The sequence below is a fragment of the Pseudomonas sp. XS1P51 genome, assembly GCF_054897845.1.
Map to the genome: position 1 here is coordinate 6,214,693 of NZ_CM142707.1, position 230,686 is coordinate 6,445,378.

A 230,686-nucleotide genomic window follows, 5' to 3' on the forward strand; every position below is an offset into this window, starting at 1 on the left:
CAACGTTTCAGCCAGACTCTCGACGGGCAATTACGCGCCGTGGAGTTGCGCCTGAGCAATACGACCGAACGCCTGCTGATGGTCAACGCCATCACCTACAACGCCTACGGCCAGGTTGAGCAGGAAGTTGCGGGTAATGGCGTGATCAGCACCCTTGAATACACCGCCGAGGACGGGCGTCTGCAACGGCTGTTGTCCCGGTACGATCAGAGCGAGCCATTGCAGGATCTGCGTTACACCTACGACCCGGTCGGCAATGTGCTGAGCATCGAGGACGCGGCGCTGCCGATCCGTTACTTCGCCAACCAGTGTATTGAGCCGGTCAGTCACTATTGTTACGACACCCTCTACCGGTTGATCGAGGCGACGGGCTGGGAGGCCGGTGCGGTCAAACACGGCCCGGCGTCGGCGATGACGGCGGATCCCGCCATGCCCGGCAACTACCGCCAAACCTACCACTACGATGACGGTAACAACCTGATCGAACTGATCCACAGCGGCCCACAAAACCATGGTCATCGACTGGTCGCCGCCGTCCACAGCAACCGCTGCCTGCCGGTGCGCGATGGCATCGAGCCGGACGAAGATGACTTCCGCAACGGCTTCGACGCCAACGGCAATTTGCTGATGCTGCAACCGGGGCAATCCTTGCACTGGGGCCTACGCAATCAATTACGCGAAGTCCGACCGGTAGAGCGTGACCGCACCGAGCATGATTGTGAGCGTTACATCTACGGTGCCGACGGCATGCGCGTACGCAAAGTTTGCTCGCTGCAAACCAATGCGCAAACCGTAATCATCGAAACCCGCTACTTGCCCGGCCTGGAAATCCGTACTCACAGTGGCACCGGCGAAGTGCTGCATGTGATTGAAGTGGCGACTGGTCGTGGCAATGTGCGGGTTTTGCACTGGAAGGCTAAGGGTCCAAAGGACATCGCCAACAATCAGCAGCGCTATAGCCTGACGGACCATCTGGGTTCGAGCACGCTGGAACTGGACCAGTACGCCAGCATCATCACCCAGGAAAGGTATTACCCCTTTGGCGGCACGGCGTGGTCGAACGGTGAGGCGGTGCAGGTCAGCTACAAAACCGTGCGGTATTCGGGAAAAGAGTGTGACGTGACAGGGCTTTATTACTATGGGTTCCGATATTACGTACCGTGGTTGCAGCGGTGGCTGAATCCGGATCCAGCGGGACGGGTTGATGGCCTGAACTTTTACTCGATGGTCAATATTGCCCATTAGTTTTAAAAGACATGGAGGGGTTGGTAGGAGGTGATTCCGCAGAAACCGATTATTTTAAGGAACGAGGTATTGATGTACGAAAAAGAGGCGCGAAAGAAATCGGTAAAACATATCCGAAAATTGAGGGAAGTATTTATCAGGGGGTGGCTGGAAGTAAGGAGTTTATCGCCACAGCTATCAGTAAATTACAGGGTTCGGCTCAGTCTGAATTTGTGGAGGGCGTTATTAGAGACTATTTCGGTAATACGCCTGAGAGTGAAATTGATGTGCGTGAAGCCGCGAGCGCGACAATTGATGTTCTAAAAGTACTTGGTGAAGGCGTCGGTCATCATGAAAAAACAGCGGGGGAAGATATACTGATGGTCGAATTTAGTGGGAATGGTCCAGTGTTTACATTTCAAGATGATCCCAGAATTTACATAACGTCCCAAGTCAATGATAGGGCGAGTGGTGCTTCTTTTTTTCGAATGATCAGTCATGAAAGTAGTCATTCATATAATAGGACTCAGGACATCTGGTCATACAAAAACCAGCCTATGGCAAGCACCGGGCTGAAGCACTATCAGGATCTCGAGAGGCAAGAGGCAGCAAGAATTGCAAAAGATCCGCGCTCAGCCGGAAGCAGATTGGACGAAGGGCTGTTGATTGGAGCGATCGAGGGCATGGGTGCCGTCGCGAATATTATGGTTCAGGGTGTCGAACCGGTGCTTTTGGCGAGTCTGGAAAAGTATAAGACGAATCCTTCATTGCGAATAAAAGTTAACCTCCTTAACGCATCCAGCGTGGAAAGTCTGATTCATGCCTTGAACGTCGATGAAGTTCAAATGAAGTACTTTAATTTTTAAACTGAAAAAGCCCCCACCCAACCCACTGCGGATAGGGAACGCAGTGACCTGGACGGGGGCTTCTCGTTTTACCGATTGTTTACTGCGCGATGGTCTTCACCGAAACCCCACGCTCAATCGGCGTAGACCGACCATAGATATCTTCAAACCGCTCGATATCGTCCTCACCCAAATAGCTCCCCGATTGCACTTCAATAATCTCAAGCGGAATCTTGCCCGGATTACGCAAGCGGTGAACCGACGCGATCGGAATGTAGGTCGACTGGTTCTCACACAGCAGGAACACATTCTCGTCGCAGGTCACTTCGGCGGTGCCGCTGACCACGATCCAGTGTTCGGCGCGGTGGTGGTGCATTTGCAGCGACAGGCACGCGCCCGGTTTGACCGAGATGTGCTTGACCTGGAAGCGGCCGCCCATGTCCACCGAGTCGTAGGAGCCCCACGGACGATAGACCTCGCAGTGGTTCTGGGTTTCGCTGCGGCCCTGTTCGTTGAGGGTATTGACCATCTGTTTCACGCCTTGGACCTTGTCCTTGTGGGCGATCATCATGGCGTCCTTGGTTTCGACGACCACGATGTTTTCCAGGCCGATTACCGACACCAGTTTGCCGTTGCCGTGGATCATGCAGTTTTTGCTGTCCTGGATGACCACATCGCCTTTGGTGACGTTGCCGTTGGCGTCTTTTTCATTCACTTCCCACAGCGACGACCAGCAGCCCACATCGCTCCAGCCCGCCGTCAGCGGTACGACGCAGGCGCGCTGGGTTTTTTCCATTACCGCGTAGTCGATGGAATTGTCCGGGCAGCAGGCGAAGGTGGCTTCGTCGATGGAGATGGTGTCTGCGTCCTGTTCGCTGCGCTCAAGGGTCAGCAGGCAGGTGTCGTAGATGTCCGGATCGTGTTTTTTCAGTTCTTCGAGGAAACGGCTGGCGCGGAACAGGAACATGCCGCTGTTCCAGAAGTAGCCGCCGGACTGGACGAACTCGGTGGCGCGTTTCACGTCGGGTTTTTCGACGAAGTGCGAAACACGACTGACGCCTTCGGGCAGCAGCGAGTCATTGGTCGACTTGATGTAGCCGTAGCCGGTTTCCGGTTTGGTGGCCGGGACACCGAACAGCACCATTTCGCCGTTTTCTGCTGCGACGGTGGCCAGGGCCAGGGCGCGTTGCAGGGCCTTCTGGTCGTCCAGCACGTGGTCGGCCGGCAGCACCAGCATCAACTCGTCGCGACCTTCGTTGACCAGCATCATCGCGGTCAGGGCCACTGCAGGCGCAGTGTTGCGCCCGAACGGTTCCATCAGGATGCGCTGGGTTTCCAGTTTGCGGACGCTCAGCTGTTCGTTGACGATGAAGCGGTGGTCTTTGTTGCAGACCACTATCGGGGTGTCCATGCCTTCAAACACCAGGCGTTCCAGGGTTTGCTGGAACAGTGTGTGTTCGCCGGTCAGGGCGAGGAACTGTTTAGGGAATTGCTTACGCGAAAGCGGCCAAAGACGTGAGCCACTACCACCTGACAAGATCACCGGAATCATGTTGTTACTCCTTAAAATCGTATGGGTCAGAGCTACTGCGTTCTGTCGTTTCACTCTTGTTCTTATTCCGTGTCGCAGGGCTGAAAGCGGTCCCCTGTAGGAGCTGGCGAAGCCTGCGATCTTTTGGCGTTTTCAATGACGCCGAAGATCAAAAGATCGCAGCCTGCGGCAGCTCCTACAGGGATCGCATTGATCCCTGCGTAAATTTGATTAGCGCGTCGAAACCGGGCGTTTTACCCAGACTGGCGACAGGCTGCTGCCGTTGCCGGTGACGTACAGCACCGCCGCTTCACCACGTTCCAGGGCAACCGGTTTCACATCGCCGACTTTCTTGTCGCCATCGTATAGCGCCAGGCTGACTTTCACCGGGTTGATTTCACGTTCGCCACGGCCCTTGGCCGCCACGGTCGGAACCACTTCGGTCTTGCCGTCGGCGGTTTTGAGGGTCAGGGCCTTGTCGCTGAGGTTCTGCACGCGAACCAGGGATTTCTGCTTGTTCTTGAACGGCGGTTCTTCGATCAGTTGTGGCGTGCCGCTGGCGTTGTTGACCAGGGTGTAATAGTGATCACCGGCCAGTTTCACCGGCAGGGTCTGGCTGCCGACCTTGGCGCTGTAGTCGCCACCCGGCATGAAGCTGAAGTCGGTGCTGGACAGCGGCGCGACTTCGCTCAGGTTGGTGCTGCCAACGGTGGCGCTGACTTCAGCGTTACCCGCGTTGTAGACACGCACGAAGCTCGAGCCTTTCGGTGCGGTCGGGCCGTAGAGCGCGGCGTCACCGGCGAAGGCCTGCATGGACAGAACGCTCATGCCGGCAACGAGAGCAAGGGTCTTGGCGAGACGGCGAGGAGTAGTAGTGAAAGTCATGGTGTACCTCTCTTTCAGTTTTGCGCCCGGTCGGGCGTCTCGGATTTAGTGTTTGCGGCTACGTTTTGTTGGCGAGCGCCGGCTTGTTTAAGCTCTGCGACCCACTGCGGGTCGGCGTCACCGATTTCGTTGTTCACAGGCAGATAACGTTCAGGAAACTCCCAGATCAGCACTTGTGGCGGGCTGTTCTTGAAAGCATCGCTTTTGAGATAGCTGAGCATTGGCAGAATCGGGCCATGGCCGTCTTCGGCGTAATTGACCACGTCGCTGTGCAGCGCCTCTTTCAGCGCACCGACGAAGTTCCAGTTAGGGTTGGCGCTGTAGCTGGTCCCGATCAGGGCCACCGGCACTTCAGTGTTGGCGAACAGCGCGTCGTCACCGCCGGCCTGATCTTCAGCCGCAACGGTGTTGCGCTTCTGCAACGGCTCGGTTGCCGGCATCATGTTTTCGAACAGCGGGTCCAGCGGCAGGAACAACCGCAGGTCGCCCTTGTGGGTCACTTTCTCCGCGGGTTCGGTGACGAAGCGTTGCGGTTCGCCGCTGAGCGGGGATTTCTCGGCAATGGTTTTGGCCAGGGTCTCGGCGGCGATTTGCGCGCCTTCCGGGGTCCAGTGAGTGTCGGTGCGCAGGAACACTTGCTGACCGTTCAGCTTGCCCTTTTGCAGCGGGACGAGCAGGTCGGGCGCGAGGATCTTGGTGGCCGCCACTCGAGCGTGGAAGTCCTCATAGAGGTTGGCGTGGATGCTCGAAGGTTTCACTTCGCCCAGATGTTCCGGGTACAGGCGAGTCTTGGCCGGCACGATGGCCATCACCAGTTTCACGCCTTTCTCTTTCAAGGTCTGGCGCACGCCTTCGACCAGCGCGTAGTTGCCTTGCAGGTTCAGCTCTTCGTTGACGACCGGATGGAATTCCTCATCGCTGTACAACCACTGGTCTTGACCGAGCACGACGCCCGGACGACCTTCGTTGAACAGTTTGAAATCCAGCGCGGCCCAAAGGTTTGTGCCCAGGCGCTTGATCGGAAACTCTTCGTCGTAGTGCGTCTCCACGGCTTTGGTCCAGCGGCCGTTGAGCACCGTCGCATCGGCGTTGGTGCTGAAGCCGAGGAAGCTGCGCGTGGACCACAGGCCCAGGACCAACAAGGTCACCATGAACAGGGCGATGTAGAAGATACGTAATGAGCGGGTCATGATCAGATCCCTCAGAACTGGAAGTAAAGGAACGGCGAGAAGCTTTGCGCCGAGAGTTTGAAAATCGAGGCGATGAACAGCACCAGCACCAGCGTGCGCATCACGTAACGCGACCAGTCCGCAGTCCAGTAGGTGGGTTGCACAGTCGCTTCAACGCCGACGGTGTAGCCCGGTTCGTGGATGCTGGCCGGGTTGTCGCCCGGTACGGCCTTGATCATTCCTGGCTGTGCAGTGGCCGGGCCATCGGCCTCGACATTCACGGCAGGCTTGGTCTTCTCCGGCGGCAGGTTGCTGTAGAAATCACGAATGCCGAAGAACGCCAGGGTTGCGTAAGCCACCACCAGAGTCGCCACTTGCAGGCCGGTGAGGCTGGCCTGGTTGAGTTCCGACAGCGACCATTCGCCGAAGCTGAACATCGCGGCGTACATGCGACCGGCGACGTGCAGGTTTTCCGAGCGGAAGATCACCCAGCCCATCACCACCAGCAGGAACGTCAGCGCCCAGCGGATCGGGTTGATGCTGCGCGGCGAGGTGTTCAGGCCGAGGGCCTTTTCGATCGCCAGCCACATGCCATGCCAGGCGCCCCAGACGATGTATGTGATGTTCGCGCCGTGCCACAGGCCACCGAGCAGCATGGTCAGGAACAGGTTGCGATAGGTCATCAACGTGCCTTTACGGTTACCGCCCAGCGTGATGTACAGGTAGTCACGCAGCCAGGTGGACAGGCTGATGTGCCAGCGACGCCAGAACTCGGTGATCGACTGGCTGATGTACGGCTGTTTGAAGTTTTCCATGAAGCGGAAACCCATCATCAAGCCCAGGCCGATGGCCATGTCGCTGTAACCGGAGAAGTCGAAATACAGCTGCGCGGTGTAGGCCAGTGCGCCGAGCCAGGCGTCGCCCGTGGTCGGGTTCTGCAAGGCAAAGCAATGGTCGGCCACCACCGCCAGGGTGTCGGCGATGAAGACCTTCTTGATGAAGCCCTGCATGAACCGCGTGGCACCTTCGGAGAACTTGTCGAGGGTGTGGGTGCGGTTGTTGAACTGGTCGGCGAGGTCGCGAAAACGCAACACGGGGCCGGCGATCAAGTGCGGGAAGATCGCCACGAACGCTGCAAAGTCGATCAGGTTACGGGTCGCCGGGGTGTCCCCACGGTAGACGTCGATGATGTAGCTGATGGACTCGAAGATGTAGAACGAGATCCCGATCGGTAACAGCACGTGGGTCAGGATGAACGGCGACAGACCGACCGAGGTCATCATCGCGTTGATGCTGTCGACACCGAAGTTGGCGTACTTGAAGTAGCCGAGAATGCACAGGTCGACGCCCACGCCCAGGAGCAACCAGCGTTGTGCCGGTTTGGTCCGAACGCCTGCCGCCCCGACTTTCAGGCCGATCCAGTAGTTCCACAGCGTGACGGCTGCGAACAGCGCAAGGAAGTCCACACGCCACCAGGCATAGAACACATAGCTGGCGATCAGCAGCAGCAGGTTGCGATAGCGTATTCCGCTCAAGTAGTACATGCCGAGAAAGATCGGCAAGAACAAAAACAGGAACACATTGGACGAAAATACCATCCCGATCTCTCCGTGTTTAACCAACAGTCAAGGGCCGCAGCCCCCCCAAACCCCCCCACGAATTTCGGGAGGATGTATTGCATTCAGAGTGGGAGCGAGCCTGCTCGCGAATGCGGTCTGACATTCAACATCGATGTCGACTGACACTCAGTCATCGCGAGCAAGCTCGCTCCCACAGGGTTTTGCGTTTGTCCTAGGAACCTTTGCCCTTTTCATTGGCCGGGTCGTAGACCTTGGTCAAATCCCCACCGAGGCGGAAGGTTTTGAACGGCTGCATCTCGTGCTTTTTCTCAAGCACATCCGGCGTGCAGGTGTAGAGCGTGCAAAACGGTTCGAGCCAGGCAAATTTCGAGTCGACCTTGAGGTCGGTCATGTCCTGTTTCTTGCCGCTCTTTTCTTCGAAATCGTCCTGGTCTTTAACCCCCGCGAGCACGCGGTCACCCAGGCGTTTCAGAGCGCCGTTGTTTTCCTGACGCAAGTCCACACCGTTGACCTGGGCGAAACTGGCGATCATCGACAGCGGCGGCAGGGCGTAGTTGTGATAGGCGAGGGCGCGTTGCTGGCGCTTGAGTTCGTTGGGCAGGAAACCCTGGGCGTCGACTTGATTGGCGCCGACCTTGTATTCCTTGACTGCCCAATCGAACAGGTCACGGCGGTTGGTGGCGATGGACGTTGCCATCACTGACCAGGCGGACCAGTACGAGTGGTTGTTGGTTTTTTCCAGCGGCAGGTTGTCCCAATCGCTGACGACCTGATCGGCCATTTTGCTGAACCAGGCCTCAATCAGTTGCGACTCTTGCTGATGGTTCGCCAACGGATGGGAGTCGGAGAACTTCAGGCGGATATAGGACGACGCCATGCTGCCCAACGCCCATTTGCGCATGGACTTGCCGGTGTGGTTGAAGTCCTTGGACATCAACGCATCGGCCTTGGCCCAGGTGGTCAACCAATTCAGGGTGCATTCCAGTTGTTCCGGACGACCGTCGCGCATGTACTGCATCACGCGCTTGCTGGTGCCGCGCTCAATCTTGGTGATGTCTGCAGTGGTGTCGCGGAAGGCTTTTTCCGAGGCCTCGTTCAGGGTCGAACGAGCCTTGTCGGAACCTTCGTACTTGCTGCGAAATTGCAGCGAGCCAGTGTACGGCGTCGGCACGGCGTCACAGCCTTCGCTCTTGTCGCCGGTTTTGACTTTTTCAATCGGCGCGAAGTAACCCTGGGGCGGGCGCAGTGGCGCGGCGGCCTGAGTGGCCCCGGCGAACATCGCCAGAGTCAGCAGGGAGGGCGCGAGTAACTTTTTCAGAGTTCGGGTTTGCATAATTGCCTCATTGCCCGGCCTGAGCGGTACGCTGCCCAGTGCCAGGGAACACGTTGCGTTTGCAGATTTTCGCTTCGACTTTCTGCGGCGCGGCACCTGCTTCAGGGCCCTGGATTTCAACGGCCAGCAAATTCTGCGAGGCCCAGTCTTCGTCCGTGCGCAACTCAAAGGCGAAACGCCCGTCGGTGTCGGAGGTTTCCGGTTTATCGATCTTGATGTCCTCGTGGCGACCGTTCATGTACCAGAGGGTGGCTTGCAGAGTTTTCACCGACGTATCGGCGAAGCGGATGTCGACCTGGTGACTGCTGTTTTGCAGGTTCAGGTTCTTGCTGTTGACCATCAATTCGTTTTTGCCCGGCTTCAACGTGGTGCTGCCGGTCATCTGTGCATCCTTACCTTCGCAACCGTTGTCCAGCAGCGCCATCATCTGGCGGTAGATGGTTTCCTGGTCCAGGCGATAGAGCGGCGAGAATTCCCAGATCAGAATTTTCGGCGGCTTGGTCTGGAACTCTTCGCTGCCCAGGTACTGCAGCATCGAACCTTCCAGGCCACCGCCGGGGAACGCCACGTTGAGGATGTCGGCGCCGATGGCCTCTTCGAGGAAACCGGCGAAGTTGTAATTCTTGCCGCTGTGGCTGGTGCCGACCAGGGTGACTTCCGGATTGCCGGAATCACTGAACAGATCGCCATCAGCTGCTTCGCCTTTCGGCTCGGTGGTGAACTGATCCATGTACTGGATCGCGTAGCTGGTGCCACAGAGTTGACCGGCCATATTGTGTAACGTTCCGGTCTTGCCCATGCGACCCGACTTATGGCTCTCGAATTCGCGTTTCGGTACGTCGGCAAAGGCCGGCATTTTCTTGATTTGCTCACCGACGATTTTCGCCGTGCGCTGGGCACCATACGGCGTCCAGTGTTGGTCGCCTTGGAAGTAGAAATCGTGGGCCGGCAGGGTGTCAGGCAGCGACTCGTTGGTCAGCGGCGACAGGTCCGGCACGGTGTAGCCCATGGCGGCGAAACGTCCGAGCATGGTCTTGTAGTTCCTCAAGGCCTTGTCGAAATCGAACTTGGCCTTGTCTTCCGGGTTGAGCTTGTTGCGGTTCACCAGGCCACGGGTCGGCTGGTAAACGACGACCAGTTCCACGCCTTTGCTCTTGAACGCATCGTGCAGTTCTTTCATGCGTTTGTAGCCGGCGGGCGTGGTGTCGAACTCGGTGCGCAAGTCTTCTTGCGTACGGAACAACCAGTCGCCCTGAGCCTGCACCAGCGTGGTGAAGTTCTGCTGGTAACGCGTGGTGTAGTTCTTCGCGTCGTGGGCTGCCGGGCACAGGCTGCAGCACGGTTCGGCGCTGAAGCTGGGGGCCTTGGCTTCATCGGCACGAGCGCCGGCGCTGGCCGCGAGAATGCCAGCGGTCAGGGCCGACAGGCTGAGTAATTTGATCAAGTGTGGGTGCATAAAATTATCCTCAGTCCTGCATTTCGGTCTGGCGTTCGACAGGGTCGATCAGCACGGCTTTCTGCTGGCGTACCAGCAGGTCGAGAATTTCATCCTGGCGCTCGCCGAGAATCCCCGAGAAGCTGATGCCGCTGGATTTGGTCGGTGCAAGCATGGACACGCGATACAACTCGACGCTCAGCGGCGAGTCGATGGACAGCGGACCGCTGCCGTTGCCGGCCAGTTCGCCGCCGACCACGATCAGGGACACCTGGGCGTCGAACGGATCGAGCTTGATGTCACGGTCGGTGTCGGTCAGGTCCTTGATGTGCCCGTAGACGCCGGTCAGGCCGTTGGCCATGGACAGGTTTTCGTAGAGACGGATGTTCACGCTGTTACGAATCCGGATGCCGTGGCGCTTGTTGCTGATCACCTTGTTGCCCCACAGCAGGTTGTCGCCACTCTCGTAGAGGGTGATGCCGTCGGTGTGGTTCTTGTAGATCTCGTTGTAGGCGATCAGGTTGTTGACGCTGTTACGGTCGATCACCAGCCCCGACAACTTGTTGTCGTAGCTGCGGTTGTTGAAGATGAAGCTGTCGTTGACCTCACGGGAAATGATGATCCCGTGCTTCTTCTTGGTCCCGTACACCGTGTTGTCGGCAATGATCAGGCCATGCGACCGGTCATGCGGGTCGATGCCGTAGACGATGTTGTCTTTGTAGGTGTTGCCCTTGACCACGAAGCCCTCGGTTTCGTAGCAGTAGAAGCCGTACCACAGGTCCGAAAACTCGGAACCGACGATCCAGCCGGTCGGTTCAGGGCGCTTGAGCACCTTGGCCATGTTCGGCGTGTATTGGGAAATACTCACGCCGTAGGACTTACTGTTGGCGTAGCCGAAACTGGCGATCTTGCTGTTGGCGATGTAGGTCTGGGTGCCGCCCCAGGACAGCAGGAACGGACGGAATTCCTTCGGCGACTTGAACGTTGCCGGGCCGTTTTCCTTCTCGCGCCAGCCGGTGATTTTGGTATCACGCACAAACAGCTGGCCGTCGTTGACCAGGAACGAACCGGCCTCTTGGGACAGGCGCAGTTCCTGGGTCTGCTTGTCGATTTCCAGGATGCCCTTCTCTCCGACCACGATCGGCAGCTTCGCCAGGAAGACGCCCGGCGAGGTTTCGCTGAAGTACTGCTTGGGCAACTTCTTGGCCAGATCCTTGAGGTTCATGTAGCCGTCGTCGATGAAAATCGCCTGCGGGATGCCGTGCTGACGCACCACCCATTCGGCCATTTTGTTGTCGCCGCCGATGAAGTCCTTCAGGGCGTTTTCCTGCATCATCCGACGCACGCTGATTTTGCCGGCCTTGGTGCGCACGACTTTCGCGGCGATGGCTTCGGCGGTATAGCCGGAGGTGTCCGGCAGCTTCGGTTTGGCCAGCTCCAGCGGTTCGGTCGGTGCGCTGCTGACGGTGTAGGTCTTGGCCTGTTGCAATCCTTTGGCCATGGTTGCCGGTTGCGCCTTCTGGACTGGCGGGGCCGGCTCCACATTGGCGAAGGCCACCCCGCTGACCAGCAGCATCGCGCCGGCCAGCAAGGTGATCGAGCCTCTCTTCGGACTGTTCATGTCAGGAACTCCCTTAGCGGTTCGCATCAGAAGCGCCAGATCACGTCGACAAACGCGCGGTGCATGTACGAGTCGACGCCTTTGCCGTAAGCATCGCCGGGCTTGAACACACCGCCACGCAAACGCACCAGGGCCGAAGGCTCATCGATCGATTGGCTCAAGGCTGCTGGCAGCAGGCCTTGCTTGAAGTACTTGGTGACGACCACGTCCATTTCCTGGCCGAGATCCTTGTTGCCATCTTCCAGCGGCAGGGAGGTGCTGGAGAGCACCGCGCCGGTCACGTCGTCGGTGTCGTTCTGGACGGCGTTGATGCCGTTGCTGCCGACCGGCTTGTTGCCGTCGACGCGCCAGAATTTGTGGTAGATCACGCTGGCATCGTATTCGTCGTTGAGCATCCACGAACCGAACAGAGTGGCGGTCTGCATGTTGTTCATTTCGCCACGGAAGGCTTCGCCGAAACGGTGAACCCGCGAGCGAGTACCGGTGTAGTTCGAGCGGTTGCTTTCCAGGCCGTTCTGTTCGTAATCGGCGCTGGCACGGGCATAGGCTGCACCGACTTGCCATTGCGGATCGAGGCGCAGACGCACACCTAGGTCAGTGGCCCAGCCATCAACGTCGCCGCTGGTTTTGGCCTGGGCCGGGGCGGTGCCTTCGGCGGTCAGCGGGTTGACCGTGTCGCGGTCGCCGCTCATGCCGGTGACGCTGCCCCAGTAATTGACAGTGTTGGTGTTGCGCCAGTTGTAGGCATCGCTGTCGGCGGTGAGGCCGATCCAGCTGATGTCGCCGTTCTCTTTCTTGTCCAGAGAATCGGCGGCAACGCCCGGGGTCGGGTAGTCGAGCTTGCCGTCATCGTGGGTGTGATGACCGCGAATGCCGACCCAGTTGCCCGGGTTCCACTGGTACGCCGCATCGGCGTAAGCGTGCAGGCGATCCTTGTCTTTCGGCGCGAGCTCGGTGAGGTCGGTGCGGTATTCGCTGAAGCGTTCGGCAACACCGGCGTTGGCGCGCAACAGGGTGGTGTCGAAGGTCCAGTTCAGGGCTTCGATGTTGGTGTCGCGCCATTGGCCGTCGTCGTTGCGCAGGCGTTGACGACCGAGCTTGAGGATCTCGCCGGGGTACGGCGTGAGGCCGCTGTAGCCGACCCAGAATTCGCGCATCGCCAGGTAGTTTTTCTTGCTCTTGCGATCACCGTTGTCGGTGGCCTGGGTGCCGTCGCTGTCGGACTGTTGCAGGGTGTCCGTCTCGATGATGTCGGTGGACGTCACGGCCTGACCCATGGCGTAGCCGCTCCACGCGCCGCTCTCGCCATAGATCCATGGACGCAGGTCGAGGCCGATGCCGTTGACGTCGCCGCCACTCTGCGTACCCAGGTCGGTGTCGTCTTCAGACTGGGCGGTGACTTTCACATCAAGGCCGTAGTTCTGGCTTTCGGTCAGGGCCGCCAGGGTCGGGCACGACCACAGCAGGGCGAATGACAGGCCGATACCGGCCTTAACGAATGGATTCAACTTCATAGGGATTCCTCGCCGTCTTCTTCTTCCAGGGCATGCAGTTCCAGCGTGTTCTGGCTCAAGGCACCACGAACGGCCTGTTCTTGTTTCAACAGGCGTTGGGCCTCGGCGAGCTGGGCAGGCGGCAGTTGGGCTTCGAGTGTTTGCGCAAGCTCGGTGGCTTGCGGGGTGTTCTGAGCCTTGGCCAATTGGCTGAAGACGTAAGCGTTGAGCGGGTCGGGCTTGGTGCCCTTGCCTTGGGAGAACAATTGGGCGATGGCGAAGTCGGCGCTGTTCTGGCCGTTACGTGCAGCGGTCAGCAAGTGATCCAGGGCCTTTTGCGAATAAACCTTGCCCAGGTAGCCACGGCGATAGATCTGGCCGAGGTAGTAATCAGCGGCCACTTCTCTGCCGACGGCTTTCTTGAAGTGTTCTTCGGCGACCTTCGCGTCGGCCGGCACCATTTTGCCTTCGTAGTAGAGCTTGCCGAGCAACAGTTCGGCGCGCGGCTGGTCGGCGGCGCGGCCGTTGTCCAGGTACTTCATCATCGTGTCGACGTCACCGAGTTCCGGGAAGTCGTAGAGCAGTTGCGCCAGGCTGACCCAGGAAGCGGGGTAGCCGGGTGCGATGCCTTCGAGCAGCGACTGGGCGGTTTTCTCGTCGGTCGTGCCCAGGGTTGCATCGCCCAGTACGCGGGCCACGCTGTCCACGCGCTGAGCGGAAACCACGCCACGAGCCTGGGCGGCTTGCATCTGCTTGATCAGCTCGGCCTGTTGTTCAGGCTGGGCTTTTTTCTGGTAGACCGTGGCCAGTTCGACGTAGCAGATGTCGGTGGTGTTCAACGCGGCTTTGCAGATGGTTTCGACTTCGTCCAGGTGCTGGTCGTAAGTACCCTGTGTGCGATACAGCAGCACTTGGGCCAGGCCCGCTTCCGGTTTGCCTTCGGCGCGCCATTGGCTGATCTGCTGTTGCGCGTTGACGTTCGGGAAACTGTGGGGGTATTGCAGGTACAGCATCGCCAACGGGATCAGCGTGTTGCCTTCACCTGCAGCCGAGGCTTTTTTCAACAGGCCTTCGGCTTCGTGCTGTTCGGCTTCGGTGGAACCGGGTTTAGCCACCAGCAGACGACCCAGGCGAGCCTGGGCTCGCGGCGAGACGCTGGCCGCGGCGCGGTAAGTCGCCTCGGCTTGCTTGATCTGCGCCGGGTCGCGGCTGTCGACCTGGATATCGGCCAGGCCAACCTGTGCTTCGCTGTAGCCCAGGTCTGCCAGTTGCTGGTAGTTCTGCGCCGCCAGCGTGGTATCGCCGCGCTTGAGGGCTTCGTTGGCCAGACGCTGGTCGGGCAGGCCGGCGCAACCGGCCAGGCTGACTGCCAATGCTATTGCACACAGTGAGCCCATGTGGGAACGAGCCTGCTCGCGAAACAGGCGGCTCGCTGTATCAGACAAACCGAGTTGACCCCTTCGCGAGCAGGCTCGCTCCCACAGGGTTTGCGGTGTTGTGAGGAAAGTTGGAGTCGTCACGGGCATGTCCTCTGTTTAAAGACCGGCGGCCATGGCTTTGTTGATCAGCCAGTTCAGGTTCGGGCCACGGGTGCTGTTCACTTCAACCGGGCGACCGGCGAATGCGCTGTCCAGCGGCTCATCAGGCTTGATCTGCACGCGGATGTCGGACGACAGGTCGGCGCTTTTCAGGCTGGTGCTGCTGACGATGGTGCCGGTGCGGGTTTTGTCTTCGCCGGCGATCTGGAAGCTGACCGTGCTGCCTGGAAGCACGTCGCCGAACTGGCGATAGGAGAAGCGCGCTTCAACGTTGGCTTCGCTGTTGCGCGGCACCAGTGTGAAGATCACGTCGCCCTTGCTGGCGTACTGACCATTGGCGACCAGTTGCTGGGAAACGGTGCAATCGCACGGCGAAGTCAGGGTGCCGGTCATTTGCTTGCCGAACAGCTCTTCAACCTTGGCCGGTTGCAGTTGATCTTCGTCAAGGTGGCCCTTGAGCACGTCGAGCATGCTGGTGCTGAAGGTCGCCAGCGGGGCGCCTTTGGCGGCAACGCCGTCGGCTTTGATCAGGCTTTGCACGGTGCCGTCACGCGGCATGGTGATGTTCATGCCCGCCACGCTGACCAGACCGGCCTGGGCGTGGCTGACGAAGTACATGCCATATACCGACTTGAAGATGAAACCGAAGGCCGTCAGGCCGACGAGGAAAATCGCGAAGCTGAAGGTCACGGCACGCAGACGACCGAACGGTGTCATGCCGTGGCCGCCATCCTTGACTTTGCGCGCCTTGGTGAAGTTGTCGCGCTGCAAGGTGGCCAGCACTTCACCCATGCTGACGATGTCGCCGGCCAAGTGCGAGGTGATCAGGTGGCGCAGGGTGGAAATGTCCTGAGGTTCCAGGTTCTGGAACTGGCAACCGGTACGACCGGTCTCGCGGTCGTGGGAGCGGACCAGCAGCTCAACGTCCATGGCCAGGCCGAGGTTATCGATGACGAATTGCAGGCGAGCCTTGTACACATCACCGATCTTCAGTGGCAACTGACCGGCGTTGAAGGCCAGGCCGCCAGCGGAGAGGTCGATCACTCGGGCTTCTACCGGGATCCGGTCAGGACCGTAAAAGCGCAGCTTGGCCGGAATTTTCACTCGGGCGTGTTGGCGCTGGGCTTCAGACTCATGCACTACGTTGGCGTTGACGGCGGTATTCATATGGGCGATTTCCTAGTTAATTCAGGCGAGTTCGGTCAGACCATCAGCAGCAGCACGGCGACAAAAATGCTGCCGGCGGAGAAGGTCATGGTCCGAGACGACCAGGTGTTGAACCAACGTTGAAAGCTGGCGAGATCACGGGTCAATTTGGTGTCCTGGCGAGTCCAGGATTGTTGGTCGAGGCGGAAGAACACATAGATCTTCACCAGCGCGCCGACGATCTGGTTGTAATAGAGAATCGCCGGGTAGGCCGGGCCGATCGTGTGACCGGAGCAGGACAGCAGCAGGGTCAGGATCAGGCGGGTAATGCCGATCCACAGCAGATAAACCAGGATGAACGCGGTGCCGTACTTGACGGTGGCGATGATCGCGACCGTCAGGCCCAGCAGCGATGTCCACATCGACACACGCTGATCGAACAGCACCACCGACGTGAACAGGCCGAGGCGTTTCATCCCCAGGCCCAGGGCGCGGGAGTTCTGGCGCAAGTTGTTGCCGTACCAGCGGAACATCAGTTTGCGGCTGGCCTTGATGAAGCTTTTTTCCGGCGGGTGTTCCACGGTGTGAATCGCGGCATCAGGTACGTAGAACGTGTCGTAGCCCAGGCGCATCAGGCTGAACCAGCTCGACTTGTCATCACCGGTAAGGAACTTGAAGCGACCCAGGCGCCAGTGCTGCAGCGAGTCGCTTTCCACGTCGGCGATGAAGTCCGGGTCGGTGACCACGGTGGCGCGGAATACCGACATCCGGCCGGTCATGGTCAATACGCGCTTGGACAGGGCCATGGAGCACATGTTGATGTGGCGCTGGGCGAATCGCAGTTTGTGCCATTCGCTCATGATGTAGCCGCCGCGCACCTCACAGAACTCGTTGGTGGTCAGGCCGCCGACATTGCCGAACAACTGGAACCACGGCACGGTCTTGAGCACGACGCCTTCGGCGAGCACGGTGTCGCCATCGACAACGGCGACCACGGCGCGGTCGTCCGGCATGTGCCGGGAAATGGCGCGGAAACCATAAGCCAGGCCATCACGCTTGCCGGTGCCGGGAATGCGCACGAAGTCGAGCTTGACGCGCTCCGGTGGGTTCATCCGGGACCAGAGGCTCTTGACCAGCAGCTCATCGGACATTTCCACGATCGAGCAGACCATGGTGGTCGGCAAGCCGCAGTCGATCGCTTCGCGGATCACCGAGCTGTAGACCTGCGCCGTGGTCAACGCGTCGATACGAAAACTGGTGACCATCAGGAACACGTGGGACGGGTCCGCCGCTTTACCCAGCTTGCGCACTTTGCGCCGCAGGTGCGGGTAGACCACGTACAGAAACAGCATGCCGCGCAGAAAGTGCGTGGCACCCATCGAGTAACGCCAGATACCGACGATACCGATCAGAAGGATGAAGTCCTTCGACTCGGAGTCGAACGTGGACACAGGCAACGCCATGGCGATGCCCATCAAAATACTTAAGTAAAACAGCCAACCGGCGACCTGAAGTAGGCCGTGCTTTAGCCTGTGCATAATCTGCATCCGTCTCTATCTCGGGCGAGCCAGTGGGGTGGCCCGATGGGGTTAAGGCAGGCTTACAAAAACTGACGAAGGTCATGTAGGAGCTGCCGAAGGCTGCGATCTTTTGATCTTTTGATCTTTTATCGTTCGCTTGGAACTCAAGTGATCCTGGAAAGATCGCAGCCTCGTTTCACTCGTCAGCTCCTACATCGCGTTCACACAGTTGCAGCGCGTCGCCGCGCAGTTTCTGTGTTACCAGCAGATGCCTTCGGTGCGACCGCTGACGCTGGTGGCTTTGGACATGAAGCCGACCAGGTCGATCACTTGCTTGCCGTGTGGAGCCTGTTCCGCCAGAGCGCGGAATTTCTCGTCACGGTTGCCGAGGATGATCACGTCGGAGTTGTTGATCACTTCGTCGAAGTCGGAGTTGAGCAAGGACGAGACGTGGGGAATCTTCGACTCGATGTACTCCTTGTTCGCACCGTGGACGCGGGCGTATTCGACGTTGTTGTCATAGATGCTCAGGTCGAAACCCTTGCCGATCAGCATTTCCGCCAGTTCAACCAACGGGCTTTCGCGCAGGTCATCGGTGCCGGCCTTGAAGCTCAGACCGAGCAGGGCGACTTTGCGCTTGTCGTGGCTGGAAACGATGTCGAAGGCGTTTTGCACCTGGGATTCGTTACTGCGCATCAGCGAGTTCAGCAGTGGCGCTTCCACGTCCAGGGAACCGGCGCGGTAGGTCAGGGCGCGAACGTCTTTGGGCAGGCAGGAGCCGCCGAACGCGAAACCAGGGCGCATGTAGTACTGGGACAGGTTCAGCGTCTTGTCCTGGCAGACCACGTCCATCACCACACGACCATCGACGCCGACGGCCTTGGCGATGTTGCCGATCTCGTTGGCGAAGGTCACCTTGGTGGCGTGCCACACGTTGCAGGTGTACTTGATCATCTCGGCCACGGCGATGTCCTTGCGGATGATCGGAGCGTCGAGCTCTTCGTACAGCGATTGCAGTACGTCGCCGGAAGCCTTGTCGAACTCGCCGATGACCGTCATCGGAGGCAAGTCGTAGTCCGCGATCGCGGTGCTTTCACGCAGGAACTCAGGGTTGACCGCCACGCCGAAATCGACGCCGGCTTTCTTGCCGGAGCAGTCTTCGAGAATCGGGATGACCACGTTTGCCACAGTGCCTGGCAACACGGTGCTGCGAACCACGATGGTGTGGCGGGTGGTCTTGTCACGCAGGACAAAACCGATCTCGCGGCACACCGCTTCGATGTAGTTCAGTTCCAGGTCGCCGTTTTTCTTGCTCGGCGTGCCGACGCAGATCATCGACAGGTCGGTGTCGCGAATCGCCTCGGCGAAGTTGGTGGTACCGCGCAGGCGGCCTGTCTCGATCCCCTTCTTCAGAAGTTCGCCCAGACCCGGTTCAACGATCGGCGATTTGCCGGCATTGATCATATCGATCTTGTCTTTGGCGACATCGACGCCAACGACGTCATGGCCTCGTGCAGACAGGCAACCGGCACATACTGCACCGACGTAACCCAAACCAAATATGCTGATGCGCATCGCATTTACCTCTGTGTTGATCAAGCCATTACATGGCCGGAGTTAATGGGGTTCAGCGGTCATAGAGCACTCGGAAGTGCGGCTTACAGGCGCCACAATGCCGCGTGCAGGCATATAAGTTCCGAGTGTCTAAATAAGTGCACTCAAGATGTGCGCAACTAGGCTTTTATTATTATGGCGTGCCCTGTTATGCAGCTGATCTTCTAAATCAGAAGCCGTTCGTGCAAAAGTCTTGCGCGCTCGATGCCAGGCAGGAGCCCGTGAATCAAGCGGTCGGGTGCTCAGGTGAGCACGTTTATAGGGGCGCGGCCTTGGCCTTGTAGGGGATAGTATTGATGCGTTATCTCCTGTCCTTCATGTGTTGCCCAAATCAGGGATTAGTAAGCAGAAGTTAATATGACAACTTTGCTACGTGAATCTCTTCTCTGCGTAAGTTATCTCGTACAAACAATATGAGAATGGTTACCGGTGGTATGAGCTACGCATTTGGACATAGTTCCTGTCCGCCCATCGCGAATTCTGAAATTTATTGAAATATTGAAAAAGATGGCACTGCTTTCATATTGATAGCAACGGCTGTTTCACCCTTGATACATAGGGCATTAGCGGAATTAGATGGGTATATGCCACTACCGATAAAAAATTTCAGTGCCACTACTGAAAAAAATCATCAAAGTCGAGTGAAACAAAAGTTAGAAAACCGAGCGCTTGTATTTTGGCGTCAATAAATCGACGAAAAAGGCGGGGGATTGTTCGACGATCAGAGGGTGGTGCACGACGGATCATGGGGGTCGTGCACCGATCAGGTGCCTACTCTGGCGCGTGATCGCGCAGGAACACCAGATTGTCCGGTTTAGACTGCTCGGCGCTGTAGCGATAGCCCTGCACATCGAACTGTTTGAGGGTTGCCGGGTCGTTGACGCGCTCTTCAATGACGAAACGGCTCATCATGCCCCGGGCTTTTTTCGCGTAGAAGCTGATGATCTTGTATTGGCCGTTCTTCAAGTCCTTGAATTCGGTATTAATGATGCGCGCGTTCAAGGCACTGCGTTTGACCGCCGAGAAATACTCGTTGGACGCCAGGTTCAGCAGCACGTCGTCGCCTTGATCGATCAGCGCTTCGTTCAGCCATTCACTGATCCGTGTGCCCCAGAAGGCATACAGGTCCTTGCCACGGGCATTGGCCAGTTTGGTGCCCATCTCCAGCCGATAGGGCTGCATCAGGTCCAGAGGACGCAGCAGGCCGTACAGGCCGGACAGCATGCGTAAATGCTGTTGGGCGTAATCGAAATCGGCTTCGCTGAAGGTTTGAGCGTTCAGCCCGGTGTAGACATCCCCCTTGAATGCCAGCAGTGCCTGCTTGGCGTTGGCCGGGGTGAAGGCCGGCGTCCAGCTGCCGAAACGCGCGGCGTTGAGCCCGCCGATCTTGTCGGAGACGTGCATCAACTCGCTGATCTGCGCAGGGGTCAGGTCGCGCAGTTGCAGGATCAGCTCCTGGGAATGGTCGAGGTACTGCGGCTGGGTGAAGCGCTGGGTCGCCGGCGGTGTTTCGTAATCGAGGGTCTTGGCGGGGGAAATCACCATCAGCATGAAGTCGTCTCCTTTAATCGTGGGGGCGATTCTAGGGGGTTGTCCGTGTTGACTCCAGCTATGGGTGTCATAGGTGATCGGTGGTGTCATGGAACAAGATCGCAGCCTCGCGTTGCTCGACAGCTCCTACGGGAATGGAATCGGGTTCTGTAGGAGCTGTCGAGCAACGCGAGGCTGCGATCTTTTGATCTTCCCGCGATATAGTGCCGCGCGGGTTTTGTTATGGAGACATCCCATTGCGTATCGTTTTTTTCTTCTCTGCGTGGCTATTGAGTTTCGGTGCCCTGGCGGCGCCGGGCGACGTGGCGACACTTGATCGCAGCACCTGGCCTGAACAGCTCAGCAACCCGACCCTGTTCGACGTTGCGTCGCGGGCCGAAATCCTGATGTTTGCGCGTGTATTGCTGGCCAGCGAATCCCTCGATGAAGCGAGCCTGGCCCAACGGCTGGGTCTGCGCACCATCAATCTGGAGTCGATCAACCGCGTTCGCCAGCACCTGTGGCAGCGCTTGCTGGCCAACTACAACTTCGCCCAGCAGAGCTGCGATCAGGACGCCTCCTTCTGTTTTCTGGTCGAGGACATGGACACCTTGCGCAAGCAAGCCGCCAAGTTCCAAGTCAGCGAGGACAGCTATTACACCAAGTGGGCCGAGCCGAGCCGGCTGTTTCATGCCCAGTACCTGGACGAGCAATTGCGCAAGGCAGCGCTGTTTCCGCAAACCAGTAGCGAAATCGATCGTTTTGGCGACTATGAGCGCAACGGCGAGGCGATGCATGACCGGTTGTTTCTGTTGACCTTCGACAGTGCCGCCAATGCCACGCCGGATAACACTGACTGGGTTACGGAGTACCTGCGCAAGTCGAACATGAACGGCACGTTCTTTGTTCTCGGCAAGGACATTCAGGCTCGTCTGGCCGATCGTTCGGTGGCCAGCCTGCAAGCGACCTACTCGACGCAGTGCATTGGCGTACAAGGCTGGGAGTTCCGCTCCCACAGCTACTGGCAGGACTGGCAGGATTCGGTGCGGCGCAGTGTCGAGCTGGTGAAAAGCAAACTGCCGGAGAACTTCGTGCCGCTGTTTCGTCCGCCTGACGGTCAGCGTCGCTCGGACGCTGGAGGCTTCTTCACCTCCCAGGGCTTGCAGGTGGCGTTGTGGGATATTGATGCCCAGGACGGCGCCGGCAAGCTCAAGGCCAACCAGAGCGCGCAGCGCGTGTTGACCCTGATGCTGCTGTGGCGGCATGGGGTGATCAACTTCAACGTGAAGCAGGATGGGGTGAAATCGACGATACCTTGGCTGATCACGCAAACGGCGCAAAGCGGGATCGGTTGGGAAGACTGTCAGGACGCGTTTCGCTGAAACGGTAAAAGCCCGTAAACATTGGGCGAGGGGTGTTTTTGGGAGAGATTTCGATGCAGGCGGACTTCCGACTTTAACGGGGTGATGGCCATCCGCCTAGTGCTATTGGTCACTCTGAAAAATAAACTTCAAAAAACCGTCAAAGTACTTTTTTCTGTCATGGGTTTTGGAGTATTACGAAGACAGACCGCCGAAACCTGCAACACAGGTGGCGTCTCCCAAGACCCAGTTTGTGTGTGTAGTTCACTTGAGTCCCCGCAGGTGAATTCGGTGGCCACTTCGAGGCGCAGCACTGTCACGGTATTGCGTCGACTGGCTCCCACAAAGGTGACCGAGTATGGATGATCACGGACGTAGTTCTTCCTCCAACCAGCCAATCCTTTATGTACTCGATACCAACGTATTGATTCACGATCCAAACGCCCTGCTTAACTTCGAAGAACACCACGTCGCGATCCCGATGACCGTGCTTGAAGAGCTGGACAAGCTCAAGAGCGGGCATCACAGCGTGGCCGCGGAATGTCGCCAGGCCATTCGCCTGATCGACAAGACGCTGGGCGATGCCAGCCCTGAAGACGTCGAGCTCGGTGTGCCGATCCAGCGTGGCAAAAGTGGGCCCAAGGGTTTGCTGTCAATTCTGATGAGCAAACGTGCCGAACCGAACATCATTCTGCCCGAGCACCTGAACGACAACATCATCATCAACCAGTTGATTGACCTGCACGCGCGCGAGCCAGAGTTGCCCGTGGTGCTGGTGACCAAAGACATCAACATGCGCCTCAAGGCCCGGGCCTGCGGGATTGCGGCCGAGGACTACAGCACCGACCAATTGGTTGATGACGTATCGCTGCTGCCCAACGGTTACCACAACATGACCGGCTCCTTCTGGGACCGTGTGAGCAAGGTCGAAACCCGTCAGGACCACGGTCGCACCTGGCACCAGGTGCAACTGATCGACAACCTGCCGGCCGTGCACATCAACGAGTTCATCATCGACGAACAGGGTTTTGTCGGCTGGATCAAGGAGATCGAGGAAGACCGGCTGCTGATTCTCGACCTGCATCAGGAACCGCTGTTGCACCAGGAAGCCTGGGGCCTGAAGCCGCGCGACATCTACCAGAGCCTGGCGCTGTACGCCTTGCTCGATCCGGACATTCACCTGGTCAACCTGTCGGGTGCTGCAGGCTCGGGTAAAACCATCCTGGCGCTGGCCGCGGCGATCGAGCAGACCATGGTCAGCAAGCGCTATCGCCGGATCATCGCCACCCGCAGCGTGCAGGGCCTGGACCAGGAGATCGGTTTCCTGCCCGGCACCGAAGCGGAAAAAATGGAGCCTTGGCTCGGCGCCATCACTGACAACCTCGAAGCCTTGCACATGGATGACGAAAACACCCATGGCAGCGTCGATTACATCCTCAGCAAAGTGCCGTTGCAGTTCAAATCCCTCAATTACATTCGGGGCCGCAGCTTCCAGCAGAGCCTGATCCTGATCGATGAATGCCAGAACCTCACGCCGCACCAGATGAAAACCATCATCACCCGTGCCGGCGCCGGTTCTAAAGTGGTGTGCCTGGGCAACCTGGCGCAGATCGACACCCCTTACCTGTCCGCGACCAGCTCCGGGCTGACCTACCTGACCGAGCGCTTCAAGGATTTCCCCAATGGTGTGCACATCACCCTGCAAGGGGTGCCACGTTCGATTCTGGCCGAATACGCCGAATCGCATCTGTAACCCTCACCAAACCGGGCGGCCTTCAGGTCGCCCGGTTTTTATCCGCCGCATTTATCTAGTATTAAACTTGATTGTGCGCCTAACGTCCTTCAGGCATTCCTTACCTATATTTTCCAAGATGAAACTTACAAATCTCCAAATTTCCTAAGCCAAGGCAGTAGGATTTAGAGCGAACTATTGCGGGGGCTATTTTATTCGTTGGAGATGCGAATTGTCTCTGAGGAAAAAACATCGTGGTACTTTATATGTAATAACGCGCCGAAAAATATTGCGCTAACACCAGAGACAACAAGTACGCCACCGATTGAAACAAATGTTGACAGCCATGCTCCAAAAATCGGCCCGGTAATCATAAATATCAACATCAAACTGCGGGCGGTTGCTGACACTGTTCCTAAATTAGATAAAGGACAGTATTTCTGAAGGGTTACGCCAAACCCTAAAGATGTCAGCCCATATGCGTAACCTGCAATGGAAAACACTAGTATTAGTATTGCTAGTGTTGCCAAATCACCTGGTTCAGTTAATAACCCTGCCGTTGCTATCATTACACCGAATGCAAGTAGAGAGAGCGTCGAGCAGAAGAAGATTTTTTGGGGGTAAACTAATTTGAAGCTCAGGCCCGCAATAATTCCACCTACTGCGGTAGAGCTAACGATGACTCCAAATGCGTATGCATCAAGCCCTATGTTTTTTATATGTAGACTCAGTAGCGAATCATAGCATCCCAGTACGGCAGATTGGATTAAAGCACAGATAAAAAATAGTTGTGTGGAAGGGCCGGTGCTTAATAACACTTTTAGGGCCTTTAAACTCCCAAAGGATCGTTCCTCGGATTCGTGGATCTTTTTCTGTCGGTTATTCATAGAAAGCAAAATTACACAGAATATCCCTAGCAATGAAAAAAACGCGGAAATCAAAAAGCCGTATGCCTTGTCTGACATGCTTGCAATAACACCTGCTGCTAAAGGTGAACAGACCTTGATAAATTGATCCATTACCGTGATCAGGGAAATATTGCTGACCAGATCTTTATTTGTAAGCAGCTTTCTCGTCAAGATTATTTCTGCCGCACCAGAGCCAAGGTTCGATATTCCCTTAAGGCAGACTAATGTTAAGAAAATAGATTCAGAGTCCGCTCCAAATAAAAGGCAGGCAACGATAAGTCTAAAGGTGAAGCTTATTAATAAAAATTTTACAGGGCTAGTATGGTCTGCTAGCGCACCGATCAATGGCCCCAGGAAAAGTGTTGGTAAGCCATACAATACCGCTGCATATCCCAAAGTCTGTGGAGAAGCATCATATACAAATGTAAGTACGGTAAAAATTAAAATGAAGTCTACCCAAAGTGTTACAGAGCTACTAAGTCGAACTCCACATAAATAGCCGTACCCATTCACCTGGGGAAAGCTCACTGCTCTATCCCCTTGGCGCGATACATTACGTTGTCTACAACAAATGTAGATATATTATTGGTTGAGCAAAACAACTCGAGATCTGAAAGTGTGTTTATAAATCCTTTGCCTTTGAAATTTAATGAGGTATTGCAAAGAACGCTGACTCCCGACTGTTTTTTGAACTCCAGCAACAGCTGATACATTTTGATGTTGTCTTGAGGGCTGACAGTCTGAACTCTTGCTGTTCCATCGATGTGGGTAATTGCTTTGAGTCGTTTGTCAATTACATGATGAAATGACAGCATGAATTTGCTTTGAGTGCAGTTCTCAAAGTAAAGTTTGGCATCCTCTTCTATGCAGATAGGAGCTACTGGACGATAGTGTTCTCTTTTTTTTATGGAGTTTAGTTTTTCAGTGGTATCCACAGAAAATGGTGCTGCTATTATCGATCGATTTCCTAGGGCCCGAGGTCCTATTTCACAATTCCCCTGAACCCAGCAGATAATTTCTCCAGCTAAAAGTGCATCGCATACGTGTTCAAGTACCAATGGACTTGGCGAGAATGAGGATTTCTCTGTGTGGTTGACAATGAAAGGTTGTCCTGAATATACAGACCATTTAAGTTTGGCGTTACCAGTTAATAGATTTTGTGCAATGGAGGACGCCCCGATACCGACACCGGTATCATTTGTGCAAGGTGGGATAAAGACTCCTTCGAACAATTCGGAGGTTTCCCATTTCTTGTTCCATTCACAGTTCAATCCACATCCGCCTGCTATTAAAAGCGGTAGCTTTTCAGTGACGCTTGCACTAATGAAGTCATAGAATTTGTTAAAAAGTTTATCTGATAGCTTTCTTGCTAAGTTGCAGAATTTTGTTGTGTTTACACCTATGTTGTAATAGCCGCTATCCTTTAGGTCGAGTTTGTTAAGTGTGTCGATTGCTGACTCGCAGCTTATTATGTAGTCGATAACCTTTGACTCGAATTCGTCTGGCTCACCGTTTTTCCCAAATGCAGCCAACGCCATAATTTTTCCCGCGTCACCAAGCCTGCAATAACCTTTTTTTAGATTGAAAGTTGGATCGGCTAAGCCATATGCAAATGCATAGCGAAGACCTGGTCCTTGCATAATGTTACCTATTGTTTGAATCGTCATATCTGGGTTGATTTTATAAAAATTGCCTATGAAACCCTCCCAAAGTAATACGTAGCAAGATTTTTTGTCCGCATAGGGGGATAGTGCGTAAGAGGCGAATATGTGGGATATTTCATGGCTGCAGTTAATCCACGCTATATCTTTTCCACCAAAATTGCAGGTCGTTTGTTCGATATTAAGGCCAAGATACCCGCCTTCAGTTGGGTGATTTCTGGGGTCCATACCTTCAGCCCATCCGCTTACAGCGATTGCGTCCAGATCTTCTATGTTTTGAACGGCATGGATTATTGCAGAGCTCAGGGAAAGAGGGGCGTATCTATTGCCGCCATTCTTTTCCGATTCATAACTGAAAACCAATTTTCCATTTTCAATTAGACATACGTGGCCGTCATGACCGGTGTTAATACCTAGTATTTTCATCGTTATTTCCTTATGGGTTTTAACCAAAATAGGTACATTTCGCTGAAAAAGTTTGGGTTGGAGTTTTCAAACAACTCCCAGGCGTTAAAAAGAAAATCTATGTTCGGCTGCTCGTTGAATTTTCTAAATGCAGGAGATTTTTTTTGTCCTCCCTTTTCAAAGCCTGCGAACTCACAATTTAAGGTTCGTATAAGTGAGTGAATGTCACGGGTTGTGAATGTTTTTTCCAGCGGGTTGAAAAGTAAATCCATACAACCACTTCTACTGAAAAAATCTTGTGAGTTAACTATTTCATTTGTTCTTTTGTATTTGTAGTTTTGAATTGCGAGGTTTCGTATTCTTTCTAAATTGCTTGGTGTGTAGAGGATTTCGTTTTCGGACGCAAGTTTAGCCAAGTCTGCTATAGGAGTTCGAGCGTATGCGCTATACAGCCCTATTTTAGCAATGCCACCATCTTGGAGGGCGGAGAGAATCGCTTGGCATCCATTCAAAGGATCTTGTAAGTGATGCAAAACTCCAATGCACTCAATAAGGCTGAACCCCATATTTAAAGAGAGAACGTTGTTTAGGTCGCCGTGGATGAGTTCTAGATTTCGAATTTTGTATTCGTCTCTCTTGCTCGTGGCATATTGCAAGCTTACTTGACTGACATCCAGTCCTATAATTTTTGCATGTGGGTAAGTTAAGGCAAGTTGGATTGCGTGTCGTCCTGTTCCGCATCCTGCAACTAATATGTTGTTGTTTGGAGGTGCTTGCTTTGAGTTTAGCTTCTTGAAAAGTTGATCAAGTGTCGATTCAGCATGTTTTGGTTTTGATGTCCATGTTGGGTATGGATTTGATTCATAAAAATTCTGGATAAGTGTTTTGCTTTTCAAGATGGCGGGCGATGTAATTTCCTTGTTTGGCTTATTGGGAGTGTGGCGATCTAAATGGTATGGGCTTTTTAACGAGTTTATGATGTCCGCCTCTGAGTAGGATTCCAATATTAATCGTGCATCAGTTTGTATTGTTGGCGACTCTTTTAGAGTTGTTGCTTTCAATTTTTCAACGTTCGACAGCTCTTCGTTATCAGCAAAATAGATGAAGTTATTTAGCTTGCATTGCTTTTTTAGGGCGGTAAGGAACGCTTCGTGTGTTTCGTTGTAGTTGTTACTGAGTATGGATGCTATAAATTTCTTTCTTATTGTTATAATGGCTTCCTCTATAGTATGGTTCGAAATTAGGCTGTTGCTCAGAAGGTTTAGTGCAATTTGCTCTGATTCGATAATGTCCAGCACAAGTGCGGGGTAGTCTTCTTTTGCTTGTATCGTCTTTACAGGTTTGAGTGCGAGTTGTGAAAAGTACACTCGGGTTAGTGCATCGTTATCTATTCCTTCGGTATTAAAAAGTGCTGCTAAGCTGGCGAATGTTGCGGCATCAAATGAGGTAAGGTGGATCGATTGAAGTAAGTCAAGATAGTTAAAGGCAATGGCGCTCTTTGTGAAGCCTTCTATTTTTGTGGCTGATTGGTATGTCCAGAGTGCTGCATTGACTTTCCCATTTTCTTCTTGAATGGATGCTAGGTTTTGATGAAATTTAAGTTTGTCTACTGCTGATGTTTCTGGTAGGTCGCAAGCAAGCTTGTAAAGGTACTCTGCCTTCTTTTTGTCGCCCAGTTCCTCGGATAAAGCTGCTAAATTATTCAGCGCTTTTACGTTGTTTGAATTGTTTTTTATACTCAGTTCGTATAGCCGCGCCGCTTCTAGGAGATCGTTGTTTTTGAAGCTGAAATCCGCCATTTTTCTGGTTATTTCGGAGTATTCTTTTTTTCTCAATGTATCATCGTGCATGTGAGCACCTAAGGATAATTTTGTTTTATGTTGTTGCCTTCAGCAGTTTTACGACTCCAGGACTAAGAGGGTCTTGCAGGCCATGTCCTCCTGCTAAAACAAACAAGGAATGCTCCTTGAATCCATCAATTTTTATAAGTTTATTTAGTAGGTCATCTATAAAGTATCCGGTTAGCCAAGTGTTAAGTTTATGAGCTGTGGCTACGAGGTTGAATGTCTGAGACAAATGTCCAACATCCATTAAAGCCGATCTGTAGGCACGTGAGTGTGGGTATTTCCACCAGAGCTTATCAAAGCGCGAGCTCATTACTATCAGGAATCCTGCATCTACGGCGAAGCTTTGATGGCATAAAATCTGTGATAAGTCGGCGTTTATTCCGCTATCCAATTTTGTTAACACATGTTGATGAGACCTGTAGTGATAAATGCCTCGCTCTAGGTTGCTAATATTTAAAGCAACCAAGTAGGCCTCGGTTGCTTGTAAACACCCTGCACTCGGTGAAGATCTACGATAACCAACAGTCAGAATACCGCGTTCTGCGAGATTTTTTTTATGCGAGTTACCGTGGACTTTTCCGAATGTAGTGAATAGTATGTTAGATACAATTTCCAGCGGGACAGGCTCCCCATTGAAATTTCGACTTGTAATTCTCTCCCATAACGCTTTTTTCAAGCTATAAGAGTCAATTGCGCTGCTGTTCCAAGAAGGGAGTTTTACTATTTCTCCTTCTCGCTCAATGTCGAGGTTTGGGGCGCTCTCGGCGATGCTTTCGCAAAAGCTCACATAGCCTGTCTCTTTATTTTCTTCTGTGTTTGCCAAATCACTCGGAAAGTTGTGCTTGCTTCCAAGATGAAATATTTTTGAAACAAGGTCCCAACCCCAAGGGCCATTTGATTTTTGTATTTTTTGATGCTGTTCAGCTTTTGCGTCAATTAGTAATACTCCAGCTTCAATGAGTATTCCATCCTCGGGTTTTGATGTGTACGGCATACCAATTGATTCGTTTAGCTCGAAAATTCTGTCAAGATAGCGTCGATCGAATATTTCGTACTGTTCACCTGTTTCCAAGTTCCATAATCCGAAGATTCCTTCGTTCAAGGTGATTGTTAGGTTTTCATTGACTTTAAACTCACTCATCTTCACATGCTCCGCGAAAGTTGTGCCGAGAGAGTGTGGTGGCTCCCTCGGCATTGGCCGAAATTAATTGACCAGTTTTGATTCCAATTTTGCAGGCGTAATTAGGATGTTGTAAGCGTTATTGGAAAGAACAGTTAATCGAGTTTGCAGATTTGCTTTGCGCATAATAAGAACCTCTTAGTTTGTTTGGGTTGAAGTCATTTGACTTCATTTGCGAAGCTAATCGCCTTATAATTGCTCGTCAATAGCTCGTCAATAGCTCGTCAATAGCTCGTAATTGCTCGTCAATAGCTCGAGTTGTAGGAAGGTTCGTGTTTAATGGATTGATAGTTCTTACGCTGAATTCCTACTTGCAGCTATTTTCTTAAGGTAATCAAATTATTGCGGATATACACTTTAATCCCATTTGCTCCTATGCATTCTGAGACCGTCTTAATCGGTAGTATTTAGTTACGTAATGGTCTTTTTTGGGACTTCAGCCAATACCAAATATTGGTCAAGCAGAGGAGAAGACTCCTGATCGATGAATGCCAGAACCTCACCCCGCACCAGATGAAAACCATCATCACCCGTGCCGGCACCGGTTCCAAAGTGGTGTGCCTGGGCAACCTGGCACAGATCGATACGCCTTATCTGTCCGCGACCAGCTCGGGGCTGACGTACCTGACAGAGCGCTTCAAGGATTTCCCCAATGGTGTGCACATCACCCTGCAAGGGGTGCCACGTTCGATTCTGGCCGAATACGCCGAATCGCATCTGTAACCCTCACCAAACCGGGCGGCCTTCAGGTCGCCCGGTTTTTTTATGCGCAACTCATAACCCTGTGGGAGCGAGCCTGCTCGCGATAGCTGTCTGTCATTCAGCATTGATGCCGACTGTCACACCGCCATCGCGAGCAGGCTCGCTCCCACAGGGGATATGGGGTGATCTCGTAATCAAACGTGCGCAGTTTTGACCCACAGGTTTACAATCGAGGCTCCTGATCAGGAGTAACGCTGTGCTGACTCATCTCGATTCCCAAGGTCGCGCCAATATGGTCGACGTCACCGAAAAAGCCGTGACGTTCCGCGAAGCGACGGCCCAAGCGCTGGTGCGCATGCTGCCCGAAACCCTGCAGATGATTGTCAGTGGCGGCCACCCCAAGGGTGATGTGTTTGCCGTTGCGCGCATCGCCGGCATTCAGGCGGCGAAGAAAACCAGCGATCTGATTCCCCTGTGTCATCCGCTGCTGCTCACCGGCGTCAAGGTCGAGCTCAGTGCCGAAGGCGACGACACCGTGCGCATCGTCGCGCGCTGCAAGTTGTCCGGGCAGACCGGCGTCGAAATGGAGGCCTTGACCGCGGCCAGCGTCGCGGCGCTGACCATCTATGACATGTGCAAGGCTGTGGATCGCGGCATGACCATCGAAAGCGTGCGGCTGCTGGAGAAACTCGGCGGCAAGAGCGGCCATTTCCAGGCGGATCAGCCATGAACGTCACGGTGAAGTTTTTTGCCCGTTACCGTGAAGCGATTGGCGTGGACTCGGTAAAGGTTGAAGGTGATTTCGCCACGGTGGATGACGTTCGCGCGCTGCTGGCCAAGCGTGATGGTGCCGAGGTGCTGAGCGAGCAGAACCTGATGTGCGCCCGCAACGAAGACCTCTGCCAGCTCGACGAGCCGGTGAGCGATGGCGATGAAGTGGCGTTTTTCCCGACCGTGACCGGGGGCTGAGCCATGGCTATTCGCGTGCAGTCCACGGCGTTCGATCCCGGCGCTGAAGTCAACGCCATGCATGCCGCCAACGTGGGCGTCGGTGCGGTGGTGAGTTTTGTCGGCTACGTGCGCGACTTTAATGACGGGCTCGACGTCGCCGGGATGTTTCTTGAGCACTACCCGGGCATGACCGAAAAAGCCCTCGGCAAGATCGCCACGGAGGCCGAACAGCGCTGGCCGCTGTTGAAGCTGGAAGTGTTGCACCGCATCGGCGCCCTGGAACCGGGCGAACCGATCGTCTTCGTCGGCGCCGCCAGCGCCCACCGCCAAGCGGCGTTCGACGCCTGCGCCTTTGTCATGGACTACCTGAAAACCCGCGCACCATTCTGGAAGAAAGAAAACACCAGTGATGGCGCGCGTTGGGTTGAAGGGCGGGACAGTGATCATGCGGCGGCGGATCGCTGGAAGAAGTAAGTAGCCTGCAATTCCATTGTTGGCTGTTCTGGCGCCTTCGCGAGCAGGCTCGCTCCCACATTTGATCTCCACGTACAAAAATTCTGTGTACGACCGAGATCCCCTGTGGGAGCGAGCCTGCTCGCGATGGAGCCATTCGCTCCACTAAAAAACTCCCTGACTCACCTCCCGACCAGAGGCCGATTTAACCCCGTCTGCCCGATTGACGACTAATACATAAAAAGTCCAGTATGGAATTATAAGTACAAAAGAAGGTGTTTCCCCGTTTCAGTTTTTCTTCTGTCTTGCCAAACCAACAACAACCCGCGAGAGAACGAACATGAAGAAATTCCCCCTCATCACCGGTCTGGCTTTGAGCCTGTTGGCGTGCAGCACTCTGTTCGCCGCCGATAAAACCCTGCGCATCGGCATCGAAGCGGCTTATCCACCGTTCGCCTCGAAAACCGACAAAGGCGAAATTGTCGGTTTCGACTATGACATCGGCAATGCCCTGTGCGCGCAGATGCAGGTCAAGTGCGTATGGGTCGAAGGTGAGTTCGATGGTCTGATTCCTTCCCTGAAAGTGAAGAAAATCGACATGGCGCTGTCGTCCATGACCATCAATGAAGACCGTAAGAAGTCGGTGGACTTCACCCACAAGTATTACTTCACCTCATCACGTCTGGTGATGAAGGAAGGCGCAGTAGTGGATGACCAGTACGCCAGCCTCAAGGGCAAGACGGTCGGCGTGCAGCGCGCCACCACCACCGACCGTTACGCCACCGAGGTTTTCGAACCGAAGGGCATCAACGTCAAGCGTTATGGCAACAACGAAGAGATCTACATGGACTTGGCGGCCGGTCGCCTCGACGCCATTTTCGCCGACACCATCCCGCTGAATGACTTCCTGACGATGCCCCGTGGCAAAGGCTATGCGTTTGTCGGGCCGGAACTCAAGGACCCGAAATACGTGGGCGAGGGCGCCGGGATTGCCGTGCGCAAGGGCAACACCGAGTTGGTCAGCCAGCTGAACACGGCCATCGACGGCATCCGCGCCAGTGGCGAATACAAGAAGATTTCAGAGAAGTACTTCAAGTCTGATATCTACGGCGACTGATCGAGCGCCTTCGCGGGCTTTCGCAAGAAAGCCCCACAGCGGCACCGAATCCTGAAAAACGCTTGAAAGTTAATCCCTTCTTAACCGCTTTATCGTTTATTTCCCGAAACCTGATTCATGCTCGCCAGACTCTCAAAGGTCAGGGCCAGCGTGTAGACTTTGGGCAATCGATATTCAGAAGGGAAACGCAATGAGCGAGGAAACGATGCGGTTGGGCCGCGAACGACGCTATCTGGTGTTGCTGGGCATCATCTGCCTGGCGCTGATCGGTGGTGCCCTGTACATGCAAATTGTTCTGGGTGAGGCGCCTTGCCCGCTGTGCATCCTGCAACGTTATGCATTACTGCTGATCGCGCTCTTCGCGTTCATCGGCGCGGCCATGCGCACCCGCCGCAGCATCACGGTATTTGAAACCCTGGTGGTCATCTGCGCCCTTGCAGGCGTCGGGGTAGCCGGGCATCACGTCTACACGCAGTTCTATCCGGCGGTCAGCTGCGGCATTGATGTGCTGCAACCGATTGTCGACGGTTTGCCACTGGCGAAGATCTTCCCGCTGGGCTTCCAGGTCGACGGCTTCTGCTCGACGCCGTACCCGCCGATCCTCGGCCTGTCCCTCGCGCAATGGGCGTTGGTAGCTTTTGTGCTGGTCGTGGTGCTGGTGCCGCTGCTCACTTCACGTAATCGCAAAGCGCTACGCTGAGGCCATTCGCCGCCTCGCTGCGTCACACAAAAAAACGCCCCGGTCCTCGTTGAGAGGGCCGGGGCGTTTTGCATTTCAGGGGGCAGGGAATAAGACCTTGATGCCCGACAAGAATGGGTGCGGCACATGTGCGACATGTTGTCACAGTAGGAGTGTCGCAAGGCATTTCAACGTGGCGAATTGGTGCATGGCTACGCAACAAAATGAGGCTTTTTTAACGTGGCGCGGCATCGGTCTCGACAAACACGAACAGGCAGTTTTAACAGGCGCTGGCGAATGGCCAGAGCCCTTGTGACATAGGGGCTTGGGCCGAGTCGAGGGAGGGCACAGAGCCTTCGATACTGTCTGAACTGGGCGTGGTAGACCTACTATTTTTGGTGTTTTTGTTGAGAATGAATTTCGATAACATGCGGGGCTTTTGCGAAATACGTTATTGATTGTTGCTGGAATGGATAAAAATTATTTCTGGATGAGACATGGTTTATGAATCGCTACGTAACTACAATCGCCCGCACTGAATTCCCGGCACTGCTCATCCCTGAGCAGGAATAGGGCGTCGAGAGGCCGGTTGGCTTCATGCGACTCCCAGGTGTCGGTGCCTTCCAACTATCCGCACCAAATGGAATTGGTCTGTAACAAGGCCTTTGACCACGAATTCGAATAAGAACTCACCGCTAGCCCAGGATTTGTCGAACAGCGTCTGACGCGCGACGGGCAGGCCCTTATTCAATCCAAGAAAAATGCCAACCCTTGGCAGGGTGAAGTGTTGGCGATCAAAACCCAACTGCATTGCGCAAGCTGCTTTAGAGGTCGTGAGATGAGTAAAAACAGGTACCCAAGACTACTAGGCATATTGCCGCTGCTCGGCACGCTGTTGCTGGGAGGCTGCAACATGACCTTGCTCGATCCCAAGGGCCAGGTCGGCCTCGACGAGCGAAACCTGATCATCACCGCAACGCTGCTGATGCTGTTGGTCGTGGTCCCGGTCATCGTCATGACTTTCCTGTTCGCCTGGAAATATCGCGCGTCGAACGCCAACGCGACCTATACCCCGAAATGGAACCACTCCACCAAAATTGAAATCGCGGTGTGGACCGTTCCGATCCTGATCATCATTGCCCTGGGTTACATCACCTACAAGTCGACCCATGCCCTGGACCCGTACCGTCCGCTGGAATCCGACGTCAAGCCGATCACCATTGAAGTGGTCGCCTTGGACTGGAAGTGGTTGTTCATCTACCCGGAACAAGGCATCGCCACCGTCAACAAGATCGTGTTCCCGGCGCACACGCCGATCAACTTCAAGGTGACTTCGGACGCCGTGATGAACTCGTTCTTCATTCCGGCCTTGGGCGGCCAGATCTACGCGATGGCGGGTATGCAGACCAAACTGCACTTGATCGCCAATGAGAACGCTGAAATGGACGGTATCTCCGCCAACTACAGCGGCGCGGGTTTCACCGGCATGAAATTCAAGGCTATCGCAACTTCCCAGGAAGATTTCGACGCCTGGGTAAGTGAAGTCAAAAAGGCACCTAAACAGCTTGAAGAAGCTGAATACGCAGCCCTTTCCAAGCAGAGCCAGAACAACCCAGTCGAGCTCTACTCCTCGGTTACTCCGAACCTGTTCCAGATCATCGTCGACAAGTACGAAGGCATGAAACCGGGTCCGAAGGTCAAGCACGAGAAGAAAGAGAAAGAAGTGGCCGCTACGCAAGGAATGGACATGAACTCGCATTCAGCTGCCGGGGCAGAGGAGTAAACGATGTTTGGTAAATTAAGTTGGGAAGCGGTCCCGTTCCACGAACCGATCGTGATGATAACCATCGCCATGATCGCGCTCGGCGGCCTGGCGCTGTTCGCTGCAATCACCTATTTCAAGAAGTGGACCTACCTGTGGACCGAGTGGCTGACCTCGGTTGACCACAAGAAAATCGGCGTGATGTACATCATCGTCGCCATGGTCATGCTGCTGCGCGGTTTTGCCGACGCCATCATGATGCGTACCCAGTTGGCCATGGCCACCGAGGGTTCGCCTGGCTACCTGCCACCTGAACACTATGACCAGATCTTCACCGCCCACGGTGTGATCATGATCATCTTCATGGCGATGCCATTCTTCACCGGCCTGATGAACCTTGCAGTGCCGCTGCAGATCGGCGCGCGTGACGTTGCCTACCCGTTCCTGAACTCCCTGAGCTTCTGGCTGCTGGTGTCTGGTGTGGTGCTGATCAACCTGTCCCTGGGCGTTGGCGAATTCGCCAAGACCGGCTGGGTTGCCTATCCACCACTGTCGGGCCTGCAATACAGCCCGGGCGTGGGGATGGATTACTACATCTGGGCGCTACAGCTCTCCGGACTCGGTACGACGCTGACGGGGGTCAACTTCCTGGCCACCGTGCTGAAAATGCGTACCCCGGGCATGAAGCTGATGGACATGCCGATCTTCACCTGGACCTGCACCTGGGCCAACGTCCTGATCGTGGCTTCGTTCCCGATCCTGACCGCTACCCTGGCACTGCTGACGCTTGACCGTTACATGGATTTCCACATTTTCACCAATGAACTTGGTGGCAATCCGATGATGTACGTCAACCTGTTCTGGGCCTGGGGTCACCCTGAGGTTTACATCCTGATCCTGCCGGCGTTCGGCATTTTCTCGGAAGTCATCTCGGCGTTCACCGGCAAGAAACTGTTCGGCCACCACTCGATGATCTACGCCAGTGGCGCGATCTCGGTCCTGGGCTTCATGGTCTGGCTGCACCACTTCTTCACCATGGGTTCGGGTGCCAGCGTCAACGCCTTCTTCGGTCTGGCGACGATGCTGATTTCGATCCCGACGGGGGTGAAGCTATTCAACTGGCTGTTCACCATCTACCAGGGCCGTCTGCGGTTCACCAGCCAGGTGCTCTGGACCCTGGGCTTCATGGTGACCTTCGCCATCGGCGGCATGACCGGCGTACTGCTGGCCATTCCGGGTGCGGACTTCGTCCTGCACAACAGCCTGTTCGTGATCGCGCACTTCCACAACGTGATCATCGGCGGCGCGGTATTCGGTTACATCGCCGGCTTCGGCTTCTACTTCCCGAAAGCGTTCGGCTTCAAGCTGCACGAAGGCTGGGGCAAGGCAGCGTTCTGGTTCTGGATCTCGGGCTTCTTCGTCGCGTTCATGCCGCTCTATGCACTGGGCTTCATGGGCATGACCCGTCGTCTGAACGCCACCACCAACCCTGAGTGGGTGCCGTACCTGTACGTCGCCATGTTCGGTGCGGTGATGATCGCCGTCGGTATCGCCTGCCAGCTGATCCAGCTCTACGTCAGCGTGCGTGACCGCAACAAGCCAGAAAACATGTGCGAACACGGCGACCCGTGGAATGGCCACACTCTGGAGTGGTCGACCTCGTCGCCACCACCGTTCTACAACTTCGCCGTGCTGCCGAAAGCCGAAGTCATCGACCCGTTCACCGAAGCCAAGGAAAACGGTACCGCGTACCAGGCTCCGGCCCGTTACGAGCCGATCCACATGCCAAACAACACCGCGACCGGTGTGGTCATGGGGGCTCTGCTGACCGTGTTCGGTTTCGCGATGATCTGGCACATCTGGTGGCTGGCCATCGTCGGTCTGGCTGGCACCGTGGTGTATTTCGCCATCCATGCTGCCCGTGACGATCAAGGCTACATGGTGCCGGTGGATGTCATCGAGCGCATCGAAGCCGAGCAGCACAAACGTCTGGTAGCGGCCGGGAAAGTTCCAGCCACCGCCACCCGTGTTGAAACCTCGTTGGAACAGGCTTAAACCATGTCGAACTTAGTGACCAATGCTGGACACACCCATGTCGATGGACATGGGCACGATGACCATCACCACGACTCGGGCGAGATGACCGTATTCGGTTTCTGGCTCTACCTGATGACCGACTGCATTCTGTTTGCGTCGATCTTCGCGGTGTACGCGGTACTGGTTAACAACGTAGCGGGTGGCCCGTCGGGCCACGACATCTTCGAACTGCCATACGTACTGGGCGAAACCGCTCTGCTGCTGTTCAGCTCGATCACCTACGGCTTCGCCATGCTGGCGTTGTTCAAGGGCAACAAGAAAGCTGTACTGGGCTGGCTGGGCATGACCTTCCTGTTCGGCGCCGGCTTCATCGGCATGGAAATCAACGAGTTCCACGTACTGATTTCCGAAGGCTTCGGCCCTAGCCGCTCAGGCTTCCTGTCCGGGTTCTTCACCCTGGTCGGCACCCACGGTCTGCACGTGACCAGCGGTCTGATCTGGATGGCGATCATGATGTATCAGGTGCAGAAAAACGGCCTGACGGCGACCAACAAGACCCGTCTGAGCTGCCTGAGCCTGTTCTGGCACTTCCTGGACGTGGTGTGGATCTGCGTATTCACCGTTGTTTATCTGATGGGGACTATGTAAATGGCTAACGCAGCTCACTCACACAATGGCCACGATAGCCACGACGCCAGCCACGGCAGCGTCAAGTCTTACGCTATCGGCTTCATCCTGTCGGTGATCCTGACCGTCATTCCTTTCGGCCTGGTGATGTACCCGTCGCTGCCGAAAGCCCTGACCCTGTGGATCGTACTGGCCTTCGCAGTAGTCCAGGTGCTGGTGCACCTGGTGTACTTCCTCCACCTGGACCGCTCCGCCGCCCAGCGTAACAACGTGATCGCGTTTGTCTTCGCTGCACTGGTAATTGTTCTGTTGGTAGGCCTGTCGCTGTGGATCATGTTCAGCATCCACACCAACATGATGGCGCACTGAGGTAAGTCTGGATGTCCTTGAAGCACTTTATCCAAATCACCAAACCGGGGATCATTTTCGGTAACGTGCTTTCAGTGGCAGGCGGATTTTTCCTGGCCTCCAAAGGGCATGTCGATCTGGCCATTTTCCTGGCTGCGATGATCGGCACGTCCCTGGTGGTGGCTTCCGGTTGCGTGTTCAACAACTGCATCGACCGCGACATCGACTTGAAGATGGAACGCACCAAGAACCGAGCGCTGGTCCAGGGCTTGATCTCCCTGAAACTGGCCCTGGCTTTTGCGACCGTCCTTGGTGTTCTCGGCGTTGCACTGTTGTACAAGGTGGCCAACCCGTTGGCCGCTTTGTTTGCCGTTATCGGTTTCGTCATCTACGTCGGTTTCTACAGCCTGTACCTCAAGCGCAAGTCGGTTCACGGCACGCTGGTGGGCAGCCTGTCGGGGGCGATGCCACCGGTGATTGGCTATGTGGCTGTGACGAACAGCTTCGACATGGCTGCGCTGACGCTGCTGGTGATGTTCAGCCTGTGGCAGATGCCGCATTCCTACGCCATCGCGATCTTCCGCTTCAACGATTACCTGGCCGCATCGATTCCGGTGCTGCCGGTGAAGCGCGGGATTCAAGTGGCGAAGAAGCACATCCTGATTTACATCCTGGCGTTCCTCGTCGCGACCCTGATGCTGACCTTCAGCGGCTACGCCGGCATGAGCTACCTCGCCGTCGCCGCGGCCATGGGCATGTACTGGCTGTACATGGCCTGGACCGGCTACAAGGCAGTGGATGATACGGTCTGGGCACGCAAGCTGTTCGTGTTCTCGATCTTCACCATTACCGCGTTGAGCGTGATGATGTCGCTGGATTTCAAGGTGCCGAGTGAGTTGTTGCTGACTTACGCGCCTTAAGATTTGGATGCTGCAAAGAAAAGCCCCGCCTTCGAGAGGAGAGCGGGGCTTTTTATTGGGTGAATTTTGGTGAGCCGGGTCGTCCCATTCGCGAGCAGGCTCGCTCCCCCCCACACTGGCTTGCGGTTGCCGCCGATGTTGAGCACGGCAAAGAACCCTGTGGGGGCGAGCTTGCTCGCGATGGTGGTCTGACAGACGACAACGATCGATCGGTAAAACTGCAGAAAATTCCCACACAGCTTTCAGGTTGTCGGTCGGAAGTCGCCTCTCTAACTTCGGGGCGTGCGCAATTCAGCGGCAGAAATATTCGCGCGCCGCGGCACGCTCCAAGAATATTAGAGGACCGACAATGGCAGAGCAGGACGCGATTACCGCGAGCGTTAATACGAGCAAAGCATTGGGCCAAGCTTTGATTTCGATGTTCAAATCCCTCGAAGCGGAACTGGTACTCGAGAGCGCAGAGCCCGGGGCAGTCAAAATTATCGTGTTTGGTGGTTGTGCGGTTCACCTGTATACAAATCATCGTTTTTCGACAGACGTCGACGCAGAGATTTACGAGGCAAATGTGCCTGAAGCGCTTCACCTTCAAACCATGCTTGCGCAGATACCCGAGCAATTTGTAGATGAGCAGTCAGGTCGGCTAATGGAGCTGAACTATGACCTCCAATACAACACCAGCTTCGGCCCCATTCACGAGGATTATTGGGATCGCAGCATTCCGCTCGCGGAGTTTCCGATTGAATCCCCTCTGTACGTGCACATTGCCGCACTGATCGATATTGCGATTTCAAAATTGGGCAGAGCGACCGAGCAGGACATCAGCGATATCATGGCGCTTCTGCGGAGCGGCTTCATACTGAGTGCCGATTTCCATCGGCTGGCATTGCAGGCAATTGATGTATATGTTGGGAACCAAGAGCCTCCAACCTCGGTTCTAACTCAAATTCTGGAAGATTACCTGGAGAGTAGGGATGAAGAGTCCCGTTGATGGCCACGTCCTCTCATCGGCCTTGGACACACTGGTCAAGAATCCATTAAATCAAGCAGATGACGCTGCGCTGGTGAACGCCGCCAAAGCGGTCTGGTATTCCAGTTCGAATCTTGAGAGTGAAGTTACGGCCTTTCTGAATTGCCATACTGACGAGGTAGAGCTTCGACGCGCTGGCTACTTGCTTGAGCGGTTCACTCGTTTTGCGTGCGTATCCGATAGCCGCGTTTCGGAAGCCCTCAATGCTCTTGAGCTTTTTGCGCATTCGACTTCCAGTGAAGAGGTCACGCCACAAGCTGTCACACCGTTGCGCCGACGTCGCGATGAGCTTGCCGTCTCTTGGGGATTGAGTGAAGGTCTTGGGCTGAAGGCTCAGATTCTGATGCCTTACCAGACAAGGCACTATGAGGCAGAGCAGCGCGCGATGTTTTCCTGAACTAATGGACTTCTGAAAAGCCCCGCATTCAAAAGAATTGCGGGGCTTTTTCATTCACACGCGGTTGTTACACGGTGCGTCGAGCACCTTCGCCACGTCATCGATGATTGCCTTGCTCATATCCTGCAGAAAATGCGACGCCCAGGCATGCCGGTCACTATCGCGAATCATGGCGGCGTCTGAGGCAAGTAGTTTGGCGATATGGAGCAGGTCGGACGCGTGGTGTAGCGCCTGGATTATCGGGACGCCATGGTTGATGCGGAACAGCGGTTGGTTGGCGTGGTAAGAGAAGGGGGTGAGGCCGATGGTTTCCAGGTCTTGAGGGTTGGTCATTGAGCACCTCCGATTTTTGGGCGGTGGTGGGTGGTGACCGATAAAGCAGAGATGCAAATTTTGGACGGAACGATGGCGGGCATTAGCAAAAACTCCTGAATCAAAGTTAGAGCTACCACGTTCGTTCTCAGGCGAATGGGTGGCAGCTGTACGCGGGCTGAGAAACCGGAGATACAGGAACCCGGCAGACCCGGAGGTCTCCCACGCACAGCCGCCATTACACGGAAATGCGGGCACAAAAAAGCGCCGGCAATCGTGATTTGGGGCGCGTGTGCGCCTGTATCTTACTTGGGTTCTCAGGCCCGGTCGCTGAATTGGCAGCGACGGGTCGAAGTTAGCGTGCGGGAGGCGGGGATCACAATCGTAGCGATCTGGTGGCGGTGGATGTCATGCGGCCAGCAAACGCTTCGCCGGACGCGATCCCTGTGGCGAGGGAGCTTGCTCCCGCTCGGCTGAACAGCAGTCGCAAAAGCCTGTAAATACGGAGTATTGGAAGAAGTGCAGGGGAGCGCTTCGCACTCCAGCGGGAGCAAGATCCCTCGCCACAGGGGATGGTGGGGCGGTTACTTTTTGTAATTGTCGAGCAACCGCAAGAACCGCTCCCGCACCTGAACGTTATCGCTGTGCGCCACGTTGAACCGCAGGAAGTGACTGGCATCCGGCGCTTTGCTGAGCAGGGTGCCGGGCGCGAGCACAAGGTCGATGTCCAGACCTTTCCTCGCCAGCGTTTCGGCATGATGCCCTTCGGGCAATCGCGTCCAGATAAACAACCCTTCATGGGGCAGCGATGACATTGTGCAACCGGCCTCCACCAGCCACCTTGTCACCCGACTGCTCGACTCGTAAAGCCTATCCACCGTGCGCCGGGTATGTTTGGCGTAGCTGCCATCGCTGAGCATTGTGCAGATAATCTGCTCCGCCAGTTCCGAGGTCATGCCACCGGCGGCCATTTTGAGCGCAACCAGCCGCGCGGCCAGTTGCGGTGAAAGCACCGCATAGCTGACGCGGCTGTTAGCCGTCAGGGTCTTGGAGAAACCGGACACATAACTGACGTTGTCCAGCCCGCCCGCTGCCAGACGTGGAGTGCTTCGTTGCTGCAAGTCGCAATACAAGTCGTCTTCGACGATGTGGAAACCATAGCGGTGGCTCAGCTCCAGCAAGCGATAAACCTGCGCCGGGGAGAACGAATGCCCGGTCGGGTTGTGCAGGGTGCTGTTGGTCATGTAGAGAACGGGACGATGGGTAATCAGCAACTGCTCGAGGGCCTCCAGGTCCATGCCGTCACTGCCCCGGTGGATGGTGATGACCTTGGCACCATGCAAGGCCAGATTGGTGTGCATGGTGAAGTAACACGGATCGTCGAGCAGCACCGTGTCGCCGGGTTTGACCAGCAGGCGCATCAGCATGTCGATGGCTTGCACGGTGTTGGCCGTGGTGATGATCTGGTCCACCGGCACTTCGATGCCGAAGGCCGACAGCTTGACCCGCAACGCCTCGCGCAGCGGCAGGTAACCGGCAGCGACGCCGTATTCGCCCATGCGCAGGGAGGTTGCGCGCAGGGTGCCGCGCACGGCTTTAAGCAACTCTTCCGCCGGCAGCCACGAGGAAGGCAGGAAACCGGCACCAGGGCGCAGCGCGCCATTGTCCAGCAGCACCGCGCGGCGGACCACGCTGAGCGTGTCTTGAGGTTGCAGGTCCGGGCCGGCATCGGTCTGGATCGTGCTAGTGGAACGGTGCACGTAATGCCCCGACCCCTGGCGTGAAACCACCAGGCCCTTGGCCCGCAAGCGGTCCAGGGCATCAACCACCGTGGACTTGCCCACGTTCATCAACTCGGAGAGTTCGCGAATCGGCGGCAATCTGGAGCCGTGGGGCAGGCCGCCCTGACTGATCGCCACCGACAATTGATCGACGATCTGCTGAACCAGCGGCATGCCGGACTGGAACTGGATGGCGGCGATCACTGCGCGCTGAACCTGCATTTTACTGGTCTCTCCGGCAGTAAAGTTCGTTTGATTCTATACGAACTTGCTCTGATGAAAACAAGCGTCTCTCTCTACCATCACCTTACAGACTTTCCTGATTGTCGGCGCCTGTGGTCCCGGTAATCGCTTGGTTCCAGAGGTGTTACATGAGTGTTGAAACAACGGTCGCCATCGCCAAACCGGTGATTAACGTTCGCTTGTTCCTGATCCGGATCATCACCGCCGTGTCGCTGTTTGCGGTGCTGGGCAAGGCCAACGTCTGGCTCGACACTGCCACCAACAGCATTCTTGCCCTCGGTTATCGGGCCTTGTTGCTGCTGTTGCCGTTGACCTTGCTGATGCTGGGCCGCCGTTCCCTGAGCGTCACGCTGTTGTGCGCCGCCCTCGGGCTGGTGCTGCTGGCGGTCACCAGCAACCAGGGCATGGTGATGTTTGCCGCCGCGTTGTTTGCCTATGGCATTGCCATCGCCGGTTACCTGATCAAGAGCGAGGCGGCCCAGACCAAAGAGGGTGCGGCCTACAACCGGGTGGCGATGAACATGGGCAGCCTGCTGGCGGGGTTGATCCTGCTCTCGCCATTGTTGACCCCAACCATGTTTTTCCTCGGTGCCGCAAGCTTCGTGCTGCTGTGCCTGCCGATCGCCATGGGCGCAACGTTCACCACGCAACCGGTGGTTGCCCGCCCGGCGACCCAGGACGGCAGCGGCTGGCGCAACAAACTGCCCTGGGTGATCGCCGGCATCATCATGGGGATCAAACTGTTTGGCGTGTTCTCGATCCTGCCGCAAGCCATCCTGCTGGAAACCGGTGAATTACCCGCCTGGTATGGCCTGATGCTGATCCTCAACAGCGCGGTGGTGGTGTTCGCTCAGGTACCGGTGATGAAACTGATCGAACGTACCGGGCGCTTCAAGGTGGTCGCCGTGATCGGGATCATTGTCGGTGGCTTTGCGGTGCTCTCGTCTCCGGCCGCGTTTCACGTCGAGACCCTCGTCGGCGCGCTGATCTGGGTGGCGCTGCTGTCCATCGCCGAGTGCGCGTTCAGCTACCTCGACTACTTCTCGGTCAAGCAGAACAACATGTTCGTCAAGGAAGTGTCCCTGGGCGTTGGCGCCGGGCTGACGGTGCTGATCATGCGAGTCGTGCCTGCGCCCTACAACGCCTTGGTGCTGGCCGCCATCGGCGCGGGCGGGATTCTGGCCTGGTACTGGCTCAACCGTAAATCCAACGCGTCGCTGCACGACTGAGTCATCGCGTTTTCGTTTTTTTTTTCACAGGTCGGGTGCTTCATGAATACGACATCTTGCGTAGTGGTGGTCGGGTACAACGGCAATCGTGTCAACGATATCCAGAAGCTGCGCGACCTCTGTAGAACCCTCTACAACGCCCGGTTGATCCTGCTGGTCGAGCAGATTCAACCCGATGACGAACAGGTGGCGGACCACGTCTGCACCACCTCGATGGCGGCGCAGGACATCGCCGATTCCGTTGAACTGGTGGTGGGCTGCCTCAGCGCCGATAGCTGGAAGTTGATCGGCGTTCTGCCCTTTTCCGACCGTGGTGTGCTGCTCGGCGCCGCGCTGGCCACTCATTTCGGCCTCCCAGGCATTACCCCCGGTGAGGCGCACGCGGGGCTGGATAAACAGATTTTCCGCAAGCTGGAAGCGGCTGCCGGCAATTCGCCGGAAGACTACCGTCCGGTGTTTTCCGCACGCGTCGAGAGCCTGGGCGAGCTGCGCCAGCGGGTTGTCGAGCTCGGTGGTCGAGCCTTCATCAAACCTGCCTGTGAGGGCGCGAGCAGAGGCTGCCGCGTTATCCATCATCCCTCCGAATGCGACGAGGCGTGGCAGGCACTCAAGCCGTATCGTGAAGGCGGCATTGTCCTCGAAGAACTGATCCAGAACGCCCGGGAATACAGCTGGGATTACGTCGCCGGCAGCACCTGGGTTACCGAGAAAACCACCACTGAAGGCGCCTATCGCGCGGAAATCCAGCAAGTGGTGCCGGCCCCGTTGCCAGCGGACGTGCAGGCTCGACTGGCGGCTGCCGGCCGGCACATGTCCGGGTTGGTCTCGCTGGATAACGGCGCTTATCACAACGAGGTTTTCCTGCGCAGCGACGGCCTGACCTCGGCGGTGGAAACCAACATGCGCCCCGGCGGCATGCACATCTGGGACCTGGCCCGTCTGGCGTTCGTCGATTTCGATCCGTGGGAGCGCTGGGTCAGGTGGGCGGTGGAGGGCAAGACCGATCATCACGATCCCGTCGCCCGGGGTTATTGCGGCATTCGCCTGCTCCGGGCACCGGCCGGCGGCCTTTTGCGGTACCTGCCGGACATCGAGTCCCTGGCCCGGGAACTGAACATCAACCTGGTGGAAGCGGTGTACGCCAAGCGCCTCAGTGATTCGGTCACGGCACTGGTGAAAGACAACACCTCGTTCATCGGCCACATCGTGCTGTTCAACGAGGACTACGGGCAGCTCAGCGACAACCTGCTGCGACTGGCAGACGCGATCGAGTCACGCGTCGAGGTGACCTGTCTGGTCCCGTCGTCGAGGGCTTTTGGCTGAGTCGCTGGGGTCTGTGATTTTTGCATTATTGATTCAGAGAGGGTGGGTAAATGATTGAGCAAAAGAGCTGTGATGAGCGTTTCATCGACCTGGCAAAAGAGCTGGGTTATGACATCTACGGCGAGAACACCGCCGGCGGCCATTACGCCCCGCTGGTTCGGCATCACGATGAACTCTATATCAGTGGCTTGGTGCCGCGCATGAACGGAAAAATCCAGTACCCCGGCAGAGTCGGGCTGGAACTCAGCCTCACGGATGCCCAATCGGCCGCCAGTATCAGCGCGATGCGCGGGCTGGCGCTGATCGTGGATGCCATCGGTTCGCTGGATAAAATCAAGTCACTGATCCGGATCACGGTCTACGTGAAGTCCACGGCGGACTTTGTCGATCTCAGCGAAGTGGCCAACGGTGCGTCGGATGTCTTCAGCCATGTCCTGGGGGATGCCGGTAAACATACGCGAACGACCGTGGGCGTTTATCAATTGCCGAAAAATGCCGCGATAGAAGTTGACATGATCGCCGCGCTGAGACCGTCAGCGTTATAAGTGTTAGTTGTTCGGCTTTACAGTACTGGATTGTTGGCCTAAGGTTCGCTCATTCAAGTCGACAAGATAAGTTGGAACTCGCGGATGAATAACGTTCAAGGTGCGTTTTTTCCCTATCAGGACTTTCGCCAGAGTTTGCACCAGCCGCCGGTCAGTGCACGGGTGTGGAAAGCGGGTGAACTTAACGATATGCGTAAAAACCTTGAGGCCACCGATATCGATATTGTCGCGCTGGCCCACGACAACAGCATCGAAGGTTGCAAGTTGACGCCAGGGATGGCGGTGTCCATGCAATGGTTGAAACCGGGCTCGGCGCTCAATGGCCATGCCCATTCGTGGTGGCACCTGTTCATCATTCAGTCCGGCAGCGGCACGTTGACCCTGGGCGATGCCGATGAAGTGAGCGTCTGCCCCGGCGACGTGTTGCTGGTGCCGGCCTGGACCCGGCACGGTTTCGTCAACACCAGCGCCACTGAGCCGCTGGCCATGCTGAACATGAGCAACATGCCGCAAATGGCGCTGCTCTCCCATGCCGCTACCGCCGTGACCTGATCACCCGCCAGCTGTAATCCCGCGCTGCACACCAGGGAGTCCGCGTTCGCTGACTCCCTTTTTCTTTTCTGTCATTCCCTCTCGAACCCTCCTGGCGATTTGCTTTTTTGAACTTCTGTATCGATAGAAACAAATAATTTCTGTATCTGTTCAGCGCTTAATCAACTTACTACGATCGCTTCCAATGCAACGGATTAATGTGGTTAATGCAAGGGAGCGTTCTATGGAAAGTACGAAGCTTAAACTGTATGTTGGCGCGGATTTTGTCAGTGCTTTTGCAATGTCGGCATTTGTGGCGCTTAAGGAGAAACAACTTTCATTTGAACTTGTTACGCTGGATTTGAAATCGCGTGAGAACTATCAAGCGAGTTATCGTGATGTATCGCTGACCTGCAAGATCCCCACGCTGGTTCACCAGGGTTTTGCACTGTCGGAATCTTCGGCCATTGCCGAATACCTGGAGGAAGTGGCGCCAGGGCATACAAAACTATTCCCGCTGGACATCAAGCAACGCGCCCGCGCTCGTCAACTCCAGGCCTGGCTGCGCAGTGATTTGCTGGTGATTCGCAAAGAGCGTCCGGCCGATCTCATTTACTTCGGCAAAAAAGATACCCCGCTGTCCGACGACGCCCTGGCCGCCGCAGGAAGACTGTTCTTTGTGGCCGATCGGTTGCTGGAGGAGGGCGCGGATCACCTGTTCGGTGACTGGAGCATTGCCGACACCGACCTGGCGATCATGCTCAACCGACTGGTCGCCAATGGTGATCAGGTTCCCGCGCGGCTGGAGGCCTATGTCCGTCGGCAATGGGATCTCGACAGCGTTCGGGCATGGATGGACATAGAGCGCGTAGCGCCGGCCGTTCAGTAACCATCCCAGGCAATCACCAGGAGCGTTGCCATGCAGGGAATGTCGGAGCAGGAAAGATACAAACCCTATAACTCACGCACCATCCGCGAGACGCCGTACTGGCAGAAACTGACGCCGGCATTGCAGGAAGCCATGACCGTGGTCGCCCGGGTCATGCCGTTTCGCACCAATGAATACGTCCTGAGCACGCTGATCGACTGGAGCAACATCCCGGACGATCCGATCTTCCGCATGACCTTTCCCCACAAGGACATGCTGTTGCCGGACGAGTACGCGTCGCTCAAGCAATTGATCGAGTTGGATGACGCCGTGGCCATCAAACGCAGGATCGAGGCGATCTGGCTGCGCATGAACCCGCACCCGGCCGGGCAGCTGACACACAACGGCGTGACCCTCGACGGAAAAGTCCTGTCGGGCATTCAGCACAAGTATCGCGAAACCGTGCTGTTTTTCCCCGGCGCCGGTCAGACCTGTCACGCCTACTGCACGTTCTGTTTCCGCTGGGCGCAGTTTATCGGCGAGGAAGAACTCAAGTTCAACGCGCGTGAATCCCAGGAGCTGGTGAATTACTTGCGGGTGCACCCCGAAGTCACCGACGTGCTGATCACCGGTGGTGATCCGATGATCATGAACACCCGTTCGCTGGCCGGTTACATCGAGCCGCTGCTGGAGCTGCCACACCTCAAAAGCATCCGCATCGGCACCAAGTCCGTGGCGTATTGGCCGCAACGGTTTGTCAGTGACAAGGACGCGCCCGAGCTGCTCGAACTGTTTAAACGGATCGTCGCAGCGGGGAAAAACCTGTCGGTCATGGGGCACTACAACCACCCGGTGGAGATCCACCAGGACATCGCCCGTCAGGCCATCGAGCGCATTCGTTCCACCGGGGCGACCTTGCGCATGCAGGCACCGGTGATTCGGCACATCAACGAAAACCCCGCTGATTGGGCCGCGCTCTGGACCGAAGGCGTACGACTCGGGGCGGTGCCTTATTACATGTTTGTGGAGCGCGATACCGGGCCCAGTCATTACTTCGCGATGCCGCTGGCCCGGGCGTTCGATATTTTTCAGGCGGCTTACCGCACGGTGTCCGGGTTGGCGCGCACGGTGCGCGGGCCATCCATGAGCACCTTCTACGGCAAGGTGCTGATCAACGGCATCGAAACCGTCGCCGGGGAAAAAGTCTTCGTGCTGCAGTTCCTCCAGGCCCGTGACCCGCAATGGGTGTTGCGCACGTTTTATGCGCGATTCGATCCGCAAGCGACCTGGTTCGATGAGTTGCGGCCGGCGTTCGGCGAGCGCTTGTTCTTCTTTCAGCCCGAACCTGTGGCTGCGCCTGAATTGATACCGGTCCTGCTCGAAACGGCGTAGGACGATTCATTAGGAGATAGGGATATGAGTGGCATTCCGTTTGATCAGCGAGAAGGTTTCATCTGGCTCGACGGCGAGTTCGTCGAGTGGTCCCAGGCCCGGCTGCATGTGCTGACCCACGGTCTGCACTACGCGAGCACGGTGTATGAAGGGGAGCGGGTCTATAACGGCAAGATCTTCAAGCTGCGTGAGCACAGCGAGCGGCTGTATCGCTCGGCGCAGTTGATGGACTTTGCCATCCCCTATGCGCTCGCCGAACTGGAGGCGGCCAGCCATGAACTGCTGCAACGCAACAATGTAGTCGACGGCTATCTGCGGCCGGTGGCCTGGCGTGGCAGTGAAATGATTTCTACCTCGGCCCGCTTCAACAGCGTCCATGTGGCGATCGCCTGCTGGCAATGGCCCAGCTATTTCGACCCGGCAGGGCACATGGCCGGCATTCGTTTGAAGACCGCCGAGTGGCGTCGTCCGCCACCGAGCAGCAGCCCCTTCGAAGCCAAGGCGTCCGGGCATTATCAGATCGCCACACTGAGCAAGCACGATGCCGAGAACAGCGGTTACCACGATGCCTTGATGCTCGATTGGCGCGGCAACGTCGCCGAAGCCACCAGCGCCAATGTGTTCTTCGTCAAAGGCCGGACGCTGCACACCCCGGTGCCCGATTGCTTCCTCAACGGCATCACCCGCCAGACTGTCATCGAACTGGCCAGGGCGCTGGATTACCAGGTGGTGGAGCGAACCATTGTTCCTACGGAGCTTGGCGACTTCGACGAGTGTTTTCTCACCGGCACCGCCGCCGAAATCACGCCCGTGCAGAGCATCGATCACCAGCGCTATCGACCGGGCCGCGCCTGCAGCGAATTCATTACCGCCTACACCTCAACCGTCAACGCCTGATAAACAGCCAGGAACTTCACCATGTCAGATCAAGGGATTGTTGCGTCTAAACCTTACGTTGCACTGGGCCACCGCCATGAAGAATTGTCGGCGCGAGGCTGGACAGTGCTGACGCCGGACGAGTTCGCTGACGATGTGCTCGGCACGCTGCATGAGTTCGGCCCGGTCCTTCCGCAATTCAACGGGCAGACCGCTTTCGCCATCACCCGCAAGCCGGGGTACGAAGACTTGCCGTACTCCCAGAGCATGAACGGCATCGGCCCGCACACCGAAGCGCCGGTGTACGGACCGCCGCCGCGCTACCTGGCGTTGCATTGTCATCAACAGGCCACGTGCGGTGGCGGGCACACAGGGTTGGTGGACGGTTATGAATTCCTGGCGTTCCTCGAACGCACCGAGCCCGAGTTGCGTGAATGGATCGACGACACCCCCGTGGAGTTCGTCGCCACCGCCAAACCGGGTGAGGCGGCGCAAACCCGGGTCAAGGAGTACATCCTGACGCCTACAGAGGACGGGGACATTTTCCGCTTCAGCTACAACCAGTTTCACTACGGCGACGTGAATCCTTCCAAGGAGGCCCTGCTTCTTTCCCAGGTCGCCAACAGCGCGTCGCCACTGGCCAGGTTTGCCGTCCTGGGCGAGGCGTACTTCGTGCAGCACAACACCCCGGTGCTGATTCCCGACGGGTGCATGCTGATTTGGGACAACTGGCGAATGATCCACGCCCGCAGTCGTTACACTGACCCGGCGCGAAACCTGACCCGCTACTGGCTGGCCTGATTCATCCGTCGCCCACTCTTCCATTGGCGTACCCCATGGCGGGTACGCGCCCTACAGGTATCGCGTCATGCAAACTGCAATCGAGATCGCCAAGGTCGATCATCAACTGGTGATACGCCTGAATCAGGCGTGGACTAAAAGAGCCACAGTCTGTGCTCCGGACAAGGCTGGAGTCAGCGAAGCGTTTGATCCGACACGCCCGGATTATCCGGAGTGCATGGTGCCGTTTTTCCATCACCCGAAATTCCAGGCCCTGAGCGATGAACTCAAAAGCACCGTGGTGACCTGGGGCTGGATCGGCTACAACCTGCGCACGGTGACGGCCGAAGAGCATGTGGTGAACCCGGCGCTGAGCGTCATCGCCAATCAGTACCTGGGCAAGAACGACTGGCATTTTCGCGAGGCGATGCAGCAGACGCTGATCGACGAGCACTACCACACGCTCATGCACCTGCGGGCCATTGAGCGAACCAAGGAAGAGCGGGCGCTCGATCAGGATCTGGACTTGCCGCCATCGGTGACCTACCTGCGGCTGATCGCCCTGCGTGAGGAACTGCCCGAGCAGTGGCAGCGCGACCTGGCCGCGATCACGTTTGCGGTGGTGGCCGAGATCAGCGTCAACGCTTATCTGGATCTGCTGGCCGACGACCAGAGCATTCAACCGCAAAACCGTCGCGTGGCCGAGCTGCACAACCGCGACGAATATGCCCACAGCAAGATTCTCGCTGAAGTGGCCAAGGTCATGTACGCGAATATGCAGCCGACCCAACGGGCATTTTTCGCACAGACGTTGTCGGTTGCGCTGAGTGCCTTTGTCGCCCAGGACTACTCGATGTGGGAGGCGATTCTGACGCAACTGGGGGTTGAGGAGGCCTCGCTGATCATCGCCGACACCCGGGAGAGCAACAAGAACGCCACGATCATGCGTGACTACAGTGGCTTGCATCGTCTGGCTCAGGATCTGGGTATTACCGACGAGATCGATTTCGACTTCCGTCCGACCCTCAAAGCTACCGCTGTGGCCTGAATCAGGAGGTGCCCATGTCCGTTCCTGTGTACGAAGTGTTCGCCATCCGTGTCGGCGCCAATGCCCAGCGCACCGCTCGGGAGAACTTTCTTTACGACGCGTGCTGCGGTGATCCGAATGCGTCCATGCCGCTGGACTATTACTTCTGGGTCATTCGCAACGAGCAGCAAGTGATTGTGGTCGATACCTGTTTTCAACCGGCCACGGCGGATCGGCGCAACCGTCAGATGTATCGCCTGCCGGAAGAATCCCTACGCCAACTGGACATTGATCCGGCACAGGTCGACAACCTGATCCTGACCCATCTGCACTGGGATCATGCTGGCAATCTGGGGTTGTTTCCAAAAGCCACGGTGCATTTGCAGGAAGCGGAATTGCGCTTCTGCACCGGGCCGAAAATGGCCCATCGCACGGTGAACAAAACCTACGAGGTCGACGATGTGATGTCGGCGCTGCCACCGCTGTTTGAAGGGCGGATGCGCCTGCACACCGGCAGTGTCGAGGTGATTCCCGGTGTGACACTGCACCCGGTGGGCGGGCATACACCCGGTAGCCAGGTGGTGCGGGTGAATACCGAGCGGGGGTGGATCGTTCTGGCCTCGGATGCTGCGCATCTGTGGGTAAACATCCGTGAGCGCAGTCCGTTTCCGATTCTGGATGATCTGGCGCAGACGCTTGAAGCGTTCATCGAAATCGACCGTCTGGCCGACAGCGAAGACCACGTCATTCCAGGCCACGATCCTCTGATCGCCGAACGCTTCCCGCACTGGAATGACGACCCGCACATCATCTGCCTGCACGAAAAGCCATTCTGAACGCCCCCGCCCCGTGTAGGAGCTGCCGAAGGCTGCGATCTTTTGATTTTGATGTTCAAGATCAAAAGATCGCAGCCTTCGGCAGCTCCTACACGGAGGTGTACCTAGCCTTGGTTTTTGAGTAGTTGGCCCAAGGTCGCCAGCGCGTCATCGATCCGCGGTGAATACGGCGCACCGCAACCAATCCGCACAAAGTGATCGAAGCGCTTGGCGTTGGAAAAGATATCCCCAGGCAAAATCTGGATGCCGGCCTTCAATGCCTCATGAAAAAACGCCATGGATGAATGGTGGCGAGGCAGTTCCACCCACAATAACGTGCCTCCTCGAGGATTGGTCACGCTGGTGCCTGGGGGGAAATAGCGCGTGATCGCCGCGCTCGTCTGTTGGCGTTGTTGCGTCAGGATTTTCCTCAACCGACGCAGGTAACGCTCGTAGGACGGTGTCCTCATGAATGCACTGACTGCCAGTTGCGACAACACTTCGCAGCCCCGTGTCTGCGTGTGCTTGAGCATTTCCACGCGGTCGTGCCATTTCCCCGCGCTGATCCAGCCCAGACGCATGCCCGGTGCCAGGGTTTTGTTCAGCGAGGCGCAATAGATCACGTTGTCGGTGCGGTCCCAATGTTTGAGTGTGGACAACGGCTGCTCGGTATCTACCAGGTCACCATAGGTGTCGTCCTCAATCAGCACCGTGTTGTACTCGGCACACAGTTGCACCAGGCGCGCCTTGTTGGCGTCGGGCATGATGCTGCCCAGCGGGTTTTGCAGGTTGGGAATGACGATCAACGCCTGAACCCGTTCGGGGCCTTGCAACAGTTGTTCGAGGGCAAACAGATTGATCCCCGAGTGAGTGGTCGCGGGGACTTCCAGCACCCGCAGGTTCAGGCTTTCGAGAATTTGCAGCAAACCGTAAAAGGTCGGCGACTCCACGGCCACGGTGTCGCCGGGTTGGGTGACCGCGCGCAAGGCCAGGTTGATGGCTTCGGTCGCGCCGTTGGTGATCACAATCCGCTCCGCGGTCAGGCTGGCCTTGGCGGTCAGCGCCCGTCGGGCAAGGATGCTGCGCAATGTGCTGTTGCCGCAGGTCGAACCCTGTGCGCCGAGCAAATGCTGATCCTGGCGCAATGCCTTGATCATATGATCCTGCAGGGTTTTCAACGGATAGAGTTCCGGCGCGCAGTAGGCACTGGCGAAATTGACCTTGATCGTCGCACGCTGGCTGGCCTTGAGTACCGATGACACCTGTTCGTGAATGCCGACGTAGACGCCGGTGTCGAGGGGCGGGGGAGGCGCGATCGCCGCAGGTTTGGGCAATGTGTCGGGCTGGCGAATGTAGTTGCCGGAGCGCGGCCGGGCTTCGAGAACGCCATAGACCTCGAGTTCCCGGCACACCTGCACCGCGGTTGACAGGCTGACGGCGTGTTTTTCCATCATCAGCCGAATGGAGGGGAACCGTTCGCCGGTTTTCAAGGTGCCGCTGCGGATCGCGTCGAGGTAGTGGTTGGCTAGCTGACGATACAAGGGGAGCGTGTGCATGATGACCTCAGCAATCGCACCACTGAAGTCTTGGGCTGGAAAGTGAGTTGACGCTCCCCGCAGGCGGACCCGTGGTGCTCAAGGGTTAAGGGAAGTGTTTTTCTGGTGTCGATACTGTGAGAGTAATCGCGCTTTTGCCGGAATCACGGGCAATAAAAAGCCCCGCTCTAGGGCGGGGCTTTTAGGTCAGTGGCGCCCGAGGCGCTGCTGATAGGTCGTGTTACTGCGCGGCGATGCTGTAGCCATCGAACGCGGTTTGCTGCTGAAGCGCGGTAATGATGTTTTTGCGGTTAACCGCTTGTTCGGCCCCGGCATTGTCCAGGAACGTCTCGCTCTCCAGCTCCGCTTCATCGCCTTCGCCCACGAAGGTGAAGCCCAGGAACTCCAGGGCCTTACGGTCAACGTTCAGTCGTGAACGCGGGGTGCGCAGCGGCAGCGTGACACTGATGCCGTCCTTGCTGATGGTGAACACTTCGGCGTCTTTCTTGGCACGAGCCGCTTTGCTCTTGCCACTGGTTGGGTTGCTGATCGCCTGGTGGGTCTGGTTCAGCAATTTCAGCGCCAGACCGTAGACGATTTCCTGAAACGCCGGGTCGTCCTTGAAGCTGGACAGAATGCGGCTGATCGGGAATTTGCTGCTCAGGTCTTCAAGGGCCGCAATATCGGCAGCCTCGGCGTCCTTGAGTTGCTTGAGTTCGCCCATCAGTTCGTAGGCTTTATCGTCGTCGAAGCGATCGTGAGCCTGGCGAATCGCGGCGCGCAGCTCGCGGAGCTGGTCGCTTTCCCGGGTAGACTGGAAAGCGTCCAGGACCATCTCGCTGATGGTCTTGGCCTGGGGCACGTGCTGTGAAAGATTGATGGAGTTTTCGTATTCCGCTTTGGACGACAAGGTGACTACGGATTCAGCGGTATTGGAATCGGACATTGAAATTTCACTACTTCTTTTAACTTGGATTGAGGCGAGAAAGCACAGGGCCTTTTCAGGCCGCCTAATCTATTGGACCTGCGCTGCGTTGTCACGGATGAACAGGCGAACGGGGGAAATATCTGCCCGAATTCCACCTGTATGCCACCCGTAGGAGCTGGCGAAGCCTGCGATCTTTTGATCTGTGGCGATGCTGGATTTGTTGAAGATCAGGATCAAAAGATCGCAGGCTTCGCCAGCTCCTACAGAGGGGCGGTCTTCAGTGATCAGGAACACCGGATAAAACCTGATTGAGCGCCCGGCGTTTTAGCCGTTGCTGCGGCTGGAGCCGCCGGCTATTTGCCCAGCGAATTCAGATTCATCGACCGAACCGCCCATTGCTCTGCCGTTTGCTCATCCAGCGGTAACGAGAAGCGGAAGGTCGCGCCGCGTCCGGGAACATCGATCAGCTGGATTTCGCGGCCGTGCAATTGCAGGATCCGGTGGACGATTCGCAGCCCCAGTCCGCCATCGCGCCGTGCGCCGCCAATGTTGAACGGACGCAGGAACAGGCCCTCGCGCAGTTCGGGAGCGATGCCGGGACCGGTGTCGCTGACGGTGACTTCGACAAATTGTCCCTGTGGACGCAGGCTCAGTTCAATTTCTCCGCCCTGAGGGGTATGGCGCAGGGCATTGTCGAACAGGTTGGTGAGCACCCGTTCGATCAGCCCCAGGTCGGCGCAGGCGGCTGCCACGTTGGGGGCGAAGCTGGCCTTCAGTTCGACCTGGCGCGCCTCGGCGGTGAGTTCGAATTTCTGGAAGATGTCCTGCACCAGATCGGTCAGGGAGAAGCGCTCCAGTACCGGTTGTACGAAGCCGTGTTCCAGGCGCACCAGTTCCAGCAGTGATTGCGCCAGACCTCCGACCTTGCGGCTTTGATCCAGGGCGATGCCCAGGTAGCGACGGCGGTCGGCGGGGGACAACGTGGCGTCCTTGAGCGACAGGGTTTCCAGGTAACCATGCAGCGAGGCCAGTGGCGTGCGCAGGTCATGGGAAATGTTTGCCACCAGTTCGCGGCGCTCCTGATCCTGGCGGGTCAGCGAGCGCCATTGTTCACTGAGGCGCGCTTGCATCTGCCGGAAGGCTGCGTCGAGCACGGCAATTTCATCGTGGCTGGCGGCTTTTTCCACCGGTGCTGATGCAGGCGGCGTGACCGGGATGCCATCGATGTCGAACTGGCTGACGGTTTCGGTCAAACGACGCAAAGGTCGGGTGATCAGCGCAAATGCCGTGAGACCGGCGATCAGGCACAGCAACGCTACCAGCCCGATGGACAACAGGGCGGTATTGAGTGCCGCGCTGGTAGCGCCCCGTTCAGCCAGGCGATCGTGGTCTTCGCCGAGCAACACCACGTAGAGATACCCAACCGGCTTGCCGTCGACCTTCAACGGTGCGGCGCTGAACACCTTGCGAGCATCGATGCTGCGCGGGTCGTCGCCGAGAATCGGCAGGGCATCGCCCTTGAGCAGGCGCTGGATGGGCGCGAGGTCGACCCGCTCCCGATGAATCCGACCTTCGGGGGCGGCGCTGCCGACAATCTTGCCCTCGGTGTTGAGCAGATAGACCTCGACACTGGGGTTGACCCGCATCAGCTGGCTGAACAAATTGCGCACGGCATCGGGCATCAGGCCTTTGGTGTCCATCAGCACCGTGTCACGGGCGATGTGTTGGGCCAGATCCCGCGACAGCCCTTGCACCACTTCCTGTTCATGCATCTGGTTGGAGCGCACCTGCATCCACGCCGAGGTGCCGCAGCACACCAGCAACAGCACGGCGAATACCAGAGACAGGCGTTGAGTCAGGGTCAGCCTCATGGCTGCTCCTCCCTGACCGCGAATTTATAGCCACGACCCCACACCGTGAGGATGCGTACCGGTTGTGCCGGATCGGTCTCGATCTTCGCGCGCAAGCGGTTGATGTGGGTGTTGACGGTGTGCTCATAACCTTCGTGGCTGTAACCCCACACAGCGTTGAGCAAGTCCATGCGCGAGAACACTTTGCCGGGCTGACGGGCGAAGAAATACAACAGGTCGAACTCCCGTGGCGTGAGGTCGAGGCGGCGTCCGTCGAGGGATACGTCGCGGGTGATCGGGTCGATGGAGAGGCCATCAGTGATCAGGCTGCCGGCGTCCATTTTCAGGGTGCGGGCCATGGCGTCGACCCGCCGCAGCAGTGCTTTGACCCGGGCTACCAGCTCGAGCATGGAAAAAGGTTTGGCCAGGTAATCGTCGGCGCCCAGTTCGAGCCCGACAATCCGGTGCATTTCGCTGGAGCGCGCGCTGGTGATGATGATCGGTGTGTAACGGGTCATGGCGCGGGCGCGGCGGCAGATTTCCAGGCCGTCGACGCCGGGCAGCATCAGGTCGAGGATCAGTGCATCCCAGCTTCCTTGCTGCAGCAGTCGCATGCCTTCATTGCCGTCGGCGCAGTGCACCACCTCGAACTGCTCATCGCGCAGATGCAGGCAGATAAGGTCGGCGATATGCAGGTCGTCCTCGACCACGAGGACACGTTTGGTCTGTTCCATCCAGCTCAATCCTTCGGCGCAATGAGCGCATTGTGCGGGTTTTTCGGGGCCTGAGTTATCACGAATTGTTTAACTCTCCGTGAGGATTTGGCGATCAACCCAAGCCTAGGCTGTGTTCCATGTCAGGCACCTGGATTTTTCGGAGACGACCATGTTTTCACGACGGCAATTTCTTTGGGCGAGCGGTGGGCTGGGGGTTGCAGCCCTGGCAATCGGTGTATTGCCAAAATTTTCCGCGAGTTCCGTGCTGATCAGTGATGCCAGTGCGGCGCAGGTATTTGAGGTGACCCACAGCGACAGCGAATGGCACGCCATTTTGAGCGACGAGCAGTACGAAATCCTCCGTGAAGAAGGCACCGAACGGGCCTATAGCAGCGCGCTGAACAATGAGCACCGTGACGGTACGTTCGCCTGTGCCGGCTGCGATCTGCCGCTGTTTTTCTCCGCCACCAAGTTCGACAGCCGCACCGGTTGGCCGAGTTTCTGGGCACCCCTGGACAAGGCCGTGGCCACCCGTCAGGACCGATCCTTCGGCGTGTTGCGCGAAGAGGTGCACTGCCGACGTTGTGGCGGTCATCTGGGCCATGTCTTCGACGACGGGCCCAAGCCCACCGGTCTGCGTTACTGCATGAACGGTCTGGCACTGACCTTCGAACCGCAGGCGGCTTGATCCTTTCACTCACTTTTTGCAGGTCGACGCTATGTGGCTTCTGGTTCTCGCTTATCTCGGTGGTGTGCTGACGATTGTCAGCCCGTGCATTTTGCCGGTCCTGCCGTTCGTCTTCGCTCGCACCGGGCAGCCGTTCATGAAAAGTGGCTTGCCGCTACTGGCGGGGATGGCGCTGACCTTCGCGCTGGTTGCTTCGTTGGCAGCGGTCGGCGGTGGTTGGGTGGTGCAACTCAATCAGTACGGCCGCTGGCTCGCGTTGCTGTTTGTTGCACTGTTCGGGCTGACGTTGTTGTTGCCGCGATTGGCCGAGCGATTGACGCGCCCACTGGTGGCGGCGGGCAGTCGGTTGTCGGAAGCCGCGGGTGCCGATGCCCGGCCGCGTCCCGGCGCGTCATTCCTGATCGGCGTCGCCACGGGACTGCTCTGGGCGCCCTGCGCCGGGCCGATTCTGGGCTTGGTGCTGACCGGGGCGGCGTTGCAAGGGGCAAGCATCGCGACCACGTTGTTGTTGCTGGCCTACGCAGCAGGTGCTGCCACCTCCCTTGCCGTGGCGCTGCTGCTGGGCGGTAAAGTGTTCGCAGCGATGAAGCGTTCCATCGGTGCTGGCGAGTGGGTGCGTCGAGGTCTGGGGGCTGCGATGCTGGCCGGTGTGACGGCGATTGCCCTGGGGCTGGATACCGGGATTCTGGCGCGGGTTTCGACGGCATCCACCGGCGGAATCGAGCAGGCGCTGGTGGGGCGATTGGCCGGCAAGTCACCCAGCGCTGGCGGTGCGATGATGGCGCGAGACCCCGGCGGTGCGATGAAAGCGGCTGACAAGGCGCCGGGCACGTTGCCTATTGAGGGCAACCTCCCACCGCTGGACGGCGCGGTGCAATGGCTCAACTCGCCACCTCTTACGGCGCAGGCATTGAAAGGCAAAGTCGTGCTGGTGGATTTCTGGACCTACTCCTGCATCAACTGCCTGCGAACCCTGCCGTATGTGAAGGCCTGGGCCGAGAAGTACCGCGATCAGGGCCTGGTGGTGATCGGCGTCCATGCACCGGAGTTTGCCTTCGAGCGGGATGTAGGCAATGTCACCAAAGCCATGAAAGACCTGGGCATCAACTACCCGGTGGCGATCGATAACGACTACAGGATCTGGCGTGCTTTCAACAATGAGTACTGGCCGGCCCACTATTTTGCCGACGCGCAGGGCCGCATTCGTTATCACCACTTTGGTGAAGGCGATTACGCCGAATCAGAGCGGGTCATCCAGCAACTGCTGCGTGAGGCGGGTGCCGCGAAGGTGGCCGATGGCCTGATCAATGCCAACGCCGAGGGGGTTCAACTCGCGCCGGACATGAACGAAGTGCAATCGCCGGAAACCTATGTCGGCTACCAGCGTTCGGAGCATTTTGTCCCTGAAACCAGCCTCGTGTCCGACAAGGTGACGACCTACAGCCCACCGTCGCAATTGGCACTCAACGACTGGAGCCTGGATGGTCAGTGGAATGTCGGTTCGGAGCGGGCCACTTCAAGTGCACCGGCCAGTCGCATCGTCTATCGCTTCCACGCTCGCGACTTGCATCTGGTGCTGGGTCCCGGCGCCGACGGTAAACCGGTGCGTTTCAAAGTGCTGATTGACGGCAAAGCCCCGGGCGATGCCCACGGCACGGACGTAGCGCCCGATGGCAGCGGCAGCGTGACCGAGCAGCGCTTGTATCAACTGGTGCGCCAGCCCGGTGGTGTGACCGACCGAACCTTCAGCATCGAGTTTCTCGATCCGGGTGTCTCGGCGTATGCCTTTACGTTCGGTTGATCGCCCTTTCATTTTTCCAGGAGTTAGCCCCATGAAAACCTCGTTCACCTGGCGCCGCGCCCTGTTGGGGCTGGTCGCCGCTGGCGTCATCGGCCAATGCTCGGCGTTCTCTTTCGGCGCCGCTGAGGAAGCGGCCATCATCCCTCCACCGACCCTCGACGAAATTACCCAGGCTCGCAGCGAAACCGCGGTCTTTGCTGGCGGTTGCTTCTGGGGCGTCCAAGGGGTGTTCCAGCATGTCAAAGGTGTGAAAAAAGCCGTCTCTGGTTACGCCGGCGGTGCTGCCGATACCGCTCGATATGAACGGGTCAGCGATGGCGATACCGGTCATGCGGAATCTGTAGAAGTCACTTTCGACCCCGCTCAGGTCAGCTATGGCACCTTGCTGCAAATCTACTTCTCGGTGGCCCACAACCCGACCGAACTCAATCGTCAGGGACCGGACACCGGCACCCAGTATCGGTCGGCGCTTTTCCTGCAAAGCAGTGAACAGCAACGCGTGGCTCAGGCTTACATCGCCCAGCTCGACGCCGCACATTCATTCAACAAACCGATTGTCACCAAACTGGAAACCTACAACGGCTTCTACCCAGCGGAAGAGGAGCATCAGGACTTTCTGACCGAGCATCCGACCTATCCATACATCGTGATCAACGATCTACCGAAGGTGGCGCAGTTGAAGCAGCTGTATCCGCAGCGGTATCAGGAAAAACCGGTGTTGGTGAAGGCGGGGATGTGAATAGAGGAAGAGGGCATGGCCCTCATCCCGAAATCACATTTTTGCCCGCTATCTTCGACCGATACAGCGCCTGATCAGCCCTGGCCAGCAGTCCGGTCTGCTGTTCTTCTTCAAAGCGCTGAACCACGCCAAAACTCATGGTCACTTGAAAGTCCCCCACCGGCGGCAAGTTTGCCAGGGCATCGCGTATTTTCTCGGCGAGGGCCCTGGCAGCGGCCAAGGGGGTATTGGGCAGGAGCATGATGAACTCGTCGCCGCCCCAACGCGCCAGCAGGTCACCGTCGCGTACGCATTTTTTCACGCCCTCGACCACCTGCACCAACGCGGCATCACCCAAGGCGTGGCCGTAGTGGTCGTTGATGTTCTTGAAGTCATCGATGTCCATGGCGATCAGTGACAGCGGCTGTCGAAACCGTTGGGCGCGGTCGCATTCCTGGGGCAGGGCTTTTTCCAGGCGATAGCGGTTGGCGATTGAGGTCAGGGTGTCGGTTTCCGCCAGTTTGCGGTTTTCTTCGAGTTGAATCTGCAGTTGGTGATTGACCCGGGATAACTCTCGCGTGCGTTCTTCGACGATGGCTTCGAGGGATTGATTACGCCGTTCAAGCTCTTCGAACAGGCGTTTCTTGTCTTCGATACTGCGGTGCGCACCGACCATTCGTGCCACCGAGCCGTCGGCATTACGTGCCAGTACGTAGCCGCGATCTTCGATCCAGGTGTAAGTGCCATCGTGCATGCGGCAGCGATACTCGGCCTGATAGCCGGGCGATCGTTGATTCAGGTAGTCATCAAACAGCGCCATGACCTGCTGGTAATCGTCAGGGTGGATGACGTTTTCCCAGGTGAACACTGAGTTGTCGAGGGAGTGCGGGGCGTAGCCGAGCATCTCGTACCAACCCGGATTGCGGTAGACGAAGCCGGTATTGGCGTTCCAGTCCCAGATGCCATCGCTGACCAGTTCCAGAATGGTGTGCAGCATGTCTTCATTCAAATCAGACAAATTGAATTTCAACGGCTCGATATTCGATGCCTCACCCATCACCGCTCTCCCTGCCGCACTGATATCAACGTGTTCCGCCTGCCGAGGAGATTAGTCCATGGCGTATTGAACCGGCTAGTACTGACCCCACATCTGCAACGCGAAGTCGACGAAACTACGCAGCTTCGGCAGCCGGTAGCGGTCCTGGGCGTACATGAGATTCATTGGTCGGCTCGGCAGCTGATAACCCTGCATCAAGGCCATCAGTTTTCCATCCTTGAGATCTTGCTCCACCAACGCATCCGGCAGCATCACGATGCCCATGCCGGTTCGCGCCGCCTGATGCAGCCCTGCCGAGCTGTTGATCAGCATCGGGCCATTGACCGCTACAGCGACTTCGCCTTCAGGGCCACTCAGGCGCCATTGTTTTTCCACTGAGTGCCAGTCATCGCCAGCGGGATAGGCAAAGGACAGGCAGTCGTGGTGTTGCAGGTCATCAGGTTTTTCCGGTACGCCTCGACGCGCCAGGTACTTCGGTGATGCACACATGGTCAGGGTGTAGGGAAGAAGTGGGCGAGCAATAAGGTTTGTCTGTTCGGTAAAGCCCAAGCGAAAAGCGACGTCGAAACCATTTTCGAGCAAGTCCGGGCGCCGGTTGGTAAGGACTACGTCCAGTTTGACGCGCGGACAAAGCAGGGCGAATTCGCTCAGCGCCGGCGCCAGTTTTTCGGTGCCGAACGTCAGTGGAGCAGTGATGCGCAGAGTGCCGCTCGGCTCGTCGAGGGCCTGCTCGGCCAGGCGTTCGGAATCGGCTACCAGCCCCAGTACTTCGAGACAGCGTTGATAGTAAGCCGTACCGAATTCCGTCAGGCGCTGGCGTCGTGTCGTGCGGTTGAGCAAGCGCACACCCAGGCGATGCTCCAGCGCTCGCAGATGATTGCCGACCATGGTCGTGGACATTTGGCACTGCGAAGCGGCGCCGGTCATGCTGCCGGCCTCCACTACTTTTACGTAAACAGTCATTGCCTGGAACAAATCCATTATCAAGCTCGACTTTAAAATGATTGAAGTGTTGCAGCGTTTATCCAGTTCAGGTGGCTAACCATACTGCAAAAACACCGACAATTGATGGAGCCTGATGTCATGACCGCCGCCTGCCTGATGAGCACTTACCAACCCTTGGCCCTGAGTTTCAACAAGGGCCTGGGCACACGCCTGTGGGATCAGGCCGGTCGTGAATACCTGGACGCGGTAGCGGGCGTGGCGGTGACCAATGTCGGTCATTCCCACCCTAAAATCGTTGCCGCCATCAGTGAACAGGCCGGCCTGCTGTTGCACACCTCCAACCTCTACAGCATCGACTGGCAGCAGAGGCTGGCGCAGAAACTCACGCGGTTGGCGGGCATGGAGCGGGCGTTCTTCAACAACTCCGGTGCCGAAGCCAACGAGACTGCATTGAAACTGGCGCGGTTATACGGTTGGCACAAAGGTATCGAGCAGCCGCTGGTGGTGGTTATGGAGAACGCTTTCCATGGCCGCACGCTCGGCACGTTGTCCGCCAGTGATGGTCCTGCCGTGCGCCTGGGTTTCAATGAACTGCCGGGGGATTTCGTCAAAGTGCCGTTTGGCGACCTCAAGGCGCTGGACAAGGTGCAGCAAGCCCACGGCCCGCGCATCGTGGCCATTTTGATGGAGCCGATTCAGGGCGAAAGCGGCGTGCAACTGGCGCCGCCCGGTTATCTCAACGCCGTGCGCGAACTGTGCAACCGGCGCGCCTGGTTGCTGATGCTCGACGAAATCCAGACTGGCATCGGCCGCACTGGCCAATGGTTTGCGTTCCAGCACGAAGGCATTGTCCCGGACGTGATGACTCTGGCCAAAGGCCTCGGTAACGGTATCCCCATCGGCGCTTGCCTGGCCCGGGGCAAAGCCGCCTATCTCTTCACCCCCGGAAGCCACGGCAGCACTTTCGGCGGCAATCCACTGGCGTGCCGAGTCGGGTGCACCGTGCTGGAAATCATCGAAGAACAGGGCCTGCTGGAAAACGCGAAACTGCAGGGCGAACGTTTGCTGGCCAGATTGCGCATTGAGTTGGCGGACGACCCGAACGTCCTGGCGATTCGCGGCCAAGGCTTGATGATCGGTATCGAACTCAAGCAGCCGATTCGCGACCTGACATTGATCGCCGCACGGGATCACGGTTTGCTGATCAACGTGACACGGGGCAAGACCATCCGCCTGCTACCGCCGCTGACGATTGATGAGCGGGAAGTGGAGATGATTGTCAGAGGGGTTTGTCGGGCGGTGAAAGCGGCCTGAATATCTCGGGCTCTCACGATCCCCCTGTAGGAGCTGCCGAAGGCTGCGATCTTTTGATCTTGATTGTCGGCGGAGCTGGAATCGCCAGGATCAAAAGATCGCAGCCTTCGGCAGCTCCTACAGGATTGGTGTCTCCTTCAGTGCCATCAGCTTTCCAGCCCATAAGTTAGCGATCGACTTGAGCAATCGTTTCGCATTTTCTTTCGAGCTTAAAAGGTAAGCGGTTTCATCAATTGTTTTGGAACTGGCCGCAGAGCCTTTTCCAAAGTGATCGCCAGATCATTTGGTTTTTCGCATAGAGCGTACAAAAGCCGTAATTTCAAGGCGGTCCATCAACTGAAGTTTTGAACCGATAAATCCTTCGAATAGCCGCTGATGCGCAGCAAATCCACTGGACCCTGCGCGCGTCCGATAGCTGCCAGCCCACTCCAGCAAGGCAATCAACAACTCGTCATGGTCATCACGCCCGGCTTCTCGCTGGCGAATATTGGCGACGCATTCTTCCTCTTCAACACACAGCCAGATCAGCGCCGTCGCCCGGTGGATGAGTTCGCTGACTATCCAGCCGTAAACGCCTTCGATTACCCAGCGTTCTTCACTCGCTGCGATCCGTGCCATCCCCAGCGCCTCGGCTCGGGGGCGGGCGATGCTGCATTCGTCGGACAACCAGTGAAGGGTATCCAGATCAACCCTCGGCACTTGCAGATGTTCGGCCAACCGCCCGGCCAGCCAGCTTTTGCCCGAGCCGGAGTTGCCGATGATCAGCGTTCGGGTGAGGTCCATAAGCAACACCAATCAACTGTGGGAGCGAGCTTGCTCGCGAATACGATCTGTCAGTCACTGCTATGGTGACTGGCATGCCGCATTCGCGAGCAGGCTCGCTCCCACAGGTTTTGCGTGTGACCCTCAGTCTTCATTCTCCGGCGCCACCATCCGCGTCTTCGGCGAACCATCCGCATTCAGCTGATAAATATCCTGCGGCTGACCTTTCTCATTAAAGAACACCTGCCCGACTCCCGCCGAATTCCACAGCCGCTCACCGGCTTCAGCGTGCTCGGGAACATGCGGAACAATGCGCATGCGCCGACGTTTGGTCAGCCAGTTCAGCGGTGAGCGCGGCGAGTAGAGCCAGCGGTTGAGGCGGTCGAACCATTCGAGCAACGCGGGTGGGAATTCGTTTTTGATGCCGCTGCTGGTGACCTGCCAGATTCGCGGACCCGCCTTGCGGTGTCGGATCAGTACTTCATAGACGAAGGAATAATGCACATCGCCCGACAGCACCACGTAGTTACCGGGTGTGCGCGAGTGTCGGAAAATATTCAGGATCACCTGGGCCGCGCCGCGATGGGCCATCCAGTTTTCAGCATCCACCAGCAACGGAAAACCGCACCAACTGAAGACGCGCTGTACGGTTTCGATCAGTTTGACGCCGAACACCGGCGCCGGCGAAACGATGATCGCTGACGGATGATCCAGCAGTTCCTGTTGCAGTTCGCTGAGGGCTTCCCAGTCCAGCAGGCCGGAGGGTTGCTTGAGGGTCATCTCACTGCGCCAGCGCCGGGTGCGAGTGTCGAGCACGACCATGGCCGGGCGGGTGGGCAGCACGTAATGCCAGTTCTGAAAACTCAACAGTTCATCGATCAAGCCGTCCTGAACGTCGCTGTCCAGATAACGGTCCTGCCCGGTGGCACTCAATAAACGGGTTTTCTCCAGCACGCCGTCGAACGCATCCGGATTATTGCCCCAGCCCTGACACAGCATGTAGGCGATCAGCGCATTGCCGATGATGCGTTTGGAGAACGGATGGCCGTAGGCCGTTTCCTCCCATTGCGCGGAAAGATTCCAGTCGTCGGTAATATCGTGGTCGTCGAAGATCATCAGGCTCGGCAGATGCGCCAGCGCTCGGGCGACGCCGCCAAGGCCGGCCTTGAAGCCATCGATGCGTGTTTGCTCCAACGCATAACGTTCGCGTCTTTCCGGAATCAATTTCGGCGGTTTTGGCGCGATCAACGTCCAGGGCGTCGGCGACCACACCAGCAGGTACATGGCCATGACTTCGGCGAACGTCACCAGATGGTTGTCGGCACTGCTGCTGGTGAAAATCGGCTTACGCGCCCCGCCGAAAAATCGCTCGCGCAAGGTTTCGTTGCTCTGCAGCGCCGGTAACAAATCCGCACGATGGTAGTAACTGGCGGCGTGTTCATAGAGTTTGGCGCTGTCGCTGACCACCGCACCTTCGAGGTGTTCGCCGAACAATCCCAGCCGCTCGATCAGGGCATGGATCGCCCGCAGCGTTGGCCCGGCAACATCGTCGGCGTAGACCTGATCGCCGCTCATCATCAACAGTGCCGGGCGATCTTGCGCCTCGTGCTCCGTCGCCAACAAGCGATCGACACAGAGCAAACCATCGGGCGCCGGGAAGTGCGGTTTGCGGCAGGAGCCGTGCAGCAGTTGATCAATCCGCGAGCGCAGCACGAAGTTCGGGCAACGGGCGTCGCCGTACAGCAAGTGCGGAGCCCAGTCGGCGATGCCAGACTCAGAGCCGTCGTCCTCGGTGATCAGCAAGTCGTACTCGATCAACGTGTCGCAAGGCAGTGCAGCCTCCAGCGGCACATCGATCAAGTGAATAAAAGCATGGGTGCCGACCGGGATAACGGTGCACTGCCCGGCATCCAGTCGGATGTCATCGCGGTTTTGCAGACGCAGGGTTAGGGACAGCGCCCGCGATCCTACAAGCCACAACACCAGGCGTGCAGGCTCCAGCCGCCGCAACAGCGGCCCGACCAGAACCGGTGGCAGTGAAGTGCAATCGTCAGGCAGTGGCAGTGATTCGGACATCCGGGTTCAAGACTCTTGGCGCACAGGCCGGCGATGATAACGCAGGTGGTCGCTGTTACCAGTCAAGCCTCGTGAGTAACCTTGCGGTTCGCCTGTTCTATCGGTGTTTGTGACGCATTGGCGCGTTGAAACTGCTCGATCCTGGCACGGTAGTGAGTGGCGATAACGTTCAGTTCCGGGCCCGGCAGTTTATTGGCCCGATAGACCAGGAATGGATCGTTCCAGGCCCATTGGCAGCGGTGCGCAGTGGCGCGCAAGGGTTGCAGCAGTTGCTCAAGGGGAAACAGATTTACGCCGGTTTCGCTGTAGGCCTCGGGCGTGTTACCTGCGGTGGCCGCAATCATGACCGGCAGTCCCTCAAGCTTCATGCCCTGAGTTTCGTAGGCGATGTAGTACATCTGCGTCAGCACACTGTCCTGCCAGGTTTTCAGCAGCGCCGGCGTCGAATACCACTGCACCGGAAATTGCAGCACCAGCCGTCGCGCCGATAACAAGCGTTGCACTTCCGCAGCGATGTCCACTTCATCGGTCGGATAAAGCCCATACAGATCGACGATGGAGACGCCCTCCAGATCCTTCACGGCATCGAGCAAGGCGCGGTTGGCGTGGGAACGGCCCAGGTCAGGGTGAAAACTCAGAATCAGCGTGGTGTCGTTCATGGCATGGCCTGTTCAAGTGAAGGAGCCCCAGCGTGCCAGCGTGCTATAAATTGCTCCAATGGATGAATTGTCTAATTAGGTATTGATTCAATGAATCTGCGTTCCGTGGACCTTAACCTGCTGACCGTGCTGGATGCGTTGCTCGACGAAGCCCACGTATCCCGTGCCGCTGAGCGTGTCGGCCTGTCACAACCGGCGGCGTCCAATGCCCTGGAGCGTTGCCGGCATCTGTTCCAGGACCGCCTGCTCGAACGGGGGCCGGGCGGAATGCAACTGACCCCCAAGGCCCAGGCCTTGCGCAGCCCGCTGAAGCAGATATTGGGCTCGGTGAGCACGCTGGTCGGCGCAGCCAATGCCGACCTGAGCACCCTGCGCCAAACCGTGCGCATCGTCATGGCTGACTTCCCGGCGATCATCGTGGCGCGGCAGCTACACCAACGCCTGGCGGAGTTGGCACCGGGGATCGACCTGGTGATTCAACCCTGGCAGGGCGGCGAGGCGGCTCAGGAAAGCTTGAGTCGCGGCCAAAGTGATCTGGCCATGTCCGTCTTCCCGAGCCTTGGCCCCGACTTCACCCGACGCCTGCTGTTGCACGAACATTTTGTGGTGGCGATGCGTGCCGGGCATCCTGCAATTGCAGACTTCGATCTCGACCGCTGGTTGAGTTATCCACATGTGCTGGTGTCTGGCCGGGGCGCAACCTGGGGCCCACTCGATGAGATGTTGAAAGGAATGGGACTGTCGCGACGAGTCGGGATCGTTGTGCCGAGTTTTGTCATGGTTCCGGATCTGCTGGCAGGGTCGGACTTGATTGCAATGCTGCCCAGTCAGTGTCTGTCGATGCCGATCGCCAAGGCGCTGCACACGGTGGAACCGCCGATTGAGGTGGAGGGGTTTGCGGTGCATCTGGCCTGGCATAAACGGCGAGATGAGGATGTGGCGGTGCAGTGCGTGGCGCGGGTGTTGGAGACGGTGATAAGCGCTGGCTGACCTGCATGACATCCACCTCGCCATTGGCCACCAGCCATCGGAACACATCGGTCACCGACACCGTGTGGCTACGCTCGATCCAGCGCACCAGCGCCGGACCGTAGTGTTCGGTGTAGCGGCTGAGCACCAGTTGGCGGCAGTCGGGTGACAGGCGCAGGGTGATCTCCCGACAGTGCAGATTGGCCGGGTCTTGCTGGATCAGCCGTTGCTGCAGAATCAGACCATTGCGTTCAGAAACCATCGGCGGGTGCTCCTGTGCATTGAGGGTTGGTTTTCTCCGGTGAGCCTTGTTTGCCATCGGCGACGTAAGCGGCACGATGCTCGGCGACCACGTTGCGCAGTGCGCTGTAGTAGTCCGGCAGTTTTTGCAGGCTGTCAGTCAGCGGCAAGGCTTCTGCTCGACCATCGACGATGCCGCCGACCGTGTTGATAGTGGACAGCGTGTCCACGGTATCGCTGTTGCTGCCAAACGGATCCACTACAAAACTGAGCACGCGACCGGCGGCATCGCGGCTGTTGGAGGTGCCGAACAACGGCAGTTCGACGATCGGGCCGTTGGCGATGCCCCACACGCCGAAGGTCTGGCCGAAGTCCGCGTCGTGCCGCGGGATGCCGGCCATGCCGGAGACGTCAATCAAGCCCACCACGCCGACCGTGGTGTTGAGTACGAAACGCCCCAGGGTATTGACCGAGCGCATCGGGTTGCCTTGCAGCAGGTCATTGATAAAGACCTTGGGCTCGCCGAAGTTCGCCACGAAATTATGCACACCCGTCTGGAAAAAGTCCGGCAAGTAGCGATAACCGCGAGCGACCGGCGCCAGGGCGTAGTCATCGACTACCCGATTGAACGCGAAGACGCCCCGATTGAACGGTTCCGCCGGGTCGTACACCGAATAGGTGATTTCGGCGCAGGTCACGCTGGGGCTGGACGGCGGCTGGCTGCTGCAACCCGCCAGCCCTGCGGCCAACACGGCAATCGAAGTGTTGCGGGCCAGCCAGGGAGCACATTTGAAAGGCAACATGGACGCGAGTCTCGGGGGAGGAATTCGCCGTGATGCTGGCCCCCAAGCCTTGCGCAAAGATGTCTGGTTTATTGCAGCGATGACGTTTTATTGCACAATTGAAATAAATGACGCGCCGCCGTGAATGGTTTTAGATGACGCTTCCATTCGCCCCTTAAGTGATCTTCGGTGAACAGTCTTTTAATTGTCGACGACGACCTTGAGGTCCTCGATCTACTGAAAAAATTCTTTGTACAGCACGGCTACAGCGTCAAGGCCGCCACCGACGGCGCGTCGCTGTGGGCGGCCATCGAACGACAGCCGCCGGACCTGATCATTCTGGACGTGATGTTGCCGGGCGACAGCGGGCTGATCCTGTGCCAGCAACTGCGGATTCGACACGCCATACCGGTGATCATGCTGACCGCCATGGGTGAACTCAGTGATCGGGTGGTCGGGTTGGAACTGGGCGCCGATGATTACCTGACCAAACCCTTCGACGCCCGTGAACTGCTGGCCAGGGTGCGCGCCGTGCTGCGGCGCGTGGATGAGCGACGCTCGGTATTGCAGGAGCGCCCACGGCCGCTGATCGACTTCGCCGACTGGCACCTGGATGTCACGCGCCGCGAACTGCGTTCGCCGGACAACGTGATGATCCCGCTCTCGGCCGGTGAATTCGACTTGCTGCTGGTCTTCGTCGAACACCCGCAACGCATCCTCACCCGCGAACAGTTGTTGGACCTGGCGCGCGGGCATTGCCATGAGGCGTTCGATCGCAGCATCGACGTTCAGGTCAGCCGCTTGCGGCGCAAACTCGAATCCGACACCAAGCGCCCGGCGATGATTCGCACCGTGCGCAATGGCGGTTACCTGTTTACGCCCAGCGTGACGCGGCGATGAGCTGGCTGAAGCGGGTTCGCGGCCGAGACTGGCCGCAAGACACGGTGGCGCGCTGGATTGCTTTGACGATCATCCTGGCCATGCTCATTTCACTGGTGCTCAACGGGCTGTTCATCCAACTGGCCGGCGTGTGGGCGCGCCCGTCATTGACCGAAATCGGCTTGCTGGAAAAAGCCGCCGCCATCGTCCGCATCATTGAGGCCGCCCCGGCGCCACTGCGTAACCCACTGGCGCAAGCCGCCAGCGAGAGCGGCTTCACCGTCAGTTGGCACCCTGATCGGCACGACCTCAATCTGCCGCCAGTGGACGATCCGAAGTCCGACATCGGCTCGACCATCCTGCAGCCCATGCTCAAATCCCCGGGCCGGCGCATCGAAGCCTATGAACCGGCCGACTGGACGGAGCACACGGCAGACGCGCATTACGCGCTGCTGATCGAGCTATCGGATTCGACATGGCTGATGTTCGCCGCGCCCTCGCGCAGCTGGGGCCTCGACGAAGTGCCACGCTACCTGATTGTGATTCTTCTGGTGCTGATCTCCACCGCCCTGGTCGCGCTGATCGCCACCCGCCGCCTCGCCACCCCTTTGCAGCGCTTTGCCGAAGGCGCCCGACGTTTCGGCGCAGACTTCCGTGCACCGCCCATCGAACCGCTCGGCCCCCACGAAATCCGTCAGGCGATCCTCGCGTTCAACGCCATGCAGGCCCAGTTGCAGCACTTCATCCGCGACCGCACGCAAATGCTTGCCGCCATCTCCCACGACCTGCGCGCGCCACTGACGCGGATGCGACTTCGGGGCGAGTTCATTGAAGACAGCGAGCAACAGCAGCGGCTGTTTCGTGATGTGGATGAAATGCAGGCGATGATCAACTCGGCGCTGGAGTTCTTCCGCGACGATGCTCGGCTAGAACCGGCGACTCAGTTTGATCTGGCGGAACTGCTGCAGACGTTGCTGGATGATTATCGGGATCAGGGTGTCGATATTGCTTTCAGTGGACCGTTGCGGTGGGTGTACTTCGGGCGACCGTTGGGGCTTAAGCGGGTGATTACCAATCTGCTTGATAACGCGATCAAGTACGGCACTGAATCGGCGGTTGAACTGATTTCGAATGCTGGGCAGGTGCGGATCAAAATCCTGGACCGTGGACCGGGTATTCCCGAGGCCAGCCTTGAACAGGTCTTTGCACCGTTCTTTCGCATGGAAGGCTCTCGTAACAAAAGCACCGGCGGTGTTGGTTTGGGATTATCGGCGGCGCGGGCGATAGTGTTGGAGCATGGCGGGGAATTGAAACTGCGTAACCGATCAAAGGGCGGGTTGGAAGCGTTGGTGGTGTTGCCCGTGCATCCGGCTTAGATGTTCATTTGAAAAACAGGGAATAGCAGATGATTGATTTCAACAACAAAGGCTTCTTCAAACTCAAGCAAAACGACGAGTACGCCGAACGCGTCACCGCGTTGCTACTGGACGGGGAACAAGTCATCGACGCCTACAAATCCATGCGCGATGGCGTGGTGTTTACCAACAAACGCATCATCGCCGTCAACGTCCAGGGCCTCACCGGCAGCAAGAAAGACTTCACCTCGTTGCCGTACAAAAACATCGTTGCGTATTCGGTGGAAACGTCCGGGACGTTTGACCTGGATTCGGAACTGGAGATTTATTTTTCGTCGTTGGGGAGAGTGAAGTTCGAATTCACCGGCAGGACGTCGATGGTAGAAATCTCAAAATTGATTTCCCAGCATTTGCTCTGAGCCGCGGGGCTAAAGGCCCCCGAAATCCCTGTGGGAGCGGGCTTGTCCGCGAAGGCGCCAGCCCGCTCACCACAAACTCCTGCATTGAATCGCAATCCCTGTAGAAGCGAGCCTGTTCGCGAAAACCCAACCAATCACCATTCCCGCTAAATGGCCGCAATCTTGGCGAGCAAGCCAGCTCCTGCAAGTGCCCTACCTATCTCCAAACACCAGACAAACTCCGGCCCTGTCGCGAGCTATCCCTCAGCCATTGCCTCCGCCCGCTTATTCGCCACCTCATTATCCCGATCCCGATTCAACACCTTCACCGCATCATCCACCACCGCCTTACTCATCGACGTCAAATAATGCGCAGCCCAGGCATGCCGGTCAGCGTCCTTGGCGTAAGCGGCATCTTCAGTGAGCTTCTTGGCGAGGAAGAGAAAATCGGACGCCATGGCCAGCGCATCGCCGAGCGGCACGTTGCGGGTGACGTGGAATAGGGCTTGGTCGCCGCAGTAGATGGCGGGTGTAAGGCCGATGGTTTTGAGTTCGGGTTGATGGGTCATTTGCCACCTCCGATGAGGGAGAGGTGGTGGGGGAGGGCGTTACACGATTGGGGATTGCGTAGAGGGAAAAGCCAAATTTTGTACGGATTGATACTGCGCATTATCAGACTCCTTGATATATGGAGCTGCCACATTCGTTTCCACACGAATGGGTGACAGCTGTGCGCAGGGTGGAAAACCGGGAATCAAGGAAACCGGCACGCCCGAAGACGTCCCACGCACAGCCGCCATAACTCACGCCGCAGACACAAAAAAAGCGCCGGCAGACGTGATGGGGGCGCTGTTGCGCCTTGAATTACACGGGTTTCCACACCCGGTCGCTGATTTGGCAGCGACGGTGGGAGGGTATCGTGTAGACCCTTTTCTTGCAACTTCTGAAGATGAGCAACATCCTCTAACGAAGATCCATAACCACCAGTTTGTTACGGTGCTTCAATTGAACCATCAATGATTTACCAGATAGGGCGTGGAAGCATTTCGCCATGCAGATGTAACCCCGTATTGCTGAACTTCATGTCATCGCAAACGGTACTTCACAAAGAATAATACTGTGTTTTTATACAGTTGTTGCTTGCCCTTGACGTTTTAGCAGCAAGAGTAGGCTCGATGAAGATAGCCCTTTTACAACTTTGGATCAGGATCGATTCAGAGGGGCTGCCCTTTAAAATATTAAGGAGTAATTACATGCAACAAGGAACTATGACCCTTCCACCTATTGTTGTAACCCCTGAGCCGAAACTGCCCCTACCTCCGAAGCCACTCCCCGGTGTTGGCTTCATCGCTAAACCCCTGCCTTGGGACGGTAACGTCCCAAGCAGTTTCGAAATCGACGTATTCTTCAGTCAGAAGGGCATTAAGGGCGAGCTCTACACGATATCTGTGATAGTCACTGTTGCTACAGCCCAACGAAATATAGAACAGTCTTACCTCGCTTATTTGCCGCAATTGCCGACAGACATCGATATGGAAATCGCTGGAGCGGTTGGGACTAATCGACTTTCTGCATTGGAGAAGGCTGAGGCAGCAAAGTCCGTCGTGGATAGCCTGATCACGCAAAGCAACGCTGAACTGGCTAAGAGTAACGTAGCCGCCAACGCTTTTTTTGGCAGGAATGTACTGGCGGTGGAGGTTAGGAAAAGTGCGGTGGATTTTGTAAATATACTTCAAGGTCGCGGTGTTCCTGGTACCCCCCTCGACGTTTACAAACGCTGGGAGGCGTCCGCGACGGCCGCTTATCGAGCAAGATTACTGGCGGAAAAAATCCGGATTCTCACGGAAAAATCGGCAGTCTTGTCTCAGGTCGTTGCCGCTGCCCAAGCGGAAGAGGATGCACGGCAGGCAGCGGAGGCTGAAGCCAGTAGATTGGCAGATGAGGCTGCTCGCGTTGCAGCAGAACAGGCCGCCTATAAAGCAGCAGTGACATTCCTCTCCGACGTCAATAAAGATATTTTGAGCAAGTACGGCGAACACATGAGCAAGGTCGCCCTCGGTCTGCAGGAGAATGTTTCGGGCAAGAAAGTGCGAAGCTATGCCGAAGCCATGCAAACGTTCGAGAAGGTGCGGGTAAATCCCAGCGCCAAGCTTAATAAGCAAGACGCGCAAGCTGTGGCGAGCGCACTCAAGGCTCTTGACCAAGCTTCATTGGCCGACAATTTCACACGATTGGGCAAGGCTTTCGGTTTAGCAGGCAAAGCTGTCCAAATAAACACAGTTCGTGAGCAGGCTATCGTCGGTGTGGAGACCGGCGACTGGAAGCCCCTCGGTCTTGAGTTGGAGAGCATAGCCGTTGGCCTGGGAGCCGGGGCAGTACTTGCTGGTGTCATGGTGCTGATCATGCCGGTGTTTGTCGGATCTGCAGCCGGGGTAGTCACGGTGGCAGTATTGATGGCTCTGGCAGGCGCTTATTTTGATGCGAAAAAGGTTGATGAGATCAATGCCGCTGTCCTCAATGCACTTCCACAGCAGTAATCGAACAAGCTTGTTACGATAAAATGGCCCGGTGCTTCGTTGCATCGGGCTTAATTCCGAAAGCGATGAACATCACAAAGTCTTCAAAGCTTTTCGATCTGTACCTAAAGACAGGGCAGCCTCAATGAATAAAAATATTACTCAAGTTATTCCCATTCCTTATCTGCTGATATCATTTAGCCTTATACCTTTATTCTTGATAGCTAATCTTCTGCCCGCACATGCCAGTACGGGGGTTTATTTGCGTATCGATAATTTCTTAAACCAATATCTGTTTGGGACAGTAGGGTTCTGGTCTTCACTTTTTCCATTTAGTTCCAGGTTGAGTACTAGCTATATAAGTCTCTTTGGTCCGATCTTTGCGGCTATTGCCATCTACTTGGCTCGCGCTAAAATAGTAATAGATCCAGAGCAATATAAGAACCTGACGCTAAAAAAGTATTTTTTTGCATTGTTGGTATTGGCGGTGTTGTTAGCAATATTTATCTCTATTAATTACTTCGAGGCGGTAGACTTGGCCGAGCATAATCGCAAATTTCGCCTTTTTGGGCTGAGTACATTCATGTATTCGACATTTGCCTCAGCCATGTTGTTGTGTTTCTACGTGGTTACGTTATGTGCGTACGTTACGTTCTATTTTATTCCTCGTTTACTGATACAGCGCTGGAGAAATTGCAACGTCTGAAGGGGCAGTCTTCCATAACAAGAGAAAAGGGAAAAGATTGAATATTCATTTACGTATGATGACAAGAGTCAGGGCGTCCATCGGGCGTACTCTGTTTTCATGTAGTCCTCTTTATTCACTGAATGTCATTCAAATACTGCTTAAGCGCGAGGAGTGGGGCATGAAGATGCTCCGTCGTCCGCGAGGCGCTGAAACTTTCCGCTAATCTATGCAGTTCGCGGCCCAGAACTGTATCAATACCTCCGAGGGCGGTCAGCGCCAAACTCAGGCATTCACCCACTTTCGCCTGAATCCCCTCAACATCCCCCCGCCGCACCAGCAACCCAAAAACCTCCCGCTCATAATCACTCATAACCGGATCCTCCCGCAAAATCGGACTCGACCCCTCCGTCTCATACGCCAGCTTAAGACAGAACAAAGCAACAGTTTCCAGCAGCAGTTCCATGGGATGAATCCTTGAGAATTGTCGTATCAACCGAGAACGAGAAGATCGAAAGCATCGCCAGCAACCAAATTCCGACAGGTCGGCGGGGTGTCAGGCGCTTTTCTGTGGGCGAAAAAAAAGGCCTTGCAAAGCAAGACCTTTCTTAATTTTGGTGCCCGAGGGAGACTCGAATAATAGCATAACTTTATAATTAACATGGTTTTTGCATGTGTACACTTCCACGTTGTACCGTGAAGTGTACACCCTACCTGCCTCCAATAAGGACTGGTGTGGATGGAAGCTTGATCGAATTTCTCCATCCAATTTCCGACGAGCTGTGAATAATTTCTACAAGAAACTGGTTACGGATAGACTCCCTGGTCTGCCAAAAGTCACGAAGGGCCGCAGTCGACCGATTCTGTTGAAAAAGTCGGAATTTCAGACCGGAAGACTTCGAGGCTGATTGTCTCTTCAGAACCTGTTCGCCACGTTGAGTGGCTTTTCGGTTCTGCTTAGCTTATTGCAACTTGGTCAGTGGGTTAATTTGAGGGTTTTTGCTGATTCCGGGCGTACCTATCCCGTGGTCGGCGGCCCTTGTGAGGTCAGTTTTGCCAGTCTTCTTAGATTATGTACGATCAGTTCGGGATCAATCGATGGACGCCCGATTGGGCTATAAAAATCGGAGAGATAATGGCGCAGATCGCTTAGATCGAGGCATCGATCAATGTTGCGCAGGAGGTGATTGGCAGGGATGTGATCTTCAATATTGAACGAGTAAAACAGTCGCTCTTGCCCCTCGACAATTGTCCCATCATGCTGCGAATCCTCCCGCTGGCCGATGACCTGATTTTGCAGCAGGCCAGGCAGGAGATTTACTTTTTCAACAGAATCGGCCCAAAGCTGACAGTCGATTGAACGTAACCGTCCAGCGAAGTCGCCTTCCCTATCCCGGCCAGTGCGGATGAACAACTGTTCGCCCAGGGTCTTTGCCCAGTTCTTCCGTCGTGCGCGACAGCGGCGGCGACTCGATGGGCAGTTTCTCCGCTGCGCAGCCAAAGAAGTTCTTCAGCCTCGGACAGAGAGCAACATAGGTATGGACGTTCTGTACCGATCACTCATTTCCTTTCAAAAGCGTCAATCCCTGTAAGTTGAGCGGATAGTGCCCAAAGGCGTTCGGCTTGATCAGGGTCGGCGGCATAAGGCCGAACGCCGACAAAGGATGGTGGTTCGCTTGCATCCAGCGAAGCGATCTCACAGTCCTCACAATATAAGCCTCCCATGCCATTCAACTGTGGAGCTGTTGCGGCCCAAACTTGGGTTGCCGCACCTTGCTGCGTCGTCTTGAAAGTCGGATCGGCAAGGTGGCCGTTGACGTCTAGCCAGCCGGCGGCAATCATTTCATCCTGCGCCAGATGACGCTGGAGCGGAGTGAGAATCTTGCCGGGGTGAAGGGAGAAAGCCCGGACACCCTCGTGTTGACCAAGCCGATCAAGGTGGACAGCAAACAATGCATTGGCCGTCTTCGACTGCCCATATGCCAACCACTTGTCGTAGCCCTGCGTAAATTGCACATCGTTCCAGCGGATACCCGATTGGTGATGCCCCGCCGATGACACTACTACCACCCTTGCTCGACCCTTGAGCGCAGGCCATAGCAAATTCACGAGGGCGTAGTGCCCCAGATGATTGGTGGCGAACTGTGCCTCCCAACCCGCCCCTACGCGGGTTTCCGGGCAAGCCATGATTCCCGCGCTGCCGATCAGGATGTCGACGTGTCGGTCGCTTGCCAAGAAACGCTGAGCGAAGTCGCGTACGCTGGTCAGATCGGAAAGATCCAGTCGCTCGATTTCTACATTGGAGATTCCGCTAGTCTTTGCGCGAGCAGCTTCTACATCACGCGCTGCGACAACGACACTCGCGCCTGCCTTCGTCAGTGCTCTTGTCGTCTCCAGACCCAGGCCGGAGTGCCCCCCGGTGACGATGGCGGTGGTGTTGGACAGATCGCACCCTTCAAGTAGCTCTGATGCGGTGGTTACCGCTCCGAAACCGGAGCGGATGGGAGACTGTTTGCTGGTCATGGCGTTTCCTTGTGCTTCTGACTTGTAGTCGGGGCAAAATCCACGTCCACTATTGTCTAGGCTAGACTTAGGACTGTGAATGCAGCAGAGTCCAATTATCTGTCGAGATCGTCCTATATACCTTATGGATCCCCTGTCCGAAGCCCTCTCCCTCCTAAATGCTCATAACTCCTTTTTTGCAGGTCTGAAGGCTGGTGGAGACTGGGCCATCGACTTTCCGCCACCCGACGGCATCAAGTTCAATGCAATCCTTGAAGGTACTTGTTGGCTAGTGGTGGAAGGCGTGGAGCAACCTATCCGATTGACGGCCGGAGATTGCTTTCTTTTGCCGCGAAAGCGGGCGTTTTCACTCCGCAGCGACTTAGCATTTCCGGCCATCCACTCGGATGCGATTTATCGCCATGCCGTCAATGGCATCGCCAGTTGTGGGACAGCCGATGCGTTTTTCCTGATCGGGGGACGTTTTGACTTCGGTGAGGAAGCGCGCCTTCTATTTGGCGGATTGCCTCCTGTCGCAGTCATCAAAAGTGGTTCGGATCAAGCATCCGTGCTGAATTGGGCCTTGCAGCGCATCGCTCATGAACTCACCAATCCGTCTCTTGGTAACTCGATTGTGGTTCAGTATCTCGGCCACATCATGCTGGTGCAGGTTTTACGAATTTATTTGATCCAAGAAGGAAATAGCGCACCGAGCTGGTTGCTTGCCATATCCGATCCACGTATCGGGGCAACCATTCAAGCCATTCATGCCGATCCGGCGCGTTCTTGGTCGGTAGAGAACCTTGCCAAAATCGCGGGTGTTTCTCGCTCGACCTTCGCTTTGCGATTCAAGCAAAAATCTGGTGTCGCCCCTTTAGAGTACGTCTTGCGCTGGCGCATGCAATTAGCTACGAGATTGTTGAAAACAAACCACACTACCATTTCGTCCATAGCACAAAAGCTGGGCTATGACTCCGACAGTGCTTTTAGCCACGCTTTCAAGCGCATTATGACGTGTTCGCCTCGTGAATACAGAGAGAGAGTGGCCCCCATATCCCGGCAGTAGGGCTGATCTTCAGTAGGCTGACGAGGTACATACTTTGATAAGTCAGGCAGGTATCCATTGATGTGGCAACAACTTGCCGATTTCACTCGCCCGCTGCGTCGGCAGGCGTGTAAGAACGTCCTTCAAATAAGCATAGGGATCATGCCCGTTGAGCCGCGCAGATTGGATCAAACTCATAATTGCAGCCGCCCGTTTTCCGCTGCGTAACGACCCTGCAAAGAGCCAGTTCTTGCGTCCAAGAGCCCATGGTCGGATCTGGTTGTCGGGTAGTCAGACGCGGTTACCCGCGTCCAACCCCCTAAGAACCGTGCATGCGAGTTTCCCAGCACACGGCTCAAGCCTCTACAAAGGCACTGTTAAGTACCCGGTTATACCTCTTTAACATTGGCGTACTGCTGATCTCTGGGGCAACGCAGGTGATAGATCTCAAGATTGACTGCGGCGTCCGTTCCCCCGTCGGCCAACTTTACGATGTGGCGACTATGCCACGGCGTATCTTTGGTAACGGGCTTATGACAAACAGAACATAGACCGCCTTGCTGTCGCCAGACGCGATAAAGCTTCGCTCGTCCCTTCGTTGATTTGAGCATTTTCTTGTCCCATCGGAACTCGAAATACTCATCCCAATTGGGGTCATGCGGGTTGGCAGCAGACTTGATCTTGATGTGCCGCACTATCGGCGTGTCCGATTCCTTCAGTAAGGTGTATTCCCTTACCTTACCGTCTGCGGATTTTTCAACGGTGGTGAACACCCACCGGCGCGATCCTCGGACTTTGAAATACCTGTCCTTGACCCACCGTGTTCCTTTGCGCGGGTGTCGTCTCACCGCCCAGCGCCAGAGCATTATCCAGACCTCGCTATCCACCTGATTGAAGACTTTCTTGGCGACCACGTGGCTATGATAGTTCGCCCATCCCCGCAAAATCGGGTTGAGCAGCCCGATCAAATTGACCTGTTTGATCGCCTTGTTGGTCTTGATCACTTCCCGCAGCTTGGCGAGGTGAGCCCTGATGTTCGCTTTCGATGGCTTGATCAGGAGCTTGCCGTTGTACTTGCGCAAGTTCCATCCAAGGAAGTCGAACCCGTCCCCTATGTGCGTTACTTTGGTTTTTTCCGGAGAGAGGACAAGTCCACGCGCTGCCAGAAACTCAACCACAGCGGGCCTGACTTCATTCTCCAGCCACTCTTTCGAAAAGCCAGTGATGATGAAATCATCTGCATAACGCACCACGCGCATCTTTCGGCCTGTCCACTTTGCATTGGGAAATTTCTTCGCTAGCATCGCTTCCAAACCATCCAGGGTCATGTTGGCCAACACCGGAGAAATGATGCCTCCCTGCGGGGTTCCGGTGTGGCTAGGGAACAGCTCATTCTGGTAGACGTAACCGGCTTTGAGCCATTTCTGCAAAATCGCCTTATCCATGGGGATGTTCGCGATCAACCAGTCATGGCTGATATTGTCGAAACAGCCTTGAATGTCGCCCTCTAACACCCACTCCGCGTTTGCTTTTCGTGACAGCACACCAAAGCACTGTGCGGCGGCATCCGCAGTTGAGCGTTCCGGCCTGAACCCATAAGAGTTCGGGTCACCGGTAGTTTCCGCTATCGGTTCCAGAGCCAGCAAATGAAGCGCCTGCATGGCCCGGCATTTCATCGCGGGAATTCCGAGAGGTCTCGTCTTGCCGTTTTTCTTCGGAATAAGCACCCTCCGAAGCGGAAGCGGCGAGTAGCCTCGCCGCTTCAATGACGCTATCGCACCGATCTTGGCCCCCGGTGTATTCCAAGTGACCTTGTCCACACCGGGGGTATTCTTGCCTTTGTTTTCAGAGACCCGTTTCACGGCTAAAGCTTTGCCGCTAAACGAGTGAGTCAGCAGCCATTGCAGGGCTTTCGCCTTGTTATGCCTGTGAACGAGCCCCATGGAAGACAGGACACCGTTTCCCCCTTACGATAAGGGATAGGCAAACGGTTATGTTTATGACTAATAGCAACGACAAGAGTGGGGAGCTTTTGGGCCAGGAGCGGCGACGGCGCTGGAGTCCGGAGCAAAAACTGGCCATGGTTCGCGAGAGCCTTGAGCCCGGGCAAAGCGTTTCGGTGGTCGCTCGACGCAACGGCATCAATGCCAACCAGCTGTTCCTATGGCGCAAGTTATATCAGGACGGCAGTCTGTCGGCGGTCAGTGCCGGTGAAGCCGTTGTGCCCGCCTCGGAGCTGAGCGATGCGCTCAAGCAGATCCGTGAACTGCAACGGATGCTCGGCAAGAAGACGATGGAAGCGGAAATCCTCAAAGAGGCGGTGGAGATCGCCCGGTCGCGAAAATGGATTGCGCACTCACCCTTGTTGCCGGGGGACGACCAGTGAAACTGGTCAGCGAATGTCTCGGTGTGGCGCGCTCGCAATTAACGGTTCGAATCAAGCAATCGGTATCGCCCAAAGTCCGGCGAAGCAGGGCCCTGAACGACGCTGATCTGGTGGTTGAAATCCAGCAACAGATCAGCGAGCTGCCCAGCTATGGCTACCGTCGTGTTTGGGGATTGCTGCGTCGCGCCCGTGAAAAGCGGTCGCTGCCGGCGATCAACGTGAAGCGGGTTTACCGGGTGATGCGTGACCACAACCTTTTGCTTGAACGCCGGATCAAACAGCCCGGCGTGCCGCGTCGGCACGAAGGCCGTATTGCCGTGGAAACCAGTGATACGCGTTGGTGCTCGGACGGCTTTGAGTTCCGCTGTGAGGACGGCGCCAAACTGAGCGTGACCTTTGCCCTGGATTGCTGTGACCGCGAAGCCATCGGCTGGGTCGCGAGTCCGACCGGGTACAGCGGCGATGACATCCGCGACTTAATGCTGGAGAGCGTAGAGAAACGCTTCGGTGATCAACAGCCTGCAACGCCGGTGCAATGGCTAAGCGACAACGGCTCGGCGTACACCGCCGAACAGACACGCCTGTTTGCTCGACAGATCGGTTTGCAGCCGGTGACCACTCCAGTGCGCAGCCCTCAGAGCAATGGTATGGCCGAGAGCTTCGTGAAGACGATCAAGCGCGATTATGTGGCGCATATGCCCAAGCCGGATCGAGAAACGGCGCTGCACAATCTGGCAATTGCCTTCGAGCATTACAACGAGCAGCATCCGCACAGCGCCTTGAAATATCGTTCACCGAGGGAGTTCAGGCGCTTAGCGGCAGCATCAATTTAACGGGGAGTTGGTGTCCGGTTTGGTAGGGGCAAGTCCAGCCTGCCGTCTTGTAAAGCCTTCACAATACGCGCTTGCAGCCCTCTTACACGACGTTGAGCGTTGGCCCAGTTGATGCCGTCCCACGACGTGCCGGAAGGTGCACACGCCAATGCTGCTGCGTTCATTTGCTCTCCTTCCGTTGAAAGGGTTCTACCTACTCTCTTGTGAAGAGAGACCATGAGGACGTCTGCTCGCTTTCGCGTGAAGTGATGTTTCAACTTCTATCCAGCCCGTTACAGGATGGCGTTCGCTTTTTCCTCGTTCCTTCGCCCGCACCGCCATGGGCCATTCTTACAAATGGCTTTCCCTAGGGGAGCGATACGGGATTTCCACGTTCCGCTTACTGAAGTACGTCAGGTTAGGTGCCTGCTATCGACCGGGAGGCATGTGGGTCACGAACGCGCGTGCAGAAAAACGCTGTTCCCACCTCCATTACCATTTTGGTTCGAGCGTATAAGCCATTTCCGCTCGTTCAACTTAACGATCTTTACGCAGGTTCACATGTGTTCACCATACCGACTATCTAGCCCTTGTCCGGCCATGGCTGCCAGAAGGGTACGCCTCTCACGATTAGTACCCAGCACCTTGCGATGCCTCGTCACATTGTCGAAGGCGCTCTTGATTCAGCCTTCTAGATTCACCCGGTGACACGGGTGGTTCCCTCAAAGGGGAACAACTTCTGTAAGCGACTTCGTGTCGCACCTCGCACCAGTTGTTGTCAATGGGGACGGCACCGTCATCGAGGTAGCGCGACAGCGCTGCCCAGCGTTTCAGGCTGTAATCCAACGCTCTGCTGATAGCCGAACCTTCGGGCACGAGGTCGCGCTGGGCGATCATCCAGGCATGCAGCATCTCCATCACCGGTACGGCTTTTCCTTGCCGTATTCGGCACCGTAAATCTGGCTCCAGGTCGCGGGCTTCGCTCTCGATTTCGTGAAGCAACTGGATATAGCGCAAGGCTTGCTCGGCGAGCGTGCTCTTGTTGGTAGCGTGCAATTCGAAGAACTTGCGCCGCGCATGGGCCATACAGCCGATCTCGGTCACGCCGAGTTCGAAGCTGGCTTTGTAGCCACCAAAATCATCACAGACCAACTTGCCCTTCCAGTCTTGCAGGAAGTTGCGAGCATGCTCACCGGCACGGCTGGGGCTGAAGTCGTAAACCACCGCTGCCAAGTCCGAGAACTGGCTGGTGGTGTAGGCCCAAACATAGGAACGGTGGTTTTTCTTCGAGCCTGGCGCAAGCATCTGCACCGGTGTTTCATCGGCGTGGATGACATGCTCGCCAAGCACCACATCGCGTAGCGCGTCGACCAGAGGCTGTAACTGCACGCCAGTCATGCCAACCCACTGAGCCAATGTTGAACGTGGAATCGCCAAGCCCGCTCGACCGAAAATCGACTCCTGGCGGTAAAGCGGAAGATGGTCGGCAAACTTGGCAATCATGACGTGGGCAAGGAGCCCAGCGGTCGGGATGCCCTTATCAATGACCTGTGCCGGAACCGGCGCCTGGATCAGCGTTTCGCAGTCATCACAGACCCACTTGCCACGGACATGGCGTTCAACACTAAACACGCCGGGCGTGTAGTCCAACTTCTCGCTGACGTCTTCACCGATGCGTTTGAGTGCGCAGCCGCATGGGCAGTGAGTATTGTCCGGTTCGTGATGGATCAACGTGCGTGGAAAATCTGCCGGCAATGCAGTGCGCTTGGGCTTTTGCTTTTTCTCGGTTGCCGCTGGCACTGTTTGCAATGCCTGAAGCTCTGCTTCAATCGCCGCGATATCGGTATCGATCAGATCATCTAGAAGGCTGGCCTGCTCGGGATTCATCTGCTCGCTGCGCTTGGCAAACTTGAACCGCTTGAGCTGTGCGATTTCGTGGGTCAGTTTCTCGATCACCGTTTGGTCGCGGTTGATCTTCTTGCCCATGGTGTCGACTTGCGCCAACAACTGCTCTGCCAAAGCACGCAGTTGGTCGGGGGACATTAAGTCGAGATTGGGCGAAGAAGTCATACCCCGGATTTTGCCAGGGCAGGCGGTTCCCGGCGATAGACCGATAGGCTAATGGCAGCCGTTAAAGCAGTGTGATCGCGCCGCCGGAGCCTGCTCGTTGCCATGGCAGGCCCAACACCAAAGTCTGGAGTTGCTCGGAATCCAACTGCATTTCAGAGCCATGGCGAATGCCTGGCCAGTGGAATTTACCCTGGTTCAACCGGCGAGCCGCCAGCCAGACGCCGAACCCGTCATGCACCAGAACTTTCATGCGTGTGGCGCGGCGGTTGGCGAAGAGGTAGGCACAGTGCGGCTTCGCCGCACCGAACACCGCTATCACCCTGGCTAATGCAGTCTCGGTGCCTGCGCGCATGTCCATCGGCTCGGTGGCGAGCCAGATGGAGTCGATGCGGATCATCGCAGCAGGTCTCGAAGAAAGGTCGCGCAGGCAGCGGCATTGTCGGTTGGCCAGTTCACTTTGACGGTGCCACGCGGGTGCTGGATCTCAACGCAGATGTTCGACGATGTCGCTTGAGAGTTTGCTCCGGCCGACGGTAGGGGTAACGGAATAAATGCAGGTTGCAGCGCGGTACTGTTCTGCGTGTGTACCCGAATCCATTTATGGACGAGGTTTGCGTTGAGGCTATGGCCGAGTGCGATGCTGGCAATCGACGCGCCGGGCTGGACACACTCTTGAATGACTTGGGCCTTGAAGGATTTTGAATAGGAACGGCGTGTTGGCTGCATGAAATACCCGCTTAAAAGGCTAGAACTGGTGCCCACTTAAATTTAAGTGCACACCATGTCTTGGCTTTGCGGGGCCGGGTAGATGACTTGGCCAGACGCATACGATTGAACCGCAAAACATGCGCATCAACCTCGTTGAGGACGGCCCACGGGTTCTGTCGGCGCTGCCGGAGCGTTTTGGTTATTCGGTGCTGCGTGAGCCGGAGAAGCTCGGCGTTCTGGTGCGCACGTCCTCGCCCGTAAAAGAAATCAACGCCCGAGACATGGTGATCAGCGACGGGACGTTTATTCCGGCAACGCTAAAGGGCTGAGCCGCGGGCATTCGCGGGCCAGGGTATCCTGCGCAACTGGATGGCCATTAGACCAACCGCATCAATCAACTGATCGTCAAACAGAACCTGCAGACCACGTACCACCAGAGCGTCTTCGCCCTGGGCGACTGGGCCGCGTGCCTGATGGCATCAGGCAGCGAAAAATGTCCCGCTCAGAGCTTAAACCTCGCACCAACAGGCATCGTTGCTTGCCATCTCGTTGAAGAACCGCTCTGCGGGTAAACCCATCGACGACTATCGGTGTGAGGATTACGGCTCGCTGGTTTCACTCGACAGATAGCGCCGTTGGCAACCTCATGGGGCGTGTGATGGGGACAGTGAAAGTGGAGGGTTGGCTTGCCCGAATGTTCTATGTATCGCTTTACCGCATGCACCCGCTCGTGCTGTACGGTGTTTCCCGTACAGGCTTGCTGATGCTCGGTGACCGCATCGGGTGCAAGAATCACCCCCGTATGAAGCTGCATTGAGACCACGGCGTCGCGTTAACATCCGGGCTGCGGCTAGCGGCCCAGCCGTTTATACAAGGTAGTGCGTGAAATGCCCAATTGGGTCGCCGCCGCGCTGACGTTGCCCGCATTGGCCAGCAGGGCTCGCTCGATGGCTTGTCGAGTGGTGTCCGCGAGCCGCTGCATGGCCGCATTAGGCTGGCCAGAGCAGTGTAACTCAGGGGGTAAATGGTGCGTACGGATCAACAGCTCTCCGGTAGACAGCGCAACGGCCCTGCGAATCACGTTATCCAACTGACGCAGGTTGCCGGGCCAGGCGTAATCGCATAGCAACGCGCGGGCGGCGTCATCTGGTTGCAAGGTGCCATGTCGGGCAATTGCGCTGTCGATCAATTGAACAATGTCGACACGCTGAGAGAGAGGAGGTAATTCCACGCGGAACCCGTCGAGCCGGTAATAAAGATCCTCGCGAAACAAACCGCGAGCAACCTGCTCGGAAAGCGCGCAATGGGTGGCAGCAACGATCCGTACACTGAAAGGGCGTGCCTCGCTGCTTCCCAAGCGCGTGATGCGCCGATCTTGCAGCACCCGCAGTAAGCGGGTCTGCAAGGTAAGCGGCATGTCACCGATTTCATCGAGCAGCAACGTCCCCCCGTTCGCAGCCTCCAGCAGGCCAGTGGAGCCGCCTTTGCGCGCGCCGGTGAAACTTCCTTCGCTGTAACCGAAAAGCTCCGCTTCGATCAGACTGTCGGGGATGGCTGCGCAGTTCACTGCAATGAACGGAGCGTTGGGCGTGTAGCGTTGATGCAGGGCGCGGGCAAATACCTCTTTTCCCGTCCCCGTCGCTCCTAGAATCAGCACCGGGAGATCTGCCAGGAAGGCTTTTCCTGCTGCGTCGAACTGTTCGTTGACCCTGGGATCGCCACCCAGTGGCGAGCGAGAGGGGCGTGCAAGCCTGGATTTGATGGCCGCCGGCGTCTGTATCTTACCGTATACCCGTACGCCAGCGGTGAGTGTCAGCAGTTGGATGTCCTGATCTATTTGGCGCTGGCTGGCCGGTTCGAACAGGTCGTGAAGAGTCAGTGCGTGAGGGCGGTAATGTTCGATGCCCAACAACCGTTGCGCGGCTCTGTTGGCCGCCTCGATGCTGCCGTCTTCGCGGATCGCCAGCAATGCCTGCAACGGCGTGCCCAACAGGCGAGGGTCGTGCTGCAAGGCGATGACCCGACAGCCGACCAGCCCGTCGAACATATGATTTTCAGCGGCCATCGCCGCATGATTCAGACGCTCAAGCATCGTGCCCGCGTTGCGGCTGCCGATTCCTGTCAAGTCGAGAGCACCTAGCACTTCTCCGCTTAAACCATGCACCGGGACGCTGACACAGAAAAAACGCTCGAATTCCTGCAAGTAATGCTGATTGCCTACCACCGCCGTCGGGATGCCTTCTGCCAGCGTGCAGGCGGGCGCGGTCGTGCCGACGTCCGATTCAGCGACGCGGCGGCCAGGCTGGAGTAGTAGTAAGGGACCCTGGCTGCCCTGGGGCTGCCGCGTATGCACAATCCGGTTCTGCGGATTGACGCAGAACAACATCCAGTGGGTGTCTCCAATCAGTTGCCAGAGCCGTTCCATTTCCGGCCGTGCGTACTCGGCCAGACGATGGTCATGATCAGTCAGCGCCGCAAAATCAAGGTCCGCCCCCCAAAGGCCCGGGGTGTGCGGCAACAATCCTGCGTCACGCGAGCGGGTCCAAGAGCGGGCTATGCTATCAGGCAGAAGCCCGGCGGGGAGAGGGGCCCCCTCGGAGAAAAGGGCCCGAGCGGTTTGCAAGTCGAATTGAAGGGTATCCATGGGCAGACCTTATTGTTATGGCGACACAGCAGTAGAAGCATCAGCTGATTCTGCTGCATCGCGGTGCTCAGTCAAGGCGCGGGATTAGGCCTCAAAACAATAGCAGAGCGCGCAAATTTACTCCCGTGTCTTCGCGAAACCCACCCACCACGCGCGTGTCATGGGTCAACTGCGTGCTGAGCTGCAGGTTCGAGGTAACCATCTGCTGAAATTCGAAACGCACTTGTTGCACTTCGGTTTTCTGCCCGGTGTATTCGTCAGAGATGTATTGCTTGCCACCATCGGTCGCGGAGAAACCTAGAGCTAGCCGTTGGGTGGGGTTGAAGTCGTAGCGCAGGTTGGCCTGAATCTGATAGGTCGGATCTTGACGCAGCGTCTGGCTGCCCGTGCCCGCATCATTATTAGGCCCATAGAAAACCGCATCGCCATAGAGCTCCATCCCCCATTTGCCCCATAGCGGTTCGACCCAGCCGACTTGCAGGTCACCCTTGAAACGATTCTCTCCCAGGTTCACCGGGTTATGGCGGTCGTATTGACCCCATGGCAGGTAGATCAGCGGCGTGATACCGAAATAACGGCCACTGGCCCCCGCATTAGGCTGGTTGACGAGCCAGAAGGTCGCTCCGACGATGGGATCGGCCATACCGCTGTTGCTGCCCAGCTTTTGCCCACCGACTTTGACGTCGTAAACATGGCCTAAGGGCAGAAGGATCTGCGGGTCGATGGTGATACCGCCCAAATCCATGAAGTGAATAAGACGTAGGATGCTGATGTTGGACCGCAGCCCGGTTGAGCGAGTCGCATCAGGGCTGCCATCGCCGTTGAACCGATTGGCATGCCCCCATTGTTGATACCAGGCCGCGATGTTGGTGCCGGGTGGGGCGGCGTTGTAATCACCAGCGTTGACATCGACCGCAAAGGCTTTGCCAGTCAGAAGGGTGCAGGCCGCAAGGCCAAATGCATAGCGAGATGTGTGCTTCACGGGAAAGGTCCTGTTTCTTCTTGTTTGAAATGGCCGCCCTGTCGAACGGCCACTATCTGTCAGCGCTGAATGCGGATAATCGGCTTCAACGTGAGCCCCTTCTCGCTGTCTTCGGCGGCCTGATTAATTTCCTCGAAGTTGTAAAACTTGACGAGTTTGTCGAAGGCGAATCGGCCTTGCAGGTACAGGTGAACAAGTTCCGGAATGAATTTCTTGGGAATGCTGTCGCCTTCAACAATGCCCCGAATGGACTTGCCCCCCAGCAGTAGATCGTTGACGTCGAATTGCGCAGTGGTCCCCAGTGGAGGCGCGCCGACCACACCCAGCACGCCTCGACTGCCAAGGGCGTCTACAGCTTGGCGAAGGACTTCAGGACGACCTGTCGATTCCAGAGCGAACTGCACACCACCGGTGATTTCGCGAACCGCGGCAACCGGGTCCGTCTCACGGCTGTTCACCACATGCGTGGCGCCCAACTCCAGCGCCAGCTTCAAACGCGAAGGCACGACATCGACTGCGATGATGGTGCCAGCTCCGGCGACTTGCGCTGCTAGCACAGCGGAAAGCCCCACAGCTCCGCCGCCGAACGCGGCGAATGCACTGCCAGGTGTGACACGAAGCGAGTTGATGACGGCACCGGCGCCCGTCTGGATTCCGCACCCCAGAGGGCCGAGCAGTTCGATGGGCGCCTCTTTAGGAACGCGGACCGTGTTGTTTTCTCGGCCCAAGGCATAGGTTGCGAAGGACGATTGAGAGAAGAAGTGATCGTGCAGTACAGCTCCGTGCTCATCCTGCAGCGCATTCTGGCCGTCTGGTCCAGCGCCACTGAAGTTGCGCCCGAAAAACTCTTTGCAGTACGCCGCCTGACCGGTGTCGCAGGAGAGGCAGTGGCCGCAGTAGCCGTAGGTCATCACGACGTGATCGCCGACGGCCAGATCCACGACCAGAGGACCTACCGCTTCGATGATGCCTGCGCCTTCATGGCCCAGCACGGCAGGAAGGGGGACCGGATAATATTGATCACGCACGATCATGTCGGTGTGGCACATGCCTGTAGCGACAATGCGCACCAGCACCTCGTCACCTTCGGGCGCGCGAATGCGGGCCTGCTCCAGCACGAAAGGTGCGCCTTTGCCACGTGTGACAGCAGCTTGAATAGGGCGAAAAATTGTAGTCGTCATTTTTATTGTTCTCCGAGGTCACAGCGGATATGCAGGAGCTTCGCCTTTGAGGGTCAGCCACTGCCATTGAGTAAACTCTTCCCAGTTCGCAGCGCCGCCGATGCTGGTGCCATTGCCCGACGCGCCCACGCCACCGAATGGGTTGATAACTTCATCGTTAACTGTCTGATCGTTGATGTGCAGAAGGCCAGTGCGCAGTTGCTCGCCGAGGCGAAGCGCCCGGCCGGTATCACGGGAAAGGACGGCGGCGCTTAGGCCATATTCGGTATCATTAGCAAGCTGGACGGCTTCTTCGTCAGTCTCGAAAGGAACAACCACGGCGACGGGCCCAAAGATCTCTTCGTGGAATGCAGGGTTGCCACGTGTCACGCCGCTGATTACCGTCGGCTTAAAGAAAAGCCCTTCAGCCGATCCGCCAGTCTCTACTTTTGCCCCTGCGGCACGTGAGGCTTCGACGATCCGCAGCGCATTGTCACGCTGCGCAGCATTGATAAGTGGGCCTAGGTGTACTTGAGCTGTCGTAGGATCACCCACGGTCAAGCTCTGAGCTTTGGCAACGAGTCGTTTTAGAAAAGCATCGTAAATTCCGCGCTGTACTAAAACGCGGCCGGTTGACATGCAGATTTGCCCTTGATGGAGGTACACCCCCCACGTTGCATTCGCGATAGCAAGATCTAGGTCGGCATCATCCAAAATGATCAGGGAGTTTTTGCCTCCAAGCTCTAGAGACACCTTTTTCAGATGGCGCCCAGCAGCTTCCCCTACTTTACGGCCCGCTGCGGTGGAACCGGTAAATTGGATCATCGCTACCTGAGGAGACGCTGTGAGTGTGGACCCTGCGTCGGCGCCTCCAGGGAGTACATGCAGGGTGTTGGCGGGCAAGCCAGCCAGCTGGAAAAGGCGAGCAATGATAAAACCGCCACACACTGCCGTGCGGGGGTCCGGCTTGAGGACCACGGCGTTGCCGGTTGCCAGTGCCGGAGCTACGGCGCGCATGGCCAGATAGAGCGGGAAGTTGAACGGTGAAATGACCCCGATTACGCCAAGTGGGCGCCGCCGAGCCAGGCTCAGCCGACCCGCTGGCGATGGCAGAACTTCCCCTTGGCTGCGTGAGGGCAGGGCGCAGGCTTCGTGAAGCGCTTTGATGGTGACAGCGGTTTCGAATGCTGCTTTGGGACGCGTCGAACCGCTCTCGCGGACGATCCAGTCGATAATTTCATCCTGATACTGTTCGGCCAACTGTGCGGCTCGACGCAGAACTGAAGACCGCTGGTCATAGGGCAGTGCAAACCATTGTCGCTGGGCTTCGACGGCCCGTTCGCAACTGCGTTGTACCTGCGCGCCGTCTGCCATTGCCAGCGTGCCGAGTATCTGTCCGCTGCCTGGCGACAAAACGTCCACGCATGGAAGCGCCCCGGCTTCCCAGTCGCCGGCATACAGGCGCTCCTGCCACAGATCGTTGGGTAGCAATCGATTCATTGTTCACTTCCTTCTTATTGTGCAGTTGTTGGAGGTGCTACGTGGACTATTGCAGGTGCCGTGCCACACCGCAGAACCGCACTGGCGCGGGACTTTCAAAAAGCAGTTGTCGGAAAGCTGGACGATCGGAGGCTGGGGAGCTGTCCAGTATCTGAACAATCAGGATCGTGATCGGGTAATCGAGGGAGTTTTAGCGAAGGAAGGCTCGGCGATTGAAGCAGGAAGGTGTGCTACGCGCTTGGAGAGAGGGATCAGGCAGGGACGACGCAGGGCCGCAGAGGCTCCGTGCCCGATGAATCAGGCACGGAGGGTCGATTGGGCGCAGGGGGCGATCAGGCGACGATACGCACGGACCTCTTCTGAGTGAATGTCAGGAAGCTGTGATGGCCGTGGTACTCGCCCATGCCTGAGGTCCCCATACCGCCGAAGGGCAGGTAAGGCGAGAATGCTTGGAGCATGACGCTGTTCACCTGTGCGTCTCAAGATTAGATATGCAAGATGATCGAACAGGCGTGAAAAATAGACATAGGGATATGGCACGCGTCGCTACGATTTAGTACGAGCGCTTTTACGCAGTTGTTTCGGTCGCGTCCTATTCAACTCCCGTCGCCGGAGAAGCAAATCCAAATTTCATCAAGTTAAGAGGGACGTAGAAAAAGCCTCGGCCTTCCGGGAGCAAGCCCTTACTGGCGTATCAACCTACTGCTATCGCATAACACGCCAACAAGAGCCCTCCACAATGCAGCGGTGACGCAGCGGGATGATTACCAACTGCGCCACATCTGATAGCACCCTTGATTAAGGAACGATGCGTATCGACTTCTTGTGGGTGAACGTCAGAAAACTGTAATGCCCGTGATATTCACCCATCCCCGAGTTACCAACACCACCGAAAGGCAGGTAAGGGGAGAAGGCGTGCAGCATTACACCGTTGACCTGCGCATCGCCCGCTTGAATCTGGTCGATGACGGTCTGAGCTTGTGCCTGGTCGTGGGTGAAGACGTAGACCGCCAAAGGCTTGGGATGATACAGATTCACCGCGGCAATTGCCTCGTCGGCCGATGCAAAGCTGAGCACTGGCAGGATAGGCCCGAACAACTCTTCGGACATTAGCGCATCGCTCCACTGCACCTGGTCCACTACGGTTGCGCTGAACACCCGGCGCGCAGGATCCGCCTCGCCCCCCACCAGCACGCGACCTTTGCTGTCGGCGAGCAGTGCCTGAAGTTTTTCGACCTGGCGGCTGGTCACCAGTTTGCCGGTGGAGTCGATATCGGGCAGTTGCTGCTTGACCGCGTGCGCAAGCTTGGCCAGCAACGCCTCTTTTACGTCGGCCTGTACGTAGAGATAGTCCGGAGCAATGCAGGTCTGACCGCTGTTGATGAACTTGCCGAACAGCAACTGCTCGACCACCTGATCCAGGTTGGCGTCGGGCAGCACGATCAGTGGGCACTTGCCTCCGAGTTCCAGCACTACCGGGGTCAGGTGCTCGGCGGCCGCGCGCATCACCACTTTGCCGACGTTGGGGCTGCCGGTGAAAAAGATGAAATCGAAAGGCAGGCTGAGCAGATGGGTGTTCTGCTGACGCCCACCCTGCACCACGGCAATGTAGTCAGGTTCGAACGCTTCGGTGATGATCTTTTTCAACACCGCTGAGGTTTCAGGAGTGGTCTCCGATGGTTTCAAAATAGTGGTGTTGCCCCCTATGATCGCGCCCACCAGAGGCGTCAAGGTGAGGTTTATCGGGTAATTGAAAGGTCCGATGATGTAGGCCACACCGAAGGGTTCTTGGGTGACGTAGCAGGTGGACGGGGCAATGATGTCGGCGGTCGGCACTTCCTTGGGTACGGCCCATTGGTCCAGATGCTCCAGGGCGAAGTCTATTTCGTGCAGTACCGCGCCTATTTCCGCCAGATCGACGTGTTCGCGGGGTTTGCCCAGATCAGCGTCAAGGGCAGCATAGAGCAGTTCGCGATTGTCGAGCACCGCTTGCTTGAGGCGCTCCAAACTTTGCTTGCGAAAAGCGATGTCGTAGGTCTGGCGCGAAGCGAAGAACGCTTTCTGACGGGCGAAGATCGCGTCGATGGTGTGGTTATCCGGGAAGCTCATGGATCGATTACCTCGTCAATTTTCAAAAGACTTGCGCAATGCGCAGGTTAAGTTGGCTTTGAGTCTTGAAACCGTTGTCGACACTCGTGTCACGGCCCCAGCCGAAAATGAGTTGGGTCTTGGTGGGGAGCATGTAGGCGGCGCCGATCGTGTACTTGTTGATCCCTGGTCGGCCTTGACTCAAACCGTCGACAAACTGCTCGCCACCCCACTCATGGGAATAGGAGGTGCGCAGGTCCAGGCTGGGAGTAAGGTTGTAGCGCAGGATGGTCTGCCCTTGGTACAGCGTGCGCTGCGAGAGCGTTGCCCCGGTGCTGCCATAACGGTCGTTGTCACTGAAATGGGTGCCGTCGAACACCAGGTCCAAGGTCACCTTGTCGACCAGTCGCTGACTGAAGCCCAGTTGCAAGGTGTACTTGTGGCGGTTCTCGCCGATATTGAGTGGGTCGTCCTTGTCGTAGCTCCCGGTGGGCAGCGTCACCATCGGCGTTACCCCAAAAAAGGTTCCCGATGCCGGCCGGTTCACCAACCATATCGTGTTAGCGAGAATCAGATCGCCAACGCCGTTGCCAGTCCCGAGGTCGCTGCCGGCCTGCTTGCCGTTGACGTGACCGAACGGCAGCAGAAATTGCGGGTCGATGGTGAACCCGCCGATTTCCATGAAGTGGATCATCCGCAAAATGCCGATGTCCTGAGTCAAATGGGTGCCACCCCCGACATTGTTGCCATGGGCATAGGCGCTGTGGCTGTAGCCATGCTGGTAGTAGAGCAGGGCCATATTGCTGCCCGGCGACAGTGGATTGTAGTCACCGCCGTCGACATCCAGCGCCATGCACTTAGCCGGGACCAGTGCCGTGAGGCACGCCAAGGCCCCAGCGTGGGCAAGCGGGTTCCTTATTGATTTCATAGGGCAGATCTCCTTGCTGCAGGAAGCCGCGCGGGCCTCAGTGCTTGAAATAAGAGGCTACGAGCATTTTCGCGGCATGCAGTGCCAACGCCTGCGTCGGTGCATTGGTGTTGCCACTGGTGATGTTGGGCATGATCGAGGCGTCGATCACATGCAGGTTGTCGACCCCGTGGACCCGCAGTTGCGCATCGACTACAGCATCATCGTCATATCCCATGCGGCAGGTGCCCACGGGGTGCCACATGGTGGTCGCGACGCTCTTGACCCATTCGGCGATCTGCTCATCAGTCTGCACCTGGGCGCCGGGTGAGACTTCCTCATCAATGACCGGCGCCAGTGATTCCTGTTTCATGACTTCACGCATAGCTTTGACCGACTCCACCGCGACCTTGAGGTCGTACTCATGGCCGATGAAGTTGGGGTGGATGAGGGGCATGGAGGTTGGATCGCTGTCGGCCAGACGGATGTACCCCCGGCTCTTGGGTTGCAGCACCACCAGCTCGAAGGTGATGCCGGAGCGGCTACCCGTCGGGCTCAGGCCATCCTTGGAAATGATCGGCACGTGATAGCACTGCACGGTGGGCTCGGCGCTGAAATCCAGAGGGTCCCAGTAGGTCACCGTCTCGATGCCATTGCCAGCGGCCGGGCCATCCTTGGTCAGGATGTAGCGCAGGCCGGCATTGACCGTGCCCAGGCCTTGGGCTGCTTTCTGATAACCCAGGTTGCCGGTTACATAGGCGCTGAGCGGAACGATAGGGTGGTCGTGCAGATTCTCGCCCACGCCCGGCAGGTCGATCTTTACCGGGATGCCGAACTCTTCCAAGTGTGCACGTGGACCAATGCCTGAGTGCATGAGGATTTTGGGGCTGTGCACCGCCCCTGCGCTCAGCACCACGTGGGTGGCGTGGATCTCGGTACTGCGGCCGCCAACCAGCGCTTGCACGCCCACAGCACGATTTTGCTCGAACAGCACCCGAGTGACGGTGGTCTTGGTCAACAGTGTGATTCGACCGCTGTCCAGATGCCGACGCAAGTGCGCTTCCACGGCGCTGCAGCGGCGTTTGTTCTTGATGTTCGATTGCACCGGTGCGACGCCGATCTGGGTGTCACCGTTGTAGTCGGGGTTGTAAGGCAATCCATATTCCTGGAATGCTTTCAGGCAATACTGATTGAGCTCATTGATGCCATTGGGCATTTGGACGGCAAGGTTGCCATGAATGCCATGATGCTCGTTGTGAAAGGTGTCATTGCTCTCCTGTTCGATGAACGCTTTCCACATGTTGGCGTACGACCACCCACCTTCACCGCGCGCCGCTTGTTCCCAGCCATCAAAATCGCGCTTCTGGCCCCGTACGTAGCACATCGCATTGACCGATGTACCGCCGCCCAACACCTTGCCAGAGCGAAAGCGCCGCTCGCTGCCGTGTTGGGGGATCGTGTTGTCTTTGAACACATGCTTGTCATGGGCAAGGATGTTTCCGAAACCTGCGGGGATGTGGATCAGGGGGTCGCCGTCTTTTCCGCCGGCCTCAATGATCGCGATGCTGGCTTTGGTCTGCTCGGCGAGGTAGCTCGCCACTACGCATCCAGCCGCGCCGCTACCCACCACAATTACGTCAAAACTTTGCGTTGTCATGCTTGTTCACCGTCGATTGAGAGTATCGATTGCTTTCAAGCATGGTGCGACAGGATGACGCATGCGGCCATCGGGCTAGGGTCTGATCCGAAAGCCCAAAGATGACACTTATTGGTACAGCTAACGATTTTCGTGTTACAAAACTGAACAGTTCAAAGGTTGATCAATCGATAATGGATAAGTCGCACGCATTTGGGGCATTTTCTGATGATTACTCAGACCGACTGAGGACCGCTAAGGAAGCCATCGTTAGCGGCGGGGATGCAGGGCATATGGGCATCCCTGAATACCTGGTGGAGTCGTGGCGGCGCAGTCATGGATTTGGCATTCACCCCTCGGACCAGTTGCTGGCTTCACCAGATTCCCAGTTGTTCCTGATCGACGACCAGGACCGCTATTTGAGCGCGGTTGTCGGTCAGGCGATCGATTCGATCTGGAATTCGTTCGGCGGTGAAAATTGGGTGGTCTATGTCACCAACGAAGAAGGGGTCATCATCCGCGCTCGGCACGGATCGAACCCGGCGTCGAGATCCTTCGCGCTGCAAGTTGGCCGGCGCTTGAGCGAGTCGGACATCGGCACGACCGCACCGTCATGCGCCCTGCAGGAACGGCGGCCTCTGACTTTGGTTGGGGCTGAGCATTACCTGTCGGAATTTTCTCGTCTATTTTGTTGCGCGGTCCCGATTTGGGGCCCGTGGGGAACGGTCATGGGGGTCATGAACATCACCGGTAGTGAGGAGTTCAAATCTAGCCTGGTAGAAAAGAAACTGTTCAGCGCAGCGGTAAAGGTCGAGAACAGGCTGTTCATGGACGCTCATCGCTCCAATCAAGTGATCAGGATCCACTACGACTTCGAATTCATCGACACGCACCACGCGGGTCTAGTAGCGATTAACGGCTATGGGGACATCCTGTCGTTGACACGCTGTGCTGCCGAGATGCTGGATAACATTGATCCCTTTCACCAGCGCTGCAATCTGGCGGATCTCTTCCTGGATGATCTGCTGATCGATGGTCAGTGCTTCGAGGCCCAACTCAAGAACGGCATCGTGTTCTACACCCGAGGAATGCTGCCCGGTAGCGGCGCTGACATCAGTGCGCCGTTTGTGGTGCGCAAGATGGCCACTTTGCGAGATCGATCAGAGCTGCATATTCTTGAAACATTAGCCAAGACTAAAGGCAATGTCAGTAAGGCTGCGCAGATTCTCGGCGTTTCTAGAAATACCCTTTATCGGGTATTAAAGAAGCACGATTGATGTGTTTCCACTTCCAATGCTGGATCCTCAAACATACAGAAAACCAAGGTAAGAGAGTTTCCCACTAGTCCGGCTGTACGAAGCCGGGATCGAAAGATGATGGTGCCGGCTTTCGTGACATGTGAGCGCTGGTTCTTGAAGGCCCGCCACTCGCTACGCAATGCGCGTCCGGTGGGACAGCGATGCTCCTGCGTCTCTTCATTCCATTGAAAATCGCTGCTCGAGAGACTGTCGTTCTTACGCTCGGTTTTGTCCCAAACCGGCACATGAGGCTCAATGTTTTTTCGGTCACCATCCAGGCCAGCATCGGCGCGGTTCCATAAGCGGTATCGCCGATGAGCCGATCCGGCTTGGTGTCGAACTGTTCTTCGACCCGCTCGATCATGGTCTTGGTGCTTTCGACCTCGGCGGTTCGATGGGCGGGTGTCGGCTCCACGTCCACAATCACACCATGCTCGACATCAATCAGATAGTTCGTCGAATAAGCGAAAAACGCTGGACCTCCTGGCGCAGCGGTCCAACGTGCAAGTGGATCGGTCAGCGACAGGCGCTTGGGCAGTGCTTCGGCCAAAGCCTCTTCATCCAGAGCTTCAAGGTACTCACGCACGGCGCGAGTACTCAGCGACGGATCGCTCCAGTTGACCTCTTCGTTGCCGGGTACGCCTCGTTGTCGACTGGCATCCGCTTTGACGACGCTGGCGTCCACAGCAAAACCTTCGCCTTGACCAGACCTGCGTCCATGCAGCGACGCAGCACCTCGTTGAACAGCCAGCGAAACAGCGAGCTGTCACGAAAACGACCGTGGCGATTCTTGGTAAATGTAGAGTGGTTGGGGACTTCGTCTTCAAGACTCAAACGGCAGAACCAGCGATACGCCAGGTTCAAATGAGCCTCTTCGCACAACCGACGTTCGGAACGAATGCCGTAGCAGTAGCCCACGACCAACAGGCGAATCATCAGTTCGGGATCAATCGATGGACGCCCGATGGGGCTATAAAAATCGGAGAGATAATGGCGCAGATCGCTTAGATCGAGGCATCGATCAATGTTGCGCAGGAGGTGATTGGCTGGGATGTGATCTTCAATATTGAACGAGTAAAACAGTCGCTCTTGTCCCTCGACAATTGTCCCATCATGCTGCGAATCCTCCCGCTGGCCGATGACCTGATTTTGCAGCAGGCCAGGCAGGAGATTTACTTTTTCAACAGAATCGGCCGTTTTCTGACCTTCGTTTAGGGGTTGAACTGCCAGGGTTTTCCTAGACGATGAGTGAGTAATTGCATGGTCAGCAAATAGTAATAGCGCGTCGATTCAGTGCGCTGGTTTAGATGGTGATTCAAAAACCACGCAAGGTATTTTCTCTTCCAAGTCCATGGATTGCCGCATTGCCAACGCTCAGCGATTGCTGTTTGGATTGTCTTCGCCTGACAAATGTGGCGATGGCGCGTGGAATACGACCCGGTCAAGAGGCTTACTAGGAATGGCTCCATGTCAAATGGCTTGCTCATGCTCGACTACCAATGTAAGCCGACACCACGCCGATACGGCCGTGTCCCAGCTCATAGCTGATTTGCATTCGGGCATCCTGATCTAGGCGTCGTTCCAGCTGGTAGCAGCTGCCACCGTTGATAGGCGCGGGATGATGGGTGATTTGTTCATAGCGTTCGCATGCATAGGCCGCGCGCAATTCGTGGAAGCCTTTGAGGTTGTGCTTATGGAGGATGTCCCGTGCAGGACGGACGATTCTCCGTTGGAAATCGAGGTAGCTTTCGTTCGGTGCAAGCAGGTTGCGGCTACCGTCGGGCGAGACCTGATGGGCGAATGCCAGTGCACCGCAGATGTAATCGTTCACCGCGATCCAGCGAGGTGCCGACGCGCCTGCGCGGCCACCTTTGGTGCCATTCTGGATGTTGATCTTGCCGTAGTGTTCGGCCTCACGTTTTAAACGCGGTAGGTCCGCCAAAATGGCCTCGCGTAAGCGCATGCCGGTGGCTCTCGCTAACTGAACGATGGTCGCCGCGCGCGGCATTTGGTGTTCGCAGGGCGCGTCGACGATCTGCTTCACGTGTTCGGGGTCTTGGCCTTGCGGCACCGAGCAGCGAACACTGGTGCGCCGCATTCCCAGCGCCTTGCTCGGACTCGGCACTTTCACATGCTGGTCACCGCGAAGCGCTGCCAGGGTTCGATTCACACTGGATAACCGGTTTTGTGCTGTGGCGATAGCGAGCACGCCCTGTTCAACTTGCTGACGCAGATGTTCGGCGTAGTCCAGCAAGGTCTGCCGATCAATTTGTCGCGCATTGTTAAACCCCGGTCCATCCTCCGACCGACACCACCGCACGAATGCCCGCCACCGATCACTGTGCGCTTTGACCGTGCCGTAATGTCCGCAGCCAAATAGATCTTTCAGCGCTTGCGGCCCGGTATAGCTCAATTGCCGGCCATAGCCAAAATTCCGCCCGTCACGTTTACCTACCAGTGCCATGATCCAACTCCTCTCGAAGCCAAAATCCTTGAAGCTTTCCCCACGTCATCCCGCCACGGATGTTGAGTGTTATCAGGGATCAAGGCCCCTGCGACCTGTGAGGGTGTCCACTAACGCGGGACTGGCGGCTCTTTACGACCGGGAGCTTGGGCATCTCATGATCTGACTTCCTGAACACTTCCAAAGAAGTGGGCGGGTGGAGGCTGCACTGGCTGACGAGACCGGCGCCGCGAGATCGTGAGTCGGGTGAAGGCAGTGAGGCGATGACCGGGGCATGCCTGACTGTCAGTCAGGTGCAGTCCATTCCTTGGGCTGCGGCACCATCATCTGCATCGCTGTTGCTGGTGACTTCGGTGTTTGTCACGCCGATTGTCACGAGGGGGAATGCCGCAAAGCCTTGTACGAGATGGGCTGCAGCAGCGCTAGGAGCGCCCGTCTCTTTCCAGAAGAAAGAGACGGGCGCAGGTTGGCGCAGTGAAATGGCCAAGCGGAAAGGTTGCTGCAGGGCAGCTGGGTAGGGGGATGTATTTGCCGCAATGGCAACGATCTGAAGTAGGCATCCATCACTCGGTGAGTGACCGTGCGAGCCGCCGGACGCTAATCGCATTTTGGGAGAACCACCACGGCGTGGCGTAGCCTTGAAGGTTCTGGCTACCTGGGTTGCTGTCAACGACAGCACTTGCACGATCTTTTCTACGCTCGCCGATAGACAGGGTCAAGGCTCGATTTTTTGAGAATTCTGCGGCTGCGAATGGCGTAAGCCGTCTATGGAAATCCGTGGTTTCTAGAAGACGGTTACGCTGATTTTTAGATTTTTCAAGTGAGGCCCTTCCAAGCAGGGCGGCTTTGCAGCCCTGCTTGGAAGGGCCTGCGTGGAAGGCAAGGCTGTGGAGATTTCACTGACGTGTTAGTGCTGGAATGCGCCACGCTCATCTTCCAAGGTGCTGATGCCGCCACCGACCGCGTTGACCCCGAGAAGCTCCGAAGACTTACGCGACAGAAACTGATTAACCCGCGTATCAAACTGATCCCGCAGGCTCGCCGTAATCCCAACCCTGAGCGCATCGAGATAATCGGCATACCACTGCATCATGATCCGCCGTTGCGTCAGGTACAGCGCCTGGTTGTACTCCCCAGCAATGCCACCCTCGACATGAGCCAGTTGACTTTCAACATGATCCTTCAGCCACCCATGCTCGCGCAGCAGCGTGCTCGCGGTGTGGCGAACGCCATGGCTCACCATCCGCCCTTTATAGCCAATCTTGGCAAACACCAGATTGATCGTGTTCTCGCTGATGACGGGCCGTTTCTCGCCACTACCCGGAAACAGGTAGCGGCTGCGTCCAGTGCATTGGTGCAGCTTGATCAGCATCGCGATCAGTTGATGGGGCAGGGGACTGACATAGTCCCGGCGCATCTTCATGCGTTCAGCCGGTATGGTCCACGTCCCTTCTTCAAAGTCGATTTCATCCCACGTCGCATACCGAACCATGCCGGGTCGGCTCGCCGTCAGTATTGCCATCCACGAAGCAATCCTCGACGGCAACCGGCTGGTGGTTTTGCTCAGTGCCTGAAGAAATTCCGGCAGCTCGCTTTCACGCAAATGCGGATAGTGCTCAGGGGAAGGCGGCGCCAACGCGATGGCATGAAGTTCTGAAGCCGGATTGTGTTCGCACAACCCCCGCGCAATCGCCTGACTGAAAATCTGCTTGAGCCAGGTCCGAGCCTTGTCTGCCACATTGAACGCCCCGCGCTTTTCGATGCTGGCCTGCAACTTCGCGCAGTCGGCGCGAGTAATGTGCTCCAGCTGCATCTCGCCGAGTGCCGGTAGCAGATCCTTGTCGAGGTAGTCGCGAATCTTCTTTAGCGTCGCATGGCTGCGGCCGGAGTCGGCCTTGAACTGATACCAGTACTCCGTAGCTCGCCTGAAGGTGTTGAGCCCAGCCTCCCGTTGCTGCTGCTTGTCATCCCGGCGTTTGGCTCCAGGATTGGTCCCTTCCTTGAGCTGCTTGCGGCATTCGGCAGCCCTTTCGCGAGCTTCCTGCAAGGAGATGCTCGGGTAGACGCCCAATGACATGCGCGCCGGGCGACCATGATACGAATAGCGGAAATGCCAGTACTTGTGGCCGTTCGGCTGGACTAGAAGGGCAAGACCCGAACTATCACTCAGCGTGTATTGCTTGTCGGCAGGCTTGGACGCTTTGACTTGCAAGGCAGTGAGGGGCATGGCTGTACACCTCCGGTTCTCGAACTGGAATATGTACAGAAAATGTACCAAAAAGAGGCTGGCTTGCAAGGGACGGGGATGGAACCCCAGAGACCAAAAAGCCCGCAGTTAGCGGGCTCTAGGGGTGTTGCGTAGACGCTGGTAGTCGTCTATGTACTGCAAATGGTGCCCCGAGGGAGACTCGAACTCCCACTCCTTTCGAAAACGGATTTTGAATCCGCCGCGTCTACCAATTCCGCCATCAGGGCTCAATGGCGGCGAAGTATAGAGAGGTGATAACCGTCGGTCAATCAGGTACATGGAGAATTTTCACTATTTCCGCTAGACTTCCGGGCCCTGCTAGACGAACCCCATCATGCGCGTTGCTGACTTTACTTTCGAACTCCCTGATTCGCTGATTGCTCGCCACCCTTTGGCCGAGCGTCGCAACAGTCGCCTGTTGACCCTGGATGGGGTCAGCGGCGCCCTGGCACACCGTCAATTCACTGATTTGCTTGAGCATTTGCGCCCGGGCGATTTGATGGTGTTCAACAATACCCGGGTGATTCCGGCGCGACTGTTTGGCCAGAAGGCTTCCGGCGGCAAGCTGGAAATCCTGGTGGAGCGGGTGCTGGACAGTCACCGCGTGCTGGCCCATGTGCGGTCAAGCAAGTCGCCGAAGCCGGGTTCGAAGATCCTGATCGACGGCGGTGGCGAAGCCGAGATGCTGGCGCGTCATGATGCGTTGTTCGAACTGGGGTTTGCCGAAGAAGTGTTGCCGCTGCTCGATCGCGTTGGGCACATGCCGTTGCCTCCTTATATAGACCGCCCGGATGAAGGCTCGGACCGCGAGCGTTATCAGACGGTGTACGCCGAGCGCCTGGGCGCGGTGGCGGCGCCGACGGCGGGGCTGCATTTTGATCAGCCGCTAATGGAGGCGATTGCCGCCAAGGGCGTCGAGACGGCGTTCGTGACCTTGCATGTGGGTGCGGGTACGTTCCAGCCGGTGCGCGTCGAGAAGATCGAAGATCACCACATGCACAACGAATGGCTGGAAGTCAGCCAGGAAGTCGTCGATGCGGTCGCGGCCTGCCGGGCTCGCGGTGGTCGTGTGGTGGCGGTGGGGACCACCAGCGTGCGTTCGCTGGAAAGCGCCGCCCGCGATGGTGTGCTCAAGCCGTTCAGTGGCGACACCGACATCTTTATCTACCCAGGCCGGCCGTTTCATGTGGTCGATGCCTTGGTCACCAATTTCCATTTGCCCGAATCCACGCTGTTGATGCTGGTTTCGGCGTTCGCCGGTTATCCCGAAGCCATGGCCGCCTATAAAGCCGCCGTGGAGCATGAATACCGCTTTTTCAGCTACGGTGATGCGATGTTTATCACCCGTAATCCCGCGCCTACTGCCCCTAAAGAATCAGGCCCTGAGGAAACAGAATGAGTCGCACCAGTCGCATGTCCTTTGAGCTCCTTGCCACCGATGGCAAGGCTCGTCGCGGTCGTTTGACCTTCCCGCGCGGTACCGTCGAGACTCCGGCGTTTATGCCGGTGGGCACGTACGGCACGGTCAAGGGCATGCTGCCGCGGGATATCACCGCGACCGGCGCGGAAATCATTCTGGGCAACACGTTCCACTTGTGGCTGCGTCCTGGCACTGAAGTGATCAAGAAACACGGCGACCTGCACGATTTCATGCAGTGGAAAGGCCCGATTCTGACCGACTCCGGCGGTTTCCAGGTGTTCAGCCTGGGCGCGATGCGCAAGATCAAGGAGGAGGGCGTGACCTTCGCCTCTCCTGTGGACGGCGCCAAAGTGTTCATGGGGCCGGAAGAGTCGATGCAGGTCCAGCGTGACCTGGGCTCCGACATTGTGATGATTTTCGACGAATGCACGCCGTACCCGGCTGATGAAGACGTTGCTCGCGTATCTATGGAGTTGTCGTTGCGCTGGGCTCAGCGCTCGAAAAACGCCCATGGCGACAACACGGCGGCGCTGTTCGGCATCGTTCAGGGCGGCATGCACCAGGATTTGCGCATGCGCTCCCTGGAAGGCCTCGACAAGATCGGCTTCGATGGCCTGGCCATCGGTGGGCTGTCGGTGGGCGAGCCCAAGCACGAGATGATCAAGGTGCTGGATTACCTGCCGGGCCAGATGCCGGCTGACAAACCTCGTTACCTTATGGGCGTTGGCAAACCGGAAGATCTGGTTGAGGGTGTGCGCCGCGGTGTGGACATGTTCGATTGCGTGATGCCAACCCGTAATGCCCGCAATGGGCATCTGTTCATTGATACAGGCGTGCTGAAGATCCGTAACGCGTTCCATCGCCATGATGATTCGCCGCTGGATCCAACCTGCGATTGCTACACCTGCCAGAACTTCTCCCGTGCTTATCTGCACCATCTGGACAAGTGTGGCGAAATGCTGGGTAGCATGTTGAATACCATCCACAATTTGCGCCATTACCAGGTGCTTATGGCTGGTTTGCGCGAGGCTATTCAACAGGGTACATTGGCCGCCTTTGTCGATGCCTTCTACGCCAAACGCGGGCTTCCCGTTCCGCCTTTGGACTGAGTTTTCTGACCCCAAGATTCAACATTTGCAACTGGAGTGCTAAATGAGCTTTTTTATCTCTAATGCCATGGCTGACGCTGCTGCACCTGCTGCAGGCCCAATGGGTGGCGGCTTTGAGTGGATTTTCCTGGTCGGTTTCCTGGTCATCTTCTACCTGATGATCTGGCGTCCACAGGCCAAGCGCGCCAAAGAACAGAAGAACCTGCTGAGCAGCCTGCAGAAAGGCGACGAAGTTGTGACCACCGGCGGTATCGCCGGCAAGATCACCAAAGTGGCCGACGATTTCGTTGTTCTGGAAGTTTCCGACACCGTCGAAATGAAATTCCAGAAAGGCGCCATCGCCGCCACGCTGCCAAAAGGCACGCTGAAAGCGATCTAAGTTTCAACTTCTACTCAATCGACGGGGCGCGCAAGGCGCCCCGCGTCATAAGCGGGCGGCGTGATGCTGAACAAATACCCTCTGTGGAAATACATTCTGATCCTGGCGGTGCTGGCGATCGGTCTGATTTATTCCGCTCCCAATCTATATCCTGATGACCCGGCCATTCAGGTCAGCGGTGCAAGCACTTCGCTGCAGGTCACTCAGGCTGATCTGGATCGTGTGAGCGCAGCGCTCAAGGAATCCGGGATCAACGTCAAGGCTGCCACTCTGGCGGCGGGCGGCAAGGGCGGTCTGATTCGCCTGGTCAAGGCTGAAGACCAGTTGCCTGCCAAAGACGTCGTGCGCAAGGCATTGGGTGATGACTACGTCGTTGCACTGAACCTGGCACAAACCACCCCGCAATGGCTGCGCAGCTTTGGCGCGCACCCGATGAAGCTGGGTCTGGACTTGTCCGGTGGTGTGCACTTCCTGCTGGAAGTGGACATGGACAAAGCCCTCGACGCCCGCCTGAAAGTCTATGAAGGCGACGTCAAGAGTCTGTTGCGTAAAGAGAAACTGCGCTATCGCAGCCTGCCGCAACTGGGCGGTGCCATTCAGCTGGGCTTCACTGACGAAGCAACCCGCGAACAAGCTCGTACGCTGATCCGCAAGAGCTTCAACGATTTCGACATTGTTCCGGCTGACCTCAATGGCCAACCGGTGCTGCGTCTGGCGATGACCCCAGCCAAGCTGGCGGAAATCCGCGAATACTCCATCAAGCAGAACTTGACCACGGTACGTAACCGCGTCAACGAGCTGGGTGTTGCCGAACCGATCGTTCAACGTCAGGGCGCCAACCGCATCGTGGTTGAGCTGCCGGGCGTGCAGGACACCGCAGAAGCCAAGCGTATCCTCGGCAAGACGGCCAACCTCGAGTTCCGTCTGGCCGCCGAACCTGGCGCTTCGAAAGCCACTTCCGAGACGTTCGAGTTCCGTGAAGGCAATCGTCCGCCGGCGCAGATCGAGCGTGGCCTGATCATCACCGGTGACCAGGTCACCGACGCCAAGGCTGGTTTCGGCGAGCACGGCACGCCAGAAGTGAACATCCGCCTGGATGGCCACGGTGGCGAGCTGATGAGTCGTGCGACTCGCAGCAACGTCGGCCGCAGCATGGCGGTGATCTTCATCGAACAGCGCCCGGTCACCACTTACACCAAGCAAGTGGTTAACGGCGTCGAGAAAGACGTACCGGTTCAAACGTTTAAAGAAGAGAAGAAGATCATCAGCCTGGCGACCATTCAGTCGCCGCTGGGTGCTCAGTTCCGTATCACTGGCCTGAACGGTCAGGGCGAGTCGTCCGAACTGGCGCTGTTGCTGCGTGCCGGTGGTCTGGCTGCACCGATGTACTTCGCTGAGGAGCGCACCATCGGTCCAAGCCTGGGTGCCGATAACATCGTCAAGGGTATCGATGCATCGCTGTGGGGCATGCTGTTTGTCTCGCTGTTCATCATCGCCATCTACCGCTTCTTCGGCATCATCGCCACCGTCGCTCTGTCGGTGAACATGGTGATGCTGCTGGCCCTGATGTCGCTGCTGGGGGCAACGCTGACCCTGCCGGGTATCGCCGGTATCGTGTTGACCATGGGTATGGCGGTCGACGCCAACGTGCTGATCTTCTCGCGGATTCGTGAAGAGATCGCGGCAGGCATGACCGTGCAGCGGGCAATCAACGAAGGCTTCGGCCGTGCATTCACCGCGATTCTCGACTCCAACCTGACCACTTTGCTGGTCGGCGGGATTCTCTTTGCCATGGGCACCGGCCCGGTCAAGGGCTTCGCAGTGACCATGTCCCTCGGGATCTTTACCTCGATGTTTACGGCCATCATGGTGACCCGCGCGATGGTCAACCTGATCTTCGGCGGTCGTGACTTCAAGAAGTTGTGGATTTAAGGGGCTGCCATGTTACGTACAATCAACTTCATGGGCGTTCGCAACGTTGCGTTCGGCGTCACATTGCTCCTTACGGCTCTGGCGTTGTTCAGCTGGTTCAGCAAGGGCTTGAACTACGGTCTGGACTTCACCGGCGGTACGCTCATCGAGCTGACCTACGAGCGTCCGGCCGACGTCACCAAGGTGCGTGAGCAGCTGACGACGGCGGGTTACCACGAGGCCATCGTGCAGAGCTTCGGTGCGACGACCGATCTGCTGGTGCGCATGCCGGGCGAAGACCCGCAACTGGGTCACCAGGTCGCTGAAGCGCTGCAGAAAGTCGGTGGCGACAACCCGGCGGTGGTCAAGCGCGTCGAGTTCGTCGGCCCGCAGGTCGGTGAAGAGCTGCGCGACCAGGGCGGCCTCGGCATGCTGATGGCGCTGGGCGGCATCATGATCTACCTGGCGTTCCGCTTTCAGTGGAAGTTCGCGGTCGGTGCCATCGTCTCGCTGATTCACGACGTGGTCGTGACCCTGGGTATCCTCTCGTTCTTCCAGATCACCTTCGATCTGACGGTGCTGGCGGCGGTATTGGCGATCATCGGTTACTCGCTGAACGACACTATCGTGGTATTTGACCGGGTTCGTGAGAACTTCCGGGTACTGCGCAAGGCTTCGCTGATCGAGAACATCAACATCTCGACCACGCAAACCCTGTTGCGGACCATGGCGACATCGATCTCCACGTTGCTGGCGATTGCGGCGCTGTTGTTCTTCGGTGGCGACAACCTGTTCGGCTTCTCCATCGCCCTGTTTGTCGGTGTTATGGCGGGTACCTACTCGTCGATCTACATCGCCAACGTGGTGCTGATCTGGCTGAACCTGAGCACCGAGGATCTGATTCCTGCGGTGGCTACCGATAAGGAAGTTGACGACCGCCCATAACGGCTATCGTTTTTCCTGCTGTCAGCCCAGAAAGGCGCGAGTTGAACTCGCGCCTTTTTTTGTGCTCCAAGGCTGGGAGAAGCGCGGGCTTGTCCCGCATGTGATGGTCAGGAGGTTCATGTGAACAAGTCGTTACTGGTTGGTGCGGTATTGGGTGCTGTCGGTGTGACTGCCGGGGGTGCTGTTGCCACCTACAGCCTGGTTAAAAGCGGCCCTGAGTATGCGCAAGTGCTAGCCGTTGAACCGGTCAAGACACAAATCAAGACGCCACGTGAAGTTTGCAAGGACGTTGCAGTGACCCGGCAAGCGCCGGTCAAGGATCAACACCAGATCCTCGGTACCGCCATCGGTGCTGTCGCGGGTGGTTTGCTCGGCAACCAGATCGGCGGCGGTACGGGCAAGAAGATTGCCACCGTTGCAGGTGCGGTCGGCGGAGGTTACGCCGGCAACAAGGTTCAGGAAGGCATGCAGAATCGTGATACCTACACCACGACTCAGACTCGCTGTAATACCGTGAACGACATCAGCGACAAGGTTGTAGGTTACGACGTTCGTTATTCGCTGGATGGCAAGGAAGGCAAGGTGCGGATGGATCGCGATCCGGGTAACCAGATTCCGGTCGACAAGGAAGGTAAATTGATCCTGTCGCAGAATGAGCCGGCTCAGTAAATAGCTGATATTCAGATTCAAAAAAAGCACCCGGTTGGGTAATGCCAGTCAGCTTAACTGACTGGCATTACCCTGAAGGGTGCTTTTTTGTGGCTGCTCGCTTATCGCTTCAGCGAGGCCGGCAGGTGCGGCTGGATGGCCGTCAGCACTGCTTTGAAGCACTTGGTGTTACCGGCAACGACGTGGCCTTTCTCAAGGAAGTCGTGACCGCCGGTGAAGTCGCTCACCAGGCCGCCAGCTTCCTGGATCAGCAGGGCGCCTGCAGCCATGTCCCACTCGGACAGGCCCGACTCCCAGAAGGCGTCGAAACGGCCGGCAGCCACGTAAGCCAGGTCCAGGCTCGCCGAGCCGGCACGGCGGATGCCGGCGGTCTGGCCAACCAGGGCGCGGAACATGCCCAGGTAGTTGTCGAGGTTGTCCATCTGGTCGTCACGGAACGGGAAGCCGGTACCCAGCAGGGCACCGTCCAGGCTGGTGCGGCCGCTGACGCGCAGACGACGACCGTTCAGTTGAGCGCCGCGACCACGGCTGGCGGTGAATTCTTCCTGGCGAACCGGGTCCAGAACAACGGCGTGTTCCAGGCGGCCGCGGTATTTGCAGGCGATGCTGACGGCGAAGTGAGGAATGCCGCGCAGGAAGTTGGTGGTGCCGTCCAGTGGGTCGATGATCCACAGGTAGTCTTCGCCTTCGCCGCTACCAGGATGCATGCCGGTTTCTTCACCGAGAATGCCGTGGGTAGGGTAGGCCTTGCGCAGCGCGTCGATGATTTTCTGTTCGGCGGCGCGATCCACTTCGGATACGTAATCCTTGGCGTCTTTTTCGTCGACCTTGATGGTATCCAGGCGCTCGATGGAGCGGAAGATCAATTCACTGGCGCTGCGGGCGGCGCGCAGCGCGATATTCAGCATGGGCTGCATGGATGTGTCACCTAAGGTTGTTAAAGAAAGCCGGGCATTCTATCAGAAAGTTTCTACAGGTGAAGGTCGGCGTTCGCTTTCATAGCTTAACGGTAGGATGAACTGTAAGATTCGGCTCCCCAATTCTGTGTTCGAGAGCGCCTCCCTTGCTGCAAAACATTCGTGTCGTCTTGGTCAATACCAGCCACCCCGGGAATATCGGCGGGGCTGCGCGAGCCATGAAGAACATGGGCCTGTCGCGGCTGGTGCTGGTCGAACCACGGTTGTTCCCGCACCATGAGGCCGATGCCCGGGCCTCCGGCGCCGGGGATATCCTTGAAAACGCGCAAGTCGTCGCCACTTTGGAAGATGCCTTGGTCGGCTGCAATCTGGTGCTGGGCACCAGTGCTCGTGATCGCCGCATTCCCTGGCCATTGCTCGATCCCCGCGAATGCGGTGTGAAAGTGGTCGAGGAAGCCGCGCAGGGGGGCGAAATTGCCTTGGTGTTCGGTCGTGAAGATTCCGGCCTGACCAACGAAGAGCTGCAGCGATGTCATTATCGCGTGCACATTCCATCAGACCCTGAGTTCAGTTCGCTGAACCTTGGGGCAGCGGTGCAGGTGTTGAGCTATGAAGTGCGCATGTCCTGGCTGGCGGCCGAAGGTCAGCCGAGCAAGGTCGAGAAGGATGAAGTGGCGTCCATCAAGAGTGGTGAGCTGGCGACCATGGATGAGCTGGAGCGATTTTATGAACATCTGGAGCAAACCCTGGTGGCCATCGAATTCCTCGATCCGGAAAAACCACGGCACTTGATGGCGCGCCTGCGCCGGTTGTACGGACGAAGCTCGGTCAGCCGGGCGGAAATGAATATATTGCGTGGCATCCTCACGGAAACCCAGAAAGCGGCCCGTGGCGAGCTTCTAAAGCGGAAGGATTAATGATGTTCGAGCGTCTGCGTGAAGATATCCAGAGTGTTTTCCATCGTGACCCGGCGGCGCGTAACGCATTTGAAGTACTGACTTGCTATCCGGGCATGCACGCCATTTGGATTCATCGGCTGTCGTCGGCCCTGTGGGGTTTGGGCTGGAAGTGGCTGGCGCGACTGGTGTCGAACTTCGGTCGCTGGTTGACCGGGATCGAGATCCATCCGGGAGCCAAGGTCGGGCGGCGCTTCTTTATTGACCATGGCATGGGCATTGTCATCGGTGAAACCGCCGAGATCGGCAACGACGTCACCCTTTATCAAGGTGTGACACTCGGTGGCACCAGCTGGAATAAAGGCAAACGTCACCCGACGTTGGAAGATGGCGTTGTGGTTGGAGCGGGTGCCAAGGTGCTCGGCCCGTTCACCGTGGGTGCCGGGGCCAAGGTCGGCTCCAACGCCGTTGTGACCAAGGCTGTGCCGGCCGGAGCGACTGTCGTCGGTATTCCAGGGCGGATTATCGTTAAGTCAGATGAAGAGCAGGACGCCAAGCGCAAGGCCATGGCCGAGAAAATTGGCTTCGATGCTTATGGTGTTGGCGAAGACATGCCGGACCCGGTGGCGCGTGCTATCAATCAATTGCTCGATCACCTGCAGGCGGTTGATGGTCGTCTGGAGGGAATGTGCGGGGCGTTGAAGGATTTGGGCAGTAACTACTGTGCGAAAGATCTGCCTGAGCTGCGCGAAGAAGACTTTGCGTGTGTGAAGGACAAGGATCAGAGTCAGGCCAGTTAAGCTTTTGTAGGAGCTGCCGCAGGCTGCGATCTTTTGATCTTGGCTTTTAAGGGCAAAATCAAAAGATCGCAGCCTGCGGCAGCTCCTACAGGTCGCATTCAGACAACGGCATTGCGCTGTCCGGTGTGCCATTACGCTGTAGATCCTGCTATGATGCGCGCGCTCTTTTGCGGGTAATCCTGACTAAAGTACTAGGTCTTATAGTTGACTTAAACACTCGGGAATTGCATACTCGCCCCATTCCGAACTCCGTGGTAATTGTCCATGCGACTGACTACAAAAGGCCGATACGCCGTGACCGCCATGCTCGACCTGGCGTTGCACGCGCAGCACGGGCCGGTGTCCCTAGCCGATATCTCCGAGCGCCAAGGCATCTCCCTGTCCTACCTCGAACAGCTTTTCGCCAAATTGCGCCGCAGCAATCTGGTGTCCAGTGTCCGTGGTCCCGGCGGCGGCTACCAGCTGTCGCGCGACATGCAGGGCATCCAGGTCGCCCAGGTGATCGATGCGGTGAACGAATCGGTCGATGCTACCAAATGCCAGGGCCAGGGTGATTGCCATCAAGGCGATACTTGCCTGACCCACCATTTGTGGTGCGATCTGAGTCTGCAGATTCACGAATTTCTGAGCGGTATCAGCTTGGCTGATCTTGTCACTCGCCGTGAGGTACAAGAAGTAGCCCAGCGTCAGGACCAGCGTCGTTGCAACAGCAAGACGTCACGCCTGGACAAGATTGAAGCGTCCGCCGTCGAATGACAGCCAAAGAGCTAGCGGCACGCCAGCCAGCCTGATTTAGGAGATAGTCCATGAAATTGCCGATTTACCTTGATTACTCTGCGACCACCCCGGTTGATCCGCGTGTCGCGCAAAAGATGAGTGAATGCCTGCTGGTCGACGGAAACTTCGGTAACCCGGCGTCCCGTTCCCACGTATTTGGCTGGAAAGCTGAAGAGTCCGTCGAAAACGCTCGTCGTCAGGTCGCTGACCTGGTCAACGCCGATCCGCGTGAAATCGTCTGGACCTCCGGTGCCACCGAGTCCGACAACCTGGCAATCAAGGGTGCGGCGCATTTCTATGCCACCAAAGGCAAGCACCTGATCACCACCAAGATTGAGCACAAGGCTGTCCTCGACACCATGCGCCAACTGGAGCGTGAAGGCTTCGAAGTCACCTATATCGAGCCACGCACTGACGGACTGGTGACTCCGGAGATGGTCGAAGCTGCCCTGCGCGACGACACCATCCTGGTATCGGTCATGCACGTGAACAACGAAATCGGCACCATCAACGACATCGCAGCCATCGGCGAACTGACCCGCTCCAAGGGCATTCTGTTCCACGTCGACGCTGCTCAGTCCACCGGCAAGGTCGACATCGACCTGTCGAAGCTGAAAGTCGACCTGATGTCGTTCTCCGCTCACAAAACCTATGGCCCTAAAGGCATCGGAGCGCTGTACGTGAGCCGCAAGCCGCGTGTTCGCATCGAAGCGACCATGCACGGCGGCGGTCACGAGCGTGGCATGCGTTCCGGCACCCTGGCGACCCACCAGATCGTCGGCATGGGCGAAGCTTTCCGCGTAGCCAAGGAAGACATGGCTGCCGAGAACATCCGCATCAAAGCCCTGAGCGACCGTTTCTTCAAGCAGGTCGAAGGCCTGGAAGAGCTGTACATCAACGGCAGCATGACCGCACGCGTACCGCACAACCTGAACCTGAGCTTCAACTACGTTGAAGGCGAGTCGCTGATCATGGCGCTCAAGGATCTGGCGGTTTCGTCCGGTTCGGCCTGCACCTCGGCTTCGCTTGAGCCTTCGTACGTACTGCGCGCCCTGGGCCGCAACGACGAACTGGCACACAGCTCGATTCGCTTCACCTTCGGCCGTTTCACCACGGAAGAAGAAATCGACTACGCCGCGCAGAAAGTCTGCGAGGCCGTTACCAAGCTGCGCACTCTGTCGCCGCTGTGGGACATGTACAAAGATGGTGTCGACATTTCGAAAATCGAGTGGGCGGCACACTGATTTCAAGTCGCCGCAAACCAGGCCCTGTAAACTCAAGGTTGGCAGGGCTTCAAGAGCGACTCTCTGATGAGTGAGGATTAAGAATCATGGCTTACAGCGAAAAGGTCATCGACCACTACGAGAACCCGCGCAACGTCGGCAAGATGGACGCGGAAGACCCTGATGTCGGCACCGGCATGGTCGGCGCCCCGGCGTGCGGCGACGTGATGCGCCTGCAGATCAAGGTCAACGAGCAAGGCATCATCGAAGACGCCAAGTTCAAGACCTACGGTTGCGGTTCGGCTATCGCCTCCAGCTCCCTGGCGACCGAGTGGATGAAAGGCAAGACTCTGGATGAAGCAGAGACCATCAAGAACACTCAGCTGGCTGAAGAACTGGCCCTGCCGCCAGTAAAAATTCACTGCTCCGTACTTGCTGAAGACGCTATCAAAGCGGCCGTTCGCGACTACAAGCAGAAGAAAGGCTTGATCTGACTTTCAAGATTTGGCGACGAGTAAGGAGTCACCGATGGCTATCAGCATGACAGAAGCGGCTGCTCAACACGTGCGACGCTCCCTCAACGGGCGCGGCAAAGGTGAAGGGATTCGTCTGGGTGTTCGCACCACAGGCTGTTCCGGCCTTGCCTACGTGCTGGAGTTTGTCGACGAGGTGGTTGCAGAGGATCAGGTGTTCGAAAGTCACGGCGAGAAAGTGATCATCGACCCGAAAAGCCTGGCCTACCTGGATGGCACCGAGCTCGATTTCGTCAAGGAAGGGTTGAACGAAGGCTTCAAGTTCAACAACCCCAACGTACGCGGTGAATGTGGCTGCGGCGAAAGCTTCAATATCTGAGGCTACTCGTGGGTACTCCTTGTCATTTCGCTTTATTTCAGCTGCAACCGAGCTTCAATCTGGATCTCGATCAGCTGGCCACGCGTTACCGTGAGTTGGCGCGCGGTGTTCATCCAGACCGTTTTTCCGACGCTTCCGAGCGTGAGCAGCGGCTGGCGCTAGAGCAATCCGCGAGCCTCAACGAGGCCTACCAGACGCTCAAAAGTCCCCCAAAGCGTGCGCGATACCTGCTCGCCATGGGGGGGCGCGAGCTGCCGCTGGAGGTCACGGTGCATGATCCGGCGTTTCTTCTGCAGCAGATGGAGCTGCGTGAAGAGCTCGAAGACCTGCAGGACAGCGCCGACATGGCCGGTATTGCAGCGTTCAAGCGTCGCCTGAGAACCGCTCAGGATGAACTGAACGAAAGCTTCGCAGCCTGTTGGGATGATGCAGCGCAACGTGAACAGGCCGAACGCCTGATGCGGCGCATGCAGTTCCTCGACAAGCTCACCTACGAAGTGCGCCAGTTAGAAGAGCGCCTCGACGATTAACCCAGTGCCGCTCCGGTCGCACGCCTGATATACAGATAAGTCCTGATAACGATGGCCCTACTGCAGATCGCCGAACCCGGCCAAAGTCCTCAACCGCACCAGCGTCGTCTGGCTGTGGGGATCGACTTGGGCACTACCAATTCGCTGGTCGCTGCGTTGCGCAGTGGTCTTTCCGAGCCTCTGGCCGACGCAGAAGGGCGAGTCATCCTGCCGTCTGCCGTGCGCTATCACGCCGATCGCGTCGAAGTGGGCGAGTCGGCCAAACTGGCGGCCTCCACCGACCCTTTGAACACCGTGCTGTCGGTCAAGCGCTTGATGGGTCGTGGTCTGTCCGACGTCAAGCAATTGGGCGATCAACTGCCGTACCGCTTTGTTGGCGGCGAATCGCACATGCCGTTCATCGACACGATCCAGGGCCCGAAAAGCCCGGTCGAAGTCTCAGCCGATATTCTCAAAGTGCTGCGTCAGCGCGCTGAAGCCACATTGGGCGGCGAACTGGTAGGCGCGGTGATCACCGTTCCGGCCTATTTCGATGATGCTCAGCGTCAAGCCACCAAGGATGCGGCGAAACTGGCCGGTCTGAACGTGCTGCGTTTGCTCAATGAGCCGACCGCCGCTGCGGTGGCTTATGGCCTGGATCAGCACGCCGAAGGCCTGGTCGCCATTTATGACCTGGGCGGCGGCACGTTTGATATTTCGATTCTGCGTCTGACCGGCGGTGTGTTCGAAGTGCTGGCGACCGGCGGCGACAGCGCGCTGGGCGGCGACGACTTTGATCATGCGATCGCCGGCTGGATTATCGAGAGCGCTGGTTTGTCTGCCGACCTCGATCCAGGCGCGCAACGCAATCTGCTGCAAACCGCCTGTGCGGCCAAAGAAGCACTGACCAATACCTCGGTCGTCGAAGTCACTTATGGTGACTGGAAAGCCGAGCTGACCCGTGAAGCGTTCAATGCGCTGATCGAGCCGATGGTTGCCCGCAGCCTCAAAGCCTGCCGTCGCGCGGTGCGTGATTCCGGTATCGAGCTGGAAGAGGTGCATGCCGTGGTCATGGTTGGCGGCTCGACTCGGGTGCCTCGCGTTCGTGAAGCGGTCGCTGAAGCCTTCGGCCGCGAACCGCTGACCGAAATCGATCCGGATCAAGTGGTGGCCATCGGTGCCGCGATCCAGGCCGATACCCTGGCCGGCAACAAGCGTGATGGCGACGAATTGCTGTTACTCGACGTGATTCCGTTGTCCCTGGGGCTGGAAACCATGGGCGGCCTGATGGAGAAGGTGATTCCACGCAACACCACCATCCCTGTTGCCCGCGCCCAGGACTTCACCACTTACAAAGATGGCCAGTCGGCCATGGCGATCCACGTGTTGCAGGGTGAGCGCGAGCTGATCAGCGATTGCCGCTCCCTGGCGCGCTTCGAATTACGCGGTATTCCGGCAATGGTTGCCGGTGCAGCGAAGATTCGCGTGACCTTCCAGGTCGATGCCGACGGTCTGCTCAGCGTCTCCGCCCGCGAGTTGGGTTCGGGCGTCGAGGCCAGCATCCAGGTCAAGCCGTCCTACGGTCTGACGGACGGTGAAATCGCCAAGATGCTCAAGGATTCGTTCCAGCACGCCAACGACGACAAGGTCGCCCGTGTGTTGCGTGAGCAGCAGGTCGATGCCCAGCGCCTGATCGAAGCGGTGCAGGCTGCCCTCGATGCCGACGGCGAACGCCTGCTCGACGCCGAAGAGCGCATGGTCATCGAGTTGCAGATGCAGGAACTGACCGAACTGATGAAAGGTACCGATGGTTACGCCATCGAGCAGCAGACCAAGCGTCTGTCGCAAGTGACCGATGCCTTTGCTGCCCGCCGCCTGGACTCGACCGTGAAAGCCGCTCTGGCGGGGCGCAACCTGAATGAGATTGAGGAATAACGATGCCGCAGGTCATTTTTCTGCCACACGAAAAGTTTTGCCCGGACGGCATGGTTGTGGAGGCTGAGCCCGGTACCTCCATCCTCGAGCTGGCTCATGAGCACCATATCGAGATGGAAAGCGCCTGTGGCGGCGTCTGCGCCTGCACGACCTGCCACTGCATCATTCGCGAAGGCTTCGATTCGCTGGAAGAGGCAGATGAGCTGGAAGAAGATTTTCTTGATCGTGCCTGGGGTCTGGAGGCGCAATCGCGTCTAGGCTGTCAGGCGATCGTCGGAAATGAAGACCTGACCGTCGAAATTCCGAAATACTCGCTCAACCATGCTGCCGAAGCGCCGCACTGATTCAAGGAAGCGACATGAGTCTGAAATGGGTTGATGTGCTTGAAATCGCGATCCAGCTGGCTGAATCCAAGCCGGATGTGGACCCGCGTTACGTGAACTTCGTCGATCTGCACAAATGGGTGCTGGCATTGCCGGAGTTCAGTGATGATCCTACCCGCGGTGGCGAGAAGGTGCTTGAAGCCATTCAGGCCGCCTGGATCGAAGAAGCAGAGTAGGAGCTGACGAGCGGAGCGAGGCTGCGATCTATTCCAATATCTCAGCACAAGACCAGGATCAAAGGATCGCAGCCTTCGGCAGATCCTACAGAGGGCAGAGGTCGCGACCTTTACGCCGTTAGGCAATACCCAAGAACCCGCGTATAATTCGCGGGTTTAATTTTTCACAAATTACCGTTTCTGGAGTTACACCATGGCTGTTCAACGTACTTTCTCCATCATCAAGCCTGACGCTGTTGCAAAAAACGTCATCGGCGAGATCACCACTCGTTTCGAAAAAGCCGGCCTGAAGGTTGTAGCTTCGAAACTGAAGCAACTGTCCAAAGCTGAAGCTGAAGGCTTCTACGCTGAGCACAGCGCTCGCGGTTTCTTCGGCGACCTGGTTGCTTTCATGATCTCCGGTCCGGTTGTCGTTCAGGTTCTGGAAGGCGAAAACGCTATCGCTCTGAACCGTGAGCTGATGGGCGCTACCAACCCTAAAGAAGCGGCTGCCGGCACCATCCGTGCTGACTTCGCTGACTCCATCGACGCCAACGCTGTACACGGTTCGGACTCCGAAGCCGCTGCTGCTCGCGAAATCTCGTACTTCTTCGCAGCTACTGAAGTAACCACTCGCTAAGCATTGGCTTAAGAGTGAAGGTGAATCCATGACTACATCGACTGTAAAAACCAACCTGCTGGGTCTGACTCAGCAGGAAATGGAAAAATTCTTCGACTCGATCGGGGAGAAGCGTTTTCGTGCCGGTCAGGTAATGAAATGGATTCACCACCTTGGCGTTGATGATTTCGACGCCATGACGAACGTCAGCAAGGCCTTGCGTGACAAGCTCAAGGCTATTGCCGAAGTTCGCGGTCCCGAGGTCGTCAGCGAGGATATTTCCACCGACGGTACCCGTAAGTGGGTAGTGCGCGTGGCGTCCGGCAGCTGCGTCGAGACCGTGTACATTCCCCAGGGCAAACGCGGCACTCTGTGCGTTTCGTCCCAGGCGGGCTGTGCCCTGGATTGCAGTTTCTGCTCCACCGGCAAGCAAGGTTTCAACAGCAACCTCACCGCCGCCGAAGTCATCGGTCAGGTGTGGATTGCCAATAAATCGTTCGGCAGCATCCCGGCGACCGCCGACCGTGCCATCACCAACGTGGTGATGATGGGCATGGGTGAGCCGCTGCTGAACTTCGACAATGTCGTGGCCGCCATGCATCTGATGATGGATGACCTGGGCTATGGCATTTCCAAGCGCCGCGTGACCCTGTCCACTTCGGGTGTGGTGCCGATGATCGATGAGCTGTCCAAGCACATCGACGTCTCCCTGGCGTTGTCCCTGCACGCACCGAATGACGCATTGCGTAACCAATTGGTGCCGATCAACAAGAAGTATCCGCTTAAGATGTTGCTCGAGTCCTGCCAGCGCTACATGTCGTCCCTGGGCGAAAAGCGCGTGCTGACCATCGAGTACACCTTGCTCAAGGACATCAACGACAAGGTCGAACACGCGGTCGAGATGATCGAGTTGCTGAAGAACATCCCGTGCAAGATCAACCTGATTCCGTTTAACCCGTTCCCGCATTCCGGTTACGAGCGTCCGAGCAACAATGCGATTCGCCGTTTCCAGGATCAGCTTCACCATGCAGGTTTCAATGTCACCGTACGCACCACTCGCGGTGAAGACATCGATGCCGCGTGTGGCCAATTGGTAGGGCAGGTGCTGGATCGCACCCGTCGCAGCGAACGTTATATCGCCGTGCGCGAATTGAGCGCCGAAAACGATATCGCACAGAACGCTGCGAACAACAATTAAGAGAGGATCTCTATGTCCCTGCGCTTCGCGCTGCTTTTGCTGTTGGCCAGTCTGTGTGCTGGTTGTGTTCTGTCGGGCGATTTCAACCCGATGAAGACCAGCAAGGGTCGTGACGAAGCGCGCGACGCCTACGTGCAGTTGGGCTTGGGGTACTTGCAGCAAGGCATGACCGAACGCGCCAAAGTCCCATTGAAAAAGGCTTTGGAGCTGGACAGTTCGGACCCCGATGCCAACGCGGCGCTGGGTCTGGTGTTCCAGGCCGAGATGGAGCCGGAACTGGCAGACCAGCATTTTCGCGAGGCGCTGTCTTCTCGTCCCAACGATGCGCGGATCCTGAATAACTACGGCAGTTTTCTTTTCGAACAGAAACGCTACAAAGAGGCGTACGAGCGCTTCGAACAGGCGGCTGCCGATACCCTGTATCCTGAGCGCTCACGGGTATTCGAGAACCTGGGCATGACCGCTTCGAAGCTTGGCCAGCGGGATCTTGCCCGGCAGCAACTGGAAAAAGCCTTGCGCTTGAATCGCCAGCAACCACGTGCGTTGCTGGAAATGGCTGAGTTGTCTTACGAAGACAGGCATTATGTGCCCGCGCGTGACTATTACGATCGTTTTAGCCTGCTCACCGAGCAAAATGCACGTAGTCTATTGCTCGGCGTTCGGCTGGCAAAAGTGTTTGAAGATCGCGACAAGGCCGCCAGTTTTGGCCTGCAACTAAAACGACTCTATCCCGGTACGCCGGAATATCAGCAATACCTGTCGGAGCAATGATGAAAGCGGCGCATCCCGAAGTTGTAGCAGCGAATCGCGTTAACCCCGGTGAGACCTTGCGCCAGGCCCGCGAAAGCAATGGCTGGTCGCTGGCCGAAGTGGCCCTCAAGCTCAACCTCACCGTCAATTCCCTGAGCAATCTGGAAGCCGGCGCTTTCGACAAGCTGCCTGGGCATACCTTTGCTCGCGGTTATATTCGCGCGTACGCCAAATTGCTGGGCATGGACCAGACCGTCCTGGTGCAGCAGTTCGACCTGTCCACCGGCACCGACTCCCAGGGCAGCAACGTCCACAGCCTGGGTCGTATCGAAGAGCCGGTCCGGGTTTCCCACACCATTTTACGAATTGTCAGCCTGTTGTTGCTGATTGCGGTGATTGGTGGCGGTTTTGTCTGGTGGCAGGATCAAGCCTCGCTGCGCACCAAGGACCTGATCAGTCTCAGCCCGGAACACGTTGAAGTCGAAGGCGCCGACGGCACCACCCAGATCCATCCGCTGGACGAGCCGGAAGACCAGGCTGTCGCGGAAGGTCAGGCTGAAGGCACAACCGCGCTCGCATTGCCGCAGGCCGAGACTTCGACCGACGAACCGACCGAAGCTGAAGCGGCTGCGCCTGCCGCCGCACCGGCAGCACCCGCACCAACACCTTCTGCACCGGCGCACAGCACCGCTCCGGTTGCCGCGACTCCTGCAACGCCAGCTCCGGCTCCAGCTGTACCAGCACCGACTGTCGCCGCTCGGGTTGCCCCGACTGTTCCCGCTCCAGCAGCGGCTGCTCCGGTTGCCGGCCAAGGCCAGGTTCAACTGCAATTCACGGCTGATTGCTGGACGCAAGTGACCGATGGCACCGGCAAGGTGCTGTTGAGCGGTCTCAAGCGTAAAGGCGAAAATGTTTCCGTGAGCGGCAAGCCACCGTTCTCCGTGCGTCTGGGCTTCGCCCGTGGCGCGCAGGTCAGCTACAACGGGCAGGTGGTCGATGTTGCTCCGTTCACCAGTGGCGAGACTGCTCGCCTGAAGTTGGGTCAATAGTCATGCACGGCGAATCTCCAATCAAACGTCGCGAATCCCGCAAGATCTGGGTCGGTAACGTGCCCGTGGGCGGCGATGCGCCTATCGCTGTGCAGAGCATGACCAACAGCGACACCAATGACGTGGCCGCCACCGTGGCCCAGATCAATCGTCTGGAAGCCGCTGGCGTCGATATCGTGCGGGTATCCGTGCCGGATATGGACGCCGCCGAAGCTTTCGGCAAGATCAAGCAACTGGTCAAGGTGCCGTTGGTTGCCGACATTCACTTCGACTACAAGATCGCTTTGCGTGTAGCCGAACTGGGCGTTGACTGCCTGCGGATCAACCCGGGCAACATCGGTCGTGAAGATCGCGTGCGTGCGGTGGTCGATGCCGCCCGTGATCGCGGGATTCCGATCCGCATCGGCGTCAATGCCGGTTCCCTGGAAAAAGACCTGCAAAAGAAATACGGCGAGCCGACCCCGGCTGCGCTGGTCGAATCCGCCTTGCGGCACGTCGAGCACCTTGAACGCCTGAACTTCCAGGACTTCAAGGTCAGCGTGAAAGCCTCCGACGTGTTCATGGCCGTCGCCGCTTACCGCTTGCTGGCCAAGGAAATCGTCCAGCCGTTGCACTTGGGGATTACCGAAGCCGGTGGTTTGCGTTCAGGCACGGTGAAATCCGCCGTGGGCCTCGGTATGCTGCTCGCCGAAGGGATTGGCGATACTATTCGCATTTCGTTGGCGGCCGACCCGGTCGAGGAAGTGAAAGTCGGCTACGACATTCTCAAATCCCTGCACCTGCGTTCCCGTGGCATCAACTTCATCGCTTGCCCGAGCTGCTCGCGGCAGAACTTCGATGTGGTCAAAACCATGAACGAGTTGGAAGGGCGTCTCGAAGACCTGCTGGTGCCGCTGGATGTCGCGGTCATCGGTTGCGTGGTCAACGGCCCGGGTGAAGCCAAGGAAGCCCATATCGGCTTGACGGGCGGCACGCCAAACCTGATTTACATCGACGGCAAGCCGTCGCAGAAACTGACGAATGACAATCTGGTGGATGAGCTTGAACGCTTGATCCGCCAGAAAGCGGCCGAAAAGGTCGAAGCCGACGCGGCAGTAATCGCCCGCGGCTGATCGAACGAATTTAAGGATTTATTGTGAGCAAGTCTCTGCAAGCCATTCGTGGCATGAACGACATCCTGCCCGAACAGACTCCCCTGTGGCGTCATTTCGAGGGCACCGTTGCGCGTCTGCTGGATAACTACGGTTACAAGCAGATCCGCATGCCGATCGTCGAATTCACCGAGCTGTTCAAGCGCTCCATCGGTGAAGTGACCGACATCGTCGAAAAAGAGATGTACACCTTCGAAGACCGCAACGGCGATTCCCTGACCCTGCGCCCGGAAGGCACGGCGGCCTGCGTGCGTGCGGTGCTCGAGCACGGCATCACCGGCGGCGGCCAGGTGCAGAAACTCTGGTACATCGGCCCGATGTTCCGCCACGAGCGTCCGCAGAAAGGCCGTTATCGCCAGTTCCACCAGATCGGTTGCGAAGTGTTCAACCTTGATGGTCCGGACATCGATGCCGAGCTGATCGTGCTGACCTGGCGCCTGTGGGGCGAGCTGGGCATCCGTGATGCGGTCAAGCTCGAGCTCAACAGCCTGGGCACTGCCGAGTCCCGTGGTCGTTATCGCGAAGCGCTGGTCGAATTCCTCTCCGCGCACCTGGACAAGCTGGACGAAGACAGCCAGCGCCGTCTGAAGACCAACCCGCTGCGGGTTCTGGATACCAAGAACGCCGACACTCAAGCGGTCCTGGTCGACGCGCCGAAGATGGCCGACTACCTCGACGAAGAGTCCCGCGTGCACTTCGAGGGCCTCAAGGCTCGTCTGGACGCCGCCGGGATTCCTTATGTGATCAACCCGAAGCTGGTTCGCGGGCTGGATTACTACAGCAAGACCGTTTTCGAATGGGTCACCGACAAGTTGGGCGCCCAGGGCACTGTGTGTGCCGGTGGTCGCTACGACGGTCTGGTGGAGCAAATGGGCGGCAAGCCGACCCCGGGCGTTGGTTTCGCCATGGGCATCGAGCGCCTGGTACTGCTGCTTGAAACCCTGGAGCAGATCCCGGAAGAGATCTCCCGTCAGGTCGACGTCTATCTCTGCGCGTTCGGTGAAGCTGCCGAGCTGGCCGGTCTGGCCCTGAGTGAGCGTGTTCGTGATCAATTGCCCAACCTGCGCCTGCAAGTGAATGCCGGCGCCGGCAGCTTCAAAAGCCAGTTCAAGAAAGCCGACAAGAGCGGTGCGCTGTACGCATTGATCCTCGGTGACGACGAAATGGCCCAGCAAGTGGTAGGTTTCAAACCCCTGCGTGGCCAGGGCGAACAACAAAGCATTGCCTGGGATGCGCTTGCTGCACACCTGGCCACCTGCGTCGTGCAGGGTTGAAGCTGTCAAACAGCCGATTTAGCGATTAAGGAGTATTGGGGTGTCGAGTACCGAAGACGAACAGCTGGCGGATTTGAAGGACTGGTGGACACGCAACGGCAAGCCCCTGGTCACTGGCGGCCTGTTGGCGCTGGTCATCGTGTTCGGCTGGCAGGCCTTTCAGAAGTATCAGAGCAATCAGTCGCAAGGCGCCTCGATTCTCTATCAGCAATTGCTGGAAACCACGCTGACGCCTGACGGCAAGCCTGATGCGGCCCGTGTTGCGGACCTGGCCGGCAAGCTCAACAGCGAGTTCGGCGGTAGCGCTTACGCGCAGTACGGCAGCCTGTTCGTGGCGAAAGTCGCGGTCGACAGCGGCAAGCTGGACGACGCAGCCACCGAGCTGAAAGCCATCGTTGCCAAACCGGCCAACCCGGCACTGGGCGAAATCGCCCGTCAGCGCCTGGCGCAGGTGCTGGCCGCGCAGAACAAGGCTGACGAAGCCTTGAAACTGCTCGAAGGTGATGCCGATAAAGCATTCCTGGCCACTCGCGAAGAACTCAAGGGTGACCTGCTGGTGCAGTTGGGTCGTACCGACGAAGCGAACACGGCGTATCAAAAAGCCAAGGCGGCACTGTCGGATGAAGCGGCGGTCGGTGGCCTACAAATCAAGCTGGACGACCTGGCCAAAGGGGATGCGTGACGTGATCCGTTGGAAACATGCAGCATTGCTGGCTCTGGCCATATTGGCCGCGGGTTGCAGCAGCAACAGCAAAAAAGAACTGCCACCGGCCGAGTTGACCGACTTCAAAGAAGAAGTGGTTCTGCAAAAGCAGTGGAGTCGTTCGATCGGTGACGGTCAGGGCGAAACGTACAACATGCTGGTTCCGGCGATCGATGGCGATACCATCTATGCCGCCGACGTCACTGGTGTGGTGGTGGCGATGGATCGCAGCAATGGCGACGTCAAATGGAAGAAAGATCTCGAACTGCCTGTTTCCGGTGCCGTTGGCGTGGGTTACGGTCTGCTCGTGATTGGTACGACCAAGGGTGAAATCGTTGCCTTGGACGCCAGCAGCGGTGAAGAGAAATGGCGCGCTCGCGTGTCCAGCGAAGTCCTCGCGCCGCCGGCCAACAACGGTGACGTGGTGGTGGTCCAGACTCAGGATGACCGTCTGATCGGTCTGGATGCCGCCACCGGCACCCAGCGCTGGTTATATGACAGCACTCCGGCGGTCCTGACCCTGCGCGGCACCAGTGCGCCGATCGTTACCAACCGCCTCGCGGTGGCTGGCCTGTCGACCGGCAAAGTGGTCGCTCTCGATATTTCCAACGGCGTGCCGGTGTGGGAGCAACGGGTTGCGATTCCACAAGGCCGTTCGGAGCTGGAGCGCGTTGTCGACATCGACGGTGGCTTGCTGCTGTCCGGCGGTACTCTGTACGTCGCCAGTTACCAGGGGCGCGTTGCAGCGCTGGACCTGGAAAGCGGTCGCCAGCTCTGGCAGCGTGATGCTTCCAGCTATGCCGGCGTTGCCCAGGGTTTCGGCAGCGTTTACGTGAGCCTGTCTTCGGGCACCGTTGAAGGCGTCGACGAACGTTCCACCACAGCCTTGTGGAGCAACGATTCGCTGGCTCGCCGTCAACTGTCGGCTCCGGAAGTGTTCTCCAGCTACGTTGCAGTCGGCGACATGGAAGGCTACCTGCACCTGCTGAGCCAGGTGGACGGTCGCTTCGTCGGCCGCGAGCGCATCGACAGCGACGGCCTGCGTGCCCGTCCGCTGGTGGTGGGTGACACGATTTATCTGTATGGCAACAGCGGCAAACTGGAAGCCCTGACCATCAAGTAAGAACTATGCTTGGGGTTTAACCCCCAAGCGGCTTCACCTGTGGGAATGAATGTGGGAGCGAGCCTGCTCGCGATGGACGTCAACGATTACGTTTGCGGCCTGGATGAACGCGGTGCCTATGCGTTTGTCGCGAGCAGGCTCGCTCCCACAAAAAGCCCCACAGTGATTGCCCCGAGCACCAGCCGCTGCCTAGCAGCGGCTTTTGTATTTTCTGAAATAACGAAGTGGAGAGCCGCATGGTTCCCGTAATCGCCCTGGTGGGCCGACCGAACGTCGGCAAGTCCACCTTGTTCAACCGCCTGACCAGGACTCGCGACGCCATCGTCGGCGACTTGTCCGGTCTGACCCGTGATCGCCAATACGGTGAGGCCAAGTGGCAAGGGCGTTCCTACATTCTGGTCGACACCGGCGGTATCTCCGGTGACGAGCACGGTATGGACGAAAAAATGGCCGAGCAGTCGCTGCTGGCCATTGAAGAAGCGGATGTCGTTCTGTTCCTGGTAGATGCCAAGGCCGGTTTCACCGCCGCCGACCAGATGATCGCCGAGCATTTGCGCAAACGTAACAAGCGTTCTTACGTGGTTGCCAACAAGGTCGATAACATCGACCCTGAAATGGCCCGCGCCGAATTCGCCCCGTTGGGCATGGGCCACGCGATCCCGATCGCCGGTGCTCATGGTCGTGGCATCACCCAGATGCTGGAAATCGCCCTGAGCGACTTCCCGAAAGACGACGAAGAGCCGGAAGACGGCGAAGAAGAGATCGTTGCCGAAGGCGAGGAAGCCAAGCGCATTCCTGGCCCGAGCGAAAAAGACGGTATCAAGATCGCCATCATCGGCCGGCCGAACGTCGGCAAGTCGACCCTGGTCAACCGCATGCTCGGTGAAGATCGGGTCATCGTGTACGACCAGCCCGGCACCACCCGCGACAGTATCTACATCCCGTTCGAGCGTAACGACGAGAAGTACACGCTGATCGACACCGCCGGTGTGCGCAAGCGCGGCAAGATCCACGAAGAAGTCGAAAAATTCTCCGTGGTCAAAACCCTGCAGGCGATCAAAGACGCCAACGTGGTGATCTTCGTGATGGACGCCCGCGAAGGCGTGGTGGACCACGATCTCAACCTGCTGGGCTTCGCCATTGAATCGGGTCGTGCGCTGGTCATCGCGATCAACAAGTGGGACGGCATGACGCCGAGCGAGCGTGACTTCGTGAAGGTCGAGCTGCAACGTCGACTGTTCTTCGTTGACTACGCCGACATCCACTTCATCTCGGCCCTTCATGGCACTGGCGTGGGCAATCTCTACGCGTCGGTACAGAACTCGTTCAAGTCCGCGGTCACCCGCTGGCCGACTAACCGCCTCACCCAGATTCTGGAAGATGCGGTCGGTGAGCACGCGCCACCGATGGTCAACAACCGCCGGATCAAGCTGCGTTATGCCCACTTGGGCGGTGCGAACCCGCCGATCATCGTGATCCACGGTAACCAGGTCGAACGCGTTCCGAAGTCCTACGTCCGTTACCTGGAAAACACTTACCGCCGTGTGCTCAAGCTGGTCGGTACGCCGATCCGCATCGAGTTCAAGGGTGGCGAGAACCCGTACGAAGGCAACAAAAACACGCTCACCGACCGTCAGGTCAACAAGAAGCGTCGTTTGATGACTCACCACAAGAAAGCCGAGAAGAAGCGTAAAGACAAACGCTGATTCACAGCCCCACACTATTTTGTGTGGGGGTTGTTGTGGCGAGGGGGGCTTGCCCCCGTTGGGTGGCGCAGCCGCCCCAAAACCATCCACAGCGGTCTGTCAGATAAACCGCAGTGCAGGTTTTACGACTGCTGCGCAGCCGAACGGGGGCAAGCCCCCTCACCACAGGTATGCGGTGAATGTTTAGAAGAAGGGCGCCATTGGCGCCCTTTTTTTATGGGCGTCGGATGGGCTATCCTCGGGCTCTCCCGCGCCGTCGTTAGAGCCGGGTGTAGAGCAGGGAATCACCGATGATCACCAGTAAGCTGCCGAATGTCGGCATCACTATCTTCACTCAGATGTCTCAGCTCGCGGCGCAAACCGGGGCGCTGAACCTGTCCCAGGGTTTCCCTGATTTCGACGGCCCGCAAGCCTTGCGTGATGCGGTCGGTCGGCATATCGCCTTAGGCCACAACCAGTATTCGCCCATGACCGGTCTGCCGGCGCTGCGTCAGCAGATTGCGGCGAAGATCGCCCGCAGCTATGGCGTCAGTGTGGATGCTGACCATGAAGTGACGGTGACACCCGGCGCGACCCAGGCGATTTTCTGCGCCATCCAGGCGGTTATCCACAGCGGCGATGAAGTCATCGTGTTCGATCCAGCCTACGACAGCTACGAGCCTTCGGTGGAGCTGGCCGGTGGTCGTTGCGTGCATGTGCAACTGGGCCTGGATGATTTCTCCATCGACTTCCAGAAGCTCGCCGAAGCCCTGAGCCCGCGCACGCGGATGATCATCCTCAACACCCCCCACAACCCCAGCGGCGCACTGATCAGCCGTGCCGAGCTGGATCAACTGGCGGCGCTGATCCGTGATCGCGACATCTATGTGGTGTGCGACGAAGTCTACGAACACCTGGTGTTCGACGGCGTGCCTCACGTCAGCGTGCTCGCTCACGAAGAGCTGTATCAGCGCGCCTTCGTGGTCAGTTCCTTCGGCAAGACCTATCACGTCACTGGCTGGAAAACCGGCTACGTGGTGGCGCCGCCAGCCCTCACCGCCGAGCTGCGCAAGGTTCACCAGTACGTCAGTTTCTGCGGCGTGACGCCGTTGCAATATGCCTTGGCCGACTACATGGCCGAACACCCGGAACATGTCGAAGAGCTGCCGGCGTTCTATCAGGCCAAACGCGATCTGTTCTGCGATCTGCTGACGCCATCGCGCTTCAGTTTCACCCGGGTGGCCGGCACTTATTTCCAGTTGGTCGATTACTCGCAGATCCGCCCCGACCTCAACGACGTCGAGATGGCGCTGTGGATGACCCGCGAACACGGCGTAGCGAGCATCCCGATCTCGGTGTTTTACCAGACGCCGCCAGAAGGCCAGCGCCTGATACGCCTGTGCTTCGCCAAACGCGAGGAGACCCTGCGTGAAGCGGCGGAAAAACTATGCGTGATCTGAGTGCGCTGCCCAATCTGAACATCGCGCTGATCCAGACCACCCTGGCGTGGCACGACCGTCAGGCCAACCTGGAGCATTTCGAGCAGTTGGTGGAACAGGCTCGCGGGGCTGATCTGATCATCCTGCCGGAAATGTTCACCACCGGTTTCTCCATGGAATCGGAGACGCTCGCCGAATCGGAAAACGGCCCCACCAGTAAATGGCTGCGGGTACAGGCAGCGAAACTGGATGCGGTGATCACTGGTAGCGTCATCGTCCAGGCCGCTGACGGCAGCCATCGCAATCGACTGCTGTGGGCGCGGCCGGACGGGGAAGTCTGGCACTACGATAAGCGTCATCTGTTTCGCATGGCCGGGGAACACAATCACTACACCCCCGGCGAGCGCCAGGTGCAGTTCGAACTCAAAGGCTGGCGTGTGCGGCCGCTGATTTGCTACGACTTGCGCTTCCCGGTGTGGAGTCGCGATGCTCAGGACACCGACCTGCTGCTGTATACCGCCAATTGGCCGGGTGCACGGCGCCAGCACTGGAACCGTTTGCTGCCGGCACGGGCGATCGAAAACCTCTGCTACGTGGCGGCGGTGAATCGTATCGGGACCGACGGAAAAGGCTTCGCCTATACCGGCGACAGTCAGGTACTGGATTTCCAGGGCGAGACCTTGCTCAGTGCCGGCGAAGCCGATGGTGTGTTTCAGGTCGTTCTGAATGCTGCCGACCTTCAGGCTTATCGCACACGTTTTCCGGCGAACCTGGATGCGGATACGTTTGAATTCACCTGATCGTTGAGCGTTTTGATGTTTTTTGGGTGCAGATTCCTCCGGTCAGGCCGATAGCAAAGTCAGCCCAGGAGGAGTGACCCATGATCAACGTGAATACCATCACCATTAATTCGCACGCCGTTTCCTCGCCCAGTGTCGTGACCGGTAAATCTGATGAAAGCACGTTGGTGCCGGTCGAAGAAACACTCGACCAAGACGGCAAGCTGCGCGTCAACAGCGCCGGGGCCAACATCGACTCGGTCAATGGTGCCGCCGGTGACCCGATCACTGCATTGAAAAAGCAGATAGAAGAAGCCAAGAAGTTACTGGCCGAACAGCAAGCCCAGCTCGCGAAGGTGCAGAAGAGCCAGGACAACGAGCAGAAAGCCCAGCAGGTCATGGCGATCCAGAACCAGATCGCGGTGACCAGCAGCAACTTGCAGGTGCTGCAAGCGGCGCTGTTGCAGGCGATGTTCAGCGTTGATACCCATGCCTGAAATCGTTGTCGCCTGATAGGACCCCTTCGCGAGCAGGCTCGCTCCCACATTTGATCGCATTCCAATGTGGGGGCGAGCCTGCTCGCGAAGGGGCCATAACAGGCAACACAAAAATGGCAGGCAAACAAAAAGGCCCCGAGGTTCACACCCCGGGGCCTTTTGCATTTCAGCGATCAAGTTACGCCGCTTTCGCTTCCGGCTGGCTCAGCGAGCGGTTCAGGGCGCTGAACAGGGCCTTGAAGCTGGCAGTGGTGATGTTTTCATCGATACCCACGCCGTGCACCGCACGTTCACCGTTCACACGCAGTTCAATGTAGGCCGCGGCCTTGGCATTGGTGCCCGCGCCGATGGCGTGTTCGTTGTAGTCCATGATTTCCACCGGAATCGGCAGACCGGCCACCAGCGCTTCCAGGGCGCCGTTGCCCTTGCCGCGCCAGTGCAGGTTGGTTTCGCCCTGGCCTTTGCCGGAGACTTCCACTTCTACCGCGCTGTGGCCGTTTTCTTCCTGCAGGCGATGGCTGACCAGCGCGTACGGAGTGTTGGCCTGCAAGTACTCGCTGTGCAGCAACGCGTGGATCTGCTGGGCGGTCATTTCGAGGCCCAGGCGATCGGTTTCACGCTGCACGACCTGGCTGAACTCGATCTGCATGCGACGCGGCAAGCTGATGCCGTATTCCTGTTCCAGCAGATAGGCGATACCGCCCTTGCCCGACTGGCTGTTGACGCGGATGACCGCCTCGTAGCTGCGGCCGATGTCGGCCGGGTCGATCGGCAAGTACGGCACTTCCCACAGGGCGTCCGGTTTCTGCTGGGCGAAGCCCTTGCGGATGGCGTCCTGGTGGGAGCCGGAGAACGCGGTGTGAACCAGGTCGCCGACGTATGGATGGCGTGGGTGCACCGGAAGCTGGTTGCACTCTTCGACGACTTTGCGCACGCCGTCGATGTCGGAGAAGTCCAGCTCAGGGTCGACGCCCTGGGTGTAGAGGTTCAATGCCACGGTCACCAGGTCGACGTTACCGGTACGCTCGCCGTTGCCGAACAGGCAACCTTCGACACGGTCGGCGCCGGCCATCAGGCCCAGCTCGGTCGCGGCAACGCCGGTGCCACGGTCGTTGTGGGTGTGCAGGCTGATGATCACGCTGTCACGACGGTTGATGTGACGGCCGAACCATTCGATCTGATCGGCATAGATGTTCGGGGTCGCGCATTCGACGGTGGCCGGCAGGTTGAGGATCATCTTGTGCGCAGGTGTCGGGTTCCAGACCTCGATCACGGCGTCGCAGACTTCCTTGGCAAACTCCAGTTCGGTGGCGCTGAAGGTTTCCGGCGAGTACTCGAAGGTCCACTCGGTGTCCGGCTGCTGGGCGGCGTATTTGACGAACAGCTTGGCCGCGTTCACGGCAATGGCCTTGATCCCGTCCTTGTCCTGGTTGAAGACAATGCGGCGGAAAGAAGGGGAGGTCGCGTTGTACAGGTGAACGATGGCTTTCTTCGCCCCGCGCAGGGATTCGAAGGTGCGCTCGATCAGATCTTCACGGCCCTGGGTCAGCACTTGAATGGTGGTGTCGTCCGGGATGTGGCCGCCTTCGATCAGGGTACGCACGAAGTCGAAGTCAGTTTGCGAGGCTGCCGGGAACGACGCTTCGATTTCTTTCACGCCTACCGATACCAGGGTTTTCCAGAAACGCAGCTTCTTGACCGCGTCCATTGGCTCGATCAGCGACTGGTTGCCGTCACGAAGGTCGGAGCTGCACCAGATCGGCGCTGCGGTGATGGTCTTCGATGGCCAGGTGCGGTCCGGGATGTCGATGGTCGGGAACGCGCGGTATTTCGAAGACGGGTCTTTGAGCATGCTCATCGGGAAATCCTTATTGTGTGGGCCGAAAAAAGGCGGCCTGCCGGTGGATCAAAATGTTCTTGGGTAAAGCGTGGGGCGAGGCACCGCGATTCAGCCCGGCAGTCGTGCACTGACAAGGCACAGGCTGCGGTGCTGGCGACGCTGAATGAGGGTGTGAGAGGTTTTCATGCCTTCAACCCTAACCGCGAGAGTGAAGGATGGCAAGCGGTCGAAAAAAATTGAGAGGAATCCTCGTAAAGTCTTTTTTATCGAGATTTTATTGCGGTGAATGAAGGTGATTGTTTCTATGTTTGCGCGAGGTTTGAGCGATGCGCAATTGAAAGTTGGCGGTTGCGACTCGGTCAGTGCAGCTATTCTTAAAGGCTCAACAGACGACTGTCAGGCAGGAGTCGGCGATGAACGAGTCGGATTGGAAGCTTTACAGCGCGTTGCGTCCAGTGGCCCATGAGCGGATGTGTATCCGGATCATGGAGGACGTTGAGCGCAGGGTGCTGGATAAAAGCCAGACACCTTACGAGCGGATCGAGGCCAGCGAAGAAAGGCTGAAGGCCGGTCAGCAGGAGCTGTATTGGGCGTTTGGCGTCTTCAGGCACTCACGCAGTGAGGCGCCTGCTCACTTGCTGGGGTTGTGTACTCATGAATTGATCACGCCGGAGGAGTTGGCTGGTTTCTCGGAGGAAACCCGGGCGTGGATCAAAGAGTGTCTGGCGCACCGGGAAATTCATGGGATTGAGGACCTGGAGGCGGAATAGCGGTGCCTGGGATGTCCCCATCGCGAGCAGGCTCGCTCCCACATTGGATTTTTGGCGCACGCTCAATCTGGGTTCACGCCGATCACTTTGTGGGAGCGAGCCTGCTCGCGAAGTGGCCAGTAGCCTTTCGCAATAACTAAGGCTGAAACGCCCCAATAAAAATCGCCGGATCCACCCGCGCATCATTCAAGCTGACATTCCAGTGCATATGCGGCCCGGTCGCACGCCCGGTTGAGCCAACCTTCCCGACCACCCCACCACGGGCCAATGGCTGCCCCACCTTCACGTCAATCTTCGACATGTGGCAGAACATGCTGATGAAGCCCTGTCCGTGGTCGACAAACACCGTGTTGCCATTGAAAAAATAATTACCGATCAGGATCACCTTGCCCGCCGCCGGGGTTTTGATTGGCGTGCCGGCAGGCACTGCGAAGTCCAGGCCGGCATGAGGATTACGCTCCTCACCATTAAAGAAGCGGCGCACGCCGAACTTGCTCGACAGCGGCCCGTTGACCGGTTTGTCCAGCAACAGGTTGCTCGGGGTGTTCGGGCTGAAAGTGCGGTAAGCCTGAATCTGTACGGCCAATTCGGCCTCAATGCGCTTGAGATTCTCCGGGTTCGGATTGACCTGCTGCGTATTCTTCAGGGTGATGTGCTGTTCCGGGTATTTCTTGCTGCCGACCGTGAAACTCAGATTACGGCCGCCGCAGCTGACTTGCTGGGTGCCCGGTTTAACCGTCAGCGGTACGCCGACGATGGCCAGCCAGTTGTTCTGTTCCTTGACCACCAATACCGGTTTGCCCTGATAGCTGGCTTTCGGCGCTTGGGCGGCGGCGCCCAGGTCCACGACCGCCACACCACCCGGCACCGGTTTGTTCAACAGGCGGGTGATGTAACTGTCGGCATGAGCGTTGAAGGTCAGGCAGAGCAACAGCAGCGGAGCAAGAAAACGCGGCATGGATCAATCCAGTAAAGAAAGGGTGACGGGCGTCAAGTGATTGTCTTCGACCCGCACTTGCAGCTCGCCTTCGCCGAGTCTGGCCTTGAGGCGCTGACCGGTGTGGGTCTGCGCGGCGCTGCGGATCGCATTGCCGCGTTCGTCCAGCAGAATGCTGTAGCCACGGCCGAGGGTCGCCAGCGGGCTGACCACATGCAGCGTCTGCACCTGGCTTTGCAGTTGCAGGCGCCGGCCCTTGAGACCTTCGCGCATGGCCCGTGGCAGGCGTTCGGCGAGGCTGTCGAGGCGCTGACGGAGCATCGCCAATTGCCGCCCCGGATGTTGCCCGGCAAGGCGGGTTTCCAGACGGATCAGCCGCTCGCGACGGGTGTTGAGGCTGCGTTCGAACGCGCGGCGCATGCGCATGTCCAGGTCATCCAGACGTTGCGCCTGCTGACGCAGACGTTCACCGGGATGACGCAAGCGGCGAGAGATGCCTTCAAGGCGCAGTCGATCACGCATCAGGCGGTCGCGGATACGCATCACCAGGCGTCGATGCAGGCTTTCGACTCGACGCATCAGGTCGCTGGAATCCGGTGCGAGCAGCTCAGCGGCAGCGGAGGGCGTTGGCGCGCGAACGTCAGCGACGAAGTCGCTGATCGACACATCGGTCTCATGGCCGACGGCGCTCACGATCGGCGTCACGCAGGCATCCACGGCGCGGGCCACGGCTTCTTCGTTGAAACACCAGAGGTCTTCCAGCGAGCCGCCGCCACGGGCCAGGATCAGCGCGTCGAAGCCTCGGGCGTCCGCCAGTTTCAGTGCGCGGACAATCTGTGCAGTGGCTTCTCGGCCCTGCACGGCCGTTGGGATCAACGTCAGTTGCACCTGCGGCGCGCGGCGGCGGAAGACGCTGATGATGTCGCGGATCACCGCGCCGGTGGGCGAACTGATAATGCCGATGCGTTGCGGATGCGCCGGCAGCGGCACTTTGCGCTCGGCACTGAACAGGCCTTCGGCGCTGAGCTTTTCTTTCAGCGCATCGAAGGCCAGACGCAGCGCACCGTCACCGGCCGGCTCCACGGTGTCGAGGATCAGCTGATAGTCGCCGCGCCCCTCGAACAGCGAGACCTTGCCGCGCACCTTGACCGCCAGGCCATCCTTCAGCGCCTGACGAACCCGCGCCGCGTTTTGCCGGAACAGCGCGCAACGCACCTGGGCGCCGCTGTCCTTGAGGGTGAAATACACGTGGCCGGACGCCGGGCGGGCGAGGTTGGAGATTTCGCCTTCGACCCAGATGTTGCTGAACACGTCTTCGAGCAACACCCGCGCGCGGCCGTTGAGCTGGCTGACAGTCAGGACTTCACGGTCCAGGCCGAGTCTTGCAAAGGGATCTTTAATCATGGGGCGCATGATAAAGGCAATCTCCTGCGCAATGCACGATCCCCCTGTAGGAGCTGCCGCAGGCTGCGATCTTTTGATCTTGATTTTCGGCGCGGCTGAAAGGCTTGAAGATCAAAAGATCGCAGCCTGCGGCAGCTCCTACGCCGATTGGGTGAAGTGGTGAATGAATTGCTGAACCAGTGTCGTTGGATTTTGCCGGCAGGCGAGGGCGACGGTGCTGCTGCAGTCAGGGTTGGCCAAGGGCAGGAAATGAATGTCGGGTGGCGCAATGTCCTGCATTGACTCCGGCAGCAGGGCGATGCCGAATCCGGCCTGAATCAGTTGCAGTTGCGTGGTTTTTCGCGACACCACTCGAGCGGCTTTGGGAAAGAAGCCCTGACGCATGCACAGCTCGGCGGACAGATAACTCAACCCGCCACGCTGAGGGTGAGGAATAGAGATAAACGCTTCATCCTTCAATTGCGCCAGATCGATACCTTGAACAGACTTATCCACAGCCCATCGGTGATTCGGTGGAACGGCCAGCAGTAAACGTTCGTTGTACAGAGGAATGATCTGCACTCCCTCACGCTGACGAAGTACCGGCAGGCGCAGCAGTCCGACATCCAGCCGACCTTCGGCCAGCGCTTCAAGTTGCGCTTCGGAAGACAGTTTGACGATGTCCATCGACACGCCGGTGTGCCGATCCAGATAATCGCTGATACCGCGCAGCAGACGGCTGCTCATGGGCACGGTGCTGGAATGGCTGAGGCGCAAAGTACCGAGTTGGCCATTGCCGACCTGAGTGGCCATTTCGCTGGCCTTGGTCAGTTCATTCAACAGGTTTCTGGCGCGCGGTAAGAAGGCTTCGCCGGCAGCAGTCAACCGGGGCTGGCGTGCGGTGCGTTCGAACAAGGGTGTTTGCAGGCGGGTTTCCATGTCTTTGATCTGCCGGCTCAGGGCCGACTGTGCGACGAACAAATGTTCGGCTGCCGCGCTGAAACTGCCGCACTCTGCGATTTCCACGAAGTAACGCAACTGACGGATTGAAAGCACGAGACATGCCTTTTTGAGATGGGTTGGCGACGTTGAAGATATTAGTCGCAACGCTCGACGCTGGCTAAAGTCCTCACAGGTATTTAATGAAGGCGTGCAGATGAACGTGCTTGAGTTGTTGCACCAATGGCCATTCGGCATGACGGATTGGTTGGTGATCGGGTTGGGCATTGCCCTGGCCTATATCGTGTTCGGCATCGCCGGGTTTGGTACCGCGTTGGTGGCAGGGCCGATTCTGATTTTGTTCATGCCGCTGTCGAAGATCGTTCCGCTGCTGGTGCTGCTGGATTTCGTCGCCGCGTTCGGCAATCTGCTGCCCTCGCGACGGGATGTGGCCAAACCGGAATTGCTGCGGCTGCTGCCGTGCATGGCGGTGGGTTGCACGCTGGGGGTGATTTTCCTGCTGAACCTGAAGTCCGACCTGTTGCTGCTGTTGATGGGGCTGTTTATCAGCGCTTATGCGATTTACAGCCTGTGGGTCAAAACCCGCCCGACGCAATTGTCCGCGGGTTGGGCGGTGCCAATGGGCACGGTGGGCGGAATGTTCGGGGCGTTGTTTGGCAGCGGCGGCTTCTTATATGCGATCTATCTGAACAGCCGGCTGCCCAAGGATTCGGCCCGAGCGACCCAGAGTGCGCTGATCAGCTGCAGCACCGTCGTGCGGTTGAGCCTGTTTGCTGTCGCGGGTGTGTATGCCGAGCTACCCTTGTTGGTGTTGGCACTGTGTTTGTTGCCCGCCATGGCATTGGGGCTGTGGACCGGCCGGCGGTTGACCATGAAATTGTCTCGCGAGGCCTTCGTGCGGCTGGTGACCTGGTTGGTGCTGGCCAGCGGGATTGCCTTGATCGGGCGTTATCTGAGTACTTGACCGGATTTCGTCAGGGATTAAGCTGCCGGCCGCAAATCCTGTGGGAGCGAGCCTGCTCGCGATGAGGTCATTGCAGTCAACGTTGATGTTGCCTGACCCAACGCCATCGCGAGCAGGCTCGCTCCCACAAGGGTGATCATTCAGTATTTGTTTCAGGCCCGCATCATGAATTCCCAAAGCATCATCGTCCCGAAAATCTCCACACTGCCGGTACACGAACCCCGGGCCCGGGCGGTCGTGCGTTGGCTGGTGCGCAAGAACATCGTCAAGGAAGAGCTGACCACCTGCGGCCGTACCGGCAACCGCATGGGGCACGCCATCGCCGACGGTGCGCGGGCCGTGGTCCTGCACCCGGAAGCCCTGCCGTTCGGCGAGCCGGTCAATGGTCTGGAGATCATCACCAAACGCTGCATCTATACGCCGGCCAAGGGTTTCCTTGAAGAGGCGGGCTGCGCCGAGTGTCGCAAGGAAGTCGGTGAAGCGCTGTTCGAAAGCCTGGAAGACTGGATGCCGGGGCGCACCGATAACTTCACTTGCCCCGAATGCGGGCATGAAGACGACATCAACGGGTTTCTTTTCCTGCAGGAATGCGGCTTTTCCAATCTGGGATTCATTTTCAACAACTGGGCAGAGGCCGGGTTCAAGCAAAGCTTTATCGACGAATTCGCTGATTGGCTGGATCAGCCTGTCAGTTGGGTCAAGGTCGAACTGTAAACGCCGGGGACAACGTAGGAGTTGCCGAAGGCTGCGATCTTTTGATCTTGATTCTCGACGCAAATGAAATCGCTGAAGATCAAAAGATCGCAGCCTTCGGCAGCTCCTGCAAAAGACCGTAGAACCCGCATATCCGCTCATCCATCCCCGTATATCAGTAATGCTAATAATAGACAGAGTTTTACATTGAACCCGAGGGGGTGTCTGACTATAATGGCGCGCTTCCATTTTCCCGCTCGGGAGCCCCCGCGATGCTGCGTATCAGCCAAGAAGCTCTGACATTCGACGACATTCTCCTAGTGCCTGGTTATTCCGAGGTGCTTCCTAACGAAGTCAGTCTCAAGACCCGCCTAACCCGTGGCATCGAGCTGAATATTCCACTGGTTTCTGCCGCAATGGACACCGTTACTGAAGCCCGTCTGGCAATCGCCATGGCTCAGGAAGGTGGCATCGGCATCATCCACAAGAACATGACCATCGAGCAGCAAGCTGCCGAAGTGCGCAAGGTCAAGCGTTACGAAGCCGGCGTGGTCAAGGACCCGATCACCATCGAGGCCGACGCCACGGTTCGTGAGCTGTTCGAACTGACCCGCCAGCACAATATCTCCGGTGTTCCGGTGTTGCACGATGGCGACCTGGTCGGCATCGTCACTTCCCGTGACGTGCGTTTCGAAAACCGTCTGGATGCCACTGTCCGTGAAGTGATGACGCCTAAAGAGCGTCTGGTCACGGTCAAGGAAGGCGCCGACAAGAACGACGTTCGCGAGCTGTTGCACAAACACCGCATCGAACGCGTCCTGATCGTCGACGACAAATTTGCCCTCAAAGGCATGATGACCGTCAATGACATCGAAAAAGCCAAGGCCTACCCGCTGGCCAGCAAGGACGATCAAGGTCGTCTGCGCGTCGGCGCTGCAGTCGGCACCGGTAAAGACACCGGTGACCGCGTAGCCGCCCTGGTCAATGCCGGCGTTGACGTGGTGGTGGTCGACACCGCTCACGGCCACTCCAAAGGCGTGATCGATCGCGTTCGCTGGGTCAAACAGAATTTCCCTGAAGTGCAGGTCATCGGCGGCAACATCGCCACCGGCGCTGCCGCCAAGGCTCTGGCCGAAGCGGGCGCCGATGCGGTCAAGGTCGGTATCGGCCCAGGCTCGATCTGCACCACCCGTATCGTCGCCGGTGTCGGCGTCCCGCAAATCAGTGCCATCGCCAACGTCGCCGCAGCCCTTGAAGGCACTGGCGTTCCGTTGATCGCCGACGGCGGCATCCGTTTCTCCGGTGACCTGTCCAAGGCCATCGTAGCCGGTGCTTCCTGCGTGATGATGGGCTCGATGTTTGCCGGTACCGAAGAAGCACCAGGCGAGATCGAATTGTTCCAGGGCCGTTCGTACAAGGCTTACCGCGGCATGGGTTCGCTGGGCGCCATGTCCCAGGCTCAAGGTTCCTCCGACCGCTACTTCCAGGACTCCTCGGCAGGCGCCGAGAAACTGGTTCCGGAAGGCATCGAAGGGCGAGTTCCTTACAAGGGTTCCCTGAGCGCCATCATCCATCAACTGATGGGCGGCCTGCGTTCCTCGATGGGTTACACCGGCAGTGCCGACATCGAAGAAATGCGCACCAAGCCTGAGTTCGTGCGGATCACCGGCGCTGGTATGGCCGAGTCCCACGTCCACGACGTACAGATCACCAAAGAAGCACCAAACTACCGCGTAGGTTGAGGCTTCAAGCAAAAAGTTAAGTAACCGGGGCTGTTTTATTCAGCCCCGAGTTGTTTCTGAATCACGACTGTTTCTGAATTACTTAGACGAGACTGAATCATGGCCCTCGACATTCACGCTCACCGCATCCTGATCCTCGATTTCGGTTCCCAGTACACCCAGCTGATTGCCCGCCGCGTGCGTGAAATCGGCGTGTACTGCGAACTGCATCCGTTCGATATGGATGAAGAAGCGATTCGCGAATTCGCTCCAAAAGGCGTCATTCTCGCCGGTGGCCCCGAGTCCGTGCACGAAGCCAACAGCCCTCGCTGCCCGCAAGCCGTGTTCGACCTGGGCGTACCGGTCTTCGGTATCTGCTACGGCATGCAAACCATGGCCGAACAACTGGGCGGCAAGGTTGAAGGTTCCGAGCTGCGTGAGTTCGGTTACGCCCGTGTCGACGTTGTCGGCAAGAGCCGCCTGCTCGACGGCATCGAAGACCACATCGACGCCGACGGCCTGTTCGGCCTCGACGTGTGGATGAGCCACGGTGACAAGGTCACCAAGATGCCGCAGGAATTCCACATCCTGGCCAGCACCCCGAGCTGCCCGATTGCCGGCATGTTCGACGACGCTCGCGGCTACTACGGCGTGCAGTTCCACCCGGAAGTGACCCACACCAAGCAGGGCGGTCGCATCCTCTCGCGCTTCATCCTCGAGATCTGCGGCTGCGAAGCCCTGTGGACGCCTTCGAAAATTGCCGAAGACGCCATCGCTCAGGTTCGCGCCCAGGTCGGCACCGACAACGTATTGCTCGGTTTGTCCGGCGGTGTGGACTCCTCGGTGGTTGCCGCGCTGCTGCACAAAGCCATCGGCGACCAGCTGACCTGCGTTTTCGTCGACAACGGTTTGCTGCGTCTGCACGAAGGCGAGCAAGTGATGGCCATGTTCGCCGAGAACATGGGCGTCAAGGTGATCCGCGCCAACGCTGAAGACCAGTTCCTGAACAACCTGGCCGGCGAGTCCGACCCAGAGAAAAAACGCAAGATCATCGGCCGTACCTTCATCGACGTCTTCGATGCCCAGTCCAACAAACTGGACAACATCAAGTACCTCGCCCAAGGCACCATCTACCCGGACGTGATCGAGTCGGCTGGCGCCAAAAGCGGCAAGGCTCACGTGATCAAGTCGCACCACAACGTGGGTGGCCTGCCGGAAGAAATGAACCTCAAGCTGGTTGAACCCCTGCGCGAGCTGTTCAAGGACGAAGTCCGTCGTCTGGGCCTGGAACTCGGCCTGCCGTACGACATGGTCTACCGTCACCCGTTCCCGGGCCCGGGCCTGGGCGTGCGGATCCTCGGTGAAGTGAAGAAGGAGTACGCCGACCTGCTGCGTCGCGCCGACCACATCTTCATCGAAGAACTGCGCAAGGCCGACTGGTACCACAAGGTCAGCCAGGCATTCGTGGTGTTCCAACCGGTGAAATCGGTTGGCGTGGTTGGCGATGGCCGTCGTTACGCCTGGGTCGTGGCCCTGCGTGCCGTGGAAACCATCGACTTCATGACCGCGCGTTGGGCACACCTGCCTTACGAACTGCTGGAAACTGTTTCCGGCCGGATCATCAATGAAATCGAAGGCATCTCCCGCGTCACCTACGACGTGTCGAGCAAGCCACCAGCGACGATCGAGTGGGAGTGATCCTGGTCTGATTGATCGTCAGTAACATCTGAAAGGCCCCGTGAATGTGAGTTCACGGGGCCTTTTTTGTGTATCAGGATTGTGGCATCTGAATCGGTCTGAGCCCGCTGAGCCTCAACGCCGTCGAGAGTTCAGCCACGCTGGCGTAGCGTCGGCCGCTGATAGATGGCCAACTGGGCCGTTCAATGTAGTACGAACCCTGATCGCGCAAGATCGGCGTGCGAACCAGAGCACCATCCCGGCTGCGATGAATGAGCTTCACCGTGTCATCAATGTTCATCACGGTGCAATCACCGGTGCGACGAAGCGCGTGCTCCATTGATTCAGTGAGAGCAACGTCGGGAGGTGTATCCAGTTGCAGGCGCAGATCGCTTTTGACAGGCGCCAGCGGTCGCCCAAAATTGTCTGTCGGTATCCGCCCCGGGTCTACTTCGATCCCCCGTGCGGTGCCTGCCGGGGTGCTTTCAATGCGTAAACCGATGCCACCTTCAAGCTCACTGATACCCGGCACACCTTCCCAGGTATTGGCATGACTGTCGCCCACCAGCGCTACCCATCGATGGGCACCTCGAGTTGTCTGATCCGTGCGTATCACCTCATGGGTAAAGAAATTCATCATCCTTTGGCGAAAATTAGCCTCGACACCTTTCATCCCGGTGCTTTTGTAGCTGGCCATGCAGTCGATGGCCTGGACCCGGATATGACTTCTGCGGGCGGCTTTGACCACCTCCAGAAAGTTGAATTGGCCGGAAGGGTCGGTTTTGAACCCTCGATCGAGTGTCTTCAAATAGTTTTCGAGGTTCTCCGACAGCACGCCGGTTCGATTGAACACGTCCAGATCGGCCTGGTGGAAATCTGTCAGCAGGTGCTCCATATAAAGGGTTTTGACCTTCTGCTTGCTCAGCACTTCCATGTTTTCGATGAGGAATTGCTTACTGGCCACGCTGGAGTGGTTCTCACCGATAACCAACCCGGATGCAATCCTGAACAGTTTTTTGATGATGTCCTTTTTTGCCAGATTCGGTGGCAGGTTCGGGATCTCGGGTCGGGCCGGCAATGAATTCGATTCGAGGAACGCGATGGCATCCCGGTTGAGCGTTTTTCTCAGGGCCTTGAAGCTTTCGGTGGGATTGCTGCCATCAGGTTTGTGCACGGTGTTGGTGTAGGAGTCATTGACGTCGTACTTGGTCCCGCCTCCTTGGGCAATCTCTCTGAGGTCTTCGCGCAAGGCCTGTGGAACATCGTAAGCGGTCGGAGGGCTGTCGATATCCGGCAGCGGTTCGCTGGCGTGACCCCAAGGCCATAGCCCATCAAATTTACCGCCGCCAGACAGGCCTAGCCGGTTGATAGGCTGCCATTCGCCTTCCACGTCGAGCCGTATGGGCAGGCTGCGATAGAACGAGTAAGGGTTGGCCGGGTCGATGATGGCCCAGACTTTCAACTCGTTGCTGTAGCGCACGAGATAAAAGCTGTCGTTGATCTGCACATAGTTCCCGCCGGTGGGCGGTTGGAAGATGCCCTGAAACTGGCCCTCTTCGGTGATCGGCGATAAGCCATCCAGAATTTCATTGGTTTCGAACGACGACAATAATTCTGTGCCTTGCTCCGCATAAGCGGGGCCGGGGGAGAAGCGGGCAACGGGTGGGATGCCCGCGGGGTCTGCCGGTAGTGGTTCGGTAAAACGTTCCTGGAGGCTGAACGTTTCACTGGCTTCTCCCACTTCGGCGAACTCGGCTGCTCCACGCAGAAATGGCAGGTTGAACAAGGTCTCTATGCCGCTGGAGATGGCGCCCACGAGACCCGCCTTGCGATCAGCCTTGGTACTGCCGTTGACTGCCTGATCAATGTTCAAACCCATGTCGGCAATACCAGCACCGACGGCGGCCAATGCCACTGGCCAGCCAAGAGCGGCCATGGAGCCGAAGACATGGACGAAGGCATTCAGATAACCAATCCACATCTTCTCTCGCAGGTCGCCGTTGGAACGCAACGACAGGTCCGCATCACTGCGCATGCGGGCTTCCACGGAATCACGCAACCAGCTGAAAACGTCGCCCGAGATGGGTTCAGCTTTCTGATTGATCAAGTGGTGATCGCTTGTTCCCCAAGTGGAGTAGAGCAGATCGATCATGGCATTCAGGCCAATGTTACCGTCATCCTGTTGCTGGGCAGCCAGAGAGAAGTGAGCCATGAATCGCGCCCGATTCTGCGCATGGTTGTTTTGCATCAGCAGCCACCAATGCAGATCGGAAGGGGTGGCGAAAATGTTGAAGGGTTGAGTTTCGCCTGGCGTGTAAAGAATTTGCACGCCATTGCGGTCGGTGATGCACAGAATGTCTGTGGCTTTGTAACCCCCGATGTCCAGTGCGCAGACGTGTAACCCGTCAATGGTCGGCGCTGTCGCCTGCAACATCTTGAGGTTGATCGGCCAGGTAACGTTGCCGGCGACAGCCTTGATCACGGTCTTGAGATTCTCGTTGTTCAGCCGAGCGCCGTCATGCTCGTCCAGTGCCTTGGCCAGAAAGTTGAGTTTGGCGAGGGTGCGAAAATCATCCGAGTGGAGCGTCCAGAAGCGCTCCATTTTTTCCCGGTAGCGTTCGCTGAAATTAATGGCCCAGAGATCCTTGAGGACTTCGCTGGGGTACATCCGCACCTCGTTGGTTTCGTTGAAAACCGACGCATGTGCGCCTTCGTTGTAGAAGCCACCATCGCCATCCAGAAGGTCGGCATTGTCCTGGTCATGAGGACGGAAACGCTTGACCACCAGTTGCGGCAACGTCAAGGACTCGGACGGTTTGGGGAAGTGCTCCCAGAACAGGAAGGCCTTGGTGCTGCTGACGGACGTGTTATTGAACCGATGCCACCAGACCTTGTCCGGGTCGATACCCTCGACGCGGTGCTTGTCGAGAATCCCTTGGGCAGCGTCGTGCGCCATGGTATGCAGGTCGGGACAGGCCTCGGCAAAGGGCAGCGCCAGCGCTTTCAGAGATTGCTCTTCGGCCGCATCGGGGAGGAGGGACGGGGAATTTGTTTCAGATGTGTTCATTTCTCGCTCCTTGAGAAATGGGATTAAGGGTGGAGGGAACTATGGCAAGCCAGCTCGCTTGAATCTGTAGGATCGCAAGCTACCGGACGATGGCACGTCTGGATGGATTGTGTAGGAGCTGCACGATTGCAGTGTAGGGTCAGCGCCGCGCCACATCCGAAAAATAGAACTTGTCCAGGGTATGCCGCGATTCGGTGTACTCGAACTGGCGACCGTCCTGCAAAAACGTCTGGTTGCTGACCACGATCACATGGCTCTGGCCGTCGAGGTCCAGGTGTTGCTGGTCATCCTTGCTTCGCGGCACCGCCTCGATGGTGCGCTGGGCGTAGGCAATTTGCAGTTGCAGGGTCTGCTCGATGAAGGCGTAGATCGAGTGCTCGGCGATGTCGCGGGACAGGCCGGGGATCACATCGCTGACGAAATGGTTGATGTCGAGGATCACCCGTTTGCCGTCGATCCGCCTGACTCGCTTGATCCGGGTAATCAGACTGCCTTCATCAGCCTGGATGTGTTCGAGCAAAGGACCTTCGAGGGGGATCTGGCTGAACTCGACCACGTCGGTGCTGACGTCGTTGCCCAGGCGCGGGTAGGTCTCCTGGAAACTGACGATACCGCCGAGCTGGAATTCGATCGGGTTGGTCGACAGCACGAAGGTGCCTTTGCCGTGGACTTTCTGCGCGAAACCGCGCTCCTGCAGTTGCTCTATGGCCTTGCGCACGGTGCCGCGACTGGCTTGATAGCTGTCCATCAGTTCGGTTTCGGACGGCAATCGGGCGCCGCGTTCCAGACGTTCGGTCGTGATGCTGGCAAGCAGATCGCTGTAGATCTGGTTGTATTTACTCATGGGGATGGCTCTGTGCCGCAATGTACTCAAGGTTTTGAACCTTAAGGGCCGGGTAGGGGTTTGTCCATGCGGCTTTGGGTTTCATTGACTTCAGAGGTAGGAAATGTCGCCGCCGGTCGGGTTCAGGATAAACAAAATCAAACTCGTCTGTACGAGTTGTTGCTTTAACTCGTACAGACGAGTACTTTTCGCTTCGGCGTGCTGCCAATAACAAAAAACTACAGCGGAAGAACAAGCATGAGCCACGACTATCCGAATATCGCCACTGAGCTGCTGCAAAGCCTCGGTGGCAGCGACAACCTCGAGCAGGCCGCGCACTGTGTCACACGGCTGCGCCTGGCCCTCAGGGACCCGAGCCTGGTCAACAGCGCCACGCTGAACCAGATCGACCTGGTCAAAGGTTCGTTCTTCACCGGTGGCCTGTTCCAGGTGGTCATCGGTCCTGGCGAAGTCGAAAAGGTTTATGCCGAACTGCGTCGCCAGACAGGTCTCGCGGCTTCAACCATCGCCGACGTTAAACAGAAAAGCGCCGACAAGATCAACGCCATGCAGCGGCTGGTACGGGTCTTTTCCGATGTGTTCATGCCGATCCTGCCGGCGCTGATCATTGCTGGCCTGCTGATGGGCATCAACAACCTGATCGGCGCCAAGGGCATGTTCATCGAGGGCCAGACCCTGCTGGACGCCTACCCGAAGCTTGACGGCCTCTGGAGCCTGATCAACCTGATGGCCAACACCTCGTTTGTGTTCCTGCCGGCGCTGGTGGGCTGGTCGGCGGCCAAGCGGTTTGGCGGCAGCGAAATCCTCGGCATTGTGCTCGGCCTGATGCTGGTTCATCCCGATCTGCTCAACGCCTGGAACTACGGTAAAGCGGTGGCTGGGCTGGACGGGCAGAGCCTGCCGTACTTCGACATTCTTGGCTTGTTCCAGATCGAGAAGGTCGGCTATCAGGGGCAGATCCTGCCGATCCTGCTGGCGGCCTATGTGATGAGCGTCATCGAGAAATGGCTGCGGGCACGGGTGCCTAATGCGGTGCAATTGCTGGTGGTGCCGATCACTACCATCGTCGTCACCGGTGTGCTGGCATTGGCGGTGATCGGTCCGGTGACCCGGCATCTGGGGATTCTCATTACCGAAGGCGTGGTCACGCTGTTTGACCTGGCGCCAATGGTCGGCGGGGCGATTTTCGGCCTGCTCTACGCGCCGCTGGTGATCACCGGCATGCACCACATGTTCCTTGCGGTCGACTTGCAGTTGATCTCCACCCAGGGCGGTACGTTCATCTGGCCGATGATCGTCATGTCCAACCTCGCCCAAGGCAGCGCGGCACTGGCGGTGTTCTACATGACCCGCAATGTGCGGGACAAAAGCATGGCCTCGACCTCGGCGATTTCCGCTTACTTCGGCATTACCGAACCGGCCATGTTCGGGGTCAACCTGCGCTACAAATTTCCGTTTTATGCCGCGCTGACCGGCTCGGCGCTGGGCTGCATCTTCCTGTCGCTGAACAAGGTCCAGGCCTCGGCCATTGGCGTCGGTGGTCTGCCCGGATTTATCTCGATCATTCCGCAGTTCATTCCGATGTTTGTGATCGGAATGGTCATCGCCATGGTCGTGCCGTTTGTTCTGACCTGTGGGTTGAGCATGAAGATTGTCCGGCCGGGGTATCGCGTCGCCTGACAGATGGCTATCGCCCGTAGGAGCTGCCGAAGGCTGCGATCTTTTGATCTTGATCTTCGACGGTCTTGCTGAAGATCAAGATCAAAAGATCGCAGCCTTCGGCAGCTCCTACAGGGTTCGTACCCAATTCAAGAAGGAATCCCGCCATGCAAGACTGGCAACGTTCGGTGATCTACCAGATCTACCCGAAAAGTTTTCACAGCCACGCCGGCAACCCCACGGGTGATTTGCTCGGTGTCGTGGCCAAGCTCGATTACCTGCACTGGCTGGGTGTCGATTGCCTGTGGATCACGCCGTTCCTGCGTTCGCCCCAGCGCGACAACGGGTACGACATCAGCGACTACTACGCCATCGATCCGAGCTATGGGACCATGGCCGATTGCGAGTTGCTGATCGCCGAGGCGGGCAAGCGCGGGATCAAGCTGATGCTCGATATCGTGGTCAACCACACCTCGATCGAGCACAGCTGGTTCCAGCAGGCCCGCAGCAGCCTCGACAACCCCTACCGCGACTTCTACATCTGGCGCGACCAGCCAAACAACTGGGAATCCAAGTTCGGCGGTTCGGCGTGGGAGTACGAAGCCCAGACCGGCCAGTATTACCTGCACTTGTTCGACCACACCCAGGCCGACCTGAACTGGGACAACCCCAAGGTGCGCGCCGAAGTCTTCAAGATGATGCGTTTCTGGCGCGACAAGGGTGTAGGTGGTTTCCGTCTGGACGTGATCAACCTGATCTCCAAACCGGCGGATTTCCCCGAAGACAAAACCGATGGCCGGCGGTTCTACACCGACGGCCCGAACGTCCACGAATACCTGCAGCAAATGCACCGCGAAGTCTTCGAAGGTCATGACCTGATCAACGTCGGCGAGATGTCGTCCACCCGTCTCGAACACTGCATTCGCTACTCGCGGCCGGCGTCGAAAGAACTGTCGATGACCTTCAACTTCCATCACCTGAAGGTCGATTACCCGAACCTGCAGAAGTGGATTCGCGCCGATTTCGACTTCCTCGAACTCAAGCGCATCCTCTCCGACTGGCAGACCGGCATGCAGGCCGGCGGTGGCTGGAATGCGCTGTTCTGGTGTAACCACGACCAACCACGGGTGGTCTCGCGTTTCGGTAACGACGGCGAATATCGGGTGGTCTCGGCGAAGATGCTCGGCACCGCGCTGCACTTCCTCCAGGGCACGCCGTTCGTGTACCAGGGCGAGGAACTGGGCATGACCAATCCGGGCTTCGATCACATCGATCAGTACCGTGATGTCGAGACGCTGAACATCTTCCGGCTCAAGCGCGAAGCCGGTGCGAGCGACGCCGACAACATGGCGGCGATCATGCAGAAGTCCCGCGACAACGGCCGCACGCCAATGCACTGGAACGCCGAACCGAACGCAGGCTTCAGCGCGGCAGAACCCTGGATTGGCGTGCCGGCCAACGCGGCGCAGATCAACGTTGCCAACCAGCTCGACGACCCGGACTCCGTGCTGCACCACTACCGTCAGTTGATTGCCCTGCGCCGCAGTGAGGCGCTGATGTCCGACGGCGTTTACCGACAGTTGTTGCCTGAGCACACGCAAATCTGGGCGTACGTGCGGGAAGGTAATGGCGAGCGATTGCTGGTGCTGAACAATTTCTACGGCACGCCGTGCGAAGTGCTGCTGCCGGATGAAGTGATCAGCGAAGCCATGGTCCAGCGCCTGGTGATCAGCAACTACCCGGACTGTCCGGTGCGAAATCGGCAGGTCTTGTTACGGCCTTATGAGTCGTTCGTTCTGCACCTGACCGACCACTAGAAAACACCAAGTTAAAAAACACGCAGAACGCTGCGCGGGGGAGTTTTGCGCGCCGAATTTGCGGAACAACACAATAAAAATAATGGGGTGGTTCTTGAAAACAACAATAAATCGCAGCCTTGTAGCCGCGAGCATGTGCCTGGCGTTGCCACTTTCGGCCCAGGCGCTGGACTTCGGCGGTTACTTGCGCAGCGGCGTCGGTACCTCGGTCAACAGCAGTGCCCAGTCGTGCTTCCAGTTGCCGGGGGCGCAGACGAAATATCGATTGGGCAACGAATGCGAGCAGTATGGGGAACTGGAACTGCGTCAGGATCTGTACACGCTGGACGACGGTTCGGTGCTCAGCGTCGATGGCATGGCCTCGCTGTATAACCAGTACGACCGCAGCCTGACGTTCAAGGGCGACAACGGCTCGGTGCGCCTGCCGCAGCTGTACGCGCAATGGTCGAACATGCCCGGCCTCAACGGCGGTTCGTTGTGGGCCGGTCGGCGTTACTACAAGCGGAACGATATTCACATTTCAGACTTCTACTACTGGAACCAGAGCGCCACCGGTGGCGGTATCGAGGACGTGCTGATCGGCGATCTGAAATACAGCTATGCCTTCTCGCGCAAGGACAACCTGTACCAGAAGGACTACATCAACCGTCACGACTTCAACGTCGCCGGTTTCGACACCAACCCCGGCGGTGAGCTGGAATTCGGCCTGAGCTACATCGACAAGCCTGACAGCCGCGACGCACACCGCGGCTGGGCGATCACCACCCAGCATGTGCAGAAAGGTTTTCTGGGCGGCAAGAACAAACTGGCCTTCCAGTACGGTGAAGGCCCCGGTACCGGGTTGGGCTATACCGGTAACGTGAAGCTCGATGACAGCAACAAAAGCTACCGGGTAGTGGAGTTCTTCGACTGGCAGGTGACGCCGCGATTCGGCGGGCAAGTCGAGGCGGTCTACCAGAAAGACATTCGTGCGGACGGCAGCGATCAGAACTGGATTTCCCTGGGCGTTCGTCCGGCCTACGCCATCAGCGAGCAGTTCAAACTGGTGACCGAACTGGGTCACGATCAGGTCGAAGCCACGGGCGGCACGCGCAAGCTGAGCAAGTTCACTTTCGCCCCGACCTGGTCGCCCAAGGGCCCGGAATTCTGGGCGCGCCCCGAGGTGCGTCTGTATTACACCTATGCCAGCTGGAACGAGGCGGCCAAACGGGCGGCCAATCAATTGGCGGCAGGTTCGGCGTTGTCTGACACCGGCGCCTCCGGCACGGCGCGGCACGGTGCGAACGTCGGATTGCAGGTCGAGTACTGGTGGAAATAAGCGATGCATAACCTGTAGGAGCTGCCGAAGGCTGCGATCTTTTGGCGTCATCGAGGACGCCTAAGATCAAAAGATCGCAGCCTTCGGCAGCTCCTATCGGTATCGCGAGATCGCAAGTCTTTTATAAAGAACAAAACAGCAGGTGACGTCATGGCCACACCCCAACAATTGCAACTGCTCGCGCCGCTGTCCGGCGTGCTGATGCCACTGGACCAAGTGCCGGACCCGGTGTTTTCCAGCCGCGTGATCGGCGACGGGCTGTGCATCGACCCGACTTCGCAAACCTTGTGCGCGCCGCTGGCCGGAGTGATCAGCAATGTGCAGACCAGTGGGCATGCCGTCAGCATCACCGACGACAACGGCGTTCAGGTGCTGATGCACATCGGGCTCGACACCGTGAACCTTGCCGGCAAGGGGTTCACCCAGTTGGTGGAGGAAGGCCAGCGAGTTGAGGTGGGGCAGGCGCTGATCGAGTTTGATGCCGATTACATTGCCTTGAACGCGCGCAGTTTGTTGACCTTGATGCTGGTGGTCAGCGGTGAACCGTTCACCTGGCTGACGCCGGAAACGGGTGCAGTGGACAGTGGCCAGCCGCTGCTGAGTTTGAATCCCGTCGCCCAGACAACTGATGAGCCGGTGCAAGAAGAGGGCGAGGCGTTGTTTTCAAAACCGGTGACGCTGGCCAACCCGAACGGCTTGCATGCCCGTCCGGCCGCGGTGTTCGCCCAAGCGGCGAAAAGTTTTTCGGCGAGCATTTACCTGCATAAACAGCAGGAGAGCGCGAACGCCAAATCCCTGGTGGCGATCATGGCGTTGCAGACGGCCTTCGGCGACATCGTACAAATCAGCGCGGCGGGGCCGGATGCCGAAGCGGCGATCAGGGCACTGGCGCAATTGCTGACGGCGGGTTGTGGGGAATCCGTGACGGTGGTGGCGAACGTTGAACCGGGTGAGCCGTCATCGCTGAACGTGTTGCGCGGTGTCTGCGCGTCGGCGGGTTCGGCGTTTGGTCAGGTGGTGCAGTTCGCCGGGCAGACGCTTGAAGTGAGCGAGTCCGGCGTCGGTGCGCATGTTGAGCGCGAGCAGCTGTCTCGTGCCTTGGTTGAGGCGGATCTGGCCTTGCAGCAGTTGCGTGACAAGGCGACCGGGGAGGCTCAGGCAGAGATCTTCAAGGCACACCAGGAACTGCTCGAAGACCCGAGTCTGCTGGATCAGGCCCAGGCGCTGATCAGCGAAGGCAAAAGCGCAGCGTTTGCCTGGCAAGCGGCCACCGAGGCGACCGCAACCTTGTTCAAGGGGTTGGGCAGTGCATTGCTGGCCGAACGGGCGGCGGACCTGGCCGATGTCGGCCAGCGAGTGCTGAAGCTGATCCTGGGTGTACAGGATCACGCCATGGAGTTGCCTGAAGGGGCCATCCTGATCGCCGATCAACTGACACCCTCCCAGACCGCCGGGCTCGACACTCGCAAGGTGCTGGGCTTCGCCACGGTCGGCGGTGGCGCTACCAGCCACGTCGCGATTCTTGCCCGGGCCTTCGGTTTGCCGGCGATCTGCGGATTGCCCGTGCACGTGCTGGCACTGGCCAACGGCACTCAGGTTTTGCTCGATGCCGACAAAGGTGAGTTGCATCTGGACCCGGATCTCGCGGTCATCGAACAGCTGCAAGCCAAGCGTCAGCAACAACAGAAACGCCATCAACATGAGCTGGCACACGCCACACTGGCCGCTTGTACCCGCGATGGTCACCCCGTCGAAGTGACGGCCAACGTCGCCTCGCTGAGCGAAGCCGAGCAGGCCATGACCCTGGGTGGCGAGGGCGTCGGGCTGTTGCGTTCGGAGTTTCTTTATCTGGACCGCAACCACGCACCGAGCCCTGACGAACAGGCGTCCATTTACAGCGCCATCGCCCGCGCGTTGGGGCCGGCTCGCAACCTGGTGGTGCGCACGCTGGATGTCGGCGGCGACAAACCGCTGGCCTACGTGCCGATGGACAGCGAAACCAACCCGTTCCTCGGCATGCGCGGCATTCGTTTGTGCCTGGAGCGTCCGCAGCTGTTGCGCGACCAGTTCAAGGCCATCCTGAGCAGCGCCGGGTTGGCGCGTCTGCACATCATGCTACCGATGGTCACGCAGTTGTCGGAGTTGCGTCTGGCCCGACAGCTGCTGGAAGAAGAGGCGCTGGGGCTGGGCCTCACGGAACTGCCGAAACTGGGGATCATGATTGAAGTGCCGGCCGCGGCGCTGATGGCCGACCTGTTTGCGCCGGAGGTGGACTTCTTCTCCATCGGCACCAACGACCTGACCCAATACACCTTGGCCATGGACCGCGATCACCCGCGCCTGGCCAGTCAGGCGGACAGTTTTCACCCGTCGGTGCTGCGTTTGATCGCCAGCACCGTGAAGGCCACCCATGCCCATGGCAAATGGGTCGGCGTGTGTGGCGCGATGGCGTCCGAGACGCTGGCGGTGCCGCTGTTGCTGGGGCTTGGGGTGGATGAATTGTCGGTGAGTGTGCCGTTGATTCCGGCGATCAAGGCGGCGGTTCGTGAAGTAGACCTGGTGGACTGCCAGGCCATCGCCCAGCAGGTGTTGGGGCTGGAAAGCGCCGAACAGGTGCGCGAGGCCTTGCGGCTGTATCACGAGGCGACGGTCGATACTTCACTGGTTCTGGAGAACTGAACATGTTCGAGAAAATGCAGCGGGCGTTCTGGAAGGCGTTGACCCCGGACCTGATCGCGGATGAGCTGAAGGGGGTTGTCCAGCCAGCTTCCGGGTTGGCCGCGAATGTCGTGGCGGCGTTGGGCGGTGTGGATAACCTCAAGTCGCAGCAACCTGTGGCGCTGACCCGGGTTCGGGTGGCGTTGCGGGATGTGGGGCGGGTGGATCGGCAGGCACTGAGGGCGGCGGGGATACCGGGGATGATGACGTTGGATGGCGGGGTTGTTCACCTTTTATTAGGGCTGGGGAGGTAAGCGGCCCCGAAAAGATCGCAGCCTTTGGCAGCTCCTACAGGGTGTACGACGATCAAATGTAGGAGCTGCCAAAGGCTGCGATCTTTTTGGGAGCAACTGTGACCAGTCGCCGCGCCGCCCTTACTGTTTCTCAACCGCAGGTGTATCGTATTCGCCTTTTACAGGCCCCCGCGCCTGTCGCTGATACGTGAGGTAGTTGAGTTCATGTCCTTTACCCGTCGCCAAATTCTCGGTGGCCTGGCCGGTCTTGTTGTCGTTGGTGTCGGAGCGGGTGGCGCATCGCGGTACTGGTTGGGCAAGATGGCCGACGCGGATGCCGGCCACGACTATGAACTGATCGCGGCACCGCTGGACGTCGAGCTGGTAGCCGGGCACAAGACCGAAGCCTGGGCGTTTGGCTCGTCGGCACCGGGCACCGAGTTACGCGTGCGTCAGGGCGAATGGCTGCGGGTGCGGTTCATCAACCACCTGCCGGTGGCGACCACCATTCACTGGCACGGTATCCGCCTGCCGCTGGAAATGGACGGCGTGCCCTACGTCTCGCAGCTTCCTGTACTGCCGGGAGAATACTTCGACTACAAATTTCGCGTGCCCGACGCCGGCAGCTACTGGTATCACCCGCACGTGAACAGCAGCGAAGAACTTGGCCGAGGGCTGGTCGGGCCGCTGATTGTCGAAGAGCGCGAGCCCACCGGTTTCAAGTACGAAAAGACCTTGAGCCTCAAGAGCTGGCACGTCGATGAACAAGGCGCGTTTGTCGCGTTCAGCATTCCTCGCGAAGCGGCCCGTGGTGGTACGGCGGGACGTCTGTCGACCATCAATGGTGTCTCGCAAGCGGTGATCGACCTGCCTGCCGGGCAGATCACCCGGGTACGCGTGCTCAACCTTGATAACACCCTGACTTACCGCCTCAACATCCCGGGTGTCGAAGCGCAGATCTACGCGCTGGACGGCAACCCCATCGAGCCACGCCCGTTGGGTAAGGAATACTGGCTCGGCCCGGGCATGCGCATTTGCCTGGCAATCAAGGCCCCACCCGTCGGTGAAGAACTGTCCCTGCGCAACGGCCCGGTGAGATTGGGCACGTTTCGTTCGGTAGCCAACAGCGATGCCCCCACCGAGTGGCCTCCCGCGCTGCCCGCCAACCCGGTGGCCGAGCCGGACCTGGCCAATGCCGAGAAACTCAACTTCAATTTCGAATGGGTCGGCTCGGTGTCGGTGAACGTCGACAACGGCAAGCCGCCGAGCCTGTGGCAGATCAACGGCAAGGCCTGGGACATCACCGACAAGACCTGTGCCGACCGCCCGATTGCCAAACTTGAGAAGGGCAAGAGCTACATTTTCGAATTGAAGAACATGACTCAATACCAGCACCCGATTCACCTGCACGGCATGAGCTTCAAGGTCATTGCCTCGAACCGGCACAAGGTGATTCCGTACTTCACCGACACCTACCTGTTGGGCAAGAACGAACGCGCGCAAGTCGCGTTGGTCGCAGATAATCCTGGGGTGTGGATGTTCCACTGCCATGTGATCGACCACATGGAAACCGGCCTGATGGCCGCCATCGAGGTGGCGTGATGCGTCAGATACGTCCCGCGGCGATCATCGACCGCAGCCGTGATCGTGACTTCATGCGCGAAGCGCTGGCCCTGGCCGCTCAAGGTGCGGCGCTGGGCGAAGTGCCGGTGGGCGCGGTGCTGGTCCAGGACGGTGAAATCATCGGTCGTGGCTTCAATTGCCCGATCAGCGGCAACGACCCGAGTGCCCACGCCGAGATGGTCGCGATCCGCGCTGCCGCTCAGGCGGCGAGCAACTATCGCTTGCCGGGCAGCACGCTCTACGTGACGCTTGAGCCGTGCAGCATGTGCGCGGGGCTGATCGTGCATTCGCGGATTGCGCGGGTGGTGTATGGCGCTTTGGAGCCGAAGGCCGGGATTGTGCAGAGTCAGGGGCAGTTTTTTACCCAGGGCTTTCTCAACCATCGGGTGCTGTATGAAGGCGGGGTGTTGGCCGAGGAGTGCGGGGCGGTGCTCAGCGAATTCTTCAAGGCCCGTAGAGCCAAACCCGCAGACTAAACACCGACCCCCTGTGGGAGCGAGCCTGCTCGCGATAGCGGACTGACATCCAACATCTTTATTGGCTGAAAGGGCCTCATCGCGAGCAGGCTCGCTCCCACAGGGGGATCTCTAGTGGGGCGGAAATCAGAGGGTTACTTACGGGCGACGATGACGGCACGCATCGGCGCCGGCAAGCCTTCAACGGTCTTGCTGTGATCTTCAGGATCAAGGAAGTCGCTCAACGACTGATACTTCATCCACTCCGTCCCACGCTGTTCCTCGACCGTGGTCACGCTGACATCCACGCACTTCACATCCGTGAACCCGGCACGCCGCAGCCACAGTTCCAGCGCCGGCACCGATGGCAGGAACCACACATTCCGCATCTGTGCATAACGGTCTTCCGGCACCAATACCTGCTGCTGATCGCCTTCGATCACCAGGGTTTCCAGCACCAGTTCACCACCCTTGACCAGGCAATCCTTCAGCGCCAGCAGATGTTCGATCGGCGAGCGACGGTGGTAGAACACGCCCATGGAAAACACCGTGTCGAAGCCTTCCAGGTTCGGCGGCAGGTCTTCGAACGGAAACGGTAAATGCCAGGCCGACGGTTCGGACAAGTAACGCTGAACCGCCTGGAACTGGCAGAAAAACAGCCAGTTCGGATCGACGCCGATCACGCTGTCCGCACCGGCACCGAGCATGCGCCACATGTAGTAACCATTGCCGCAGCCGACATCGAGGATGCGTTTACCCTTCAGGTCCAGATGCGGTGCAACCCGTGACCACTTCCAGTCCGAACGCCATTCGGTGTCGACATGCACGCCAAACAGATCGAACGGCCCCTTGCGCCACGGCGACAAACCCATCAACGCGGTACGCATCTGCGCGCGGGTTTCATCGTCGCAATCGGTGTCCAGGGTCAGACCATTGAGCAGGTCGACTTCGCTCGGCTGGATTTTCGGCAAGGCGTCCAGCGCACTCTGCCAGCGCTCCAGGTCGCCATGGCCTTTCTCCATTTTCTTGTCGAGGTGCGCTTGCAGGGTGTTGGCCCAGTCGGCCAGCGGCGTGCCGGCCAGACGGCGGGCGAGGGGGGACAGATCAATCATGGCAAGGCAATCAACGAGGCAAAGTTAAGACACTGGAACCACGGCACGACTTTCGAGAAACCGGCGGCCAGCAGGCGTTCGCGGTGTTCTTCGAGGCTGTCGGGCTTCATGACGTTTTCGATGGCGCTGCGTTTCTGGGCGATTTCCAGTTCGCTGTAGCCATTGGCGCGTTTGAAGGCGACGTGCAGGTCGGTGAGCAACGCGTGTTCTTCGGGGTCGGTGAAGCGCAGCTTTTCCGAAAGGATCAACGCGCCACCGGGCAGCAGCGATTGGCGGATGCGCGAGAGCAACGCGGTGCGCTGGTCCGGGGCGATGAATTGCAGGGTGAAGTTCAGCGCCACCACCGAGGCTGGCTGGAACTCGAGGGCGAGGATGTCGCCTTCGATCACCTCGACTGGCAGCAACTCCTGGAACATCGAGTCCTGACCGTTGAGGTATTCGCGGCAGCGTTCGACCATGGCGGCGGAGTTATCCACAGCGATAACGCGACAACCGTCGGTGCGCACGTGACGGCGCAGGGCCTGAGTCACCGCGCCCAAGGACGAGCCCAGGTCGTAAAGGACGCTGTTGGGCTGGGCGAACTGCGCAGCGAGCACGCCGAGGTTTTCAACGATGGTTGGATAGCCGGGCACCGAGCGCTTGATCATGTCCGGGAACACCCGCACCACGTCCTCGTTAAAGGCGAAGTCAGGCACCTGGGCCAGAGGCTGGGCGAAAAGGCGATCGGGGTCTTTGCTCACGGCGGTTCCAGCGGCGTAGGTGGAAAAGGCCGGCATTTTAGCCAAGTTGGCGCGGGGATGCGCGGGTTGTCTGATAAACCGTAAATCAAAAGATCGCAGCCTTCGGCAGCTCCTACAGGGGAGCGCATTCCAAGTGTAGGAGCTGCCGAAGGCTGCGATCTTTTTCTCAGGCTAAACGCGGTTTGTGGGTGAACGCCGACGCTGTGATCCCCCATTGCCCCAGCCAATAGCTGAGGATGATCACGTAGGGCGCCGCATTAAACGGCGCAGCAAACCGGTCGATGCCAATCACACTGTCCGAAAACACAAACGCCACCGCCCCCACTGCCGCCAGCAGCGCCGAGCGTTTGGGCACGTCGGTGCCCAAGCGAGCCAGCGCCCTCCAGAGCATGGCGCTGATGGCCAGGCCATAGACAATCACCGGGATCAGCAGTGGACCCAACCCATTGGCAATCAAAATCCCCAGCAATACCGCGCCGACACCCAACGCGATAATCAGCGGCAACAGCGCCAGCCGCCGGCAATCGCTCAAGTAGGCCTTCAGATACGCCAGGTGGGCGACCAGAAACGCGCCGAGGCCGAACACAAACAAATCCCCCGGCCACGCCAGCAATACGTCGCCGAGCAGGGAGAAAATCAATCCAAGGCTGATCCAGCGCCGATACTCGCTGGGCGGTGCGTCATGCAGCCAACCGAGCAGGGCCAGCACCGGCAGTGGTTTGACCAGCAGGCACAGCAGCGCGGCGTGCACACTCAGACCGTAGAGAAAGGTCACCGCGCCCATCAGCGCCAGAACCAGCCAGCCCACGATCAGTTAACCGAAATCGCGCAGTCGAAGGTTTCCACCGCCGGCACTTCCGGTGCCCAAGGCTGTTGCGAAGTCAGGCGCAAGCGCCCGGAACCGGCTCCGAACGCCTGAAAACGCCAGGTCGATACGCCGGCCGCGCCCACGACGCCGGCATCTTCCGGGTTTCGATAAACCTCCGGCCCCAGTGCGCGCAATACGCCACCGGCCGAGTCCTGAATGGCCCAGCGGTAACCCGTGGTCGGGTTGCTGGGCAAGGTCAGGATCAGATTCTGCCCGTTGTGCAGTTTTACCGGGCATTCGCTTTGTTTTTCCACGGTCACGTTCTGTTTCGGTTGCGTGGCGCAAGCGGTCAGCAGGACGAGCGCGAGGGGGACAAACAGGCGGGTGGGGGACATAAGGTCAGTGGCTCCGGCATTCACGACGAACGGCGAGCATAACTGAAGATGAGACAAATTGTGACAGCCACACCTTGCAGTTGGCCTGGGGATTTGTGCTGTGAGGGCCGACGCCATCGCGAGCAGGCTCGCTCCCACAGGGGACAGTGATCAACCTGTGGGAGAGAGCCTGCTCGCGAAAGCGATGGTGCGGGCGCTACATGACTATCAGAACAATATCTTCGCCACATCCGCAAAGCGCTTGGCAAAGTGCACGGTAATCCCTTCCTTCAGATAGTCCGGCAGTTCTTCGAAGCTTCCGCGGTTAGGCTCCGGCAGGATCAATTCGAAGATCTTCTGCCGCCGCGCCGCGATCACTTTCTCGCGCACTCCGCCAATCGGCAGCACATGCCCGGTCAGTGTCAGTTCGCCAGTCATGGCCACGCCTTTTTTCGGCGGCTGGTTGCGGGCCAGGGACAGCAGGGCGCTGGCCATGGTCACGCCGGCACTCGGGCCGTCTTTCGGGGTGGCGCCTTCCGGGACGTGCAGGTGGACGAACGCTTCGTCGAAGAATTTCGGATCACCGCCAAACGACTTCAGATTGGAGCTGACGTAGCTGTAGGCAATTTCCGCCGACTCCTTCATCACGTCACCCAGTTGCCCGGTCAGTTTGAAACCCCGGTTGAGCGTGTGAATGCGCGTCGCTTCAATCGGCAGGGTCGCGCCGCCCATGCTGGTCCAGGCCAGACCTGTGATGACTCCGGTGCCGGACAGCACTTGTTCGTTGCGGAACACCGGATGGCCGAGGGAGGCTTCGAGGTCTTTCGGCGCAATTTTGATCACCGCTTTCGGCTCGTCGATCAGTTTCACTACGGCTTTACGCACCAGTTTGCCCAGTTGCTTTTCCAACTGACGAACCCCGGCTTCGCGGGCGTAGCCATCGATCAGGGCTTTCAACGCGCTGTCGCTGATGGCCAGGCTGCCTTTCGACACGCCGGCCTTCTCCAGTTGTTTCGGCCACAGGTGACGCTTGGCGATGGCGATTTTTTCTTCGGTGATGTAACCCGACAGGCGGATCACTTCCATCCGGTCCAGCAATGGGCCGGGAATCGAATCCAACGTGTTGGCGGTGCAGATGAACAGCACTTTCGACAGGTCCAGACGCAGGTCCAGATAATGGTCGAGGAATTCGACGTTCTGTTCCGGGTCGAGGGTTTCCAGCAGCGCCGAGGCCGGGTCGCCCTGGTAGCTCTGGCCCATCTTGTCGATCTCGTCGAGCATGATCACCGGGTTCATCACTTCGACGTCTTTCAACGCCTGCACCAGTTTGCCCGGTTGCGCGCCGATGTAGGTACGGCGGTGGCCCTTGATCTCGGCTTCGTCACGCATGCCGCCAAGGCTGAAGCGATAGAACGGCCGGCCAAGGGACTCGGCGATGGATTTGCCGACGCTGGTCTTGCCCACGCCCGGCGGGCCGACCAGCAAGACAATGGAGCCACTGATCTCGCCTTTATAAGCACCGACGGCGAGGAATTCGAGGATGCGGTCCTTGATGTCGTCGAGGCCGGCGTGGTGTTTGTCGAGCACCTTGCGCGCGTGCTTGAGGTCGAGTTTGTCCTCGCCGTACACGCCCCACGGCACCGCGGTCGCCCATTCGAGGTAATTGCGGGTGACCGCGTACTCCGGCGAGCCGGTCTCGAGGATCGACAGCTTGTTCATTTCCTCTTCGATGCGTTTCTGCGCCTGGGCCGGCAACACCTTGCCTTCCAGGCGCTGCTCGAACTGTTCGATGTCGGCGCTGCGGTCGTCCTTGGTCAGGCCCAGCTCTTGTTGAATGACCTTCAATTGCTCTTTGAGGAAGAACTCGCGCTGATGCTCGCCGATCTTGCGGTTAACTTCGGCGGAAATCTCTTTCTGCAGGCGCGCTACTTCAACTTCCTTGCGCAGCATCGGCAGGACTTTTTCCATGCGCTTGAGCATCGGCACGCAGTCGAGCACTTCTTGCAACTCGCTACCGGTGGCCGAAGTCAGGGCGGCGGCGAAGTCGGTCAGCGGCGACGGATCGTTGGGGCTGAAGCGGTTGAGGTAGTTCTTCAGTTCTTCGCTGTACAGCGGGTTGAGCGGCAGCAGTTCCTTGATCGCATTGATCAGCGCCATGCCGTAGGCCTTGACCTCGTCGGTCGGCTCGGTGGGCTGGTGCGGGTATTCGACTTCCACCAGGTATGGCGGGCGATGGTGCTTGAGCCAGGTTTTAATTCGCACGCGGGTCAGGCCCTGGGCGACGAATTGCAGTTTGCCATTCTCGCGGCTGGCGTGATGCACCTTGACCAGCGTGCCGTAGAGCGGCAGGACCGAGGTGTCGAAATGGCGCGGGTCTTCCTGGGGCGTGTCCATGTAGAACAGGGCCAGGGAGTGGTGTTCGGATTTGCTCACCAGATCCAGCGTTTCAGCCCAGGGTTCTTCGTTGACGATCACCGGCAGCACTTGGGCTGGGAAGAACGGGCGATTGTGGATCGGAATGATGTAGACCTTGTCCGGCAGGTTCTGGCCGGGCAGGGCGAGGCCTTTGCCGGTGGAGTGGTGTTCGGCGTTCTCTGGGTCGGCGTATTCGCTCGGGTCTTCGGGGAATTCTTGCTGGTCGCTCATGGGGCACCTGCGCAATGGGGTATGGGTCTTAGATGGGGCAGGTGGGGGGTGGTTTCAATGGTTGCGGTTAATTCAGGGTGTTTGCTCGAACAGAAAATGTCCGAAGAACTCTGTGGGAGCGAGCCTGCTCGCGAAAGCGGTGGGTCAGTCAACATTGATGTCGAGGCTGACGGCCTCTTCGCGAGCAGGCTCGCTCCCACAGGGGTAAACCTTGACCTCGTTTATTGAGGATCGATTTGATCCAGCACGCGGTTCGCGGTGATCTCCGCGAGCATGATGCTGTTGGAAATGCCCAGCAGGGCATTGCGCGATCCGCCGTCCAGCAGATCCACCAAGTGATGGACCATCACATCGACCGAGGCTAGCGTCTCGACCAGATAAACCACCAGGGTTTCGGTGGTGGCGTCCGGGTCGACGGTAAACAGGGAGCTGGGTGTGCGCGGCGTGGCTTTGATGTCGGCGGACGACGGGAAGTGGAAATCGAGGGCGCGTTCGGCGGCTTCGTTGAGTTTTTTTGAATCGGGTTCGTAGGGGGATGCGGGATCGGTGTCTGGCGGGTTGGGTGTGACTTTGAACATGGCGACTTTCCTATAAGTAGGGCCGTGACCATCTCGCGACTAAACGAAAGGGAGGCGGCTGTGCGCAAGTTAGTCGACCGGTAAAGCCCACCAAAACCCGGCGCGCCCGAGGGCGCCATGCGCACAGCCACCATCAGGTACAGGCGAACGCCTGACTGGATGACACTTGTGCAACCGTAGATGGACTAGCCGGGCGACTAAACCCGATCACTGATGAGCAGTGACACGAATCAAGTTACCGAGCGACCCCAAGGCGCACAAGCCGGCGGATTCTGGCGTAGCCGTAGGCAACGGCGCAAGGTCTTGTAGCTTTCATGAAGTAACGCTGACAGCGTTTAAACACGCGCGCTCACCCAAAGAAAAACCACCCGATCAGATGCGCCGAAGAACCTGTGGGAGCGAGCCTGCTCGCGATAGCGGACTGGCAGACAACACACATGTTGAATGTAAGGCCGCTATCGCGAGCAGGCTCGCTCCCACAGGTTTTGCGGCGTTCAAGTCCTTAGCTGACAGGCATTAACCGCCCGACTCACTGTAGACCTTGCCCCCCTCATCCTGCTCGAAGTACCGCGGGATCGCATGTTCATAACTCTTCAGCCAGCGCTGCATGCTCAGCTCTCGCTCGGTCGCGGTGGAGGTCTGCGGTTTCCGGGAGGCCGCCTGGTTGCTGCTTTGCAGTTGCAGCCAGCCTTCGGTTTCCTGTTGTTGGGGCGAGGCGGGGCCGGGGTCGATGGCGTGCGCAGTGAGGGGCAGGGCCAGCAGGCCGAGGCAGCAGAGGATGGTCGGTTTCATCAGAAGCCTCTCTCTATTGAAGGGCTGGTGCGGCGATGGCCGCAACCTGATTGGCGGCGGTCGAGCCGGACTTGCCCGGTGCCTTGAGCTTTTCCGCTCGCGCCTGGGCTTCGGTGACCTGAGCGGGGCTCAGGCCGAGGCGGCTGACCAGTTCGGCGGCGCGGCTCCAGTCATCCTGATAGATCAGCAAGGTGACCAGATTCAGCGCCGCCAGTTGATCGCTCTGCTTGAGTTCCATGGCCGTCAGAAACTCAAAACGCGCATCCTCGACCCGCAATTGATTGAGGTACACCACGCCCAAATCGTTGCGGATTTTCTCGTCGGTGGGTGCCAGTCGCGCGGCCCGTTGCAAGTGGGCTTGTGCCAGGTCGTTGTCGCCCCGGGCGGCGGCGAGTTGGCCCAGGCCGTGTTCGGCTTCGGCGGCCAGGCAACTGCCGAGCAGGCTGCGGTACAACGGCTCGGCTTCGCTGCGACCCAACAGTCGATAGACCTTGGCCTTGCGCAGGCGCACGTCGGCCAGGTGATCGGGCAGGCTTTGCAGGTTGGCGAGGCTGGCGTGCAGTTTGCCGTCGTTGGCCATGTCGTCGGCGAGGTTCAGCGACAGCTGTTCATCGGAACTCATTTTGCCGCAGCTGGCGGTGTTGGTCAGGGCGCTCCAGGGTGTTGGACCGTTGCTCGCGCAGCCGCTCAGCAACAGCAGACTCAAACCGGCAATCATTGCTTTCATCAGGTTCCCTCTAAGAAGCCAAGGCCCGGCTCAGGGCGGTAAAACCCGGGCCGGCCAGCACGATCAACAACGCCGGGAAGAGAAACAGCATCATCACGACGGACATTTTGGCGGACATTTTGGAGATGTATTCCTGCAGGCGTGTCAGGCGCCGGTCATCGAGCAGCAGCTTGAGCGCCAACAGGGATTTCATCGCACCGCCGCCCTGATGGATCAACTGCTGAAGAATCACGCAGGTGTCGGTGAACTCGTCCACGGCGAGCAACCGGCTGGCCTTGTTCAATTCTTCGCCCAGCTCCAGCCCGGAATCGACACGGGCCAGCACCAGGCGCAGTTCACGGGTCAGCGCCGGCATCAGTTGTTGGCCTTCGTTGCTCAACACGCGCAGCGACTGCTCCACCGCCATGCCCGACTCGAACAGGATGCGCAGCAGCGGAATGAAGGTGGCAATCTCGGTGGCCACCTGTTTTTGCCGACGGTGTGCCGCGCTGGCCAGCAAGCGTTTGGGCAACAGGTAGCCGAAGCCGGTGGCGAAGGCCGGGGCGATCCAGTGGTTTTCCACTTGCGGGAAGAACACGCCCTGGATCAGCAAACTCAGGGCCAACGCCAGCACCGGTACGCCGATCTGGAACGCGGCGAACAGCGAACGTCGACGGGCGCTACGCCAGCCCAGACGGTTGAGCAGCGTTTGGGTTTCGTTGTCCAGATTGACCGAACGCTGACCGATCCGACTGCTGCCCAGCCTCTGCATCCACTGATCCACGCGGCTATCGCCCGGCAGTTTGCCGTCCAGCCGCTGCGCCACCTGACGCACCCGCCGACGCTGTTCCAGCAGGCCAACGAGCAGCAACAGCGTGGCGCCGAGAAACAGCAGTGCGCTGATCAGCAGAGGCATTTTCATACGCTGCGCAACATGCGCCAGAGCGCCAGGCTGCCCACCACTTGCAGGCCGAACGCGCTCGCGAGCATGACTTGCCCCGAGCTGTCGTGCCACATGGCGAGCAAGTAGTGAGGGTTGGACGCCAGGAAATAACCGGCCAGGCCAATCGGCAAACAACCCAGCACCCAGGCCGTGACGCGGGTTTCACCGGTCATGGCGCTGAGCTGGCGCGCTGCCTGCTCGCGTTCGCGGATCATTTTGATCAGGTTCTCCAGCAGCTCGCTGGCATTGCCGCCGTAGCGGTGGTTGACCTTCAAGCCGAGGGCGAACAAACGCAGTTCGTCTTTCTCATACAACTCGGCAAGGTCCGAGGCCGCGTCCGCCAGGCTGACGCCCAATTGCACGTTGCGCTGCACCCGGCCCATGGCATTTTTCAGCGGGTCTTCGGCGACGTCGATGGCGCCCAGCACCGCGTCGGCCAACGTGCGCCCGGACTTCAGGCTGCGCACCGTGTGATCGAGCAACGACGGCAGTTGTTCGATCATGCGCTTGAGGCGGCGCTGATAACGCCCATTGACGTACAGCCGCAGCATCAACGGCGGCAGCAGCAACAGCACCAGCACACCGAACCAACCGCTGGCGGCAAAACCGAGCAAGAGAGCAAACGCCCAGAGCGACAGCCATAACCCGATGCGTTCGGTAGGACGCCCGAGGCCTGCACGCATGAACGCCCGATCCACGCCGGCCCAGGAGGACTTCTCCGCCACCCGTTGCGGTTGCCCCTGGGTCAGCCGGCCAAGCACCCGATCGGTGCCGGTCTGACGCAAGGCGCTGTAGAACAGGCGGATCGACAGCCCGAGCAAGCCCAGGCAAACGAGGATGAGCAGCACCGGTTTGAGCATGCCGTGGCCTTCAGTACGTGGAGGGAGAGAGCGCCAACTCGCGGCGCAGTTTGTCGCCGGCGGGGTTGGCCGCCTCGCGCATGAAACCGAAACCGCTGCGACGGTCGAGGCGGAACAAGGTGTTGGTCACGTAGATGTCATCGCGGATGCCAACCACCTCCACCACTTCGCTGACACAGCGACGGCCATCGGGCATGCGCGTCAACTGGATCACCACGTCCAGCGCGGCGCAGATCATTTGCCGCAGGGTCCGTTCGGCGATGGTGCGGCCCGTCAGGCCCACCAGTGTCTCCAGACGCAGCAGCGCATCTTGCGCATTGTTGGCGTGCACGGTGCTCATGGAACCGTCGTGGCCGGTGTTCATCGCCGTGAGCACGTCGAGTACTTCGACGCCGCGAATCTCACCGAGGATGATCCGGTCCGGGCGCATCCGCAGGGCGTTGCGGATCAGATCGCTGGCCTTCACTTCGCCGTGCCCTTCGGCATTCGGCGGGCGGGTTTCCAGGCGTACGACATGCGGGTGGCCGAGCTGAAGTTCGGCGACGTCTTCGATGGTGACGAGTCGTTCGTGCGGGTTGATCAACTGGCTGAGAATGTTCAGCAGCGTGGTCTTGCCGGTGCCGGTGCCGCCACTGATCAGAATGTTGCAGCGCTTGCCCACGGCCTCCTGAATGAAATCGAAGATCGCCTGATCGATGGTTTGCATCGCCATCAGGTCGGTGCTTTTGAGCATGTCCTTGCGGAATTTACGAATCGACAGGCACGGGCCGTCGAGGGCAATCGGTGGAATGATCGCGTTGACCCGACTGCCATCCGGCAGGCGCGCATCGACCATCGGCGAAGACTCATCCAGCCGCCGGCCGAGGGGCGCGAGGATCCGTTGCATGACCCGCTCGACGTGGTGCGCATCGATAAAGCGCAGGTCACTTTGATGCAGCACGCCGTCGCGTTCGATGAACACCCGGTGCGGGCCGTTGACCAGAATCTCTGTCACCGCCGGGTCGCGCAGCAGCACTTCCAGCGGCCCGAAACCGGTGAGTTCGTCGACGATTTCTTCAGCCAGGCGCTCCATCTCATAACGGGAAATCGCCAGGTGCAAACGGGCGATGTACTCGGCCACCTTGTCGATGACGAACTGCGCCAGCACTTGCCGCGAACCCTCCAGCAGGTTTTTCCCGGACTCTTCGATGGTGTCGATGATGTAGCGGTGCAGCACCAGTTTCAGACCTTCGTGGTCGGTGTTGCCGGTCGTTGTACGCGCCGGGGTACCGAACAGTTTTTCGCCACTCATTGCGCGCCCCTCAGTCGGTTGAACCAGCCCGCCTTGGGTTTGGCCAGGCCTTCGGAGCGCTTGGCCAGGCGTTCGCCGAGGGTGCGCAGGCTTTGGGTCAGGCCTTCGCGGGGAGCCAGTTCGAACAGGGTCACGCCCTGGTTTTTGGCGTTGAGCCGCACTTCCGGGCTGTAGGCGAGGGTGGCGATGATCTCCATGCCGAAACTTTTGCTCAGGGTGTCGGCGTCCGGTGCGATGTTGCGCAGGTAGCGGTCTACCAGCAGCCAGGCGTGATCGAGCTTCATGCCTTTTTCGCGCCAGAGGTTGAGCACCGCCAGGTTGCGACGGCAGTCGAGCACGTTCTGATCGGTGTACCACAGCAACTTGTCGCAATGGCTGACAAAGGTGCGTAGCGCCTCGCTGTCCGGCTGGCCGGTGAGGTTCACCACGATGTGCTGGAAGTGTTGGCGTAGAGCGCTGACCAACATGTACAACTCGGCGGCGCTGGTGTGCTCCAGCGGTTCATCGTGGCTGGCGTAGGCGAGGATTCGCAGCCCGGCCTCGCAGCTGGTGAAGGCGCTGTCGATCAACGTCGCGTCGAGGCGGCGCAAATGCCGCAAGGCATCGCCGAAGTGAAACGAGCTCTCCAGCCCGAGCAACGCCAGGCTGTCGCCGCGCGGCAGGCCGAGGTCCAGCAACAGCGTTTGCTGACCGCTCTTCTGCACCACTTGCGCCATGTGGCTGGCGAGCAGCGCGCCGTCGGCATTGCTCTGTACGCCGTAGAGCACGGTCAGGCCGCCCAGTTGGGTGTTCGGTGCCACGGGGGGCAGGCGTTTGCTCAGGCGTCGCACCAGGCCCGCGACTTCGCTGGAGCGCGAACCATACGCCACGAAATCCCGCGCGCCGGCGCGCATCGCATTAAGCACGAGTTGATTGTCCATGCCATCGCCCAACGCGACGATTGCCAGCATCGGTTTGGCTTCCAGTGCGCCTTCGATCAACGCGCTCTGGGCCACCACGTGTTCCCGGTCCAGCCCGACGAACACCAGGCTGGCAAAGGTCACGTCCACCAGCGCCAGCAGTTCGTCGAGGCTGCCGCCACCGGCGCTGACCACTTGGCCCAACGGGGCGAGGGCGCCTTGCAACCATTCAAGGTCGGTGCTGTTGCGCGTGATGGCGAGAAAGGTCTGGCTCAGGTTCTGGATCTGGCTCATTGCGATAACCCGCTGCGTTTATCGAAGTTGCCGTTTTCGAGGAAGTACAGGCGATACCAGTTGGGGTCGTAGTTGCGCAGTTTTTCACCGGGCAACGACGGCAGTTTTGCGTTGGCGGCCAACGGCTGCACCAGGTGCGGTGTGACGATCATCAACAGCTCGCGCTCTTCGCGCTTGAGCAGGGAGTTGCGAAAGAACGCGCCGAGAATCGGGATGTCGCCCAGCCCCGGGAACTTGCTGACTTCCGACGCGTTGTGGGTGCTGATCAAACCGCTGATGACGAAACTCTCGCCATCGGCCAGGGAAATACTGGTGTCGGTGCGGCGAATGGTGAACGCGGGCACGGTGGTGCCGCCGATGGTCACGCCATTGTTGTAATCCAGTTCGCTGACCTCCGGCGCCACTTTGAGGGCGATGCGGTCGTGGCTGACCACGGTCGGCGTGAGCGTCAGGCGGATGCCGAATTCCTTGTATTCGATGGAGTAGCTGTTGCTGTTGGCGCTGGGCACCGGGATCGGGATTTCACCGCCGGCCAGGAAACTTGCACTCTGCCCGCTGAGGGCTACCAGGCTCGGTCGCGCCAGGGTGTAGGCGAAGCCGCTGCCTTCCAGCGCGTTGACGATACCGAGGAATTTGCTGCTGCCACCGCCCCAGACAATGTTGAAGCTGTCGTTGAGCAGCGGAATGCTCGGCGCCGCAATCCGTGGGTCGATGTTGAACAGCGGCACCACGCCCGGCGTCACACCGGTGTTGGGGACGGTGCCGGGGGCGCCGAAGAGAAAGTTGTTCGAGGCCTTGCCGAAAATCGACGTGCCGGCCTCTTTCAGTTTGGTCCTGCTGACTTCGACGAAGCGAATATCCGTCTGCACTTGCGACGGCAGCAGCGGATCATTGGACGGTAGCGTGGCTGAGGTCATGGCCGCGGTGGCACGTCCCTGCACAAATACCATGCTCTGGCGCGGTGCGCTGGCGCAGGATGTCCAGACCATCAGGCTGGTCGCGCCGGGCGCCATGCCGGTGAGTAAAAACGCCTGGTTGCCGTTGACCCGCACGTCGGCGATTTTCGGATCACCCACCGCCACCCGAGTGATTGCCACGGGCGATTGCAATTCCTGTTGCAGCCCTTCGCCCACTTCCAGCACCGCCGGTAATGACCCGAGTGCGGCGCAATGTCCGACGGCGGCGACTGTCGCCGTGAGCGGCAGTCCGCTCAGCAGGGAGACCCAGAGCAGGGCTTGGAACAGGGGCGTGGAACGTCTGCGCATTGAATGCGTCCTTGCTCGACTCAGGGGGTTTGTTGGGTGATTTCATTGCCGCGGATGACTTCTACGCTCGACTTGCGCGGTGCTGCGCCGCCGCTTGTGGCGACAGGTTTGGGCGGCGCCGTCATGGCCAGTTGGCTGAACCGGATAAACTCGCGGTTGGCGCTGGCAATGGAGGCCGCCGAATCGGTTTCACCGGCCCAGTAGCGGGACAGGCGTTTTTCCTCCGCGCTGCGTACGGCCAGGCGCAGCACGCCGGCCTGGGCGGCGAGCATGAGGCGACTCAATAGCGGCTCAGGGACGGCGAGCAATACGGTGCGGGCGCTGGCGCGCAATTGTTCCTGCTTGAGCTTTTCTTCGTGGCTGCGAGCGGGGCTTGCGGGTTGGCCGTCGTTGGTCAACCCCAACTGTTCGCCCACTCCCAGCACCCGCAGGGCCGGCACCACAAGCTGGGCCGACGGCTGAAGGTTGTTGGCGTCCATGCGCAGGAACAGCAGCACATCGACATAATCCCCCGGTGTCAGTTGTCCGCCGGCATTGATCACTTCATCCACCGCCACGGCGAGGGCGCGTTCGTCGGGACGAATCATCCGCGCCAGTTGGCTGCCCGCCTCGAAGCTTTCGTCATTGAGCCAGCTGCCGGCGGTGAGGGCGCGCCAGGGCGTGCGGCCAATCGCCTGATCGAGGCGGGTCAGGCTGCCCGCCGGTACGGTACGGAGTTTTTCCAGGGCAACGTCGGCGGCGGTGATCGGCACGAATGGCGCGACGTCATGCACCAGCACCACCACCGGTTGGCGGGTGGGGTCGTCCATTGGCACGGGCGCCGGGGCGGGTGATGCAGGCGTGACGATGTCGGTTTGCGCGACGGGCTCGGACGCCGGCTGACGACTCAACGCGAGGCCCCAGTAACCGGCAATGATGGCGCCCACCAGAAACAATCCGGCAAGGCCCAGAGTGACACGACTGTTCATGACGGCTCTCCCTTTCCTGCTGCTTAAAAAACTCGTTACATCCCAACGAGACAACTTCGCAATCAGGCAGCTATGAACATGGAATTCTTTCGCTATTTGACCGTAGCGCAGGTAGAGCAAAATGCCATTAGTGATTGGAAAGTTTCTAAGGAAAGCAGTGCTCCAGAGCCTTTTTTGATGTTTTTCTGGCGTCAACGAAACAGTTAATACTTTAGTGATAATTCGTTCTTACAGTTGTCGGTACCGGGAATGCCGACAATGCTGATGCTGGCATAGGGGAATCATGTTGCGGCGGTGCAACACCCCAGGTCATTCAAGGAGAAATGCCATGTCCTTCACCCAGCTTGTTCAGAAGATCAAATCCGAAATTGCGTTCTACAAGAGGCTGGCCAAAGACACCGAGGGAGCGTCGGGTATCGAATACGCGATCGTTGCAGCGATGGTCGCGGTAGTCATTGCCGGACTCAGCGCGGGCATGGGCACCTCGATCACCACCCTGTTCAATGAAATCAAAGGTGCACTCTGATAACGACATCAGGCGCTTGGGCAACTTGCCAATGCTCCGAAGGGGTTCTAACGTCAGCGCTCAGTCCATTACAGGTGTTGCCTATGAACTCTCCTGCACTTGCACGCCAACAGCTTCTTCTGGTCGATGACGAAGAGGACGCGTTGCTGGAGTTGGCGGAGTTGCTGGAGGGCGAGGGCTTCAATTGTTTTACCGCCACCTCGGTCAAGCTCGCGCTGCAACACCTCACGCGTCATCCCGATATCGCGTTGGTGATCACTGACCTGAGGATGCCGGAGGAGAGCGGCATGTCGCTGATCAAGCGCCTGCGCGAGCACACCTCCCGCCAGCATTTGCCGGTGATCGTGACGTCGGGTCATGCGGATATGGAGGATGTCAGCGACATGTTGCGGTTGCAGGTACTCGACCTGTTTCGCAAGCCGATTTATCACGTGCGGTTGTTGGAGACGCTCAATAATCTGTTTCCGCAGCCTCTGGTCGGGGTGGTTGGGCCCTGACTTTTTGGCGCAAAAAAAGGCGACTCCCTCACAGGAGCCGCCTTTTTCTTTAACTGCCGCTACCGCTTATTCCGACAGTTTGTACGCGATCACATAGTCACCTTGCTGGGTGCCCAGCGAACCATGGCCCCCCGCAACGACCAGCACGTATTGCTTGCCGTCCTTGCCGGTGTAGGTCATCGGCGTGGTTTGCGCGCCGGCTGGCAGGCGACCTTCCCATAACTGCTTGCCATTTTTCACGTCGTAGGCGCGCAGGTACTGGTCGAGGGTGCCGCTCAGGAAGCCCACGCCACCGGCGGTGGTGAACGTGCCGCCCAGGCTAGGAACGCCCATGCTCAGCGGGATCGGAACCGGTGAGCTGTCGCGCACGGTGCCGTTCTTGTGCTTCCAGAGGGTTTTGCTGGTGGTCAGGTCGATCGCGGCCACGTAACCCCAGGCTGGCGCCTGGCACGGCAGGCCCATTGGCGACAGCAGCGCTTCGAGGACCACGCCGTAGGGCGCGCCTTTGTTTGGCTGCACGCCTTCGGTTTCGCTTTTGCGCGGGCCTTGGGCAGCGATTTCGGCGGCCGGGATCATTTTCGATTTGAACGCCATGTAGCTCGGGTTCACGAACGCGATCTGACGCACCGGGTCAACCGAGATACCGCCCCAGTCGAACACACCGAAGTTGCCTGGATAAACGATCGAACCTTGCAGCGATGGCGGGGTGAACGGGCCGTCATAGCGCATGGATTTGAAGTCGATCCGGCAGATCAGCTGGTCGAACGGAGTGACGCCCCACATGTCGCGTTCCTGCAGCGGCGGAGGCATCAGGTTGAGGTCGGATTTCGGTTGGCTCGGTGAGGTGTGATCGCCTTCGACAGCGCCTTGCGGAACCGGCACTTCGTTGATCGGCACGATCGCCTGGCCAGTGCTGCGGTCCAGCACGTAGATGCTGCCTTGCTTGGTGGACGCAAGCACTGCTGGCTTCACGCCGTCTGCGGTTTTCAGGTCCATCAGGGTTGGCTGGCCACCGACGTCCATGTCCCACAGGTCATGGTGGGTGAACTGGAAGTGCCAGCGCACTTTACCGGTGCCGATGTCGAGGGCGGTCAGGCCGGCGGCGTGCAGTTCCGATTCTGGCGTGCGAGCGCCGCCGAACTGGTCCGGGGTCTGGTTGCCCATCGGCAGGTAGAGCATGCCGAGTTTTTCGTCGACGGCGAACATGGACCACATGTTCGGCGAGTTGCGGGTATAGACCTTGCCTTCGGCAATCGGCGTGGTGTCGTCCGGGTTGCCGCTGTCCCAGTTCCACACCAGTTTGCCGGTGTGCACGTCGAACGCGCGGATCACGCCGCTTGGCTCGTCGGTGGAGACGTTGTCGGTGACGTGGCCACCGATCACCACCAGGTCTTTGGTCACGGCCGGTGGCGACGTGGAGTAGTAACCGCCGGCGGTGAAGCCGCCGATGTTGGCGCGCAGGTCGACCTGGCCTTTGTCGCCGAAGTCTTCGCACATCTTGCCGGTGTCGGCGTCGAGGGCGATCAGGCGAGTGTCGGCAGTCGGCAGGAAGATGCGACGTGGGCAAACGGTGCTGACCGGCGCGGGGCTGGCGCTGCCGGTCGGGCTCTGTTCGGAGGTGTAGACGGCATCATCGTGATAGGTCACGCCACGGCAGGTCATGTGCGCCCAACCCTTGAAGTTCGCCGCGTTTTGCGTGGAGAGCTTCGGATCGAAACGCCAGATTTCCTTGCCGGTGTCCGGGTCCAGGGCAATCACCTGGCTGTGCGGCGTGCACACGTAGAGCATGCCGTTGACTTTCAGCGGGGTGTTTTCGGCGGTGGTTTCGCCCGGGTCGTTCGGCCCCGGCAGGTCGCCGGTGCGGTAGGTCCAGGCCGGTACCAGTTTGTTCACGTTTTGCGGGGTGATCTGCGCCAGTGGCGAGTAACGATCACCGTGAGCGCTGCGACCGTAGGAGTTCCAGTCACCGTCAGGCATGGCCGGGGCGGTGTTGGTCATGCCTGGCACGCTGTCGCGGTCCAGTTGGCCTTTGATTTCACCGGGGTTGGTGAACTGGCTGGCCAGTGCCGTCACGCCCGCCAGCAGCACCGCCACGCTCAGCGCGCCAGTGCCCATCGGCGAAGGGCCGGTGCGCAACAGTGGACGGCGGAACCACGGCAGCAACATGACGATGCCCAGCGCAAACAACATGGCCAGACGCGGCACCAGTTGCCACCAATCGAGGCCGACTTCCCACAAGGCCCACACGGTACTGGCGAACAGCACCAGCGCGTAGAGGCCCAGTGCAGCGCGGCGGGCGGCAATCAGCAGCACGCCGCTCAGTGCCAGGCCGATACCGGCCAGCAGGTAGTACAGCGAGCCGCCGAGCATGCTCAGCTTGATCCCCCCGGCCAGCATGGCCAGGCCCATTAGCAGAAGCAGAATGCCGAGCAGGCTCGGCAGCAGACGGCTTCGACTCAAAGCACCATCAGTGCTCATAGTGTGGTTCTCCGTGACGTTTAAGTAGTCCCGCGCAAGTTCACTGTAGATGACGATCCTGTGCGGGCAGGGTTCAGTTAAAAGTGGTTCGGTTGATGCAATGCCTTGTGGGAGCGAGCCTGCTCGCGAAAGCGGTGTGTCAGGCAACGTTGATGTTGGCTGTGATGGCCTATTCGCGAGCAGGCTCGCTCCCACAGGTTTTTGTGGTGATTGTTAGAACGACGACTGGACCTTGATCCCGCCAATCAGCGCGTCATCGACCTTGTCCACGCCACCGGGGTGGCGGATGTATTGCAGGTTCGGGCGCACGGTCAGCCAGTTCGTGACGTGCACGCCGTAATAGAGTTCGGCGCTGTATTCGGTGTCTTGCGGCGGCAGGAAGGACGGGTCGTCGAAGTCATAGACTGCGCGGGCCTGATTGGTCGCCTCGGCGTTCTTGCGGTAGGCCGGATTGACGTGAACGCGAGCCATGGCAAAGCCGAGGTCATCCTTGGCCCGGGCATCGAACAGGCCTTTGTAGACGACGCCAGCCTGGACATAGTTGTCGATGGCGTTGGTCTTCTTGTCGTGCATCGTGCCGTTGGCGAACACACTCAGGCCACGGGAGTTGTCGCTGGCGCGGCTGGTCAGTTGTTGCTGAATGCCGAGCCACACACCGTGCTTGCTCGACGCGCTGCGGTAAGCCTCGCCACTCAGGGCGGCCGGTTCGCCGTTGTTGTCCTTGTAGGCATCGGTGGCGTTGGCGTTGCTGTAGTAATAACCGGCGCGGTATTCGCCTGGCAGGCCATTGAGTTTCGGCGCCCAGACCAGTTCCACCGGCAAAATCGCACCTTGGGTACCGCTGCCGCTGAGTTTGAAACCGTTGCCGCGATCAAGGTTCGACGGGTTTTGTTCATAAGCGCCAACCTGTGCGTACAGCTCCGGCGTGAGGTGATATTTGACCCGCATCGCCCACTGGCTGACTGGCCAGTTGTACCAGATGCCACCGACCCAGTTGCCGACCTGGGAACCACAGAACGCCAGGTTCTGGAAGTCGCAGGGAAAGCTGTTGAAGTCTTCGCCTTCACCGAAGCGGCCGACCTTGATGTCGAGCTTCTGATCGAAAAATTTCTGCTGATACCACATCTGCGTCAGGCGCCAGGTTTGCCCGCGACCCCAGACTTCCTGGGCAGAAGTGAAGCCGCCAACCCGTGGATCGTTGATGCGGTCGTTGCTGATGTTGTTGCCGTTGCGCTCGGTGATGGTCAGCTGAAATTCGGCGTCGTCCCAGCCGAGGATCTTCTGCAAGTCCAGGTGGGTGCCGAGGCCAAACTGGTCGCTGTAGCGGGCCGTGCGATCGTGGTCGTAGCCGCCGTGCAGATTGCTGCCCATTTCACCGGTGTAATCGACTTTGAAGTCGTAGCCTTTTTCCGAAAGTTCGGTGCGCGTGCCGTTCCAGTCGCCAAGCATCCACGGCGAGTTGCTGTCGAAGGCCGGGGCCGCCTGGGTGCAAGTAGCGAGGCCCAACGCGGTGAATCCGCCGATCAGGTTCAAGGTTTTCCGGCGGGCAACAGGCATGAAGACAGCGCTGTCTCGCGAGGTTTGGCAATCAGGCATAGAGAAGGAATTCTTGATCTTTTTCTGGGGAATGAACTGAAAGCAGCAGGAATGAAGCAAGTGCGGAAGCGTTTCAGCAGGGCGGGTGCAAGGATAATGTTCTGTTACAAATAGAGAAAGACCTTTTAACGACATGAATTCTTTCGTATTCGGTAACAGTTCATGGGAAAAGATCGCAGCCTCGTTTCACTCGACAGCTCCTACAGGTGAACGCATTCCAATGTAGGAGCTGTCGAGTGAAACGAGGCTGCGATCTTTTACGATTCACCTACATTTAACTGACCGCACACAGATCGCTTCCCCCCAACGAAGCCCTCGGCTAAGGTGCGCGGCTTCCAATTCTTTCCTCGCTTGAAGGCCCGGCATGACCGAACAGAACAACAACCCGCTGCACGGCGTGACGCTGGAACAGATCCTCAACGCCCTGGTTGAGCACTACGAATGGTCGGGGCTGGCCGAGCGCATCGATATCCGCTGCTTCAAGAGTGATCCGAGCATCAAGTCGAGCCTGACATTCCTGCGCAAAACCCCGTGGGCGCGGGAGAAGGTCGAACGCTTGTACGTGAAGTTGATGCGCACCAAGCGCCCGGTCTGAGCATGCTCGCCCAATCGACGCCAGGTTCTGCCGCGAGGCGTCGTGTTGTCGCTGTGGCTGCGGTGCTTGGCTGGGTGGGGTTGAGCATCCAGCTGTACCTGATTTTCTATTCACGCTGGACGCTGGAAGCCAGTCTGCTGGGAGGGCTGGTGAGTTTCTTCAGTTATTTCACCGTGCTGACCAACACGCTGGTGGCGACAGTGCTGACCTGTGAACTGACGTCCCGCGAATCGGCGGCGCGACGCTGGTTTTTGCAGCCATGGGTGAGCAGTGGGGTGGCCGTGAGCATCGTCGTGGTCGGCCTGGCGTACAACTTGTTGTTGCGCCATTTATGGCATCCCGAAGGCTGGCAATGGCTGGCCGATGAGCTGATGCATGACGTCATGCCGCTGCTGTTTCTGGCCTGGTGGTTTTGCTGGGTGCCCAAGGGCACGTTGCGTCTGCACCACATCGCGCTGTGGGTGATCTATCCGCTGGTGTACTTTGCCTATGCGCTGCTGCGCGGGCATTTGCTGGCCGCTTATCCGTATCCGTTCATTGATGTCGACAAGCTGGGTTATCCACAGGTGTTGATCAATGCCGGGGGGCTATTGGCGGGGTTTGTGGTGATTGCGGTGTTGGTGGTCGGGTTGGATCGGTGGCGCGGGCGTCGTGGCCAGGGTTTGGATTTGTAGTGTTTGTGACATCGCAATCGCGAGCAGGCTCGCTCCCACATTGGATGGTTGGCGTGCGTTCACACCGGTCAAATGTGGGAGTGAGCTTGCTCGCGATGAGGTCCTGAAGGCTGTCACTCGTCGTCGCTGTCATCCAGCCGCCAGTAGCCAACGGCTTTGACGAACTGGTCGTTCAGGCCGTGCTCATCGAGCAACACCCGACGAATCTGCCGTGACACCTTGGTCTCGGTCGCTACCCAGGCGTACAGATCGCCGCCGGGCACCTGCAACTGTTTCACGGTGGTCAGCAGGTTGTTCCTGCCACCCTCGCGCAACACCCAGATCACATTGACCTGCGCCGGGCTTTCGAGCTTTTGCTGCTCGGCACCGTTCTCCACTTCGACGACTACCAATGCCCGGCGATTGGCCGCCAGACCTTCCAGCCGTCGCGCGATCGCGGGCAGGGCGGTTTCGTCACCAATCAGCAAATAGCTGTCGAAGATGTCCGGCACGATCATCGATCCCCGTGGCCCGCCGATGTGCAGGAACTGCCCCGGTTTAGCCTGTTCGGCCCAGGTCGAGGCAGGACCGTCGCCGTGCAGCACGAAGTCGATGTCCAGTTCCAGTGTGTCCAGGTCATAGCGGCGCGGCGTGTAGTCGCGCATTGCCGGCATCGGGCCGCCGTCTTTGCCGGCCCCGAGTACCAGCGTTTCCAGTGCCGCCTGTTCCGCCGCGTTCTGTGGGAAAAGCAGTTTGACGTGGTCGTCGGTTCCCAGACTGACAAAGCCTGCCAGCTCAGGGCCGCCCAACGTGATTCGGCGCATCCGCGGGGTCAGGTCGACCACCCGCAAGACTTCCAGCCGACGGCGTTTGATTTCATGCATCACACGGTGAATGGTTTGCACGATCACTTCAGTCATTCGGCTTTCTCCTGAGCGGGTTGAACCAGAGGGCCATCGACGATGGCTTTGGCGGTGTCGTTGAGCAGCGTGCTGACGCGCTGGATTTCTTCGGGGCTCCAGCGACCGTGGTGCAGTTGCAACGCATGACGCAAGTTATGCACCGCTTCATGGATTTCAGGCGGGCGATCATGGCCACGCAATGAGCGTTTGCTGACATCGATGCGCATGCGCACGCCGTCCAGGGCAATCGCTTGTTCGCTCAGGGACAGGCGTCCAGCGTCGGTCACGCTGTAGCGCTTTTTACCGCCTTCGGCATCGCCCTGAATCATTTCGCTTTCCTCCAGAAAGGTCAGGGTCGGGTAGATCACGCCGGGGCTGGGGCTGTAGGCGCCGTCGAACATGCCTTCGATCTGGCGGATCAGGTCGTAGCCATGGCAAGGCTGTTCGGCGATCAGTGCCAGCAACAGCAATTTCAGGTCGCCGGGGGCAAATACTCGCGGGCCGCGACCGCCGCGTTCACGACCGGGGCGTTTTTCGAAGCCGTCTCGGCCGTCGCCGTGTTCGCGGTGGGGGGAATGATGGTCTCTCATTGTTCCTTCTCTCTGTCGTGTTTAGATACAACTTAAGATATATCTTAATGAGAAGGCAAGGGGTCACGACCAACGGTCGAGGAGGCAGGGGCCGACGCTCCCTGCGTAAATGAACGGCTTCGGGTAAAGAAGGTTTCTATTTTAGAGTGATTGAACTAATTTAAAGGTTCTACTGTTTATCAATAGACGCTTGTTGTCGGGTGAGTAGTATTGGTCTTACGGAAGTTCTGTTAAGCGATATCTGTGTTCTTTTTATATTAAAACTGTGTGTAGTATTTCTCTGACGGCTGAACAAGCGAATTATTGTTTTTGTGATATTTTTCGTCGTTCCTATGGGCCGTTGTAACTACATGTTCTTAGGAAGTTACGTACTTACTTTCTCAAGAGATTGGTCGATCATGCTCCGGCGTCGAAAGTTAAGCCAAAACGCCATCACCCTGGTGTCTGGCCCGGCTTGTAAAGACTTTCTACGGACCAATCCTTTGAAAAAAAACAGGTACTCAACAATGTTCAAGAAGTTTGCAATCGCCGTTCCGATGACCCTCCTGGCACTGAGTTCTTCGGTGGCGTTCGCTGCGGAAGAAGCGCGCACGTCGATCAACATCAGCGCTACTATCCCAACCCAGGTATTCCACGCCCAACCGGTGAATCCTGACTTCGGTAAAGATGAAAAAATGGCCTACAACCTGGTGGCTGGCACCTTGAATCCGTTGCGTGCGACTTACGATATCCGACACACCAATGGTTCGGTCGGTGCTTATGTGGAAGGCGGGCCGCAACCCCTGTTCAACGGTGCCAACAACATCGCGCTGACTTACTCTTTCAACGGCGTAACCTTGACCGGTGTTTCTCAAGAAGTGGTTGGCGATACCGAGTCCAACGGGGGCATGCGGGCTGATCTGGTGATTGCTGCGGCCAAACCCACTGCCGCTCAAACGGGCCTGTACACGGCCAATCCGGTCGTAATCTTCGATGCCATCCCGCGCATCCCGTAACAGGTCATGAATTAAGGCTTGTCCCTCTTCGTCAACGCCTACCGGTCGATGGGTAATCACTACCTGTCGATCGGGTTTCAACGTATTTATTTTCAGAGTATTTCGTTCATGTTCCCGATGACTCCCATCGCGACGGCGCTTGCGCTTTTTTTCTGCGCAGCGGCCCTCGCTACGCCAGCGGATAATGGTCATACACCTCGAAGTTTGCTGGCGCAGGCCAAAGGTTTGCCGACCGAATTCGAAGAGCATTTTTTTGATGTGCCGTTGGCAGTGCGTGTGGAACTTGACCAACAGTTTCTCGGTGAAGCGATGGTGGTATTAACTCGCGACGATCGCATCACCTTAGTTGAATTCAACGATGTCAGCGACAGCTCGATCAAGCCCAGCGAACGCGACACCTGGGCGAACTATTTGAAACAAGGCGTCGCACTGGGCAGCTGCCAGGCAAAGTGCCCGGAACAACTGCTGGCTGTGCATTACAGCCTTGAAAACTCACTGGTGTCGATCCTTACGGAAAATGCCGAGCGCGACTTACAGGAGCAGCGTTACTACGCACTGCCCGAAAACGGTAGCACCGGGTTGATCGTGCGTAACCAGCTGAACCTCAACGGTGGCCAGAACCAGGATCTTGGCGGGCGATATGGCCTGGAAGCCAGCAGCAGCCTGGGCAACTGGACGCAAGCCGTGAATATGCAGCTGTCCCGGCTGGGCGGCATGGACAACAAGACCTATCACGCCGTGCATGAACTCTTCACCCAGCGCGAACTGCAAGGCAACTTTATGCGCCTGGGTTACTTCACCCCGACGTCCGAAGGGCTGACGCGTCAGCCGCGTACCTTTGGCGCAAGCCCCGACACGGCGCTGGGCGTCATGTACGGCAGCTCTGACAGCTTGGCGATCAACAACCCGAAACCGGCGGTGTATCCAATCTATGTCACGGCCAATCGCCAGGGCTCGGTGGAAATCTACCGCGACGGCTTGTTGATCAACACTCAGGCGGTGCCGGCCGGGTTGCAAACCCTGGATACCCGGCCGCTGCCGGGCGGCATCTATGAAGTGGAAGTGCGATTGATCGAGGACGGTCAAATCACCTCCAGCACCCAGGAACTGGTCTACAAACCGAATAACTGGCGCAACCATGACGAACGCTGGCGCTACAACCTGTTCGCCGGTCGCGAATCGAAACTGCTCAGCAATTGGGAAGCGCAAGCCGATGGCGACATGACCGCCGGCGCCGCATTCAACTTCCTGCTGCACCCGCGCGTGATCCTGGGTTTGTCCGGCCGGCAAGTACGCGACAGTCTGCAATACGGCACGTCCGTCGACTGGGCCATCGTCAACAACGCCAGCCTGTATGCCAACGTTTACAAGACTGAAGACTACGGCACCGGTCTTGATGTGCAGGGGCTGTATTCCTATGGCCGCGGCAGCATCGTCGCCAGCCATAACCGCAGCTGGCTCGACACCACCCGGCTCTATGACACGCTGCCCGATGGCACACGGGTGCGACAGCGCAACGTATTTATTGGCCAGACCAGCAACTCGTCATTGTCGATCAACCATCGACTCACCAGCAAAAGCTCGATCAACGCCCGGGTATCCCACAGCGAGGGCAACACCGAAGGCACGGGTGTGGACCTCGGCTGGACCCAGCGCACACAGCTGTTTGGCAGCGACGCCAACTGGCGCTTGTCACTGTTCGACCGGCCGGGCAGCTTCAGCTCGGGGGACGACCGCAATCGTGGTATCGACTTGAGCATCAACATCGCACTGGGCGGGCCGGGTGAACAAATCTCCGGCAGCATCGGCTCGCGCACTGCACGCGATGGCGGTCGGGACAATAATGCCTCGATCACTTACCGCAAAGACTTGCAGGATCACATCTTGCAAAGCGTTTCGGCCACGGCCATCACCGATACCTACGGCGTCGGGATGAACGCGATGGCAACGATGCAATCGGACCTGGTCAACGGCGACGGTTTTATCCAGCGCTCGTCCTATAACAATGACTTCACCGGTGGCCTGAACCTGGACAGCACCGTAGCGGTCGGTGGACAGAAAATGGTCATGACCAGCCAGTACCACCGCGACGGTGCCGGCATGATCATCGACGTGGAATCGGACATCGAAGACATTGCCCTGCGCGCCGATGACTTGAGCGGTGGCAGTGCGGTGCTCAAGCCAGGGCGCAATTTCGTGCCTATCACGGCGTACAAAAGCAGCTCCGTCAGTTTCGATTTCGAGGGCAATCATGTCCCCGCCGCGACCATTCAACCGTCGCGCTCCAGCTATCACCTGAACAAGGGCGGCGTGGAGTATCGCCAGATACGGGTGATGAGAACGCTCACCGTGCTCGGTCGCCTGATCGACCCCCAAGGCAACCCACTCAAGGGCCACCACATCATTAACCACGCCAGCCGTGGTGTGAGTGAAGTGGACGGTTTCTTCTCCATGGAAATGAACGCCGGTTCGCCGACCCTGGAAGTGCGTCACGGCAATCAGTTGCTGTGCCAGTTCCGCCTCGACCCGAGCAGTGGGCGCACTGAAAACAACGTGCTGATGATCGGTGATTTGCGCTGCACGCCGGATACGTTGGCCGAGGTAACTAATACTGCGACGCCGGCAACTTGATGGTCAGTATCAGAGGATTCAATATGATCAAGTTTACAGGGGTAACGGAAGTTGCAGCGCTTACAACGCTGTTAATTTCATTTTGTATGCTTTACCCCGTCGGAGCCAGTGCTGTTTCGATGGATATTAACGCAGAGTTCAATCCTGATCCGTCCAATCCTCGACATAATGAGTTTGTCAACAAGACTGAAAGTAGCGGCTACTGTGACGGGGTAAACGTCGACTGTGAAGGGATGGGTATCTTCAGTCTGAGTGTGCCCGTTAACTTTTATTCGCAGACTGCACTTGTTCCCGATGAAGATAACCCACGAAAAAATTCAATGTTTGTTGTGCCCTTCGATTGGCGGCGTGTTCCAGTAACGCATGCGGCAACTGGAGAAACCGAGATCGTAGAGTTGCGAGTAATGGGCGTAGGTACTTCGTATTACCTGCCGGTGCCCGTAGAGCAGCTTACCGGAGGCGGTAATCACAATGCTTTGTGGAAGGGGAACAGTTGGACATACCCTCAGGCACCCTGTGTTGGAACAGGTCCGGGCCGTGGAAGCGCCACAGTGTTTGCTTCCTTCTGGAAAGTCCCGGAGGGTGGTGTATGCATCAAGCGGCCACTTTTCACCATTCCAAGCTTCCGGTATTCAAACTTTCAGTTCGCCTATCAACTTAAAACCCCCAATCCGTTAACGATGTCCACCGGGCAATATGTTGGAGCCTTGACCTATTCTGTGGGCCCTGGCGGGGATTTTGATATGGGTGATGTCATGTTGCCCGACAGTTCGTCGCTGACTTTAAACTTTATCCTCGACGTGAAACACACACTGAAAGTTGATGTTCCGCCGGGTGGCAATCGCGTTGAACTGGTTCCCCAGGGGGGGTGGCAGTCCTGGCTGCAACAAGGGCGCAAACCGACGCGGCTGTTTCGCGACCAGACCTTCAATATTTCCTCCAGTTCGCGTTTCAAAATGCAGCTGGAGTGTCAGTACAGCCAGGACGGTAATACCTGTTCGTTGAGTAACCCGTCATCGGGTCATTTCGTGCCGTTAAATATCAGCGTCAGTCTGCCCTACGGTTTGACGGACGCTGGCGGGCGGCCTGTCAATCGGCGGCGCTTATTGTCTGGCAGCGGTGGATCCGAACCTTTTCAGCCGAGTTTTTATGTAGATCGGAAACCGGGAACGCTGCACTTCGAAATACCTTCAAGCGAGGTGCCAGAAATGATTCGTCCGGGACAGTCACGCCAGTATTCGGGAAGCGTGTCAGTTATCTGGGATTCGGAAATTTAGTTAATTGCATGACTGCTGCATTCAATCAATGAGGTACAGGAACATGAAACGCCTGTTGGCACTATTTGGTTTTTGTTTGTTCACCCAGACCGCTTACACCGCGCCGAGTATCAATATCGGCACCGTCTACGACTACCTGGACGGCGACAAAAGCACCTACCTGAAACGGGTTTTCAATGGCGGCGACAGCACCGCATTTGTGAAGGTCAACATTCTCGAGATTCTCTATGACGCCGACGGCAAATCACAGGAAGTGCCGCTCAAGACCCAGGCCGATGGCAGCGCCCGTGATGGCTTGATGGCCAGCCCGGCGCGGCTGATCGTACCGGCCAACGGCATGCAGGGCACGCGACTGTTGTACATGGGCGAGCGAGACAGGGAGCGCTATTTCCGGGTGCGGTTCGTACCGGTGGTGCCCGAGAAAGAAGATGAATTCGCCGTCTCCAGCGAGGAGCGCGAAGACTACAAAAAGGAGTTGGCCGCCGGGGTTACCGTGCTGGCCGGTTACGGCGCGGTATTTTTCGTGCGACCCAAAGACGCACGTTTCGACAGTGCGATTGAAAACAGCGCGAGCACCTATCGAATCCGCAACAACGGCAACACCGTGGTGGTGATCGATGAGTTCAAGGACTGCTCGGTTAAAAGCGAGCAGGACTGCCAGCCGACGACCAAGCATCACATCCTTGCCGGCCGGACTTTTCAGTTCGAGAAACAGGCCGGTCGCGAATACCGCTTCACCCTGGTTGAAGGTGAAAGCAACAAAAAACTGGACGTGAAGGGTTAACCCCGGGTGATGACTATGTTCAAAAGACTGACCCTCGTGCTTGTCTCGACCATCGCCGCGTGGTCCTCCACGCCGGTTTTTGCTGCCAGGGAGGAACACCGTTTCGATGTGTTCGTGACCATCCCGACATTGGCGTTTTACGTCATCCCGGCCGACCCCGGCTGGATCCATCGCGAGCAGCAACTGCCGTGGAATCTGACGGCATCGACGCTGGGTGGTTTGCGCAAGTATTTCGACGTCAAGAACGAGGCCGGTTCGATTGAAGCCCGGCTTGAAGGCCGCCCGTACCTGTCCAACGGCACCGAGGCCCATGACATTGGTTTGCGGGTGCTGTTCAACGGCCAGTTACTGAGCGAGCAGGAGAACAGCGAAGTGGTTTCCCTGACCGACGCAGCTGCAGGCAAACGCGTCTTGCTGGAAATCGTCCCGATGCCGCCTGCCGATGGGGTGTACAAGCCCGGCAATTATTTTGGCAGCGTCAACATGATCTTTAACGCGGTCATGCCGGATGCTTGATTCCGATTTTACGAGGCTAAAGGAATGAACCGTTTTCAGGTGTTCCAGCGATGTGCAGGTGCGATTGTTGTGCTCTCGGGTTGGCTGTCATCTGCCTGGGCGGAGGAGGTGTCGATTCAGGCCTCGTTCAAACCGGATTCGGCGAACCCGCAACGCAATAAATTCATCAATGACACGCCGCTCAGTGGTTATTGTGCCGCGCGTCCCCAGGACTGCCTGGACAACGAAATGTTCAGCCTGCGGGTGCCGGTCCAGTTCGAGTCCAGTGGGCCGATCGCTGCCAATCATGAGGACCCACGCAAGGGCGCGATGATAAAAGTACCGGCGCAGTGGCGGGAATTGACGGTTCTCCATGAAACAACCGGTGAACCGGAAACCGTAAAGGTTCGCATCGCTGGTATCGGCTCCCAATTCGTGACAGACGATGTCATCAGTTTGGTGGGCGGAGGAACCGACTATCGAGTTGCCCACAATCAATTGTGGGGCAGCAGTTGGGTGTACGCCCCCTCTCCCTGTCTTTACAGTGGCGTGGGTTTATACGGCGCGTATTACTACGGGTTTTTCTGGAAAACTCCGACTGAAGGGGCGTGTGAAAAGCAGGCCAAATTCAATGTGCCCTGGCTGCACTATCAGTACGTTGATTTTGCCTATGAATTGGTAACCCCCAACCCGTTAGGCATGTCCTCGGGAAAGTACGTTGGAAATCTGACCTACACGCTCGGCCCCGGGATGGACTTCGACATGGGCGATATCATGCAGCCCAGCAGTTCGATCCTGACCTTGAACTTCGAACTGGACGTCCAGCACACCCTTAAGGTCGATGTTCCACCGGGCGGCAATCGAGTCGAACTGGTGCCTCAGGGCGGCTGGCAATCCTGGCTGACCCAAGGACGAAGACCGACACGCCTGTTCCGCGACCAGACCTTCAATATTTCCGCCAGTTCGCGTTTTAAAATGCAGATGGAATGCCAATACAGCCAGGACGGCCAGTCCTGCTCGTTGCACGAGCCGCTGTCCGGTCACACCGTGCCGCTGAACGTCAGCGTGAGCCTGCCCCATGGTTTGACGGATGCTGGCGGGCGAGCAGTCAATCGCCGGCCATTACGGCTTGATGGCAGTGGCACGGAGTTGTTTCTGCCGGGGTTTTACGTGGATCGCAAACCGGCCACCTTGCATTTCGAAATCCCTGCCAATGAAGTTGCCGAAATGATCAAGCCCGGACAACAACGGCAGTATGCGGGAAGCGTGACAGTCATCTGGGATTCGGAGGTTTAGTGGCGACTGTAGAGGCGATAACAGGGAGTATTGGCAGTATGAGCAGGGCAAGAGTGGCAAAGCGATTGAGTACGCTGATGCTGGTGGGCGTATTCACGTCGTCGGCAGAAGCGGTAACCCTCGAGATGACGGCGAAGTTCCGGCCGGATCCGGCGAAGCCCATGCAAAACGCCTTCGAAAATACAACACCTGTGGGTGGGTATTGTGGGGCCCATCCTGAGTATTGCGAGGAGGGTGTGTTCAGTATCGCGTTGCCCATTCGTTTCCGGTCGGTCGCGGCCATTGCGGCATTGCATGACGAGCGTCAGGGGCCGATGTTTCGAGTGCCGTCGTATTGGAAGGATGTCTCGCTCACTCATGAGCAAACCGGGGAGCCGGAGATTGTCAGGATGCGGGTAAACGGCATCGGAGCGGCTTACACGATCATCGATCCACTTCCTGTCGGCGTCTGGAAAAGTTCGTGGGTCAATGCGCCTTCGCCTTGTCTCTTTGGCGGCGTGGGGTATGGCACTGCCCTGTACTACGCGTTTTTCTGGAGAGTGCCGGCCAATGCGGGTGTGTGCGCCAAACAGGCGCAGAAAGACATCGGCGAGGCCTACCGGTTTGCCTATGAGAACACCGGGTTTTCCTACGAGCTGATCACGCCCAACCCGCTGAAAATGTCGACGGGCACCTACAGGGGCACTTTGAATTACACCGTCGGGCCGCACCGGGACTTCGACATGGGCGACGTCATGTTGCCTGACGACGATTTGATCACCCTGAATTTCACCCTGGACGTCGAACACACCTTGAAAGTCGACATTCCGCCCGGGGGCAACCGTGTCGAACTGGTCCCGCAGGGTGGCTGGCAGGCCTGGCTGACTCAAGGACGCAAACCGGTGCGCCTGTTCCGCGATCAGACGTTCAACCTCTCGGCATCCAGTCGCTTCAAGATGAACCTGGAGTGTCAGTATGTCAGCGGCAACACCTGCGCGCTTTGGGAGCCGAACGCCGGCCATCCGGTGCCACTGGAGGTCAGCGTGACCCTGCCCAGCGGCCTGACGGATGGGACGGGACAGTCTGTCAGCAGGCGGCCATTGCGGCGCGATGGCAGCGGCACCGAGTTGTTCCAGCCTGGCTTCTATCTGGATCGCAAACCCGGCACCCTTCACTTCGAAGTGGCTCGGGATGCGGTGCAGGAGATGCTCAAGCCCGGTACTGCACGAAACTATTCAGGCCAGGTCACCGTTATCTGGGATTCGGAAGTAGGGTGAGGAAAGATCAGCGCCGGGCCACCTCGACAGGCAGACACTGCGTGTTACTCCCCGGTTGCAGATAGGGCGTGAGAATCGGCGCCATGCCCTTGAGCACTTGCACCGGCAACGCCGAGGTGAACTTGAACGCCTCGGCCGTGCGCCCCGGTACGAACGCGGTCAAGGTGCCAAAATGGGTATCGCCGATGTAGAACACGAAGGTCGCCGTCCGGTTGATCGATTTCGAGCTCAGAATCCGCCCGCCCGACCCGATCGCTTCGATACGGTTGTCACCGGTCCCGGTTTTACCGCCCATGGACAAGGGTTTGCCATCCGGCAGTGTGAAACTGCCAGACACACGTTTGGCCGTACCGGCATCCACCACCTGCGACAAGGCTTCACGCATGGCCGTGGCGACTTCGGACGGCATCACCCGTTTGCCGACATCCGGGTCGTTGATCAATTTGGTTTCATACGGCGTGTTCGCCGCGAAGTGCAGACTGTCGATGCGCAGTGTCGGCATCCGCACGCCGTCGTTGAGAATGGTGCCGATCAATTCCGCCAACGCAGCGGGGCGGTCGCCGGAACTGCCGATGGCGGTGGCCAGCGACGGCACCAGGTGATCGAACGGATAGCCGACTTTCTGCCAGCGCTGATGGATGTCGAGGAACGCTTCGATCTCCAGCATGGTGCGGATGCGGCTGTCGCGTGCACCTTTGTGCTTGCTCTTGAACAGCCAGCTATAGACTTCCTGCCGTTCGAACTGGCTGGCCTTGACGATCTGACTGAACTTGGCGTCGGGGTTGTTCAACAAATAGCCGATCAACCACAGGTCCAGCGGGTGGACCTTGGCGATGAACCCCTGGTCCGGCAGGTCGTAGCTGCCAGGGCCATAGGCGAGATAGAGCCGCTCAAGGCGCTCGTCGGTGAGTTTTTCGTTGAGCTTGACCCCTTTGAGGTGCGCGCGCACAAAGCTGTTGAAGCTTTCCTGACTGGCCTGTGGCAGCAGATATCGATGCACTGCGGCCATGCGAATCGGTGTCGGGCGCATGCCGTCGAGGAAAGTCTCGAGCCGCGCCTGGGTGTCCTTGTTGCGGTATTTCTTCCAGAACTTGAGCAGGAACGAAGTGCCCTCGCGGTCGGCGAACGAGGCCAGGTATTCCTGACGCCGAGGGTCGCGGTCATCCTTGAGCAATTCGGCACTGTTGTTGGGTCCGGAATAGGTGGTGTAGCGCACCAGGTCACGCATCAGCCGAATGAACGGCAGGTTGATCGACTCCCGCAAGGCATCGCGCAGCGTCGGGATGCGACCGTTGTCTTCCTTGCGAAAGTTGACGAACGTGTGCAGCCCGCCACCGGTGAAAAAGGCTTCGCCGGGGCTGGCGGAATATTTGCGGTCCAGCGCGGCACTCAGCATGTTCGGCAGGTTGCGGTCTTTGTTCTGGATCAGATAATCGACGGCCCAGCGGCTCAGGCGGTCCTGATCCGGGACATCGACTTTCTTCAGTTCCGGGACGGTCATCGTTGCGTATTTATCGTGCAGCTCGGCGATGATCTGCAGGTAAGTGGTCAGCACGCGCATCTTCGCCGTGGAGCCCAGTTCCAGTTTGCTGCCTTCGTTGATGTCGAACGGCTGATCGGTGCTGTCGGTCTGCACCCGCACCCGCGAGCCGTCGGGTGTCAGCTCGAACAGGGTGAAGCTGTAGCGCACTTGAGTGGTGCTGGTGGGGGTGAGCAGGCGTTCACCCATCAAGCCGATCTGCGTCGCAAAGGCCGGGTCGGCCAGATGCTTGAGGTACTCGGTGACCTGGGACTGCAAATCGCCTTGCAGGGTGCTGGTGGCCGAGAGGTCGAGGCGGTCGAGGTCGTACAGCGGACGATTGAGCAACCCGCCCAGACGACTGCGCGCCACGCTGATGCCCTTGTTGGTTTCGATCGGCTGGAGGGTGGGTTGGGTTGCCCAGTCGCGGTACGTCACCTTGCTGGCCAATGCCGCCGCCGCGAGTGGCGCGTCGATCACGCCATTTTGTGCCAGTAGACGCAGGTGGCTGTCGGTGAGGTCGGCCAGTTCGTCATGACCCTTGGTCAGGTAGTGGGAAGGGCGGCGCTGGGCAATCATCAAAGACAGCATCTCACGCAGGGCCAGACCTTTTTCCGACATACTTTTCGGATCGGTCTCGGTGCTGGCCAGGCGTTCGTTGGCCTTGTTGAAATCGGCGCCATACCAGACGCGCAAACCTTCGGCCATGCCATGCACTTCACCATGGCCCGGTACGGCCGACAGGGGCACGCTGTTGAGATAATCGCGCACCACGTTTTGCCGCGCTTCCAGCGTATCCGGCCCGGCCTGATAGGCACGCACGCTGGCGGAGATCATCTGGCGAATTTTTTCCGCGCCCGAGATCGTCAAACCATCGGGCGAGTGGCGGTACTTCTCAAGTTGTGTCGCCAGCGTACTGCCGCCCGCCGACTGGCCCGGCAGGTGCAACATCTTGGCCACCTGGGACCACGCCGCCATGCCGAACCGTGGCCAATCCACGGCAGGGTTGGCCCGGGGCTGGCGAGGGTCGAGCAGAAAGCGGTTTTCGATGAACAGCAAACTGCTGACCACCACGGGAGGGATCGCCGCAAAACTTGAATACAGTTGTTGTGGGTATTTGTACTGGTACAGCGGCGCCGCACGGCAATCGGTGATCGACAACCCGGCCTGGATTTTCTCCGCGTAGGGCACGAAAAAGCCCTTGTCGGTGTAGTCCATCAGTTTTTGCGAAAAGCGGGTTTGTGACGCAACCACGTAGTCACGCTTGATCAGCCGCGGCAGGAATTCATCCAGGGAGCTGTAGCCCAGACGCAGATCGAAAGGCCCCGCGCCGGGGTAGCGAATGGCATCGCTGGGACCGGGTTTCAGTTCGTAACTCAAGGTTGCGGCGTACTTGCTGACTTCCCGGGATTGAAGTTTCGAGGTGCGCATTTCCTTGGCTGCGGCCAGGCCCACGACGATCAGAATAATCAGCAACAACAACCAGAATGCCCCCCAGCCGTGCCGGGAACGACGAGATTTTTCAGGTAAAGGCGCTTCATCCACACGTTCAGTCGGAACCACAGTTTTACTCGAATCGGTTTGCCATAAAGCGCCCATAGTCGACTGATCCATTCACGCAGATTGATCGGACTTGTCTGAAGCTTAGTCGGTGGTTGGCGTTGGTGAAAAAATTGTGAACAAGGTTGTTGCGGTTTCCCCCCCCGGATCCAAGAGGATCCCTGTAGCAGCTGGCGAAGCCTGCGTTCGGCTGCGAAGCAGTCGCAAAGTCAGCCACCGCGACGTGGCAGGAAGATCGAGTTGGCTGGATTGACGACTGCTTCGCAGCCGAACGCAGGCTTCGCCAGCGGCTACCGGGAGGCGGCGGTGATTTTGCCTAAGAGGCCTGTATTAGAGCCATTGCCGAGTAAACGCTACTTCGGCAGGGGACATGACGATGCACCAATGCTGTGCAATACTCCGCGCCGTTTCAGTGGCGAATAATCCTACGTTCACCAGGTAATGCCCCTCCGCAAACCGCCCTTTTCCCGAGAGTTCTCGCTAAATGTTGTGGTTTATAGAGTGAAAACCCCTATAGGAAGCTTTTTATACTGCACGCCCCGCTGATCTTGGAGGTTTTGTCCTACAAGACGGGTTTGCCCACGAAGCAGGCCCGGTTTCACAACAGCAATGGCTTATCGGTCAGCGCTTCGACACTCGGTGGTCACATCCAATAACAAGACGAGGTTGTACCCCTATGCCAGTTGGCAATCACCTGCCCCACGGCGAGACCGCTCAGGGCGGCCCGCTTAAACGCGAACTCGGCGAACGGCATATTCGCTTGATGGCGCTCGGTGCCTGTATCGGCGTCGGTCTGTTCCTCGGTTCGGCCAAGGCCATCGAAATGGCCGGCCCGGCCATCATGCTGTCCTACATCATTGGCGGTCTGGCGATCCTGGTGATCATGCGCGCCCTCGGCGAGATGGCGGTGCACAACCCGGTCGCTGGTTCCTTCAGCCGCTACGCCCAAGACTACCTCGGCCCATTGGCGGGTTTTCTGACCGGCTGGAACTACTGGTTCCTGTGGCTGGTGACCTGCGTTGCGGAAATCACGGCCGTGGCGGTGTACATGGGCGTGTGGTTCCCCGACGTGCCGCGCTGGATCTGGGCACTCGCCGCGTTGGTCAGCATGGGCTCGATCAACCTGATCGCGGTAAAAGCCTTCGGTGAATTCGAGTTCTGGTTCGCCCTGATCAAGATCGTCACTATCATTGCGATGGTACTCGGCGGCATCGGCATCATCGCTTTCGGTTTCGGCAACGATGGCGTGGCGCTGGGGATTTCCAATCTCTGGGCCCATGGCGGCTTCATGCCCAACGGTGTGCAAGGCGTGTTGATGTCCCTGCAAATGGTGATGTTCGCCTACCTCGGTGTCGAGATGATCGGCCTGACCGCCGGTGAAGCGAAGAACCCGCAGAAGACCATCCCCAACGCAATCGGCTCGGTGTTCTGGCGGATTCTGCTGTTCTACGTCGGTGCGCTGTTTGTGATCCTGTCGATCTACCCGTGGAATGAAATCGGCACCCAGGGCAGTCCGTTCGTGATGACGTTCGAGCGTCTGGGCATCAAGACGGCTGCCGGCATCATCAACTTCGTGGTGATTACTGCCGCGCTGTCGTCCTGCAACGGCGGCATCTTCAGCACCGGACGCATGCTCTACAGCCTGGCGCAGAATGGCCAGGCCCCGGCCGGTTTTGCCAAGACCTCGAACAACGGTGTGCCGCGTCGTGCGCTGCTGCTGTCGATCGGTGCCTTGCTGCTGGGCGTGTTGCTCAACTACCTGGTGCCTGAAAAAGTCTTTGTCTGGGTGACGGCGATCGCCACCTTCGGCGCGATCTGGACCTGGGTGATGATCCTGCTGGCCCAGCTCAAGTTCCGCCAAGGCCTGAGCGCCAGCGAACGTGCCGGCCTGAAGTACCGCATGTGGCTGTACCCGGTCAGCTCGTATCTGGCGCTGGCGTTTTTGGTGCTGGTGGTCGGCCTGATGGCGTACTTCCCGGACACCCGCGTCGCGCTGTATGTAGGGCCTGCGTTCCTGGTGTTGCTGACGGTGTTGTTCTACGTGTTCAAGCTGCAACCGACCAATGTGTCGCAAGGTGCGGTGCGTACGGTTTCGTAAGACGTTACGCTTGAAATGCAAAAGCCCCGGTCGACATGGCCGGGGCTTTTTCGTTTCAGGCACTGACCGTCACAAGTGCCCATCCTGGCCTAAGCTGGCTGAGCGGACCTGTCCGTCGGTCTGCCAGGCCGATGGCGCGCAAGAACGACGACTGACGGCCTCTGTCGAACGTTTACACTTCATTTTCAGGAGCGTGGAACGTGAAGGTTTCGCTGATCGTTCCGGTATTCAATGAAGAACAGGCGATCAGCCTGTTTTATCAGGCAGTGCGGCGCGAGTTGAAACTTGACCAGGGCGAGGTCGAGATCGTGTTCGTCAACGATGGCAGTTCCGACCGGACGGCTGAGCAGGTCAAGGCGCTGGCACAGGTCGACGAGCAAGTGTTGCTGATCAACTTCTCGCGTAATTTCGGCAAGGAACCGGCGCTTTTCGCCGGCCTGGAATACGCCACCGGCGATGCAGTGATCCCCATGGACGTCGACCTGCAGGATCCGATCAGCGTCATTCCGCGGTTGATTGAAGAATGGCAAAAAGGCGCCGACGTGGTACTCGCCAAACGCCGCAATCGTGCCGCCGACGGTTACCTGAAACGCCACAGTGCATCGCTGTTCTACCATGTGCTCAACCATATCGCGTACACCCGGATCGAAGAAAACGTCGGTGACTTTCGGTTGATGGACCGCAAGGTGGTCGACGTGATTCGCGCGCTGCCCGAGCATCAGTTGTTCATGAAGGGCGTGCTGTCGTGGGCCGGGTTCACCACCGTGGTGGTGGAATACGAGCGGGCCGCGCGAGTCGCGGGCAGCAGCAAGTTCAATGGCTGGAAACTGTGGAACCTGGCGCTGGAGGGCGTGACTTCGTTCAGCACGGTGCCGTTGCGTTTGTGGACGTACGTCGGTGGCGGTATTTCGATCTTCGCGGTGCTCTACGCGGTGTACATGGTGCTGGACAAGATTTTCTTCGGCAACAGCGTGCCCGGTTACCCGTCGTTGATGACCGCCATCCTGTTTCTCGGCGGCGTACAGCTGATCGGCATCGGCATCCTCGGTGAGTACATCGGCCGCATCTATATCGAGGCCAAGCATCGACCGCGTTATGTGGTGAAAGACATCGTCGGCGGCAAAGACCGGCGCGGGCTTTAGCATGGGCCGGTTCAGCGACTTTTTCAGCAAAGAACTCGGACGTCGCCAGGTGTGGCTGTTTTTTCTGCTCGCGACTTTTGTGTATGTCGTGCCGCTGATCCTCGCGGACTATCCGTACATCGATGACAACTGGCGCTCCCTGTCGGCCGGTATGGCCTGGGCGGAGCAGGGCCGATTGTTTGCCGAGCTGTTCTACAACCTGCTCACCTTCAGCAATGCCGCGCCGAACATCTTTCCGCTGCCGTTGTTGATTGCCGTGCTGGCCATGGCCTCGGCATTGACCAGCCTGACGTTTCATTACTTCCCGCAGCCGACGCTTGCCTGCTGCCTGGTGCCGTTACCGCTCTGGTACAACCCGTTTTTCCTGCAGAACCTGTCTTATCAATATGACGGCCCCACCATGGCTTTGAGCCTGGTGGCGGTGATCTACACGATCACCTTTCGTCATCCTTCGCGCCGTTTGCAATGGCTGGTGCCGGCCTTCCTGATCGCGCTGGCGCTGGGGCTCTATCAGGTGAGCCTCAATGTGTTCCTGGGCTTGTGTTGCCTGGAGCTGCTCAGGGGCGCCAATGACCGGTTGCCCTGGCCACAGCTGCGCGACCTGCTTGGCTGGAAAATCGCCCAGACCGGACTCGCCGGGCTGATCTACGCCGCCAGTGCTTATCCGTTCATGAGCCAGCAGCGCGCCTTGTTTTTGAACTGGGCAGCAGCGCCCCTGCTGCAACTTCAAATGAACATCGCCAGGGTGCTGGAAAAAGTCGTGCTGCTGTTTCACGGCGGATTTGCCTGGGTGTTCGCGGCACTGTTGCTGTGTGCCATTGCCGGCAGTGTCCGGCTGGGGATCAACGTAGCGGGCCGTCAGGAAAGCCGACCGAAGCAAGTCCTGATCGGCCTGATGTGTTTGCTGGCGTTGCCCGTCGTGGTGCTGCTGGTATCGGGTATCGCGCTGTTTTTCCGGGATTTCAATGAAGGCGCCAGGACGCTGATGGGCTTCGCGGTCCTGTGGGTGCTGCTGTTCTATTTGAGCCATTTGGCGCTGACCCGAATTCACGAACGGCTGCCGCTGTTGTTGATGGTTCCATTGTTGGCGATGCTGTCGCTGTCATATGCCTATGGCCGGGTGCTGACGGTGCAGAAAACCTTCGCTGCCAGCGCGCTGCTGAGCCTTGAGCACGACATTGCCTCCCAACGGCAGCTGCGCGAGGCCAAGCGGATTTACCTGTCGGTGACGTATTCCGATCATTGGCTGGTGGGGGCCGCGGGTTCGTTCAAGCAGATGCCGGTGCTGCACTATCTGCTGAACATCGACTTTTTCATGCTGGCCGAAAACCTGCCGAACGCAGGCATCACCAACGTGGTGGCGGAGAAGGAGCGACGTAACGCGACCAGGGTGGGTTATCAAGGTTATCCACCGCTGGTGGATAACCCGTACTACCGGATTTATCTTCTGGGCGATTACGGTTTTATCGTCATGAAAGAACCGGCCCGGATCAAGGCGCTTCACTGGTGAAGCGCGATGGCGGGGCCGTTGGGCTCAGGCCGCAGCGACTTCATTGGGCTCAAAACTGTCCGCTCGCGCCATCTGCCACATCCGCGAGTAAAACTCGCCATTCACTTCCCCGGTCAGCAACTCCCCCGGTTTCAGGAATACGTGCAACTGCGAGAACAGTTTGATTTCGGTCGCTGACATGCGCCGCACCAAATGCTTGGCCGACAACTGCGAAGGATGGTCGAGGCCGGCGGCGGCGAGCATTTCGGCCAGGGCCTTGAGGGTGTTGCGGTGGAAGTTGAAGACGCGCTGGGCCTTGTCCGGCACCACCAGTGCGCGCTGGCGCAGGGTGTCCTGGGTGGCGACGCCGGTCGGGCATTTGTTGGTGTGGCAGCTTTGCGACTGGATGCAGCCGATGGCAAACATGAAGCCGCGCGCCGAGTTGGCCCAGTCGGCGCCGATGGCCAGGACGCTGGCAATGTCGAAGGCGCTGACGATCTTGCCGCTGGCACCGAGTTTGATTTTGTCTCGCAGGTTCAGGCCCACCAGCGTGTTGTGCACAAACAGCAGGCCTTCGCGCATCGGCACACCGATGTGGTCGGTGAACTCCACAGGCGCTGCACCGGTGCCGCCTTCCTTGCCGTCGACGACGATGAAGTCCGGGAGGATGCCGGTTTCCAGCATGGCCTTCGCGATGCCCATGAATTCCCACGGGTGGCCCAGGCAAAACTTGAAGCCCACCGGTTTGCCGCCGGACAGTTCACGCAGTTGCTGGATGAAGTGCATCAGTTCGATCGGCGTCGAAAACGCGCTGTGTCGCGACGGCGAGATGCAGTCCTCGCCCATCAGGATGCCGCGGGTTTCGGCGATTTCCCTGGTGACCTTGTGCTTGGGCAGGATGCCGCCGTGACCGGGCTTGGCGCCTTGGCTCATTTTGATTTCGATCATCCGCACTTGCGGGGTCTGCGCTTGTGCCGCAAAGCGTTCCGGGTCGAAGCGCCCGTCGGCGGTGCGGCAGCCGAAGTAGCCGCTGCCGAGTTCCCAGGTCAGGTCGCCGCCGTTTTCCCGGTGGTAAGCGCTGATGCTGCCTTCGCCCGTGTCGTGGGCGAAGTTGCCGAGTTTGGCGCCCTGGTTCAGCGCGCGAATGGCGTTGGCGCTGAGGGAGCCGAAACTCATGGCCGAGATGTTGAACACCGAGGCGGAGTACGGCTGAGTGCACTGCGGGCCGCCGACCATCACCCGGAAACTGCTCGGGTCGCTCAACGGCGCGGGGCGCATGGAGTGGCCGATGAACTCGAAACCCGATTGATACACATCGATCAACGTGCCGAAGGGTTTGTCCGCGCTTTCGTTCTTGGCGCGTGAATAGACCAGCGAACGCTGGGCCCGGGAGAAGGGCAGGGCGTCGCTGTCGGATTCGAGCAGGTACTGGCGGATTTCCGGGCGAATACCCTCCACCAGATAACGGATGTTGCCGAGGATTGGATAATTGCGGCGCACCGCGTGGGGGCTTTGCAGCAGATCGAACAGGCCTACGAGGCTAAGGACGCCGGTGACGGTGGTGATCGGCCAGAGCCAGTCATGCTCCAGGAAGGGCAGGCTGGCGAGGGTAAACATCACACAGACGGCAAAGAAGGCGTAGCGGCTCAGGAGTGACAGGCTCATACGGTTTCCTTGGGTTCGGACTCGGTTCTTTTAAAAGATCGCAGCCTTCGGCAGCTCCTACATTGGATCGGTGTACATCCTGTAGGAGCTGCCGAAGGCTGCGATCTTTTCAGGCATTCTGGGCCTGCAGAAAAATCGAAAACAGCTCGGACTGGGACTTGATCCCCAGTTTGCTGTACATGTGTTTCTTATGGACTTTCACGGTTTCGACAGAGATTTCCAGCTTACGGGCGATTTCTTTACTGGAGCAACCGCTGAGCATCAAGCGCCCGACATCCAGCTCCCGGGCGGTCAATTGCGCGCCTTTGAGTTGCTGCACCGACGCTTCCAGCTGAACCCGCCAGTCGCCCTGGATCGGCGCTGGCGCGAGGGCCACGACTTCGTTGATTTCGTAGGGCAGACGCTGGCGCAACAGGCCGAGCACCCAAGGCTGGATCAGCGACAGCAAGGCAATCTGCTGACCGCTGAAACGCTGCTTGCTGCCCAGGGACAGGCACAGCGTGCGGTCGCCTTCGAGCTGGCAATTGAACTGGATTTCATCGGCCACCACATTCAGGCGAAAGTAGCGCTGGTAATACTCGGTCAGCTCGAAGTGCTCCGGCGCCACTTCCGACAGGCGATAGAGCCCGGTGCGCGACTGCTCGCGGCAGGCGATGTAGAACGGGTCGAGCAGGTACAACCCGCGCAGGTAATCCTGGAACAACTGATCGGGGCTGCCGTCCTCGCCCGGGCATTCGGCGAACACTTGCGGGTGCTGATCGGCGCTGAAAAGCAACGCCACCCAGCTGTCGAAAGGCACGTACTGATCCAGCAGGCGCACCAGTTGCGTCCAGAAGTTAGGCTTGTCCAGGGCGTCGATCAGTTGCCCGACCGAGCGGTGCCAGGCGATGTCGTCAAACGAGAGTGTCATGCATCTACCCCTATCGGGTTACCCCAGCGGCGTGATTTCCCGGCCGGTGGCTTGCTGCGCATACTGGCGCACAGACACCGACCGGGCAATCTTTCTGCCGCCCGGCCACTAGAACAAGGAATACCCATGAAGGTCGAACTCGCCCAATTGGCGGGCCGTGACAATGACACGGCTTATAACCTCGAACGCGCCCTTGCCGCCATTGCGGCCTGCGCCGCCGACACGCAACTGGTCATGTTCCCGGAAGGCCACTTGATGGGCTTCCCCTCGGCCGAGACGGTGGCCCAGATCGCCGAGCCGCTGGAGGGGCCGACGGTCAGCGCGATGGTTGACGCTGCCCGTGAACGCAACATTGCGGTGGTCGTCGGCATGGCCGAGAACGACAACGGCCGTTTCTACAACACCACGCTGCTGATTACCCCCGAAGGCATTGCCTTGCGCTATCGCAAGACGCACCTGTGGGCGTCGGATCGCGGCGTCTACGAGCCTGGCGATCGCTACGCCACGTGCCTGTGGAACGGTGTGCGGGTCGGCCTGCTGATTTGCTACGACATCGAATTTCCGGAGACCGCCCGCGCCTTGGCGCAACTGGGCGCCGAATTGCTGATCGTCACCAACGGCAACATGGACCCGTACGGCCCGACCCACCGCACCGCCATCATGGCCCGCGCCCAGGAAAACCAGGCGTTCGCGCTGATGGTCAACCGGGTGGAAGCGGGCGATGGCGGATTGTTATTCGCCGGCGGCAGTGCGCTGGTGGATCCGTTGGGCACGCTGCTGTTCGAAGCCGGGCGGGAGGAGGGGCAGTTTGCGGTAGAGCTGGACCTGAATCAGTTGGCAGCGGCGCGGCAGGATTATCGATACCTGGATGATCAGCGGCTGAAGTTGCCGGGGGAGATTGTTGAACAGGCCAATGGGCTTCGGGAGTTGCTGATTCCTAGAGGCTGAAGATCAAAAGATCGCAGCCTTCGGCAGCTCCTACAGGGGGATGCGATCAATGTAGGAGCTGCCGAAGGCTGCGATCTTTTCAGCACTCCACAACTCACCTGGCTCGACACCCAAGAACAACAACGCAACACCCGTAATTTGCGCCGAACTCGGCTCTGCCATAAATCTAATAAATTCGGAGTAGTCGCTCATGGCTCGTTTACAACGCACCCTGTCATTAGGGTCGGTGGTGCTGTTCGGCATCGCCTACATGACGCCGATCATTGTGCTCGGCACCTTTGGCATCCTCGCTCAATCCACCGCCGGCATGGTGCCGGCCGCGTATCTGGCGGCACTGGTGGCGATGTTCTTCACCGCGATGAGCTACGGCCGAATGGCCTCGGCGTTCCCCGTCGCTGGCTCGGCCTACAGCTATGTGCGCAAAGCGATCAGCCCGAAACTCGGCTTCATCGCCGGTTGGGCCGTGTTGCTCGATTACCTGTTCCTGCCCATGGCGATCTGGCTGATCGGCGCGGCCTACCTCAACTCCGCGTTCCCGGCGGTGCCGCAGTGGGTCTGGGTGCTGGCGTTCATCGGCATCACCAGCGCTATCAACATCGTCGGCCTGAAACTGGCCAACGGCATCAACGCCTTGCTGATGCTGGTGCAGTTTCTGGTGCTGATCGCGTTCGTTGCGCTGTGCATCCACTACGTCGGCGGTGACGCGAGCACGCCTTTGTGGTCGGTCAAACCGTTCTTCAATGGCGACATGCAGATGCCGCTGATCATGAGCGGTGCAGCCATTGCCTGTTACTCGTTCCTCGGCTTCGACGCGGTCAGCACCCTGACCGAGGAAACCCGCGACCCGCGCCGCACCATCCCGCGGGCGATCATGCTGATTACCCTGATCGGCGGGCTGATCTTTGTCAGCGTGTCGTATTTCGTGCAGATCGCGCACCCGTCGTTTCAGTTCGACAGTGTCGACTCGGCGGCCTATGAAATTGCCCGCAACATCGGCGGCGACCTGTTCGTGTCGATCTTCCTGATCGGTCTGATCGTCGGCCAGTTCGCGTCGGGCCTGTCGGCTCAGGCCAGCGGTTCGCGACTGCTGTACGCCATGGGTCGCGACGGTGTGTTGCCCAAATCCTTTTTCGGCACCTTGCACGAACGCTTCGGTACGCCGATCAACAGCATCCTGTTGTGCGCGGTGGTGGCCTTGCTGGCACTGAAACTGGACGTCACCACCTCGACCTCATTCATCAACTTCGGCGCGTTCCTGGCGTTCAGCCTGGTGAACCTGTCGGTGATCTTTCACTACTGGATCGGCGGCGAGAAGAAAGGTCTGCGTGAGTTCGTGCTGTTCCTGTTGTTCCCGTTCATCGGCCTGGCGGCGGACCTGTGGCTGATGGTCAGCCTCGATCATCTGGCGATCTACCTGGGGTTGAGCTGGCTGGCGATCGGCGTGGTGTACCTGGCGGTGCTGACGGGCGGTTTCCGTCGCCAGCCACCGGAGATGGACTTCCAGGAAGCCGCCTAAGCCACATTGTTCCCCTGTAGGCGCTGCCGAAGGCTGCGATCTTTTGATTTTTTTATCTGTCGGGAAGTGCCGAAGATCAAAAGATCGCAGCCTTCGGCAGCTCCTACAGGGGGCGTGTTCAGGCGGCTGGTTATGTTTGGCGCACGGGTAACTCGACCCTGAAGGTGGTGCCCACACCCACTTCACTGCGCACCGAAATATCCCCCCGGTGTTTTTTCACGATGCCATAGGACAAGGACAACCCGAGCCCCGTCCCCTGGCCCACCGGTTTGGTGGTGAAGAACGGGTCGAATATTTTCTTCAGGCTTTGCGGTGTGATGCCGGAGCCGGTGTCGGCAACCTCGATCCACACCCTTTCACCTTCAAGCCCGGTGCGCAGGGTGAGAGTGCCGCGTTCCGGGCCGATGGCCTGTGACGCATTGACGATCAGGTTCATGATCACCTGGTTGATTTGCGACGGCAGGCATTCGATATCGGGCAGGTCCTGGTATTCCTTCACCACATCGGCCTTGTACTTGAGTTCGTTGGCGACGATGTTCAGGGTCGATTCGATGCCTTGCTGCACATTCGCCCACTGCCACTCCTGGCTGGTGTCCACGCGGGAGAAGTCCTTCAGGTCTTTTACGATTTGCCCGACCCGGCTGATGCCTTCCTTGGATTCCTTGATCAGCAGCGGAATGTCCTCGCGCAGGAACTCCAGCTCGACCCGTTCGCGCAGCTGTTGCAAGCGCTCGATGAGCTCACGGGAGCCGATGCCTTCTTCGGCATCCCGATAGGCGTCGAGCATTTCCTGCAATTGCTTGAAGTAGCTATCCAGGGTGCCGAGATTGGAGGAAATGAAGCCGATGGGGTTGTTGATTTCATGGGCGACGCCGGCCGCCAGTTGCCCCAGTGAGGCGAGTTTTTCCGATTGCACCAATTGGGATTCAAGCTGCTTGCGCTCGTCGATTTCCCGCTGCAGCTCAACGCTGGCCTCTGTGAACTGACGGGTCCTGCGTTCGACCATCTGCCCCAGCTGGTCCATCTGCACGCTGGCCCGTTCGGTCATGTCCCATTTGGTCAGCAGGGTGTTGGCCATCTGCTGGACTTCAATGTTGTCGAACGGTTTTTTCAGAATCAGCAGCCGGTCATGGGCCTGCAAACGGTCCAGCAGTTCATCCCAGGAGTAATCGGAATAGGCGGTGCACACCACCACTTGCAGGCGCGGGTCGCTCTGCCACAGGTGTTCGATGGTTTGCGCGCCGTCCCAGCCTTCAGGCATGCGCATGTCGACAAAGGCCAGGGCGTAGGGGCGATTTTCCTGCAGGGCTGCGTTGAGTTTGCCCAGGCCTTCCTGGCCGCCATAGGCGGAGTCCAGCTCGAACAGCACGCTGGCGGACTTCACTTCGCTGCCGAACAACGTGGCTTCCATCTCGTCCAGTTCGAGGGTCTGCACCGGCATCGGCGTGAGTATCTTGCGAAAATCCACATGAATGGATGGCGTGTCGTCGATTAACAAAATGCGTCGGTTCGAAAGCTCACTCATGCTTCCTCCGTGACGGTTTTCAGCGGTATCTGCAAGGTGAACAACGCACCTTTGCCCGGCCCGTCGCTGTGGGCACTGAGGTGGCCGTTCATCTCGATGGCGGCCAGGGCGCAGCTGTGCAGGCCGAAGCCGTGACCTTCCTTGCGGGTGGTAAAACCGTGGGCAAAGATGCGCGTCATGTTTTCCGGGGCGATGCCTTCGCCGTCGTCCTTGACGCTGACTTGCAGGGTCGCGTCGTCGACGATCTTGACGCCGAGGGTCATTTGTCGCGGGCGGTCGCTGAGGTCGGACATGGCGTATTTGGCGTTGCTGATCAGGTTGATCAGGATCAGCAGCAACCGGTGTTTGTCGCCCATGACTTGCGGCACTTCGCTGTAATCCTTGACCACCGTGACATGGTGCCGGGTCAGGGCGCCGGAGTTCATGCGCAGGGCGTCTTCGAGCAGTTCGCTGATGTGCAGCGGTTCCATCAGGCTGTTGGCGCCCGCGTAGGATTGCTGGGTGGCGACGATGTCCTTGATGTGGTCGACGCTTTTGGTCAACTGGGCGAGTTCTTCGGTCATGCCTTGCTGTTCCTGGGCAATGGCCTCCACCAGTTGGTTAAGGTATCCGGGTAGCAACTTGCCTTTCTCGTCCTGGGTCAGGAAGGTGCCGAGGTCGCCGGGGTGTTCATTGATCAGTTGCATGGCTTTGCCGAGCCCCTGGGCCTTGCTGGCGCGCAGTTTGCGGGTGACCAGGTCGGCCGAGATGTTCACGCTGTTGAGCACGTTGCCGACGTTGTGCAACACATTGGTCGCGATCTCGGCCATGCCGGCCTGGCGTGCGGTGTCGAGCAGTTCGCTCTGGGTATCCTTGAGTTCACGGGTGCGCTCTTCCACCCGCAGCTCAAGGTCGTCGTTGGCGGTTTTCAGGGCTTTGTTGACGCGACTGATCACCGTGAAACTGCGCATCAGCTGAATCGCCAAGTATACCAGCAACAGCACCAACAGCACTGGAAACACCAGCATGTAGAAGTGATAGCGCTGATCGACCGCGTCGGCCTGCTGCTGGTCCGTGTTCAGCAGGTTGGTAATGTCGTCCAGGCGTTCGGCCACGGGGATGGCTTCGATGTTTTCCAGCAGACCATTGATCACGGGCTGCTCACGCAGAATCAGCGCGATATGGTTGCTCAGGATTTCGATCGGACTGTGGAACTGCTCCGGCAGCCGCAGTTTGTTCACCGCCAGTTTGTTCAGACCCACCAGGATGTCGGCGGCCTTGTCGTTGGAGGTGACTTGGGCGAACTCCAGGCTGCTGAGCAGCAAGTCATAGGTGTCGGTGGCGATGTTCTGCAACTGCAGTTTGTCGCCATCCACCAACTGCGCCAGCTGCTCCTGAATGTCGTCCTCGGCAGTGGGCAGAAACGCCAGAGAGTTGCGCAGCACTGCGTTGTGCGACTTGAACTGCTCCACCAGCCGGGTCTTTTCCTGGATGGCCGTCAGGTACGCATCATGGCTGGCGCGCCAGATGGGCGAGTCGTTGCGCCCGTGGTCCGACTCCATGGTGTCGAACCGCTCCCAAAGGTGCGTCATCTCGGTCAGCGGTGTGACCAGTGGATCGTAGTTGTGATTCGTGGCGATCCTGGCCTTGAGGATTTCGGTTTCCCATTGCGCGTTCAGCTGCTTGATCCGGCCGATCAGGTCCCGGGATTCGGCGTAGGTCGTTGCCTGGTCCGAGCTCGACTTGAGGTACAGGAACAACAGCGTCGAAGCCAGAGCCAGAGCCAGGGCAACGCTGCCGAGCAGCGCCAGGCTGCGGCGACGGGACATTTTCATAAGGGTTTGCCTCCCCATTCGCCAGTCAGGGTCTTGAGGAATTTGATGATCAGGGTCTTGTCCTCGGCGGAAGGAATGCGCCCGAGCTGGAACTTGAACATCACGTCCACCGCGTCCTCGAGGGTTTTGGCCGAACCGTCGTGAAAGTACGGCGCGGTCACGGCGACATTGCGCAGGCTCGGCACCTTGAATACGTTGCGGTCCTCTTCATCCTTGGTCACCAGGTAGCGTCCCAGGTCGGTTTCGAGAGGCTTTCCCCGAGCCTGGAAGTAATCGCCCATCACCCCGAACTTCTGGAACATGTTGCCGCCGATATTCACCCCTTGATGGCAGGCGATGCAGCCGTATTCCTTGAAGCGTTGGTAACCGTATTTCTCCTCCCTGGTGAGAATCTCGGTATCACCCAGCAGGTATTGATCGAAACGCGAGTTGGCGCTGATTAGCGTGCGTTCGTAGGTGGCCAGGGCATTTTGCACATTGTTCATGGTCACGCCGTCCGGGTAGGCGTCACGGAACGCGCTTGGGTAGGTCGCATCGGCAGCCAGCACCTCCACCACGTGCTCCCAGTTACTGCCCATTTCGCTGGGACTCTTCACCACTTCATGGATCTGGTTTTCCAGGGTGTCGGCCCGACCGTTCCAGAATTGCCGGAAGTTCAGGCTTGCGTTGAACATGCTGGGGGTGTTGACCGTCACCGGAAGGCCGGCGAAACCGATGGAAAAGGCCTTGTCGTCGGCGCCACCGTTTTCCAGCCGGTGGCAACTGGCACAGGACAGCGTGCCATTGACCGACAGCCGTGGTTCGTTGAACAACTGGCGACCGAGCTCGACCCGCAGCGGATTTTGCTGTGGCACCGCGGGTAAAGGCTTGAGCGGTTCATCCAGCGGCGCACCGCTGGCGTTCAGACAGAACCCGAACAACGGCACCAGGAGCACGCGGTGAAAGGACGGCGACATCGGATGATTCCTTGGCTGATGGCCTGAGTGTCGTTGCGCATCGATCACGTGGGGACAAATGGAGGAGGCTTCACCGACCCCAGATACCGGACGAAGGCGTCCGGTTCCACGGCTTTGCTGAAGTAGTAACCCTGGCCTTCTTCGCATTGATGGGCCTTGAGGAAGTCCAGTTGCTCCAGGGTTTCCACGCCTTCGGCAATGATGGTCAGATTGAGGCTGCGGCCCAGGCTGATGATGGCGCTGACCAGGGCAGCGTCATTGCTGTCGTTGCTCAAGCCGCGAATGAACGACTGGTCGATTTTCAGCACATCGATGGGAAAACGCCGCAAGTAACTGAGGCTGGAATAACCGGTGCCGAAATCATCGATGGCCAGTCGTACCCCCAATGCCTTGAGCCGGGTCAGGGCGTTCACCGTGGTATCGATGTTTTGCATCAGCACGCCTTCGGTGATTTCCAGCTCCAGCAAGGCCGGCTCCAGGCCGGTTTGTTCGAGGGTCTGTTCGATACCCTGGACAAAGTCCCGTTGACGGAAATCGATGGCTGACATGTTCACCGACATGCAGATCTTCGGCAGTCCGGCAGCCTGCCAGGCGCAGGCTTGTCGGCAGGCCTCGGCCAGCACCCATTTGCTCAACGGGACGATCAGGCCGCTGTCTTCGGCCACCGCAATGAACTCCGATGGATAGACCAGCCCGTGCCCCGGCTTTTGCCAGCGAATCAACGCTTCGGCGCCCACCACCTGGCCGCTGCCAAGGTCCAGTTTGGGTTGGTAATGCAGGACAAATTCATGGCGTTCCAGCGCCAGGCGAATGCCGGTCTCGATGCTTTGCTGATCACGGGCGCGCTGGTTCATTTCGTCGATGAAAAAGCTGAAATCGTTCGGGCCGCTTTCCTTGATGTTTCGCATCGCGGTTTCGGCTTTTTTGATCAGCGAGATGGCATCGAAGCCATCGTCGGGGTAAATGCTGATACCCAGGCTTGCGGTCACGCTCAGGTCGTGGCCGGCGATGTGCTGGGGTGCGCGGATGGCATGCAAGAGTTTTTCGGCGATGCCCTTGGTCTGCTGGGGATGACGGACATCGGCGAGGATCACCACGAATTCGTCGGAGCCGTAGCGAAACACTGAGTCGGACTCGCGCACCGTCGCCACCAGATTGCGGCCGACCTGTTTGAGCATCTCGTCACCGGCCGGATGGCCGAGGGCATTGTTGATGCGCTTGAAACGATCGAGGCCCAGAAACATCACGGCCAGTTGCTTGTCATGGCGGCGGGACAGGGCCAGTGACTGATTCAACCGATCGCCCAGCAACGTGCTGTTGGGCAACTCGGTCAATACGTCGTACTGCAACAGGTGAGACACCTTGAGCAGTTCGTGTACCCGTGCCTCGATGGTTTGCTCCAGGCTCAAGACCTTCATCGCGGCGTCCTGCGCCATCTGCCATTTCCAGGTCAGGGCACTGGCCATCTGGCGGATTTCCAGGCTGTCGAAGGGTTTTTTCAGCACCAGCAACTGGTCGCCAAACTCCAGCCGTTCCGCCATGTCTTCCCAGGTGTAGTCGGAATAGGCCGTGCACAGCGCAATTTGCAGGTGCGGGTCGGCCTTCCACAGCTGTTCGATGGTTTCCAGGCCGTCCCAGCCCGGTGGCATGCGCATGTCGGTGAACGCCATGGCATAGGGACGACCTTCGGCCAATGCGCACTGGACCAGTTCGAGGGCTTCCTGACCCTGATAGGCAGAGTCGAGCTGGAACGTCAGCCGATCGAGCTGCAGCGTGCCGAACAGGGCTTCTTCCGTCCCGGCGAGGGTCTGTTCACTTTCGGTCTCGGGGCAGAGGATCTTGCGAAAATCCTCATGGATCGAGGGGGTGTCGTCGATGATCAGGATGCGCCGGTTGGTTCGCACGAAAGGCGTTTTCATCCCTTATCCTCCGTGGAGCGTTGCGGATTGTCCAGGATCGGCCCGATGTCGTGGCTCGGGGGCACGATGCTGCCGGCCTTCAGCAGCTCGGCGGCCCGCTGGCTGCTGACGGCTTTGCTGAAGTAGTAACCCTGGGCGTTCATCGGCGAGCCGGTGGCCATCAGCGAGCTGCGCTGCTCCTGGGTTTCTACGCCCTCGGCAATGATGCCGATTCCGACATCCCGGGCGAAGTTGATGATCGCGCGCAAGGTGGTCGCGCTGGCCGGATCGCGGGAGGCGGTGTCGATGAAGGCCTGGGCGAGTTTCAGGTGATTGACCTGGTAGGTCTTGAGGTAGTCGAACGAAGAATACTCGGTGCCGAAGTCATCGATGGCGATCTTCACCCCCAGCTCACGCAAGCGCGGCAGCACGTCGTTGTGAGTCCATTTGGTCTGGGCCAGCGTCGCTTCGGTGACGTCGAAGCGCAGGTCCCAGGCGCAGAGCTCCCAGCGCGCGGTGGTGCGCAGTACGTCATAGATCAGTTCGGGACCGCTCTTGAGTTGGGCCAGGGACAGCTTGATCGCAATCACCGGCGGTGCCATGCCTTCGTCGCGCCACTGGCGCATTTGCCGGCAGGCGCGATCCAGCACCCAATGACCGAGGGCGATGATGGTGCCGGTTTTTTCCGCGGCAGGCAGAAACGCCGCGGCTTCCAGCAAACCACGCTCGGGGTGGTTCCAGCTCACCACCGCTTCCATGCCGAGGATCTTGCCGGTGGTCAGGTCTACTTCCGGCCAATAGTGCAGTTCGAGTTCTTCGTGTTCGATGGCCGCTCTCAAATCGCTGGCGATGGCCATGCGTTCGACCACCTCGCGATTGATCTCCTCGGAGTGGAAGTGGTACTGGTTGCGGCCCTTTTCCTTGGAGCGATAGAGCGCCATGTCGGCCTGGGTCAGCAGGCCGTCCGCGCTGGTGCAGAGCGGGCTGTAACTGCTGATGCCGATACTGACCGAGACCCGCACATCATTGCCGGCCAGGGAGTAGGGCAGCACCAGCGCATCCCGGACCTTGGCCGCCAGCCCTGCGGATTGGGTCGGGTCGCTGACGTCCAGCTGCAAAATCGCGAACTCGTCCCCACCGAGGCGGGCGACCACATCGTTTTCCCGTACACAGGCCTTGATCCGGCGGGCAACTTCTTGCAGCAACAGGTCACCCACCGGATGGCCAAGGGTGTCGTTGATGCGTTTGAAGTGATCCAGGTCCAGGTAAAACATGGCAAACGGAGCGGCCCCCCGACGAGCGGCGGCGAACGCCTGGTGCAGCCGCTCGATCAGTGTGGCGCGGTTGGCCAGCCCGGTCAGCCCGTCGGTGCGGGCCAGCAGGGCGATTTTCTCCTCGGCGAGCTTGCGTTCGGTGACGTCGATGATGATGCCTTCGACTTCCAGCAAGCGGCCTTCGTCATCGCGCACCGGGATATAGCGGTTTTCCACCCAGCGCCAGGCACCTTCGCCGGTGCGCATCCGAAACTCGATGGAAGCGCCCGCCGCATGGCGGTCCATCACCCGGGCCATGGCCGTGTCGACCTTCGACTGATCGTCGGGATGGATCAGCTCCTGGGCCCAGTTGGCCGAGGCCACCAGGTTGGCGGCAATGTGACCGTACTTGGTGATGTTATGGGATATGTACATCAGCGGAAACGACGGCTCGCCCCGCAGCCGATACAGAATGGTCGGGCTGTTCTGCACAATGATATTGGCATCCGACAGCTCCCGGGTGCGCTCCTCGACCGCTTGTTCCAGCAGCGACATCTTCAGTGCTGCGTCTTCGGTCATCTGCCACTTGGCGGTCAGTGCGCTGGCCATCTGGCGGATTTCGATGGCATCGAAGGGTTTCTTGAGAATCAACAGGCGATCGCCCAGTTCCAGGCGCTCGTCGATGTCTTCCCAGGAATAGTCGGAATAGGCCGTGCAGAGCGCCACTTGCAGCTTGGGATCGACCTGCCAGAGCCGTTCGATGGTTTCCAGCCCGTCCCAGCCCGGCGGCATGCGCATGTCGATGAAAGCCATTGCGTAGGGCAGGTCGTTGGCCAGCGCCGTCTCGACCTTGTCCAGGGCTTCGAGGCCCTGGAACGCCGAATCGAGCAGGAAGCTTTGCAGCGTTGTGGCCGCCGCAGTGCCGAACAGGGCTTTTTCAGCGCTGGTCAGGCTGTCGTCATCGATGAATGGCGGGCTGAGGATCTTGATGAAGTCTTCATGGATCGAAGCGGTGTCGTCGACGATAAGAATCCGACGATTGGTCCGCGCCAGCAGCGTATTCATCGACATACGCCGGGACCGACAGCAGTTTGGTATGGAGTGTTCATAGGGGCATCCTTTCCCTGATCACCTGGCCGAACGTACAGATTATGGATCCGAGTCAGCTGAGCATAGACCTCTGGCCGGAACTTCGCGCAGATGAATGAGTTGAATCATTTCCCGGAGCACGCTGAAAATCATCTAGCCTGTAGGTCAGGCTCCGGCAATAGGGGATGTTTGTCCGGGGCCTGACACGACGATGTAACCGTTTCACTCGAGGTAACGCCATGGAAGAGCAACTCCCCACGATTTTGTCCGATAAACCCAAGGTGCTGCTGGTCGATGATGAAGAGTCGATCCTCAGCAGTTTGCGTCGCCTGTTACGCGGCCAGCCCTACGACGTGCTACTGGCCACCAGCGGTGCCCAGGCCCTGGAGATCATGGCGCAACAACCCATCGATCTGGTGATGAGCGATGCGCGCATGCCCAACATGGACGGCGCGACGCTGCTGGCGCAGGTCCACACGCTCTACCCGACGACCACCCGCATCCTGCTCACCGGTTATGCCGACCTGCCGACGATCATCAAAGCCATCAATGACGGACAGATTCACCGTTACATCAGCAAACCGTGGAACGACGAGGAAATGCTCCTGACCTTGCGCCAGGCCTTGGCTCATCAGCATTCCGAGCGCGAACGGCAACGCCTGGAGCTATTGACCCGGCAGCAGAACGACCAGCTGAAATCACTCAACACCACCCTGGAAAAACACGTCGCGGCCCGCACCGCAGAACTCCAGCAGACCGCCGACATGCTCGACCTGGCCTACGAAGAGCTCAAGCACAGCTATGTCACCGGCACCGAGGTGTTCTCGTTGCTGGCCAACTTGCGTTTGCCACCGGCCAAACAGACCAACCGCCAGATCATCGAACTGGTGCGGGTCTACTGCAAACTTCATGGCCTGGATGAAGGCACCAGTCGCGACCTGACCATGGCCGCAGCGCTCTACAACATTGGCAAACTGAGCTGGACCGACAGCATGATGACCGCACCGGCGGACCTGCTGCACCACAATGATCGCGAGCGCTATCGCGGTTATCCGAAGCAGAGCGAATCGCTGTTGATGACGCTCGATCCAATGAAGGACGCCGCCCGTCTGATTCTTCACCATCAGGAACGCTGGGACGGCAGCGGTTTTCCCGACCGGCTCCGGGGCGAGGCGATTCCGTTCGGTTCGCGGTTGCTGAAGCTGGCGGTGGATTTCATCGAGTTGCAGCGCGGGCTGATCCTCGAACGGCAGATGAACAGCGATGAAGCACTGGTGTACATCCGCAGCTATGCCGGGAAGCTCTACGATCCCGAGATGGTGGAGGATTTCATTCAGGTCTGCGCCGCGTACCTGAGCGATGTCTCGCTGGCCGATCCGACGGTCAAGGTCCTGACCACGCGGGAGGTCGTGGCGGGCATGATCCTGGCGCGCAACCTCAATGCCGACAACGGCATGCTGCTGCTCAATGCCGGCAAGGTGTTGAACGGGCCGCTGGTGGAGAAGCTGATCGCCTTCGAAGCCATGGAGGGCGCGAAATACAGCATTTTTGTGAAAGTGCCGGAGGAAGTGAACGGCGCGATTCTAGAGGCCAGTTAGCTCTTCCAGGCTCTGCACTGATCCCCTGTGGGAGCGAGCTTGCTCGCGAAGCGGTGTGTCAGTCACATTGTTGTCGCCGCCTTCGCGAGCAGGCTCGCTCCCACAAAGGGCACGGCAGTGCTCGGCAGAAGATTTTCGGCGTGACGAGGCACCGACACTCATGTGATTCTTGCGCCTTTTAGCCAAGGCCGATCCTGATCCATGACTCTTTCATCCGCTGCTTCGCCCCGACTCATCCGCATTGCTGCCGCCCTGTTGATCGGTCCGGACGGTCGCACGCTGTTGGTCCGCAAGCGCGGCACCGAGGCGTTCATGCAACCTGGCGGCAAAATCGAAGCCCATGAGCAGCCGGTCCACGCACTGGCCCGTGAGCTGGATGAAGAGTTGGGCCTGGTCATCGATCCGGCGCACGCCATCTACCTGGGGCAATTCTCGGCACCGGCCGCCAATGAGCCAGGTTTTGTCGTACAGGCCGAACTCTTTCAGCTGACAATCGACTCGGACGTCTCCCCGGCGGCAGAGATCGAAGAGGTGCGCTGGATCGACCCGGCCACCGACGGCGATGTGACGCTGGCACCATTGACACGAGACCTGATCCTGCCGTTTTATCGAGCCTCGTTAGTGACCGCCTGATCATCAATGGCGCACTTATTTTACCGACCAGGACTGCCCCATGATCCCGCTTCAAGACTTGCTGATCTTCACCGCCGCCGCGTTGCTGATGGTGCTGACGCCGGGGCCGAACATGATCTACCTGATCTCCCGTTCGATCTGTCAGGGGCGCAAGGCCGGGGTGACGTCGTTGCTCGGTGTGGTGGCAGGTTTTTTCGTGCATCTGTTCGCTGCCGCCGCCGGTTTGACCGCGGTTTTCCTGGCGGTGCCGATGGCCTATGAAGTGTTGAAGTGGGCCGGTGCGCTGTACCTGTTGTGGCTGGCCTGGCAGGCGGTCAAGCCGGGTGCGCGTTCACCGTTCGAGGCGCAGCAGCTGCCGCCGGATTCGTCGCGCAAACTGATCACCATGGGGTTTCTGACCAGCGCCCTGAACCCGAAGATCGCGGTGTTTTATCTGTCGGTGTTTCCGCAGTTCATCACGCCTGAGCACGGTTCGGTGTTCACCCAAAGCATCACGCTGGGGCTGACCCAGATCAGCGTGAGTTTCACCGTCAACCTGTTGATCGCCGTGTTCGCGGCGGGCATCGCCTCCTGGTTCGTCAACAATCCGACCTGGCTGGCGGTGCAGCGTTATTTCATGGGGTTCGTGCTGTCGGCACTGGCGGTGCGGTTGATGCTTGAGCAACGCAGGACGGCTTGATCATGTGGATCGAACGGCTGGATGCCAGCCATGCCCTGGATTATCGAGCGCTGATGCTTGAAGCCTACGACCTGCATCCCCAGGCGTTTACCTCCAGCGTGCGCGAGCGCGCGGTGATGCCGCTGAGTTGGTGGGAGTCGCGCCTGACCAGCAAGCTGGACGTGGTGTTCGGTGCATTCGAAGACGGTGAGTTGGCGGGCATCGTCGGCCTGGCCTTCGAGCCTCGGGAAAAGGCCCGGCACAAGGCGATACTGTTTGGCATGTATGTGTCCGGCAAAGTCCGGCAGCGCGGGCTCGGTTATCAACTGGTGCAGGCGGCGCTGGCCGAAGCACAGACCCGTCAGGGCCTGAAGCTTATCCAGTTGACCGTCACTGCCGGCAACGAAGCCGCGTTCAAGTTGTACCAGCGTTGCGGCTTCATCCAGTTCGGCCTCGAACCGCTGGCGGTACGGGTGGGCGAGGACTACTTCGACAAGATCCACATGTGGCGCGAGATCTAAGCCCACCACCTATCGAATGTGGGAGCGAGCCTGCTCGCGAATGCGATCCGACATTCAATATCGATGCGAGCTGACACACTGCTTTCGCGAGCAGGCTCGCTCCCACAGGGACCGTATCGTCCTAGCGAACTGCGCTAACCCCATCCAATGTCGAAAACGACGTGTCCTTGGCCGTCAGCAAAAAATCGCGCATGTACGGCGCATCCAGCATGTCCGCACGAATCCCGGCGTACAGCGTCGCAAACAACCCCTTCTCCCCGAGCCGCTTGGCCTTCACATAACCCCGCGAGCTGTATTCATGCAATGCCCAGTGCGGCATGCCGCACACGCCGCGACCACTGGCCACCAATTGCATCATCATCACCGTCAGTTCCGAGGTCCGGACCTGGGCCGGTTCGATGTCGGCCGGCTCCAGGAAGCGGGTGAAGATGTCCAGCCGATCGCGTTCCACCGGGTAGGTGATCAAGGTTTCGCTGAGCAGATCTTCGGGGACGATGTAGGCCTTGTTTGCCAAACGGTGCTGATTGGCCACCGCGAGCATCGCTTCATAGGTGAACAGCGGCACATACGTGATCCCCGCCAGTTCCAGCGGGTCGGAGGTCACCACCAGATCCAGATCGCCACGGGCCAGGGCCGGCAGCGGGGCGAAGGAAAAGCCCGAGGCCAGGTCCAGTTCGACTTCCGGCCAGGCATCGCGGAACTGGTCGATGGTCGGCATCAGCCACTGGAAGCAGCTGTGGCACTCGATCGCCATGTGCAAACGCCCGGCGGTGCCGCCGGCCAGCCGCGCGATATCGCGTTCGGCGCCACGTAGCAGCGGCAAGGTGGCGTCAGCCAGTTGCAGCAGGCGCAGACCGGCGCTGGTGAATCGCACCGGTTTGGTCTTGCGCACGAACAGCGGCATGCCCATGCGCTCTTCCAGTTCCTTGAACTGGTGAGACAGGGCCGACTGCGTCAGGTGCAAACGGTCGGCGGCATCCACCAGGCTATCGGCTTCGCGCAAGGCGTGCAGGGTCTTCAGGTGACGGATTTCAAGCACCGGGGGGGCTCCATGAGTAAAACTTGTGATCAACACGAAAAGGTTGAGTTTGTCTCATGTTGGGTTGGCTGTCGACAATGGCGCCATCTTTTACAAGGAGAAACTCACCATGGCTCTGGCCCACACACTCGGTTTTCCACGCATCGGCGCTGACCGCGAACTGAAAAAAGCCCTCGAATCCTACTGGAAGGGCGACCTCGACCAGGACGCGCTGAAAAGCATCGGCCGGGAACTGCGCGCCACCCACTGGCAATTGCAGAAAGACGCCGGCATCGACCTGCTGCCCGTCGGCGACTTCGCCTGGTACGACCAGGTGCTGACCCATTCCCTGACCTTCGGTGTGATCCCCGAGCGTTTCGACAGCGCCAGGGATGAGCGCGGCCTGCCGACTCTCGACACCCTGTTCGCGATGGCCCGTGGCTCTACCGCGACCTGCTGCGGTGGCGAACATAGCAAGGCGCAATACGCCCAGGAACTGACCAAGTGGTTCGACACCAACTACCACTACCTCGTCCCGGAATTCGGCGCTGATCAACAATTCAAGCTCAGCTGGGAACAGCTGTTCGACGAAGTCGACGAAGCCAAGGCCCTGGGCCACAACATTAAACCGGTGATCATCGGCCCGCTGACTTACCTGTGGCTGGGCAAGGCCAAAGGCAACGACTTCGACAAGCTCGACCTGCTGGAACGCCTGCTGCCGATCTACGGTGAAATCCTCGGTCGCCTCGCCGCCCAAGGCGTGGAATGGGTGCAGATCGACGAGCCGATCCTGACCCTGGACCTGCCACAAGACTGGAAAAACGCCTTCGAACGCGCCTACCACATCCTTCAATATTCGCCGTTGAAAAAACTGGTGGCGACGTACTTCAGCGGCCTGGAAGACAACCTCGGTCTGGCTGTCGGTTTGCCGGTGCAGGGCTTGCACATCGACGCGGTGCGCGCGCCGGATCAACTCGGCCAGGTACTGGACCGTCTGCCGACCTACAAGATTCTCTCGGTGGGCCTGGTCAATGGTCGCAACGTCTGGCGCTGCGAGCTGGAGCAAGTCCTCGCGCAACTGCAACCGGCCCAGGAACGCTTTGGCGACAACCTGTGGGTCAGCAGCTCCTGCTCGCTGTTGCACAGCCCGGTGGACCTGGATCGTGAAGACAAACTCGACCCGGAATTGAAAAGCTGGCTGGCCTTCGCCGTGCAGAAGTGCGGTGAAATCGCCGTGCTGCGTGATGCCCTGAACGACCCGCAAGCGCCCAAAGTGCAAGCCGCCCTGGCCGAAAGCCGCGCGATCCGGGCCAGTCGCGCCCAGTCGCCGCGTATTCACAAAGCTGAAGTCCAGGTCCGCATCAACGCCATCGGCACCGCGGACAGCCAACGCCATTCGCCGTTTGCCAAGCGCATCGAGCAACAGCGTGCTCGTTTGAAACTGTCAGCGTTCCCGACCACCACCATCGGTTCGTTCCCGCAGACCGGTTCGATCCGTCTGGCGCGTCAGGCCTTCAAGCAGGGCAAGCTGTCGGCCAACGATTACACCGACGCGATGCACAGCGAGATCCGTCACGCCGTAGAAGTCCAGGAACGCCTGGGCCTGGACGTGCTGGTGCACGGTGAAGCCGAGCGCAATGACATGGTCGAATACTTCGCCGAGCAATTGGACGGCTACTTGTTCACCCGTTTCGGCTGGGTCCAGAGCTACGGTTCGCGCTGCGTGAAACCGGCGATCATCTATGGCGACCTGAGCCGTCCGACGGCCATGACCGTCGACTGGATCACCTATGCCCAGAGCCTGACCGACAAGGTCATGAAAGGCATGCTCACCGGTCCCGTGACCATGCTGATGTGGTCGTTCCCGCGTGAAGATGTCTCGCGCAAAATCCAGGCGCAACAACTGGCCCTGGCCCTGCGTGACGAAGTGGTAGACCTGGAAACCGCCGGCATCAAGATCGTGCAGATCGACGAAGCCGCCTTCCGCGAAGGCCTGCCGCTGCGCCGGGCGCAATGGCAGGAATACCTCGACTGGGCGGTGGAAGCGTTCCGTTTGACCGCTAGTGGCGTGCGCGACGAAACGCAGATCCACACCCACATGTGCTACAGCGAATTCAACGACGTGATTCAGTCCATCGCGGCCATGGACGCCGACGTGATCACCATTGAAACCTCGCGTTCGGACATGGAATTGCTGGAGGCCTTCGAAGCCTTCGATTACCCGAACGACATTGGCCCGGGCGTCTACGACATCCACTCGCCACGGGTGCCGGACACGGCCGAGATGGTCAAGCTGATGAGCAAAGCAGTGAAGCGTATTCCGGCCGAGCGGTTGTGGGTCAACCCGGATTGCGGTTTGAAAACCCGGGCATGGCCGGAGACTGAGGCGGCGTTGGTGAACATGGTGGCGGCCGCGCGCCAGTTGCGTAGCCAGTTGGCCTAAGAACGCCATCGCGAGCAGGCTCGCTCCCACATTGTGATTTGTGTACGGCATGAATCCTGTGGGAGCGAGCCTGCTCGCGATGAACGATAATTCGGTCTCGGATATGACCGTTCAGCACTCTTCATCAAACTGTCACGTAACTGTGGCAGCGCGCTTGAACAAACTTCATCAGACTCGCGCTCTACTGGGGTTCTGCGTTTCGGTGTTTTTCATGCGTGCACGATTTTTCTCGACAGCGGCCTTTCTGGCCGCGTTGTTGTTTAGCCTTCCGTCTTTTGCGGCGTCTCGTTGTGATGTCAATGTTGCGACCGAACGGGTCGATCTGGCGCAGGTGAGCCTGGCGTACCAGAGCATCGGCCGCGCCTCGGACCCGGCGCTGCTGCTGGTGATGGGCCTGGGCGGGCAGTTGATTCACTGGCCGGACGAGGTCGTGGTCGCGCTGTGTCAGCAGGGCTTTCGGGTGATTCGTTATGACAATCGCGATGTCGGCCTCTCGACCTGGCGGCAAACACCCATCGACGCCAACCTGACCTTCGAAGTGCTGCGCTACAAACTCGGCTTGCCGGTGTCGGCGCCGTACACCCTGACCGACATGGCTGACGATGCGCTCGGGCTGATGGATGCGTTGCACGTCGAGCAATTCCACGTGCTGGGCGCCAGCATGGGCGGGATGATCGCTCAGCATATGGCGGCCATGGCGCCGCAACGGGTCGAGAGCCTGACCTTGATCATGACCACCTCCGGTGCCGAAGGCTTGCCGGCACCGAGTGCAGCGTTGGTGCAGTTGCTCTCGCGCCGTGGGGCGCCGAATCGCGAAGCTGCCCTGGAACAACAGGCCGATCTGCTGGCGGCGCTGGGCAGCCCGACCGTGAGTGATGATCGGCAGTCACTGCTGCATCAGGCGGCGCTGTCCTATGACCGGGCGTTCAACCCCGAAGGCGTGAAGCGCCAGATCATGGCGATCCTCGCCGAGCCAAGCCGGGTGGCGTTGCTCAACCAGTTGCGAGTGCCGACGCTGGTGGTGCATGGCACCGCCGACCCGTTGTTGCCGGTGATGCACGGCGTGCACCTGGCGGCGCATATCCGTGGCAGTCAGTTGAAGCTGATTCCAGGTTTGGCTCATCGTTTCCAGGAGGCGTTCAAAGTGCCGTTGCTGGCGGCGGTGTTACCGTACTTGCAGGCCCACCGCGAAGACACTTCGCATTGGGCGCAGATCGATCCGGTGACCGAACACAACCTTCTCTAAGAACCCCGTCACCGTAGGAGCTGCCGAAGGCTGCGATCTTTTGATCTTCAGCTGTCCCGAAAAGATCAAAAGATCGCAGCCTTCGGCAGCTCCTACAGGTGTATCGTTCGACCTTTACGGCGCGTTCCAGTCTGCGAGGTGAGTGATGAGTACCCCCTTGAAAATCGACTTCGTCAGCGACGTGTCCTGCCCCTGGTGCGTCGTCGGCCTGTACGGCCTGACCCGCGCCCTGGATTTGCTGGGCGACGAAGTCCAGGCCGAGATCCGGTTCCAGCCGTTCGAGCTGAACCCGAAGATGGGGCCTGAAGGGCAGAACATCACCGAACACATCACCGAGAAATACGGCTCGACGCCCGAGCAGTCCCAGAAAAACCGCGAGATGATCCGCGCCCGTGGCGCCGAGGTCGGGTTTGCCTTTCGCACGGATGGCAACAGCCGTATCTACAACACATTCGATGCTCATCGCTTGCTGTACTGGGCGGGACTGGAAGGGTTGCAGTTCAATCTGAAAGAGGCGTTGTTCAAGGCGTACTTCACCGAGGGCGGGAATCCTTCCGACCACAGTCAGTTGGCGCAGATCGCTCAAGGCGTTGGCCTGGACCGGCAGCGGGCCGAGGCGATCCTGGCGTCGGATGAATTCGCCAAAGAGGTTCGTGAGGAAGAGCAGTTGTGGCTATCGCGCGGGGTGAGTTCGGTGCCGACCGTGGTTTTCAACGGGCAGTACGCCGTCACGGGCGGGCAGCCGGTGGAGACGTTTGTCGGGGCGATTCGGCAGATCATGAGTGAAGCGAAGGGCGGCACTGTCAGATGATCGGCCCGCCGTTGTAAAAAAACCAGGTAATCCTGTGGAGTGCAATACCTGTGGGAGCGAGCCTGCTCGCGAAGACGGAGGGTCAGTCACGTCAATGCTGACTGTGCCACCGCTTTCGCGAGCAGGCTCGCTCCCACAGGGGAATTGTGGTCAGGCGTGGAAGCGGACCCAAACGCTGACCAGCACCGTAGCCGTCATCAACCACGCCACGGCCGCTACGGCGAGTGAAGCCTCCAATCGCATCCGGTCCACCATCACATACAACGTCGCCAGGTAGATGAAGTATGGAATGATCGACCACATGCCAAACACGATGGTGGTCTTCAGGTCGTCCACCGAACGGCCCTTTCCGACGATGTAGTGAGCAATCAATGCAAAGGTCGGAAACAGCGGCACCAGGCCTGCGATGTAATAGTTTTTGGTCCTGGCCAGGGCGGCGAGGATCACCACCACCGCCGCGCCCAGAGTCGCTTTGAGAATCAGGTCCATCAGTGGCTCAGCCCGTACTTCTTCACTTTGTCGAACAGGGTGGTCTTGGCCATGCCCAGTTCCTGGCTGGCCTGGGTCAGGTTGCCGCCGCTGCGTTGCAAGGCATCGCTGAGCAGGTTGCGTTCGAAGGCTTCCACCGCTTCGGCGAAGGCCAGGCCCTGATTACTGCCGCTGGCGCCGGACTTCTTGAAGGCCGGCAAGCCGAGGGCAAAGCGTTCGGCGACGTTGCGCAGCTCGCGCACGTTACCCGGCCAGTCGTGACTCATCAGGTTCGACAGGGTCTGGTTGTCCAGCTCCGGTACGGCGCGGTCGAAGCGCAGGGACGACTGCTGAAGGAAGTGTTCGAACAGTTGCAGGATGTCTTCGCGACGTTCGCGCAACGGTGGCAGCTCCAGGGTCACCACGTTCAGGCGGTAATACAGGTCGCTGCGAAACTCACCGGCCTTGCTCGACTCGTCCAGGTCGGACTTGGTCGCCGCGATCACCCGACAATCCACCGCCACGCTCTGGTTCGAGCCGAGCCGTTCGAGGGTGCGTTCCTGCAATACCCGCAGCAGTTTGATCTGCAACGGCAGCGGCATGCTTTCCACTTCGTCGAGAAACAGCGTGCCGCCGTCGGCGTGTTCGATCTTGCCGATCCGTCGTTTGCCGGCGCCGGTGAAGGCGTTGGCTTCATGGCCGAAAATTTCGCTTTCGAACAGGTTCTCCGGCAGGCCGCCGCAGTTCAGCGCGACGAACTGCTTGGTGTGCCGGCGGCTGAAGTCGTGCAGGCAGCGCGCGACCAGTTCCTTGCCGGTGCCGGTCTCGCCTTCGATCAGCACGTTGGCCGAGGTGTCGGCGACGTTGGCGATCAGCTCTCGCAAGTTCTGCATGGCCGGCGAGCGGCCGATGATCCGGCCTTCCAGGGAGTCGCGTTCCGCCAGTTGCCGCCGTAAGGACGAGACTTCCCGCGCCAGGCTGCGTTGTTCCAGCGCGCGACGTGCCACATCCACCAGGCGCTCGGGGGAGAAGGGTTTCTCCATGAAGTCATAGGCGCCTTTTTGCATCGCGCCGACGGCCATGGAAATGTCGCCGTGGCCGGTGATCAGCACCACCGGCAGGCTGCGATCCCGGGCCTTGAGCCGGGTCAGCAATTCCAGTCCGTCGATGCCCGGCAGGCGGATGTCGCTGATGACGATCCCGGCAAAGTTGTCGCCGACCCGCTCCAGCGCTTCTTCGGCGCTGCCGACGCCCACGCAGGGAATGTCTTCCAGGGTCAGCGCCTGTTGGCAGCCGAGCAGCACATGGGGGTCGTCTTCGACGATCAGCACACTAAGGTCGTTGTTCATATCGGCTCGGCGTGAAGGGGGCTTACCAACGGTAAACTGAGGACGAAGGTGGTACCACCGCTGGCCGGGTGTTCGACACCCAGATGCCCGCCGGTGGCGGCAGCCAGGCTCGCCGACAGGGTCAGGCCGAGGCCCAGGCCCTGTTCGCCGGGTTTGGTGGTGAAGAACGGTTCGAACAGATGCTTGCGCGCTTCGGCGTCGATGCCGTGGCCGTTGTCGCGTACACGCAGGCGGTACTTGTCATCGAACGCTTCGCCTTCGAGCCACAGCTCCGGCTGAGGCTGTGATTGCATGGCATCGAGGGCGTTGCCGATCAGGTTGACCAGAATCTGCTCCAGGCGGGTCTGGTCGATCTGCACCTGCACATCGTTGAGGTCGCGATGTAATTGCAGAGGCGCGCTTTCCATCCGGCTGCCCAGCAGTTGCAACGCCGCGTCCACCGCTTTGCCGAGGCTGGCCTGGCCTTTGTCGTCGCCACGACGGGCGAAGGAACGCAGGCTGGCGGTGATCCGGCCCATGCGGTCGATCAGTTCGTTGATGGTCTTGAGGTTGGTGCTGGCGACGTCCAGTTGACCGCGCTCCAGAAAGCGCACGGTGTTGCCGGACAAGGTCCGCAACGCCGCCAGCGGCTGGTTCAATTCGTGGGCGATGCTGGTCGACATCTGGCCAATGGCGGCGAGCTTGCCGGCCTGCACCAGTTCATCCTGGGCCCGGCGCAACGTTTCTTCCGCCTGACGCCGTTCGCGGATCTGGCCCTTGAGCCGTTCGTTGCTGGCGCGCAGGTCGGTGGTGCGTTCGGTAATCCGACGCTCCAGTTGATTGTTGGCTTCCTGCAAGGCTTCCCGGGCGGCGAGGCGGGTGGCGATCACTTTGCGCCGCTCGTTCCAGGCGATCAGCAGGAACGCCACCAACGCGAAGGCGACGGCCACCAGAATCCCCTGATTGATCGCCTCACGCCGCAAATCCTGCAGGGGCGTGAGCAGGGTGAAGTTCCATGGAGTGTCACTCAGCGGGCGGGTTTGCGAGAGGTAGCTGATGTCCTCTTCATCGGATTCCACTTCGCTGTTGGCGGGGAAGGTCAGTTTCTCCTCGCCTTCTGCCAGTTTTTCCCGGGCCAGCGGTTGCAGTTCATTCAGCGGAAACCAGTAGTACTGAAGACTGCGGGCGAGTTTTTCTTTTGTTTCGTCGCTCAACGGAACAACCGACTTCAGCCGCCGTGCCGGATCGCTGGAAAGAATGATGATGCCGTTCTCATCGCTGACGAACGCTTCCAGGCGTGCACGTTGCCAGCGCTCTTCCATGGCTTCGAGGCGGACCTTGACCACCGCGACACCGATGATCTTGCCGTGTTCTTCCAGGCCGTGGGCCAGGTAGTAACCGGGTTCGCCGTTGGTACTGCCAATGCCGTAGAAGCGCCCCGGCTGACCGCGCACGGCGTTCTGGAAGTAGGCGCGAAAGGACAGGTCTTCGCCCAGGTAACTGTCGACATCGCGCCAGTTGCTGGTGGCCATGACGCGGCCGGTGGTGTCCATCACATAGATAGCCCGACTGCGGCTGCGCCGGTTCAGGCCTTCGAGGTATTCATTGACCGTCTGCCGGTGTTCCGGCGATGGGTCGGCCAACAGCCTGGAAACACTGGTTTCGAGTTCCAGCAGGCTGGGCAGGTAGGTGTACTTGCTGATCTCGCTCTCGACGGCGCGGGCGTGCAGTTCCAGCTGACGCTGGCCGTTCTCGCTGAGGCTGCGAATCCCGTAGTGTTCACTGACCCAGAAGCCGAGGTAACCCAACCCGATCATCAGCGCGATGATCAGCGGCGGGAGGAACAGATGGCGAATCAGACGGGGTTTCACGGCGAGTGATGGCGGCGCGGCGCGATAGAGAGTGGGGTCGCATTTCATCACAGATGCCTTGGGTCAACCACAACACTTGATCGCGAGCCACCACCGGCCCCCTGTAGGAGCGAGCTTGCTCGCGAAGGCGTGTCAGCTACATGCGTATCAACTGACACACCATCGCGAGCAAGCTCGCTCCTACACAGGGGATTTGTGTGGCCTGGAGCGAGTGTCCGGTGCTTAGTGCTGCAGAATCTTGGCAAGGAAGTGCTGCGTACGCTCGGCGCGGGCGGTGATATCGCCGAAGAATTCCTCTTTCTTACAGTCTTCGATGATCTTGCCCTGATCCATGAAAATCACGCGGTCCGCCACTTTGCGGGCGAAGCCCATTTCGTGGGTCACGCACATCATGGTCATGCCTTCGTGGGCCAGTTGCACCATCACGTCGAGCACTTCGTTGACCATTTCAGGGTCCAGCGCCGAGGTCGGTTCGTCGAACAGCATGACGATCGGGTCCATCGCCAGCGCACGGGCAATCGCCACGCGCTGCTGCTGACCACCGGAGAGTTGGCCCGGGTGCTTGTGGGCATGGGCCGAGAGGCCAACGCGCTCAAGCAATTGCATGCCTTTCTTGGTGGCTTCTTCCTTGCTGCGGCCCAACACCTTGATCTGCGCGATGGTCAGGTTTTCAGTGATGGTCAGGTGCGGGAACAGTTCGAAATGCTGGAACACCATGCCAACGCGCGAACGCAGTTTCGGCAGGTCGGTCTTCGGGTCGGCGATGGACGTGCCATCGACTACCACGTCGCCTTTCTGGAACGGTTCCAGGGCGTTGACGCACTTGATCAGAGTGGATTTGCCAGAACCGGACGGCCCGCACACCACGATCACCTCGCCTTTTTTGACCTCGGTGCTGCAATCAGTCAGTACCTGGAAGTCCCCATACCACTTGTTGACGTTCTTGATAGAGATCATACGGCGAACCTTTTTTGCAGACGCTTGACCAGCTGCGAGGCGGCAAAGCTGATGATGAAGTATGTGAAACCGGCGAAGATCAGGAACTCATTGGAGCGGCCGATGATGTCGCCACTGGCACGCGAAGCATTGAGGAAGTCCACCAGACCGACTGCATAGACCAGCGAAGTGTCCTGAAACAGGATGATGCTCTGTTGCAGCAGCAGCGGGGTCATCTTGCGGAATGCTTGCGGCAGGATGATCAAGCGCATCATCTGGCCGTAGGTCATGCCCATGGCCTGGGCAGCCGCCATCTGGCCCTTGGGAATCGACTGCACGCCGGCCCGGACGATTTCGCAGAAGTACGCCGCTTCGAACATCATGAAGGCCACGATGCACGAGGCGAAGGCGCCGATCGGGGTGTCTTCGCCGGTGATCCAGCGCAGTACGAACGGCACCGCCAGGTAGAACCAGGTGATCACCAGCAGCAACGGGATCGAGCGGAAGTAGTTTACGTAGGCGCCGGCAATGTTCGACAGCAGTTTGCTGTGGGACAGGCGCATCAGGGCCAGGATCGTGCCGAGGATGATCCCGCCGACGACGCCCAGCGCCATCAATTGCAGGGTCATGACCATGCCGTTCCACAAGCCCGGCAGGGACGGGATGATGCCCGAGAAGTCGAATTCCATCATTTACCCCCTACGGAGATCAGGCCCGGTACGGCAACTTTCTTCTCGACCACGCGCATCAGCAGCATCAGGCTCATGTTCAGGGTGAAGTAGATCAGGGTCGCCAGGGTGAAGGCTTCGAACAGGTTGGCGGAAAACTCGGCGGTCTGTTTGGTCTGCGCGAGCAACTCCATCAGGCCGATCAGTGACGCGACGGAGGAGTTCTTGAAGACGTTCAGGAATTCCGAGGTGAGCGGCGGAATAATGATCCGGTACGCCTGGGGCAGCAGCACGTTCCAGTAGATCTGCGGCAGCTTGAAGCCCATGGCGCGAGCGGCGGCTTCCTGGCCGCGAGGCAGCGCCTGGATACCGGTACGCACTTGTTCGCAAACGCGAGCGGCGGTGAACAGACCCAGGCACACGACGACGCTGAGGAAGGCCGAAGTGGTCGGGTTCAGGTCCTGTTTGTACCAGTCCTGCAGATTCTGCGGCAGCAGATCCGGCACCAGGAAGTACCAGATGAACAGTTGCACCAGCAGCGGCACATTACGGAAGAGTTCGACGTAGCAGGTCGCAATGCCCGACACGATGCGGTTCGGCACGGTGCGCATGACGCCCAGAATCGAGCCCAGCAGCAGGGCGATGATCCAGGCTGCAATTGCGATGGCGATGGTCCAGCCCAGGCCGGAGAGGTACCAGTCGAAATAAATTTCGCTGCCCACGCCGGTGGACTTGAAGAACACGCCCCAGTCCCAGTTGTAATTCATTAGGGTCTCCCCTCAGATCGTTCGATGTACAAATGCCCGCCTGGGGAAGCTCCGTTCCCGCCTGACGTTGACGGTCAGGCACACACGATCGGCTCGACAGCCACCGGTTCGAGTGTTTCCAAAAAAGCCAGCAGGGAGTGACCATCCCCTGAAAGGGCAGAAGCCCTCTCAGGGGATAAGGTTAGTCAGAAATCAGGATTTCTTGTCGTCAGCCGCTTTATCGGTCGGATTGGCGATCAGGGCCTTGAGCTCGTCGCTCATCGGGAAGTTCAGGTTCAGGCCTTTTGGCGGGATTGGCTGCATGAACCATTTTTCGTAGATCTTGTTGATCTCGCCGGACTTGTAGGTCGCGACGATCGCGTCGTCTACAGCCTTCTTGAACGGTGCGTCGCCCTTGCGAACCATGCAGCCGTAGATTTCGTAGGACTGTGGAGTACCGGTCACGGCCCAGGCAGTCGGCTGCTTGGCCTTGGCCATTTCACCGGCCAGCAAGGCGTCGTCCATCATGAAGGCCACTGCGCGGCCGGTTTCCAGCATCTGGAAGGACTCGCCGTGGTCCTTGGCGGAGATCACGTTCATGCCCATCTGCTTGTCGGCGTTCATCGACTTGAGGATGCGCTCGGACGTGGTGCCGGCGGTGGTCACGACGTTCTTGCCTTTCAGATCGGCAAAGTCTTTGTATGGCGAATCTTTCTTGGCCAGCAGTTTGGTGCCGATTTCGAAGATGCCGACGGAGAAGTCAACTTGTTGCTGACGCTCGACGTTGTTGGTGGTGGAGCCGCATTCGACGTCCACGGTGCCGTTTTGCACCAGCGGAATACGGGTTTGCGAAGTGACCAGGTTGTATTTGACCTGGAGGTTCGGCAGGTCCAGGTCTTTCTTGATGGCTTCGACGATTTTCAGCTGGATATCGTGGGAGTAGCCAACCGGCTTGCCGGAAGCGTCCGCGATATAGGAAAACGGAATGGAAGCGTCACGATGCCCGAGGGTGATGGTGCCGGACTCTTTGATCTTCTTCAGTGTGCCGGTGAGCTCGGCAGCGAAAACTGGAGTGCTAATCAGAGCGGCAGCAATGGCTGCGCCCAGGATATGGGGAACGATGCGCATCAAATTTTCCTCGACATTGTTTTTTTTATGGAGCCAGTTCATCGGCCCTTTTGTGCTTCGAATGTCTGCCGGCTCCTGAAGGGTTGGCGCAACAAGCATTCGTGCAAGAGTGTAGAGCATGACTCGTGCCAGGCCAGGTCATACAGATCAACATATTGATTTGTAAGGGTATTAAATATTAATGGCGTTATTTTTCGTCATGGATAATCCGGTTAACCGAATCGACGGATGGGTCGCGTTCGGAAAACCGAATGCGTTCGGTGTTCCCCTGTGGGAGCGAGCCTGCTCGCGATGAGGCCATCAGGCCCTATATTGATGTTGCCTGACACTCCGCTATCGCGAGCAGGCTCGCCCACATTGAGTGTGTGGTGTCTGGCGGGATGCAAAAAGCCCCTGAATCTCACGATTCAGGGGCTTTCGTTTAACCGGATTCCCGATCAGGCCGCTTCGATCTTGCTGCGGTTCTGCTCGACCTTGTTCAGGTAGTCCTTGAGCTTTTCCTGTTCTGCCGGGGTGGTGAACAACCCGAGCTTGCTGCGGCGCCAAAGAATGTCGTGCGCCGTGGTCGCCCACTCTTCGCTGCACAGGTAATCGACTTCGCGGGTGTAGAGACCGCCACCGATGTGTTCGCCCAGATCGCTCAGGTTCTGCACGCCTTCGAGCATGCGCCAGGTGCGGCTGCCGTAGGTGGTGGCCCAGCGGCGGGAGATCTCTGTAGGAACCCAGTCGAATTTGTCGCGGATCAGCGAGCTCAACGCCTGCGGGGTGGTCATGTCTTCGCCGCCCGGGAGGGTGGCGCTGGCGGTCCAGCTTGGTTTGATGTCCTTGAAGTAAGGAGCCAGTTGCGCCAGCGCCGACTCGGCCAGCTTGCGGTAGGTGGTCAGTTTGCCGCCGAATACCGACAGCAACGGTGCTTCTTCACCGGTGCCCGACAGCGCCAGGGTGTAGTCGCGGGTGACGGCCGACGGGTTGTCGGATTCGTCGTTGCACAGCGGACGAACACCGGAATAGCTGTGCAGGATGTCGTCGCGGCTGATCTGCTTCTTGAAGTGGGCGTTGACCACTTTGAGCAGGTAATCGGTTTCGCCTTCGGTGATCGCAACTGCAGCCGGGTCGCCGGTGTACTCGCGATCGGTGGTGCCGATCAGGGTGAAGTGGTTCAGGTACGGAATGGTGAAGACGATGCGCTGATCTTCGTTTTGCAGAATGTGCGCGTGTTCGCCTTCGTACAGTTTCGGCACGATCAGGTGACTGCCCTGGATCAGGCGGATGCCGTACGGCGATTCCATCTTCAGGTCGTCACGGATGAATTTGGCGACCCACGGGCCGGCCGCATTCACCAGCGCCTTGGCGCGAATCGAAAACAGGCTGCCATCGGCGCGTTCCAGGTGCAGATGCCACAAACCCTTGGTGCGACGGGCGCTGACGCAACGGGTTTGGGTGTGGACATGTGCACCTTGCTCGCGGGCGGCCATGGCGTTCAGTACGACCAGACGCGCATCGTCGACCCAGCAATCGGAGTATTCGAAGCCTTTGGTGATTTCGCTTTTCAGCGGGCTGTCCGGGCCGAACTTCAGGCTTTTCGAACCCTCAAGTTTTTCCCGTTTGCCCAGGTTGTCATAGAGGAACAGACCGGCGCGGATCATCCACGCCGGACGCAGGTGCGGGCGATGCGGCAGTACGAAGCGCATTTGCTTGACGATGTGCGGCGCCTTGGCCAGCAGCACTTCACGCTCGGCCAGGGCTTCGCGCACCAGGCGGAACTCGTAATGTTCGAGGTAGCGCAGGCCACCGTGGATCAGCTTGCTGCTGGCCGACGAGGTGTGGCTGGCCAGGTCATCCTTTTCGCAAAGGAACACCGAGAGACCGCGACCGGCGGCATCCGCTGCGATCCCCACGCCATTGATCCCGCCACCAATGACGGCGATGTCGTAAGCCTCGGCGAGAGGGGGCGTAGGCAAGGTAGAAGTGGGCATCGGCTGGCCTCGGGCTCTTTTGATTTTCTGTATTGGAATTCGAACATTAATGTTCATTTGCGAAAATTGTAGCCCATAAAGCTGCCAACAGCCAGTTAACTTCGATTGAAAATACTGATCGAAGGGCCGTCAAAGGAAAATTTCCGAACATTAAAAGCAAAAAATCGCAGCCTTCGGCAGCGCCTACAGGATTGAGTGAACCTGTAGGCGCTGCCGAAGGCTGCGATCTTTAGAGGCTGAAAGCCTTAAACGACTTCGAGTCGAATCTTGTGCTGAGTCAACAACTGCGCCAAGGCTGGAACAGGTTGTTGATCGGTCACCAGGCAATCGATCAAGCTGATCGGCCCCAGGCGAATCATGGCGTTGCGCCCGAATTTGCTGGAGTCCGCCGCCAAAATCACCTTTCGGGCATTGGCAATGATCGCCTGCGAAACCCGAACTTCCTGATAATCAAAGTCCAGCAAGCTGCCGTCTTCATCAATACCGCTGATGCCGACCAGCGCAAAGTCGACCTTGAACTGGTTAATGAAGTCGACACTGGCCTGACCCACCACGCCGCCATCACGCCGCACATTGCCGCCCGTCAGCAGAACGTCGAAATCGTCCTTGGCGCTGAGCATCGAGGCCACGTGTAGGTTGTTGGTGATGATTTTGAGGTGATTGTGGTTGAGCAACGCCCGGGCAATCGATTCGGTGGTGGTACCGATGTTGATGAACAGCGAGGCGTGATCGGGGATCTGTGCGGCAATGGCTTCGCCGATACGCTGCTTTTCATCGCGCATCTGATCGGCACGCATGGCGTAGGCAGTGTTTTCGACGCTGGAGTCGTAGGCTGCGCCACCATGGTAGCGACGCAACAAATTGGCTTCCGCGAGCTGATTGATGTCGCGGCGAATGGTTTGCGGTGTAACGACGAACAGCTGAGCCATTTCCTCGATGCTGACATAGCCGCGTTCGCGGACCAGTTCGAGGATTTGCTGCTGACGGGGAGGCAGATTCATGGGGCTTCCTTTGGGCTGCCGTGCAAAAATTTGCCCATGATGCCGCAGGAATCCGCTCCCGACCAGTTACAACCGGATACGAGTCCGGTCCTTGGCTTATTCAGCTCCTTCGTGTGGTTCCCAATCGCGGGTGCGGCTGACGGCTTTTTTCCAGCCGGCGTAGAGTTTTTCCTTCTCGGTTTCGTCCAGTGTCGGTTCGAACTCGCGCTCGATCACTGCTTTGCCGCGCAACTCGTCCAGGCTGCCCCAGAAACCGCACGCCAGGCCCGCCAGGTAAGCCGCGCCCAATGCCGTGGTTTCGCGCATCTGCGGACGCTCGACCTGAGTGCCGAGGATGTCGGCCTGGAACTGCATCAGGAAATTGTTTGCGACGGCGCCACCGTCCACGCGCAAGGACTTGAGGCGTTCGCCGGAGTCCTGTTGCATGGCGTCGAGCACGTCGCGGGTCTGGTAGGCAATTGACTCAAGCGCTGCGCGAATGATGTGATCCACGCGTACGCCACGGGTCAGGCCGAACAGTGCGCCACGGGCATACGGGTCCCAGTAGGGCGCGCCCAGACCGGTGAAGGCCGGCACCAGGTACACGCCGTTGCTGTCCTTGACCTTGTTGGCGAAGTATTCGGTGTCGTGGGCGTCGTTGATGATCTTCAGTTCGTCACGCAGCCATTGAACGGTCGAGCCTCCGTTGAACACCGCACCTTCCAGTGCGTAGGCCACTTCGCCACGCGGGCCGCAAGCGATGGTGGTGAGCATGCCGTGCTTGGACTTCACGGCTTTGTCGCCGGTGTTCATCAGCAGGAAGCAGCCGGTGCCATAGGTGTTTTTCGCCTGGCCTGGCTCGACGCACATCTGGCCGAACAGGGCAGCTTGCTGGTCGCCGGCAATACCGCCGATGGCGATGCCGCTTTTGGTGTGGCCGTAGATTTCCGAAGACGACTTAACTTCCGGCAGCATTTCGCGCGGAATATCCAGCACCTCCAGCATCTTCGCGTCCCACTCCAGGGTGTGGATGTTAAAGAGCATGGTGCGCGAGGCGTTGGTGTAGTCGGTGACGTGTACTTTGCCGCCGGTAAATTTCCAGATCAGCCAGCTGTCGACGGTGCCGAACAACAGTTCGCCTTTGCGCGCACGTTCACGGCTGCCTTCGACGTTGTCGAGGATCCACTTGAGCTTGGTGCCGGAGAAGTACGGGTCGGTGACCAGGCCAGTGGTTTCACTGATGTATTGCTCGTGGCCATCGCGCTTGAGTTGCTGGCAGATCTCGGTGCTGCGGCGGCACTGCCAGACGATTGCGTTGTAGATCGGACGGCCGGTGGTCTTGTCCCAGACCACGGTGGTTTCGCGCTGGTTGGTGATGCCGATGGCCGCGACCTGGTCGTGATGCAGGCCGGCTTGAGCCAGGGCCTCGACCATCACGGCGCTTTGGGTGGCGAAGATTTCCATCGGATCGTGTTCGACCCAACCGGCTTGCGGGTAATGCTGTACGAATTCCCGCTGGGCGGTGCAGACCACGTTCGCGTCGCGGTCGAAAATGATTGCGCGGGAGCTGGTCGTACCCTGATCGAGGGCAATGATGTAGTTCTTATTCTGAATGTCGGTCATGTCGATTGCCTTGGACGAAAAAAAGGGAGTGAGGTCAGGCGCGGGACCAAATGGGCAGGATCACGCGCCTACGGTATCAAGAAGTTCTTGGTTTGCCGTCAATGGCCGGTGTTGCGTCCTTTGTAGCAGGTATGGCGCTGGGCAGATGACGGGCAATCAGCCCGCGATACGCTGCAGCACCGAGGCAGGCACCCACAATTGGTGCAAAAATCGGAATCAGGAAATACGGAATATCACGTCCACCGGTGAGGGAAATTTCACCCCAGCCAGCGAAGAAAGTCATCAGTTTGGGGCCGAAGTCACGCGCCGGGTTCATCGCAAAACCGGTCAGTGGGCCCATCGAGCTACCGATCACCGCAATCAGCAGGCCGATCAGCAGCGGAGCGAGCGGCCCTTTTGGCAGGCCGTTGTTGTCGTCGGTCAGGGACATGATCACGCCCATCAGGATGGCGGTGATGACCACTTCAACCAGAAAGGCCTGGGCCGTGGTCAGGGCAGGGTTGGGGAAGGTCGAGAATACCGACGCTAACTCGAGGCTGACCTGGGTGCCACGAACCATATGGTGAGTTTGTTCGTAATCGAAGAATAAATTGCTGTACAGCGTGTAAACCAACAATGCGCCACAGAAGGCGCCGGCCACTTGGGCAAGAATATAGAAAGGCAGTTTTCGCTTTTCAAAGTCAGCGAAAATGCTCAGGGCAATGCTGACGGCAGGGTTGAGGTGGGCCCCGGAAACGCCGGCGGTCAGGTAGATCGCCATGCTCACGCCAATACCCCAGATGATGCTGATTTCCCACAAGCCAAAGCTGGCACCCGCGACCTTGAGCGCGGCAACACAACCGGTACCAAAAAATATAAGCAGTGCAGTACCCAGAAACTCGGCCATGCATTGGCTTGAGAGCGACGGTTGTTGTAAAGCAGTTGTCATTGGAAACCTCGTTTTTGTTGTTGTCTGGCGCTTCTTTCATCACGGCCGAAGCGCGATTTTCTCCGAGGCAGGATCCCCATCCTGTTCCCGGCTTACTGCTGGGTGCCGCGTTGTTGTATTCGTACAGCATTCACATTCGAAAAAATATAGACAAGAAACACTGCTGTCAAAGGTCGAAAGTGAACCGTCAGTCACAATCCAACTATTAGTCATGTGAATGATCGTATCGTTCACGCGGCAGGCAGAACGTGGACGAACGGCAAGACGCATCGCCAAGCCTTTGAAATAGCGCCGCAATAGAGCCTTTTATCGATCAATGACCTAGAATCCAGTGCTGTGTTTTTTCTCTGCCAACCAGTCTGGAGCTGTCATGACCCCCGCATTGGATTTGTTGAAAAAAGTTCGCGCCGAACATCGCGTGCACAGTTACGAACATGATCCGAAGGCCGCGTCCTATGGGCTGGAGGCCGCGGAGAAACTGGGCCTGGACCCGGCTCAGGTGTTCAAGACATTGCTGGCGGCGAGTGAGAAAGGGGAATTGTTGGTGGCCGTGGTGCCGGTCGTCGGAAGCCTTGATTTGAAGGCGCTGGCTCATGCTGCGGGCGTGAAAAAGGTCGAAATGGCCGACCCTGCGGCTGCGCAGCGATCCACCGGTTACCTCTTGGGCGGGATCAGTCCGTTGGGTCAGAAGAAGCGCTTACGCACTTTTATCGATAATTCGGCTCAGCCCTTTGCCAGTATTTTTGTCAGTGCGGGTCGACGTGGTCTGGAAGTGGAATTGGCCCCCGCCGTGCTGGCCGAACACACTCAGGCAACGTTCGCTGATATTGGCCGCGCCTGAAGGCTCGGCACCGCGCTGTATGGTGGAAAAAAGCCCGCTCTGTCACTGGTGCGTTTTTTTCGACGACTTCATGCTCGGCGACCTGACCAAGGGAGAAGGTTATGCAGCTTGAGTTTCATCAGGTCGATGCGTTCAGCGATCGGCCGTTCAGTGGTAACCCGGCGATGGTCTATCGCCTCGATGCCTGGCTCGCCGATGAGCTGATGCAGAAGATCGCCGCCGAGCACAACCTCGCCGAAACCGCCTTTGTGGTGCGTGAAGGATCGGGCTGGCACATCCGCTGGTTTACTCCGACGACCGAAGTGCCGTTGTGCGGTCATGCGACCTTGGCCAGCGCTTACGTACTGTTTGAGATCTACAAAGAGCCGGTGGATCGTCTGGACTTTATCTGCAAATCCGGCCCGTTGAGTGTAAGTCGCGAAGGTAAGCAGTTATGGCTGGATTTCCCGGCAATTGATCCGTCGGAAGTGGGCGTGACCCTGGACGTCGAGCGCGCACTGGGTGTCGAAGCGGTCGATGTGCTGGGTTCGAATGAATTGTTTGTGGTGCTGGAGTCCGAGCAAGCTGTGCTCGATTGTCAGCCGGACATGCTCGCATTGGCCAAGTTGCCGTGGCCGGGAGCCATCGTCACCGCCAAGGGCAGCAAGCATGATTTTGTGTCGCGGTACTTCGCGCCGGCGATCGGTATCAATGAAGATCCAGTGACCGGGTCGACTCATTGCAGCCTGATTCCGTACTGGTCAAAGCGTTTGGGCAAGTCGAGTCTGACGGCTTACCAGTGTTCGGCACGGGGTGGGGAGTTGTTCTGTCGGCTGGAAGGGAAGCGGGTGAAGATAGGCGGGAATGCGACGTTGGTGGCGAGCGGCACACTCATGCTGGGTTGACGGAAACTTACTGTGGGAGCGAGCCTGCTCGCGATGGCTGCGTGTCAGTTAACGATAATGTCGACTGATACACCGCCATCGCGAGCAGGCTCGCTCCCACATTCAGTTCGTGTTTGTCAGCTGGCGGTGCTGTACCGCCGGACACCTGACTCGACCGGCGGAATCTGCGCCGCCGTGCTGCCGGAGGCCTGGAACAGCACCAGGTGTTCAGCTGCGACACGAATGCCGACCTCAGCGCCGACCTGATGATCGGCATGGCTCGGAAAGATCGATTCCAGTTGTGCCCCTGTTGGTAGCTGCAGTCGATACAGGGTCGAAGCACCCTGGAAGCTCTTGCCAACAATCCTCGCCTTCAGCGCGCTGTCCGGCGCATAAACAATATCGTCGGGCCGCAGCAATACGTCCACGGCGCTACCGATCGGCCATGTGTAAGCCCGATTGCCGCGCAACTCACCCAACTCGGTCTGTACCGACTCCGGGCTGCTCAGTTGACCGCGAATGAAGTAACCCTGGCCGATGAAACTGGCCACAAACGGTGTCAGCGGTTCGTGATAGAGGTTGTAGGGCGTATCCCACTGCTCCAGGCGACCTTCCTTGAAAACGCCAACATGGTCACTGACCGCAAAGGCTTCTTCCTGATCATGGGTCACCAGAATAGCGCTGGTGCCTCGGGCCTTCAGGATGTCGCGCACTTCATGGCTGAGTTTGCGCCGCAGTTCGCCATCGAGGTTGGAGAACGGCTCATCGAGCAGCAGCAGTTGCGGTTCCGGCGCCAGGGCGCGGGCCAGGGCGACACGCTGTTGCTGGCCACCGGACAGCTCGTGCGGGAAGCGTTTGCCGAGGTTCTTGAGGTTGACCAGTTCCAGCAGCTCTTCGGTGATACGATCCTTTTGCGGATGCTTGCGAATCCCGAAAGCGATGTTCTCGGCCACGCTCAAATGCGGAAACAGCGCGTAGTCCTGGAACACCATGCCGATCCGGCGTTTCTCCGGGGCGAGGGTAAAACCGGCGCTGGAGATTGTTTCCCCGGCCAGTTGAATTTCACCTTCATGCACCGGTTCGAAACCGGCAATGGCTCGCAGGGTGGTGGTCTTGCCGCAGCCCGAAGAGCCGAGCAGGCAACCGATATCGCCAGCGTTCAAATGCAGATTGAGGTTTTGTACCACCCGCTGGTCTTGATAGCCGCAAGCGAGGTTGCGCAGGTTTAGCAGTAATGGATGACTCATGCGTGGTGGTACGCCGGCTCGACGAGAAACTCGAGCAGGGCCTTTTGTGCGTGAAGACGGTTTTCCGCTTGATCCCAGGCGACCGAGCGCGGGTCGTCGAGCAGGTCGACGCTGATTTCCTCGCCACGGTGGGCCGGCAGGCAGTGCATGAACAGCACGTCCGGTGCGGCCAGGTCGAGCAGGGCGCGGTTGACCTGGAACGGTGCGAACAGTTTCAGGCGCTTGGCGGTTTCTTCTTCCTGGCCCATCGAGGTCCAGACGTCGGTGCTGACCAGGTGGGCACCGCGCACGGCATCCTTCGGATCGCGGACGATGGTCACCCGGTCACCGGCCTTGGCCACGAATTCGGGGTTGGGTTCAAAACCTTCCGGGCAGGCGATGCGCAACTGGAAGTCGAACTGGATCGCCGCTTCTATATAGCTGTTGCACATGTTGTTGCCGTCGCCGATCCAGGCCACGGTTTTGCCCTGGATCGAG

General features: G+C 58.4%; 198 protein-coding genes, 1 tRNA gene and 5 pseudogenes (2 of these 204 running past the window's edge). 106 read left to right on the forward strand and 98 right to left on the reverse strand.

The annotated features are described in order from the left end of the window. Both ACYZUD_RS28785 and ACYZUD_RS28790 read left to right on the forward strand, forming a co-directional pair. Window positions 1-1,245, forward strand: partial view of an RHS repeat domain-containing protein gene (locus ACYZUD_RS28785; RefSeq protein WP_462021228.1) — the 3' portion only. It extends 654 nt beyond the left edge of the window; the window shows 1,245 of its 1,899 coding nt (coding positions 655-1,899); its start codon lies beyond the left edge, outside the window; its stop codon occupies window positions 1,243-1,245. An 11-nt stretch (window positions 1,246-1,256) separates the two neighbouring features. After that, window positions 1,257-2,090, forward strand: a complete 834-nt coding sequence (locus tag ACYZUD_RS28790) for a hypothetical protein (protein WP_462021229.1) — start codon at window positions 1,257-1,259, stop codon at window positions 2,088-2,090. Between the two features lie 79 nt (window positions 2,091-2,169). On the opposite strand, the gene ACYZUD_RS28795 is transcribed toward ACYZUD_RS28790, so the two are convergent. The 13 genes from ACYZUD_RS28795 to yaaA form a co-directional block, all read right to left on the reverse strand. Then, window positions 2,170-3,621: a mannose-1-phosphate guanylyltransferase/mannose-6-phosphate isomerase gene (locus ACYZUD_RS28795; protein WP_462021230.1), complete on the reverse strand. Its 1,452-nt coding sequence runs from the start codon at window positions 3,619-3,621 to the stop codon at window positions 2,170-2,172. A 210-nt stretch (window positions 3,622-3,831) separates the two neighbouring features. Further along, complete coding sequence (locus ACYZUD_RS28800) at window positions 3,832-4,485, reverse strand: alginate O-acetyltransferase AlgF (RefSeq protein WP_462021231.1); 654 nt, start codon at window positions 4,483-4,485, stop codon at window positions 3,832-3,834. Between the two features lie 14 nt (window positions 4,486-4,499). Beyond that, entirely contained in the window at window positions 4,500-5,675 is a 1,176-nt protein-coding gene (locus ACYZUD_RS28805; protein ID WP_462021232.1) for an alginate O-acetyltransferase, read from the reverse strand. Between the two features lie 11 nt (window positions 5,676-5,686). Beyond that, complete coding sequence (locus ACYZUD_RS28810) at window positions 5,687-7,252, reverse strand: MBOAT family O-acyltransferase (RefSeq protein ID WP_462021233.1); 1,566 nt, start codon at window positions 7,250-7,252, stop codon at window positions 5,687-5,689. Between the two features lie 193 nt (window positions 7,253-7,445). After that, on the reverse strand, window positions 7,446-8,567 hold the full coding sequence (locus ACYZUD_RS28815; RefSeq protein ID WP_462021234.1) for a mannuronate-specific alginate lyase: 1,122 nt from the start codon (window positions 8,565-8,567) through the stop codon (window positions 7,446-7,448). A 7-nt stretch (window positions 8,568-8,574) separates the two neighbouring features. Continuing rightward, window positions 8,575-10,023 carry an alginate O-acetyltransferase gene (locus ACYZUD_RS28820; protein WP_462021235.1) on the reverse strand — a complete coding sequence of 483 codons (1,449 nt, stop codon included), beginning with the start codon at window positions 10,021-10,023 and terminating at the stop codon, window positions 8,575-8,577. Window positions 10,024-10,033: 10 nt separating this feature from the next. Beyond that, the gene (algG, locus tag ACYZUD_RS28825) at window positions 10,034-11,623 is read right to left on the reverse strand and encodes a mannuronan 5-epimerase AlgG (protein WP_462021236.1); all 1,590 of its coding nucleotides are present in this window, start codon (window positions 11,621-11,623) and stop codon (window positions 10,034-10,036) included. Window positions 11,624-11,649: 26 nt separating this feature from the next. Continuing rightward, the gene (locus tag ACYZUD_RS28830; RefSeq protein WP_462021237.1) at window positions 11,650-13,137 is read right to left on the reverse strand and encodes an alginate export family protein; all 1,488 of its coding nucleotides are present in this window, start codon (window positions 13,135-13,137) and stop codon (window positions 11,650-11,652) included. Then, on the reverse strand, window positions 13,134-14,636 hold the full coding sequence (algK, locus tag ACYZUD_RS28835) for an alginate biosynthesis TPR repeat lipoprotein AlgK (RefSeq protein ID WP_462021238.1): 1,503 nt from the start codon (window positions 14,634-14,636) through the stop codon (window positions 13,134-13,136). The genes ACYZUD_RS28830 and algK overlap by 4 nt, the downstream gene beginning before the upstream one ends. 15 nt (window positions 14,637-14,651) lie before the next feature. After that, window positions 14,652-15,821 carry a PilZ domain-containing protein gene (locus tag ACYZUD_RS28840; protein WP_462021239.1) on the reverse strand — a complete coding sequence of 390 codons (1,170 nt, stop codon included), beginning with the start codon at window positions 15,819-15,821 and terminating at the stop codon, window positions 14,652-14,654. Between the two features lie 35 nt (window positions 15,822-15,856). Continuing rightward, entirely contained in the window at window positions 15,857-17,338 is a 1,482-nt protein-coding gene (gene alg8, locus ACYZUD_RS28845) for a mannuronan synthase (RefSeq protein WP_462021240.1), read from the reverse strand. A 240-nt stretch (window positions 17,339-17,578) separates the two neighbouring features. After that, a complete protein-coding gene (locus tag ACYZUD_RS28850; protein ID WP_462021241.1) occupies window positions 17,579-18,895 on the reverse strand; it encodes a nucleotide sugar dehydrogenase in 1,317 nt (438 codons plus the stop codon). Between the two features lie 810 nt (window positions 18,896-19,705). After that, a complete protein-coding gene (gene yaaA / locus ACYZUD_RS28855) occupies window positions 19,706-20,485 on the reverse strand; it encodes a peroxide stress protein YaaA (protein ID WP_462021242.1) in 780 nt (259 codons plus the stop codon). Window positions 20,486-20,721: 236 nt separating this feature from the next. Between yaaA and ACYZUD_RS28860 the strand changes: the two genes are divergently transcribed. After that, on the forward strand, window positions 20,722-21,846 hold the full coding sequence (locus ACYZUD_RS28860; protein ID WP_462021243.1) for a polysaccharide deacetylase family protein: 1,125 nt from the start codon (window positions 20,722-20,724) through the stop codon (window positions 21,844-21,846). Window positions 21,847-22,183: 337 nt separating this feature from the next. Beyond that, entirely contained in the window at window positions 22,184-23,578 is a 1,395-nt protein-coding gene (locus ACYZUD_RS28865) for a PhoH family protein (protein WP_462021244.1), read from the forward strand. Between the two features lie 191 nt (window positions 23,579-23,769). Here ACYZUD_RS28865 and ACYZUD_RS28870 read toward each other — a convergent pair whose 3' ends face one another. Genes ACYZUD_RS28870 through ACYZUD_RS28885 form a run of 4 tightly spaced genes read right to left on the reverse strand, consistent with a single transcriptional unit; the run spans window position 23,770 to window position 29,519 of the window. Continuing rightward, window positions 23,770-24,993, reverse strand: a complete 1,224-nt coding sequence (locus ACYZUD_RS28870; protein ID WP_462021245.1) for an MFS transporter — start codon at window positions 24,991-24,993, stop codon at window positions 23,770-23,772. Beyond that, on the reverse strand, window positions 24,990-26,552 hold the full coding sequence (locus ACYZUD_RS28875; RefSeq protein ID WP_462021246.1) for a carbamoyltransferase C-terminal domain-containing protein: 1,563 nt from the start codon (window positions 26,550-26,552) through the stop codon (window positions 24,990-24,992). Before ACYZUD_RS28875 ends, ACYZUD_RS28870 begins: the two co-directional genes overlap by 4 nt. A 2-nt stretch (window positions 26,553-26,554) precedes the next feature. Continuing rightward, window positions 26,555-28,381, reverse strand: coding sequence for a methyltransferase domain-containing protein (locus ACYZUD_RS28880; RefSeq protein WP_462021247.1), 1,827 nt, complete (start codon window positions 28,379-28,381; stop codon window positions 26,555-26,557). 25 nt (window positions 28,382-28,406) lie between these two features. Next, on the reverse strand, window positions 28,407-29,519 hold the full coding sequence (locus tag ACYZUD_RS28885) for a SagB/ThcOx family dehydrogenase (protein ID WP_462021248.1): 1,113 nt from the start codon (window positions 29,517-29,519) through the stop codon (window positions 28,407-28,409). A 501-nt stretch (window positions 29,520-30,020) separates the two neighbouring features. On the opposite strand from ACYZUD_RS28885, the pseudogene ACYZUD_RS28890 reads away from it, so the two are divergent. From ACYZUD_RS28890 to ACYZUD_RS28950, 13 genes and pseudogenes are all read left to right on the forward strand, one after another. Continuing rightward, window positions 30,021-30,281 (forward strand): annotated as a pseudogene (locus ACYZUD_RS28890) (PhoH family protein); the annotation flags it as partial. A gap of 235 nt (window positions 30,282-30,516) precedes the next feature. Then, window positions 30,517-30,990 (forward strand): cyclic pyranopterin monophosphate synthase MoaC, encoded by a 474-nt coding sequence (gene moaC / locus ACYZUD_RS28895; RefSeq protein WP_033061025.1) that lies wholly within the window; start codon window positions 30,517-30,519, stop codon window positions 30,988-30,990. Further along, window positions 30,987-31,229, forward strand: a complete 243-nt coding sequence (moaD, locus tag ACYZUD_RS28900) for a molybdopterin converting factor subunit 1 (protein ID WP_462021249.1) — start codon at window positions 30,987-30,989, stop codon at window positions 31,227-31,229. Before moaC ends, moaD begins: the two co-directional genes overlap by 4 nt. Window positions 31,230-31,232: 3 nt before the next feature. Continuing rightward, a complete protein-coding gene (gene moaE, locus ACYZUD_RS28905; protein WP_462021250.1) occupies window positions 31,233-31,685 on the forward strand; it encodes a molybdopterin synthase catalytic subunit MoaE in 453 nt (150 codons plus the stop codon). Between the two features lie 319 nt (window positions 31,686-32,004). After that, window positions 32,005-32,781 carry an ABC transporter substrate-binding protein gene (locus tag ACYZUD_RS28910; protein ID WP_462021251.1) on the forward strand — a complete coding sequence of 259 codons (777 nt, stop codon included), beginning with the start codon at window positions 32,005-32,007 and terminating at the stop codon, window positions 32,779-32,781. 190 nt (window positions 32,782-32,971) lie between these two features. Then, window positions 32,972-33,481 (forward strand): disulfide bond formation protein B, encoded by a 510-nt coding sequence (locus ACYZUD_RS28915; protein WP_462021252.1) that lies wholly within the window; start codon window positions 32,972-32,974, stop codon window positions 33,479-33,481. An 817-nt stretch (window positions 33,482-34,298) separates the two neighbouring features. Next, complete coding sequence (cyoA, locus tag ACYZUD_RS28920) at window positions 34,299-35,243, forward strand: ubiquinol oxidase subunit II (protein ID WP_462021253.1); 945 nt, start codon at window positions 34,299-34,301, stop codon at window positions 35,241-35,243. Between the two features lie 3 nt (window positions 35,244-35,246). Next, a complete protein-coding gene (gene cyoB, locus ACYZUD_RS28925; protein WP_462021254.1) occupies window positions 35,247-37,277 on the forward strand; it encodes a cytochrome o ubiquinol oxidase subunit I in 2,031 nt (676 codons plus the stop codon). A gap of 3 nt (window positions 37,278-37,280) precedes the next feature. Next, entirely contained in the window at window positions 37,281-37,907 is a 627-nt protein-coding gene (locus ACYZUD_RS28930; RefSeq protein ID WP_462021255.1) for a cytochrome o ubiquinol oxidase subunit III, read from the forward strand. Next, the gene (cyoD, locus tag ACYZUD_RS28935) at window positions 37,908-38,255 is read left to right on the forward strand and encodes a cytochrome o ubiquinol oxidase subunit IV (protein ID WP_462021256.1); all 348 of its coding nucleotides are present in this window, start codon (window positions 37,908-37,910) and stop codon (window positions 38,253-38,255) included. Window positions 38,256-38,266: 11 nt separating this feature from the next. Then, window positions 38,267-39,154 carry a heme o synthase gene (cyoE, locus tag ACYZUD_RS28940; RefSeq protein WP_462021257.1) on the forward strand — a complete coding sequence of 296 codons (888 nt, stop codon included), beginning with the start codon at window positions 38,267-38,269 and terminating at the stop codon, window positions 39,152-39,154. 349 nt (window positions 39,155-39,503) lie between these two features. Next, complete coding sequence (locus tag ACYZUD_RS28945; protein WP_462021258.1) at window positions 39,504-40,142, forward strand: DUF6036 family nucleotidyltransferase; 639 nt, start codon at window positions 39,504-39,506, stop codon at window positions 40,140-40,142. Continuing rightward, window positions 40,126-40,578 carry a hypothetical protein gene (locus ACYZUD_RS28950; protein WP_462021259.1) on the forward strand — a complete coding sequence of 151 codons (453 nt, stop codon included), beginning with the start codon at window positions 40,126-40,128 and terminating at the stop codon, window positions 40,576-40,578. Before ACYZUD_RS28945 ends, ACYZUD_RS28950 begins: the two co-directional genes overlap by 17 nt. 54 nt (window positions 40,579-40,632) lie before the next feature. Here ACYZUD_RS28950 and ACYZUD_RS28955 read toward each other — a convergent pair whose 3' ends face one another. Together ACYZUD_RS28955 and ACYZUD_RS28960 are read right to left on the reverse strand one after the other, a co-directional pair. After that, a complete protein-coding gene (locus ACYZUD_RS28955; RefSeq protein WP_462021260.1) occupies window positions 40,633-40,911 on the reverse strand; it encodes a DUF3077 domain-containing protein in 279 nt (92 codons plus the stop codon). Between the two features lie 563 nt (window positions 40,912-41,474). Next, window positions 41,475-42,893 carry an aminotransferase-like domain-containing protein gene (locus ACYZUD_RS28960; protein ID WP_462021261.1) on the reverse strand — a complete coding sequence of 473 codons (1,419 nt, stop codon included), beginning with the start codon at window positions 42,891-42,893 and terminating at the stop codon, window positions 41,475-41,477. 149 nt (window positions 42,894-43,042) lie between these two features. On the opposite strand from ACYZUD_RS28960, the gene ACYZUD_RS28965 reads away from it, so the two are divergent. The 10 genes from ACYZUD_RS28965 (at window position 43,043) to ACYZUD_RS29010 (ending at window position 52,321) form a co-directional block, all read left to right on the forward strand. Beyond that, window positions 43,043-44,143, forward strand: coding sequence for a hypothetical protein (locus ACYZUD_RS28965; RefSeq protein ID WP_462021262.1), 1,101 nt, complete (start codon window positions 43,043-43,045; stop codon window positions 44,141-44,143). Window positions 44,144-44,185: 42 nt separating this feature from the next. Further along, a complete protein-coding gene (locus tag ACYZUD_RS28970) occupies window positions 44,186-45,466 on the forward strand; it encodes an ATP-grasp domain-containing protein (RefSeq protein WP_462021263.1) in 1,281 nt (426 codons plus the stop codon). Window positions 45,467-45,516: 50 nt separating this feature from the next. Further along, a complete protein-coding gene (locus ACYZUD_RS28975; RefSeq protein WP_462021264.1) occupies window positions 45,517-46,011 on the forward strand; it encodes a RidA family protein in 495 nt (164 codons plus the stop codon). 84 nt (window positions 46,012-46,095) lie between these two features. Then, a complete protein-coding gene (locus tag ACYZUD_RS28980) occupies window positions 46,096-46,563 on the forward strand; it encodes a cupin domain-containing protein (RefSeq protein ID WP_462021265.1) in 468 nt (155 codons plus the stop codon). A gap of 223 nt (window positions 46,564-46,786) precedes the next feature. Continuing rightward, window positions 46,787-47,431 (forward strand): glutathione transferase, encoded by a 645-nt coding sequence (gene yfcF / locus ACYZUD_RS28985; RefSeq protein WP_462025128.1) that lies wholly within the window; start codon window positions 46,787-46,789, stop codon window positions 47,429-47,431. A gap of 30 nt (window positions 47,432-47,461) precedes the next feature. After that, window positions 47,462-48,802: a KamA family radical SAM protein gene (locus tag ACYZUD_RS28990; protein WP_462021266.1), complete on the forward strand. Its 1,341-nt coding sequence runs from the start codon at window positions 47,462-47,464 to the stop codon at window positions 48,800-48,802. 24 nt (window positions 48,803-48,826) lie between these two features. Further along, window positions 48,827-49,699 carry a branched-chain amino acid aminotransferase gene (locus ACYZUD_RS28995; protein WP_462021267.1) on the forward strand — a complete coding sequence of 291 codons (873 nt, stop codon included), beginning with the start codon at window positions 48,827-48,829 and terminating at the stop codon, window positions 49,697-49,699. A gap of 21 nt (window positions 49,700-49,720) precedes the next feature. Further along, entirely contained in the window at window positions 49,721-50,479 is a 759-nt protein-coding gene (locus tag ACYZUD_RS29000; RefSeq protein WP_462021268.1) for a TauD/TfdA family dioxygenase, read from the forward strand. 67 nt (window positions 50,480-50,546) lie between these two features. Then, window positions 50,547-51,506 (forward strand): diiron oxygenase, encoded by a 960-nt coding sequence (locus ACYZUD_RS29005; protein ID WP_462021269.1) that lies wholly within the window; start codon window positions 50,547-50,549, stop codon window positions 51,504-51,506. A gap of 14 nt (window positions 51,507-51,520) precedes the next feature. Beyond that, the gene (locus ACYZUD_RS29010) at window positions 51,521-52,321 is read left to right on the forward strand and encodes an N-acyl homoserine lactonase family protein (protein WP_462021270.1); all 801 of its coding nucleotides are present in this window, start codon (window positions 51,521-51,523) and stop codon (window positions 52,319-52,321) included. 104 nt (window positions 52,322-52,425) lie between these two features. On the opposite strand, the gene ACYZUD_RS29015 is transcribed toward ACYZUD_RS29010, so the two are convergent. The 5 genes from ACYZUD_RS29015 to ACYZUD_RS29035 form a co-directional block, all read right to left on the reverse strand. Further along, window positions 52,426-53,856 carry an aminotransferase-like domain-containing protein gene (locus ACYZUD_RS29015; RefSeq protein ID WP_462021271.1) on the reverse strand — a complete coding sequence of 477 codons (1,431 nt, stop codon included), beginning with the start codon at window positions 53,854-53,856 and terminating at the stop codon, window positions 52,426-52,428. Window positions 53,857-54,076: 220 nt separating this feature from the next. Then, on the reverse strand, window positions 54,077-54,781 hold the full coding sequence (locus ACYZUD_RS29020; RefSeq protein ID WP_462021272.1) for a hypothetical protein: 705 nt from the start codon (window positions 54,779-54,781) through the stop codon (window positions 54,077-54,079). A gap of 69 nt (window positions 54,782-54,850) precedes the next feature. Further along, window positions 54,851-55,057: a hypothetical protein gene (locus tag ACYZUD_RS29025; protein WP_462021273.1), complete on the reverse strand. Its 207-nt coding sequence runs from the start codon at window positions 55,055-55,057 to the stop codon at window positions 54,851-54,853. A gap of 59 nt (window positions 55,058-55,116) precedes the next feature. Beyond that, window positions 55,117-56,634, reverse strand: a complete 1,518-nt coding sequence (locus ACYZUD_RS29030; protein WP_462021274.1) for a sensor histidine kinase — start codon at window positions 56,632-56,634, stop codon at window positions 55,117-55,119. Beyond that, a complete protein-coding gene (locus ACYZUD_RS29035) occupies window positions 56,631-57,347 on the reverse strand; it encodes a response regulator transcription factor (RefSeq protein WP_462021275.1) in 717 nt (238 codons plus the stop codon). The genes ACYZUD_RS29030 and ACYZUD_RS29035 overlap by 4 nt, the downstream gene beginning before the upstream one ends. Window positions 57,348-57,498: 151 nt before the next feature. Between ACYZUD_RS29035 and msrB the strand changes: the two genes are divergently transcribed. From msrB to msrA, 3 genes are read left to right on the forward strand one after another with little or no spacing between them, the layout of a single operon-like run. Continuing rightward, window positions 57,499-58,017, forward strand: coding sequence for a peptide-methionine (R)-S-oxide reductase MsrB (msrB, locus tag ACYZUD_RS29040; RefSeq protein ID WP_462021276.1), 519 nt, complete (start codon window positions 57,499-57,501; stop codon window positions 58,015-58,017). Between the two features lie 31 nt (window positions 58,018-58,048). Then, entirely contained in the window at window positions 58,049-59,818 is a 1,770-nt protein-coding gene (locus tag ACYZUD_RS29045; protein ID WP_462021277.1) for a cytochrome c biogenesis protein DipZ, read from the forward strand. 31 nt (window positions 59,819-59,849) lie between these two features. After that, window positions 59,850-60,557 carry a peptide-methionine (S)-S-oxide reductase MsrA gene (gene msrA, locus ACYZUD_RS29050; protein WP_462021278.1) on the forward strand — a complete coding sequence of 236 codons (708 nt, stop codon included), beginning with the start codon at window positions 59,850-59,852 and terminating at the stop codon, window positions 60,555-60,557. A 22-nt stretch (window positions 60,558-60,579) separates the two neighbouring features. Here msrA and ACYZUD_RS29055 read toward each other — a convergent pair whose 3' ends face one another. Both ACYZUD_RS29055 and ACYZUD_RS29060 read right to left on the reverse strand, forming a co-directional pair. Further along, window positions 60,580-61,593, reverse strand: coding sequence for a sensor domain-containing diguanylate cyclase (locus ACYZUD_RS29055; RefSeq protein WP_462021279.1), 1,014 nt, complete (start codon window positions 61,591-61,593; stop codon window positions 60,580-60,582). Between the two features lie 75 nt (window positions 61,594-61,668). Further along, window positions 61,669-62,574, reverse strand: coding sequence for a LysR family transcriptional regulator (locus ACYZUD_RS29060; RefSeq protein ID WP_462021280.1), 906 nt, complete (start codon window positions 62,572-62,574; stop codon window positions 61,669-61,671). A gap of 102 nt (window positions 62,575-62,676) precedes the next feature. Between ACYZUD_RS29060 and ACYZUD_RS29065 the strand changes: the two genes are divergently transcribed. Then, window positions 62,677-63,852 carry an acetylornithine/succinylornithine family transaminase gene (locus ACYZUD_RS29065; RefSeq protein ID WP_462021281.1) on the forward strand — a complete coding sequence of 392 codons (1,176 nt, stop codon included), beginning with the start codon at window positions 62,677-62,679 and terminating at the stop codon, window positions 63,850-63,852. Between the two features lie 279 nt (window positions 63,853-64,131). Here the strand turns inward: ACYZUD_RS29065 and ACYZUD_RS29070 are convergent, their stop codons facing one another. The 3 genes from ACYZUD_RS29070 to ACYZUD_RS29080 all read right to left on the reverse strand — a co-directional run bounded on the left by ACYZUD_RS29070 (window position 64,132) and on the right by ACYZUD_RS29080 (window position 67,349). Further along, window positions 64,132-64,635, reverse strand: a complete 504-nt coding sequence (locus ACYZUD_RS29070; protein WP_462021282.1) for a P-loop NTPase family protein — start codon at window positions 64,633-64,635, stop codon at window positions 64,132-64,134. Between the two features lie 123 nt (window positions 64,636-64,758). Beyond that, window positions 64,759-66,690 (reverse strand): alkaline phosphatase D family protein, encoded by a 1,932-nt coding sequence (locus ACYZUD_RS29075; protein WP_462021283.1) that lies wholly within the window; start codon window positions 66,688-66,690, stop codon window positions 64,759-64,761. A 62-nt stretch (window positions 66,691-66,752) separates the two neighbouring features. After that, window positions 66,753-67,349, reverse strand: coding sequence for an NAD(P)H-dependent oxidoreductase (locus ACYZUD_RS29080; RefSeq protein ID WP_462021284.1), 597 nt, complete (start codon window positions 67,347-67,349; stop codon window positions 66,753-66,755). Window positions 67,350-67,439: 90 nt separating this feature from the next. Between ACYZUD_RS29080 and ACYZUD_RS29085 the strand changes: the two genes are divergently transcribed. Beyond that, entirely contained in the window at window positions 67,440-68,339 is a 900-nt protein-coding gene (locus ACYZUD_RS29085) for a LysR family transcriptional regulator (protein ID WP_462021285.1), read from the forward strand. A gap of 230 nt (window positions 68,340-68,569) precedes the next feature. Here the strand turns inward: ACYZUD_RS29085 and ACYZUD_RS29090 are convergent, their stop codons facing one another. Next, window positions 68,570-69,361: an MlaA family lipoprotein gene (locus ACYZUD_RS29090; protein WP_462021286.1), complete on the reverse strand. Its 792-nt coding sequence runs from the start codon at window positions 69,359-69,361 to the stop codon at window positions 68,570-68,572. 168 nt (window positions 69,362-69,529) lie between these two features. On the opposite strand from ACYZUD_RS29090, the gene ACYZUD_RS29095 reads away from it, so the two are divergent. The 3 genes from ACYZUD_RS29095 to ACYZUD_RS29105 are packed head-to-tail and all read left to right on the forward strand — an operon-like array spanning window position 69,530 to window position 71,993. Next, window positions 69,530-70,240, forward strand: a complete 711-nt coding sequence (locus ACYZUD_RS29095; RefSeq protein ID WP_462021287.1) for a response regulator — start codon at window positions 69,530-69,532, stop codon at window positions 70,238-70,240. Further along, window positions 70,237-71,595 (forward strand): ATP-binding protein, encoded by a 1,359-nt coding sequence (locus ACYZUD_RS29100; RefSeq protein WP_462021288.1) that lies wholly within the window; start codon window positions 70,237-70,239, stop codon window positions 71,593-71,595. The genes ACYZUD_RS29095 and ACYZUD_RS29100 overlap by 4 nt, the downstream gene beginning before the upstream one ends. Window positions 71,596-71,624: 29 nt before the next feature. Next, window positions 71,625-71,993 carry a PH domain-containing protein gene (locus tag ACYZUD_RS29105; protein ID WP_462021289.1) on the forward strand — a complete coding sequence of 123 codons (369 nt, stop codon included), beginning with the start codon at window positions 71,625-71,627 and terminating at the stop codon, window positions 71,991-71,993. A gap of 236 nt (window positions 71,994-72,229) precedes the next feature. On the opposite strand, the gene ACYZUD_RS29110 is transcribed toward ACYZUD_RS29105, so the two are convergent. After that, window positions 72,230-72,541: a DUF3077 domain-containing protein gene (locus ACYZUD_RS29110; protein WP_462021290.1), complete on the reverse strand. Its 312-nt coding sequence runs from the start codon at window positions 72,539-72,541 to the stop codon at window positions 72,230-72,232. Window positions 72,542-73,147: 606 nt separating this feature from the next. Between ACYZUD_RS29110 and ACYZUD_RS29115 the strand changes: the two genes are divergently transcribed. Together ACYZUD_RS29115 and ACYZUD_RS29120 are read left to right on the forward strand one after the other, a co-directional pair. Next, window positions 73,148-74,509, forward strand: coding sequence for a colicin-like pore-forming protein (locus ACYZUD_RS29115; protein WP_462021291.1), 1,362 nt, complete (start codon window positions 73,148-73,150; stop codon window positions 74,507-74,509). A gap of 124 nt (window positions 74,510-74,633) precedes the next feature. Next, window positions 74,634-75,194 (forward strand): hypothetical protein, encoded by a 561-nt coding sequence (locus ACYZUD_RS29120; RefSeq protein ID WP_462021292.1) that lies wholly within the window; start codon window positions 74,634-74,636, stop codon window positions 75,192-75,194. Between the two features lie 115 nt (window positions 75,195-75,309). Here the strand turns inward: ACYZUD_RS29120 and ACYZUD_RS29125 are convergent, their stop codons facing one another. The 3 genes and pseudogenes from ACYZUD_RS29125 to ACYZUD_RS29135 form a co-directional block, all read right to left on the reverse strand. Next, window positions 75,310-75,639, reverse strand: coding sequence for a hypothetical protein (locus ACYZUD_RS29125; RefSeq protein WP_462021293.1), 330 nt, complete (start codon window positions 75,637-75,639; stop codon window positions 75,310-75,312). 600 nt (window positions 75,640-76,239) lie between these two features. Further along, window positions 76,240-76,433, reverse strand: a pseudogene (locus ACYZUD_RS29130) (IS5/IS1182 family transposase); the annotation flags it as partial. A gap of 300 nt (window positions 76,434-76,733) precedes the next feature. Beyond that, the gene (locus ACYZUD_RS29135; protein WP_462021294.1) at window positions 76,734-77,696 is read right to left on the reverse strand and encodes an SDR family NAD(P)-dependent oxidoreductase; all 963 of its coding nucleotides are present in this window, start codon (window positions 77,694-77,696) and stop codon (window positions 76,734-76,736) included. Between the two features lie 124 nt (window positions 77,697-77,820). Here ACYZUD_RS29135 and ACYZUD_RS29140 point away from each other — a divergent pair, with 124 nt between their 5' ends. Continuing rightward, window positions 77,821-78,741 carry an AraC family transcriptional regulator gene (locus ACYZUD_RS29140; protein ID WP_462025129.1) on the forward strand — a complete coding sequence of 307 codons (921 nt, stop codon included), beginning with the start codon at window positions 77,821-77,823 and terminating at the stop codon, window positions 78,739-78,741. A 42-nt stretch (window positions 78,742-78,783) separates the two neighbouring features. Here ACYZUD_RS29140 and ACYZUD_RS29145 read toward each other — a convergent pair. Further along, a pseudogene (locus ACYZUD_RS29145) lies at window positions 78,784-79,005 on the reverse strand (transposase domain-containing protein); the annotation flags it as partial. Window positions 79,006-79,109: 104 nt separating this feature from the next. After that, complete coding sequence (ltrA, locus tag ACYZUD_RS29150; RefSeq protein WP_462021295.1) at window positions 79,110-80,663, reverse strand: group II intron reverse transcriptase/maturase; 1,554 nt, start codon at window positions 80,661-80,663, stop codon at window positions 79,110-79,112. Window positions 80,664-80,719: 56 nt separating this feature from the next. On the opposite strand from ltrA, the gene ACYZUD_RS29155 reads away from it, so the two are divergent. Beyond that, window positions 80,720-81,939, forward strand: a protein-coding gene (locus tag ACYZUD_RS29155; protein WP_462021296.1) for an IS3 family transposase whose coding sequence is annotated in 2 segments (ribosomal slippage) — window positions 80,720-81,065 and window positions 81,065-81,939 — 1,221 coding nt in all. Because the reading frame shifts where the segments join, the coding sequence is not laid out codon by codon here. Window positions 81,940-82,680: 741 nt separating this feature from the next. Here the strand turns inward: ACYZUD_RS29155 and tnpC are convergent. The 3 genes and pseudogenes from tnpC to tnpA form a co-directional block, all read right to left on the reverse strand. Then, window positions 82,681-83,988: pseudogene (tnpC, locus tag ACYZUD_RS29160) on the reverse strand (IS66 family transposase); the annotation flags it as partial. A 61-nt stretch (window positions 83,989-84,049) separates the two neighbouring features. Continuing rightward, the gene (tnpB, locus tag ACYZUD_RS29165) at window positions 84,050-84,385 is read right to left on the reverse strand and encodes an IS66 family insertion sequence element accessory protein TnpB (protein ID WP_462021297.1); all 336 of its coding nucleotides are present in this window, start codon (window positions 84,383-84,385) and stop codon (window positions 84,050-84,052) included. Beyond that, window positions 84,382-84,714: an IS66-like element accessory protein TnpA gene (gene tnpA, locus ACYZUD_RS29170; protein ID WP_462021298.1), complete on the reverse strand. Its 333-nt coding sequence runs from the start codon at window positions 84,712-84,714 to the stop codon at window positions 84,382-84,384. The genes tnpB and tnpA overlap by 4 nt, the downstream gene beginning before the upstream one ends. 119 nt (window positions 84,715-84,833) lie before the next feature. Here tnpA and ACYZUD_RS29175 point away from each other — a divergent pair, with 119 nt between their 5' ends. Further along, window positions 84,834-85,025, forward strand: a complete 192-nt coding sequence (locus ACYZUD_RS29175) for a hypothetical protein (RefSeq protein ID WP_462021299.1) — start codon at window positions 84,834-84,836, stop codon at window positions 85,023-85,025. A 521-nt stretch (window positions 85,026-85,546) separates the two neighbouring features. Here the strand turns inward: ACYZUD_RS29175 and ACYZUD_RS29180 are convergent. The 8 genes from ACYZUD_RS29180 to ACYZUD_RS29215 all read right to left on the reverse strand — a co-directional run bounded on the left by ACYZUD_RS29180 (window position 85,547) and on the right by ACYZUD_RS29215 (window position 95,634). Continuing rightward, window positions 85,547-87,340, reverse strand: a complete 1,794-nt coding sequence (locus ACYZUD_RS29180) for a sigma-54-dependent Fis family transcriptional regulator (protein ID WP_462021300.1) — start codon at window positions 87,338-87,340, stop codon at window positions 85,547-85,549. 91 nt (window positions 87,341-87,431) lie between these two features. Then, a complete protein-coding gene (locus ACYZUD_RS29185; protein WP_462021301.1) occupies window positions 87,432-88,322 on the reverse strand; it encodes a transporter in 891 nt (296 codons plus the stop codon). A gap of 59 nt (window positions 88,323-88,381) precedes the next feature. Next, window positions 88,382-89,503, reverse strand: a complete 1,122-nt coding sequence (locus ACYZUD_RS29190) for an NAD(P)-dependent alcohol dehydrogenase (protein WP_462021302.1) — start codon at window positions 89,501-89,503, stop codon at window positions 88,382-88,384. Between the two features lie 18 nt (window positions 89,504-89,521). Next, window positions 89,522-90,982: a benzaldehyde dehydrogenase gene (locus ACYZUD_RS29195; protein WP_462021303.1), complete on the reverse strand. Its 1,461-nt coding sequence runs from the start codon at window positions 90,980-90,982 to the stop codon at window positions 89,522-89,524. 332 nt (window positions 90,983-91,314) lie between these two features. Continuing rightward, entirely contained in the window at window positions 91,315-91,440 is a 126-nt protein-coding gene (locus ACYZUD_RS29200; RefSeq protein WP_462021304.1) for a hypothetical protein, read from the reverse strand. Window positions 91,441-91,780: 340 nt separating this feature from the next. Beyond that, window positions 91,781-93,091 carry an NAD(P)-dependent benzaldehyde dehydrogenase MdlD gene (gene mdlD, locus ACYZUD_RS29205; protein WP_462021305.1) on the reverse strand — a complete coding sequence of 437 codons (1,311 nt, stop codon included), beginning with the start codon at window positions 93,089-93,091 and terminating at the stop codon, window positions 91,781-91,783. Between the two features lie 22 nt (window positions 93,092-93,113). Next, window positions 93,114-93,998 (reverse strand): transporter, encoded by an 885-nt coding sequence (locus tag ACYZUD_RS29210; protein ID WP_462021306.1) that lies wholly within the window; start codon window positions 93,996-93,998, stop codon window positions 93,114-93,116. 37 nt (window positions 93,999-94,035) lie between these two features. Beyond that, a complete protein-coding gene (locus tag ACYZUD_RS29215; protein WP_462021307.1) occupies window positions 94,036-95,634 on the reverse strand; it encodes a GMC family oxidoreductase in 1,599 nt (532 codons plus the stop codon). A gap of 173 nt (window positions 95,635-95,807) precedes the next feature. On the opposite strand from ACYZUD_RS29215, the gene ACYZUD_RS29220 reads away from it, so the two are divergent. Further along, window positions 95,808-96,890, forward strand: coding sequence for a helix-turn-helix domain-containing protein (locus ACYZUD_RS29220; RefSeq protein WP_462021308.1), 1,083 nt, complete (start codon window positions 95,808-95,810; stop codon window positions 96,888-96,890). Between the two features lie 86 nt (window positions 96,891-96,976). On the opposite strand, the pseudogene ACYZUD_RS29225 reads toward ACYZUD_RS29220, so the two are convergent. The 4 genes and pseudogenes from ACYZUD_RS29225 to ACYZUD_RS29240 all read right to left on the reverse strand — a co-directional run. Then, window positions 96,977-98,026, reverse strand: a pseudogene (locus ACYZUD_RS29225) (transposase); the annotation flags it as partial. Between the two features lie 368 nt (window positions 98,027-98,394). Further along, window positions 98,395-99,375, reverse strand: coding sequence for an integrase domain-containing protein (locus ACYZUD_RS29230; protein ID WP_462021309.1), 981 nt, complete (start codon window positions 99,373-99,375; stop codon window positions 98,395-98,397). A 907-nt stretch (window positions 99,376-100,282) separates the two neighbouring features. Continuing rightward, the gene (locus ACYZUD_RS29235) at window positions 100,283-101,602 is read right to left on the reverse strand and encodes a tyrosine-type recombinase/integrase (RefSeq protein WP_462021310.1); all 1,320 of its coding nucleotides are present in this window, start codon (window positions 101,600-101,602) and stop codon (window positions 100,283-100,285) included. Between the two features lie 163 nt (window positions 101,603-101,765). Further along, window positions 101,766-101,850 (reverse strand) — tRNA-Leu (locus ACYZUD_RS29240). 107 nt (window positions 101,851-101,957) lie between these two features. Here ACYZUD_RS29240 and queA point away from each other — a divergent pair. The 6 genes from queA to ACYZUD_RS29270 all read left to right on the forward strand — a co-directional run bounded on the left by queA (window position 101,958) and on the right by ACYZUD_RS29270 (window position 108,056). After that, window positions 101,958-103,022 (forward strand): tRNA preQ1(34) S-adenosylmethionine ribosyltransferase-isomerase QueA, encoded by a 1,065-nt coding sequence (gene queA / locus ACYZUD_RS29245; RefSeq protein WP_462021311.1) that lies wholly within the window; start codon window positions 101,958-101,960, stop codon window positions 103,020-103,022. A 14-nt stretch (window positions 103,023-103,036) separates the two neighbouring features. After that, window positions 103,037-104,152, forward strand: a complete 1,116-nt coding sequence (gene tgt / locus ACYZUD_RS29250; RefSeq protein WP_162130630.1) for a tRNA guanosine(34) transglycosylase Tgt — start codon at window positions 103,037-103,039, stop codon at window positions 104,150-104,152. A 43-nt stretch (window positions 104,153-104,195) separates the two neighbouring features. Then, window positions 104,196-104,531, forward strand: coding sequence for a preprotein translocase subunit YajC (gene yajC / locus ACYZUD_RS29255; RefSeq protein ID WP_007982729.1), 336 nt, complete (start codon window positions 104,196-104,198; stop codon window positions 104,529-104,531). Between the two features lie 63 nt (window positions 104,532-104,594). After that, window positions 104,595-106,463, forward strand: coding sequence for a protein translocase subunit SecD (secD, locus tag ACYZUD_RS29260; protein WP_462021312.1), 1,869 nt, complete (start codon window positions 104,595-104,597; stop codon window positions 106,461-106,463). Between the two features lie 9 nt (window positions 106,464-106,472). Next, window positions 106,473-107,387, forward strand: a complete 915-nt coding sequence (secF, locus tag ACYZUD_RS29265) for a protein translocase subunit SecF (RefSeq protein ID WP_462021313.1) — start codon at window positions 106,473-106,475, stop codon at window positions 107,385-107,387. Window positions 107,388-107,507: 120 nt separating this feature from the next. Continuing rightward, entirely contained in the window at window positions 107,508-108,056 is a 549-nt protein-coding gene (locus ACYZUD_RS29270) for a glycine zipper 2TM domain-containing protein (RefSeq protein WP_059403377.1), read from the forward strand. Between the two features lie 101 nt (window positions 108,057-108,157). Here the strand turns inward: ACYZUD_RS29270 and suhB are convergent, their stop codons facing one another. After that, the gene (suhB, locus tag ACYZUD_RS29275; protein ID WP_033061458.1) at window positions 108,158-108,973 is read right to left on the reverse strand and encodes a type III secretion system regulator SuhB; all 816 of its coding nucleotides are present in this window, start codon (window positions 108,971-108,973) and stop codon (window positions 108,158-108,160) included. A 146-nt stretch (window positions 108,974-109,119) separates the two neighbouring features. On the opposite strand from suhB, the gene trmJ reads away from it, so the two are divergent. The 22 genes from trmJ (at window position 109,120) to ACYZUD_RS29385 (ending at window position 128,770) form a co-directional block, all read left to right on the forward strand. Further along, on the forward strand, window positions 109,120-109,890 hold the full coding sequence (trmJ, locus tag ACYZUD_RS29280; protein ID WP_462021314.1) for a tRNA (cytosine(32)/uridine(32)-2'-O)-methyltransferase TrmJ: 771 nt from the start codon (window positions 109,120-109,122) through the stop codon (window positions 109,888-109,890). Window positions 109,891-109,892: 2 nt separating this feature from the next. Further along, a complete protein-coding gene (cysE, locus tag ACYZUD_RS29285) occupies window positions 109,893-110,669 on the forward strand; it encodes a serine O-acetyltransferase (RefSeq protein ID WP_462021315.1) in 777 nt (258 codons plus the stop codon). Between the two features lie 264 nt (window positions 110,670-110,933). Continuing rightward, entirely contained in the window at window positions 110,934-111,425 is a 492-nt protein-coding gene (iscR, locus tag ACYZUD_RS29290) for a Fe-S cluster assembly transcriptional regulator IscR (RefSeq protein ID WP_462021316.1), read from the forward strand. A 50-nt stretch (window positions 111,426-111,475) separates the two neighbouring features. Beyond that, window positions 111,476-112,690: an IscS subfamily cysteine desulfurase gene (locus tag ACYZUD_RS29295; RefSeq protein ID WP_462021317.1), complete on the forward strand. Its 1,215-nt coding sequence runs from the start codon at window positions 111,476-111,478 to the stop codon at window positions 112,688-112,690. An 86-nt stretch (window positions 112,691-112,776) separates the two neighbouring features. Further along, window positions 112,777-113,163, forward strand: coding sequence for a Fe-S cluster assembly scaffold IscU (iscU, locus tag ACYZUD_RS29300; RefSeq protein ID WP_003443374.1), 387 nt, complete (start codon window positions 112,777-112,779; stop codon window positions 113,161-113,163). A 34-nt stretch (window positions 113,164-113,197) separates the two neighbouring features. After that, entirely contained in the window at window positions 113,198-113,521 is a 324-nt protein-coding gene (iscA, locus tag ACYZUD_RS29305) for an iron-sulfur cluster assembly protein IscA (protein WP_007903589.1), read from the forward strand. 8 nt (window positions 113,522-113,529) lie between these two features. Next, a complete protein-coding gene (gene hscB, locus ACYZUD_RS29310; RefSeq protein WP_462025130.1) occupies window positions 113,530-114,051 on the forward strand; it encodes a co-chaperone HscB in 522 nt (173 codons plus the stop codon). A 51-nt stretch (window positions 114,052-114,102) separates the two neighbouring features. Then, window positions 114,103-115,965 carry a Fe-S protein assembly chaperone HscA gene (gene hscA, locus ACYZUD_RS29315; RefSeq protein WP_462021318.1) on the forward strand — a complete coding sequence of 621 codons (1,863 nt, stop codon included), beginning with the start codon at window positions 114,103-114,105 and terminating at the stop codon, window positions 115,963-115,965. Window positions 115,966-115,967: 2 nt separating this feature from the next. Further along, entirely contained in the window at window positions 115,968-116,309 is a 342-nt protein-coding gene (fdx, locus tag ACYZUD_RS29320) for an ISC system 2Fe-2S type ferredoxin (RefSeq protein WP_462021319.1), read from the forward strand. A gap of 14 nt (window positions 116,310-116,323) precedes the next feature. Then, on the forward strand, window positions 116,324-116,524 hold the full coding sequence (gene iscX / locus ACYZUD_RS29325; RefSeq protein ID WP_116581898.1) for a Fe-S cluster assembly protein IscX: 201 nt from the start codon (window positions 116,324-116,326) through the stop codon (window positions 116,522-116,524). Between the two features lie 193 nt (window positions 116,525-116,717). After that, a complete protein-coding gene (gene ndk, locus ACYZUD_RS29330) occupies window positions 116,718-117,143 on the forward strand; it encodes a nucleoside-diphosphate kinase (RefSeq protein ID WP_017846179.1) in 426 nt (141 codons plus the stop codon). 28 nt (window positions 117,144-117,171) lie between these two features. Further along, window positions 117,172-118,320, forward strand: coding sequence for a dual-specificity RNA methyltransferase RlmN (rlmN, locus tag ACYZUD_RS29335; protein ID WP_074873948.1), 1,149 nt, complete (start codon window positions 117,172-117,174; stop codon window positions 118,318-118,320). A 12-nt stretch (window positions 118,321-118,332) separates the two neighbouring features. Next, window positions 118,333-119,091 carry a type IV pilus biogenesis/stability protein PilW gene (pilW, locus tag ACYZUD_RS29340; RefSeq protein WP_462021321.1) on the forward strand — a complete coding sequence of 253 codons (759 nt, stop codon included), beginning with the start codon at window positions 118,333-118,335 and terminating at the stop codon, window positions 119,089-119,091. After that, window positions 119,091-120,119 carry a RodZ domain-containing protein gene (locus ACYZUD_RS29345; protein ID WP_462021322.1) on the forward strand — a complete coding sequence of 343 codons (1,029 nt, stop codon included), beginning with the start codon at window positions 119,091-119,093 and terminating at the stop codon, window positions 120,117-120,119. Before pilW ends, ACYZUD_RS29345 begins: the two co-directional genes overlap by 1 nt. Window positions 120,120-120,121: 2 nt before the next feature. Next, window positions 120,122-121,231, forward strand: coding sequence for a flavodoxin-dependent (E)-4-hydroxy-3-methylbut-2-enyl-diphosphate synthase (ispG, locus tag ACYZUD_RS29350; RefSeq protein ID WP_007903603.1), 1,110 nt, complete (start codon window positions 120,122-120,124; stop codon window positions 121,229-121,231). A gap of 23 nt (window positions 121,232-121,254) precedes the next feature. Then, window positions 121,255-122,544, forward strand: a complete 1,290-nt coding sequence (hisS, locus tag ACYZUD_RS29355; RefSeq protein WP_462021323.1) for a histidine--tRNA ligase — start codon at window positions 121,255-121,257, stop codon at window positions 122,542-122,544. 40 nt (window positions 122,545-122,584) lie between these two features. After that, a complete protein-coding gene (locus ACYZUD_RS29360) occupies window positions 122,585-123,226 on the forward strand; it encodes a tetratricopeptide repeat protein (RefSeq protein WP_462021324.1) in 642 nt (213 codons plus the stop codon). Then, window positions 123,219-124,370 carry an outer membrane protein assembly factor BamB gene (gene bamB, locus ACYZUD_RS29365; RefSeq protein ID WP_462021325.1) on the forward strand — a complete coding sequence of 384 codons (1,152 nt, stop codon included), beginning with the start codon at window positions 123,219-123,221 and terminating at the stop codon, window positions 124,368-124,370. The genes ACYZUD_RS29360 and bamB overlap by 8 nt, the downstream gene beginning before the upstream one ends. A 236-nt stretch (window positions 124,371-124,606) precedes the next feature. Next, a complete protein-coding gene (der, locus tag ACYZUD_RS29370; protein ID WP_462021326.1) occupies window positions 124,607-126,076 on the forward strand; it encodes a ribosome biogenesis GTPase Der in 1,470 nt (489 codons plus the stop codon). A 290-nt stretch (window positions 126,077-126,366) separates the two neighbouring features. Further along, window positions 126,367-127,515 carry a pyridoxal phosphate-dependent aminotransferase gene (locus ACYZUD_RS29375; protein ID WP_462021327.1) on the forward strand — a complete coding sequence of 383 codons (1,149 nt, stop codon included), beginning with the start codon at window positions 126,367-126,369 and terminating at the stop codon, window positions 127,513-127,515. Further along, window positions 127,503-128,294, forward strand: coding sequence for an amidohydrolase (locus ACYZUD_RS29380; RefSeq protein ID WP_462021328.1), 792 nt, complete (start codon window positions 127,503-127,505; stop codon window positions 128,292-128,294). The genes ACYZUD_RS29375 and ACYZUD_RS29380 overlap by 13 nt, the downstream gene beginning before the upstream one ends. 80 nt (window positions 128,295-128,374) lie before the next feature. Next, window positions 128,375-128,770, forward strand: coding sequence for a hypothetical protein (locus ACYZUD_RS29385; RefSeq protein WP_462021329.1), 396 nt, complete (start codon window positions 128,375-128,377; stop codon window positions 128,768-128,770). Between the two features lie 178 nt (window positions 128,771-128,948). Here the strand turns inward: ACYZUD_RS29385 and leuA are convergent, their stop codons facing one another. Continuing rightward, complete coding sequence (leuA, locus tag ACYZUD_RS29390) at window positions 128,949-130,628, reverse strand: 2-isopropylmalate synthase (RefSeq protein WP_462021330.1); 1,680 nt, start codon at window positions 130,626-130,628, stop codon at window positions 128,949-128,951. Between the two features lie 395 nt (window positions 130,629-131,023). On the opposite strand from leuA, the gene ACYZUD_RS29395 reads away from it, so the two are divergent. Beyond that, window positions 131,024-131,380, forward strand: a complete 357-nt coding sequence (locus tag ACYZUD_RS29395; RefSeq protein ID WP_462021331.1) for a hypothetical protein — start codon at window positions 131,024-131,026, stop codon at window positions 131,378-131,380. Window positions 131,381-131,516: 136 nt separating this feature from the next. On the opposite strand, the gene ACYZUD_RS29400 is transcribed toward ACYZUD_RS29395, so the two are convergent. From ACYZUD_RS29400 to ACYZUD_RS29410, 3 genes are all read right to left on the reverse strand, one after another. Then, window positions 131,517-132,338 carry a peptidoglycan DD-metalloendopeptidase family protein gene (locus tag ACYZUD_RS29400; protein WP_462021332.1) on the reverse strand — a complete coding sequence of 274 codons (822 nt, stop codon included), beginning with the start codon at window positions 132,336-132,338 and terminating at the stop codon, window positions 131,517-131,519. A 3-nt stretch (window positions 132,339-132,341) separates the two neighbouring features. Further along, window positions 132,342-133,721, reverse strand: coding sequence for an exodeoxyribonuclease VII large subunit (xseA, locus tag ACYZUD_RS29405; RefSeq protein ID WP_462025131.1), 1,380 nt, complete (start codon window positions 133,719-133,721; stop codon window positions 132,342-132,344). 138 nt (window positions 133,722-133,859) lie between these two features. After that, window positions 133,860-134,756 (reverse strand): LysR family transcriptional regulator, encoded by an 897-nt coding sequence (locus ACYZUD_RS29410; RefSeq protein WP_462021333.1) that lies wholly within the window; start codon window positions 134,754-134,756, stop codon window positions 133,860-133,862. A 100-nt stretch (window positions 134,757-134,856) separates the two neighbouring features. Here ACYZUD_RS29410 and ACYZUD_RS29415 point away from each other — a divergent pair, with 100 nt between their 5' ends. From ACYZUD_RS29415 to guaA, 4 genes are all read left to right on the forward strand, one after another. After that, window positions 134,857-135,624: a sulfite exporter TauE/SafE family protein gene (locus ACYZUD_RS29415; RefSeq protein ID WP_462021334.1), complete on the forward strand. Its 768-nt coding sequence runs from the start codon at window positions 134,857-134,859 to the stop codon at window positions 135,622-135,624. Between the two features lie 165 nt (window positions 135,625-135,789). Then, window positions 135,790-136,338: a sugar ABC transporter ATPase gene (locus ACYZUD_RS29420; RefSeq protein WP_462021335.1), complete on the forward strand. Its 549-nt coding sequence runs from the start codon at window positions 135,790-135,792 to the stop codon at window positions 136,336-136,338. Between the two features lie 251 nt (window positions 136,339-136,589). Further along, a complete protein-coding gene (guaB, locus tag ACYZUD_RS29425; protein ID WP_462021336.1) occupies window positions 136,590-138,059 on the forward strand; it encodes an IMP dehydrogenase in 1,470 nt (489 codons plus the stop codon). A gap of 99 nt (window positions 138,060-138,158) precedes the next feature. Next, the gene (gene guaA, locus ACYZUD_RS29430; RefSeq protein ID WP_462021337.1) at window positions 138,159-139,736 is read left to right on the forward strand and encodes a glutamine-hydrolyzing GMP synthase; all 1,578 of its coding nucleotides are present in this window, start codon (window positions 138,159-138,161) and stop codon (window positions 139,734-139,736) included. A 73-nt stretch (window positions 139,737-139,809) separates the two neighbouring features. Here guaA and ACYZUD_RS29435 read toward each other — a convergent pair whose 3' ends face one another. Beyond that, entirely contained in the window at window positions 139,810-142,782 is a 2,973-nt protein-coding gene (locus ACYZUD_RS29435; protein WP_462021338.1) for a membrane-targeted effector domain-containing toxin, read from the reverse strand. A 139-nt stretch (window positions 142,783-142,921) separates the two neighbouring features. Then, window positions 142,922-143,626: a trehalose operon repressor gene (treR, locus tag ACYZUD_RS29440; RefSeq protein WP_462021339.1), complete on the reverse strand. Its 705-nt coding sequence runs from the start codon at window positions 143,624-143,626 to the stop codon at window positions 142,922-142,924. A gap of 237 nt (window positions 143,627-143,863) precedes the next feature. Between treR and treP the strand changes: the two genes are divergently transcribed. The 7 genes from treP to tadA all read left to right on the forward strand — a co-directional run bounded on the left by treP (window position 143,864) and on the right by tadA (window position 153,470). After that, a complete protein-coding gene (gene treP / locus ACYZUD_RS29445) occupies window positions 143,864-145,306 on the forward strand; it encodes a PTS system trehalose-specific EIIBC component (RefSeq protein ID WP_462021340.1) in 1,443 nt (480 codons plus the stop codon). 146 nt (window positions 145,307-145,452) lie between these two features. Next, a complete protein-coding gene (treC, locus tag ACYZUD_RS29450) occupies window positions 145,453-147,102 on the forward strand; it encodes an alpha,alpha-phosphotrehalase (protein ID WP_462021341.1) in 1,650 nt (549 codons plus the stop codon). Between the two features lie 94 nt (window positions 147,103-147,196). Next, complete coding sequence (locus ACYZUD_RS29455; protein ID WP_462021342.1) at window positions 147,197-148,420, forward strand: carbohydrate porin; 1,224 nt, start codon at window positions 147,197-147,199, stop codon at window positions 148,418-148,420. 150 nt (window positions 148,421-148,570) lie between these two features. Further along, window positions 148,571-151,099, forward strand: a complete 2,529-nt coding sequence (gene ptsP, locus ACYZUD_RS29460; protein WP_462021343.1) for a phosphoenolpyruvate--protein phosphotransferase — start codon at window positions 148,571-148,573, stop codon at window positions 151,097-151,099. 2 nt (window positions 151,100-151,101) lie between these two features. Then, window positions 151,102-151,392 carry a PTS transporter subunit EIIB gene (locus ACYZUD_RS29465; protein WP_462021344.1) on the forward strand — a complete coding sequence of 97 codons (291 nt, stop codon included), beginning with the start codon at window positions 151,102-151,104 and terminating at the stop codon, window positions 151,390-151,392. 204 nt (window positions 151,393-151,596) lie between these two features. Continuing rightward, window positions 151,597-152,973: a multicopper oxidase family protein gene (locus ACYZUD_RS29470; RefSeq protein WP_462021345.1), complete on the forward strand. Its 1,377-nt coding sequence runs from the start codon at window positions 151,597-151,599 to the stop codon at window positions 152,971-152,973. Then, window positions 152,973-153,470 (forward strand): tRNA adenosine(34) deaminase TadA, encoded by a 498-nt coding sequence (tadA, locus tag ACYZUD_RS29475; protein WP_008014671.1) that lies wholly within the window; start codon window positions 152,973-152,975, stop codon window positions 153,468-153,470. The genes ACYZUD_RS29470 and tadA overlap by 1 nt, the downstream gene beginning before the upstream one ends. A gap of 134 nt (window positions 153,471-153,604) precedes the next feature. Here tadA and cmoB read toward each other — a convergent pair whose 3' ends face one another. The 14 genes from cmoB to cpaB form a co-directional block, all read right to left on the reverse strand. Continuing rightward, on the reverse strand, window positions 153,605-154,561 hold the full coding sequence (gene cmoB, locus ACYZUD_RS29480) for a tRNA 5-methoxyuridine(34)/uridine 5-oxyacetic acid(34) synthase CmoB (RefSeq protein WP_462021346.1): 957 nt from the start codon (window positions 154,559-154,561) through the stop codon (window positions 153,605-153,607). Next, window positions 154,558-155,337: a carboxy-S-adenosyl-L-methionine synthase CmoA gene (gene cmoA / locus ACYZUD_RS29485; RefSeq protein WP_462021347.1), complete on the reverse strand. Its 780-nt coding sequence runs from the start codon at window positions 155,335-155,337 to the stop codon at window positions 154,558-154,560. The genes cmoB and cmoA overlap by 4 nt, the downstream gene beginning before the upstream one ends. A gap of 130 nt (window positions 155,338-155,467) precedes the next feature. Next, window positions 155,468-156,109: a lysoplasmalogenase gene (locus ACYZUD_RS29490; RefSeq protein ID WP_462021348.1), complete on the reverse strand. Its 642-nt coding sequence runs from the start codon at window positions 156,107-156,109 to the stop codon at window positions 155,468-155,470. A 2-nt stretch (window positions 156,110-156,111) separates the two neighbouring features. Beyond that, on the reverse strand, window positions 156,112-156,504 hold the full coding sequence (locus ACYZUD_RS29495; protein ID WP_462021349.1) for a protease inhibitor I42 family protein: 393 nt from the start codon (window positions 156,502-156,504) through the stop codon (window positions 156,112-156,114). 207 nt (window positions 156,505-156,711) lie between these two features. After that, window positions 156,712-159,129, reverse strand: a complete 2,418-nt coding sequence (gene lon, locus ACYZUD_RS29500) for an endopeptidase La (protein ID WP_462021350.1) — start codon at window positions 159,127-159,129, stop codon at window positions 156,712-156,714. 221 nt (window positions 159,130-159,350) lie between these two features. Then, the gene (locus ACYZUD_RS29505; RefSeq protein WP_462021351.1) at window positions 159,351-159,707 is read right to left on the reverse strand and encodes a DUF6124 family protein; all 357 of its coding nucleotides are present in this window, start codon (window positions 159,705-159,707) and stop codon (window positions 159,351-159,353) included. A gap of 516 nt (window positions 159,708-160,223) precedes the next feature. Further along, window positions 160,224-160,499 (reverse strand): DUF3613 domain-containing protein, encoded by a 276-nt coding sequence (locus ACYZUD_RS29510; RefSeq protein WP_462021352.1) that lies wholly within the window; start codon window positions 160,497-160,499, stop codon window positions 160,224-160,226. A gap of 13 nt (window positions 160,500-160,512) precedes the next feature. Beyond that, window positions 160,513-161,226 (reverse strand): hypothetical protein, encoded by a 714-nt coding sequence (locus tag ACYZUD_RS29515; RefSeq protein ID WP_462021353.1) that lies wholly within the window; start codon window positions 161,224-161,226, stop codon window positions 160,513-160,515. 10 nt (window positions 161,227-161,236) lie between these two features. Further along, on the reverse strand, window positions 161,237-162,127 hold the full coding sequence (locus ACYZUD_RS29520; RefSeq protein ID WP_462021354.1) for a type II secretion system F family protein: 891 nt from the start codon (window positions 162,125-162,127) through the stop codon (window positions 161,237-161,239). Continuing rightward, window positions 162,124-163,008 (reverse strand): type II secretion system F family protein, encoded by an 885-nt coding sequence (locus ACYZUD_RS29525; RefSeq protein WP_462021355.1) that lies wholly within the window; start codon window positions 163,006-163,008, stop codon window positions 162,124-162,126. The genes ACYZUD_RS29520 and ACYZUD_RS29525 overlap by 4 nt, the downstream gene beginning before the upstream one ends. A 10-nt stretch (window positions 163,009-163,018) precedes the next feature. Continuing rightward, window positions 163,019-164,299 (reverse strand): CpaF family protein, encoded by a 1,281-nt coding sequence (locus ACYZUD_RS29530; protein ID WP_462021356.1) that lies wholly within the window; start codon window positions 164,297-164,299, stop codon window positions 163,019-163,021. Then, the gene (locus ACYZUD_RS29535; RefSeq protein ID WP_462021357.1) at window positions 164,296-165,492 is read right to left on the reverse strand and encodes an AAA family ATPase; all 1,197 of its coding nucleotides are present in this window, start codon (window positions 165,490-165,492) and stop codon (window positions 164,296-164,298) included. Before ACYZUD_RS29535 ends, ACYZUD_RS29530 begins: the two co-directional genes overlap by 4 nt. Beyond that, the gene (locus ACYZUD_RS29540; protein ID WP_462021358.1) at window positions 165,489-166,757 is read right to left on the reverse strand and encodes a type II and III secretion system protein family protein; all 1,269 of its coding nucleotides are present in this window, start codon (window positions 166,755-166,757) and stop codon (window positions 165,489-165,491) included. Before ACYZUD_RS29540 ends, ACYZUD_RS29535 begins: the two co-directional genes overlap by 4 nt. Window positions 166,758-166,777: 20 nt before the next feature. After that, on the reverse strand, window positions 166,778-167,725 hold the full coding sequence (gene cpaB / locus ACYZUD_RS29545; protein ID WP_462021359.1) for a Flp pilus assembly protein CpaB: 948 nt from the start codon (window positions 167,723-167,725) through the stop codon (window positions 166,778-166,780). 328 nt (window positions 167,726-168,053) lie between these two features. Here cpaB and ACYZUD_RS29550 point away from each other — a divergent pair, with 328 nt between their 5' ends. Both ACYZUD_RS29550 and ACYZUD_RS29555 read left to right on the forward strand, forming a co-directional pair. After that, window positions 168,054-168,251 (forward strand): Flp family type IVb pilin, encoded by a 198-nt coding sequence (locus ACYZUD_RS29550; protein WP_462021360.1) that lies wholly within the window; start codon window positions 168,054-168,056, stop codon window positions 168,249-168,251. Window positions 168,252-168,334: 83 nt separating this feature from the next. Next, window positions 168,335-168,748 carry a response regulator gene (locus ACYZUD_RS29555; RefSeq protein WP_462021361.1) on the forward strand — a complete coding sequence of 138 codons (414 nt, stop codon included), beginning with the start codon at window positions 168,335-168,337 and terminating at the stop codon, window positions 168,746-168,748. A gap of 66 nt (window positions 168,749-168,814) precedes the next feature. On the opposite strand, the gene ACYZUD_RS29560 is transcribed toward ACYZUD_RS29555, so the two are convergent. Continuing rightward, window positions 168,815-171,226 carry a glucose/quinate/shikimate family membrane-bound PQQ-dependent dehydrogenase gene (locus ACYZUD_RS29560; protein ID WP_462021362.1) on the reverse strand — a complete coding sequence of 804 codons (2,412 nt, stop codon included), beginning with the start codon at window positions 171,224-171,226 and terminating at the stop codon, window positions 168,815-168,817. A gap of 213 nt (window positions 171,227-171,439) precedes the next feature. Then, window positions 171,440-172,822, reverse strand: coding sequence for a carbohydrate porin (locus tag ACYZUD_RS29565; RefSeq protein ID WP_462021363.1), 1,383 nt, complete (start codon window positions 172,820-172,822; stop codon window positions 171,440-171,442). A gap of 364 nt (window positions 172,823-173,186) precedes the next feature. On the opposite strand from ACYZUD_RS29565, the gene ACYZUD_RS29570 reads away from it, so the two are divergent. Together ACYZUD_RS29570 and ACYZUD_RS29575 are read left to right on the forward strand one after the other, a co-directional pair. Next, window positions 173,187-173,417: a VF530 family protein gene (locus ACYZUD_RS29570; protein ID WP_007944895.1), complete on the forward strand. Its 231-nt coding sequence runs from the start codon at window positions 173,187-173,189 to the stop codon at window positions 173,415-173,417. Between the two features lie 2 nt (window positions 173,418-173,419). Next, window positions 173,420-174,091: a Pr6Pr family membrane protein gene (locus tag ACYZUD_RS29575; protein WP_462021364.1), complete on the forward strand. Its 672-nt coding sequence runs from the start codon at window positions 173,420-173,422 to the stop codon at window positions 174,089-174,091. Window positions 174,092-174,204: 113 nt separating this feature from the next. Here the strand turns inward: ACYZUD_RS29575 and ACYZUD_RS29580 are convergent, their stop codons facing one another. Together ACYZUD_RS29580 and ACYZUD_RS29585 are read right to left on the reverse strand one after the other, a co-directional pair. Further along, on the reverse strand, window positions 174,205-174,990 hold the full coding sequence (locus ACYZUD_RS29580; RefSeq protein ID WP_462021365.1) for a siderophore-interacting protein: 786 nt from the start codon (window positions 174,988-174,990) through the stop codon (window positions 174,205-174,207). Next, entirely contained in the window at window positions 174,987-175,562 is a 576-nt protein-coding gene (locus tag ACYZUD_RS29585) for a PadR family transcriptional regulator (protein WP_462021366.1), read from the reverse strand. The genes ACYZUD_RS29580 and ACYZUD_RS29585 overlap by 4 nt, the downstream gene beginning before the upstream one ends. A 506-nt stretch (window positions 175,563-176,068) precedes the next feature. On the opposite strand from ACYZUD_RS29585, the gene ACYZUD_RS29590 reads away from it, so the two are divergent. The 7 genes from ACYZUD_RS29590 (at window position 176,069) to ACYZUD_RS29620 (ending at window position 184,296) form a co-directional block, all read left to right on the forward strand. Continuing rightward, window positions 176,069-176,557, forward strand: coding sequence for a CS1 type fimbrial major subunit (locus ACYZUD_RS29590; RefSeq protein WP_462021367.1), 489 nt, complete (start codon window positions 176,069-176,071; stop codon window positions 176,555-176,557). 108 nt (window positions 176,558-176,665) lie between these two features. After that, the gene (locus ACYZUD_RS29595; RefSeq protein ID WP_462025132.1) at window positions 176,666-179,188 is read left to right on the forward strand and encodes a TcfC E-set like domain-containing protein; all 2,523 of its coding nucleotides are present in this window, start codon (window positions 176,666-176,668) and stop codon (window positions 179,186-179,188) included. A 23-nt stretch (window positions 179,189-179,211) separates the two neighbouring features. Then, a complete protein-coding gene (locus tag ACYZUD_RS29600) occupies window positions 179,212-180,465 on the forward strand; it encodes a hypothetical protein (RefSeq protein WP_462021368.1) in 1,254 nt (417 codons plus the stop codon). Between the two features lie 43 nt (window positions 180,466-180,508). Next, complete coding sequence (locus ACYZUD_RS29605) at window positions 180,509-181,249, forward strand: molecular chaperone (protein ID WP_462021369.1); 741 nt, start codon at window positions 180,509-180,511, stop codon at window positions 181,247-181,249. A 15-nt stretch (window positions 181,250-181,264) separates the two neighbouring features. After that, window positions 181,265-181,765: a CS1 type fimbrial major subunit gene (locus tag ACYZUD_RS29610; RefSeq protein ID WP_462021370.1), complete on the forward strand. Its 501-nt coding sequence runs from the start codon at window positions 181,265-181,267 to the stop codon at window positions 181,763-181,765. Between the two features lie 24 nt (window positions 181,766-181,789). Continuing rightward, window positions 181,790-183,040, forward strand: a complete 1,251-nt coding sequence (locus ACYZUD_RS29615) for a hypothetical protein (protein WP_462021371.1) — start codon at window positions 181,790-181,792, stop codon at window positions 183,038-183,040. Between the two features lie 38 nt (window positions 183,041-183,078). Next, the gene (locus ACYZUD_RS29620) at window positions 183,079-184,296 is read left to right on the forward strand and encodes a hypothetical protein (protein ID WP_462021372.1); all 1,218 of its coding nucleotides are present in this window, start codon (window positions 183,079-183,081) and stop codon (window positions 184,294-184,296) included. A gap of 7 nt (window positions 184,297-184,303) precedes the next feature. On the opposite strand, the gene ACYZUD_RS29625 is transcribed toward ACYZUD_RS29620, so the two are convergent. Then, window positions 184,304-187,414 (reverse strand): transglycosylase domain-containing protein, encoded by a 3,111-nt coding sequence (locus ACYZUD_RS29625; protein ID WP_462021373.1) that lies wholly within the window; start codon window positions 187,412-187,414, stop codon window positions 184,304-184,306. 637 nt (window positions 187,415-188,051) lie between these two features. Here ACYZUD_RS29625 and ACYZUD_RS29630 point away from each other — a divergent pair. From ACYZUD_RS29630 to ACYZUD_RS29640, 3 genes are all read left to right on the forward strand, one after another. Next, on the forward strand, window positions 188,052-189,473 hold the full coding sequence (locus tag ACYZUD_RS29630; RefSeq protein ID WP_462021374.1) for an amino acid permease: 1,422 nt from the start codon (window positions 188,052-188,054) through the stop codon (window positions 189,471-189,473). Window positions 189,474-189,673: 200 nt separating this feature from the next. Beyond that, the gene (locus ACYZUD_RS29635) at window positions 189,674-190,615 is read left to right on the forward strand and encodes a glycosyltransferase family 2 protein (RefSeq protein ID WP_462021375.1); all 942 of its coding nucleotides are present in this window, start codon (window positions 189,674-189,676) and stop codon (window positions 190,613-190,615) included. A 1-nt stretch (window position 190,616) separates the two neighbouring features. Beyond that, a complete protein-coding gene (locus tag ACYZUD_RS29640; RefSeq protein ID WP_462021376.1) occupies window positions 190,617-192,125 on the forward strand; it encodes a glucosyltransferase domain-containing protein in 1,509 nt (502 codons plus the stop codon). Window positions 192,126-192,149: 24 nt separating this feature from the next. Here ACYZUD_RS29640 and ACYZUD_RS29645 read toward each other — a convergent pair whose 3' ends face one another. Both ACYZUD_RS29645 and ACYZUD_RS29650 read right to left on the reverse strand, forming a co-directional pair. Beyond that, window positions 192,150-193,769, reverse strand: a complete 1,620-nt coding sequence (locus ACYZUD_RS29645; RefSeq protein ID WP_462021377.1) for an FMN-binding glutamate synthase family protein — start codon at window positions 193,767-193,769, stop codon at window positions 192,150-192,152. A gap of 109 nt (window positions 193,770-193,878) precedes the next feature. After that, complete coding sequence (locus tag ACYZUD_RS29650; protein WP_462021378.1) at window positions 193,879-194,679, reverse strand: helix-turn-helix transcriptional regulator; 801 nt, start codon at window positions 194,677-194,679, stop codon at window positions 193,879-193,881. Between the two features lie 126 nt (window positions 194,680-194,805). Between ACYZUD_RS29650 and ACYZUD_RS29655 the strand changes: the two genes are divergently transcribed. Together ACYZUD_RS29655 and ACYZUD_RS29660 are read left to right on the forward strand one after the other, a co-directional pair. Continuing rightward, window positions 194,806-195,627 (forward strand): carbon-nitrogen hydrolase family protein, encoded by an 822-nt coding sequence (locus ACYZUD_RS29655; protein ID WP_462021379.1) that lies wholly within the window; start codon window positions 194,806-194,808, stop codon window positions 195,625-195,627. A gap of 190 nt (window positions 195,628-195,817) precedes the next feature. Continuing rightward, window positions 195,818-197,143 carry an APC family permease gene (locus ACYZUD_RS29660; RefSeq protein WP_462021380.1) on the forward strand — a complete coding sequence of 442 codons (1,326 nt, stop codon included), beginning with the start codon at window positions 195,818-195,820 and terminating at the stop codon, window positions 197,141-197,143. Window positions 197,144-197,273: 130 nt separating this feature from the next. Here the strand turns inward: ACYZUD_RS29660 and ACYZUD_RS29665 are convergent, their stop codons facing one another. From ACYZUD_RS29665 to ACYZUD_RS29685, 5 genes are read right to left on the reverse strand one after another with little or no spacing between them, the layout of a single operon-like run. Then, window positions 197,274-198,668, reverse strand: a complete 1,395-nt coding sequence (locus ACYZUD_RS29665) for an ATP-binding protein (RefSeq protein ID WP_462021381.1) — start codon at window positions 198,666-198,668, stop codon at window positions 197,274-197,276. Beyond that, window positions 198,665-200,482 carry a DAHL domain-containing protein gene (locus tag ACYZUD_RS29670; RefSeq protein WP_462021382.1) on the reverse strand — a complete coding sequence of 606 codons (1,818 nt, stop codon included), beginning with the start codon at window positions 200,480-200,482 and terminating at the stop codon, window positions 198,665-198,667. Before ACYZUD_RS29670 ends, ACYZUD_RS29665 begins: the two co-directional genes overlap by 4 nt. Then, entirely contained in the window at window positions 200,479-201,438 is a 960-nt protein-coding gene (locus tag ACYZUD_RS29675) for a cytochrome-c peroxidase (RefSeq protein WP_462021383.1), read from the reverse strand. The genes ACYZUD_RS29670 and ACYZUD_RS29675 overlap by 4 nt, the downstream gene beginning before the upstream one ends. Window positions 201,439-201,482: 44 nt before the next feature. Further along, window positions 201,483-203,357 (reverse strand): putative bifunctional diguanylate cyclase/phosphodiesterase, encoded by a 1,875-nt coding sequence (locus ACYZUD_RS29680; protein WP_462021384.1) that lies wholly within the window; start codon window positions 203,355-203,357, stop codon window positions 201,483-201,485. Continuing rightward, window positions 203,354-205,660, reverse strand: coding sequence for a putative bifunctional diguanylate cyclase/phosphodiesterase (locus ACYZUD_RS29685; RefSeq protein WP_462021385.1), 2,307 nt, complete (start codon window positions 205,658-205,660; stop codon window positions 203,354-203,356). Before ACYZUD_RS29685 ends, ACYZUD_RS29680 begins: the two co-directional genes overlap by 4 nt. Before the next feature lie 257 nt (window positions 205,661-205,917). Between ACYZUD_RS29685 and ACYZUD_RS29690 the strand changes: the two genes are divergently transcribed. The 4 genes from ACYZUD_RS29690 (at window position 205,918) to ACYZUD_RS29705 (ending at window position 209,088) form a co-directional block, all read left to right on the forward strand. Next, window positions 205,918-207,276, forward strand: coding sequence for an HD domain-containing phosphohydrolase (locus ACYZUD_RS29690; protein ID WP_462021386.1), 1,359 nt, complete (start codon window positions 205,918-205,920; stop codon window positions 207,274-207,276). A 201-nt stretch (window positions 207,277-207,477) separates the two neighbouring features. After that, window positions 207,478-207,909 (forward strand): NUDIX hydrolase, encoded by a 432-nt coding sequence (locus tag ACYZUD_RS29695; protein ID WP_462021387.1) that lies wholly within the window; start codon window positions 207,478-207,480, stop codon window positions 207,907-207,909. Window positions 207,910-207,949: 40 nt separating this feature from the next. Next, window positions 207,950-208,588 carry a LysE family translocator gene (locus ACYZUD_RS29700; protein ID WP_462021388.1) on the forward strand — a complete coding sequence of 213 codons (639 nt, stop codon included), beginning with the start codon at window positions 207,950-207,952 and terminating at the stop codon, window positions 208,586-208,588. Between the two features lie 2 nt (window positions 208,589-208,590). After that, a complete protein-coding gene (locus ACYZUD_RS29705; protein WP_462021389.1) occupies window positions 208,591-209,088 on the forward strand; it encodes a GNAT family N-acetyltransferase in 498 nt (165 codons plus the stop codon). A gap of 121 nt (window positions 209,089-209,209) precedes the next feature. Here ACYZUD_RS29705 and metR read toward each other — a convergent pair whose 3' ends face one another. Further along, window positions 209,210-210,127 carry a transcriptional regulator MetR gene (gene metR, locus ACYZUD_RS29710; RefSeq protein WP_462021390.1) on the reverse strand — a complete coding sequence of 306 codons (918 nt, stop codon included), beginning with the start codon at window positions 210,125-210,127 and terminating at the stop codon, window positions 209,210-209,212. Between the two features lie 109 nt (window positions 210,128-210,236). Between metR and metE the strand changes: the two genes are divergently transcribed. The 3 genes from metE to ACYZUD_RS29725 all read left to right on the forward strand — a co-directional run bounded on the left by metE (window position 210,237) and on the right by ACYZUD_RS29725 (window position 214,606). Then, window positions 210,237-212,549 (forward strand): 5-methyltetrahydropteroyltriglutamate--homocysteine S-methyltransferase, encoded by a 2,313-nt coding sequence (metE, locus tag ACYZUD_RS29715; protein ID WP_462021391.1) that lies wholly within the window; start codon window positions 210,237-210,239, stop codon window positions 212,547-212,549. A gap of 211 nt (window positions 212,550-212,760) precedes the next feature. Next, the gene (locus ACYZUD_RS29720; RefSeq protein ID WP_462021392.1) at window positions 212,761-213,795 is read left to right on the forward strand and encodes an alpha/beta fold hydrolase; all 1,035 of its coding nucleotides are present in this window, start codon (window positions 212,761-212,763) and stop codon (window positions 213,793-213,795) included. A gap of 145 nt (window positions 213,796-213,940) precedes the next feature. Then, window positions 213,941-214,606: a DsbA family oxidoreductase gene (locus ACYZUD_RS29725; RefSeq protein WP_462021393.1), complete on the forward strand. Its 666-nt coding sequence runs from the start codon at window positions 213,941-213,943 to the stop codon at window positions 214,604-214,606. A 150-nt stretch (window positions 214,607-214,756) separates the two neighbouring features. Here ACYZUD_RS29725 and ACYZUD_RS29730 read toward each other — a convergent pair whose 3' ends face one another. From ACYZUD_RS29730 to ACYZUD_RS29780, 11 genes are all read right to left on the reverse strand, one after another. Beyond that, window positions 214,757-215,086 carry a GlpM family protein gene (locus tag ACYZUD_RS29730; protein WP_462025133.1) on the reverse strand — a complete coding sequence of 110 codons (330 nt, stop codon included), beginning with the start codon at window positions 215,084-215,086 and terminating at the stop codon, window positions 214,757-214,759. 8 nt (window positions 215,087-215,094) lie between these two features. Then, window positions 215,095-216,423 (reverse strand): two-component response regulator AauR, encoded by a 1,329-nt coding sequence (aauR, locus tag ACYZUD_RS29735; RefSeq protein ID WP_462021394.1) that lies wholly within the window; start codon window positions 216,421-216,423, stop codon window positions 215,095-215,097. Continuing rightward, window positions 216,420-218,321 (reverse strand): two-component sensor histidine kinase AauS, encoded by a 1,902-nt coding sequence (aauS, locus tag ACYZUD_RS29740; protein ID WP_462021395.1) that lies wholly within the window; start codon window positions 218,319-218,321, stop codon window positions 216,420-216,422. Before aauS ends, aauR begins: the two co-directional genes overlap by 4 nt. Window positions 218,322-218,495: 174 nt before the next feature. Continuing rightward, window positions 218,496-219,230 (reverse strand): amino acid ABC transporter ATP-binding protein, encoded by a 735-nt coding sequence (locus ACYZUD_RS29745; protein ID WP_462021396.1) that lies wholly within the window; start codon window positions 219,228-219,230, stop codon window positions 218,496-218,498. After that, window positions 219,227-219,898 carry an amino acid ABC transporter permease gene (locus ACYZUD_RS29750; protein WP_048395547.1) on the reverse strand — a complete coding sequence of 224 codons (672 nt, stop codon included), beginning with the start codon at window positions 219,896-219,898 and terminating at the stop codon, window positions 219,227-219,229. Before ACYZUD_RS29750 ends, ACYZUD_RS29745 begins: the two co-directional genes overlap by 4 nt. After that, on the reverse strand, window positions 219,898-220,644 hold the full coding sequence (locus ACYZUD_RS29755; protein ID WP_462021397.1) for an amino acid ABC transporter permease: 747 nt from the start codon (window positions 220,642-220,644) through the stop codon (window positions 219,898-219,900). Before ACYZUD_RS29755 ends, ACYZUD_RS29750 begins: the two co-directional genes overlap by 1 nt. Window positions 220,645-220,836: 192 nt before the next feature. Beyond that, window positions 220,837-221,751: a glutamate/aspartate ABC transporter substrate-binding protein gene (locus ACYZUD_RS29760; protein WP_462021398.1), complete on the reverse strand. Its 915-nt coding sequence runs from the start codon at window positions 221,749-221,751 to the stop codon at window positions 220,837-220,839. A gap of 437 nt (window positions 221,752-222,188) precedes the next feature. Then, window positions 222,189-223,727, reverse strand: coding sequence for a glycerol-3-phosphate dehydrogenase (glpD, locus tag ACYZUD_RS29765; RefSeq protein ID WP_462021399.1), 1,539 nt, complete (start codon window positions 223,725-223,727; stop codon window positions 222,189-222,191). Window positions 223,728-223,972: 245 nt separating this feature from the next. Further along, complete coding sequence (locus ACYZUD_RS29770; RefSeq protein ID WP_462021400.1) at window positions 223,973-224,728, reverse strand: DeoR/GlpR family transcriptional regulator; 756 nt, start codon at window positions 224,726-224,728, stop codon at window positions 223,973-223,975. A gap of 96 nt (window positions 224,729-224,824) precedes the next feature. After that, a complete protein-coding gene (glpK, locus tag ACYZUD_RS29775) occupies window positions 224,825-226,330 on the reverse strand; it encodes a glycerol kinase GlpK (RefSeq protein ID WP_462021401.1) in 1,506 nt (501 codons plus the stop codon). A gap of 76 nt (window positions 226,331-226,406) precedes the next feature. Further along, on the reverse strand, window positions 226,407-227,258 hold the full coding sequence (locus ACYZUD_RS29780; protein WP_462021402.1) for an MIP/aquaporin family protein: 852 nt from the start codon (window positions 227,256-227,258) through the stop codon (window positions 226,407-226,409). Window positions 227,259-227,628: 370 nt separating this feature from the next. Here ACYZUD_RS29780 and ybaK point away from each other — a divergent pair, with 370 nt between their 5' ends. Next, complete coding sequence (gene ybaK, locus ACYZUD_RS29785) at window positions 227,629-228,099, forward strand: Cys-tRNA(Pro) deacylase (RefSeq protein ID WP_462021403.1); 471 nt, start codon at window positions 227,629-227,631, stop codon at window positions 228,097-228,099. Between the two features lie 101 nt (window positions 228,100-228,200). Continuing rightward, window positions 228,201-228,983 carry a PhzF family phenazine biosynthesis protein gene (locus tag ACYZUD_RS29790; RefSeq protein ID WP_462021404.1) on the forward strand — a complete coding sequence of 261 codons (783 nt, stop codon included), beginning with the start codon at window positions 228,201-228,203 and terminating at the stop codon, window positions 228,981-228,983. Between the two features lie 116 nt (window positions 228,984-229,099). On the opposite strand, the gene ACYZUD_RS29795 is transcribed toward ACYZUD_RS29790, so the two are convergent. Next, on the reverse strand, window positions 229,100-230,209 hold the full coding sequence (locus tag ACYZUD_RS29795; protein ID WP_462021405.1) for an ABC transporter ATP-binding protein: 1,110 nt from the start codon (window positions 230,207-230,209) through the stop codon (window positions 229,100-229,102). After that, window positions 230,206-230,686: the 3' portion of an ornithine carbamoyltransferase gene (argF, locus tag ACYZUD_RS29800; RefSeq protein WP_074874030.1), read on the reverse strand. Its footprint extends 440 nt past the window's final position; 481 of the gene's 921 nt are visible here — the last part of the coding sequence; its start codon lies off the right edge, out of view; the stop codon is at window positions 230,206-230,208. Before argF ends, ACYZUD_RS29795 begins: the two co-directional genes overlap by 4 nt.

Bases quoted from the DNA above. Each gene is read 5' to 3' on its own strand.
- ACYZUD_RS29065 (WP_462021281.1), top strand. From the start codon at position 62,677: ATGACCGCCGCCTGCCTGATGAGCACTTACCAACCCTTGGCCCTGAGT.
- rlmN (WP_074873948.1), top strand. From the start codon at position 117,172: ATGACTACATCGACTGTAAAAACCAACCTGCTGGGTCTGACTCAGCAG.
- hscA (WP_462021318.1), top strand. From the start codon at position 114,103: ATGGCCCTACTGCAGATCGCCGAACCCGGCCAAAGTCCTCAACCGCAC.
- tgt (WP_162130630.1), top strand. From the start codon at position 103,037: ATGTCCTTTGAGCTCCTTGCCACCGATGGCAAGGCTCGTCGCGGTCGT.
- guaA (WP_462021337.1), top strand. From the start codon at position 138,159: ATGGCCCTCGACATTCACGCTCACCGCATCCTGATCCTCGATTTCGGT.
- ACYZUD_RS28995 (WP_462021267.1), top strand. From the start codon at position 48,827: ATGAGTGGCATTCCGTTTGATCAGCGAGAAGGTTTCATCTGGCTCGAC.
- ACYZUD_RS29575 (WP_462021364.1), top strand. From the start codon at position 173,420: ATGCTCGCCCAATCGACGCCAGGTTCTGCCGCGAGGCGTCGTGTTGTC.
- cyoA (WP_462021253.1), top strand. From the start codon at position 34,299: ATGAGTAAAAACAGGTACCCAAGACTACTAGGCATATTGCCGCTGCTC.
- treC (WP_462021341.1), top strand. From the start codon at position 145,453: ATGCAAGACTGGCAACGTTCGGTGATCTACCAGATCTACCCGAAAAGT.
- fdx (WP_462021319.1), top strand. From the start codon at position 115,968: ATGCCGCAGGTCATTTTTCTGCCACACGAAAAGTTTTGCCCGGACGGC.
- ACYZUD_RS28865 (WP_462021244.1), top strand. From the start codon at position 22,184: ATGGATGATCACGGACGTAGTTCTTCCTCCAACCAGCCAATCCTTTAT.
- ACYZUD_RS29380 (WP_462021328.1), top strand. From the start codon at position 127,503: ATGCGTGATCTGAGTGCGCTGCCCAATCTGAACATCGCGCTGATCCAG.
- ACYZUD_RS28850 (WP_462021241.1), bottom strand. From the start codon at position 18,895: ATGCGCATCAGCATATTTGGTTTGGGTTACGTCGGTGCAGTATGTGCC.
- ACYZUD_RS29140 (WP_462025129.1), top strand. From the start codon at position 77,821: ATGGATCCCCTGTCCGAAGCCCTCTCCCTCCTAAATGCTCATAACTCC.
- ACYZUD_RS29760 (WP_462021398.1), bottom strand. From the start codon at position 221,751: ATGCGCATCGTTCCCCATATCCTGGGCGCAGCCATTGCTGCCGCTCTG.
- ACYZUD_RS29055 (WP_462021279.1), bottom strand. From the start codon at position 61,593: ATGGGTGAGGCATCGAATATCGAGCCGTTGAAATTCAATTTGTCTGAT.
- ACYZUD_RS29610 (WP_462021370.1), top strand. From the start codon at position 181,265: ATGTTCAAAAGACTGACCCTCGTGCTTGTCTCGACCATCGCCGCGTGG.
- suhB (WP_033061458.1), bottom strand. From the start codon at position 108,973: ATGCAGCCCATGCTGAATATCGCGCTGCGCGCCGCCCGCAGCGCCAGT.
- iscR (WP_462021316.1), top strand. From the start codon at position 110,934: ATGCGACTGACTACAAAAGGCCGATACGCCGTGACCGCCATGCTCGAC.
- ACYZUD_RS29075 (WP_462021283.1), bottom strand. From the start codon at position 66,690: ATGTCCGAATCACTGCCACTGCCTGACGATTGCACTTCACTGCCACCG.
- ACYZUD_RS28795 (WP_462021230.1), bottom strand. From the start codon at position 3,621: ATGATTCCGGTGATCTTGTCAGGTGGTAGTGGCTCACGTCTTTGGCCG.
- ACYZUD_RS29110 (WP_462021290.1), bottom strand. From the start codon at position 72,541: ATGACCCATCAACCCGAACTCAAAACCATCGGCCTTACACCCGCCATC.
- ACYZUD_RS29720 (WP_462021392.1), top strand. From the start codon at position 212,761: ATGCGTGCACGATTTTTCTCGACAGCGGCCTTTCTGGCCGCGTTGTTG.
- ACYZUD_RS29585 (WP_462021366.1), bottom strand. From the start codon at position 175,562: ATGAGAGACCATCATTCCCCCCACCGCGAACACGGCGACGGCCGAGAC.
- ACYZUD_RS29685 (WP_462021385.1), bottom strand. From the start codon at position 205,660: ATGTCGATGAATACGCTGCTGGCGCGGACCAATCGTCGGATTCTTATC.
- ACYZUD_RS29060 (WP_462021280.1), bottom strand. From the start codon at position 62,574: ATGGATTTGTTCCAGGCAATGACTGTTTACGTAAAAGTAGTGGAGGCC.
- ACYZUD_RS28980 (WP_462021265.1), top strand. From the start codon at position 46,096: ATGAATAACGTTCAAGGTGCGTTTTTTCCCTATCAGGACTTTCGCCAG.
- bamB (WP_462021325.1), top strand. From the start codon at position 123,219: ATGCGTGACGTGATCCGTTGGAAACATGCAGCATTGCTGGCTCTGGCC.
- ACYZUD_RS29665 (WP_462021381.1), bottom strand. From the start codon at position 198,668: ATGAGTGAGCTTTCGAACCGACGCATTTTGTTAATCGACGACACGCCA.
- ACYZUD_RS28990 (WP_462021266.1), top strand. From the start codon at position 47,462: ATGCAGGGAATGTCGGAGCAGGAAAGATACAAACCCTATAACTCACGC.
- ACYZUD_RS29295 (WP_462021317.1), top strand. From the start codon at position 111,476: ATGAAATTGCCGATTTACCTTGATTACTCTGCGACCACCCCGGTTGAT.
- ACYZUD_RS29670 (WP_462021382.1), bottom strand. From the start codon at position 200,482: ATGAAAATGTCCCGTCGCCGCAGCCTGGCGCTGCTCGGCAGCGTTGCC.
- tadA (WP_008014671.1), top strand. From the start codon at position 152,973: ATGCGTCAGATACGTCCCGCGGCGATCATCGACCGCAGCCGTGATCGT.
- ACYZUD_RS28875 (WP_462021246.1), bottom strand. From the start codon at position 26,552: ATGAAAATACTAGGTATTAACACCGGTCATGACGGCCACGTATGTCTA.
- ACYZUD_RS29505 (WP_462021351.1), bottom strand. From the start codon at position 159,707: ATGTTCAAAGTCACACCCAACCCGCCAGACACCGATCCCGCATCCCCC.
- cyoB (WP_462021254.1), top strand. From the start codon at position 35,247: ATGTTTGGTAAATTAAGTTGGGAAGCGGTCCCGTTCCACGAACCGATC.
- ACYZUD_RS28950 (WP_462021259.1), top strand. From the start codon at position 40,126: ATGAAGAGTCCCGTTGATGGCCACGTCCTCTCATCGGCCTTGGACACA.
- ACYZUD_RS29605 (WP_462021369.1), top strand. From the start codon at position 180,509: ATGAAACGCCTGTTGGCACTATTTGGTTTTTGTTTGTTCACCCAGACC.
- ACYZUD_RS29680 (WP_462021384.1), bottom strand. From the start codon at position 203,357: ATGAAAACGCCTTTCGTGCGAACCAACCGGCGCATCCTGATCATCGAC.
- leuA (WP_462021330.1), bottom strand. From the start codon at position 130,628: ATGAGCATGCTCAAAGACCCGTCTTCGAAATACCGCGCGTTCCCGACC.
- ACYZUD_RS29420 (WP_462021335.1), top strand. From the start codon at position 135,790: ATGAATTCCCAAAGCATCATCGTCCCGAAAATCTCCACACTGCCGGTA.
- ACYZUD_RS29550 (WP_462021360.1), top strand. From the start codon at position 168,054: ATGTCCTTCACCCAGCTTGTTCAGAAGATCAAATCCGAAATTGCGTTC.
- guaB (WP_462021336.1), top strand. From the start codon at position 136,590: ATGCTGCGTATCAGCCAAGAAGCTCTGACATTCGACGACATTCTCCTA.
- ACYZUD_RS29210 (WP_462021306.1), bottom strand. From the start codon at position 93,998: ATGAAATCAATAAGGAACCCGCTTGCCCACGCTGGGGCCTTGGCGTGC.
- ACYZUD_RS29435 (WP_462021338.1), bottom strand. From the start codon at position 142,782: ATGAACACATCTGAAACAAATTCCCCGTCCCTCCTCCCCGATGCGGCC.
- ACYZUD_RS28830 (WP_462021237.1), bottom strand. From the start codon at position 13,137: ATGAAGTTGAATCCATTCGTTAAGGCCGGTATCGGCCTGTCATTCGCC.
- ACYZUD_RS29175 (WP_462021299.1), top strand. From the start codon at position 84,834: ATGCGCATCAACCTCGTTGAGGACGGCCCACGGGTTCTGTCGGCGCTG.
- ACYZUD_RS28945 (WP_462021258.1), top strand. From the start codon at position 39,504: ATGGCAGAGCAGGACGCGATTACCGCGAGCGTTAATACGAGCAAAGCA.
- ACYZUD_RS29795 (WP_462021405.1), bottom strand. From the start codon at position 230,209: ATGAGTCATCCATTACTGCTAAACCTGCGCAACCTCGCTTGCGGCTAT.
- ACYZUD_RS29780 (WP_462021402.1), bottom strand. From the start codon at position 227,258: ATGACAACTGCTTTACAACAACCGTCGCTCTCAAGCCAATGCATGGCC.
- ACYZUD_RS29085 (WP_462021285.1), top strand. From the start codon at position 67,440: ATGAATCTGCGTTCCGTGGACCTTAACCTGCTGACCGTGCTGGATGCG.
- ACYZUD_RS29395 (WP_462021331.1), top strand. From the start codon at position 131,024: ATGAACGAGTCGGATTGGAAGCTTTACAGCGCGTTGCGTCCAGTGGCC.
- ACYZUD_RS28910 (WP_462021251.1), top strand. From the start codon at position 32,005: ATGAAGAAATTCCCCCTCATCACCGGTCTGGCTTTGAGCCTGTTGGCG.
- ACYZUD_RS28930 (WP_462021255.1), top strand. From the start codon at position 37,281: ATGTCGAACTTAGTGACCAATGCTGGACACACCCATGTCGATGGACAT.
- ACYZUD_RS28955 (WP_462021260.1), bottom strand. From the start codon at position 40,911: ATGACCAACCCTCAAGACCTGGAAACCATCGGCCTCACCCCCTTCTCT.
- ltrA (WP_462021295.1), bottom strand. From the start codon at position 80,663: ATGGGGCTCGTTCACAGGCATAACAAGGCGAAAGCCCTGCAATGGCTG.
- ACYZUD_RS28805 (WP_462021232.1), bottom strand. From the start codon at position 5,675: ATGACCCGCTCATTACGTATCTTCTACATCGCCCTGTTCATGGTGACC.
- ACYZUD_RS29725 (WP_462021393.1), top strand. From the start codon at position 213,941: ATGAGTACCCCCTTGAAAATCGACTTCGTCAGCGACGTGTCCTGCCCC.
- ACYZUD_RS29375 (WP_462021327.1), top strand. From the start codon at position 126,367: ATGATCACCAGTAAGCTGCCGAATGTCGGCATCACTATCTTCACTCAG.
- ACYZUD_RS29180 (WP_462021300.1), bottom strand. From the start codon at position 87,340: ATGGATACCCTTCAATTCGACTTGCAAACCGCTCGGGCCCTTTTCTCC.
- alg8 (WP_462021240.1), bottom strand. From the start codon at position 17,338: ATGCACAGGCTAAAGCACGGCCTACTTCAGGTCGCCGGTTGGCTGTTT.
- ACYZUD_RS29595 (WP_462025132.1), top strand. From the start codon at position 176,666: ATGTTCCCGATGACTCCCATCGCGACGGCGCTTGCGCTTTTTTTCTGC.
- ACYZUD_RS29520 (WP_462021354.1), bottom strand. From the start codon at position 162,127: ATGAAAATGCCTCTGCTGATCAGCGCACTGCTGTTTCTCGGCGCCACG.
- ybaK (WP_462021403.1), top strand. From the start codon at position 227,629: ATGACCCCCGCATTGGATTTGTTGAAAAAAGTTCGCGCCGAACATCGC.
- ACYZUD_RS29600 (WP_462021368.1), top strand. From the start codon at position 179,212: ATGATCAAGTTTACAGGGGTAACGGAAGTTGCAGCGCTTACAACGCTG.
- ACYZUD_RS29215 (WP_462021307.1), bottom strand. From the start codon at position 95,634: ATGACAACGCAAAGTTTTGACGTAATTGTGGTGGGTAGCGGCGCGGCT.
- treP (WP_462021340.1), top strand. From the start codon at position 143,864: ATGAGCCACGACTATCCGAATATCGCCACTGAGCTGCTGCAAAGCCTC.
- ACYZUD_RS29345 (WP_462021322.1), top strand. From the start codon at position 119,091: ATGAAAGCGGCGCATCCCGAAGTTGTAGCAGCGAATCGCGTTAACCCC.
- yfcF (WP_462025128.1), top strand. From the start codon at position 46,787: ATGGAAAGTACGAAGCTTAAACTGTATGTTGGCGCGGATTTTGTCAGT.
- yaaA (WP_462021242.1), bottom strand. From the start codon at position 20,485: ATGCTGATGGTGATTTCCCCCGCCAAGACCCTCGATTACGAAACACCG.
- ACYZUD_RS29655 (WP_462021379.1), top strand. From the start codon at position 194,806: ATGAAGGTCGAACTCGCCCAATTGGCGGGCCGTGACAATGACACGGCT.
- moaD (WP_462021249.1), top strand. From the start codon at position 30,987: ATGAACGTCACGGTGAAGTTTTTTGCCCGTTACCGTGAAGCGATTGGC.
- ACYZUD_RS29620 (WP_462021372.1), top strand. From the start codon at position 183,079: ATGAGCAGGGCAAGAGTGGCAAAGCGATTGAGTACGCTGATGCTGGTG.
- ispG (WP_007903603.1), top strand. From the start codon at position 120,122: ATGCACGGCGAATCTCCAATCAAACGTCGCGAATCCCGCAAGATCTGG.
- treR (WP_462021339.1), bottom strand. From the start codon at position 143,626: ATGAGTAAATACAACCAGATCTACAGCGATCTGCTTGCCAGCATCACG.
- aauR (WP_462021394.1), bottom strand. From the start codon at position 216,423: ATGAACAACGACCTTAGTGTGCTGATCGTCGAAGACGACCCCCATGTG.
- ACYZUD_RS29650 (WP_462021378.1), bottom strand. From the start codon at position 194,679: ATGACACTCTCGTTTGACGACATCGCCTGGCACCGCTCGGTCGGGCAA.
- ACYZUD_RS29750 (WP_048395547.1), bottom strand. From the start codon at position 219,898: ATGGAATTCGACTTCTCGGGCATCATCCCGTCCCTGCCGGGCTTGTGG.
- ACYZUD_RS29535 (WP_462021357.1), bottom strand. From the start codon at position 165,492: ATGAGCCAGATCCAGAACCTGAGCCAGACCTTTCTCGCCATCACGCGC.
- ACYZUD_RS29540 (WP_462021358.1), bottom strand. From the start codon at position 166,757: ATGCGCAGACGTTCCACGCCCCTGTTCCAAGCCCTGCTCTGGGTCTCC.
- lon (WP_462021350.1), bottom strand. From the start codon at position 159,129: ATGAGCGACCAGCAAGAATTCCCCGAAGACCCGAGCGAATACGCCGAC.
- cmoB (WP_462021346.1), bottom strand. From the start codon at position 154,561: ATGATTGATCTGTCCCCCCTCGCCCGCCGTCTGGCCGGCACGCCGCTG.
- ACYZUD_RS29230 (WP_462021309.1), bottom strand. From the start codon at position 99,375: ATGGCACTGGTAGGTAAACGTGACGGGCGGAATTTTGGCTATGGCCGG.
- ACYZUD_RS29510 (WP_462021352.1), bottom strand. From the start codon at position 160,499: ATGAAACCGACCATCCTCTGCTGCCTCGGCCTGCTGGCCCTGCCCCTC.
- ACYZUD_RS28800 (WP_462021231.1), bottom strand. From the start codon at position 4,485: ATGACTTTCACTACTACTCCTCGCCGTCTCGCCAAGACCCTTGCTCTC.
- aauS (WP_462021395.1), bottom strand. From the start codon at position 218,321: ATGAAATGCGACCCCACTCTCTATCGCGCCGCGCCGCCATCACTCGCC.
- ACYZUD_RS29465 (WP_462021344.1), top strand. From the start codon at position 151,102: ATGTTCGAGAAAATGCAGCGGGCGTTCTGGAAGGCGTTGACCCCGGAC.
- ACYZUD_RS29200 (WP_462021304.1), bottom strand. From the start codon at position 91,440: ATGCTCCAAGCATTCTCGCCTTACCTGCCCTTCGGCGGTATGGGGACC.
- ACYZUD_RS28915 (WP_462021252.1), top strand. From the start codon at position 32,972: ATGAGCGAGGAAACGATGCGGTTGGGCCGCGAACGACGCTATCTGGTG.
- algG (WP_462021236.1), bottom strand. From the start codon at position 11,623: ATGAACAGTCCGAAGAGAGGCTCGATCACCTTGCTGGCCGGCGCGATG.
- msrA (WP_462021278.1), top strand. From the start codon at position 59,850: ATGAAAACCTCGTTCACCTGGCGCCGCGCCCTGTTGGGGCTGGTCGCC.
- ndk (WP_017846179.1), top strand. From the start codon at position 116,718: ATGGCTGTTCAACGTACTTTCTCCATCATCAAGCCTGACGCTGTTGCA.
- ACYZUD_RS29385 (WP_462021329.1), top strand. From the start codon at position 128,375: ATGATCAACGTGAATACCATCACCATTAATTCGCACGCCGTTTCCTCG.
- glpK (WP_462021401.1), bottom strand. From the start codon at position 226,330: ATGACCGACATTCAGAATAAGAACTACATCATTGCCCTCGATCAGGGT.
- ACYZUD_RS29105 (WP_462021289.1), top strand. From the start codon at position 71,625: ATGATTGATTTCAACAACAAAGGCTTCTTCAAACTCAAGCAAAACGAC.
- tnpA (WP_462021298.1), bottom strand. From the start codon at position 84,714: ATGCAGCCAACACGCCGTTCCTATTCAAAATCCTTCAAGGCCCAAGTC.
- ACYZUD_RS29690 (WP_462021386.1), top strand. From the start codon at position 205,918: ATGGAAGAGCAACTCCCCACGATTTTGTCCGATAAACCCAAGGTGCTG.
- ACYZUD_RS29745 (WP_462021396.1), bottom strand. From the start codon at position 219,230: ATGATCTCTATCAAGAACGTCAACAAGTGGTATGGGGACTTCCAGGTA.
- ACYZUD_RS29590 (WP_462021367.1), top strand. From the start codon at position 176,069: ATGTTCAAGAAGTTTGCAATCGCCGTTCCGATGACCCTCCTGGCACTG.
- der (WP_462021326.1), top strand. From the start codon at position 124,607: ATGGTTCCCGTAATCGCCCTGGTGGGCCGACCGAACGTCGGCAAGTCC.
- ACYZUD_RS29090 (WP_462021286.1), bottom strand. From the start codon at position 69,361: ATGTTGCCTTTCAAATGTGCTCCCTGGCTGGCCCGCAACACTTCGATT.
- ACYZUD_RS28790 (WP_462021229.1), top strand. From the start codon at position 1,257: ATGGAGGGGTTGGTAGGAGGTGATTCCGCAGAAACCGATTATTTTAAG.
- ACYZUD_RS29120 (WP_462021292.1), top strand. From the start codon at position 74,634: ATGAATAAAAATATTACTCAAGTTATTCCCATTCCTTATCTGCTGATA.
- yajC (WP_007982729.1), top strand. From the start codon at position 104,196: ATGAGCTTTTTTATCTCTAATGCCATGGCTGACGCTGCTGCACCTGCT.
- queA (WP_462021311.1), top strand. From the start codon at position 101,958: ATGCGCGTTGCTGACTTTACTTTCGAACTCCCTGATTCGCTGATTGCT.
- ACYZUD_RS28840 (WP_462021239.1), bottom strand. From the start codon at position 15,821: ATGAATACCGCCGTCAACGCCAACGTAGTGCATGAGTCTGAAGCCCAG.
- ACYZUD_RS28975 (WP_462021264.1), top strand. From the start codon at position 45,517: ATGATTGAGCAAAAGAGCTGTGATGAGCGTTTCATCGACCTGGCAAAA.
- ACYZUD_RS29220 (WP_462021308.1), top strand. From the start codon at position 95,808: ATGGATAAGTCGCACGCATTTGGGGCATTTTCTGATGATTACTCAGAC.
- ACYZUD_RS29135 (WP_462021294.1), bottom strand. From the start codon at position 77,696: ATGACCAGCAAACAGTCTCCCATCCGCTCCGGTTTCGGAGCGGTAACC.
- ACYZUD_RS29700 (WP_462021388.1), top strand. From the start codon at position 207,950: ATGATCCCGCTTCAAGACTTGCTGATCTTCACCGCCGCCGCGTTGCTG.
- ACYZUD_RS29470 (WP_462021345.1), top strand. From the start codon at position 151,597: ATGTCCTTTACCCGTCGCCAAATTCTCGGTGGCCTGGCCGGTCTTGTT.
- iscA (WP_007903589.1), top strand. From the start codon at position 113,198: ATGGCTATCAGCATGACAGAAGCGGCTGCTCAACACGTGCGACGCTCC.
- ACYZUD_RS29080 (WP_462021284.1), bottom strand. From the start codon at position 67,349: ATGAACGACACCACGCTGATTCTGAGTTTTCACCCTGACCTGGGCCGT.
- ACYZUD_RS29695 (WP_462021387.1), top strand. From the start codon at position 207,478: ATGACTCTTTCATCCGCTGCTTCGCCCCGACTCATCCGCATTGCTGCC.
- ACYZUD_RS29705 (WP_462021389.1), top strand. From the start codon at position 208,591: ATGTGGATCGAACGGCTGGATGCCAGCCATGCCCTGGATTATCGAGCG.
- ACYZUD_RS29790 (WP_462021404.1), top strand. From the start codon at position 228,201: ATGCAGCTTGAGTTTCATCAGGTCGATGCGTTCAGCGATCGGCCGTTC.
- ACYZUD_RS29100 (WP_462021288.1), top strand. From the start codon at position 70,237: ATGAGCTGGCTGAAGCGGGTTCGCGGCCGAGACTGGCCGCAAGACACG.
- ptsP (WP_462021343.1), top strand. From the start codon at position 148,571: ATGGCCACACCCCAACAATTGCAACTGCTCGCGCCGCTGTCCGGCGTG.
- ACYZUD_RS29015 (WP_462021271.1), bottom strand. From the start codon at position 53,856: ATGCACACGCTCCCCTTGTATCGTCAGCTAGCCAACCACTACCTCGAC.
- xseA (WP_462025131.1), bottom strand. From the start codon at position 133,721: ATGATTAAAGATCCCTTTGCAAGACTCGGCCTGGACCGTGAAGTCCTG.
- metE (WP_462021391.1), top strand. From the start codon at position 210,237: ATGGCTCTGGCCCACACACTCGGTTTTCCACGCATCGGCGCTGACCGC.
- ACYZUD_RS29640 (WP_462021376.1), top strand. From the start codon at position 190,617: ATGGGCCGGTTCAGCGACTTTTTCAGCAAAGAACTCGGACGTCGCCAG.
- moaE (WP_462021250.1), top strand. From the start codon at position 31,233: ATGGCTATTCGCGTGCAGTCCACGGCGTTCGATCCCGGCGCTGAAGTC.
- ACYZUD_RS29045 (WP_462021277.1), top strand. From the start codon at position 58,049: ATGTGGCTTCTGGTTCTCGCTTATCTCGGTGGTGTGCTGACGATTGTC.
- ACYZUD_RS29525 (WP_462021355.1), bottom strand. From the start codon at position 163,008: ATGCTCAAACCGGTGCTGCTCATCCTCGTTTGCCTGGGCTTGCTCGGG.
- ACYZUD_RS29675 (WP_462021383.1), bottom strand. From the start codon at position 201,438: ATGTCGCCGTCCTTTCACCGCGTGCTCCTGGTGCCGTTGTTCGGGTTC.
- tnpB (WP_462021297.1), bottom strand. From the start codon at position 84,385: ATGATCCGCATCGACTCCATCTGGCTCGCCACCGAGCCGATGGACATG.
- ACYZUD_RS29010 (WP_462021270.1), top strand. From the start codon at position 51,521: ATGTCCGTTCCTGTGTACGAAGTGTTCGCCATCCGTGTCGGCGCCAAT.
- ACYZUD_RS29570 (WP_007944895.1), top strand. From the start codon at position 173,187: ATGACCGAACAGAACAACAACCCGCTGCACGGCGTGACGCTGGAACAG.
- ACYZUD_RS29035 (WP_462021275.1), bottom strand. From the start codon at position 57,347: ATGGAACAGACCAAACGTGTCCTCGTGGTCGAGGACGACCTGCATATC.
- ACYZUD_RS29615 (WP_462021371.1), top strand. From the start codon at position 181,790: ATGAACCGTTTTCAGGTGTTCCAGCGATGTGCAGGTGCGATTGTTGTG.
- ACYZUD_RS29555 (WP_462021361.1), top strand. From the start codon at position 168,335: ATGAACTCTCCTGCACTTGCACGCCAACAGCTTCTTCTGGTCGATGAC.
- ACYZUD_RS29495 (WP_462021349.1), bottom strand. From the start codon at position 156,504: ATGTCCCCCACCCGCCTGTTTGTCCCCCTCGCGCTCGTCCTGCTGACC.
- iscX (WP_116581898.1), top strand. From the start codon at position 116,324: ATGAGTCTGAAATGGGTTGATGTGCTTGAAATCGCGATCCAGCTGGCT.
- ACYZUD_RS29000 (WP_462021268.1), top strand. From the start codon at position 49,721: ATGTCAGATCAAGGGATTGTTGCGTCTAAACCTTACGTTGCACTGGGC.
- iscU (WP_003443374.1), top strand. From the start codon at position 112,777: ATGGCTTACAGCGAAAAGGTCATCGACCACTACGAGAACCCGCGCAAC.
- ACYZUD_RS29565 (WP_462021363.1), bottom strand. From the start codon at position 172,822: ATGCCTGATTGCCAAACCTCGCGAGACAGCGCTGTCTTCATGCCTGTT.
- ACYZUD_RS28960 (WP_462021261.1), bottom strand. From the start codon at position 42,893: ATGCAGGTTCAGCGCGCAGTGATCGCCGCCATCCAGTTCCAGTCCGGC.
- ACYZUD_RS29580 (WP_462021365.1), bottom strand. From the start codon at position 174,990: ATGACTGAAGTGATCGTGCAAACCATTCACCGTGTGATGCATGAAATC.
- ACYZUD_RS29770 (WP_462021400.1), bottom strand. From the start codon at position 224,728: ATGAATCTGCCTCCCCGTCAGCAGCAAATCCTCGAACTGGTCCGCGAA.
- ACYZUD_RS29125 (WP_462021293.1), bottom strand. From the start codon at position 75,639: ATGGAACTGCTGCTGGAAACTGTTGCTTTGTTCTGTCTTAAGCTGGCG.
- secD (WP_462021312.1), top strand. From the start codon at position 104,595: ATGCTGAACAAATACCCTCTGTGGAAATACATTCTGATCCTGGCGGTG.
- ACYZUD_RS29070 (WP_462021282.1), bottom strand. From the start codon at position 64,635: ATGGACCTCACCCGAACGCTGATCATCGGCAACTCCGGCTCGGGCAAA.
- ACYZUD_RS29020 (WP_462021272.1), bottom strand. From the start codon at position 54,781: ATGTCCGATTCCAATACCGCTGAATCCGTAGTCACCTTGTCGTCCAAA.
- ACYZUD_RS29625 (WP_462021373.1), bottom strand. From the start codon at position 187,414: ATGGGCGCTTTATGGCAAACCGATTCGAGTAAAACTGTGGTTCCGACT.
- ACYZUD_RS29005 (WP_462021269.1), top strand. From the start codon at position 50,547: ATGCAAACTGCAATCGAGATCGCCAAGGTCGATCATCAACTGGTGATA.
- ACYZUD_RS29415 (WP_462021334.1), top strand. From the start codon at position 134,857: ATGAACGTGCTTGAGTTGTTGCACCAATGGCCATTCGGCATGACGGAT.
- ACYZUD_RS29400 (WP_462021332.1), bottom strand. From the start codon at position 132,338: ATGCCGCGTTTTCTTGCTCCGCTGCTGTTGCTCTGCCTGACCTTCAAC.
- cmoA (WP_462021347.1), bottom strand. From the start codon at position 155,337: ATGCCGGCCTTTTCCACCTACGCCGCTGGAACCGCCGTGAGCAAAGAC.
- ACYZUD_RS28810 (WP_462021233.1), bottom strand. From the start codon at position 7,252: ATGGTATTTTCGTCCAATGTGTTCCTGTTTTTGTTCTTGCCGATCTTT.
- glpD (WP_462021399.1), bottom strand. From the start codon at position 223,727: ATGCCCACTTCTACCTTGCCTACGCCCCCTCTCGCCGAGGCTTACGAC.
- cyoD (WP_462021256.1), top strand. From the start codon at position 37,908: ATGGCTAACGCAGCTCACTCACACAATGGCCACGATAGCCACGACGCC.
- ACYZUD_RS29195 (WP_462021303.1), bottom strand. From the start codon at position 90,982: ATGAATCGATTGCTACCCAACGATCTGTGGCAGGAGCGCCTGTATGCC.
- ACYZUD_RS28820 (WP_462021235.1), bottom strand. From the start codon at position 10,023: ATGCACCCACACTTGATCAAATTACTCAGCCTGTCGGCCCTGACCGCT.
- msrB (WP_462021276.1), top strand. From the start codon at position 57,499: ATGTTTTCACGACGGCAATTTCTTTGGGCGAGCGGTGGGCTGGGGGTT.
- ACYZUD_RS29560 (WP_462021362.1), bottom strand. From the start codon at position 171,226: ATGAGCACTGATGGTGCTTTGAGTCGAAGCCGTCTGCTGCCGAGCCTG.
- cyoE (WP_462021257.1), top strand. From the start codon at position 38,267: ATGTCCTTGAAGCACTTTATCCAAATCACCAAACCGGGGATCATTTTC.
- ACYZUD_RS29115 (WP_462021291.1), top strand. From the start codon at position 73,148: ATGAAGATAGCCCTTTTACAACTTTGGATCAGGATCGATTCAGAGGGG.
- ACYZUD_RS29755 (WP_462021397.1), bottom strand. From the start codon at position 220,644: ATGAATTACAACTGGGACTGGGGCGTGTTCTTCAAGTCCACCGGCGTG.
- ACYZUD_RS28965 (WP_462021262.1), top strand. From the start codon at position 43,043: ATGAGTGTTGAAACAACGGTCGCCATCGCCAAACCGGTGATTAACGTT.
- ACYZUD_RS29630 (WP_462021374.1), top strand. From the start codon at position 188,052: ATGCCAGTTGGCAATCACCTGCCCCACGGCGAGACCGCTCAGGGCGGC.
- cpaB (WP_462021359.1), bottom strand. From the start codon at position 167,725: ATGAACAGTCGTGTCACTCTGGGCCTTGCCGGATTGTTTCTGGTGGGC.
- ACYZUD_RS29515 (WP_462021353.1), bottom strand. From the start codon at position 161,226: ATGAAAGCAATGATTGCCGGTTTGAGTCTGCTGTTGCTGAGCGGCTGC.
- ACYZUD_RS29235 (WP_462021310.1), bottom strand. From the start codon at position 101,602: ATGCCCCTCACTGCCTTGCAAGTCAAAGCGTCCAAGCCTGCCGACAAG.
- secF (WP_462021313.1), top strand. From the start codon at position 106,473: ATGTTACGTACAATCAACTTCATGGGCGTTCGCAACGTTGCGTTCGGC.
- ACYZUD_RS29530 (WP_462021356.1), bottom strand. From the start codon at position 164,299: ATGAGTGGCGAAAAACTGTTCGGTACCCCGGCGCGTACAACGACCGGC.
- ACYZUD_RS28880 (WP_462021247.1), bottom strand. From the start codon at position 28,381: ATGCACGATGATACATTGAGAAAAAAAGAATACTCCGAAATAACCAGA.
- ACYZUD_RS29660 (WP_462021380.1), top strand. From the start codon at position 195,818: ATGGCTCGTTTACAACGCACCCTGTCATTAGGGTCGGTGGTGCTGTTC.
- ACYZUD_RS28970 (WP_462021263.1), top strand. From the start codon at position 44,186: ATGAATACGACATCTTGCGTAGTGGTGGTCGGGTACAACGGCAATCGT.
- mdlD (WP_462021305.1), bottom strand. From the start codon at position 93,091: ATGAGCTTCCCGGATAACCACACCATCGACGCGATCTTCGCCCGTCAG.
- ACYZUD_RS29030 (WP_462021274.1), bottom strand. From the start codon at position 56,634: ATGAGGCTGACCCTGACTCAACGCCTGTCTCTGGTATTCGCCGTGCTG.
- ACYZUD_RS29190 (WP_462021302.1), bottom strand. From the start codon at position 89,503: ATGACGACTACAATTTTTCGCCCTATTCAAGCTGCTGTCACACGTGGC.
- ACYZUD_RS28815 (WP_462021234.1), bottom strand. From the start codon at position 8,567: ATGCAAACCCGAACTCTGAAAAAGTTACTCGCGCCCTCCCTGCTGACT.
- ACYZUD_RS28885 (WP_462021248.1), bottom strand. From the start codon at position 29,519: ATGAGTGAGTTTAAAGTCAATGAAAACCTAACAATCACCTTGAACGAA.
- ACYZUD_RS29645 (WP_462021377.1), bottom strand. From the start codon at position 193,769: ATGAGCCTGTCACTCCTGAGCCGCTACGCCTTCTTTGCCGTCTGTGTG.
- cysE (WP_462021315.1), top strand. From the start codon at position 109,893: ATGTTCGAGCGTCTGCGTGAAGATATCCAGAGTGTTTTCCATCGTGAC.
- pilW (WP_462021321.1), top strand. From the start codon at position 118,333: ATGTCCCTGCGCTTCGCGCTGCTTTTGCTGTTGGCCAGTCTGTGTGCT.